Source organism: Streptococcus sp. 2022WUSS083, from assembly GCF_044427155.1.
Taxonomy (GTDB): Bacteria; Bacillota; Bacilli; order Lactobacillales; family Streptococcaceae; genus Streptococcus; species Streptococcus hashimotonensis.
The window spans coordinates 115,344-346,029 of record NZ_JAOTGK010000001.1 but is presented as its reverse complement, the minus strand read 5'-3'; the positions used below and the strand labels follow the sequence as shown (position 1 = coordinate 346,029).

Annotated in this window: 205 protein-coding genes and 2 pseudogenes (2 of these 207 only partly in view); 40 read left to right on the top strand and 167 right to left on the bottom strand. The window is 41.9% G+C overall.

Annotation, left to right across the window (positions count from 1 at the left end):
* From greA to rsmH, 24 genes are all read right to left on the bottom strand, one after another.
* On the bottom strand, positions 1-262 hold the 5' portion of the coding sequence (greA, locus tag ODU41_RS01535) for a transcription elongation factor GreA (RefSeq protein ID WP_024384565.1). Its footprint begins 221 nt before the window's first position; the window shows 262 of its 483 coding nt (coding positions 1-262); its start codon is at positions 260-262; the stop codon falls past the left edge of the window.
* 73 nt (positions 263-335) lie between these two features.
* Complete coding sequence (mltG, locus tag ODU41_RS01530; RefSeq protein WP_105115235.1) at positions 336-2,153, bottom strand: endolytic transglycosylase MltG; 1,818 nt, start codon at positions 2,151-2,153, stop codon at positions 336-338.
* Between the two features lie 71 nt (positions 2,154-2,224).
* Positions 2,225-2,710 (bottom strand): GNAT family N-acetyltransferase, encoded by a 486-nt coding sequence (locus ODU41_RS01525; RefSeq protein WP_024396098.1) that lies wholly within the window; start codon positions 2,708-2,710, stop codon positions 2,225-2,227.
* A 55-nt stretch (positions 2,711-2,765) separates the two neighbouring features.
* On the bottom strand, positions 2,766-4,097 hold the full coding sequence (murC, locus tag ODU41_RS01520; protein WP_024385912.1) for a UDP-N-acetylmuramate--L-alanine ligase: 1,332 nt from the start codon (positions 4,095-4,097) through the stop codon (positions 2,766-2,768).
* Position 4,098: 1 nt separating this feature from the next.
* Positions 4,099-4,761, bottom strand: coding sequence for a hypothetical protein (locus ODU41_RS01515; RefSeq protein WP_024413976.1), 663 nt, complete (start codon positions 4,759-4,761; stop codon positions 4,099-4,101).
* A 78-nt stretch (positions 4,762-4,839) separates the two neighbouring features.
* Positions 4,840-7,932, bottom strand: a complete 3,093-nt coding sequence (locus ODU41_RS01510; RefSeq protein ID WP_044684116.1) for a DEAD/DEAH box helicase — start codon at positions 7,930-7,932, stop codon at positions 4,840-4,842.
* 244 nt (positions 7,933-8,176) lie between these two features.
* Complete coding sequence (locus tag ODU41_RS01505) at positions 8,177-8,485, bottom strand: hypothetical protein (protein WP_024415267.1); 309 nt, start codon at positions 8,483-8,485, stop codon at positions 8,177-8,179.
* Positions 8,486-8,498: 13 nt separating this feature from the next.
* Positions 8,499-8,828, bottom strand: coding sequence for a hypothetical protein (locus tag ODU41_RS01500; protein ID WP_044684117.1), 330 nt, complete (start codon positions 8,826-8,828; stop codon positions 8,499-8,501).
* Positions 8,829-8,906: 78 nt separating this feature from the next.
* On the bottom strand, positions 8,907-10,217 hold the full coding sequence (gene der / locus ODU41_RS01495; protein WP_044684118.1) for a ribosome biogenesis GTPase Der: 1,311 nt from the start codon (positions 10,215-10,217) through the stop codon (positions 8,907-8,909).
* Between the two features lie 17 nt (positions 10,218-10,234).
* Entirely contained in the window at positions 10,235-10,948 is a 714-nt protein-coding gene (locus ODU41_RS01490; protein ID WP_044684119.1) for an NADPH-dependent oxidoreductase, read from the bottom strand.
* Entirely contained in the window at positions 10,945-11,844 is a 900-nt protein-coding gene (gene dnaI / locus ODU41_RS01485; RefSeq protein ID WP_044684120.1) for a primosomal protein DnaI, read from the bottom strand. The genes ODU41_RS01490 and dnaI overlap by 4 nt, the downstream gene beginning before the upstream one ends.
* Entirely contained in the window at positions 11,844-12,995 is a 1,152-nt protein-coding gene (locus ODU41_RS01480; RefSeq protein WP_044684121.1) for a replication initiation/membrane attachment protein, read from the bottom strand. The genes dnaI and ODU41_RS01480 overlap by 1 nt, the downstream gene beginning before the upstream one ends.
* Positions 12,982-13,473, bottom strand: a complete 492-nt coding sequence (nrdR, locus tag ODU41_RS01475; RefSeq protein WP_002938341.1) for a transcriptional regulator NrdR — start codon at positions 13,471-13,473, stop codon at positions 12,982-12,984. The genes ODU41_RS01480 and nrdR overlap by 14 nt, the downstream gene beginning before the upstream one ends.
* Positions 13,474-13,544: 71 nt before the next feature.
* Complete coding sequence (locus ODU41_RS01470) at positions 13,545-14,675, bottom strand: AI-2E family transporter (RefSeq protein WP_024390116.1); 1,131 nt, start codon at positions 14,673-14,675, stop codon at positions 13,545-13,547.
* 89 nt (positions 14,676-14,764) lie between these two features.
* The gene (locus tag ODU41_RS01465; RefSeq protein WP_002942700.1) at positions 14,765-15,454 is read right to left on the bottom strand and encodes a DNA-binding response regulator; all 690 of its coding nucleotides are present in this window, start codon (positions 15,452-15,454) and stop codon (positions 14,765-14,767) included.
* Between the two features lie 81 nt (positions 15,455-15,535).
* Positions 15,536-16,963, bottom strand: a complete 1,428-nt coding sequence (gene gndA, locus ODU41_RS01460) for an NADP-dependent phosphogluconate dehydrogenase (protein ID WP_141597320.1) — start codon at positions 16,961-16,963, stop codon at positions 15,536-15,538.
* A gap of 96 nt (positions 16,964-17,059) precedes the next feature.
* Positions 17,060-17,599, bottom strand: a complete 540-nt coding sequence (locus ODU41_RS01455) for a DUF177 domain-containing protein (protein ID WP_014736258.1) — start codon at positions 17,597-17,599, stop codon at positions 17,060-17,062.
* Between the two features lie 9 nt (positions 17,600-17,608).
* Positions 17,609-18,526: a thioredoxin-disulfide reductase gene (gene trxB / locus ODU41_RS01450; protein WP_002942687.1), complete on the bottom strand. Its 918-nt coding sequence runs from the start codon at positions 18,524-18,526 to the stop codon at positions 17,609-17,611.
* Between the two features lie 13 nt (positions 18,527-18,539).
* The gene (locus ODU41_RS01445) at positions 18,540-18,764 is read right to left on the bottom strand and encodes a DUF4059 family protein (protein ID WP_002936682.1); all 225 of its coding nucleotides are present in this window, start codon (positions 18,762-18,764) and stop codon (positions 18,540-18,542) included.
* A gap of 17 nt (positions 18,765-18,781) precedes the next feature.
* Positions 18,782-20,125, bottom strand: a complete 1,344-nt coding sequence (locus tag ODU41_RS01440) for a DEAD/DEAH box helicase (protein WP_024384547.1) — start codon at positions 20,123-20,125, stop codon at positions 18,782-18,784.
* 216 nt (positions 20,126-20,341) lie between these two features.
* Entirely contained in the window at positions 20,342-21,340 is a 999-nt protein-coding gene (gene mraY, locus ODU41_RS01435) for a phospho-N-acetylmuramoyl-pentapeptide-transferase (protein WP_024376390.1), read from the bottom strand.
* A gap of 1 nt (position 21,341) precedes the next feature.
* Positions 21,342-23,591, bottom strand: a complete 2,250-nt coding sequence (gene pbp2X, locus ODU41_RS01430; protein ID WP_044754233.1) for a penicillin-binding protein PBP2X — start codon at positions 23,589-23,591, stop codon at positions 21,342-21,344.
* A complete protein-coding gene (gene ftsL / locus ODU41_RS01425; RefSeq protein WP_002937992.1) occupies positions 23,591-23,914 on the bottom strand; it encodes a cell division protein FtsL in 324 nt (107 codons plus the stop codon). The genes pbp2X and ftsL overlap by 1 nt, the downstream gene beginning before the upstream one ends.
* Before the next feature lie 10 nt (positions 23,915-23,924).
* The gene (rsmH, locus tag ODU41_RS01420) at positions 23,925-24,875 is read right to left on the bottom strand and encodes a 16S rRNA (cytosine(1402)-N(4))-methyltransferase RsmH (RefSeq protein ID WP_105120089.1); all 951 of its coding nucleotides are present in this window, start codon (positions 24,873-24,875) and stop codon (positions 23,925-23,927) included.
* A 267-nt stretch (positions 24,876-25,142) separates the two neighbouring features.
* Between rsmH and ODU41_RS01415 the strand changes: the two genes are divergently transcribed.
* The 5 genes from ODU41_RS01415 (at position 25,143) to ODU41_RS01395 (ending at position 27,728) form a co-directional block, all read left to right on the top strand.
* Positions 25,143-25,331: a helix-turn-helix transcriptional regulator gene (locus ODU41_RS01415; RefSeq protein WP_002942681.1), complete on the top strand. Its 189-nt coding sequence runs from the start codon at positions 25,143-25,145 to the stop codon at positions 25,329-25,331.
* Between the two features lie 13 nt (positions 25,332-25,344).
* Positions 25,345-25,545 carry a hypothetical protein gene (locus ODU41_RS01410; protein WP_105148570.1) on the top strand — a complete coding sequence of 67 codons (201 nt, stop codon included), beginning with the start codon at positions 25,345-25,347 and terminating at the stop codon, positions 25,543-25,545.
* A gap of 13 nt (positions 25,546-25,558) precedes the next feature.
* Positions 25,559-26,641: a DUF3278 domain-containing protein gene (locus ODU41_RS01405; protein WP_105148569.1), complete on the top strand. Its 1,083-nt coding sequence runs from the start codon at positions 25,559-25,561 to the stop codon at positions 26,639-26,641.
* 12 nt (positions 26,642-26,653) lie between these two features.
* A complete protein-coding gene (locus ODU41_RS01400; protein WP_398578571.1) occupies positions 26,654-26,998 on the top strand; it encodes an MFS transporter in 345 nt (114 codons plus the stop codon).
* 301 nt (positions 26,999-27,299) lie between these two features.
* On the top strand, positions 27,300-27,728 hold the full coding sequence (locus ODU41_RS01395; protein ID WP_002938002.1) for a NusG domain II-containing protein: 429 nt from the start codon (positions 27,300-27,302) through the stop codon (positions 27,726-27,728).
* Between the two features lie 307 nt (positions 27,729-28,035).
* Here ODU41_RS01395 and menA read toward each other — a convergent pair whose 3' ends face one another.
* The 5 genes from menA to ODU41_RS01370 form a co-directional block, all read right to left on the bottom strand.
* A complete protein-coding gene (gene menA, locus ODU41_RS01390) occupies positions 28,036-28,992 on the bottom strand; it encodes a 1,4-dihydroxy-2-naphthoate polyprenyltransferase (RefSeq protein ID WP_398578570.1) in 957 nt (318 codons plus the stop codon).
* Positions 28,985-30,034, bottom strand: a complete 1,050-nt coding sequence (locus ODU41_RS01385; protein WP_398578569.1) for an FAD:protein FMN transferase — start codon at positions 30,032-30,034, stop codon at positions 28,985-28,987. The genes menA and ODU41_RS01385 overlap by 8 nt, the downstream gene beginning before the upstream one ends.
* Before the next feature lie 77 nt (positions 30,035-30,111).
* On the bottom strand, positions 30,112-30,591 hold the full coding sequence (locus ODU41_RS01380; protein WP_015647284.1) for an FMN-binding protein: 480 nt from the start codon (positions 30,589-30,591) through the stop codon (positions 30,112-30,114).
* 78 nt (positions 30,592-30,669) lie between these two features.
* Entirely contained in the window at positions 30,670-31,659 is a 990-nt protein-coding gene (locus ODU41_RS01375) for a polyprenyl synthetase family protein (RefSeq protein ID WP_398578568.1), read from the bottom strand.
* An 18-nt stretch (positions 31,660-31,677) separates the two neighbouring features.
* Positions 31,678-33,570, bottom strand: a complete 1,893-nt coding sequence (locus ODU41_RS01370) for an NAD(P)/FAD-dependent oxidoreductase (RefSeq protein ID WP_044669257.1) — start codon at positions 33,568-33,570, stop codon at positions 31,678-31,680.
* Between the two features lie 182 nt (positions 33,571-33,752).
* On the opposite strand from ODU41_RS01370, the gene ODU41_RS01365 reads away from it, so the two are divergent.
* The 4 genes from ODU41_RS01365 (at position 33,753) to ODU41_RS01350 (ending at position 38,238) form a co-directional block, all read left to right on the top strand.
* A complete protein-coding gene (locus tag ODU41_RS01365) occupies positions 33,753-34,292 on the top strand; it encodes a Gx transporter family protein (protein ID WP_012027668.1) in 540 nt (179 codons plus the stop codon).
* 261 nt (positions 34,293-34,553) lie between these two features.
* On the top strand, positions 34,554-35,903 hold the full coding sequence (locus ODU41_RS01360; protein ID WP_002938011.1) for a TrkH family potassium uptake protein: 1,350 nt from the start codon (positions 34,554-34,556) through the stop codon (positions 35,901-35,903).
* 11 nt (positions 35,904-35,914) lie between these two features.
* A complete protein-coding gene (locus ODU41_RS01355; protein ID WP_014638537.1) occupies positions 35,915-36,580 on the top strand; it encodes a TrkA family potassium uptake protein in 666 nt (221 codons plus the stop codon).
* Positions 36,581-36,900: 320 nt separating this feature from the next.
* Positions 36,901-38,238, top strand: a complete 1,338-nt coding sequence (locus ODU41_RS01350) for an MATE family efflux transporter (RefSeq protein ID WP_024410702.1) — start codon at positions 36,901-36,903, stop codon at positions 38,236-38,238.
* Between the two features lie 149 nt (positions 38,239-38,387).
* Here ODU41_RS01350 and ODU41_RS01345 read toward each other — a convergent pair whose 3' ends face one another.
* The 14 genes from ODU41_RS01345 to ODU41_RS01280 all read right to left on the bottom strand — a co-directional run bounded on the left by ODU41_RS01345 (position 38,388) and on the right by ODU41_RS01280 (position 51,647).
* Positions 38,388-38,771 carry a hypothetical protein gene (locus ODU41_RS01345; RefSeq protein WP_398578567.1) on the bottom strand — a complete coding sequence of 128 codons (384 nt, stop codon included), beginning with the start codon at positions 38,769-38,771 and terminating at the stop codon, positions 38,388-38,390.
* A 447-nt stretch (positions 38,772-39,218) separates the two neighbouring features.
* The gene (locus ODU41_RS01340) at positions 39,219-39,476 is read right to left on the bottom strand and encodes a DUF896 family protein (RefSeq protein ID WP_002939394.1); all 258 of its coding nucleotides are present in this window, start codon (positions 39,474-39,476) and stop codon (positions 39,219-39,221) included.
* 9 nt (positions 39,477-39,485) lie between these two features.
* Complete coding sequence (glyS, locus tag ODU41_RS01335) at positions 39,486-41,522, bottom strand: glycine--tRNA ligase subunit beta (RefSeq protein WP_398578566.1); 2,037 nt, start codon at positions 41,520-41,522, stop codon at positions 39,486-39,488.
* On the bottom strand, positions 41,522-42,439 hold the full coding sequence (glyQ, locus tag ODU41_RS01330; RefSeq protein WP_105095607.1) for a glycine--tRNA ligase subunit alpha: 918 nt from the start codon (positions 42,437-42,439) through the stop codon (positions 41,522-41,524). Before glyQ ends, glyS begins: the two co-directional genes overlap by 1 nt.
* Positions 42,440-43,158: 719 nt before the next feature.
* Positions 43,159-43,488 carry a hypothetical protein gene (locus tag ODU41_RS01325; RefSeq protein ID WP_398578565.1) on the bottom strand — a complete coding sequence of 110 codons (330 nt, stop codon included), beginning with the start codon at positions 43,486-43,488 and terminating at the stop codon, positions 43,159-43,161.
* Positions 43,481-44,299, bottom strand: coding sequence for a ParA family protein (locus tag ODU41_RS01320; protein WP_105095575.1), 819 nt, complete (start codon positions 44,297-44,299; stop codon positions 43,481-43,483). Before ODU41_RS01320 ends, ODU41_RS01325 begins: the two co-directional genes overlap by 8 nt.
* A gap of 25 nt (positions 44,300-44,324) precedes the next feature.
* Positions 44,325-44,717, bottom strand: a complete 393-nt coding sequence (locus ODU41_RS01315) for a DUF1398 domain-containing protein (protein WP_105095576.1) — start codon at positions 44,715-44,717, stop codon at positions 44,325-44,327.
* Positions 44,718-44,724: 7 nt separating this feature from the next.
* Positions 44,725-45,486, bottom strand: a complete 762-nt coding sequence (locus ODU41_RS01310) for an elongation factor Tu (RefSeq protein ID WP_398578563.1) — start codon at positions 45,484-45,486, stop codon at positions 44,725-44,727.
* Positions 45,487-45,789: 303 nt separating this feature from the next.
* Positions 45,790-46,494: a B3/4 domain-containing protein gene (locus ODU41_RS01305; RefSeq protein WP_012027675.1), complete on the bottom strand. Its 705-nt coding sequence runs from the start codon at positions 46,492-46,494 to the stop codon at positions 45,790-45,792.
* Between the two features lie 181 nt (positions 46,495-46,675).
* Positions 46,676-47,368: a methionine ABC transporter permease gene (locus ODU41_RS01300; RefSeq protein ID WP_398578562.1), complete on the bottom strand. Its 693-nt coding sequence runs from the start codon at positions 47,366-47,368 to the stop codon at positions 46,676-46,678.
* Positions 47,369-48,433, bottom strand: a complete 1,065-nt coding sequence (locus tag ODU41_RS01295; protein ID WP_099833088.1) for a methionine ABC transporter ATP-binding protein — start codon at positions 48,431-48,433, stop codon at positions 47,369-47,371.
* Positions 48,426-49,793, bottom strand: a complete 1,368-nt coding sequence (locus ODU41_RS01290; RefSeq protein WP_398578561.1) for a M20/M25/M40 family metallo-hydrolase — start codon at positions 49,791-49,793, stop codon at positions 48,426-48,428. The genes ODU41_RS01295 and ODU41_RS01290 overlap by 8 nt, the downstream gene beginning before the upstream one ends.
* Before the next feature lie 155 nt (positions 49,794-49,948).
* On the bottom strand, positions 49,949-50,806 hold the full coding sequence (locus tag ODU41_RS01285) for a MetQ/NlpA family ABC transporter substrate-binding protein (protein ID WP_014638547.1): 858 nt from the start codon (positions 50,804-50,806) through the stop codon (positions 49,949-49,951).
* 151 nt (positions 50,807-50,957) lie between these two features.
* Positions 50,958-51,647: a gamma-glutamyl-gamma-aminobutyrate hydrolase family protein gene (locus ODU41_RS01280; RefSeq protein ID WP_398578560.1), complete on the bottom strand. Its 690-nt coding sequence runs from the start codon at positions 51,645-51,647 to the stop codon at positions 50,958-50,960.
* A gap of 380 nt (positions 51,648-52,027) precedes the next feature.
* On the opposite strand from ODU41_RS01280, the gene metE reads away from it, so the two are divergent.
* A complete protein-coding gene (gene metE / locus ODU41_RS01275; RefSeq protein WP_398578559.1) occupies positions 52,028-54,277 on the top strand; it encodes a 5-methyltetrahydropteroyltriglutamate--homocysteine S-methyltransferase in 2,250 nt (749 codons plus the stop codon).
* Positions 54,278-54,280: 3 nt separating this feature from the next.
* Positions 54,281-55,141 (top strand): methylenetetrahydrofolate reductase [NAD(P)H], encoded by an 861-nt coding sequence (gene metF / locus ODU41_RS01270; RefSeq protein ID WP_398578558.1) that lies wholly within the window; start codon positions 54,281-54,283, stop codon positions 55,139-55,141.
* Between the two features lie 348 nt (positions 55,142-55,489).
* On the opposite strand, the gene ODU41_RS01265 is transcribed toward metF, so the two are convergent.
* Positions 55,490-56,950 (bottom strand): NCS2 family permease, encoded by a 1,461-nt coding sequence (locus tag ODU41_RS01265; RefSeq protein ID WP_024400942.1) that lies wholly within the window; start codon positions 56,948-56,950, stop codon positions 55,490-55,492.
* A gap of 346 nt (positions 56,951-57,296) precedes the next feature.
* Here ODU41_RS01265 and ODU41_RS01260 point away from each other — a divergent pair, with 346 nt between their 5' ends.
* The 7 genes and pseudogenes from ODU41_RS01260 to ODU41_RS01230 form a co-directional block, all read left to right on the top strand.
* On the top strand, positions 57,297-58,109 hold the full coding sequence (locus ODU41_RS01260; protein WP_249547428.1) for a Cof-type HAD-IIB family hydrolase: 813 nt from the start codon (positions 57,297-57,299) through the stop codon (positions 58,107-58,109).
* Between the two features lie 220 nt (positions 58,110-58,329).
* Positions 58,330-59,322 (top strand): PTS sugar transporter subunit IIB, encoded by a 993-nt coding sequence (locus ODU41_RS01255; RefSeq protein WP_014638554.1) that lies wholly within the window; start codon positions 58,330-58,332, stop codon positions 59,320-59,322.
* A gap of 31 nt (positions 59,323-59,353) precedes the next feature.
* The gene (locus tag ODU41_RS01250; RefSeq protein WP_024414514.1) at positions 59,354-60,163 is read left to right on the top strand and encodes a PTS mannose/fructose/sorbose transporter subunit IIC; all 810 of its coding nucleotides are present in this window, start codon (positions 59,354-59,356) and stop codon (positions 60,161-60,163) included.
* A gap of 17 nt (positions 60,164-60,180) precedes the next feature.
* Entirely contained in the window at positions 60,181-61,092 is a 912-nt protein-coding gene (locus tag ODU41_RS01245; RefSeq protein WP_024408274.1) for a PTS system mannose/fructose/sorbose family transporter subunit IID, read from the top strand.
* 59 nt (positions 61,093-61,151) lie between these two features.
* A complete protein-coding gene (locus tag ODU41_RS01240) occupies positions 61,152-61,523 on the top strand; it encodes a DUF956 family protein (RefSeq protein WP_012027688.1) in 372 nt (123 codons plus the stop codon).
* Positions 61,524-61,739: 216 nt separating this feature from the next.
* Positions 61,740-63,014, top strand: coding sequence for a serine--tRNA ligase (gene serS / locus ODU41_RS01235; protein WP_398578557.1), 1,275 nt, complete (start codon positions 61,740-61,742; stop codon positions 63,012-63,014).
* A 37-nt stretch (positions 63,015-63,051) separates the two neighbouring features.
* Positions 63,052-63,240, top strand: a pseudogene (locus ODU41_RS01230) (PspC domain-containing protein); the annotation flags it as partial.
* Between the two features lie 38 nt (positions 63,241-63,278).
* Here the strand turns inward: ODU41_RS01230 and ODU41_RS01225 are convergent.
* From ODU41_RS01225 to ODU41_RS01140, 18 genes are all read right to left on the bottom strand, one after another.
* The gene (locus ODU41_RS01225) at positions 63,279-63,938 is read right to left on the bottom strand and encodes a CPBP family intramembrane glutamic endopeptidase (protein ID WP_238600096.1); all 660 of its coding nucleotides are present in this window, start codon (positions 63,936-63,938) and stop codon (positions 63,279-63,281) included.
* A gap of 42 nt (positions 63,939-63,980) precedes the next feature.
* The gene (locus ODU41_RS01220) at positions 63,981-64,652 is read right to left on the bottom strand and encodes a CPBP family intramembrane glutamic endopeptidase (protein ID WP_141599420.1); all 672 of its coding nucleotides are present in this window, start codon (positions 64,650-64,652) and stop codon (positions 63,981-63,983) included.
* 159 nt (positions 64,653-64,811) lie between these two features.
* Entirely contained in the window at positions 64,812-65,444 is a 633-nt protein-coding gene (locus ODU41_RS01215) for a hypothetical protein (RefSeq protein ID WP_141599422.1), read from the bottom strand.
* On the bottom strand, positions 65,437-65,910 hold the full coding sequence (locus ODU41_RS01210; RefSeq protein ID WP_141599424.1) for a GNAT family N-acetyltransferase: 474 nt from the start codon (positions 65,908-65,910) through the stop codon (positions 65,437-65,439). The genes ODU41_RS01215 and ODU41_RS01210 overlap by 8 nt, the downstream gene beginning before the upstream one ends.
* A 64-nt stretch (positions 65,911-65,974) precedes the next feature.
* Positions 65,975-66,748, bottom strand: coding sequence for an acetyl-CoA carboxylase carboxyl transferase subunit alpha (locus ODU41_RS01205; protein ID WP_024384515.1), 774 nt, complete (start codon positions 66,746-66,748; stop codon positions 65,975-65,977).
* A complete protein-coding gene (accD, locus tag ODU41_RS01200) occupies positions 66,745-67,611 on the bottom strand; it encodes an acetyl-CoA carboxylase, carboxyltransferase subunit beta (RefSeq protein WP_318797740.1) in 867 nt (288 codons plus the stop codon). Before accD ends, ODU41_RS01205 begins: the two co-directional genes overlap by 4 nt.
* Before the next feature lie 267 nt (positions 67,612-67,878).
* Positions 67,879-69,246 carry an acetyl-CoA carboxylase biotin carboxylase subunit gene (locus tag ODU41_RS01195; RefSeq protein WP_141590657.1) on the bottom strand — a complete coding sequence of 456 codons (1,368 nt, stop codon included), beginning with the start codon at positions 69,244-69,246 and terminating at the stop codon, positions 67,879-67,881.
* Positions 69,247-69,542: 296 nt separating this feature from the next.
* The gene (fabZ, locus tag ODU41_RS01190) at positions 69,543-69,965 is read right to left on the bottom strand and encodes a 3-hydroxyacyl-ACP dehydratase FabZ (protein WP_024378919.1); all 423 of its coding nucleotides are present in this window, start codon (positions 69,963-69,965) and stop codon (positions 69,543-69,545) included.
* On the bottom strand, positions 69,962-70,438 hold the full coding sequence (accB, locus tag ODU41_RS01185) for an acetyl-CoA carboxylase biotin carboxyl carrier protein (protein ID WP_105136347.1): 477 nt from the start codon (positions 70,436-70,438) through the stop codon (positions 69,962-69,964). Before accB ends, fabZ begins: the two co-directional genes overlap by 4 nt.
* Positions 70,439-71,674, bottom strand: coding sequence for a beta-ketoacyl-ACP synthase II (fabF, locus tag ODU41_RS01180; protein ID WP_002938882.1), 1,236 nt, complete (start codon positions 71,672-71,674; stop codon positions 70,439-70,441).
* Positions 71,675-71,967: 293 nt separating this feature from the next.
* A complete protein-coding gene (fabG, locus tag ODU41_RS01175) occupies positions 71,968-72,702 on the bottom strand; it encodes a 3-oxoacyl-[acyl-carrier-protein] reductase (RefSeq protein WP_141599428.1) in 735 nt (244 codons plus the stop codon).
* Positions 72,703-72,711: 9 nt separating this feature from the next.
* Positions 72,712-73,632 (bottom strand): ACP S-malonyltransferase, encoded by a 921-nt coding sequence (fabD, locus tag ODU41_RS01170; protein WP_044758906.1) that lies wholly within the window; start codon positions 73,630-73,632, stop codon positions 72,712-72,714.
* Position 73,633: 1 nt separating this feature from the next.
* Complete coding sequence (fabK, locus tag ODU41_RS01165) at positions 73,634-74,599, bottom strand: enoyl-[acyl-carrier-protein] reductase FabK (RefSeq protein WP_002938889.1); 966 nt, start codon at positions 74,597-74,599, stop codon at positions 73,634-73,636.
* A gap of 488 nt (positions 74,600-75,087) precedes the next feature.
* Positions 75,088-75,312, bottom strand: a complete 225-nt coding sequence (locus ODU41_RS01160; protein WP_002938891.1) for an acyl carrier protein — start codon at positions 75,310-75,312, stop codon at positions 75,088-75,090.
* A gap of 59 nt (positions 75,313-75,371) precedes the next feature.
* Positions 75,372-76,349, bottom strand: coding sequence for a beta-ketoacyl-ACP synthase III (locus tag ODU41_RS01155; protein WP_044681129.1), 978 nt, complete (start codon positions 76,347-76,349; stop codon positions 75,372-75,374).
* On the bottom strand, positions 76,346-76,780 hold the full coding sequence (locus ODU41_RS01150; protein WP_012775319.1) for a MarR family winged helix-turn-helix transcriptional regulator: 435 nt from the start codon (positions 76,778-76,780) through the stop codon (positions 76,346-76,348). Before ODU41_RS01150 ends, ODU41_RS01155 begins: the two co-directional genes overlap by 4 nt.
* 80 nt (positions 76,781-76,860) lie before the next feature.
* On the bottom strand, positions 76,861-77,652 hold the full coding sequence (locus ODU41_RS01145) for an enoyl-CoA hydratase (protein ID WP_009910717.1): 792 nt from the start codon (positions 77,650-77,652) through the stop codon (positions 76,861-76,863).
* A gap of 437 nt (positions 77,653-78,089) precedes the next feature.
* Positions 78,090-78,731, bottom strand: a complete 642-nt coding sequence (locus ODU41_RS01140) for an HAD family hydrolase (RefSeq protein ID WP_398578556.1) — start codon at positions 78,729-78,731, stop codon at positions 78,090-78,092.
* A gap of 176 nt (positions 78,732-78,907) precedes the next feature.
* Here ODU41_RS01140 and ODU41_RS01135 point away from each other — a divergent pair, with 176 nt between their 5' ends.
* Positions 78,908-80,263 (top strand): aspartate kinase, encoded by a 1,356-nt coding sequence (locus ODU41_RS01135; RefSeq protein ID WP_398578555.1) that lies wholly within the window; start codon positions 78,908-78,910, stop codon positions 80,261-80,263.
* Between the two features lie 687 nt (positions 80,264-80,950).
* Here ODU41_RS01135 and alr read toward each other — a convergent pair.
* From alr to secA, 3 genes are all read right to left on the bottom strand, one after another.
* Complete coding sequence (gene alr / locus ODU41_RS01130) at positions 80,951-82,054, bottom strand: alanine racemase (protein ID WP_398578554.1); 1,104 nt, start codon at positions 82,052-82,054, stop codon at positions 80,951-80,953.
* Positions 82,047-82,406, bottom strand: coding sequence for a holo-ACP synthase (acpS, locus tag ODU41_RS01125; RefSeq protein ID WP_012027718.1), 360 nt, complete (start codon positions 82,404-82,406; stop codon positions 82,047-82,049). The genes alr and acpS overlap by 8 nt, the downstream gene beginning before the upstream one ends.
* 114 nt (positions 82,407-82,520) lie before the next feature.
* Positions 82,521-85,046 carry a preprotein translocase subunit SecA gene (secA, locus tag ODU41_RS01120; protein WP_002938259.1) on the bottom strand — a complete coding sequence of 842 codons (2,526 nt, stop codon included), beginning with the start codon at positions 85,044-85,046 and terminating at the stop codon, positions 82,521-82,523.
* Positions 85,047-85,399: 353 nt separating this feature from the next.
* Here secA and ODU41_RS01115 point away from each other — a divergent pair, with 353 nt between their 5' ends.
* Complete coding sequence (locus ODU41_RS01115) at positions 85,400-88,630, top strand: ZmpA/ZmpB/ZmpC family metallo-endopeptidase (protein ID WP_172052543.1); 3,231 nt, start codon at positions 85,400-85,402, stop codon at positions 88,628-88,630.
* Positions 88,631-88,671: 41 nt separating this feature from the next.
* Here the strand turns inward: ODU41_RS01115 and scrK are convergent, their stop codons facing one another.
* Both scrK and ODU41_RS01105 read right to left on the bottom strand, forming a co-directional pair.
* Positions 88,672-89,553: a fructokinase ScrK gene (scrK, locus tag ODU41_RS01110; protein WP_024410996.1), complete on the bottom strand. Its 882-nt coding sequence runs from the start codon at positions 89,551-89,553 to the stop codon at positions 88,672-88,674.
* A gap of 127 nt (positions 89,554-89,680) precedes the next feature.
* Positions 89,681-91,570, bottom strand: a complete 1,890-nt coding sequence (locus tag ODU41_RS01105; RefSeq protein WP_044677596.1) for a sucrose-specific PTS transporter subunit IIBC — start codon at positions 91,568-91,570, stop codon at positions 89,681-89,683.
* Between the two features lie 204 nt (positions 91,571-91,774).
* Here ODU41_RS01105 and ODU41_RS01100 point away from each other — a divergent pair, with 204 nt between their 5' ends.
* Complete coding sequence (locus tag ODU41_RS01100; RefSeq protein WP_105115217.1) at positions 91,775-93,229, top strand: sucrose-6-phosphate hydrolase; 1,455 nt, start codon at positions 91,775-91,777, stop codon at positions 93,227-93,229.
* Positions 93,210-94,175: a LacI family DNA-binding transcriptional regulator gene (locus ODU41_RS01095; protein ID WP_002938271.1), complete on the top strand. Its 966-nt coding sequence runs from the start codon at positions 93,210-93,212 to the stop codon at positions 94,173-94,175. Before ODU41_RS01100 ends, ODU41_RS01095 begins: the two co-directional genes overlap by 20 nt.
* A 79-nt stretch (positions 94,176-94,254) precedes the next feature.
* Here the strand turns inward: ODU41_RS01095 and nusB are convergent, their stop codons facing one another.
* The 5 genes from nusB to uvrA all read right to left on the bottom strand — a co-directional run bounded on the left by nusB (position 94,255) and on the right by uvrA (position 99,690).
* Positions 94,255-94,674: a transcription antitermination factor NusB gene (gene nusB, locus ODU41_RS01090; protein ID WP_002938276.1), complete on the bottom strand. Its 420-nt coding sequence runs from the start codon at positions 94,672-94,674 to the stop codon at positions 94,255-94,257.
* Positions 94,664-95,056 carry an Asp23/Gls24 family envelope stress response protein gene (locus ODU41_RS01085; RefSeq protein ID WP_398578553.1) on the bottom strand — a complete coding sequence of 131 codons (393 nt, stop codon included), beginning with the start codon at positions 95,054-95,056 and terminating at the stop codon, positions 94,664-94,666. The genes nusB and ODU41_RS01085 overlap by 11 nt, the downstream gene beginning before the upstream one ends.
* Before the next feature lie 26 nt (positions 95,057-95,082).
* Positions 95,083-95,640, bottom strand: a complete 558-nt coding sequence (gene efp, locus ODU41_RS01080; protein ID WP_029998462.1) for an elongation factor P — start codon at positions 95,638-95,640, stop codon at positions 95,083-95,085.
* Between the two features lie 64 nt (positions 95,641-95,704).
* Positions 95,705-96,766 carry a M24 family metallopeptidase gene (locus tag ODU41_RS01075; protein ID WP_398578552.1) on the bottom strand — a complete coding sequence of 354 codons (1,062 nt, stop codon included), beginning with the start codon at positions 96,764-96,766 and terminating at the stop codon, positions 95,705-95,707.
* A 98-nt stretch (positions 96,767-96,864) separates the two neighbouring features.
* The gene (gene uvrA / locus ODU41_RS01070; protein WP_398578551.1) at positions 96,865-99,690 is read right to left on the bottom strand and encodes an excinuclease ABC subunit UvrA; all 2,826 of its coding nucleotides are present in this window, start codon (positions 99,688-99,690) and stop codon (positions 96,865-96,867) included.
* 688 nt (positions 99,691-100,378) lie between these two features.
* Here uvrA and ODU41_RS01065 point away from each other — a divergent pair.
* Both ODU41_RS01065 and ODU41_RS01060 read left to right on the top strand, forming a co-directional pair.
* The gene (locus ODU41_RS01065; RefSeq protein ID WP_002939248.1) at positions 100,379-101,323 is read left to right on the top strand and encodes a magnesium transporter CorA family protein; all 945 of its coding nucleotides are present in this window, start codon (positions 100,379-100,381) and stop codon (positions 101,321-101,323) included.
* A gap of 15 nt (positions 101,324-101,338) precedes the next feature.
* Positions 101,339-101,995 (top strand): DUF1129 domain-containing protein, encoded by a 657-nt coding sequence (locus ODU41_RS01060; RefSeq protein ID WP_009910733.1) that lies wholly within the window; start codon positions 101,339-101,341, stop codon positions 101,993-101,995.
* Positions 101,996-102,489: 494 nt separating this feature from the next.
* Here the strand turns inward: ODU41_RS01060 and rpsR are convergent, their stop codons facing one another.
* The 10 genes from rpsR to ODU41_RS01010 all read right to left on the bottom strand — a co-directional run bounded on the left by rpsR (position 102,490) and on the right by ODU41_RS01010 (position 110,882).
* Positions 102,490-102,729: a 30S ribosomal protein S18 gene (rpsR, locus tag ODU41_RS01055; protein ID WP_002939250.1), complete on the bottom strand. Its 240-nt coding sequence runs from the start codon at positions 102,727-102,729 to the stop codon at positions 102,490-102,492.
* 32 nt (positions 102,730-102,761) lie between these two features.
* Positions 102,762-103,256, bottom strand: a complete 495-nt coding sequence (locus tag ODU41_RS01050; protein ID WP_002942409.1) for a single-stranded DNA-binding protein — start codon at positions 103,254-103,256, stop codon at positions 102,762-102,764.
* A gap of 11 nt (positions 103,257-103,267) precedes the next feature.
* Positions 103,268-103,558, bottom strand: a complete 291-nt coding sequence (gene rpsF / locus ODU41_RS01045) for a 30S ribosomal protein S6 (RefSeq protein ID WP_002942403.1) — start codon at positions 103,556-103,558, stop codon at positions 103,268-103,270.
* A gap of 171 nt (positions 103,559-103,729) precedes the next feature.
* Entirely contained in the window at positions 103,730-104,719 is a 990-nt protein-coding gene (locus tag ODU41_RS01040) for a lipoate--protein ligase (protein ID WP_044669173.1), read from the bottom strand.
* A gap of 83 nt (positions 104,720-104,802) precedes the next feature.
* Positions 104,803-106,242, bottom strand: a complete 1,440-nt coding sequence (locus tag ODU41_RS01035; RefSeq protein WP_141599440.1) for a 6-phospho-beta-glucosidase — start codon at positions 106,240-106,242, stop codon at positions 104,803-104,805.
* 14 nt (positions 106,243-106,256) lie between these two features.
* Complete coding sequence (locus tag ODU41_RS01030; protein WP_125175933.1) at positions 106,257-106,859, bottom strand: histidine phosphatase family protein; 603 nt, start codon at positions 106,857-106,859, stop codon at positions 106,257-106,259.
* Positions 106,860-106,870: 11 nt separating this feature from the next.
* The gene (locus tag ODU41_RS01025) at positions 106,871-107,470 is read right to left on the bottom strand and encodes a histidine phosphatase family protein (protein WP_024410382.1); all 600 of its coding nucleotides are present in this window, start codon (positions 107,468-107,470) and stop codon (positions 106,871-106,873) included.
* 8 nt (positions 107,471-107,478) lie between these two features.
* Positions 107,479-108,957: a 6-phospho-beta-glucosidase gene (locus ODU41_RS01020; protein WP_398578550.1), complete on the bottom strand. Its 1,479-nt coding sequence runs from the start codon at positions 108,955-108,957 to the stop codon at positions 107,479-107,481.
* A gap of 12 nt (positions 108,958-108,969) precedes the next feature.
* Positions 108,970-109,353 carry a VOC family protein gene (locus ODU41_RS01015; RefSeq protein WP_029171008.1) on the bottom strand — a complete coding sequence of 128 codons (384 nt, stop codon included), beginning with the start codon at positions 109,351-109,353 and terminating at the stop codon, positions 108,970-108,972.
* Between the two features lie 44 nt (positions 109,354-109,397).
* A complete protein-coding gene (locus tag ODU41_RS01010; protein WP_024410374.1) occupies positions 109,398-110,882 on the bottom strand; it encodes a family 1 glycosylhydrolase in 1,485 nt (494 codons plus the stop codon).
* 110 nt (positions 110,883-110,992) lie between these two features.
* On the opposite strand from ODU41_RS01010, the gene ODU41_RS01005 reads away from it, so the two are divergent.
* Entirely contained in the window at positions 110,993-111,907 is a 915-nt protein-coding gene (locus ODU41_RS01005; protein ID WP_074391678.1) for an AraC family transcriptional regulator, read from the top strand.
* Positions 111,908-112,156: 249 nt separating this feature from the next.
* Positions 112,157-112,486 carry a putative quinol monooxygenase gene (locus tag ODU41_RS01000; protein WP_197737233.1) on the top strand — a complete coding sequence of 110 codons (330 nt, stop codon included), beginning with the start codon at positions 112,157-112,159 and terminating at the stop codon, positions 112,484-112,486.
* 49 nt (positions 112,487-112,535) lie between these two features.
* Here the strand turns inward: ODU41_RS01000 and ODU41_RS00995 are convergent, their stop codons facing one another.
* The 8 genes from ODU41_RS00995 to ODU41_RS00960 form a co-directional block, all read right to left on the bottom strand.
* Positions 112,536-114,446, bottom strand: coding sequence for a beta-glucoside-specific PTS transporter subunit IIABC (locus ODU41_RS00995; protein ID WP_398578549.1), 1,911 nt, complete (start codon positions 114,444-114,446; stop codon positions 112,536-112,538).
* Between the two features lie 198 nt (positions 114,447-114,644).
* Positions 114,645-115,478: a BglG family transcription antiterminator LicT gene (licT, locus tag ODU41_RS00990; protein WP_024389452.1), complete on the bottom strand. Its 834-nt coding sequence runs from the start codon at positions 115,476-115,478 to the stop codon at positions 114,645-114,647.
* A gap of 167 nt (positions 115,479-115,645) precedes the next feature.
* A complete protein-coding gene (locus ODU41_RS00985; RefSeq protein ID WP_029171014.1) occupies positions 115,646-115,885 on the bottom strand; it encodes a SemiSWEET transporter in 240 nt (79 codons plus the stop codon).
* Positions 115,882-116,742 carry an HAD family hydrolase gene (locus tag ODU41_RS00980; RefSeq protein WP_074391676.1) on the bottom strand — a complete coding sequence of 287 codons (861 nt, stop codon included), beginning with the start codon at positions 116,740-116,742 and terminating at the stop codon, positions 115,882-115,884. Before ODU41_RS00980 ends, ODU41_RS00985 begins: the two co-directional genes overlap by 4 nt.
* Positions 116,743-116,883: 141 nt before the next feature.
* Complete coding sequence (gene lpdA / locus ODU41_RS00975) at positions 116,884-118,644, bottom strand: dihydrolipoyl dehydrogenase (protein ID WP_029171016.1); 1,761 nt, start codon at positions 118,642-118,644, stop codon at positions 116,884-116,886.
* Between the two features lie 197 nt (positions 118,645-118,841).
* On the bottom strand, positions 118,842-120,230 hold the full coding sequence (locus tag ODU41_RS00970; protein ID WP_024385178.1) for a dihydrolipoamide acetyltransferase: 1,389 nt from the start codon (positions 120,228-120,230) through the stop codon (positions 118,842-118,844).
* 341 nt (positions 120,231-120,571) lie between these two features.
* Positions 120,572-121,567: an alpha-ketoacid dehydrogenase subunit beta gene (locus ODU41_RS00965; protein ID WP_002942393.1), complete on the bottom strand. Its 996-nt coding sequence runs from the start codon at positions 121,565-121,567 to the stop codon at positions 120,572-120,574.
* 52 nt (positions 121,568-121,619) lie between these two features.
* Entirely contained in the window at positions 121,620-122,588 is a 969-nt protein-coding gene (locus tag ODU41_RS00960) for a thiamine pyrophosphate-dependent dehydrogenase E1 component subunit alpha (protein WP_013730549.1), read from the bottom strand.
* Between the two features lie 232 nt (positions 122,589-122,820).
* On the opposite strand from ODU41_RS00960, the gene ODU41_RS00955 reads away from it, so the two are divergent.
* Positions 122,821-123,480: a trimeric intracellular cation channel family protein gene (locus tag ODU41_RS00955; RefSeq protein ID WP_024385176.1), complete on the top strand. Its 660-nt coding sequence runs from the start codon at positions 122,821-122,823 to the stop codon at positions 123,478-123,480.
* A 35-nt stretch (positions 123,481-123,515) separates the two neighbouring features.
* Here the strand turns inward: ODU41_RS00955 and ODU41_RS00950 are convergent, their stop codons facing one another.
* The 12 genes from ODU41_RS00950 to ODU41_RS00895 all read right to left on the bottom strand — a co-directional run bounded on the left by ODU41_RS00950 (position 123,516) and on the right by ODU41_RS00895 (position 135,027).
* Complete coding sequence (locus ODU41_RS00950; protein ID WP_024414043.1) at positions 123,516-124,670, bottom strand: carbohydrate-binding domain-containing protein; 1,155 nt, start codon at positions 124,668-124,670, stop codon at positions 123,516-123,518.
* Between the two features lie 167 nt (positions 124,671-124,837).
* On the bottom strand, positions 124,838-125,509 hold the full coding sequence (locus tag ODU41_RS00945) for a hypothetical protein (RefSeq protein WP_024414044.1): 672 nt from the start codon (positions 125,507-125,509) through the stop codon (positions 124,838-124,840).
* Between the two features lie 124 nt (positions 125,510-125,633).
* Complete coding sequence (gene rbfA, locus ODU41_RS00940) at positions 125,634-125,987, bottom strand: 30S ribosome-binding factor RbfA (protein ID WP_002942382.1); 354 nt, start codon at positions 125,985-125,987, stop codon at positions 125,634-125,636.
* Positions 125,988-126,142: 155 nt separating this feature from the next.
* The gene (infB, locus tag ODU41_RS00935; RefSeq protein ID WP_105179906.1) at positions 126,143-128,965 is read right to left on the bottom strand and encodes a translation initiation factor IF-2; all 2,823 of its coding nucleotides are present in this window, start codon (positions 128,963-128,965) and stop codon (positions 126,143-126,145) included.
* 17 nt (positions 128,966-128,982) lie between these two features.
* The gene (locus tag ODU41_RS00930) at positions 128,983-129,321 is read right to left on the bottom strand and encodes a YlxQ-related RNA-binding protein (RefSeq protein ID WP_043028741.1); all 339 of its coding nucleotides are present in this window, start codon (positions 129,319-129,321) and stop codon (positions 128,983-128,985) included.
* Positions 129,278-129,574 (bottom strand): RNase P modulator RnpM, encoded by a 297-nt coding sequence (rnpM, locus tag ODU41_RS00925; RefSeq protein WP_002942375.1) that lies wholly within the window; start codon positions 129,572-129,574, stop codon positions 129,278-129,280. The genes ODU41_RS00930 and rnpM overlap by 44 nt, the downstream gene beginning before the upstream one ends.
* A gap of 16 nt (positions 129,575-129,590) precedes the next feature.
* Positions 129,591-130,733: a transcription termination factor NusA gene (gene nusA / locus ODU41_RS00920; RefSeq protein ID WP_004194726.1), complete on the bottom strand. Its 1,143-nt coding sequence runs from the start codon at positions 130,731-130,733 to the stop codon at positions 129,591-129,593.
* 73 nt (positions 130,734-130,806) lie between these two features.
* Positions 130,807-131,277: a ribosome maturation factor RimP gene (gene rimP, locus ODU41_RS00915; protein ID WP_002942369.1), complete on the bottom strand. Its 471-nt coding sequence runs from the start codon at positions 131,275-131,277 to the stop codon at positions 130,807-130,809.
* Between the two features lie 499 nt (positions 131,278-131,776).
* Positions 131,777-132,415, bottom strand: coding sequence for a tRNA (guanosine(46)-N7)-methyltransferase TrmB (trmB, locus tag ODU41_RS00910; protein ID WP_002939002.1), 639 nt, complete (start codon positions 132,413-132,415; stop codon positions 131,777-131,779).
* Positions 132,412-133,206, bottom strand: coding sequence for a cell cycle regulator CcrZ (ccrZ, locus tag ODU41_RS00905; RefSeq protein ID WP_002942360.1), 795 nt, complete (start codon positions 133,204-133,206; stop codon positions 132,412-132,414). The genes trmB and ccrZ overlap by 4 nt, the downstream gene beginning before the upstream one ends.
* Positions 133,207-133,255: 49 nt before the next feature.
* The gene (locus ODU41_RS00900; RefSeq protein ID WP_024385170.1) at positions 133,256-134,296 is read right to left on the bottom strand and encodes an ABC transporter permease; all 1,041 of its coding nucleotides are present in this window, start codon (positions 134,294-134,296) and stop codon (positions 133,256-133,258) included.
* The gene (locus ODU41_RS00895) at positions 134,293-135,027 is read right to left on the bottom strand and encodes an ABC transporter ATP-binding protein (RefSeq protein ID WP_002942356.1); all 735 of its coding nucleotides are present in this window, start codon (positions 135,025-135,027) and stop codon (positions 134,293-134,295) included. The genes ODU41_RS00900 and ODU41_RS00895 overlap by 4 nt, the downstream gene beginning before the upstream one ends.
* Before the next feature lie 62 nt (positions 135,028-135,089).
* Here ODU41_RS00895 and ODU41_RS00890 point away from each other — a divergent pair, with 62 nt between their 5' ends.
* Positions 135,090-135,503 (top strand): HIT family protein, encoded by a 414-nt coding sequence (locus ODU41_RS00890; protein WP_024385169.1) that lies wholly within the window; start codon positions 135,090-135,092, stop codon positions 135,501-135,503.
* 1 nt (position 135,504) lies between these two features.
* Positions 135,505-135,807 carry a hypothetical protein gene (locus ODU41_RS00885; protein ID WP_024385168.1) on the top strand — a complete coding sequence of 101 codons (303 nt, stop codon included), beginning with the start codon at positions 135,505-135,507 and terminating at the stop codon, positions 135,805-135,807.
* A gap of 109 nt (positions 135,808-135,916) precedes the next feature.
* On the opposite strand, the gene ODU41_RS00880 is transcribed toward ODU41_RS00885, so the two are convergent.
* The 10 genes from ODU41_RS00880 to ODU41_RS00835 form a co-directional block, all read right to left on the bottom strand.
* Positions 135,917-137,110, bottom strand: coding sequence for an LCP family protein (locus ODU41_RS00880; RefSeq protein ID WP_398578548.1), 1,194 nt, complete (start codon positions 137,108-137,110; stop codon positions 135,917-135,919).
* Positions 137,107-137,634, bottom strand: coding sequence for a GNAT family N-acetyltransferase (locus ODU41_RS00875; protein WP_002939196.1), 528 nt, complete (start codon positions 137,632-137,634; stop codon positions 137,107-137,109). Before ODU41_RS00875 ends, ODU41_RS00880 begins: the two co-directional genes overlap by 4 nt.
* Positions 137,627-138,067 (bottom strand): tRNA (adenosine(37)-N6)-threonylcarbamoyltransferase complex ATPase subunit type 1 TsaE, encoded by a 441-nt coding sequence (tsaE, locus tag ODU41_RS00870; protein ID WP_024376437.1) that lies wholly within the window; start codon positions 138,065-138,067, stop codon positions 137,627-137,629. The genes ODU41_RS00875 and tsaE overlap by 8 nt, the downstream gene beginning before the upstream one ends.
* A gap of 100 nt (positions 138,068-138,167) precedes the next feature.
* On the bottom strand, positions 138,168-139,832 hold the full coding sequence (locus ODU41_RS00865) for a DAK2 domain-containing protein (RefSeq protein ID WP_014638614.1): 1,665 nt from the start codon (positions 139,830-139,832) through the stop codon (positions 138,168-138,170).
* A 2-nt stretch (positions 139,833-139,834) separates the two neighbouring features.
* Positions 139,835-140,200 carry an Asp23/Gls24 family envelope stress response protein gene (locus ODU41_RS00860; RefSeq protein ID WP_002939192.1) on the bottom strand — a complete coding sequence of 122 codons (366 nt, stop codon included), beginning with the start codon at positions 140,198-140,200 and terminating at the stop codon, positions 139,835-139,837.
* Between the two features lie 121 nt (positions 140,201-140,321).
* Entirely contained in the window at positions 140,322-141,224 is a 903-nt protein-coding gene (locus ODU41_RS00855) for an ABC transporter permease (RefSeq protein WP_002942329.1), read from the bottom strand.
* A 13-nt stretch (positions 141,225-141,237) separates the two neighbouring features.
* Entirely contained in the window at positions 141,238-142,194 is a 957-nt protein-coding gene (opp4B, locus tag ODU41_RS00850) for an oligopeptide ABC transporter permease (RefSeq protein WP_024389682.1), read from the bottom strand.
* Between the two features lies 1 nt (position 142,195).
* Positions 142,196-143,137 (bottom strand): ATP-binding cassette domain-containing protein, encoded by a 942-nt coding sequence (locus ODU41_RS00845; RefSeq protein WP_029694475.1) that lies wholly within the window; start codon positions 143,135-143,137, stop codon positions 142,196-142,198.
* A gap of 2 nt (positions 143,138-143,139) precedes the next feature.
* Complete coding sequence (locus ODU41_RS00840; RefSeq protein ID WP_002942324.1) at positions 143,140-144,138, bottom strand: ABC transporter ATP-binding protein; 999 nt, start codon at positions 144,136-144,138, stop codon at positions 143,140-143,142.
* 376 nt (positions 144,139-144,514) lie between these two features.
* Positions 144,515-146,302: an oligopeptide ABC transporter substrate-binding protein gene (locus ODU41_RS00835; RefSeq protein ID WP_024389684.1), complete on the bottom strand. Its 1,788-nt coding sequence runs from the start codon at positions 146,300-146,302 to the stop codon at positions 144,515-144,517.
* A gap of 212 nt (positions 146,303-146,514) precedes the next feature.
* Between ODU41_RS00835 and pbp3 the strand changes: the two genes are divergently transcribed.
* Positions 146,515-147,756 (top strand): D-alanyl-D-alanine carboxypeptidase PBP3, encoded by a 1,242-nt coding sequence (pbp3, locus tag ODU41_RS00830; protein WP_024385164.1) that lies wholly within the window; start codon positions 146,515-146,517, stop codon positions 147,754-147,756.
* A gap of 402 nt (positions 147,757-148,158) precedes the next feature.
* On the opposite strand, the gene sufB is transcribed toward pbp3, so the two are convergent.
* The 8 genes from sufB to ODU41_RS00790 all read right to left on the bottom strand — a co-directional run bounded on the left by sufB (position 148,159) and on the right by ODU41_RS00790 (position 156,858).
* A complete protein-coding gene (gene sufB / locus ODU41_RS00825) occupies positions 148,159-149,574 on the bottom strand; it encodes a Fe-S cluster assembly protein SufB (protein WP_002938151.1) in 1,416 nt (471 codons plus the stop codon).
* A 137-nt stretch (positions 149,575-149,711) separates the two neighbouring features.
* Positions 149,712-150,152 (bottom strand): Fe-S cluster assembly sulfur transfer protein SufU, encoded by a 441-nt coding sequence (gene sufU, locus ODU41_RS00820; RefSeq protein ID WP_044680613.1) that lies wholly within the window; start codon positions 150,150-150,152, stop codon positions 149,712-149,714.
* The gene (locus tag ODU41_RS00815) at positions 150,139-151,362 is read right to left on the bottom strand and encodes a cysteine desulfurase (RefSeq protein WP_248020240.1); all 1,224 of its coding nucleotides are present in this window, start codon (positions 151,360-151,362) and stop codon (positions 150,139-150,141) included. Before ODU41_RS00815 ends, sufU begins: the two co-directional genes overlap by 14 nt.
* A 3-nt stretch (positions 151,363-151,365) precedes the next feature.
* The gene (gene sufD / locus ODU41_RS00810; protein ID WP_398578547.1) at positions 151,366-152,628 is read right to left on the bottom strand and encodes a Fe-S cluster assembly protein SufD; all 1,263 of its coding nucleotides are present in this window, start codon (positions 152,626-152,628) and stop codon (positions 151,366-151,368) included.
* A gap of 16 nt (positions 152,629-152,644) precedes the next feature.
* On the bottom strand, positions 152,645-153,418 hold the full coding sequence (gene sufC / locus ODU41_RS00805; RefSeq protein WP_002938165.1) for a Fe-S cluster assembly ATPase SufC: 774 nt from the start codon (positions 153,416-153,418) through the stop codon (positions 152,645-152,647).
* 584 nt (positions 153,419-154,002) lie between these two features.
* Positions 154,003-155,175 (bottom strand): glycosyltransferase family 4 protein, encoded by a 1,173-nt coding sequence (locus ODU41_RS00800; RefSeq protein WP_398578546.1) that lies wholly within the window; start codon positions 155,173-155,175, stop codon positions 154,003-154,005.
* Positions 155,172-155,894 (bottom strand): adaptor protein MecA, encoded by a 723-nt coding sequence (gene mecA, locus ODU41_RS00795; RefSeq protein WP_012775334.1) that lies wholly within the window; start codon positions 155,892-155,894, stop codon positions 155,172-155,174. Before mecA ends, ODU41_RS00800 begins: the two co-directional genes overlap by 4 nt.
* 127 nt (positions 155,895-156,021) lie before the next feature.
* Complete coding sequence (locus tag ODU41_RS00790) at positions 156,022-156,858, bottom strand: undecaprenyl-diphosphate phosphatase (RefSeq protein ID WP_105095945.1); 837 nt, start codon at positions 156,856-156,858, stop codon at positions 156,022-156,024.
* Positions 156,859-156,983: 125 nt separating this feature from the next.
* Between ODU41_RS00790 and ODU41_RS00785 the strand changes: the two genes are divergently transcribed.
* Together ODU41_RS00785 and ODU41_RS00780 are read left to right on the top strand one after the other, a co-directional pair.
* The gene (locus tag ODU41_RS00785; protein ID WP_398578545.1) at positions 156,984-158,549 is read left to right on the top strand and encodes an ABC transporter substrate-binding protein/permease; all 1,566 of its coding nucleotides are present in this window, start codon (positions 156,984-156,986) and stop codon (positions 158,547-158,549) included.
* Complete coding sequence (locus ODU41_RS00780) at positions 158,542-159,285, top strand: amino acid ABC transporter ATP-binding protein (RefSeq protein WP_024389055.1); 744 nt, start codon at positions 158,542-158,544, stop codon at positions 159,283-159,285. The genes ODU41_RS00785 and ODU41_RS00780 overlap by 8 nt, the downstream gene beginning before the upstream one ends.
* A gap of 127 nt (positions 159,286-159,412) precedes the next feature.
* On the opposite strand, the gene ODU41_RS00775 is transcribed toward ODU41_RS00780, so the two are convergent.
* The 6 genes from ODU41_RS00775 to ODU41_RS00750 all read right to left on the bottom strand — a co-directional run bounded on the left by ODU41_RS00775 (position 159,413) and on the right by ODU41_RS00750 (position 165,498).
* Entirely contained in the window at positions 159,413-159,622 is a 210-nt protein-coding gene (locus ODU41_RS00775) for a hypothetical protein (RefSeq protein ID WP_009910800.1), read from the bottom strand.
* Positions 159,623-159,707: 85 nt separating this feature from the next.
* The gene (locus ODU41_RS00770) at positions 159,708-160,610 is read right to left on the bottom strand and encodes an SPFH domain-containing protein (RefSeq protein WP_002942264.1); all 903 of its coding nucleotides are present in this window, start codon (positions 160,608-160,610) and stop codon (positions 159,708-159,710) included.
* Between the two features lie 9 nt (positions 160,611-160,619).
* Positions 160,620-161,870, bottom strand: a complete 1,251-nt coding sequence (gene ilvA / locus ODU41_RS00765) for a threonine ammonia-lyase IlvA (RefSeq protein WP_002937416.1) — start codon at positions 161,868-161,870, stop codon at positions 160,620-160,622.
* Positions 161,871-162,163: 293 nt separating this feature from the next.
* Positions 162,164-163,186 carry a ketol-acid reductoisomerase gene (gene ilvC, locus ODU41_RS00760; protein WP_002942259.1) on the bottom strand — a complete coding sequence of 341 codons (1,023 nt, stop codon included), beginning with the start codon at positions 163,184-163,186 and terminating at the stop codon, positions 162,164-162,166.
* A gap of 139 nt (positions 163,187-163,325) precedes the next feature.
* Positions 163,326-163,802 (bottom strand): acetolactate synthase small subunit, encoded by a 477-nt coding sequence (gene ilvN, locus ODU41_RS00755; protein WP_009910805.1) that lies wholly within the window; start codon positions 163,800-163,802, stop codon positions 163,326-163,328.
* The gene (locus ODU41_RS00750; protein WP_398578544.1) at positions 163,795-165,498 is read right to left on the bottom strand and encodes an acetolactate synthase large subunit; all 1,704 of its coding nucleotides are present in this window, start codon (positions 165,496-165,498) and stop codon (positions 163,795-163,797) included. Before ODU41_RS00750 ends, ilvN begins: the two co-directional genes overlap by 8 nt.
* Positions 165,499-165,723: 225 nt before the next feature.
* Here ODU41_RS00750 and ODU41_RS00745 point away from each other — a divergent pair, with 225 nt between their 5' ends.
* The 5 genes from ODU41_RS00745 to ODU41_RS00725 all read left to right on the top strand — a co-directional run bounded on the left by ODU41_RS00745 (position 165,724) and on the right by ODU41_RS00725 (position 170,405).
* Entirely contained in the window at positions 165,724-166,776 is a 1,053-nt protein-coding gene (locus ODU41_RS00745) for a glycosyltransferase (protein ID WP_398578543.1), read from the top strand.
* The gene (locus ODU41_RS00740) at positions 166,763-167,701 is read left to right on the top strand and encodes a phosphodiester glycosidase family protein (protein ID WP_074391659.1); all 939 of its coding nucleotides are present in this window, start codon (positions 166,763-166,765) and stop codon (positions 167,699-167,701) included. Before ODU41_RS00745 ends, ODU41_RS00740 begins: the two co-directional genes overlap by 14 nt.
* Positions 167,676-168,092 carry a hypothetical protein gene (locus tag ODU41_RS00735; RefSeq protein ID WP_074391658.1) on the top strand — a complete coding sequence of 139 codons (417 nt, stop codon included), beginning with the start codon at positions 167,676-167,678 and terminating at the stop codon, positions 168,090-168,092. Before ODU41_RS00740 ends, ODU41_RS00735 begins: the two co-directional genes overlap by 26 nt.
* Before the next feature lie 160 nt (positions 168,093-168,252).
* Positions 168,253-169,968, top strand: a complete 1,716-nt coding sequence (gene ilvD, locus ODU41_RS00730; protein WP_395379487.1) for a dihydroxy-acid dehydratase — start codon at positions 168,253-168,255, stop codon at positions 169,966-169,968.
* A 50-nt stretch (positions 169,969-170,018) separates the two neighbouring features.
* Positions 170,019-170,405, top strand: a complete 387-nt coding sequence (locus ODU41_RS00725) for a DUF6176 family protein (RefSeq protein WP_044673901.1) — start codon at positions 170,019-170,021, stop codon at positions 170,403-170,405.
* Positions 170,406-170,787: 382 nt separating this feature from the next.
* Here the strand turns inward: ODU41_RS00725 and ODU41_RS00720 are convergent, their stop codons facing one another.
* From ODU41_RS00720 to rlmB, 29 genes and pseudogenes are all read right to left on the bottom strand, one after another.
* Positions 170,788-171,129 (bottom strand): metal-sulfur cluster assembly factor, encoded by a 342-nt coding sequence (locus ODU41_RS00720; protein ID WP_024406534.1) that lies wholly within the window; start codon positions 171,127-171,129, stop codon positions 170,788-170,790.
* Positions 171,130-171,257: 128 nt separating this feature from the next.
* Positions 171,258-171,425, bottom strand: a complete 168-nt coding sequence (locus ODU41_RS00715; protein ID WP_153308745.1) for a hypothetical protein — start codon at positions 171,423-171,425, stop codon at positions 171,258-171,260.
* Between the two features lie 9 nt (positions 171,426-171,434).
* Positions 171,435-172,748, bottom strand: coding sequence for an accessory Sec system glycosylation chaperone GtfB (gene gtfB / locus ODU41_RS00710; RefSeq protein WP_395379484.1), 1,314 nt, complete (start codon positions 172,746-172,748; stop codon positions 171,435-171,437).
* A gap of 3 nt (positions 172,749-172,751) precedes the next feature.
* Complete coding sequence (gene gtfA, locus ODU41_RS00705; RefSeq protein WP_029171037.1) at positions 172,752-174,251, bottom strand: accessory Sec system glycosyltransferase GtfA; 1,500 nt, start codon at positions 174,249-174,251, stop codon at positions 172,752-172,754.
* A gap of 19 nt (positions 174,252-174,270) precedes the next feature.
* The gene (secA2, locus tag ODU41_RS00700; protein ID WP_274719584.1) at positions 174,271-176,670 is read right to left on the bottom strand and encodes an accessory Sec system translocase SecA2; all 2,400 of its coding nucleotides are present in this window, start codon (positions 176,668-176,670) and stop codon (positions 174,271-174,273) included.
* Positions 176,667-177,224 carry an accessory Sec system protein Asp3 gene (asp3, locus tag ODU41_RS00695; RefSeq protein ID WP_024385149.1) on the bottom strand — a complete coding sequence of 186 codons (558 nt, stop codon included), beginning with the start codon at positions 177,222-177,224 and terminating at the stop codon, positions 176,667-176,669. Before asp3 ends, secA2 begins: the two co-directional genes overlap by 4 nt.
* On the bottom strand, positions 177,224-178,798 hold the full coding sequence (gene asp2 / locus ODU41_RS00690; RefSeq protein ID WP_105119018.1) for an accessory Sec system protein Asp2: 1,575 nt from the start codon (positions 178,796-178,798) through the stop codon (positions 177,224-177,226). The genes asp3 and asp2 overlap by 1 nt, the downstream gene beginning before the upstream one ends.
* Positions 178,773-180,365, bottom strand: a complete 1,593-nt coding sequence (gene asp1 / locus ODU41_RS00685) for an accessory Sec system protein Asp1 (protein WP_398578542.1) — start codon at positions 180,363-180,365, stop codon at positions 178,773-178,775. Before asp1 ends, asp2 begins: the two co-directional genes overlap by 26 nt.
* A 10-nt stretch (positions 180,366-180,375) precedes the next feature.
* A complete protein-coding gene (gene secY2 / locus ODU41_RS00680) occupies positions 180,376-181,635 on the bottom strand; it encodes an accessory Sec system protein translocase subunit SecY2 (RefSeq protein ID WP_024385146.1) in 1,260 nt (419 codons plus the stop codon).
* A 100-nt stretch (positions 181,636-181,735) separates the two neighbouring features.
* Positions 181,736-189,574 carry a KxYKxGKxW signal peptide domain-containing protein gene (locus ODU41_RS00675; RefSeq protein ID WP_398578586.1) on the bottom strand — a complete coding sequence of 2,613 codons (7,839 nt, stop codon included), beginning with the start codon at positions 189,572-189,574 and terminating at the stop codon, positions 181,736-181,738.
* 1,014 nt (positions 189,575-190,588) lie between these two features.
* Positions 190,589-191,479, bottom strand: coding sequence for a glycosyltransferase family 2 protein (locus ODU41_RS00670; protein ID WP_044669328.1), 891 nt, complete (start codon positions 191,477-191,479; stop codon positions 190,589-190,591).
* Positions 191,480-193,225 carry an SP_1767 family glycosyltransferase gene (locus ODU41_RS00665; RefSeq protein WP_398578541.1) on the bottom strand — a complete coding sequence of 582 codons (1,746 nt, stop codon included), beginning with the start codon at positions 193,223-193,225 and terminating at the stop codon, positions 191,480-191,482.
* A 6-nt stretch (positions 193,226-193,231) separates the two neighbouring features.
* Positions 193,232-194,224 (bottom strand): sugar transferase, encoded by a 993-nt coding sequence (locus ODU41_RS00660; RefSeq protein ID WP_192872297.1) that lies wholly within the window; start codon positions 194,222-194,224, stop codon positions 193,232-193,234.
* Positions 194,224-195,102 (bottom strand): glycosyltransferase family 2 protein, encoded by an 879-nt coding sequence (locus tag ODU41_RS00655; RefSeq protein ID WP_044772091.1) that lies wholly within the window; start codon positions 195,100-195,102, stop codon positions 194,224-194,226. The genes ODU41_RS00660 and ODU41_RS00655 overlap by 1 nt, the downstream gene beginning before the upstream one ends.
* Positions 195,103-195,193: 91 nt before the next feature.
* Positions 195,194-196,156: a polysaccharide pyruvyl transferase family protein gene (locus ODU41_RS00650; RefSeq protein WP_024401298.1), complete on the bottom strand. Its 963-nt coding sequence runs from the start codon at positions 196,154-196,156 to the stop codon at positions 195,194-195,196.
* Between the two features lie 104 nt (positions 196,157-196,260).
* The gene (locus ODU41_RS00645) at positions 196,261-197,442 is read right to left on the bottom strand and encodes a glycosyltransferase (RefSeq protein ID WP_044680229.1); all 1,182 of its coding nucleotides are present in this window, start codon (positions 197,440-197,442) and stop codon (positions 196,261-196,263) included.
* A gap of 130 nt (positions 197,443-197,572) precedes the next feature.
* Positions 197,573-198,025 carry a pyridoxamine 5'-phosphate oxidase family protein gene (locus ODU41_RS00640; RefSeq protein ID WP_044681391.1) on the bottom strand — a complete coding sequence of 151 codons (453 nt, stop codon included), beginning with the start codon at positions 198,023-198,025 and terminating at the stop codon, positions 197,573-197,575.
* 585 nt (positions 198,026-198,610) lie between these two features.
* Complete coding sequence (locus ODU41_RS00635; protein ID WP_044683228.1) at positions 198,611-199,417, bottom strand: hypothetical protein; 807 nt, start codon at positions 199,415-199,417, stop codon at positions 198,611-198,613.
* 179 nt (positions 199,418-199,596) lie between these two features.
* Positions 199,597-201,030, bottom strand: a complete 1,434-nt coding sequence (locus ODU41_RS00630) for an ATP-binding protein (RefSeq protein ID WP_044683229.1) — start codon at positions 201,028-201,030, stop codon at positions 199,597-199,599.
* A 44-nt stretch (positions 201,031-201,074) separates the two neighbouring features.
* On the bottom strand, positions 201,075-202,232 hold the full coding sequence (locus ODU41_RS00625; protein WP_044683230.1) for an ImmA/IrrE family metallo-endopeptidase: 1,158 nt from the start codon (positions 202,230-202,232) through the stop codon (positions 201,075-201,077).
* Positions 202,232-202,942, bottom strand: a complete 711-nt coding sequence (locus ODU41_RS00620) for a DUF5986 family protein (RefSeq protein WP_044763680.1) — start codon at positions 202,940-202,942, stop codon at positions 202,232-202,234. The genes ODU41_RS00625 and ODU41_RS00620 overlap by 1 nt, the downstream gene beginning before the upstream one ends.
* 110 nt (positions 202,943-203,052) lie before the next feature.
* Positions 203,053-207,435 (bottom strand): Eco57I restriction-modification methylase domain-containing protein, encoded by a 4,383-nt coding sequence (locus tag ODU41_RS00615; RefSeq protein ID WP_112477683.1) that lies wholly within the window; start codon positions 207,433-207,435, stop codon positions 203,053-203,055.
* Between the two features lie 3 nt (positions 207,436-207,438).
* Entirely contained in the window at positions 207,439-208,134 is a 696-nt protein-coding gene (locus ODU41_RS00610) for a hypothetical protein (RefSeq protein ID WP_044683233.1), read from the bottom strand.
* 201 nt (positions 208,135-208,335) lie between these two features.
* A complete protein-coding gene (gene rpsI, locus ODU41_RS00605; protein ID WP_002942223.1) occupies positions 208,336-208,728 on the bottom strand; it encodes a 30S ribosomal protein S9 in 393 nt (130 codons plus the stop codon).
* 19 nt (positions 208,729-208,747) lie between these two features.
* A complete protein-coding gene (gene rplM, locus ODU41_RS00600; RefSeq protein ID WP_002876943.1) occupies positions 208,748-209,194 on the bottom strand; it encodes a 50S ribosomal protein L13 in 447 nt (148 codons plus the stop codon).
* Between the two features lie 214 nt (positions 209,195-209,408).
* Complete coding sequence (locus tag ODU41_RS00595; protein ID WP_105095933.1) at positions 209,409-209,693, bottom strand: hypothetical protein; 285 nt, start codon at positions 209,691-209,693, stop codon at positions 209,409-209,411.
* A gap of 515 nt (positions 209,694-210,208) precedes the next feature.
* Positions 210,209-211,063 (bottom strand): annotated as a pseudogene (locus tag ODU41_RS00590) (DegV family protein); the annotation flags it as partial.
* Positions 211,060-211,581, bottom strand: a complete 522-nt coding sequence (locus tag ODU41_RS00585) for an NYN domain-containing protein (protein WP_105118991.1) — start codon at positions 211,579-211,581, stop codon at positions 211,060-211,062. The gene ODU41_RS00585 and the pseudogene ODU41_RS00590, both read right to left, overlap by 4 nt.
* Positions 211,582-212,310, bottom strand: coding sequence for a 23S rRNA (guanosine(2251)-2'-O)-methyltransferase RlmB (rlmB, locus tag ODU41_RS00580; RefSeq protein ID WP_074391647.1), 729 nt, complete (start codon positions 212,308-212,310; stop codon positions 211,582-211,584).
* A gap of 135 nt (positions 212,311-212,445) precedes the next feature.
* On the opposite strand from rlmB, the gene ODU41_RS00575 reads away from it, so the two are divergent.
* From ODU41_RS00575 to ODU41_RS00565, 3 genes are all read left to right on the top strand, one after another.
* Positions 212,446-212,835 (top strand): DUF1761 domain-containing protein, encoded by a 390-nt coding sequence (locus tag ODU41_RS00575; RefSeq protein ID WP_395383095.1) that lies wholly within the window; start codon positions 212,446-212,448, stop codon positions 212,833-212,835.
* Positions 212,836-212,905: 70 nt separating this feature from the next.
* Positions 212,906-213,886 (top strand): aromatic acid exporter family protein, encoded by a 981-nt coding sequence (locus tag ODU41_RS00570; RefSeq protein WP_015647391.1) that lies wholly within the window; start codon positions 212,906-212,908, stop codon positions 213,884-213,886.
* Between the two features lie 88 nt (positions 213,887-213,974).
* Positions 213,975-214,562 carry a cadmium resistance transporter gene (locus ODU41_RS00565; protein WP_015647392.1) on the top strand — a complete coding sequence of 196 codons (588 nt, stop codon included), beginning with the start codon at positions 213,975-213,977 and terminating at the stop codon, positions 214,560-214,562.
* Between the two features lie 214 nt (positions 214,563-214,776).
* On the opposite strand, the gene ODU41_RS00560 is transcribed toward ODU41_RS00565, so the two are convergent.
* From ODU41_RS00560 to ODU41_RS00505, 12 genes are all read right to left on the bottom strand, one after another.
* Positions 214,777-215,907, bottom strand: a complete 1,131-nt coding sequence (locus ODU41_RS00560) for an ABC transporter ATP-binding protein (RefSeq protein WP_002938838.1) — start codon at positions 215,905-215,907, stop codon at positions 214,777-214,779.
* A 235-nt stretch (positions 215,908-216,142) separates the two neighbouring features.
* Positions 216,143-217,003, bottom strand: a complete 861-nt coding sequence (locus ODU41_RS00555; protein ID WP_024408352.1) for a helix-turn-helix domain-containing protein — start codon at positions 217,001-217,003, stop codon at positions 216,143-216,145.
* A 12-nt stretch (positions 217,004-217,015) separates the two neighbouring features.
* Entirely contained in the window at positions 217,016-218,308 is a 1,293-nt protein-coding gene (locus tag ODU41_RS00550) for a response regulator (protein WP_398578540.1), read from the bottom strand.
* A complete protein-coding gene (locus ODU41_RS00545) occupies positions 218,298-219,947 on the bottom strand; it encodes a sensor histidine kinase (RefSeq protein ID WP_141590706.1) in 1,650 nt (549 codons plus the stop codon). Before ODU41_RS00545 ends, ODU41_RS00550 begins: the two co-directional genes overlap by 11 nt.
* Entirely contained in the window at positions 219,944-220,549 is a 606-nt protein-coding gene (locus ODU41_RS00540) for a DUF624 domain-containing protein (protein ID WP_044681292.1), read from the bottom strand. Before ODU41_RS00540 ends, ODU41_RS00545 begins: the two co-directional genes overlap by 4 nt.
* A 129-nt stretch (positions 220,550-220,678) precedes the next feature.
* Positions 220,679-222,160: an ABC transporter substrate-binding protein gene (locus tag ODU41_RS00535; RefSeq protein ID WP_398578539.1), complete on the bottom strand. Its 1,482-nt coding sequence runs from the start codon at positions 222,158-222,160 to the stop codon at positions 220,679-220,681.
* A gap of 69 nt (positions 222,161-222,229) precedes the next feature.
* Positions 222,230-223,153 carry a carbohydrate ABC transporter permease gene (locus ODU41_RS00530; RefSeq protein ID WP_012027800.1) on the bottom strand — a complete coding sequence of 308 codons (924 nt, stop codon included), beginning with the start codon at positions 223,151-223,153 and terminating at the stop codon, positions 222,230-222,232.
* A 9-nt stretch (positions 223,154-223,162) separates the two neighbouring features.
* Entirely contained in the window at positions 223,163-224,092 is a 930-nt protein-coding gene (locus tag ODU41_RS00525) for a sugar ABC transporter permease (RefSeq protein WP_012775341.1), read from the bottom strand.
* A gap of 201 nt (positions 224,093-224,293) precedes the next feature.
* The gene (locus ODU41_RS00520; protein ID WP_398578538.1) at positions 224,294-226,174 is read right to left on the bottom strand and encodes a beta-N-acetylhexosaminidase; all 1,881 of its coding nucleotides are present in this window, start codon (positions 226,172-226,174) and stop codon (positions 224,294-224,296) included.
* A 12-nt stretch (positions 226,175-226,186) separates the two neighbouring features.
* A complete protein-coding gene (locus ODU41_RS00515; RefSeq protein ID WP_398578537.1) occupies positions 226,187-227,053 on the bottom strand; it encodes an ROK family protein in 867 nt (288 codons plus the stop codon).
* A complete protein-coding gene (locus tag ODU41_RS00510; protein WP_398578536.1) occupies positions 227,034-229,706 on the bottom strand; it encodes an alpha-mannosidase in 2,673 nt (890 codons plus the stop codon). Before ODU41_RS00510 ends, ODU41_RS00515 begins: the two co-directional genes overlap by 20 nt.
* 1 nt (position 229,707) lies before the next feature.
* On the bottom strand, positions 229,708-230,686 hold the 3' portion of the coding sequence (locus tag ODU41_RS00505) for a glycoside hydrolase family 125 protein (RefSeq protein WP_044761615.1). It continues 308 nt past the right edge of the window; only the last 979 of its 1,287 coding nucleotides appear in the window; its start codon lies off the right edge, out of view; the stop codon is at positions 229,708-229,710.

Below are 230,686 nucleotides of genomic sequence, written 5' to 3'. Positions count from 1 at the left end.
CCACTTCATCCGCAGCAACTGCATCACTGTTTACGATTTCAGCATAGCGAATTTTTGTTTCGATTGTTGAGATTTGACCTTCAACAAAAGCCTGTTCATCTTTAGCTGCTTCGTACTCAGAGTTTTCTGAAAGGTCTCCGTAAGAACGAGCAATTTTAATACGTTCAACAATTTCTGGTCGACGAACTAGCTTTAGTTCCTCTAGTTCTTTTTCTAGTTTTTCCTTTTCTTCCAAGGTCATTGGATATGTTTTTTCTGCCATTTGTCTTTCCTTTTCTTTTATTTTTCATGAAAACAAAATTATGTGGAAAACCACATAATTTTGTTGTAAGAATTTACTCATTATTAAGATGTGCATTTACATACTTAGCAACGTTTTGGTTATGTTCATCAATATTATTTGTAAAGTAAACATTTCCAGTTGTAACATCTGCTACAAAGTAAAGATAGTCTGTCGTGTTGGCATTAATCACTGCCTCGATAGCCGAAAGGCTTGGACTATCCACTGGTCCAGGCATCAATCCTGGTGTCCAATAAATGTTGTATGGTGACTCAATTGATGTATCAATCGCTGCATCTTCTGCCAAAGTTGTTTCTTGACCAAGTTTACCCTGAGCATACAAGATGGCAATATTGGATTGTAGAGGCATTGCTGCATTCAAGCGGTTAAAGAAGACACTTGCAATGTTTCGACGATCTTCATCAGTAGAACCTTCTTTTTCAACCAAAGATGCCAAGGTAAGAACTTCATTTACAGTCAAATTCTTAGCAGCAATCGTTTCATAATATGGTTGTAAACGATTATCCATCGCGGCAATCATTTGCTCAACGAGCTCTTCGATAGTTGTTTCATCGCTGTATTCATAAACCGCTGGGAAGAGGTAACCTTCCAACTGATAAATAACTCCACTATCAGCAGCTGGTAAGCTGGCAAACAATTTTGGATAAGTAGCAACCATTCGATTAATAAAATCTTGGTTGGTCACAGTAGCCATAAATTGTTCTGTGGTAAATGGTGTTTTATCATTTTTATCTTCTGTCTTGGTATTATCTGTAATAGCCTGAGCAATTTGTGTCAGTGTATACCCTTCAACAATCAAAATCTTACCTGCGGCTTCTTTTTGAGCTGTCGGAGTGCCACTTTCTTGAAGTGCTTTGGCGATGTCATCCACAGACATATTTTGTTTTAAATTATAAAAACCACTTTGGAAATTATTATAGCTCTTAATTTTAGAGTAGTAATTAAAAATAGTAGCATTCTTAATCAACTTGTTATCAACTAAAATTTTACCAATTTCTAAAGTTGAAGACCCTTCTGGAATCTCTACCTGAATAGCTTCTGTAGCTTTGGTATTGACTGGTTCCAGACTAGATTTTACCCACATATAGCCAGTAAGACCTGTCACTAGAACCGCCACTACAATAATCGACATGATAACAGAGACAATGCGTTTAGCGGCTTTATCCTGTTTTTTACGACGTTGCTTGTTTGCTCTGTGCGACGATGATCGTCTAGACTGTGTTGGTTGCATCTGCTCTTCTGTCGCTACAACTGGAGCTACTGCCTTCGTTGCAACAATTGTTTCTTCCAGTGAGATAACCTCTGTATCACCCGTTACAGCTGATACATCTTCCGTTGGAAATTCCAAAAATGTATCTTCCAAAGAAGACTTCTCTGAAAGGACAGGCTCAACTGGTTCGGAAACCAATGAGCTTGATGGAGCCTCATCAAATTCTACAGTATTAGCAGCTACAAGGTTTCGTAGCTCTTCCAAGTTCCGCTCCACCGTATCTTGAGGAACCGGACTTGAAATGACTTCTTTTTCAATCACAAAAGTCTCTGGAGTAGCCAAAGTTTCTGATGTTGGCTCTTCAATACTTTCCGTCATCACTTCTGATTCTTGCTGTTCTTCTGGCAAGTATGAATCAGGGAAGGCAATACCTTCTACTTTTACAATTTCAGTCTCTCTATGGGGGGCTTTTTCTTCGGCAAGACTAGGCTGGAGCTCGTTGATAATTTCGTTACGCTTATCAACAAGAACATCCGCTGATTGTTCCGCCAAACGTTTCACCTTCAATTCTTCCAAATCTCGTAAAATTTGATCGCGGAAGCTTGAAGACTGCGTGTTTTTTTCATTCGTATCCTTTGTCACGCTGTTACTCCTTTCACACAGTTACTATACATTATATCTTAAAGGCTTATGAATTGCAAGAACTTCCCTTTCTACAAGGCTTTCCAATACATATCACTCCACATTTGTCCTCCAAATTGCGACAAGGAGGGGCCAAAGTCTTCAAACTGGTTCATTTCATAGTAGCCAATCAGATACTCCTTACAGGTCAGGGAAACTCCTTCAAATCCTCCCGCTAAAGCCACTTCTTTTATGGCTGCCAACAAAAGAGTTCCCACTCCCTGCCCCTTATAGGTATCCGCTACGGATAGACTGGCAATCGCTAGGTGACCACCTGTCGGCATGTCACTCTCTGTCAAGTAAAAAATATCGTCTGTCACAGTCTGCGAAACAGAGGGACAGGATAATAAATATCCTGCTATTTCCCCATCGTGTTCCATTATTAAACAGGTTTTACTCAAAGCATTCAGATAAATGGCAAGAACAGACTCAGCTATCCGTTCCTCTTTAGAAAAATTGGCATTTTCAATCAAAACAACTTGTTCTAAATCCGAAGGAGTAGCAAAACGAATTTCCATAATTTTCTCCCTTATATAGCGGAAAAACAGGGACCATAGGCCTCCGTCTTTCTTTTTATTGGACGTTATTTGTGAGATTTGACAAGAGTCTTTCGAAGGAATATTCATAGGACTGAATATCACCAGCTCCCATAAATACATATACTGCATTGTCATGGTCTAAAAGTGGTGAAGTGTTTTCAACTGTAACAAGTCCACCTTTTTTGTTGATTTTAGCCGCCAAATCTTCTACCTTAACCTGACCGTTGTCTGTTTCACGCGCTGAGCCATAAATTTGAGCAAGGTAAACTGCATCTGCTCCATTCAAAGCATCTGCAAACTCATCGAGAAGCGCAATGGTACGAGTGAATGTATGTGGTTGGAAAATGGCTACCAACTCCTTGCTAGGATACTTCTGACGTGCCGCATCAATAGTTGCAATGATTTCCGTTGGATGGTGAGCAAAGTCATCAATGATAACAGTATCATTGACAATTTTCTCCGTAAAGCGACGTTTGACACCTCCAAATGTCTTCAAGTGTTCTGCAACCAGTTGCAAATCAAATCCAGCAATATAGAGATTAGCAATAACAGCTGTTGCATTCATCACATTATGCTTACCAAAGGTTGGAATTTGGAATTCTCCCAACTCTTCTTCACCATGGCGAACTTTGAATTGTGAACCACTTGTAGAAGGCTTCAAGTCATAGGCAACAAAATCGTTGTTTTCCTCAAAACCATAGTAATAAATTGGAGCATTTGCCGTGATACGACGAAGTTGCTCATCTTCACCGAAAACGAAGAGAGCTTTTTTTACTTGCTTCGCATAATCATTGAAAGCATTGAAAACATCCTCTAGACTAGTGAAATAATCTGGATGGTCAAAATCAATATTGGTAATGATGCTGTATTCAGGATGGTATGGGGCAAAGTGACGTTCGTATTCATCGGATTCGAACACAAAATACTGAGCATTTGCCGAACCGCGACCAGTACCATCACCAATCAAGAAGGAAGTATCTGTGATATTGCGCATAACATGTGCCAATAATCCCGTTGTAGAGGTCTTACCATGGGCACCAGCAACACCGAGGCTCGTAAAACCTTTCATAAATTCACCTAGAAATTCATGGTAACGTTTGTAGGTATAGCCCTGGGCATCAGCATAAGCGATTTCCACATTGTTATCTGGACGAAAAGCATTACCAGCAATCAATTCAACATCTGCTGTAATATTTTTCTCATCAAACGGTAAAATCTGAATCCCAGCTTGTTCAAGCCCGCGTTGTGTAAAGTAGTATTTCTCTACATCACTACCTTGAACCTTATGCCCCATTTGATGCAACATAAGAGCAAGTGCGCTCATACCTGATCCCTTAATTCCGATAAAATGATAGGTTTTTGTCATGTTATTCCTCTTCTATATGTGTCAAATTCAATTCTTGTGCCACTTGGCGATCTCGTTGTTGTCTGCGCTCAGGATAATTGTAAACCTGACTCTTTCTTAAAAAGTCATACGAGTTTTTCTTTATAACCTGCTCCTGTTCTCTATCTTCTTTCTTCAAAGAATAGACAGCTGGCATATCAGCGAGAATATAGTCTGTCTGACGTAGGTTGTCCGCCAAACGTGTCAACCGACCTGCCTTAGATTCAGTTGTTGAAACGACAGGAGGTTTCACCACAACTTTAGCTGGTGCTGGTTTTTCATCTCTTAAGTAGGTTGCTGATCGTTTTTTCTTCAAGTCTTCTCTAGCCTGTTCACGAGCCAACTGCCCCTGTGTTTTCACTGGAGAAGGCTTCGTTTTAGTCAGTTGCTGAAGGCGTTCCTTGCGAGAATAATGGCTTGGCTTAGCTTCAAACAGAGGAGGCAGGAGCTCATCTTCCGTTTGTGCTACTGGTTTTGCCGACGCAACTCGCTGTGAATCGGTAGACCAGCTAAATTCCTTTTCTTGATAAGGTCCCCTGATATTGCTAATCAGGTCGCTCTCATCATATAAACTCATAATTGGATTTTCTCCAACTAGTACCTCATCATCTGCGACTAGTGGAAATCTTTTTTCATGTCTAATCATAAGTCATCCTTTCGAACCCTTATTATACCATACTTAGGCCTTATTTCCTAATTCTACGCTGAGTCAACTGATTCCGTATCACTCAATCCCTAAAATCTCGCGAATGTCCTCAACCGTCAAATTCGCTCGGCTTTCATTACCATCAAGGACTGTTTTGACAAGGTTCTTTTTATTTTCTTGCAATTCTTGAATCTTCTCTTCGATTGTCCCTCTAGTAATCAGGCGATAGCATTCAACCTTTTCAGTCTGCCCCATGCGATGAGCCCGACTGATAGCCTGAGCTTCCACGGCAGGATTCCACCAAAGATCGACTAGGATGACTGTGTCTGCACCTGTCAAATTCAAGCCAACGCCACCTGCTTTCAAGGAAATGAGAAAGGCATCTCGACTTCCTGCATTGAAGGCCTGTGTCATTTCTTGGCGTTGGTTAGCAGGGGTTGAACCAGTCAGAGTATAGGATGTCATCCCAATTTCTATCAGCTGTTCTTCTATTTTTTCCAGCATATTTCTGAATTGGGAGAATATCAAGACCCTGTGTTCACCTTCTTTTAGCTGCAAGAGTAATTCTTTCAAACTATTAAGTTTGCCACTTTCACCACTAAACTCTTCCATGAAAAGGCTGGGGGTATCGCAGATTTGACGTAAGCGAGTAATTCCTGATAGGATTTCTATCTTGCTACGATTGATTTGAGCATCATCTGCGCCAGCTATTTGAGTCCGCATTTGTTGAAGCTGGGCCAGGTAGATGGCTTTTTGTTCATCTGTCAGTTCATTAAGTACATTGACTTCTATCAAATCAGGCAATTCCTGAAGAACGTCTTCCTTATGACGTCTGAGAACGAAGGGTTGAATGGTCCGCGCAATGTCCTTGGCTGCTAATTTACCGAAGTCTTGTTTGCCTGGCAATAAACCTGGTAAGACAATTTGGAAAATAGACCAGAGTTCCGTCAAATGGTTTTCAATCGGCGTACCTGAGAGGGCAAAGCAATTCCCAACCTCAAACTCACGCAGGAGCTGTGCAATCTTAGATTGGGCATTTTTCATGACCTGTGCCTCATCCAAAATGAGGTAGTCAAAGCGTTCCTGTCTATAGAGCGCGACATCCTGTCTGAAGGATGGATAGGAGGTAACTAAGACTTGGTGACCATTGGCAATGACCTCTTCACGCTGTTCCTTGTTTCCATGGACAACTGCCACATCTAAACTTGGAGCAAACCGCTTGCACTCATCTAACCAGTTATAAATCAAGCTGGACGGTGCCAATATTAAAACTTTGGAATCTTTTGTCATCCGACTGGACAGAAAGGCGATAGTTTGCAAGGTCTTTCCAAGCCCCATGTCGTCAGCTAAAATTCCACCAAAACCATACGTATCCAGCATAGTCAACCACTTAAGCCCGGTCTGCTGATAATCCCTAAGCGACGTTGTTACTTCCACATCAGGAAGCGGGAACAAATCTGGCTGAGCTAGATAGCTTGCCATTTCCTCAAATTCCTTGGAGAAACTGACTTGGTTGAATTGTGACAAGGATTGAGCCAATTGGTAACCGGCAAGAGCATGGACTTGTACCTGCCCCTCCTTACCATGACGGGCCCGCAGATAGACTAGGGTTTGACTGATTTTCTTGGTTTCCTCATCAAAAACAAATACCTTACCACTCGGGCTAGTATAGTGGTCCTCTTGATTCAGCAAGGCTGTAATCGCCTGATCGATTTCAGATTGTTCAATACCTGATAAGTCAAACGAAATATCCAAAAGTGAGCCGTTACGTACAATTTCTAATTGAGGTTTGGCTTCAATATATAAAGCCTGGAGCCTTTCTGCTAGATAAACCTGCCCCATTTTTTGTAATATAGGCAATTGTTGTTGGAAAAATGGATAGAGCTCCTGCTGACTAAGAGCCGCTCTCTGGGCATGATATGCCCCCCTAAAGCCAGCTAGACGAATAGCCTGATAGACCCTCTCCAAATGTTGGAAATGGCTGGCAAAAGGCAGGAGAGCTAAATCCTCCTCACTCCTTACCTTACGTCCATCAAAATCCAAAACCAATTGGAGTGATAAACTTTCATTTGTCTCCATCTGAATATGAAATTCTGGCTTGAAATCATGAATGATGAAGCGTTTAGGTGCCTTAACAGTCCCAATTGTCTGCAAATCCAACAAGCTTAAAGCCAAACGATTTTGGTCAGGGAAATCTACCTGCACCTTTCTCAAACCTGATTCAGTTGGAACAAGTTCGGAAATTTGGTAAATCAGATGTTCTTGATGGCGATTGACACTATAAACCGTGCCATTTACTAAGAGATAACGCCCATGAAAAAGAGGTCGGACTGGTTTTTCGTGAATAACCATTTCAATCATCTGCGTGTGAACGGTCACCTCAAAATGATAGAGTCCTTCCTCCCCTGTCAACGGAAGAACTATCAAGGAGGAATAGGACTGCTGTTGATAGGAAAAGTTAAAATGTTCTAGCTGATTTAACAGCTCCAACCCCTCCTCAAAATAGGCTTGTGGCAGACGAAAATGTCGTCCAAAATGAGTAAGAATATCCGAATCTATACCAACTTTCTCTGGTACCAAGGCCCAGAGAAAATCCAGGAGAGCCTGACTTGGTTCATCAAAATTTTCATAAGTAACTTGCTCATAATAATTTTTCCCTATTTGATAGTGACCGTTGGCTTTCACAATGCGCAAAAAAGCTCCGATGTCCCGCACAATGTACGAACGTGTATCTGGCAAGCGGGTAATTTTCAAGGTCCAATCTATCTGACGATCATAGGGCAATAAGCTCCCTTCAACTGATAACTGATACTTAAGCCCCAGTTCTGGTTCTGGTCGCAAAATTTCATCTAAAAAGAGACCGCCAAAATAAGTCCGACGGACGGTTTCCTTATGTTGTTCACCATCTTCTTTCAAAGACTGCTTCATATCCTTGCCCGAGGCATCATTTTTTAAAAAATACTCCGTGGCAGCTAGGTGTTGACAGTAGCCCTTACTTTGAAATAACTGGCAACTACACTGTAAATCGCTATCTGCATCGCCGTAAGTGAAGCGCTCACCAGCAATATCCAGCACCATCTTTCCATTCTCACTATGAAGAACAGTCAGTTTCCCAGCCTCGTACAAATCAATTCCTTCTTGGCGAATCCGCCCTGGCATCATGCGACCCATTCTAACTCCTTTATCCTTCAACCAATCATCAGCTCTTCTGTAAAATATATCTAATACTCTTCGAAAATCAAAATTATCCGTTGTCAACTTGCCTTGATGAACTCCAGTTCTATCTTCGACTTCGTTTCCTAGGCTACTTTTGATTTTCATTGAGTATAAAATATTATCTTTTCATTATAGCATATTTTCAATTTGAATTGTTTAAATAGGTATCAAAAAAACACCAGCTGGTAAACTGATGTCTCTAATGAATAGCTAAATAATAAATCGTTGCCTGCCACATTTTCAAGATTGTTTTTCTGCTTTTCCAAAGCCAAAATAGAGCAAATAGCAGGAAAACAACTGCCACTACTACGTTAATCAAGCCTTTTCCACCCAAGAAAAACTTGAAAAAGAAGACGGTCACACAAGTAAGCAAGGCAAGGAGTAAGATATGAATCAGAACTCCCAACCAACCTAGCCAATAGCGAAGGCCAAAAGGAGGGTGTTTCTTTTCATCGAAGTCTGCTAGACCAGTCAAAAACTCAACCAAGATTTCACCGATTATTTCCATATGGTCGGTCCCCCTATTTCATCTGCTGATAATACTTAGTCCGTCGAATTAAGGTTTTGATAGCCCTAGCCAGTAGAATCGTCAACACACTTGCTCCAAATACCAAGAAAAGAAAGATGCCAACCAAGAACCTGTCAAAATGGTTGAAAACCATGATGGATCCAGCTGCGTAGGTTACAAAATAAACCAAAAGAGTCACTAAAAATACCAATATACACGCAAAGACTCCAAACCAGTAACGAAGACCAAAGGGCTTGTACTGCTTATCTTCATAGTCTACTAGTAGAAGAACAGGAACTGTTAGAAATGCAAACAACATTAGAATGACATTGCCCGCTATCATGGAATCACCTCCTTTTTTTCATTGTAGCATTTTTTACATGGTATGCAAAGAAAAAAGAGGTTGCCCTCTTTTCATTTCTTACTTCCGTTTCCGTGCAATCAGATGAATCGGTGTTCCTTCAAAGACAAAGGCCTTGCGGATTTGATTTTCCAAGAAACGCATATAGGAGAAGTGCATGAGCTCTTCTTCGTTGACAAAAACCACAAAGGTCGGTGGCTTGGTCGCAACTTGAGTCGCGTAGAAAATCTTGAGACGTTTACCTTTATCAGTCGGTGTTGGATTGATAGCAATGGCATCCATGATGACATCGTTAAGCACAGCCGATGGAATACGGGTATTCTGGCTTTCACTGATAGCCTTGATCATCTCAGGCAACTTGTGCAAGCGTTGCTTGGTCAAGGCTGACACAAAGATAATCGGTGCATATGACAAATACTGGAATTGATCACGAATATCGTCTTCCCACTGCTTCATGGTGTGGTTGTCTTTTTCAAGCGTGTCCCACTTGTTGACTACGATAATCATTCCCTTACCAGCCTCATGGGCAAAACCGGCGATGCGTTTGTCATACTCACGAATACCCTCTTCAGCATTGATGACCATCAATATGACATCGGAACGTTCAATGGCACGCATGGCACGCATAACAGAGTATTTCTCTGTATTTTCATAGACCTTACCAGATTTGCGCATACCTGCGGTGTCAATCATGGTAAACTCTTGGCCTTCTGGGTCTGTAAAGTGCGTATCAATGGCATCACGAGTCGTTCCAGCAACAGGTGAGGCAATCACACGCTCTTCACCCAAAATGGCATTAATCAAGCTTGATTTACCAACGTTTGGACGACCAATCAAGCTGAACTTGATAATATCTGGATTTTCTTCTGCTTCTTGGACTGGAAGATTTTCAATGATAGCATCCAGGACATCCCCTGTTCCGATACCGTGTACAGAAGATACTGGATAAGGATCGCCAAGACCGAGTGAATAGAAATCGTAGATGTCATTACGCATTTCAGGGTTATCGACTTTATTGACAACCAAAATAACTGGTTTGTTTGTCTTGTAAAGAATGCGCGATACATACTCGTCAGCATCCGTCACACCTTCTTTGCCTGATACGACAAAGACGATAACGTCTGCTTCATCCATAGCAATCTCAGCCTGATGCTTGATTTGCTCCATGAAAGGTGCATCCACATCATCAATACCGCCTGTATCAATCAAGGAAAACTTACGATTCAGCCACTCACCAGTAGCATAAATACGGTCGCGGGTCACACCTTCAACGTCTTCTACGATAGAAATGCGTTCCCCCGCAATACGGTTAAATAAGGTTGATTTACCAACATTGGGACGTCCAACGATGGCGATAGTTGGTAGAGCCATAGCTCCTCCTCTTCTACTTACAATAATTTATTTTTTTCTAATACAGCCCTCGTTTCAGGCTGCTCTGGCTGACCAAACTGGGCAACCATACGCTCCGACCAGGTTTCTGTCTGACGGGCACCTGCATAGTCTGTCTGAACTTGGTCGTAGGCTTGGATTACTTCCACGCCTTGCTCCACATATTCTTCCTGAAAGACAATGGTTTCACTTGCCAAACGTGGTTTGACAGGATGGTTTTGGGCTGGTCGACCCAGGGCAATACAGAAAATTGGATAGGTATAATCTGGCAAGTTGAACAGCTCTGCTATTGCCAAGGCCTTATGGCGAATCATACCGATGAAGACACCACCATAACCCAGGCTTTCAGCTGCTAAAAGGGCATTTTGCCCTGCCAGGCTCGCGTCAACAGAAGAAATCAGGAGATTCTCTGTTCCTTTGGCCTCAAAGTCTGAACCATGGAGTTGAGCCGCCTTGCTGGCACGATTATGGTCGCCCACAAAAACCAGAATGGCCTGAGCTTGTAAAATAGCTGGCTGGGGCACCAAATCATAGAGAGCCTGTTTTTTCTCCTCTGACTGCACCACAATGATGGAATAAGACTGGAAATTCTTCCAGCTAGAGGCCGCTCGCCCAGCTGAAATAATAGCTTGCAGATGTTCCGCCTCAATCGGCTCTTCCGTAAAACGACGGACGGAAGTATGGTTCAGCATCAAATCAATGGTTTCATTCATCGGCGGTTATTTCCTTTCAAATGCAAATCGCGAGCCAGATAGCGAATCCGCTCCATAACCCGTTTGGCCTGCCAGGTCTCATCACCAGACTTCCCAGAGGCGAAATGACGCTCCAAATCATCAAAGGAGAAATTGGACGTAAAGAAGGTCGGTAGATTTTCCTGCATGCGGTATTGAAGAATGACCTGCAGAACATCGTCACGTACCCACGGACTATGTTGTTCCGCTCCAATGTCATCTAGCACCAAGACCTGAGCCATCTTGATTTCATCAATCCGCTCCTTGACAGAACCATCTTTGATGGCATTTTTTATATCGACAACAAAGGTTGGATAGTGGAGCATGGTGGTTGATTGAAGATGAGTTTTGGATAACAAATTGGCTAAATAAGCCATCAAATAACTTTTTCCAATACCGAAGTTACCATAGATGTAAAGACCTTTTGGTTTTTCTTCAAAGCGTTTAACAAAATCCGCAATGGCTAACATGACTTCCACACGATTTTCATCGCTCTTATCAATATCCGCCACGGTTACATTTTTCAAACTTGCCGGCATATTAATGAGCTGGATACGGTTCTTGATGGCTTCCAAACGACGGTATTCGACCAATTCTTCTGTCTCAAGATAAGAAACATCCGCGTAGCCCTCATTCATAACCAAAACTGGTTGATACCCCTTAGCAATATAGGCTTGGTCTTGCTTGACAAAGAGGTCCCGCTGGCTGATATATTCCAAAAACTTAGAAATGGAGAGGGTGATTTCCTGCTGGGTCAAGCCTTCTTTTTTGATAAAAGCAGCGACTTCAGGATCACTCACTATCTCCTGATAGAGTTGCTGATAAGATTTTGGACTTGGATTGGTTGTTTGCGACAACCTGTCTTGAACTGATTTCATCAGCTACCTCCTTTGTTTTCCATTTCTTCTAATTCGCGATAAAGAGCAGCTAATCTAGCTTGACCTTCCGCCGTTTGTCCTTGTTGAACCTCTTCCTTACTCCAGTCAGGTACATTGCTTTTCTGTGGCTGGCTCGGCTTGGTGACAGCTTGACCAGTCTTCAACTCTCTTAGGTAAAGAACAGCTGCCTCCGCACTGCCAATTCCCTTGTAGGAAAAATCATTGCCCAGCTTCATAGCGTATTTTTCATTCAGATTGGCTGAGTCCACCTTGTTAAAGGTATAGAGGACCAAGACATTGATAACTTCATCAAGCAGACCCAAATTTGCCAAATCCGTCAAGCATTTTCGTTCTGTTGCGGTCACTGCTGCCTTCCGTTGCTCCTTGATAAAGGACAAGAAGGTTAGGCTGGATTTTGATTTCGCTTCACGAACAATGGCTTGTTCTTGGGCAGTGAGGTTGGCGCTTTCTGTTGGCAATGACTGACGTGACTGCTGCAAGCGTTTGGTCGAGATCGTCTGTCCAATAGCTGTTGCTTTAGCCTGACGATAGGTTTCCAACCAGGTCCAGCCTGCCTGCTCTGCTATGTAACTAAGCGCAATAATATCCTCAGCTTCATCCTGAAAAAGAAGCTTATCTTTAGCCATTAATGCCTTAAAGGCAGACCAGTCAAAATCATGTTTCGGTTCAAAAACAACTGGAGCCTGCCCATCCATGGTAAAGACCTGAGAAAATGTTTTTGAGATATTCTGTTCCTGATTGGGTAGGTGAACAAGCAGATTCTCCATGCTTGACTCCCCAATCTTCCTCGCCAACAAGTTCTTATACAAGGGTTTCGCTAGAAAACTTCTTACGGTCAGAGGGGCTTGTAGCGCCAAACCTGTTAATTCATCTGCACGATAGAGTTCTAGGAGCCCCATGGCAGTCAGAACATCCAGAGCCTTCTCCAAACGATGCATCCCAAAATCCATGTGATTGAGAATGACAGTCCATTTGTAACGGCCTTGCCCTTGATCGGCAAAACTATAAAAGTAATAATAAAGCGCTAATGCATCAAAACCGATAATCGGCTGGTAGCATTGGCTAAGACTGACAATATCAGGTGTAAACGGGCTGATTTTTATATAGGCAAATAAATCATTTGGTTTCATCTTTTTTTCCCGGTTTTACCTTACTTCCTTTGGAAATCATCTGCTTAAGCAAATTTTCTAGCTCTCCAACATCTTTGAAAGAACGATAAACCGATGCAAAACGCACATAGGTGATTTCATCCAATTCGACCAATTCTTCCATTACCAAATTCCCAATGACATCGGATTCTATTTCACTATCACCTTGTGCTCGCACCTTCTGTTCAATCCGATTCACCACTTCATCAATATCATCGGTTGACACAGGGCGCTTTTGAGCAGAACGAATAATCCCATTGAAAATCTTTTCACGTGAAAACTGCTCTCTAGTCCCGTCTTTTTTCACAACGACTAGAGTTTTCTCTTCAATCCGTTCATAGGTGGTAAAACGTTGACCACATTGGTCGCAGGAACGACGACGACGGATGGTATTGCCATCTTCAGCCTGACGACTATCAATGACACTTGATTTCAAACTCTGACATTTTGGACAACGCATACTCTTTCTCCTACATAAACTTTATCACTTCAGTATAGCATAAAAATGACAAAAATAAAAGAAAGCGAGAATTACTCACTTTCTACCAATAATTCATCTTGCTTCTTCAATCGACTGGCAACCCATTCACGAACCAGGCGGTAGACAACCGCAAAAATTGGGGTAAAGAAGACCATACCAAGTAGGCCAAACAAATTACCACCAATCAAGGCTGCAGCCAGGGTAAATAGAGTCGGAAGACCAACTGATTGACCAACCACGCGCGGATAGATAACATTTCCTTCTATCAGCTGAATAATCTGGAAAAGGGCGATAGACCAGAGTGCCAAGAGCGGATTTTGCACCGCCACAAAGAGAGCACTAATCAAACATGCTGAAAAGGGACCGATATAAGGTACAAATGATAGGACCCCAGCCAAAATACCAGCCATGCTGGCATAAGGAATTCCTGAGAGCGAATAACTAACAAAGACAAGTATCCCAATGATACACGCTTCAACAATTTGACTCATCAAGAATCGGTCATAGGTATCAACAATAACTTCTCCAATATAGTTCACTACTCTGACAGCCTTCTCCGGCAAGGTAGCCTGCAAGAACTTTCTCGTCATCGCCTGCAAGTGTTCCTTGCTCCCTAAAATCGCTAGAGTGAAGAAGAAAGCCATTATCAACGTCATAGTGTTCGAAAAAATCCCCGTCACATTGGACACCAAGCCAGATAAAATCGGTGTGACCAAACTTGAAATAAGTGTTAAATTCTTCAACTGATCCAAAAAGCTGGCAATCTGGTCTCCGATTTGTCCCGACAAAAGACCATTTGATTCAAGAAAATTAGTTAGGGCATTTACCGATTTTGGAATGGCTGTGCTACTAACCGAAACCAGTTCTGAAACAGTCGTCACCAATGTAGGAAGAACAATCACCACCAGTCCTGTCACAATTAAAGCAAATCCAATTAATACTCCAACAATTGCCAAAGACCGCTTGGATTTCTTTAAAAAAGAAATTTTTTCAAACTGATCTTCTAATTTTTTCATGGGAACATTGAGAATAAAGGCAAAAATAGCTCCAATAAAAAGCGAGTTCATACTGCCTAATAATTGTTGAATAGCCCCATAAATACTAGACCAGTTGAGAACAGCTAACAATGTCGCTCCAGATAAGAGTATCAATATGACTTTTTCTTTAAATGATGTATTCATAACTTTTCCATTCTTACTTATTGGCTATTATTTTATCACACGCTTATAGAAAAAGAAAGAGGGAAAGCTTCCCTCCTCTCTACTCTAAATCAATCGCGCATGGCATATCCGACACCACGAACTGTTTTTATATATGAATCTTGATGTGGCAAATCCAGTTTACCACGTAGATAGCGAATATATACATCGACGACATTGGTCTCAGAAGCCGCTTCATATTTCCAAACACGCTCAAGAAGTTGTTCTCGACTAACAGGCTCTGGGCTATTCATTAAGGTCGCCAACAGATCATACTCTCGGCGGGTCAAATTAATCAATTCATCACCTCGTGTCACTGTTCGATTTTGAAAATCAACCTTCAAATCACGATAGGCCGCATGCATGTGAACCTGTTTACAGTTATTGTCAATAAAATCACGACCACGAAAAATCGCAGAGATTTGCTCCACTAAATCACTGATGACAAAGGGCTTCACTACATAGGAAACAGCATAAGAGAGGACTTCTTCCCCATATTGACTAACTTCTGTCGGCTCAACTACCACAATCATGACCGTGGCTGGTTTTATCGCTAATAGTTCTGCAGCCAATTCCTTGCTGGACATGTCTGAAAGCTGAAAACTCATCAGAATCAAGTCAAAATCCGTTTCATGTGCCAAGGACATAGCCTCTTTCCCTGTCGATGCATAATCAACAAGATAGTCTTTTTTCTGCAATTCCATGGAAACAAAATGCGAGAGATTGCGTTCTTTACCAGCAATCAAAATTTTCTTAGCCATTGTCCATCCTTTTCTATTCTTTCAAATGGTGTAGGAATCGTATTATGACTAGAAAGAAGGGCGCTTCCACGCCCATCTTTTCTATTTTGATTCGCTATACCAGTCGTAATGGAAGATTCCTTCTTTATCTTTACGGTTATAAGTGTGAGCACCAAAGTAGTCACGTTGTGCTTGAATCAAGTTCGCTGGCAAGTTTTCAGCACGGTAGCTATCGAAGTAGGTAATAGCTGCTGAGAATGTTGGTACAGGAACTCCTGCTTGAACTGCCAAGGCAACAACATCACGAACTGCCTGTTGATACTTAGCTGTTACATCAAGGAAGTACTCATCCAAGAGCAAGTTCGCCAAGTCTTCATCACGTCCGTAGGCATCTGTGATTTTTTGCAAGAAGCGAGCGCGGATGATACAACCTGCACGCCAGATTTTTGCGATTTCACCAAATGGCAAGTTCCAGTTGTTTTCTTTTGATGCTACGCGCAACTGTGCAAAACCTTGTGCATAAGACATGATTTTTGAGAAGTACAATGCTTGACGGATTTTTTCTACCAATTCAGCCTTGTCGCCTTCGTATGCAAACGGAGCTGGTTTTGGAAGGACCTTGCTTGCTGTCACACGCTCATCTTTATAAGTTGAGATATAACGAGCAAATACAGATTCTGTAATCAATGACAGTGGCACACCCAAGTCAAGTGATGATTGGCTTGTCCATTTACCAGTTCCCTTATTACCAGCCGCATCCAAAATGTAGTCAACGATTGGTCCATCTTGACCTTGGTCGTCTTTACGTTTCAAAATATCTGCTGTGATTTCAATCAAGTAGCTATCCAATTCGCCTTTGTTCCACTCGGTAAAGATGTCAGCCATTTCATCCACTGACAAACCGAGCAAGTGTTGCATGAGGTCATAAGACTCCGCAATCAATTGCATGTCGCCATACTCGATACCGTTGTGTACCATTTTTACGTAGTGACCAGCTCCATCTGGACCGATATAAGTCACACATGGTGCTCCATCTTCTGGTGCTTTTGCTGAAATTTCTTCCAAGACATCTGCCACCAATTCGTAAGCTTCTTTTTGACCACCAGGCATGATAGATGGACCTTCAAGGGCTCCTTTTTCACCACCAGATACACCTGTACCGATGAAGTTAATACCTGAGTTTGCCAATTCTTTTGAACGACGGATAGTGTCTTCGTAGAAAGTATTACCACCATCGATCAAGATGTCGCCTTCATCCAAGTGTGGCAAGAGCGCTTGAATGGTTGCATCTGTACCAGGACCAGCTTGAACCATAAGCATAATGCGACGTGGTTTTTCGATTGATGCCACAAAGCTTTCCACATCGTAACTTGGTACCAAGTTTTTACCTGGGTTGCTTGCAACAACATCTTCTGTTTTATCAGCAGAGCGGTTGTAAATGGCTACTGAATAGCCACGTGATTCAACGTTAAGCGCAAGGTTGCGGCCCATAACGGCCATCCCTACAACACCAAAATTTGCTTTAGTCATTTGTTTACTCCTCTAATTTGTATCTCTTTTATTATACACCGAAAGCTTAAAATTGACAAGAATTTTCAGATAATTTAACTATCTTGCCAATCTGAGTTAGTCCTCATCGCCAAATAACCCTTGTAATTGGGCAAAAGGACTATTGGCTTCTTTTTTCTCTTGAGCTTTTTGTTGAAAATCTTCCTCAGTCATTAAAGCCCAAGCTTGACCAGATGGTAGTTCCTGTCCAGCTTCTTCTTCAGGTGTCAAGACTTTGATTGGTATAGCCAATAAAATATTATCTGCTACACTCTCATCAAGAACAATGTGGTCATCTTCTACTACCAGTACCATATCCTCATCAATCAAATCTTGTTCTTTAAGAACTGCTTCATTGGCAACAAAGAGTTCATTGACGTTTTGGACCTCATGCAAAACAACTGGTTGCAGAGAACGACTGGATGCCAAGGTAATATCATAAGTCATCTGATAGTCCAAGAAAAAGAAACCTGATTCAAAACGGATATTTCCAGTGACTTGGACTGGCGACAAGCCTAGAACTTCACCATTTCGAGCTTGCAATTCTTCCTGTAAATCCAAGGTTTTATCAAAGGAGATTCCATCTGGATTTTTCTGAATATCGTAAATATGAAACATTGTATTCCCCTATTCAGCTAGTTCTGTAATGTAGTTATAGACTTCTTGTCCAGCAACTGCACCATTTCCAACTGCCGTTGCAATCTGACGAAGTTGATTTTGACGAATATCACCGATGGCATAGATGCCTGATTGAGTCGTCTCCATCTTTTCATTAGTGATAACCCAACCAGCTTCGTCTGTAATTCCTAGGTCTGCAACTGTATCAGTCATCGGATCCAGACCGACATAGATAAAGACACCACCGAAATCAAGTTCACTGACTTCTTCAGTTTTCACATTTTTGATAACCACGCTTTGTACACGTAAGTCATCCCCCTTGATTTCTTCGACTACGCTATCCCAGATGAAGTTAATTTTTTCATTGGCAAAGGCGCGATCTTGGATAACTTTTTGAGCACGAAGTTGGTCACGTCGATGAACAATCGTCACAGATTCCGCAAATTGTGTCAAGAAGAGCGCTTCTTCAACGGCAGAATCTCCACCACCGACAACCAAGAGTTTTTGTCCACGGAAGAAGGCACCGTCACAGACTGCACAATATGAGACACCACGGCTATTGTAAGTATCCTCACCTGGAATACCTAACAAACGGTGTTTTGCCCCCATGGCTAGAACGACTGTCTTTGTCTCCAAAACACCATCCTCAGTAATCACTTTCTTAATTTGTCCTTCTTCTTCAATACGGACTAGGGTGCCAAAAATATGGTCCACACCGAATTTTTCCAAGGGTTCAAACATTTTTTCAGCCAAGGCTGGACCTGAAATATGGTCATAGCCTGGATAGTTTTCAATTTCCGCGGTATTGTTCATCTGACCACCATAAATACCACGTTCCAAAAGAGCTACCTTTAAATTGCTACGCCCTGCATAAAGAGCTGCAGTCATCCCCGCAGGACCCGCACCAATTACAACTGTATCGTACATATACTTTTTCCTTCTACGCTTTAAACATTAATAAGATTCCCACTACTCCAAAGGCCGCAATGGGGATTGTCATCACATTAATCATCAACAAATCAAACAAGAAATCTTGTCGTTCTTGCAAGGTTTTATCTACACCCTTTGTCGCACGCCAGATAAACCAGACCAGACTAGAAGTGATAATCAACAAGGAAGCTATTAGCAATCCTTGTAAATAAAAACTTAGAATGTTTTGTAACATCTTTTTCCTCGATTACTTTAAAAGGTTTGACGCTTGGCTTTACGTTCTGCACGACCTTTTGCACGCGCTTCAACTCGCTTGGTCTTGCGACGTTTTTCATCAACAGCCCATTGAATTTTCTTCTTGTAGCCTGGTTTGACTTTTTTCTTTTTCTTCTTGACCAAGCCAATCATTTCCAAATCTAGTTTTTCACGAGATTTTTCACGGTTAGCACGGCGGTCACGGTCGTAGGTATCGACAAATTCGCCATTTTTCATTTCTTTTGGCAAGAATTTGATATTGAGCTTTTCTAGCTCTCGAATATCTGCATCATCGCTTGGCTGATAAAGGGTAATGGCAATGCCTGATAAACCATTACGGCCTGTGCGCCCTACACGGTGAACAAAGAAGGAAAGGTCTTGTGGAATAGCATCATTGATGACATGGCTGACACCTTCAATGTCAATACCACGTGCTGCCAAGTCTGTCGCTACAATGTACTGATAATCCAAGTTCTTCACCTGGTTCATAATCCGCTTGCGTTCACGTGGAGGAATATCCCCATGAATCTTTGCAACGCGTAGACCATTCGCCGTCAAATAGCTATGCAATTCATCTGCACGTGTCTTTGTATTGACAAAAATCATGGCCAAGTAAGGTTGCATGAGCTTGGTTACTTCCAAGATTTGAGCATTACGGTCACGCCCCTTGGTTGAAATCAGCCAGTTTTCAATGGTATCTGAAATAACCGTATGGGTCTTGATTTGTTCCATGACTGGATTGGATAAGTATTTTTTCAAAAACGGTTGGAGTTTCTGCGGAATGGTCGCTGAAAAGACCATAAATTGCAAGTCTTTTGGCAGGCTGCCAGCAATCTTATCAACTGTTTCTAAAAAGCCCATGTCCAAGGTCATATCTGCCTCATCAACCACAAAGGTTTTAGCCTTATGGATAGCAAGGTCACCTGATTTGACCAAATCATAGATACGCCCTGGTGTCCCAACAACAATGTGAGGCTGCCCAGCTTGAAGCTTGTCAATTTGACGGTTCTTATCCGTACCGCCAACATAATTGGTCACACGAACTTCATTGTCCGAATGACTAGCCAACTGGCGTGCCGCTTGATAAATCTGAGTAGCCAGTTCACGAGATGGGGCTGTAATAACAGCCTGAACTTGGTCCAATTCCTCATTTAATTTTTGGAAAATCGGAATCAAGAAGGTATGGGTCTTACCCGAACCTGTTTTTGATTCCCCTATCAAGTCTCGCCCTGACAAAACAACAGGAATCAATTTCTCCTGAACTTCTGTCGGCTGGACAAAGTTAATTTCTTTCAAAGCCTCCTGAATATAAGGCTTGAGTTTCATATCTGTAAATTTCATAGTTCCCTCTTTGGAAGCTGTATTCACAAGCAAAGTGCTTATATAAGAAATCATTTTCGCTAATAAAGTCGTTTTACCGATTGTACTTTGAAAAAACTAACGATGAGTAGTTTGAAAACTAGTCCTATATGGAAACCTTGAACTGTGAATACAGGTTCTTAATTATACTGCCTTCTATTATAGCACAAAAACAGCATTTCTGCTGTTTCTGACATTTTATAGATAAAGAATAGCTAGGGTAATCAAGCTCATGATGAGACCGACTGACCAGAGGAAAAAGTCAACTTTCCACTCGCTCCATTTTTCAGCTTTTCCGGTCAAACCTCCGAGCTCCAAATGGTGATGGAAAGGAGTCATACGGAAGATACGACGACCTTCTCCAAAGCGTTTTTTGGTGTATTTAAAATATGAAACCTGCAACATAACAGAGGACGTTTCAATGACATAGACCAGGCCGATAAGGAGGAGGGTCCATTCCTGACGGAGGGCAATTGAAATTGTTGCCAACATACCACCGAGAGCCAAGCTTCCCACATCCCCCATGAAAATCTTCGCTGGTTTACGGTTATAAACAAAGAAACCGAGCAAGCCACCAATCATGGTCACACAAACTAGAAGAATATCAAATTTTTGCTCATTGAAGGCGATGACAGAGTAAGCTAGAAGGCTGATAACAACTGAGATAGAAGCCAGTCCATCAATACCATCTGTCAAATTAACTGCATTTGAAAAACCGACCAGCCAGAACAGAACAAATGGGAAATAGAGAACTCCCAAATGTATCATGTGACCAAATACATTCAATTCTCCGCCACCTGCTCCTCTTACGTGAACAAAGTAGAAGACAATCCCTCCTAAAATTTGTAGAGCAAGCTTTTGTTTAGGATTAAGACCTTCATTTATCTTACGGAAAATTTTTAAAAAGTCATCCAAAAATCCTACTACACCATAAAGGGCAAGGATAAAGAGGATGGCGAGAACACCACCCGTCAACAGTTGAAAGGCCGTTGCAAACAACAAGCTGACAAGAATCGCAACAACGAGAAAAACGGTTCCCCCCATTGTTGGTGTGCCTGCCTTAAACTGATGTTGTTTCACATCTTCGTGCATCTGTTGCCCCTCGATGCGTTTGGCTTGATAAAATGTAATAAATCGTGGGATTAAGAGAACGGTTGCTAGAAAAGCGACCAATCCCGACATAAGTGCGAATTGCATGTTAGTCTCCTAAGGTTATTGTTATTTTCTTTGTTTTATTCAAAGCGGTACCGACCTCTACACTTTGGTCGACCACTTTTGAACCCGTTCCTTTATAGGTCACTTCGATACCAGTCCATTCAGCAAATATATCCATATTCTCTTTGGTGATTGCGTACAGGTCTGGCATTTCTTCGAATTTATTTGTCAAGAGTAGAACCTGTTGGTTGGCGATTACGTTACTTCCCTTTTCGACTGAAACTTTTTTAATTTCAGCACCGTTTCCAAGGATAACTGGTTGAACTAATTGACGGCGAAGTTCCTCAGCCGACTCGCCTGGTGCCTTACCAATGAGGTCTGGCAATCGATACTCTGTCTCATTAGCGACCTGTGCCAATGCTGGTGCAGGTGAATCCAGATTCAAATTGTCTTTCAACAGCATCGCTTCTTTCAATGTAGGACTGACAATATCACGCCAAGACAGGACATTCAATACTTCCGGTTGGCGAATGGTCACATACATGATAAACTCAGGATTCTCAGCAGGGATCATGGCTACTACAGAGTTGATGTAGGCACCTTTAATATACCCTTGACCATCTTCACTGGCAATTTCGGCAGATCCTGATTTCATGGCTATATCATACCCGTCCACTTGTATTGCCGGTCCTTGTAAATCATGTGAGTAAAGTGTTCCAAAAATAGGGTCCGTACCAACATTGATCATGTAACCTAATGTCTCATCTGCCGCCTGTTCAGAAACTGGATTCCCGACTTCTTCTTTAGATGAAAGCCTTGCAGTATCAGTATTCGGATTGTATAGTGCTGAAATAAATTTTGGTTCCAACATTATTCCATTATTTGCAATCGCAGAGAAACTTCGAAGCATTTGCACTTGGTTAGCTGAAATACCCTGACCAAATGTAGACATGGCAATCGTTACAATATTATCCTCAGGAACAAGACCTGGTGCCTCATCCCCCATACCAAATCGTGTTGGGTAACCATAGCGAAATTTAGCAAGATAATTTAGCCATTTTTCATCCCCCATTTCTTGTTGTAACAAAGTCATTCCGACGTTACTTGAGAGTGAAAAACCCTGAGCAAAATTTAACGTAACAGCTGATTGGCCAGCGTTTAAAGTCCAGTCATTGATTTTTGCGTCTGCAATTACGTATTCATTATTTGTGTAATATGCATTTGGATCAAATGTACCATTATCAATTGCAGAAGCTACTGTCAAAACCTTCATGGTTGATCCCGGCTCAAAGGCTTCTTGGTAAAGTAACGAACGCTCTAGCAAACCTTCCTCACCAAGACCTTCTTTGGTATCCGAATCATAACTTGGACGTTGTGTGGTCGCTAAAATTTCTCCTGTCTTGGCAGAAACAAGTGTTGCGTTTGCATACTTACCTTTTGCCGTATCAAAGAATGTATTCATATTGGTTTCTAAGGAACGTTGTAAATCTGCCGAAATTGTTGTATATACATCTTGGCCATTAACCGTTTCTTGTTCGACAGATTCCGTACCAGGCAGTACCCTACCTTGACTATCTTTTTCATAGATAACCTTACCATCTTGACCTGCAAGGATGTCATTCAAATAATATTCCATCCCACTCATACCTTGAAGACTATGACTACCATCCTTGTTTTCAACCGGGTTAGCCAACCCCACGAAAATTGAAGCAAAATTTCCATTTGGATACATTCGTCCTGGACTGGCATTAAAGGCAATCCCCTTTATACCCGCGGTCTTCATCTCCTCTTGGATACTAGACATTGTACTGTAAGAAATATTCTTCCCTAGTGTACCAAAATAGACTTGTTTTAATTCTGGTTGATTTAATTGCTGATTGACATAGTCTGTCTCCATACCAAGGTACTTATTTAGTATTTCTGCAACCTTGCTAAATTGTGTTGCTTCAACATACAAGACTTCTTTAAATTCTGAAACATAATCTGTGTCTATAATTGCATAGATTGTGTAGGTGGTAGAATCTTCTGCAATAGGAATTCCTGTACGGTCGTATATCGTCCCCCGTTTAGCTTGAACGGTAACTTCACGCTGGTGTACCGCATCAGCTCTCTCTGACAAGTCCACCCCAAATTTACTATCAGTGCCGATAATATAGGCAAAGTTGATTAAAAAGAGAAAAAAGACGAAAACCGTCAAAAGAAGTAGGCTCTGTCCTACTCTTCGACGATTTTTTGACGGAACATATCGTTTTTTCAAGACATACCGCAAGAGTTTATTATTTCTTCTGGGCATTATTCGGCTACTCCAATATTGTCATTATTAAAAGTTAATCCAGCTTTTTCAGCAATTTCCATCAAGCGAGCTGAACGTGTCAATTCATTGACAGCTTGCTTAGCATCGTTGATTTCAATCTGTTTTTGGCTAATGTCTTGATTGACTTTGGCCATGCCAGATTGAAGTTGCAAAAGCCGCGTTTGCATAAAGATAATTCCTATCGCAAGGGCTAATCCAGATAATACGATGCTTGAATAGAAGGCTTTTTCTACACGTGTGAAGGTTCTAATTTTATCACCGATAACTCGCATAGTGGCTTCTCTACGTTTTTCTTGCAACATAGACTCTCTCCTATTTATGTACTTTCTTAGCTACACGCAGTTTGGCTGAATGCGCGCGATTATTTGCCTCTAATTCTTCTTGACTAGGTAAGATAGGCTTACGATTGACCAATTCAAGTGGCGCCTTCAAGTCGTCTGGAATAAATGGCAAACCTTTTGGAACATCAATCGTACTTGCTTCTTTGAAGAGTTGTTTGGTCAAACGATCTTCTAAAGAATGGAAAGTAATCACAGAAATCCGGCCATCCAAAGCCAATAAGTCAATGGCCTGCTGGATAGATTCGTCTGCTGCTCCCAACTCATCGTTGACCTCAATCCGAATAGCTTGGAAAATCTGCTTAGCAGGATGCCCCTTCTTCTTAAGCTCCTTGGCTGGCTTGGCAGATTTGATCAGCTCTGCCAACTCAGTCGTTGTTTCAATCGGCTTGACCGCACGCGCCTGTTCAATCTTACGAGCAATCTGCTTGGAAAATTTATCCTCACCGTATTTAAAGAAAATCCGTACCAAGTCGTGATAGTCATAGTTATTGACCACATCATAAGCCGTCAAATGTCCCTCACGATTCATCCGCATATCAAGCGGAGCATCTTGTTTGTAAGAAAAGCCACGCTCCCGCTCATCCAACTGTGGACTAGATACTCCTAAATCATAACAAATCCCATCAATCTCTGTTACACCTAGCTCCGCCAAGCGAGTCTTGAGATTGCGGAAGTTGTCCCTGATAAAAGTGACTTGTCCCTTTTCAATGTAGGCTGCCAAGCGGATTTGGGCATGGTCAATGGCCGTCTGATCCTGGTCAAAGGCATAGAGATGCCCACCATCTGTCAACTGACTGAGCAGGTATTCGCTATGCCCTGCTCCACCCAGCGTTGCATCTACATAAATTCCATTTGGTTTGATGTCTAACATATCGACTGTCTCATGCAAGAGAACAGTTGTGTGATTAAATTCCTTGGTCATATCTTTTCTATTGTACCACAAATTAAAATAAAAAGTTGTTGCAAACTTTTTACAAAAAAACTGTCAAATATAGTTGACAACTTATATGAACAGGTATATACTAACAGTAAAGAAACATGTCACATATAGTTGACATCAACAGGGAGGTCTCCCACATTTTTTTACAACCAACTGTCGCATATAATTGACATCGTGCCTAAGGATAGCTAGTCTATCCTCTCTCTTTACAATAGAGTGTCGCATATATTTTACACGAAAGGAGAACCCATGAACCGTGTCAAAGATTACCGCCTACTGCTAGGGATTTCCCAGCTGGATCTGGCCAAGGCCATCGGCGTATCCAGGCAGACCATCAACATGATTGAAAACAACAAATACAACCCCTCGCTAGACCTCTGTATCAACCTAGCCAAAGCTTTACAGACCGATCTCAACAGCCTCTTTTGGAATGAATAGAAAGGAAAATATCATGAAAAAGAATATACGCAAAAACCTGATCTCTACCCTTATTTTTATCCTCCTCTTTGTCCTCTTTCAGCTTTGGGGCAATAGCAGAGCAGACATCTTGCACACCATCAGCCAAGCAACATTCTGGGTGAAAGTGCTGATTGCTGGAACAGTCTACTTCCTTGGACTAGCTTACCTACCACTCATTTTCCGTCGTAAGTAAATAGGAGTATCGTATGAAAAAGGAAACCTTTCAAGATAAATTAATCAAACGATTTTACGGTATCGCTGGTCCCCTAGATGAATACCGCAAACAAGAAGCCTTCCGACTAGGCAATACCTGCTTTATCCTGCTCTTTTGGGGCACCATGGCTCTTACCCTACTGGCACTTGCCCTATCCAAACGCTACCCAGAAGTCGTTGCCTACGGCTACCCAACTGCTCTACTCCTATCCACTCTTTCCTCAAGTATGTATATGACATCCAAGATGCGCCACAGCCAAGTGGACAGTCTAGATGTAGAAGAACTGACTAGTAAGGAACAGAAGCAGCTCAAGGGAGCAAGTTTCAAATTCGCCCTCTATTTCACTGCCGTTATGTACATTTGGGTGGTTGTTTTCGGTGCCTGGATGGAGGGGCTCAACCCTCTCAACCATTTATTTGACCTCCGAAAATTCCTGTCAGCCTGTCTAGGTGGTGTTTTCACAGGCATTGCTATCGAAATCACGCTTCGCAAGCGCATGAAAAAGGCAGAAAAACTAACTGTCAGCTCTGCTATTTCAAAAGAAGAACCCAAGTGGATCAAAAATATGATTAAACGTTTTTACGGTATCCGCGGTCCTTTAGACGAATACCGGCGCAGCCAGGCAGATGCTATCGGCGGACAGGCCTTTATCTACTACTTCTACTTCCTAGCTCTTGGAAATGCCATCGCCTACTTCCTAGCCTACCGCTATCCTCTGGAGGTGGCTGCCTACTATCCAATGATCATTGCCTTCTTCAGTATTATCCTAATTGGTATCGTTAATATGCGTACTCTCCATGCTGACCTGCCTCAATATGACGTGGACGAACTGAGCCCTGAGGAAAGACAAGCCCGACCCCTTAACCCACTTCTCTGGGGACTGGGAGTTGCCCTGCTATCTAGCCTCTTTGCTGGGCTGGCAGACCTCTTTAGCCTCCAGCTTCCCCTACTGGATTCCATCTTCCACGTAAAATCCCTCTTCTTCGGTGGCATGATGGGCCTCTTTGCCAGTCTAGCCCTGTCTGCCATTGCCTATCTGCAAAAACTGGAAGCAGAAACTGCTAAGAAAAAATAAGGAGCTAACACCATGAATAAACCTTTTACACCAAAACAAACCTGTCGATTTTTCGTTCTCTTTTATAGTTTACTTTCTGCCCTCTTCATCTACTCTTACATGGTCAATGAGCCAATTAGCGGTTCATTCTTGCTCATGCTACCGACCATTCAAATTATCAAACCCTATAAAACAGAAGAAGAAAAACGCTACTATATCATCCAAGCCATCTTTGCCCTGTTTACCATGACCTTGACCTATTCCGTGGGCATTTGGCTAGGACATGTCAAACCACTTGTCCTCATCCTTCCTGCTGGATTTGCTCTGGCTATTCTTTATCGGATTTATTTCAAAAAGGAGAAAACAGGTGAGCGTTGACAAACCGAAACTCATACTCACTTTGATTGTCCTCTCCTATACAGCAATTTGCAGCCTGTTTATACATAGCTACCTGACTAAGACAATCCACCAATTTTTATATTATACTCAACGAAAATCAAAAACAGACTAGCTCCAAAGGTTTGGAGAACCTTTGGAGGTTGGAGATAGGCGAACGTAGTTCGTTTCTACTTATGCAGATAGAACCCCGTTAGTATTTTGTTTCAAGGTAACAGATTGAAAAAGTAGTCTGCATCCAACATTTTACAAAGTAGGATTTTTTCTATAAAATAGATTGTATATGACATTCAAATCCATTCTCAAACAACTCAAACTATTTGATTATATCTTAATCGGATTCACCCTAGTTTTATCCTTTCTTCCAGCAATTTTTACCTACACACATCTGACTACAGATACTAATGAGGCAAAAACAATTGCCTATGTCCGCATCAATGGTGAGGTGGTCGACCAATTTGAATTATCAAAGGACACACCCCATCAAGAAAAGACCTACTATCCCAATGAAGGGCAATACAATATCATTGAAGTTGATGGCGAACGCATTCGTGTCAAGGAAGACAATAGCCCAGACCAAATTGCCGTTATGACCAGCTGGATAAGCCAGCCGGGTCAGCTCTCCGTCTGCCTGCCACATAATCTCTTGATTGAAATCAAATCCGTCGGCGGAGAAAGCACTGATGAAGAAGAACTCATTTTACCACTATAGTCTTTTAGTTTACTTTTAGTACTAGCTCCAAAGGTTTGGGAAATCTTTGGAGGTTGGAGATAAAGCGAACAAAGTTCGCATCAAAAGCCGCAGGCATAACTCAATGCTTTCTTATTTCTAGGCATCAACTTGAAACAGTCCCCCAGACTGTTTCAATCAGGCAAGGCGAGTTCAAATACTCCAGTGGAGTGTTTGAAGTTGGAAATTAGGAAACGATGTTTCCTCGCTCGTCAAAGTAATAAAAGAAAAACTAAATGATGATATAACAAAGAAGACACAGCCTGATGAATGACTGTGTCTTTCCTTTTTAGAAAATAAGGGCTAAAGCAAGTATCACCACATATAGCAGCGCAAAGAGTACAAAACTCTTTACTGCCTCGATAAAGGTTTCCCGTTTGACTTGCTTTTTCAAAAATGTTTCTAGACTCTTATAAGCAGGCCAAACTCCGATTAAACCGGCCAGTGCCCAAATTGGTAAGAATCCAGTCAGACAGTAGATTATCCACAGCAACCATGGTAAACTTGCCAAGACAAAATACAATTTAAGAGCATTTTTCTTTCCAATATAGTAAACCAGAGTATAGCGATGGTTGCGAATATCTTCTTCTAAATCACAGGTATTGTTGGCTAACATGATATTGGCAATCAAGGTTACCAGAGGAATGGACATGAAAATAATTTCAATTATTTTTATCCAAGAGAATTGCAAGGTCATCCACTGGCCGCTCACTTGGCTGGTCAGTAGCAAATCTGGTTGCTGAATAAATACAGCAAGAAAGAAGATGCCAAATCCCATGGTTACTCCAGAGAAAACTTCACCCAGTGGCATTCTCGAAAGCGGAATAGGTCCAAAGGTATAGAAGATACCAATGAGGAAACAGAGAGCTCCCATCGGTAGGAGGAGCCAACTGGTCCGCCATACAAGGAGTAATGAAACCAATAGAGAAAAAACAAGTAGGGCAAGGACGATTCCAATCATCTGACGGAAATCTAGGGAGAATTTTCCAATCACATTGCTTTCCTGACGATAGGTTTCGTCCTTGGCCTTGTGGTAGTCCATGCTATTGTTGATGGCAGTTGTACACATGTCAAAGCTAAGGACGGCAATAATGAAGAGGAGAGTATTGAGCCAATTGAAAGCTTGATAGCGATACAGGCTCCATAAAATCCCCAGGGTCATCGGAAAAACACTGGCAACTTTAGTTTTAAGTTCAACAAATTCTAGAAATACAGGCAAACTAAGCCCTTTAGTTGATTTATTCATTGACAAGATGATACTCCTCATTCGTTAATTCAAAGCTTTCTTTCAAGCCATCACTCAGATGAACACCCTGCTCCTTATCGATGAAAACAGCTTCTACACCGTCAATCCGATTGATAAAGTCAAGACCTTTTTCCACACCTAATAAGAAGAGAGTTGTGGATAAGGCATCTCCTTGAATAGAAGTTTTGGAAAAGACTGTCACACCTGAAATATCGTTTTCCACAGGATATCCAGTTTTGGGATCAAGAATATGGTGATATTTGACACCGTCCACCTCTAAGTAACGCTCATAAATACCTGAGGTAACAACCGAATCATGTGTCCCAGGAACAGAACCAACCGTTGCACCACGCACTTGGTCTGGGTCTTGAACTCCAACATTCCAACCATTTTGTGTCGTTGGCGAATCCCCCATAACCACTACATTCCCACCTAGATTGATGATAGCAGTCGTTATCCCTTTGCTGGCAAACAATTCTCTAACCTTATCTGCAATGTAACCTTTGGAAATGGCTCCTAATTCTAAGGTCATTCCTTCTTTGATAAAGACAGTCTTCTTCTCCTTATCTAAAGTAATGTCTTTATAATTGATAAATGGCAGAGCAGCTTTGATTTCTTCATCACTCGGCTTACGTGCATCCTCATCTCCAATTTTCCACAGATTGCTCACAGCTCCAATGGAAATGTCAAATAGCCCCTGACTTTCTTTACTCATGTCAATAGCTGTTTCAATCACTTCAAAGGTACGTTCATCAACCTTGACAGCTTCTTTTCCTGCTGCCTGATTGATACGGTAGACATCTGCCCCTTCCAAGTTTGTGGACAACAGACTTTCCATCTCCTTAATATAGGAGACAGCTTCATCCATCGCTTCTTCCTGATTTTCATGATAAATACTCAACTGCACTACTGTGTGAAGTAAGCTTTCACTACGAGTCAACGGAGTTTTCACAACAGATAAACCTTCGTTTTGTTTACCACCACAGGCAACAAGCAAAACCATCAGTAGGCCCACGAACAATAGACTTGCAATTTTTTTCACTGATTTTACCTTCCCCAAAAAATAAGAAGACACAGTAGCCAAACAAGTGCGACTGTGTCTTTTCTGTATAGACTTAATTAGTCAAGTTTTACAGTTTCTGTTTTTCCTTCAGCAGCTGCTGCAAGAAGGGCTTCTGTACTCTTCTTGAAGTCTTCAGAAGTATGAGTTGCACCTGATACAACTTCAACAGCTGAGAGATCTTGTTTCTCAACCAAAGCTGCATTGAGTTGTTCGATTGCTTCACCAGCAGAAACTCCAGCTTTATCTTTCATGTTTTTGTTGTACTCTTCATTTGCTGATTTAAGGCTTCCATCTTCAGCTTCATAGTCAAATTTTGACTCACTGATTTTTCCATCTTTAACAGTCAATGTGTGAACAATTTTGTAGCCATAATCGTCTTTGCCTGACTCAGCTTTGTAAGTACCATCTTTCAATACTACTGTTTCTGTAGTTGAAGATGAAGTTGAAGTAGATTCTTGTTTAGAACCACAAGCAGCAAGTGCAAATACCGCACCAAGAACTACCAAACTTTTCAACACAACTTTAGTTGTTTTCATAACAATACTCCTTTTGTTAAGTAAATAGTTTTATACTTATAATGATATACCTAATTAGAGAAAATGTCTAGTTATTTTTTAAAAATAATGACTAAAAACTATTGCCACCAAATTTTGCATAGACGCAGTCGATAACTGTGGTATTCTATCTACAAAATTCATCATTTTTTCCAAATAGCTAACAATCAGTTTCTCTGTTTTGGCAATAGCATGCGTTGCAAAAATCCTATCTGTAAGGATTTCCAGCCCTTCTGCCGTAGGGGATTGAATATAGGCCTGCAATTGCTGCTGGATAGACTTGTCTTCTCGCATGGCAAAAAGTAGCGGTGCAGTATAGATACCGTTTTGAATATCTTGCAATCTAGGTTTTCCTGATTCTGCTACATCCAACTGATAGTCAATTAAGTCATCTCGTAGCTGAAATGCCATGCCAAGTGCTTGCCCAGACCGAAAAGCCATGCTACTGTCTTTCCTAGATTGGCCTGGTACAAAACTCCCCAACTGACAGGCAAGTCCAAATAGAAAAGCTGTTTTTCCTTGAATTTGCTTGAGATAGGCTTTCATAGTCATATTTGCATCAAATTGATTGAGTAGCTGAGATAATTCTCCTCGAAGAATTGTTTCCATCAGCTTATCATTGTCCAAATCCAAATCATCACGTGATACTTCTAGCAAACGAAGCCCTTTTCCAAGCAAGCGACCTGAGTAGGCCAGAAGATAATCACCCGTGTAGATAGCGATTCGATTCGAAAATTGTTGATGAGCCGCCGTGACTCCCCGCCGTTTATCCGCGCCATCAATCACATCGTCGTGAATAAGAGTCGCTAGATGCAGGACTTCTAAATGGGCAGCAAAATATAGCTTTGAACGGCTAATCTTTCCTTCCGTCATTTGTGCAAAGAGCAGACAGAGGCCAGCACGCAGGTATTTCCCTGGCGCCTCTACATATTCAACAATCTTCGCTGTAACTGCTGGATGCAGGACCATCATCTCAGATAAGATGATGGATTTTACCTCTTCAAGTCCCCTCTCAATCTCAGGATAGGTATTCCAAATTTGATGTACCACTAACTTTCTATATTTCCTTTATTTTTTATCCTTGATACGGTAAATATGCTTCGGCTTTCCATAAATCTTCTTGTCTAGGAAACGACCCAACCATGGCATAATCCAGTAGTCTAGACCGAAGGCTCTACCCGCACCATTCATAAGAGAAATAGCTGCTGGGATGAACCAAATATTTACCCAGTAGAACATGCCTGACAGGCTGAACATAACTACCAAAGCAACGGTTGCAGCAGATACAATCCATACAAAGGCGCCAGCAATCAAAGCCAGACCAATACCGATTTCTGCTACTGTCATAAATTTTTGCATAAAGAGTGCTACTTCTTGGTTTGGCATCATAAATTCCATGATAGTAGCAAACCAATCAGGCATTTTATCCAAAACAGCCATCGGTGCTTCACCATAGGCATAGCTCAAACCAAAAATTGGTTCAGCTGCTTCTGCCGCAGCAGTTGCCGCTTGTGAGGCACTTGAAACCGCCTCAGCAGCAGATGCACCAGATACTGGATCAGCTAACCAAGGGAATGGGAAGACAACTTGATCCCCAAACCATGATGTTGTTCCAAATAGACCAAAGGCTTTCTTGATACCTTCGTAGAGCCATACTGAACCATAAAGGACACGCATTGGCACAGACCAGAGAAGATTTCCTTTGCCTGAAGTATGACCGCCAAAAATGTTTCGCTTATTCTGAATGTCAAAGAATTCATGACGAACATAAGACCCCATGTAGAAGAAACTACGGATGGTAAAGAAGTAGAGTAGGTTTACCATGTGTTTGACAGCCATTGCCATAAAGCCTGACATGTGGTATTTGTCCATCAAGAAGGCTACACCGTAGCGTGCTCCAATAGATACCATAAACCCATCATATTTACCTTTGTAGCTATGTTTTTCGCCACCTTTGATTGCTGCAATAATATTACTTGCCGCAGTATGACCTGTCTGTTCAGCTGCTTGTACAATCTGTGGAGTTGTTTTTCCTTCTGATTCTTCAAAGTAAACCAAGTCGCCAGCTACATAGACATTTTCCTTGCCTTTCGCTTCCATGAACTCATTGGCTACCAAACGACCTGCACGTGCTTTTTCAATACCAAATTCACTTGCGTCTGTATTGGCTTGAACACCAGCTGTCCAAATAGAGGTATAGGTAGGAATTTGACGACCTGATGAAAGTGTCAAGCTATCTTCTTGAACACTTGCTACACCATCGCCAAGAACCAATTCAACACCTTTTTTCTCAAGGTATTTGCGAGCCTTGACTTGCTCTTTTTCAGTAACCATAGCCAAGATATTTGGCGTTGCCTCAACAACCTTAAGTGAGAATTCTTTTGGATCCAACTTGAACTCACGTGCCAAAATTGGTACCCAGTCAATCAACTCACCGATCATCTCAATACCTGTGAAGCCAGCACCGATAACGGTAAAGGTTAAAAGAGCGCGACGTTTGGCTTCATCATGCTCACGCATGGCACGATAGCAAGCGTCAATCATGTGGTCATGCAAACGTTCTGCTGCTTCGATAGACCAAAGTGTAAAACCGTGTTCTTTAACACCTTTCACACCAAAGTCATTAGCCTCACCACCCATTGCAAGGAGCAGGTAATCAAAATCCAGAGTTTGGTGTTCCGCAACTACTTGTTTCTTATCGTAGTCAATCTCAACAACCTTGTCTGTTACCAATTGAACCTTTGGATATTTTTTGAAGATACGTTGAAGGTCATACTTGATTGCATTGGCTTCTACACGCCCAGCCGCAACTTCATGCAACTCTGTCATATAGGTATGGAAAGAGTTCTTATCAATCAAGGTAACTGTTACATCTTGATCCTTTTTAAAAGTTTTTCCTAGCAATCGAGCTGCTGCAATCCCCGCATAACCAGCACCGACAATCACAATATTTTTCGTCACAATGTTTCCTCCTTGTGAAAATCAAAACAAATTACATGTTTCCATTATACCGTATTCCAAGATAGTTGACAAGCAAATTTCAATAATTAGTAATATACACAAACAAAACTTGCCATAGTGAACAAAAACAAGTATGATAGTAAAATAGATAATCGACTAGAAAGAGTTTTTTCTCTACACATATGAATTCTAAACGTCAAACACTTAACTTTATTACGATGCTGGCAGCTCAGGCAGTTGTCATTTCTTTGATTGAACGACTCATCACCCCCCCATTTGCTTTTGCTCCAGGTGCCAAGCTAGGACTGGGAAATTTGATTAGCTTAATTGCTATTTTTACCCTCCCTACAAAGGATAGCCTAAAGGTTGTCGCACTACGCTTGCTCATCTCAACCTTTCTGGGAGGCACCTTTTCAACCTTCCTCTATGGCTTTGCCGGAACTACTTTGAGTTATGTAGGAATGCTCTCTGCCAAGCAGCTCGGTCCAAACCGTGTCAGTCCTATTGGAATTTCTATTCTGGGCGGAATGTTGCACAATCTTGGTCAGCTTCTTGTTTTTGCTACCATCGCCCGTTCTTTCTATGTACTGAACTACCTGCCAATCCTCGCTTTTACAGGAATTTTATCAGGCTTATTGGTCGGACTGGCTGCTACCTACCTCCTCCAAAAGGTCGGACCTTTACGTCACTATCATCAACAAGTCTTAGCAGAATGGAAATAAATCTCCCTAGGTCAACTAAGGAGATTCTTTTTATGGTCCGCACCACTTTTTCATTATCCATAATAATTTCCCCATAATCCTGGTGTCACAAATAAAATGAGCCACCTCATATAAACACCACTTATAAAATCCATGGTAATAAAAAATAATGAAGCTTTCAAGAAGAGAAAAAATCAGGTTCTTTGCGTGTTTTAGTCGTACATTTTCTTTCTTTTGTGCTACAATATCTTCATCTTTTATTTTTTTGAGAAAGGTAGAATTATGTCACCATTTAGGATCAAACTTTCTCCCAGTCAGCGAATCATTATCAGTTTCTTATTCGTGATTCTGACTGGATCAATTTTACTAAGTCTTCCCATCTCACAAATTAGTACCTCTACAGCAAGTTATTGGGATCATCTCTTCACATCTGTCTCCATGGTTTGTGTGACAGGGCTATTTACCAAAGCCGTTGCTGAAACCTATTCCACTTTTGGACAGATTATCTGTATGATGCTAATCCAAATTGGTGGTTTGAGCTTGATAGGATTCATCGGTCTCTTCGCTTTACGCGGTGGTCGTAAAATGAACTTCATCAATATGGCGACCTTACAAGAGGCTCTAAACCGATCTGACACAAAATATTTTCGTAACTTCCTCAAATCAGCTTTTGGTTTTACCTTGGCGGTCGAAGCCTTTGGAGCCCTCTTACTGTCCTTTCATTTTGTACCTGAATTTGGATGGGCGAGAGGTTTATTTACCTCGATTTTCGTAGCTATATCAGCCTTTTGTAATGCTGGTTTTGATAATTTTGGCGCAACTAGCATCATGCGCTATGTGGATAATCCTCTAATCAACATAACATTAGCCAGTCTCATTATTATGGGTGGTCTTGGATTCTCGGTTTGGTTTGACCTTCAGACACAAATCGGGCAAAAACGTAGCCTACGAAAACTAGGGTTCCATACAAAGATTGTTCTAGGCCTAACAGCCATTATACTAACCCTCGGAACTCTGACTACCTTACTCACCGAATGGAATAACCCTTCTACTATCGGGCAACTATCATTTGGTCATAAATTATTAGCCAGCTTTTTCCAGACGGTCACCATGCGAACCGCTGGTTTTGCCAGTATCGACTACACGAAGGCTGAACCAATCACCCTCTTGCTCTATATCTTTCAGATGATGCTTGGCGGAGCCCCAGGTGGAACAGCCGGCGGTATTAAAATAACCGCCTTCCTAACCTTAGTGCTCTATGCTCGTAGCGAGATTCTCGGTCTCCCTCATACCAACTTTATGGGACGAACTATTGATAACCTCAGCATCCGCAAAGCTTTTGCGACATTCTCCGTCTTCCTGCTTATGTTTATCATAGGACTCTTCGCACTTGCCTTAACAGATGACCGACAACCACTTCTATTTTTAATGTTCGAGGTCATGTCAGCATTAGCCACTGTGGGTGTTACAGCAAATCTGACTCCAAGTCTAACCATGGCCGGTCAAGCAGTCATTATGGCGCTCATGTTCTTCGGCCGTATCGGTCCACTTTCTATTCTCGCAAGCCTTTCTGTTCGAAAATTATCTAAAACCGAAAGTCTTCAATACGCAAAATCATCTATGCTTGTTTAAAAGGAGAAATCATGCCAAACTATACTATCGGAATTCTCGGCCTGGGAGTTTTTGGTACTACCATTGCAAAAACATTACACAATTACGATTGCAATATCATTGCTATTGATAATCATGAGCAACGTATCAATCATCTAGAACCTATTCTCACGCGCGGTATTGTTGGAGACATCACCGATCGCTCGCTCCTACGTGCAGCAGGAATCGGTAACTGCGATGCTGTTGTTGTAGCTACTGGCGAAAACTTGGAATCCAGTGTCCTTGCTGTTATGCATAGCAAGGTCCTAGGCGTTCCTATGGTCATTGCCAAAGTCAAAGGAACAACTGCGAAAGAAGTCCTTCTCCGTGTTGGTGCTGACAAGGTTATTTCTCCCGAACGCGAAACTGGTATTTCCCTAGCCAAACAATTACTCCACCGCGATACAACCAGCCTCTTTGAGCTCGAAGGCAATGTTTCCATTGTTGAGTTTCACCCGCCAGTAAAATGGATTGGCAAAACACTCGGCGAATTAAAACTCCGCCAACACTATAAACTCAATATTATCGGTTACCGAAGTGGCGAAAATCAGGAATTAAACATCCAACTGACTCCTGACTATGTCTTCAAATCTGACGAACTCATCTTAGCAGTAACAGACCATAATACTGTCGATCATTTTGAAGAACTGACAAATTAATACTCAATGAAAATCAAAAACAGACTAGCTCCAAAGGTTTGGGGAACCTTTGGAGGTTGGAGATAGGGCGAACGTAGTTCGTTACTACTTACGCAGATAGAACCCTGTTACTATTTTGTTTCAAGGGAACAGGCTGAAAGGCTCCACTGGAGCCTTTCACTCATCAAATCAAGTCAACAACGTCTGATTTTGATTTTCGAAGAGTATAAATAACAAATTTACGCCCTATACTCCGTTTTCAGGAGAAATATTTTATCCCTAGAAAGCCTACTAGACTATCATTTATCTAGTGGGCTTATCATCTGTCAAAAGGAGACGTTATGAATGATTTAACCAAAGGAAAGCCGATTGCGGTCATCTTACAATTCGCTATTCCCTTGTTGATTGGCTCTTTTTTTCAACTGGCCTATAATTTTGCTGATTCCATGATTGTGGGACATACTTTGGGAAAGGACGCCTTTGCAAGTGTCGGTTCGACAGCCAGCCTAATTTTTTTAATCATCGGTTTTGCCCAAGGTGTTACCAATGGATTAACCATTATTTCTGCCCAACGCTTTGGAGCTGGCGACTTAGAGGGACTTAAAAAATCTTTTGTCCACGGACTCTTCTACGCTTCCCTCATCAGCCTTTTACTAACAGTCTCAGCCTTAGCTTTTTTGAAACCTATCTTGGTCTTAATGCAAACGCCTGTGAGTATCATCGACCACTCCCATGCCTTTCTAACGGCCATGTTTGGAGGATTGACCTTTACTATTTTTTATAATTTCCTGTCCTCAGCCCTACGCAGTCTCGGAAACTCTAAAACACCTCTACTGGCTCTAGTTATCGCTTGTTTTATCAATATCGGTCTGGATTTTTTCTTTATCTTAGTTATGAACTGGGGCGTTTTCGGAGCTGGCTTTGCAACTATCCTTGCTCAAGCCTGTTCGGTCCTCTTTCTTATTTTTTACATTATCCACAAGGTACCTTACTATCATATCGGACTAGCTGATTTAAAATTGGATAGAGGTAATCTCAAGAAACATGCCCAGCTTGCTTTTCCAATGGGATTTCAAGCCAGTATTATCGCCATCGGAGCCATGACCTTGCAGTTTATGGTCAACCAACTAGGAACAGACGCCATCGCCGCCCAGGCCATTGCCCTTCGTACTGACCAGTTGGCTATGCTGCCCATGGTCAATCTGGGCTTGGCTATCGCAACCTTTACTGCTCAGAACTATGGCGCCAAGCTCTATGACCGTATTCGAGAAGGGGTGCGCCACTCATTACTCCTCAGCATTGCTTGGGCTATTGTATTTGCGGTCATTCTCATCTTGGGTAATCGCTTCTTCTCTGGTCTCTTTCTACCAAATGCCAGTCAAACAGTTCTGGACTTGGCTCTTGTTTACTACATCATTAACGGCTCTTGTTACTGGATTGTTGCTTCCCTCTTTATTCTTCGTAGCTTTATTCAGGGACTTGGCAAAGGCTTTATCCCAACACTAGCAGGCTTTGGAGAATTGATTTTCCGAGCAGCAGTCGCCATCATCGGTATGCAGTATTTCGGTTTTTATGGGACCGCCGCCGCCAACCCTGCTGCCTGGATCGGAAGCATCATCGTCCTGATTCCAAGTTCCATCATCTTTATGAAAAAATTAAAAGCTGGACAAAGCATATAAAGAAAACGCTGGGCTCAAGCCCAGCACACTTCTCAGAGTTCGTGTCAACATCTCAGCGCAGTGGTTGATTGGCAGATTTGTTCGTGTTTCACACTCCAAATCTGACCTAATCAACTGTGCGGGGGTGTGAAGACGAACTCTTTTTTAGACTAGTCGAGTTCTTTCCCACTCCCAAAATAATATTTTCGTAGGAATTGGATATGAAGGACATTCCAAAGCATAGCATAGCTGATCGCCACTACAAAAGCTAAGCCATATTGCCAATTAAATTCCAACACAAGGCTAACAAAAAGGAATATTCCCAGAAGGACCAATAAAAAACTACTTGCCTTTTTCTTATCCCTCTTAAAATAAGCCAATAAGGCCTTATCAGGAAAAGCTTTCACTTCCTTGAACTGTTTGAAACTAGCACCAAGACTTGCTCCTGCCGCTCCTATAATTGCACCAAAATAATAGTGTGGAAGGACATAGACCGACAAATAAGCGACCGTAACATAGGCAAGCACCAACAAGGTATACATCAGTTTTTTCATGACCAACCTCCCTATCTATTTGTCTCCGTACCTATTTTAACATAAATTTTATCGCAAACACAAGTCAAAATAATCTACTATGGCAATTGACTTTCTAACTCAACTTCTGTCAAGAGCTTGCTATAATAATCCTGTTCATCAGCCAAAAGCGGGCTGTTGGGCAGCATTTTTTTAGCCTGAGCCAGAGATTTTTCAAGGCTTTGCTATAGAGCTTTCAGACAAGGAACTGAGGTGCAGGCAGCTAGAACAGCCTCTAGGCTGTTCTAGCTTGGAAATAAGACTTGCGAAACAAGTCACTTTCGTAGAGTACGGCAAGCTGAAAGTGACAATGTTTCAAAGCTAATTCAAATGATTATATCTCGAGTAATTCGTTATTGTACGTAGGCTGCAAGCACAAAAAAAGACTAGAAAACCTAGTCTTTCCTTGTTTTTTTAGCAATCTTATTCTTAGGAATTAGGGTCGTCCAAACTGCGACCATGCAAGCCTTTTTCACGTTGGACTTGACGAAGTTTCTCAGGTGTCACATCATTGCCGTCTTCATCGACGACCTTGATACCTTCGATGTGGGCACGCACACTACGGCGGTAGCCCTCGATGTACTCCTCACGAAGAGCCGCCTGTTCCTGCAACTCCTCCTCTGTCAAGCCTTCTGCTTTTTTCTTGCGGGCCAGTTCATTGATCCGATCGATTTTTGCTTGTTCCATGAATGCCTCCTACTTACTATTCAAGAGATTGAAGACTGCCACAGCACTTGCCTTATCCGCCAAGGCTTTCAAGAGAGCCAAGCGGTTGGCTTTGACTGCTGCATCCTCTGCCATGACCATGGTGTTGTCGAAGAAGGCCGCGATGACTGGGCTGAGAGCAAAGAGCTTGTCCAAGTTGCCTGCCATGTCTTCCGTCAATTCCAAGCTAGATACTGCTGCAGCAAGGGCTTTCTCCTGTTCATTTTCAAAGAGTGCCTCGTCAATCGCAGTTGCCTCCGCCTTTTCAGCCAAGTTGAAGACCCGTGACAAGTTTTCCACGGCTTCCTTGTAGTCAGCCTCTTTTGATTTTTGGAAAATAGCAGAGCTGGCTGCCAGTTGAAGTCTGACCACAAAGGTTGAGCTGGCAAGCACAGCCTCACGGATGTCTTTCGGAATCACCTTATCCATCATCTTCTCTACACGGGCACGGATAAAGTCCATAACAGCTGGCTGGTTGTCGTAAATCAAACTAGCAAAGTTCAAGCTGTAGAGCTCCGCAATCAACTCATCCAATGGAATTTCCCAACCAAAGTCTTCCAAGATTCGAACGATACCTTGCGTCGCACGACGAAGAGCGTAAGGATCGTTTGAGCCAGAAGGAATCAAGCCAACTGAGAAGAAGGATAGGAGGGTATCAAATTTATCAGCCAGTGCCAAGACCGCACCGACCTTGCTTTCAGGCAATTCGCCTTCTGCTGAGTTTGGTAAGTAGTGCTCACGGATTGCTGCTGCCACCGCAGGTTTTTCCCCTGCAAGAAGGGCATACTTCTCACCCATAATCCCTTGCAATTCATCAAACTCGCCGACCATACCTGTCAAGAGGTCAAACTTGTAGATGTCCGCTGCACGTGCCACATCTGCTTTTTCATCCGCAGACAAGCCTGCCAAGTCAGCCAGTTTTTCTGCGATAACCTTGGTACGTTCCATATGCTCATAGAGTGATCCGATTTTTTCATGGAAGGTCACGACTTTGAGGCGTTCCACCAAGTCAGCAATCTTGAGTTTTTGGTCTTCACGCCAGAAGAATTCGCCGTCTTCCAAACGAGCCACCAAGACTTTTTCATTCCCTTTGATGACATTGTCAAGGTACTGGTCATTCCCGTTACGGACGGAGATGAAGTTTGGCAAGAGTTTGCCAGCCTTATCACGCACCACGAAGTAACGTTGGTGATTTTTCATAGAAGTGACCAAAACTTCCTCTGGCACTTCCAGGTATTTGGTGTCAAAGGAACCCATGAAGGCAGTTGGGTACTCGACCAAGTTGAGAACTTCATTGAGTAGGTCTTCATCAATCTCAACTGTCACATTGTGTTTGTCCTCGATAGCCTTGATTTGCTCGACAATCATATTTTGACGCTCTGCGGGATCAGTGATAACAAACTGTGCACGCAAGTCAGCCTCGTAAGAATCTGCACTTGCAATTTCAGTTTCATTTCCAAGGAAACGATGACCACGGCTGATACGACCAGATGTAATGTCCAAGAAGTCCATATTCAATGTTTCATCGTCCAAGAGAACGGTCAAGGTGTGGACAGGACGGATGTAGGCGAATTTGTTGGAAGCCCAGTTCATGCTGACTGGGAAGGTCATAGCTTTCAAGACCTCTGGAATGCCCGCCAAGACTGCCTTGGCTGGCTGACCCGCTTCATGCTTGGTAACATAGACATACTCTTCTCCCTTGATCTCGCGGAATTCGATGTCAGCGGTCGTCAAGCCTTTACCACGGACAAAGCCTTCAGCAGCTTTAGTGAAGTTTCCGTCTGCGTCCAAGGCAATCTTCTTAGCAGGACCCTTGAAATCTTCTGTAAGATCAGTCTGCTGGTCTGCCAAACCACGGACACGAACAGCCAAACGGCGTGGCGTTGAAAAGACATCAATGCTGTCAAAAGCCAAGCGATTGTCTGTCAAAAAGGTCGCCATGCGGTCACGCAACTGGTACATGGCTGGGGTTACGATGTAGGCAGGAATTTCTTCCAAGCCAAGTTCAACAAGTAAATTCTTTGTCATTATTCTGCGTCCTCCTTCAACAATTCTGCTCGTGTGGCTTCATCTAAAAGTGGGAAGCCCAGTTTCTTGCGCTCTGCCACAAAGGTCTTGGCAACGACACGGGCAAGGTTACGGATACGGGCAATGTAGCCAGCACGCTCGGTTACAGACACAGCTCCACGGGCATCCAACAGGTTAAAGGTATGAGAGCATTTGAGTACATAGTCAAAGGCTGGATGAACCAAGCCCTCTTCCAAAGCCCGCTCTGCTTCTTTTTCAAACTTAGTAAAGTTTTCAAGAAGCATATCTTGGTCGGATACTTCAAAGGAATATTTTGAATGCTCATACTCTGGCTGGATAAAGATTTCACCGTATTTGACACCGTCTGCCCACTCGATGTCGTAAACTGAGTCAACCTCTTGGATATAGGAAGCCAAACGCTCCAAACCATAAGTTACTTCAGCTGTGACTGGACCAGTCGCCAAGCCACCAACCTGTTGGAAATAGGTAAACTGCGTGATTTCCATGCCGTCCAACCAAACTTCCCAGCCCAAACCAGCTGATCCTGTTGACGGATTTTCCCAGTTGTCCTCAACGAAACGAATATCGTGTTCCAAAGGATTGATGCCCAAACGCTCCAAAGACTCCAAGTAAAGTTCTTGGATGTTAGAAGGCGACGGCTTCATCACCACTTGGAATTGGTGGTGCTGATACAAGCGGTTTGGGTTTTCCCCGTAACGACCGTCAGCAGGACGACGGGATGGCTCCACATAAGCCGCATTCCATGGCTCAGGACCGATAGCACGCAAGAAAGTGTAAGGGCTCATGGTACCCGCACCCTTCTCCGTATCATAAGCCTGCATGAGCAAGCACCCCTGCTCATTCCAAAATTGTTGTAGGGTCAGGATAATTTCCTGAAAAGTAAGTTTTGTACTCAATTTTAATTCCTCACTTATCTCTCTTTCAAATATTTCAGTTTTTTTCAAATAGCCGTCTAGCTCTTCTCTAAAACTTTTCTTCATCAAATACTCTAAAACACTCTTTCTTCTATGAAATTGTCCGTTAATCTCTTCATTAAACCTGCTTAGCAGTATTTTATTAAATATGGTTATTATTTCAATAAGCTTTTCACAAAACGATCTACAATCAAATTCTTTTGTACTCAAGAAATCATCGCTTACAAAAATCAGTTCATCTGTAATCACATCTCCACCATGAACATATGCACATGATTCTTTGTACTCACTTTTAATTTTTGAATAATCATTCTGGGTTAGCACCTTCCGACCACTAGGACCATATTCAATTAAAAATTGTTCAAAAACTTGACTAGTAATATGATTTTGTTCAACTGTTGTACTCATTAATAATCTAAGGTAGTTTTCAATTAATGAGCGCTCATTGAAATAGAGATATCTTTTTTGTTTCTTTAACAAACTATCTATAATACAATATAAATCTGAGATCAGATTAAGGAAAAAATTTTTTTCTGTTTTAAGAATAAAACCCGATGTTATTTTAAAGAAAACAATAAATTTAGATAATTTAGTAATATGTCCTCTCACTACTTCATCTTCGATATCTAGATATTCTATATAGTTAGCGATAGAGTTCTTAACAAACTGCAAATCTTTTTGTGATAAAACATTTAAAGCCATTATATCCATCCATTTAATTGATTCTTACTATCATTGTTATGAAATTCAATTTTATGTTCAATAAAATCATAAATTAATCTAGTCTGTTTCGAACTTAATTCTTGCTTTAAGATTTCTCTAGTTAATCTGGCAACTAATAAAGTCCGTGATTTATACAAGTAGTCTTTTAATTCAAGGTTGAACACTTCTTTTATAAATTTTCTAATTTCATCATTTTTCTGAAAAATGACTTTCGATAAAATCAACTCACTAACTATCCCAATTACTTTATAAGAAGGTACTCTCGAATTCTTTAATTCATTACGAAAAATAAGAAACTTCTTATCCATTTAATGACTCCTCCAGTTCCGCACAAATTGCTTGAATGTCTTCTTTCGGTAGTTTATATTTCGTTGGTAATGTTCCTGATTTACCATTCTGAATATTATTAGCAATATTCAAAACAGAGTTGAACAAGTACAGATCTTGAACTTCTCTCTTACTCTCAAAATCATTTTTTAAATCTTGTTGCTTAGCCAGTTGGCTATCAAACATTGTATATATAAGACCCAAACATTTTAAATCAGTCTTTTTTTCTTCTTCAATAAGATTTTGGACAGCTGTCTGTAAAGAAGAAATGCCAACAATAGAATATCTATCAATCCTATTAGGAATCAGGTAATAATCCGATGCAATCAATGCACTATCTGTATAGATTGTTAAAGTTGGTGGACAATCTATAATGATTAAATCATAGATAGTTTTTAATGAATTTTCATCAATAAAATTGCTAAGTCTATTTACAAAAGTATGATTACTTGATCTGTTTACTAATACTAGATTTAAATCTCCACATATTAAATCCAGATTTTCTTTCAAATCTACTTTCAAATCTCCAATAGAGGGAATTGTATATTTTGAGCGCATATCAATTTGTGGAGTAAATAATTTATAAATAGTTTTATCTGCCTCTAATATGTCTTTATAAAAGTTATCTGTTTTATATTCATCTAAAAATGCCTGAGTAGCATTAAATTGAGGATCTGCATCAATAAATAGAATTTTTTTACCTGTATCTGCAAGATAATCAGCAACCCCTATACTAAGTGTTGTTTTACCAACACCGCCTTTCATATTAATAAATGATAGTACTTTGCCCATAGTATCCTCCTTTTATAGTTCTAATTTAATGAGCCGCTGGCACGGCTTCAACAAAGACAACTTGGTCAGCCAAATCTAAGTAGCTGCAAGTCATTTCTTCTAGGTCAGTTACCCATCTGTAAATACCAGCCTGGGCGGTTTCTTCACAGAAGGTTGGAAAATTGGTTCGTCCTTCCTGATGATTTCTCAGAATACTGACAAATTGCTCCTGGTCAGGCTGTTCAGCAACTGGACTGCTAACTTGATAGCCTGGACTGGTCAGAACTTGTCCGTCTGCATTCTCATAAGTAACCTGACCTGTTTGGACATTGACGGTATTGTTGACCATCCCCAGGTCTTTGAAATAAGCAATCAACTTGGGAAAGTCTGGCCCTGTAAACTGCTCGTGGCCTTTTTGAATGGTTTCTAAGGTAAACATTGTGATATTAAAACTCCTTTTCTAATATACCCTGAGCAATGAACCAGTCAAGCAGGGGCTGGTCTGTCTCACTGCTCTGCCATTTCCCATAAACCTCAAAAACCGCTTCAACACTGCCTAGAGTCTCGACCAGGCGATCAATGGTCAAAAAACTGCGCCAGTAATCATAGAAAATACTAGCGATCGAGCCTTCATAGGTCGCCTGCCCAAAGTCATTGAGGGAATGCCAGCCGTACTTGGCTTGAAAGAGTTTGACCAAAAGCTGATTAGCCTCTTTCTCGGCTTCAAATTCAGGCTCTGTCAGAAAGTAGCGTCGACTGATGTACTCGACCATGCCCTCTTCAAACCAAATGTAGCGGTCATAATCGTCAAAATCGTCCATAAACAACTCCGACCAGTGAGCGAGCTCGTGCGCAATAATCTGAAGGAGATGATTTTCTGTTAGGTTTTGGTAATGGCTGAGCAGCTCTGCTATTTCCCCAAAGCCCTCATAAGGAGCCAACTGCGCCACATACAGGTCTTGCCAAACCTGCAGGTCAGGTGTCATGACCAGGCGAATGTCATTGGTGTAGGCTGGTATGGGGATTTGGCGGATAATCTCTGTCGCACTCCGTCGGTTAGCCAGAATCATGACCCGGGGCAAGTCCTGCACAGCATAACGGTCTCGTAAAAAGGCAATGTAGTCGTTGAGACCTTGTTGGTGGCGTTCTAAAAAGGCTTGATAAGCTGTCAACTCATCGTCATTAGCAACCAAATAATTAACGTCCACGTCTTCCCTCCTCTCCAAATGTAAAAAGAACCCCATCCCACACACTCCTAGCTGACGCATAGGGGCGTTGAGAACGCGGTTCCACCCTAATTTATTACTTCATTTGTATGATTCTAATTGAGTCGGACATGGTCACGACTGGGAAAGCGCCAATTATTTCAAGACTGGCTTGGCTTTCACTCTCCCAAGCTCGCTAGACAGGCTTTTGAAACAACCTTCTTTCATGCTTAGTATTGTAGCAGAAAAATCAGCATTTGTCTAGAAAGACCACTATTTATCCGAACACAATCCCACTGACAAATCCTACAAGGCTATTGCTGGCCTATCGCAATCTAGTAGATATTTTTCTGGTACTACTCCCAAGAATTTTTCTGCGTGTTGACTGATAAAATCTAGGGCATTTTCCAAATCTTCTACTCTATCAGAATTGACCAACTCCATGACCAAGAAAGCATTCTTTGTCTCATCCGTAATCATAGTTCGCTCACCATCGCGCCAATTGAAACAGCGACAAACGGCACCTTTATCATCCTTATAGCAAACTTCACCTGGTAAAGTTGGATTATTGGTTTCATCACCAATGAGATAGAATTCATCCCCACCCTCAGTGACCGTTAGTTGGAGATTGCCTACAAATGTATCTAAATCTTCAGCACCACATGGAAGACCAAAACGTAAACTCGCCGCATTATAAATGTCCACTAATGGAGAAATTGTTGTGACTGGACGGTCACTAGTTGAACGTTTCAAAAGGGCTTCGATACTAGAACGCGCGCCTTTTTTTGTTTTAAATTTTTGATAGGCTTGACGATATGTACGAATGACCTCATTCTCACTAAAGGTATCTTCCGTAAGAAATTTCTGGGCAATTCCGTTGCTTTCTTCCAGTAATTTCACTAACTCATCAGGTGATTGTGCCGGCGTTTTATAATCTTTCAATAATAGAACTCCAATTTTTGCATCTGGAAATAGACTCCAAAAAGATGAATCAACAACAAATTGTGACATAGTCTCACTCCTTTTATAGAAAAATCAGCACCCTATGAACATCTTCTAAGACCTAACGACGTTCATAAAATGCTGTTGCATGACTACCCGGTGGCAGTGTTTATTTAATTAAATTTATTGTATAAAAATGCTTTAAATAAGTCAAGGACTATCTAAAATTTGAAAAAACACAGCTAAATAACTATCTATGACTAATCTTTCTCGTCAAGAAATCTCCAATAAACTGGATTACGAAGATGATAACTAAAATCAAAAGAGTTGCTAAAAAGGTCACATCATTATTATACCGTAGGTAGCCGTATGATAGCGCAACCTGTCCCAAACCACCTGCTCCGATAGCTCCTGCCATGGCTGTATAGCCGACCAAGGAAACCAGGGCAAAAGTCGTCACACGAATCAAGTCAGGCAGACCCTCACGCAGATAGACAAGGACAATATCCCAGAAAGTCGCACCTGATGCCTGAGCAGCCTCAATGACACCACGGTCCAATTCTGACAAGACCACTTCAACCTGACGTGCAAAGAAAGGAAAGACTGAAAGGGCGAGCGGCACCAAAGCCGCCTCTGTACCAATGGTTTTTCCAACAATAATTTTTGTCAAAGGAGCAATGGCCGCCAACAAAATAATGAAAGGAATGGCACGGAAGATAGAAGCTACCTTATCCAAAATCCAATAAACCGTCTTATTGGCAATAACCCCACGTGGACCTGTCAAAACCAAGAATAAACCAGACACCAAGCCCATAAATCCACCAAAAGTAAAGGAAACAAAGGTCATATAGAGGGTCAAATTAAAATGTGTTAACCAACCTGTCTGACCATCCCAGCCCAATTTATAAATATCTGGAAAATTCGTTTGAATCCATTCTAACATCTAGTTTGCTCCTTTCAAAATCGTCACTTCCACACGCGCCTCCGTCACTGCCTCAATCGCACGGTGCAACTGACCTGGTTCACCTGATAAGATCACCACCATCTCACCGACTGGCGTATGGTCCAAAATTTCAATATTGCCATAAAGAATATTGGCAGACACTTGATAGAATTTATATAAGTCATTCACAATTGCCGTATCCGTGTTGGAACCAGCATACTTAAGTTGCACCAAAATACTATTCTCAGGCAAATTCTGAACAATATCCTGCTGGTAAATTTTCACCAGGGCCTCATCAATTCCTGTTGCTGTTTTGATGAAATCCTGTGTCAATTCTTCTTTTGGATGAGAGAAGATTTCTAAAACTGAACCTTCTTCGATCAGGCGACCATCCTGCATGACCGCCACACGGTTACAAATGTCTTTTACAATCTGCATCTCGTGGGTAATCATAACAATAGTCAAGCCCAATTTTTCATTCAATTCCTGCAAAAGTGCCAAAATCTGCTTGGTCGTTTTCGGATCCAAGGCAGAAGTTGACTCATCTGAAATCAAGATTTTTGGGTCATTGGCCAAGGCACGCGCAATGGCAACACGTTGCTTTTGACCACCGGACAACTGAGCTGGATAGTTTTCAGCACGGTCGGAAAGCCCAACCAAGTCTAATAACTTAGCAACCTTTTCCTTTTTCTCTTCCTTGCTCAAACCCGAATGCTTAAGGGCAAAGGCGACGTTTTCTTCTGCCGTCATCTGAGCCATCAGATTGAAATGCTGGAAAATCATGCCAATCTCACGGCGTTTGCTTCGCAATTGAGCTGGGGTAAGTGTGACCTTTTCTCCCTCGTAAATTACATCCTCATCGATAGTAATTTTACCCGCAGACGGAACCTGCAATAAATTAATCACTCGAACAAGGGTAGATTTCCCTGCTCCAGAATAACCTACGATACCGTAAATATCCCCTTGATTGATATGGATGGTTACATCCTTAACCGCTTCGATTGTACGTTTTTTCTGCTGGAAAGTTACATCAATATTATCTAGCTTAATCATTTCCTTACTCATAACTTGCAATTAACTCCTCTACTAATTCAACATGGCTATAGTAGTCAGCGATGCTGACATTTTCATCACCTGCATGGTCGCGACTGTTGGCATTTCCTAGACCAAATCCTGCAATCGGCACACCTAGAGCATGAAAGACTGTGTGCATGGGTCCTGTCCCCGGTGACGTCGGCAAGACAGCAACTCCTTCTGGCGTCAACTTTTTAGCCAACTCAATCACATTGACAATGGCAGGGTGCGACATATCACTTCGGTAGCTCATCTCTCCTAGAGTGAAGACAACCTCAACTTTGTCAAAACCATGTTTGTCCAAATGCTGTCGAATCTTATCTAATACATCATGCGGCTCCAACCCAGGTACCAGACGGACTTCCATCTTAGCAGAAGCCTGAGCTGGTATGATGGTCTTGACACCTTGACCAAGATAGCCAGTTGACAAGCCTTCAATGGTAATCGATGGTTCAAAATACAAACGCTTCAGAAACTCACGACGATCTTCTACCAAGGTTGGAAGGGTTAGACCATAAATATCCGTCATAGACTGACTGGTAGCCAGTGCAAATTCTTCCACCAAGGCCAATTCACGCTCATTTGGCTCTTGCACTTGCTCGTAAATGCCATCTACCAGAATTTGCCCATCTGCAGCCCGCATGGATTGAAGTGCTGATAATAAATACCAGCTTGCCGAATCAATGACACCACCATAGGAAGAATGAATATCCAAGTCAGCTGATTTGACCTGAAGATCGAAGGTCACAATTCCTTTATTTCCCCCAGCAATTTCTAGCTGATGTAAGCTATTGCGATGCCCCTGCTCCCAGACCAGCAAATCAGCACCAATCAAGTGTTCCTTGTATTTTGAAAGGTATTTGTCCAAGTCGACAGAGGCTGACTCTTCTGCCCCCTCCATAATAAAGATGATATTAACAGGGAGCTGACCATCTTGTCTAGCCTGATATTTTTTCAGGGCAGATAAACGGGCTGTGATATGGCCCTTGTCATCGTCCACCCCACGACCATAGATATAGCCATCGGAAATGGTCAATTCGAAGGGGTTGCCCTTCTCCCAGACCTGATCAGCATCTGCAGGTACTGTATCATAATGATTGTAGAAAATCAATGTTTTCGCATCTGGAACCGATGCCTCAAACCTAGCCATGACAAAGGGTGCTGCATAACTATCATCCAAAACAACCTCTGCCCCAGCCTCTTCAAACATATCTTTCAAATAAGTCGCCACATCCAACAAACCAATCTGCTGAGCAAAAATAGATTTCTTTGAAATCAAGACCTTCAACTTTTCAAAATAGGTTTGAATAATCGCATCATTTTCAAATGTTTGAACTTTACTATCTACCATACTTTCTCCTCATACTCAATGAAATCAATCAAATCTACTAACCAAAATCAAATATTCTCCCACATTTCTGACTTTGGTTAAGAGATTTTTTCTTATCTCTATAAAAACAGATAGAGGGCTGAACAATTCTGCCCAGTCCTCAACCTATTTACATTTTACCAAACTGGCTCATCCATACCGTCTGAAGTCTCTTCAATAACTTTTTTCACTTCATCCGTGTGGTAGGCTTCGATAATTTTCTTAATCGCTGCTGCTTGCTCTGATTTTTCCCAATCGCTACGAGCTGCAATCAAGTTGTACCACTGTTTTGAATTTTCATCTTTTTGCTCTTTATAAAGGGCATTTTTGTAATCCAAACCAGCTTCCAACACAAATGTGTTGTTTACAACTGCTGCATCAACTGAGCTAAGTGAGCTTGCTGTTTGGCTTGCATCCAACTCAGTGATCTTCAAGTTTTTCTTGTTTTCAGTAATGTCAGCAATAGTTGCCAATTCTGTACCAGATACACCAACCTTGATCAAACCAGCTGCTTGAAGAAGGTAAAGAGCACGACTTTCGTTTGTTGGGTCGTTTGGAACCGCAATTTCTGCACCATCTGGAATTTCTTCCACTTTAGTGTACTTGTTTTTTCCATCAGCTGTACCTGAGTAAAGACGGATTGGTGCGATATAAGTATCCGCAATAGCAACCAAGTCTTCACCATTTTCTTGATTCCAGTTGTTCAAGAAGTTGTAGTGCTGGAATGCGTTGATGTCTACTTCATTTTCAGCAACTGCCTTGTTTGGTTGTGAGTAATCTGTAAATTGAGTGAACTCCAATTTCACTTCATCACCAAGAATTTTTTGAACTTTATCCCAACGAGCTTGCTCAGAATCGCTCAAACTCATCACACCCACACGAACAGTTGTTGCTGAAGAATCAGATGAAGAGCTAGAAGACGAGCTACCACATGCAGCAAGTACACCTACTGATAAAGCAGCTGTTGCCAAACTAAACAATTTTTTTAATTTCATAAAATGATCTCCTTAAATTAGAACTGTATCTATCTTAACACAGAATTTTCTTTCTGACTAATTGACTTTTTTTATAGAAAGTTATAACTTTTCGTTATAACAAATACCCTTGCAATTATAAGTATTGATAATAAAAAGAGGGATACCCCTCTTAAAATATATCTACTAAATACTGAAATAGGTCTCGATGTTGCTTACAATCATTGTATAAAAATTCTGGATGCCATTGGATACCAAACAAAGCTTGGTTCCCTCTACTTTCATAAGCTTCTATCGTGCCATCTCTAGGATCCAAACCTGTCGCCACCAGTCCTGGAGCCAATTCTTTGATTCGTTGCTGATGGAAGGAATTAATAGAGCTCCCTTGGGCAAACAGTTGACCGATTCGGCTTTTAGGTTTCACTTGTAAACGATGGGATGTCCCCGCAATACCATCTTGCCAATGATGAGCCACTTCCTGCTCTAAACTACCACCTAGAGCAACATTGAGCAACTGCATACCACGGCAAACGGCAAAAATAGGTTTTCCCTGACGAAGGGCTTCCTCAATCAAAGCCAGTTCAAATTCATCCCGTTCCAAGAGGTAATCATTACTATCAATCAAGCGTTCTTGACCATATAGACTGGGGTCTACATGCTGACCGCCTGATAAAATCAACTTATCAATCATGTTGATATAGTCCTTGGCTAAGTCAGGAGTTCCCATAGGAATAACCATTGGTACACCACCTGCCTGACGCACACCATCTGCCAATTCACTCGCAACGGTTACATAAGTTCTACCAGATTTAGTTGGAAATTCTTGCTTGTTTCCTGAAATTCCAATGATAACTTTTCCCATAAAAAGCCCCTTTCTTTCATTTTTTCAATTGTAGCATGGCTACCTAGCCCTGTCTAATATAGAAGTTTTATGGCTTGATAAAAAATAACTATCAGAACTACCTATAAACAATTGCTCACAAACAAGAGTTTTCCTTTAGCAGTTTCATAGATAAAATCTATACCATGCTTAAGAAAAAACTATACTGGAGCCAGCATAAAAAAGTCAAGCTTGATAAACAGGCGTTTTTTCAAGCTTTTATATAGAAGAAATATCAAAAAAGTAGCTCTCTTTCAATCTGTTATAGTCAAAAGTTATAACTCCCTCTAATTTTTTACAATTATACAAGAGTCGATTTTTCTGTTAGGATAGGGGCATAGAAATATTTTGGAGGAAAAACCATGACTACTACTATTATCGGCTTCCCACGTATCGGAGAACACCGTGAGTTAAAATTTATCACTGAAAAATACTTTAGAAATGAAATTCCACAAGAAGAGCTTTTGGAAGCAGCTAAAGACCTACGTGCTAAGCACTGGAATATTGTTAAAGAAGCAGGCATTACTGAAATCCCAAGCAACGACTTCTCCCACTATGACAATGTTTTGGATGCAGCTGTTCTCTTCAACATCGTACCTAAAGCAGTACAGAACCTTGACTTGACTGACCTTGAAAAATACTTCGCTCTTGCACGTGGTTATCAAGGAGAAAAAGGGGACGTTCGTGCTAGACCGATGAAAAAATGGTTCAACACCAACTACCACTATATCGTTCCAGCTATTGAAAAAGATACAGAAATCAAACTAGCCGGTCATAAGATTTTCGATGAATTCCAAGAAGCAAAGAACTTGGGCATCACAACTCGTCCAGTTTTGATTGGTCCATTCACACTCTTACAATTAACTGATTTTGAAGAAGGTTTAACTGCTACTGATTTCGCTGATAGCTTAGTTGCAGCCTACGGACAAGTCTTTGAGAAATTGGCAGAGCTTGGTGCTGAAAAAATCCAGCTGGACGAACCGAGCTTGGTCAAGGATTTGACTGCTGAAGAAAAAGCCCTTTTCCTACGTATCTACCAAACACTCTTGGCAGATAAGAAAGGTTTGCAAATCCTCATCCAAACCTACTTCGGTGATGTTCGTGATATTTACACAGAATTGACCAGCCTACCAGTTGATGCCATCGGTCTTGACTTTGTAGAAGGTAAGGAAACTGCTGCACTTGTTGCAACTGGTTTCCCAGCTGACAAGACCCTCTACGCTGGTATCGTCAACGGTAAAAATATCTGGCGCAACAACTACGAAAAGAGCCTAGCTGTTTTGGATGCTATTCCAGCTGAAAATGTCGTTATAACAACTTCTTGCTCCCTTCTTCATGTGCCTTTCACAACAGCAAATGAAGAATTTGAACCAGCTATCCTCAACCACTTTGCCTTTGCAGTTGAAAAACTGAGCGAATTGCGTGATTTGGATGCCATCCGTAACGGTCAAGGCGAAGTTGCTCTCACAGCTAACAAGGAACTCTTTGCCCTTGAGCGTGTTGGTCGTGATGCAGCCCTTTCAGACCGTCTTGCAGGACTGACAGACGCTGACTATACACGCCTACCAGTCTTTGCAGAGCGTGAAGCCATTCAACGCGAGAAGCTAAACTTACCACTTCTTCCAACAACCACTATCGGTTCCTTCCCTCAAACCAAGGAAGTCCGTAGCACACGCTTGGCCTTCCGCAAAGGAAACATCTCAGAAGAAGAATACGATGCATTTGTCAAAGCTCAAACAGATGAGTGGATCGCATGGCAGGAAGAAGTTGACTTCGACGTACTTGTACACGGTGAATTCGAGCGTAACGACATGGTAGAATACTTCGGTGAAAACCTGTCTGGCTACCTCTTCAGTAAAAACGGTTGGGTACAATCCTACGGTATGCGTGGAGTTAAACCACCAATTATCTGGGGTGATGTAACACGCTTGAACCCAATTACTGTTAAATGGTCTAGCTATGCTCAAAGCCGTACCAACAAACCAGTTAAAGGTATGTTGACAGGTCCTGTAACCATCCTCAACTGGTCCTTCCCACGTGAAGATATTTCTATCAAAGAATCAACCCTTCAAATTGCTCTTGCTATCAAGGAAGAAGTTCTTGACCTTGAAGCAGCAGGTATCAAGATTATCCAAATCGACGAAGCAGCCCTTCGTGAAAAACTACCACTCCGTCGTAGCGACTGGTACAGCGAATATCTTGATTGGGCAATCCCTGCCTTCCGTTTGGTTCACTCAACTGTTGCACCAGATACGCAAATTCACACTCACATGTGCTATAGCGAATTTACAGACATCATTCCTGCCATCGACAACATGGATGCGGATGTTATCTCCTTTGAAGCTAGCCGTTCAAATCTTGTTATTCTAGATGAACTCAAGGCTAAAAACTTCCAAACTCAGGTAGGTCCTGGTGTCTATGACATCCACTCTCCACGTGTCCCTGCCGTTGATGAAATTGCACACACCATTCAAGCCATCCTTGCTAAAGTACCGAAAGAAAAAGTTTGGATTAACCCAGACTGCGGACTCAAGACTCGTGGCGAATCAGAAACAAAAGCTAGTCTTATCCACTTGACTCAAGCAGCTAAGGCAGCCAGAAAGGAACTCTAATTTATGATCGGTCAAACCCCAAGTCTCTCATTTGAAATTTTTCCTCCAAAACCAGCAGTAGGCAATGAAAAGATTATCCAAACTCTCGATGAGATGCAAGGTTTGGCCCCTCATTTTATCAGTGTTACATGCAGCAATAACAATTTGAACGTAGAAGAGACTACTGTCAAGTTAGCTAACCATGTTCGCAATGAATTGCATATTCCAACTATTGCACATTTGCCAGCTGCTTACTTGACAAAAGAAAAGGTCCGATCCGTTCTTCATTCTCTCGATGAAATTGGTGTACATCAGATTTTAGCACTTCGTGGCGATATTATTGAAGGTCTTCCCCCTAAAGAGGACTTCCAGTATGCAACTGACTTGATTTCCTTTATCAAGGAAGAAGCCCCACATTTTGACATTATTGGAGCCTGTTATCCAGAAGTACATCCAGAATCACCAAATTCTGTCTCAGACATCAAAAATTTGAAAAAGAAAGTTGATGCCGGTTGCTCAACCTTGGTAACTCAACTCTTCTTCGATAACGAAGCATTTTATAACTTTCAGGAGAAATGTTCTCTAGCAGACATCGAAGTGCCTATTATCGCAGGTATTATGCCTATCATCAACAGGAATCAGGCACTTCGACTCTTGAAAACTTGTGAGAATATCCGCCTCCCTCGTAAGTTTAAAGCTATTTTAGAAAAATATGAGCACAATCCTGAATCTCTTCGAGCAGCAGGTCTGGCCTATGCTGTAGATCAAATTGTTGACCTAGTGACCAATGATGTGGCTGGTATCCATCTCTACACTATGAACAATGTCGAAACAGCCCGCACCATCCATCAGGCAACTCATTCGCTATTCAAACATTATAGTTAGAAAACTCCCCCTGAGCCCAAGCTCAGGGGTTATTCTATGCCCTGTGACTCCCAAAGACTACATGATAAATTTTTCACCCCATCATGACATTAATCCAGCAGATGTCTAGGTATGTGACATCTTGCTTACAATAACAAACAGCCATTTAAAATACAGTCACAAGGAGTAAAAATGGCACTAAGAGGAGACAGAGAAGCGACGAAATGGAAAAATAAACTCCATCCGTTTTCAAATTACAACGTTCACGACAGTATTTTATTAACTGAAACACAGTGATTTACATAAATTTTGATAGCAAATAAAAAAACTGACCTTCAAATGAAGATCAGTTCAAGGATAATAAACAGATTACAAGATAGCTAGAATGATGAAATTCAGAATAAATAGAGCTGTGGCACCCCAAAGGATTGGATGAATTTCTTTAGCCTTACCTGTCGAAACTTTTACCAAGCAATAGAAGATAAAGGCTGCTGCAATACCGTAAGAGATAGAGAAGCAAAGCGCCATGAAGAAGGCGGCAAAGAAGGCTGGAAGAGCGTCTTCAAACTGGCTCCAATCAACATCAAGGAAGGATGAAACCATCATGACACCGACGATAATCAAGGCTGGAGCTGTTGCAGCATTTGGCACAATTCCAATGAATGGTAAAATCAAAATTGATAGCAAGAAGAGAACGGCTGTTGTAACAGCTGTCAGACCAGTACGACCACCTGCAGAGATACCTGCAGCCGATTCAACATATGTCGTTGTATTTGACGTACCAAATAGTGCACCGATAGAGGTACCAATCGCATCTGCAAAGAGCGCCTTGTCCATCTTAGAGTTAAAACCTGTACCATTTTCGAGAGCTTTTTCATCTTCTTCTGAGAAAATACCAGTCTTACGACCTGTACCGATAAAGGTACCAAGTGTGTCAAAGGTATCTGACAAGCTGAATGCAAAGATAGTCATCAAAACAAGTGGTAGACGGCTTGAGTCAGCAAAGAGCGAAGATAGACCATCAAAAGCCGCTAGGAAAGTTGTACCAAGCTCCGCAAAGGCTGTACCGATATTGTTATTTGCAAAGTCAATTGTAGAAAGGTCTACAACACCTGCTGGAATACCTGCCAAAGTTGTTGCGATGATACCAATCAAAATCGCACCACGCACGTTCTTAATAACCAAAACAGCTGTCAAGAGGAGACCGAACACTGTCAAGAGAACACTTGGATCAGTAAAGGTTGAAATACCAGGTACGACACCACCACCAGCAAAAACTGAGAAAACACCGTTTGAAAATGTTTCTGCTGTTGCATCTGCCGGAGCAACACCATTTACAGTAATAATATCTGAACCAGATGTCAAGAAGGTGATTAAATTAGAGTTTTTAAAACCAAGATAGGCAACGAATACACCGATACCACCACCGATGGCATGTTGTAAACTAACTGGAATCGCCTTGATAATACTCTTACGAACCTTTGTAACTGTGATAAAAACGTTAAACAAACCGCAGAGGAAAACCATTGCCAAAGCTTCTTGCCAAGTAAAACCAAGACCAATAACCACTGTATAAGTAAAGAAGGCATTCAACCCCATACCTGGTGCCAAGGCGTAAGGTACGTTAGCAAATAATCCCATAACAAGCGTTGAAACTGCACTGGCAATTATTGTCGCCAAGAAAACAGCCTGTGTTGGCATTCCAGCAACGCTTAACACACTAGGGTTAACAAACAAGATATATGACATGGCAAAGAAAGTCGTAAGTCCTGCCATAATTTCTGTTGAAACCGTCGTTCCATGTTCTTTCAATTTAAAAAATTGATCCATTTTTTTCATTTCTCCTTTTAATTTACGAACGATAAAAACATTATAATCAAAAAACATTCTAATTTCAAGTTTTTTAATCTTGAAAACGTTATTTTATTGATTTTCAACTTAAAATATTCGCAAATACCGAACATTACAAACTTGCGAAAAAATCCATACAAAATTATTTGCTGCTTTGCTTTTATTATCTCCTTTTGTTATACTGGAAGTTATTAGTTCAAGATGTGGCTACCTACAAGTACTATTCTTTGACGCATAAAACAATTTCTCAGCAATCTAGCTACTAGCTAAACATTATTCACTATTAAAACTAGTATAACAACTCTAGAAAGGAATGCTATTAAATATGAAGAAAAAAATCATAGCTATCGATTTGGACGGCACATTGCTCAATAATGATAGCCAATTATCTGATTATACCATCTCAACTATAAAGAAGGTCCGCCAAGCAGGACACACCGTTCTTATCGCCACAGGTCGCCCCTATCGAATGGCTGAAAAATTTTACCAACAACTAGAACTGGATACTCCCATGATTAATTTCAACGGTTCTTTAGTTCACATCCCTGGAAAGAAATGGCAATGGGAACAAAATATTTTAATCGACAAAAAATACCTACTCGAATTTCTAAAAGAAGAAGAAACATTCGAGGCAGATTTTATTGCTGGTGAATACAAGAATAAATTCTACATCACTCAAAACAACTTAGATAAGATTGATCCTGCTCTGATGGGGGTTGAACAGATTACTCCAGATACACTCATCAAACCTGAATTAATCACTAGTGATCCTCATTCCATCCTTATGCAGACTCGTGCAACTGATAAGTACGAACTTGCAAAAGAAATGAATGCCTATTTCAAAGATGAGTTAGAAATCAATACGTGGGGCGGACCATTAAATATCCTCGAAACTTGTGCAAAAGGCGTCAATAAGGCAACCGCTTTGAGCTATGTTCTTAACCTCTACCAAGCCACTCCTAGCGACTTAATTGCCTTCGGCGATGAGCACAACGATGTTGAGATGCTAGACCTAGCAGGAACAGCCTATGCCATGAAAAATTGTAGCGATACACTTCGTCCACATGCCGACAGATTGACAGCATTTGCTAATTTTGAAGATGGTGTCGCACGTGAACTAGAGAACCTATTTTTATAGACATCAAAAACCTGATAAACTGTCAGGTTTTTGTCATATTCGTTGCATATTTTTATCACTTTTCTGAAACCAACTTATGAAAAATTTCGGAAATATTTTGCACTTTTAACATAATTCCTCTTGACAAAACCACTGAAAACGTTTTATAATGTTACAGTTCGAACATGAAAGCCCATTCAACGGTTTTTACATGAACAAGAAAAATTTAGGAGGATCAATAATGAGTATTGGAATCATTATTGCAAGTCATGGCGAATTTGCTGCTGGTATTCATCAGTCAGGTTCAATGATCTTTGGCGAACAAGAAAAAGTACAAGTTGTTACTTTTATGCCAAGTGAAGGTCCAGATGATTTATACGCTAAGCTAAATGCTGCCGTGGACGCATTCGATGCCGATGATGAAGTTTTGGTTTTGGCTGACCTTTGGAGTGGTTCACCATTCAACCAAGCAAGCCGTGTAGCTGGTGAAAATCCAGATCGTAAGTTTGCTATCATCACCGGTCTAAACTTGCCAATGCTTATCCAAGCTTACACAGAGCGTATGATTAACGCTGCTGCTGGCGTGGAAGAAGTTGCGGCAAACATTATCAAGGAAGCCAAAGATGGTATCAAAGTTCTTCCAGAAGAACTTCAACCAGCTGAAGCTACTCCTGTTGCCGATGCTGCTCCTGTTGCACTACAAGGTGCTATCCCTCCAGGTACTGTTATCGGTGATGGCAAGTTGAAAATCAACTTAGCCCGTATCGACACTCGTCTCTTGCACGGTCAAGTGGCGACTGGTTGGACTCCTGCTTCCAAAGCAGATCGTATCATCGTTGCATCAGATACAGTTGCCAAAGATGAATTGCGTAAACAACTCATCAAACAAGCTGCACCTGGTAACGTAAAAGCGAACGTTGTCCCAATCAAGAAATTGATTGAGGTTTCTAAAGATCCTCGATTCGGTAACACTCACGCCTTGATTCTTTTCGAAACTCCTCAAGAAGCTCTTGAAGCAATTGAAGGTGGTGTTGAAATCAAAGAATTGAACGTTGGTTCTATGGCTCACTCAACTGGTAAAACAATGGTTAACAACGTATTGTCAATGGACAAAGATGACGTTGCAACCTTTGAAAAATTGCGTGACCTTGGCGTTGAATTTGATGTGCGTAAAGTACCAAACGATTCGAAGAAAGACTTGTTTGAACTTATCAACAAGGCAAACGTTCAATAAATCGATCTGTTAGTATAGAAAGGATTACAACATGTCAGATATTACACTTATTTCTGCAATTCTCGTTGTCATCGTTGCCTTCTTCGCTGGTCTTGAAGGTATCCTTGACGAATTCCAATTCCATCAACCATTGGTAGCTTGTACCCTTATCGGTCTTGTGACTGGTAACTTGGCTGCAGGCGTTATGCTTGGTGGTTCTCTACAAATGATTGCACTTGGTTGGGCAAACATTGGTGCAGCTGTTGCTCCTGACGCTGCTCTTGCTTCTGTAGCTGCTGCAATCATCATGATCAAAGGTGGCGACTTCTCAACTGAAGGTATTGCCGTTGCAACAACAACTGCTATCCCTCTTGCCGTAGCTGGTCTTTTCCTTACAATGATCGTTCGTACTATCTCAGTCGGTCTTGTACACGGTGCAGACAATGCTGCTAAAGATGCAAACTTTGCTGCGGTAGAACGTTACCACTTGTTCGCTCTTCTTCTTCAAGGATTGCGTATCGCAATCCCTGCAGCACTTCTACTTGCAATGCCAGCTGAAGCTGTTCAATCTGTTCTTGAAGCAATGCCAGAATGGCTCAAAGGCGGTATGGCTGTCGGCGGTGGTATGGTTGTTGCCGTAGGTTATGCTATGGTTATCAACATGATGGCAACTCGTGAAGTATGGCCATTCTTCGCACTTGGTTTTGCCTTTGCTGCTATCAGCCAATTGACACTTATCGCACTTGGTGTTATCGGTGTTGCAATCGCGCTTATCTACCTCAACTTGTCAAAACAAGGCGGATCAGGTAACGGTGGTGCTTCATCTAACGACCCAATCGGCGACATCCTTGAAGACTACTAAGAGAAGGGAGATTCATCATGTCAGAAAAAATTCAACTTTCCGTAAGCGATCGTAAAAAAGTTTGGTGGCGTTCAACCTTCCTTCAAGGTTCATGGAACTATGAGCGTATGCAAAACTTAGGTTGGGCTTATGCAATGATCCCAGCTATCAAAAAACTTTACACTAAAAAAGAAGATCAAGCTGCTGCTCTTGAGCGCCACTTGGAATTCTTCAACACACACCCATACGTTGCTTCACCAATCCTTGGCGTAACTCTTGCCCTTGAAGAAGAGCGTGCTAATGGTGCTGAAATCGATGACACAGCTATCCAAGGTGTGAAAATCGGTATGATGGGACCTCTTGCTGGTATCGGTGACCCAGTCTTCTGGTTTACTGTTCGTCCAATCCTTGGTGCCCTTGGTGCTTCACTTGCACAATCTGGAAATATCATGGGACCAATCATCTTCTTCCTTGGTTGGAACGCAATCCGTATGGCCTTCCTATGGTACACACAAGAATTTGGTTACAAAGCTGGTAGCGAAATCACTAAAGACATGTCTGGTGGTATCCTTCAAGACATCACTAAAGGTGCTTCAATCCTTGGTATGTTCATCCTTGCCGTTCTTGTTCAACGCTGGGTATCTATTACTTTCGCTGTAAATCTTCCTGCTAAACAATTGTCAGAAGGTGCTTACATCGTCTTCCCAGAAGGTACTGTTACTGGTGCTGAGTTGAAAGGTATTCTTGGTCAAGCTCTTAGCGGACTTAGCCTTGAACCAACTCAAGCTCAAACATTACAAGGTCAGTTGGACAGCTTGATTCCTGGTTTGATGGGACTTCTCCTTACTTTCCTCTGCATGCACTTGCTTAAGAAGAAAGTAACACCAATCACAATGATTATCGGTCTCTTCATCGTAGGTATTCTTGCTCGTTTCTTCAACATTATGTAATCAAGGACCCCGCTCTTGCGGGGTTTTATGATATAATGAATATCTAGGGAGAGAGCACTATGGCACAATCACAAAATACAAGCGTTGAACTACAAACCACAGGGGTTTCTTACATGGGCTTTGGTGGCAAGGTTGGTAAATTTCTAATTGGTGACAAGGCACTTGAATTCTACCCAGATAGCAACGTTGAGCGTTATATCCAGATTCCTTGGTCAGAAATGACTAGCATTGGCGCAAACGTTTCTGGCAAAGCAATCAGCCGTCATTTTGAAATTTATACAGAAAAAAGTCGATTCTTGTTTGCATCTAAAGATTCTGGTAAGATTCTTAAAATTGCTCGTGAGCATATTGGCAATGAAAAAGTTGTGAAATTACCGACTCTTATGCAAACAATCGGCAGAAAAATTTCGAATCTATTTGCCAAAAAATAAAAATTCAAGTATAATAGTAGATACGGATAAGTAGCATCTGGCTCCTTCCAGAAAGTCTGCGGTCGCTGTGAGCAGATAGGAAAAAGTTGTGAAATTCTACCGTTATGAAATTATCAAAATACAATCAAGTGCACAGAATGTGAAGCTGGATGGAACCGCGGTAAATATCGCTCCAGCATCTCTCATTCTGTGTTTTTTATTCTAAAGGAGACATCTATGCTAGATATCAAACGTATTCGTACAGATTTTGACGGAGTGGCTGCCAAATTAGCTACTCGTGGTGTGTCTGCCGAAACCTTGGCAGACATCAAGGAATTGGATGCAAAACGCCGTGAAATCTTGGTTACTGTAGAAGAATTAAAAGCTGAACGTAACACAGTTTCAGCAGAGATTGCCCAAGCAAAACGCAACAAGGAAAATGCTGACGACAAGATTGCTGCCATGCAAAAACTGTCTGCCGATGTAAAAAACTTGGATGCTGAACTCTTGGAAATTGATGAAAAACTAAATGCCCTCCTTGCAGTTCTTCCAAATACACCGCACGACTCTGTCCCTGTTGGTGCAGATGAAGAAGAAAACGTGGAAGTTCGCCGCTGGGGCACACCTCGTGAATTCACTTTCGAGCCAAAAGCTCACTGGGATTTGGGCGAAGACCTAGATATTCTGGACTGGGAACGTGGCGCAAAAGTAACTGGTGCACGCTTCCTCTTCTACAAGAACTTGGGTGCTCGCTTAGAACGTGCCCTCTACAACTTCATGTTGGACGAGCATATCGCAGAAGGCTACCAAGAGATCATCACACCTTACATGGTCAACCACGACTCTATGTTCGGTACAGGTCAATATCCTAAGTTCAAGGAAGATACCTTTGAGTTGGCAGACACCAACTTCGTCCTCATCCCAACTGCGGAAGTGCCGTTGACCAACTACTACCGCAACGAGATTCTGGAAGAAAAAGACCTGCCAATCTACTTCACAGCCATGAGCCCATCTTTCCGTTCTGAAGCTGGTTCTGCCGGTCGTGACACCCGTGGTCTTATCCGCCTTCACCAATTCCACAAGGTTGAAATGGTCAAATTTGCCACACCAGAACAGTCTTACGATGAATTGGAAAAAATGACCGCAAACGCAGAAAATATCCTTCAAAAATTAGGCTTACCATACCGCGTTTTGGCCCTCTGTACAGGCGATATGGGCTTCTCAGCTGCTAAGACCTACGACTTGGAAGTCTGGATTCCTGCCCAAAATGCCTACCGTGAAATTTCAAGCTGTTCCAACACAGAAGATTTCCAAGCTCGTCGCGCCCAAATCCGCTACCGCGATGCTGCTGACGGTAAAGTCAAATTGCTCCACACCCTCAACGGTTCTGGTCTAGCGGTTGGTCGTACAGTGGCTGCCATCCTTGAAAACTACCAAAACGAAGATGGTTCTGTCACCATTCCAGAAGTTCTCCGTCCATACATGGGTGGGGTTGATGTTATTAAGCCTTAGGAGTAGGAAGATGAAAAAGAAATAGTATAAGGACAAAAGTCATGGTGAACTGGCTGGCGTTATCGCAGGTCTTTATGACTACTTTGACCTATATGAAAACTACGGTTGGAAATTAGAGAGTGTTCGTTTGGTGGTCATTATATTAGCTATTGTAACCAACCTACCCTTTCTAACTGCCTACATCATTCTGGCTATACTTTTACCAGACAAGTCTGAACTCAACTAAAGCATAGCAAAAGACGACTCCTTCTAGGAGTCGCTTTTTTATAGATAATAGAAAATAGTGGCAATCAGATTGTTTACCAAGTGCACTGCAATCGGGTAAATCAAATAGCCTGTTTTATGATAGAGAGTTGACAAAATGATACCACTCCCCGCATAAATCAACCATGAACCGATGTCCGTTGGTCCATGAAGCAATCCAAAAAGGAGGCTTGAGGCAATGATTCCTAAAATGGCATGATGACCAAATAATTTTTTGAAAAAGTAGCCGCGTAGCATAACTTCCTCTCCAACGGCTGGTAAAAATGCCGTTGTTAAAATTGCCAACCAAAACGGAACTCCTTTCAAGGATTCCATAATCAGGGTCTCATTGACAGTTGTTTCTGCTCCTTGTAACTCTAGTAGAAACGAGCCAGCCATATCCGTCAACTGCATGATGGCAAAACTCAGAATGACGAGAGCCATTCCATCCCAAGAAAGAATCTTGGAATCCCAAACGGGTAAGCTATTTTTCTCAGCTCGCCACCAGAAGAACCCCACAATTCCCACTGTCACAAGCCCCGTTATCAGCAGAACAGGTTGCGACTTGGACTCTTCTAAAATCAAATCCGGGATGACGAAAATCATTAAAAAACCAAAAACTCTCAATAAAATCCATATCTTCCGACCAAGCCACTCTAAACCTTGACTTAATTTTTCCATACTATTCTCCTTTTGCTCCCTGATTCTTGTCTCTATCTTCCCTTATTTTAAATAATAGAATGCCACTACCGACCAGGCATTGTTGATAAAATGAACAGCGATAGGATAGATGAGGTAGTCCGTCTTATAGTACAAGAACGCTAGTAAAAATCCCGGGCTGGCATAAATAATCCAAGAGCCAAAATCTGTTGGTCCATGCAGGAAAGCAAAAATCAAACCAGATACTACAATTCCTAGAATCTTATGCTTTTCAAAAAACTTTTTGAACAGATAGCCTCTGACAATGATCTCCTCGGTAATGGCTGCCTGACAGGCTATTCTTACAAAGGCTAACCAAAATGGGATTGTTTGTAACAGCTTTTCAATGCCAATCTGATTAGCGGTATCTTCAATCCCCTGAAGTTCCATAATGTAATAGCCAAGGTGTTTAAATAGCTGAGCCACTGTGAAAGTTAAGACAACAAAACCAAGACCTTTCCAAGTTAAAAAACTTCTATCCCAGATGGTAATGCCATTCTTTTCAGCCCTCCAATACATAAAGACCATAACTCCAATGGAAGATAAAGCTATTCCCAAATGAGCTACTGGTGAGGTAGACATTTCTAAAATAGCATCTGGAAAAACAGCAATCAATACCAAACCAAACGCTCTCAGTAGTATCCAAAGCTTGCGACCAAGCCATTTCATCCCTTGACTTACATTCTCCACACCCATCTCCTTTACTGCTACACAACATACAAATATTCAAACAATTATATCATTGAAATATTTTGTGTTATTTTTACAGTACAATTTTACAATAATACAATCGATTTATCAATATGACCAAAAAACAAACATCCTGATAATGCTTGTTTACTGTCAACCCACTGATCATTCAGTGGTTTTTGTCATCTTCAGATAAGGTTCTAGTAGGAAAAAGCCTCCAACCAAGCGGTCTAGCAGTTCCTCTTCGGACTCAACCGTTTCAAATGGTACGTCATATTTGACCAGTACTTTTCGAACCTGTCCCGTTTCAACAGCTTCTAGTAAAATCTGCCTATTCTCCTCCGTTCCATCCAAGCGATAAAATACCTGTCCCTCCTGTACCCTGTAATAAAGCGGTGCCTGAATCGGACAGTTCAGCACACGGTTTTGCTGAAGCAGAGAGGTCTCTACCTTCTTTCGCTCAATGAAGCTAACTTCTACTGAAATCCCCGCTTCAGCTCCCTTACCATACAGACGAATGGCGAAAGCTGGGGCCGACGAACTAGAAGAGGGTAGGCGGTAATAGGTCCAAAAATGCGGTCTGCAAATCTGGGCTTGGTTCATCCATTGACTGACTCTCTCGGGCACCAAGGGACCGACTTGCTCAGCTAAAGCTAAACTTAATGTCTGAAACTCCTTACGTGCTGCCTGTGCTAAGTTTCTTAAGACTGTCATCTCGCCTGCCGAATCTCCTGCCTTTTCAGGCTTGCAATAATGAACTCCTTGATATTCCAAATATCTACGGCACTGTTCAAGCATCTGAATCTCCTATCCACTTCTCCATGTAGACCATATCCATGCCTTCCTGCTCAGGCTCGGTTTTGATAGCCTCGTAACCGAGTTTTTCGTAGAAAGCAACTAATCTGGGCTCCTGTAAGACGGTACAGAGTACCCACCGCTTGACTGTCGGATAGAGTTGTTCTAACTCTAACATGGCCTTATGACCATAGCCTTTTCCTCTGTGGTCTGGGTCAATGCCAATCAGACCTAGCCAGCCCTCGTCTGCATCTTCAGCAACCGTTGTTCGTACCAGTCCGACTGTCTGACCCTCTTCGACAATCTTATAATAGCTGCAATTTGGTCGTGCAAAGCGTGATTGGAAATAGTCCATGCTTTCAATGGCAGGGTTGTATTGGTCCTGATAGGTTTCATACAAGGCTGCAAATGCTCGGTGTTGAATGGGCAATAATTCTTCTGCGTTTGATAGTTCTGCTTTTACTAACATGGAAAACCTCCCGAAAATTATTTTATCCATTGTATCAAATCTAGCAAAAAAATACTAGGTCTTCCTAGTATTTTCTAAAGCGTTGATAGCGGTTTTCGAGTAGTTGATCAAGTGGCAAGGCTTGTAGTTGAGCCAACTGGCTGACCAGGTTTTCCTTGATGTCAGACAAGACTTCCTTGGTCGCTCTGCCATTTTCCAAAACAACCCGATCGACCACTTGGAGTTTCTCCAACTCATAAGAAGTGATCTTCATGAGTTCTGCCGCTTCCATGGCACGACTACCGTCTTTCCAGAGGATAGAGGCGAAACCTTCAGGGCTGAGGACGGCATACATGGAATTTTCCAGCATCCAGACCTGGTCTGCGACTGCTAGGGCAAGTGCTCCGCCAGAGCCTCCCTCACCGATGATAATGGCGATAATGGGTACCTTGAGGTCGCTCATCTCCATGAGGTTGCGGGCAATGGCCTCGCCCTGCCCACGCTCCTCGGCACCGACACCTGGATAGGCTCCAGCGGTATTGATAAAGGTGACAACAGGACGACCGAACTTCTCCGCCTGCTTCATGAGGCGAAGGGCCTTGCGGTAGCCTTCTGGGTGGGGCTGACCGAAGTTGCGTTTGAGGTTGTCCTGAAGATTCTTCCCTTTCTGGATACCGATAACTGTCACTGGCTGACCTGCTAGAAAGCCGATACCACCCACAACTGCTCCGTCATCGCGGAAATTCCGATCGCCGTGCAGTTCGATAAAGTCATCAAAGAGTTGTGTGGCATAGTCCAAGGTCGTCAGGCGAGCCTGGTCACGTGCCAAACGGATCATACGTGCTACATCACTGGTCATCTGACACCTCCATGCATTCTCAACAAGCGACTAATGGTCGCTGGCAAGTCCTGGCGTTTGACAATGGCATCGACAAAGCCGTGTTCTTGTAAAAATTCAGCCTTCTGGAAATCATCTGGTAGATTTTCCCGAACAGTTGATTCAATCACCCTGCGACCTGCAAAGCCAACTAAAGTCTGTGGCTCAGCCAGGATAATATCACCTTCCATGGCAAAACTAGCCGTCACCCCCCCTGTTGTAGGGTCTGTCAAGACCGTCAGGTAAAAGAGGCCAGCATTGGAATGGCGTTTCACAGCTGCCGAAATCTTAGCCATTTGCATCAGGCTCATAATGCCTTCCTGCATCCGAGCACCGCCAGATGCGGTAAAAAGGACGACTGGCAATTTCTCTTCAGTAGCCAGTTCAAAGAGGCGGGTAATTTTCTCACCGACCACTGTTCCCATTGAAGCCATGATAAAGTGCGAATCCATGATCCCAAGGGCAACTGGTTGGCCGCCGATGGTCGCCTTGCCTGTCAAAACAGCCTCGTCCAAACCTGTCTTTTGACGGGTGGCTGCCAATTTTTCCAAATAATTAGGGAAGTCCAAGGGATTTTTTGTTTCAATCCCTGTAAACAATTCCTCGAACGAACCTTCATCCACTGTCAAAGCCAAGCGTTCCTCGGCTGTAATCCGGAAATTATAGGAACAGTGTTGACAGGTTTTCTCTGGTCCCAAGTCCTTCTTATAAAGGATTACCTTACAAACAGGACATTTGGAAAAGAGTTCGTCTGGCACCTCTGGCTTTGCTTGAGGTGCTGACTCTATCCGCGAACGATTGGGGTTGATGCGGATATATTTGTCCTTTTTGCGAAACAAAGCCATAGCATTCTCCTAGTTTACTTTTTTATCGTCATTTAGTTTTTCTTTTATTACTTCGATGAGTGAAAAGCTCCAGTGGAGGTTTTCAGCCTACCACCTTTGATTTAAAGAGTGGTAGTTTGAAACTCCGTTTCCTTATTTCCAACTTCAAACACTCCACTGGACGATTGAAATTGCTTGCAGCTTTTGATGCGAACTTTGTTCGCTCTATTTCCAACCTCCAACTATCCACCAGATAGTTGGAGCGAGTACTAAAAGTAAACTAAAAGACTATAATTCTTCTTGATAGCGGGGTAAAAATTCTTCCATGAGGTAGGCGGTGTCGTAATCACCAGCCACCACTCGCTTGTCGGAAATCAAGTCCAGCTGGAAGTCAGTATTGGTCACCACTCCGTCAATTTCCAATTCGTAGAGGGCTCGCTGCATCTTCATCAGGGCTTCAAAGCGATTTTCCCCATGCACGATAACCTTGGCAATCATGGAATCGTAATAAGGCGGAATGGTGTAGCCTGGATAAACTGCCGAATCCACACGCAGACCAACACCACCACTTGGCAGATAAAGATTGGAAATCTTACCTGGACTTGGGGCGAAGTTGAAGGCTGGATTTTCAGCATTGATGCGGCATTCAATGGCATGGCCTGTAATCTTCACATCTTCTTGGTAGACGCTGAGTTCCTGACCAGCGGCAATCTTGATTTGCTCCTTGACAATATCCACACCGGTCACAAATTCGGTAACTGGATGTTCCACCTGCACCCGTGTGTTCATTTCCATGAAGTAAAATTCGCCCTTGGCTTCATCCAAGAGGAACTCAATGGTCCCTGCATTTTCATAGCCAACTGACTGGGCAGCCCGCACTGCTGCTTGACCGATATGGTCCCGCATAGTTTGGCCAATGGCGATAGACGGAGCTTCTTCCAAGACCTTCTGGTTGTTGCGTTGAAGGGAACAATCCCGTTCTCCCAGATGGATAACATGACCGTGCTGGTCTGCCAAAATCTGTACTTCGATGTGGCGGGCTGGATAGACGACACGCTCCATATACATGGCACCGTTGCCAAAAGCTGCCTTGGCTTCGCTGGAAGCTGATTCAAAGGCAGGCACTAGGTCTTCGGCTTTTTCCACCTTACGAATTCCCTTACCGCCACCACCTGCCGATGCCTTGAGCATGACAGGGTAGCCAATCTTTTCAGCGATTTCAAGGGCTTCTTGGCTGGTCAAGACCTCGCCGTCTGAGCCTGGAATGACAGGCACTTGAGCCTTAATCATCTCCGCCCGAGCATTGATTTTATCACCCATGGTATCCATGACCGTCCCAGAAGGACCGATAAACTTGATGCCGACCTCTTCACAGAGGGTGGCAAATTTGGAGTTTTCACTCAAAAATCCAAAGCCGGGATGAATAGCCTGGGCACCTGTCACAACAGCCGCCGAGATGACCGCCTGCATATTGAGATAGGAATCTGTCGAACGGGCAGGTCCGATACAGACAGCCTCATCTGCCAACATGGTGTGGAGGGCTTCCTTGTCAGCCTCTGAATAGACAGCCACCGTCGCAATCCCCAATTCCCTGGCCGCACGAATAATCCGCACCGCAATCTCACCACGATTGGCAATCAAAATCTTCTCAAACATGATGAATCCTATCTCCTTTTTAACATAGAATAATTGTTATAACAATCTCAAGGTGAGAATATTAAGTAATGGTTATCAGTAGCAGTTCTTCATTTTACTTTTAGTGCTTGCTCCAAAGGTTTGGGAAACCTTTGGAGATTGAAAATGAGACGAATAAAATTCGTATCAATTGTTGTAGACAGTACTTGGGTACGGCAAAACGAGTTCAAATAATGATGAAATTATTTGAAGTTGGAAATAAGGAAACGAAGTTTCCTCGTTCGTCGACGCAATAAAAGATAAAATGGAGAACTGATTTATTTTCCAATAGCAAAAGTCAACACCCCCGACGCAGCCAGTTTTCCGTCCACTTCTGCCTTTGCCTCAACGACCGCAATGGTTCCACGGCGTTTGACAAATTTAGCGGTCATAATCAACTGGTCACCAGGTACAACTTGCTTCTTAAATTTAACCTTATCCATGCCGGCATAAAAAACCAGCTTGCCCTTGTTTTCTTCCTTGGACAATTCCAAGACACCTGCGGTTTGTGCCAAAGCCTCCATGATAAGAACACCTGGCATAACAGGATAGTCTGGAAAATGCCCGTTGAAGAAGGGCTCGTTAATGGTCACATTTTTGAGGGCGACAATCTCATCTTCCGATACTTCAAGGACACGATCAACCAAGAGCATAGGATAGCGATGAGGAAGAGCCTCTTTAATTTTCAAAATATCAATCATTTGATGCGTACCAATCCTTGTCCAAATTCTACAACGTCCTGGTTAGCCACCAAAATCTCTGTGACCACACCGTCACGGTCAGCAGGCACTTCGTTCATGACCTTCATGGCTTCGATAATCATGAGAGTCTGCCCTTTTTTGACCGTATCGCCAACTGCTACAAAGGCTGGCTTGTCAGGGGCTGGGGACAAATAAGCCACGCCGACCAAGGGGCTTTCCACTACCGCACCTTCTGCCACGGGGCTGACACCTGCTTCTGCTGGAGCTGGCTCACTCATTTCAACTGCTGGCACAAGGGCTGGGCTTGCAGGAGCTACTGGAGCAAGCAGAGCTTCTACTGTTGGACTCGGAGCCGCTGTCGCCTGCTGATTTTTACTGAAATGCAAGGTTTCCCCAGCATTGCTATATGAAAATTCTCGCAAACTTGACTGGTCAAACTGACTCATCAAGTCCTTTATTTCTGTAATATTCACTTAAGCCTCCCAACGCTTGAAGGCAATCACCGAGTTGTGACCTCCAAAGCCAAATGTATTTGAAATGGCATGGCGGATTTCCATGTCACGACCTTGACCGTAGATGACATCCGCCTCAATATCTTCAGATAATTCTGTTGTACCAGCTGTCTTTGGTGCGTAAGAGTGACGCATAGCCTCAATGACAGCTGCCGCCTCAACTGCACCCGCTGCCCCCAACAAGTGCCCTGTGAAGGACTTGGTGGAAGAAACTGGTGTGTTCTTGCCGAAGACGGATACGATAGCTTGGCTTTCCCCTTTTTCATTAGCCGGTGTCGAAGTACCATGGGCATTGATATAGTCAATATCAGCTGGCTCTAAACCTGCTTCTGAAATGGCCAACTTCATGGCCTTAATAGCACCCAGACCTTCTGGATGTGGAGAAGTCATGTGGTAAGCATCGCAAGTATTTCCATAACCAACAATTTCAGCCAAAATCGTCGCCCCACGCGCTTCTGCGTGTTCCAAACTTTCCAATACTAAAACCGCGGAACCCTCCCCCATGACAAAACCATTGCGGTCCTTGTCAAATGGAATAGACGCACGTTCTGGATCCTCAGTAGTCGACATAGCTGTCAAAGCTTGGAAACCACCGATTGCAAATGGAGTAATGGCTGCTTCTGCTCCACCTGCCAACATGACATCTTGGAAACCAAACTTGATTTCACGAAAGGCTTCTCCTAAGGCATCATTTGATGAAGCGCAGGCTGTGATGATACACTTGCAGACACCATTTGCACCGACCTGCATAGCAATATTTCCAGCCGCCATATTTGGCAAGGCCTTTGGAAGAGCCATGGGACGAATGCGTTTTGGACCTTTTTCGTTCATCCGAGCCACTTGCTCTTCAATTTCCAAAATACCACCGATACCTGTTGATAAGATAACGCCAAAACGGTCACTATCCACTGTCTCTGTATCCAGCTGTGCATTAGCAATCGCTTCTTTAGCTGCATAGAGTGCATAGAGCGAGTAATTATCGTAGCGATTTGTATCCTTTTTAACAAAATATTTGTCAAAAGGAAAATCTTTTAATTCCGCAGCATTATGGACCGAATATTCACTGGTATCAAACTTGGTAATCTTTCCGATCCCAATTTTCCCTGCTTTCAAACTATCCCAAAACTCCTCTGGCGTATTTCCGATAGGAGATGTCAGACCGTAGCCTGTTACTACTACACGATTTAATTTTGTCATTTTCAGTCCTTTCTTAAAATAACACACAAAACAACATTGAATTTACAGTGCGTTATTGCAGTCTTTCAGTTTGCTTTTAGTACTACGAACAAAGTTCATTTCAACAAGCTGCAGACAGCTTCAATAGTCCAGTGGACTATTGAAGATTGGAAATCGTACTTACGATAGTAAGTAACGCTCCGTTAGTACGGCAAAGCGAGTTCAAACAATCCAATAGATTGTTTGAAGCTGGAAATCTGGAAACGTAGTTTCCTCGCTCGTCGAAGTAATAAAAGATAAACTGGAAGACTGGATTACTGCATGGTCAAGCCGCCGTCAATCGCAATCACCTGTCCTGTTAGATACTCTTGCTTGGCAAGGAATACAGCAACATCAGCTACTTCTTCTGTCGCACCAAAGCGTTTCATAGGAATTTGTGCAGTCATAGCTTCTTTAATCTTGTCAGATAAAACATCTGTCATATCAGACTGGATAAAGCCCGGCGCAATCGCATTGACACGAACATTTCGCCCAGCAACCTCACGGGCAATGGCTTTAGTAAATCCAATCACACCTGCCTTAGAAGCAGAATAATTGGCCTGTCCAGCATTTCCAATCAAGCCAGATACGCTTGATAGGTTGATAATAGCACCCTCACGAGCCTTTGTCATTGGTTTCAAAACAGCCCGCGTCATATTAAAAGTTCCAGTAAGATTTACCTTCAGAACCGTATCAAAATCCTCTTCTGTCATACGAAGAGCCATACCGTCTTTGGTAATCCCTGCATTGTTGACCAAAATATCGACGCTCCCGAGGGTTTCGATGGCTTCTGCCACCATTCGTTTGGCATCTTCCGCGCTCGAAATATCTCCTGAAATAGCTAGGACTTTCACACCGTAATCTGCAAAGCTATCCAGAATCTCTTGCCCTAATTGACTACGACCGTTCAGTACCACATTGGCACCAAGACTGGCAAACTTATGGGCAATGGCCAATCCGATTCCTCGACTTGAACCTGTTACAAAAACATTTTTATTTGTTAATTCCATGATTCCTCCTCATGATTTATTCAATACTATTTGTAGCCCCTCTATATCTTCAATTGCTACAACATGCGCCGTCTTATCGATTTTCTTGACAAATCCTGATAAAACTTTACCTGGACCGATTTCAATAAAGTTAGTCACACCAGCTTCCTGCATGGTTGCGATTGACTCATAGAAACGAACTGGTTCCATCACTTGACGGGTCAAGAGGGACTTGATATCCTCTTTTTTCATGACCTTGGCTTCTGTATTACCGACCAACTCTACTTGGAAGTCCGCAAATTCCACCTGCTCCAAGGCCTGAGCCAATTGCTCCGAAGCTGGTCGCAGGAGAGCCGTGTGAAAGGGGCCAGATACATTGAGCGGAATCATCCGTTTGACACCTGCTTCCTTCAGCAATTCAACCGCCTCATCCACTGAAGCCACCTCGCCTCCGATGACGATTTGGGCTGGTGTGTTGTAGTTGGCTGGGGAAACAATCCCAGAGGTAACTGACGAACAGACTTCTTCTATCAAGTTGACATCTGTGTTGAGAACAGCAACCATCTTACCAGTTCCTGCTGGCGCAGCTGTTTCCATATATTCACCACGCTTAGCAATTAGGGCAATCCCATCTTCAAAGGCCAATGCTCCCGATGCCACCAGAGCTGAATATTCTCCCAAGGATAGACCAGCTACCATATCAGGTTGTATTCCCTTTTCTACCAACAAACGATAGATAGCTAGGGAAGTTGTCAAAATAGCAGGCTGGGTATAGCGAGTCTGATGTAATTTATCCTCTTGATTGTCAATCAGATTGCGAATGTCATACCCCAGAATCTGACTAGCCTGGTCAAACGTTTCTCTAACTATCGGGGAATATTCGTAAAGGTCGCGAGCCATCCCCACTGTCTGAGACCCTTGACCTGCAAAAAGAAAAGCTGTCTTTGTCATCCTATTCTCCAACCGAAGCCCAACGGCTTGCCTCTTCTCTAATCACTTTGGCTGCTCCATAATAGATGTCTTTCAAAATATCTTCACAAGATTCTTCTTTAGAAACCAGACCAGCAATTTGACCAGCCATCACGGAGCCATTTGTTACATCACCATCAACAACTGCATTGCGGAGTGCTCCCGCACCAAGTTCTTCAATAGCATCTGCCGAAATTTTACCTGCCAAGAAATCTTTCTCTGCAGCTGCATAAGCAGATGACAACTTATTCTTGATAGCTCTCACAGGATGTCCAACAATAGAAGCAGATACAGTTGTATCAATATCCTTAGCTTTTAAAACTTTTTCCTTATAAGCCTGATGGGCATTGGACTCTGTAGCTACTACAAAACGAGTTCCAACTTGCACCGCTTCTGCACCCAACATGAATGCTGCCGCTGCACCTGCACCATCTGCAATACCTCCAGCAGCAATAACAGGAATAGATACGGCTTCAACAACCTGACGAACCAAGGTCATGGTGGTCAATTTACCAATATGGCCTCCGGCTTCCATACCTTCAGCAATAACAGCATCTACCCCTAATTTTTCCATGCGTTTCGCAAGGGCTACACTCGGTACAACAGGAATAACTGTAATCCCTGCAGCATGGAGACGTTCCATATACTTCCCTGGATTTCCTGCTCCTGTAGTGACAACTTTCACACCTTCTTCGATGACCAAGTCAACAATGTCATCCGCAAAAGGAGACAAAAGCATGATATTGACACCGAAAGGCTTGTCCGTGATAGATTTAACCTTGTCAATATTTGCCTTGACCACCTCTTTGGGAGCATTTCCTCCACCGATGATTCCTAGACCACCTGCATTAGATACGGCACCAGCCAAATCTCCATCAGCTACCCAAGCCATACCACCTTGAAAAATTGGATACTTAATATCGAGCAATTCTGTTATTTTCGTCTTCATAATTCCCTCATCTTTTTTTCTTGCTTACCTAATCATTTGAATATCAAATCATTAGGTAAACAAGTGAAGGGCTGCCCCCTCACTCAAAAAATAGTTTGACGTTTCAATGTTTTGATTATCAAAGTATTTAGTTTAAGAAAAATGCTCACCAGCACTTTTCTTAGCTATCCTCTTCCTTATATTATCTTTGAAATAAGGAGAGGAATACTATAGTCTTTCAGTTTACTTTTAGTACTAGCTTTACCAGTCTAGGAATAGACTGGTAAAGGTCGGAAATAAAACAAACGAAGTTTGTGTCAATTGTTGTAGATAGCTTCAATAGTCCAGCGGACTATTGAAGGTTGGAAATCGTACTTACGATAGCAAGTAACATTCGTAGAGTACGGCATTGCGAGTTCAAATAAACAAAAGTTTATTTGAAGTTGGAAATAAGGAAACGAAGTTTCCTCATTCGTTGACGTAATAAAAGATAAACTGAATGACTATAATTATTTTGTTTTTTCTTCAACATAAGCAACCAAATCGCCTACAGTTGTCAAGCCTTCTTCAGTATCGATTTGAATATCGAAGGCATCTTCGATTTCAGAGATAACTTGGAAAAGATCCAATGAATCTGCGTCCAAATCTTCAAAGGTTGTTGTAAGGGTTACTTCTTCAGCATCCTTACCCAATTCTTCAACGATGATTTCCTGTACTTTTTCAAATACTGCCATGATATGTGTCTCCTTTTGGAAAATAAAATATTTTAATCTTGCCTAGGGCAAGGAATTAACTAAAGTTGTAAGAGTAGAGTTCCCCATGTAAGGCCTCCACCGAAACCAGCCATGAGAACAGTCTGGCTTCCATCCAATCGCAACATTCCGCTCTCTACACATTCTGATAAGAGAATAGGAAGGCTTGCTGCGCTGGTATTGCCATATTTATCCATATTTGCTGGAAATTTTTCACGCGCAACTCCCAATTTACGAGCCATCTTATCTAGGATACGTATATTGGCTTGATGGAGCAAGAAATAATCAACGCAATCCACAGTCATATCAGCTTGTTCTAGCAGCTCTGCCATGGTTGCCGTAACATCCCTCGTCGCAAATTCAAATATAGCTCTGCCCTCCATTTGGATAAAGGGTTGTTGACGACTTTGTGTCGAGAATGGCGTCTCTTTCTGGTCTATCCCTGCTGTCAGACTAGCACCTCGACCGCCATCCGTTCGCAAGATTTCTGCTAAAAAGCTCGGTTGTTCGCACGCTTCTAGCAAAACTCCTCCAGCACCATCTCCAAATAAAACAGCCGTTGATCGATCCGACCAGTCGACAGACCTAGATAGGGTCTCTGCACCAATGACAAGTCCTCTCTTATAGACTCCTGAAGCAAGCAATTTTTCCGCTGTTGATAGCGCAAAAACAAATCCTGAACAAGCTGCAACGAGATCATAGGCGAAAGCCTTTTTCGCGCCAATTGCTGCTTGAACCATAGCTGCCGTAGATGGCATTGAAGCATCTGGAGTAATCGTTGCTACGATGATAAAATCAATTTCACTAGCATCTAGCTGAGACTTTTCCAGTAATTTTCTAGCCACTTGACTAGCCAAATCACTCGTCGTCTCTCCAGTAACAATGTGCCGTTGACCGATACCTGTACGGCTACGAATCCACTCATCACTGGTCTCCATTCGTTGAGCCAAATCATCATTGGTCACAATCTTCTTCGGAAGATAGTGGGCCACCTGACTGATTTTAGCATGGTTTCTCATTTCAAATCCTCCAAGAAGTGATAGAGTTTCATGAGTCCTTTCTTCATTACCTGATACTCTGCATCATCCATACCATCTGTAATCTGCTTCACCATTTCATTGTGAAATCGTTGATGCAAACGATAGACCAGTCGACCTTTTTTGGTCAGGTAGAGATGAACAACTCGCCGATCTTTGGTCGAACGAATACGCTCAACATATCCTTTTCTTTCCAAATTGTTCAAGCTAGTTGTAACAGTACCTAAGGTTACCATCAAAGTCCGAGCAACATCACTCGGAGTAGCTCCATCAATACTTCCTATCACATCAATCGTGTGCATTTCCTTAATTGAAATATCATTGAATCGGCTACCACGCAGACTTGTTTCTTCAATCACCAACACATTGTTAAAAATGGCCGTTAGATATTCATTTACTTTTGGATCTTCCAAAACAGGCCTCCTTTACTTTGATAGTCAAAGTATAAACCATAAAACTTTGATTGTCAAACATTTTTTTACTAATTTAAAAATTAATCTCCCGTAAACACTGGTCTACGTCGTTCTGCATGCGCTCGAACCCCCTCTTTAAAATCCTCTTTATAGGCCAATGTTTCTTGTAAATCCAGCTCTAATCGGCGATAAGACTCCCAGTCTTTAAATTGACTTTCCCATGTCAGTTGTTTAATTGCTGCATAAGAATTTACTGAGCCTCGCAAGAGTTTTTTTATGACCTGGGCAACTGTCTTTTCTAGTTTTTCTGGCTCTGCCAATTTATAAACAATCCCATATTCTAAAGCCTTATCCGCTGATAAGCCCTCTCCAGTCATCGCCAAGTGACTAGCACGATTAGCCCCAATAGCACGACTCAGTAGAAAGAGCCCCCCCGCATCCGGCGCAAGTCCAACACCTACAAAGGCTTGGATGAATTTTGTCTTGCTGGAGGCAATAACAAAATCAGCTGCCACTGCCATATTAGCCGCGGCTCCAGCCACTGCCCCATCTGTCACCATAATGACTACTTTAGACAATTTCTTCATCGCAAACGAAATATCATTCACCAGCTCTGCTATTTTTACCAAAGAAGCAATATCATCATCATCAACTGCACGCTTCATCTCAACTAAATCTCCACCCACGGAGAAAATGGAACCCTGTGCTTGAATTTGTAAAATTTTGACGGAGGCATCCCCTTCTGCAAGGCGGATTGCTTCTAAGATTTCTTCACACATAGGAATATTAAAACCATTTGCCACTTCCGGTCTGTTTAAAGTTAGAATCGCTACGGAATCAATTACTTCATAACGAATTGTTTGGTAGGCCATTCCCTTGCTCCTTTCGAAATAGTTTGATAATTAAAAGATTTGAATATCAAACTTCAAATTCTTGTTTTCCATTGTAACACAGTTTTTAAAATTGTCACTTTTTTTCTAGCAAGTAAAGTGTGACGTCCGAAAAAGATGGGGGCTATCATCGCAATATAAAATTTAGATATGCTAGAAAATAACGTGTCTAAGAACCTATATTCACACGAAAAGCGCCTTGGCTTTTTCACTCATCAAGGTAGTTTTTGCGGGAAATACTGACTGTATTTTGAAAAAACAACCTCAATATGCAAGTCTGAACTATAAATATAGGCTCTAAGTTTAATTTATAACTTTCATTTTTTCACGTTAATACTTTTGGAAGATCTAACTGGATTCTGAGCTAGAAATACCATTTTTCACCGAGAACTAATACTTGGACTAAAATATAACATTTCTTAAAATCGCAATAAGTCAAAGGCCTCTTCAAGATTGTCTACCAATTTGTCTGCTTTCGACTGATCAATTCCATAATGCTGGTCTCGAATAGCCCAAACTGTCAAACCTGCTTTTTTAGCCGCTTCAATTCCCTTCGCACTATCTTCAAATACTAAAATGTTCGATTTAGCTACTCCTGTTGCACTAGCTGCTTTCACATAAACTGTGGGATCTGGTTTTGGGGCCTCACAATCCATCGCTGAGAAAACATGACTAAAGTGAGAGCGTATACCAGCATCTAGTAAAGCACGTTCGATTTCTGAACGGTCGGTATTTGAAGCCAAAACTACAGGAATACCTTGGATAGTCAGTCTCTCCAATACCGCTTTAACTTCAGGAAAAATCCTCTCTGCATAAGGGGTTGGTCGCTTTTCTTTATACACACGATATTCTTCTTCCAAGGCAGGGACATCCCAGTTATCATAATCATCCCCTAAAATCCGTTGCCAAATTTGACTAGCCCTTCCACCGACAAATATAGATGGATCCAAATGATCAACCGATAAACCTTTTGTCGCTAAAAAATCAGCTCGACGCTGAAAATAGAATGTTTCTGTGTCAAAAAGTACACCATCCATGTCGAAAATAATTGCTTTTACCATACTCGCCTCCTATTACTTTAATTGTAACACAGTTGAAAGAAAAAAATGTTTTTCTGAAATTTTCATATTTGTCTCTTGTTCGTTTTTCGATAAAATTCTTGGCAAGATTTGTCTGAACATACTGACAATTTCATATCATTCTGCTATAATAGAAAAAAATATCCAAGGAGATGAGAATGAAAGTTATTAAATTTGGGGGAAGCTCACTTGCTTCAGCTGGACAGTTAGAAAAAGTTTTCAATATTGTTCAATCTGATTCAGAACGTCGCTTTGTTGTGGTGTCTGCACCTGGAAAACGCAATGCCGAGGATACTAAAGTTACTGATGCATTGATTAAATATTATAAAGAATATGTTAACGGAAAAGATGTGACTGCCAGTCAAGAATGGATCATCAACCGTTATCAGGCAATGGTTGACGAACTTGGTTTCACAGCTAACAGCATGAAGAAAATCGCAGACAGCATCATCTCTTTGGCCAGCCTACCAATTGATGATAACGAATTCCTTTACGACGCATTCTTAGCAGCTGGTGAAGATAATAATGCCAAATTGATTGCCGAATATTTTACCCACAGAGGATTGCCCGCACGCTATGTCCATCCTAAAAAAGCTGGTATTATTGTCAGCTCCGAACCAGGAAATGCTCGCATTTTGCCTTCAAGTTATGACAAAATCGAAGAGCTTCGTGATACAGATGAAGTACTTATTATCCCAGGATTCTTCGGTGTAACTGTTGATAACCAGATTTGTACCTTCTCACGAGGTGGATCGGATATTACAGGTTCCATCATTGCTGCCGGGGTCAAGGCTGACCTCTATGAAAACTTTACAGATGTCGATGGTATTTTTGCAGCCCATCCTGGCATCATTAAAAATCCACATTCAATCAAAGAATTGACCTATCGTGAAATGCGAGAATTAGCTTATGCAGGTTTCTCCGTCCTCCACGATGAAGCCCTCCTTCCTGCCTATCGCGGACGGATTCCATTGGTTATCAAAAACACCAATAACCCAACTCACCCTGGTACCCGAATTGTACACAAACATACAGAGCAAACAGTTCCTGTTGTCGGTATTGCTGCAGACGATGGTTTTGTCAGCATTAACTTGTCCAAATACTTGATGAACCGTGAAGTTGGTTTTGGTCGCAAGGTGTTGCAAATTCTCGAAAATCTCAATATCCGCTGGGAGCACATGCCGACCGGTATTGACGATTTATCCATCGTAGTCCGTGAGCGTGAATTGACTCCTATCAAGGAAGAAGAGATCCTTCGTCAACTCAATACGAAAATGGAAGTTGACAAGGCCGAAATCGAACATGGTTTATCTATTATCATGATTGTTGGTGAAAATATGAAGAGCCATGTCGGTGTAACAGCTACCGCTACCACTGCCCTCTCTAAACAAAATGTCAACTTGGCAATGATTTCACAGGGAGCCAGTGAAGTTTCTGTTATGTTCGTTGTCAAAACCGAAGAAAAGAAACGCGCCCTGCACGCACTCTATGAAGCTTTTTTTAACGAGCAATAACCACAACGAGGTCGGTCAGTTCCCTCTTCATACTCTTTGAAAATCAAAACCAGACATTGTTGACTTGATTTGATGAGTGTCAAGCTCCAATGGAGCTAGTCTGATTTTAATTTTCATTGAGTAGCAATTAAAATTTGAATAAACAAAAATAGCTTAGAATGAACGTTTCTGACGATGCAATTCTAAGCTATTTTTTTATTTTTTATACTCAATGAAAATCAAAAGTAGCCTAGGAAACGAAGTCGAAGATAGAACTGAAGTTCATCAAGGCAAGTTGACAACGGATAATTTTGATTTTCGAAGAGTATTAGACTTTTTGACCAGACTCATTATAGTCTTTTAGTTTACTTTTAGTACTCGCTCCAACTATCTGGGAGATAGTTGGAGACTGGGGACAAACTGAACGATGTTCACACCAAAAGCCACAGGCATAACTCAAGGCTTTCTTATTTCTAGGTGACCAGCTGATGTACTTCGCTTTTTTGTTTTCAGGCTCAGGTACGAATAGTCCAGTGGAGTGTTTGAAGTTGGAAATAAGGAAACGGAGTTTCCCCTTACGTCGAAGTAATAAAAGTCAACTAAATGACGATATTTGTATTATAGACAATATCTAGGCAACACTTCTCTAATATTTTAGCCTTCTATTCTAGTGAAAGAGGCGGATTATCGTCACTTTTACTATCGCTGTTATTCAAAAATTCGAGGTAGGCGGTCTGTCAAAAGACAAACCACCTCGTAATTTATGGTTCCGATGCGATCAGCCCACACCTGAACAGAGATAGTTTTATCTCCATCTTGACCGATTAGGGTGACTTTTTGACCAAGCGGATAAGCATGAGGTAAACGAATGGTGATCTGATCCATCGAAATACGCCCTACAATTTCACAGGCCTGCCCATCAACTAAGACTGATAAGCCTTGTAAGCTTCGTACGAGACCATCTGCATATCCTATCGGAACGGTCGCAATCCATTCTGAGTCGGTGCTGTGATAAGTAGCTCCGTAGCCAATTGTTGTGCCAGCTTCAACCTGCTTTACATGAACAATTTCAGATACGAGAGATAAGGCTGGTTGAACATCAAACGGGAGTTCTAGCACTCGTCCACTTGGATTAAGTCCATAAAGAATGTTTCCCAAACGAACCAGGTTAAATACTGTATCAGCATGCCAAATGCTTGTTGCTGAATTGCTGGCATGAATCCAGCGCGGAGTAATTGGTAGAACATCCAAAAATTCTTTAAAAACAGACAGTTGACTCTCGAAGTGCGCCTGATCAACCTCATCCGCAGTAGCAAAATGAGTATAGACTCCTTCGATGTCATACTCTAATTCTTCAAGGATAGCAATCGCTTGTAGCAAATCGGCTATTTTTCTAAAACCAATCCGCCCCATACCTGTATCCAGCTTAAGATGGACAGTTAGACCAGATAAATCAGCCTCTAAGTCTTTTGCATCTTGCAACCAGTCCAGACTAGCAACTGTCACACTGATATTGAGTTGATGAGCTACTGGTAAAAAACGTACAGGAACCACTCCTAAAATCAAGATAGGATGCTCGATACCTGCTTTACGTAACTCTAATGCTTCATCCAAATTCGAAACACAAAAACCAGCTGCTTGACTGGATAACTTTTTCGCTACCGCAACAGCTCCATGACCATAAGCATTCGCCTTAACAACAGCAAATGCTTCAGTCTTAGGGGGCAAGTTGGTCATTACTTGCTCGAAATTTTCCGCAATCGCATCTAAGTTAACCCGAATTTGCGTGGGTCGATGTTCACTTTCAATCATCTTTCTCCTCCAAAATCACACTAGCTTGTACAAAATTTCCTGAATGGCTAATGCTGAGCCAAATATTCCCATCAAAAGGACTCTTCGTCACATAGGGAACTCCTTTGCTGGTATTCAGAATTTCAATATCATGAAACCCTATCTTACCAATACCTGTCCCCAAGGCCTTGGTCAGCGCTTCTTTGGCTGACCAACGTCCAGCTAAATATTCTAGCTGACGGCGACCGGACAGACTTTGATACCGTTCAAATTCTTTCTCTGTGAGAATCTTTTTGGGAAACCCTTGGTGTTTGATTCTGGCACTTTCAATCGCCTCCATCTCCTGAAGGTCAATGCCATGTCCTACTATCATTAATCGGTCTCCTTTTGCATAGTCATTTCATTTATTAAAATAAACGAACTGACTCTAGTGACTTGTCTAAAAATTGCAAAAGGACTGGACAGCCGTCCAGTCCACGCGTCATTCCTATTTACGGCCGTGACAATTTTTAAATTTCTTACCAGACTGGCATGGGCATGGATCGTTACGATCAACACCTTCAAAAGATACATTCTCCTGAATTGCATGCGATTGGTTCGGCATAATATTCTTAACAGCTGTCGTATGTGCTTCTTGACTTGTACGCTCACGCTCAATATTGTCATGAATTTGTGCCTTCATCATCAAGCGGGTTACTTCAAACTCGATAGCCCCAATCATATCGTTGAACATAGTAAATGCTTCTGATTGATATTCAACGATTGGATTGTTTTGAGCGTATCCACGAAGACTGACTGCATTACGCAATTGATCCAAGGCATCAATATGGTCTGTCCATTTGTTATCCACAACACGAAGGATAAGAACTTTCTGGAATTCGCGTACACGTTCTTCATCGCGTAATTTTTTCACTTGCGAATCATAGACTCTCAAAGCACGTTCATAGAGCTCTTCGACAATCTCTTTCTGATTCATTGCTTCAAAAGTAGCTTTACTCAAGGTATCATCTTCAACGAGATTTGCATGCGCAAATTTGATAATTCCATCAATAGCTTCATCTTTCGAACCAAGGAAGTGACCCGCAACTTGGCGTTCAATCGTCCGTTTCATCATCGCTTTGATTTCAGGAGCCAAATCACGGTCAGCAGTAATAACATCCTGGCGTTGGCGATAGATGATTTCACGTTGCTCACGCATCACATCGTCATATTGAAGGACTTGTTTACGTGAGTCGTAGTTGTTCCCTTCCACACGCTTCTGAGCAGATTCAACTTGACGTGTCAACATTTTAGACTTGATAACGGACTCTTCTTCTGTTAGATTCATACGCTCCATAAATACTTTGATGCGTTCTGAACCAAAGCGTTTCATCAAGTCATCTTCGAGAGATAGATAGAATTGTGATTCACCTGGGTCACCTTGACGCCCTGAACGTCCACGAAGCTGGTTATCAATACGACGACTTTCATGGCGCTCAGTACCAATAACACATAGCCCACCAAGTTCACGTACACCTGGACCTAACTTAATATCGGTACCGCGTCCCGCCATGTTGGTCGCAATAGTGACCGCACCACGCTGACCAGCATTCATAATAATCTGCGCTTCACGATAGTGGTTTTTAGCATTCAATACTTCGTGAGGGACACCTGCAGCTACCAATTTTTGAGAAATCAAATCAGAAGTTTCAACCGCAACTGTACCGACCAAGACAGGTTGCCCTTTCTCATAGCGTCTCTTCACATCAGCAATAACGGCATTAAATTTGTATTCTAGACTTGGATAGAGTAAATCTTCGTGGTCAACACGCGCGATTGGGCGGTTGGTTGGGATTGGTACGACACGGATGTTGTAGATTTCACGGAATTCTTCCTCTTCTGTTTTACCAGTACCCGTCATCCCTGATAATTTTTTATACATACGGAAAAGGTTTTGGTAGGTAATAGAGGCACTTGTCTTAGACTCGTTTTGAACCGGTACACCTTCCTTAGCTTCGATGGCTTGGTGAAGTCCATCAGAATAACGACGACCTTCCATCGTACGACCTGTAAATGGATCGATAATCATAACCTCTTGGTCTTCATTGACCAGATAGTCAATATCATAGGTCATGATGTAGTTGGCACGAAGTGCATTATCCAAGAAATGGGTAATGGCTACATTTTCAATATCGTAAAGGTTATCTAACTTGAAGAATTTCTCTGCTTTGTCAATACCTGAATCAGACAGACCAATCGTTTTAGATGGAATGTCGATGATGTAATCTTCTGTTGTCAAAGATTTAACAAGATTATCTGCCAAGAAATACAACTGGTTTGTTTCAGAACCTTGTGCACCAGATACAATCAACGGCGTACGAGCTTCGTCAATCAAGATTGAGTCAACTTCATCGACCAAGGCATAATTGAGAGGACGTTGAACCATGTCTTCTGCGCGAACAACCATATTGTCTCGGAGGTAGTCAAAACCAATCTCTGAGTTGGTCGAATAAGTAATATCGCAGTTATAGGCCTCACGTTTTTCCAAGGGTGATTTAGCAGCTAAGTTGATACCAACTGATAGACCAAGCCATGAATACAATTCACCCATTTCAGTCGCATCACGAGTAGAAAGATACTCGTTAACCGTCACTACGTGAACACCTTGACCAGACAAGGCATTCAAATAAACAGGCATCGTTGCAGTCAGAGTTTTACCTTCACCTGTACGCATTTCTGGAACGTCACCGTTGTGAAGAACGATTCCTCCCATAACCTGAACCTTGTAGGGATAGAGGCCCAATACGCGACGAGCTCCTTCACGGACTACCGCATAAGCTTCGTACAAAAGATCGTCGAGGGATTCACCGTTATTGTATCGCTCCTTAAATTCTGCTGTCTTAGCTTGCAACTGTTCATCAGTCAGCGCTTCCATTTCATCGGCATACGAGAAGACCTTGTCTGCCATTTTCTCAAGTTTTCTTAGCTCTCCCTTATCATTTTCAATGAGAGAACGAAGTACATTTGTTACCATATCATTCATCCTATTTCAGTTTTAGTCAATAATATATTGTAGCAGAAAACCAGTCAATTTTCAAGGTTTGCCCCTAGGATACACAGTATTCTTAGATAAAAATACCATAAAACAAACAAATCTGGAAAAATTTCTACACAGTAATATTACATTGCTAAAAAGAACATGATTAAGACACCAATTACTAAAATAAATACCAGGATACCATCCTCTATCTCTAGTAAAAATATACCATTTAAAATTTTAAAAAAATATGCACTATTGCCCCAAAAATGTGAACGATTTGGCATTTTTTTCTTCGTACAAGTAGTATAATCTGATTGTACAAGTAAATATGTAAAAAGGAGAGGAAAATGTATACCAAGAAAATCGCTCTTAAACAACTAGCCATGTCTAGTACTACAGTAGCCATAGTGAGTAGCCTATGGGGAAGCCAGCCTCCTATAGTTTACGCAAACGATGCATCGACGGTATCTGTTCAATATCAATATATTGCACAAGATGAACTAACAAGTTCAGAGAAGGATTCTGTCTTATCTAAGCTGAAAACTGTCTCACCTTCCAAAGAAATAGCTACGGAGAATCAAACAATCTATCTCATCTACAAGACCGAACCTAAAAAAATATTTGGGATTCTTCCAGCTACAGGGGAGACTGGGATCAATCTATTAACGATTGGAGGGGGACTTCTTCTAGTTCTAGGAGTAAGTTTGGCTGGAAAAGGCAAAAAGAAAAGGATTATTTCGTCCATCCTTCTTCTGACCGCCACTGGTTCTATTCTACCTATCCAGAGCATCCAGGCTCTAGAAAGCAATTTACTTGCAGGCTACAATCAGGTTCATCAGCTAAAAGTCGGAGACCAACTTCCTGCTCCAAGTAACATAAAGCAGTATCAGTATGTAGGCTATGTCACTGACAAGGACATAGGTCCGCAATCTACCGAGAATAAAGAGAGCTCTTCCACAACTGCATCATCTCAGCAGCAAGATAGTACCGATAGTGCTATAAATAATGAAACCTTGCTCTTCAATCTAAAAAAATTAGATCCAACAAGCGACAACCAGCAACTTAAAAAGGCTGTCAACAATATTGGCGCAGACCACAAATTGGCTAGTAGTAAAATGATCAGCCTTGTCCCCATGACCGACAATACCATTATTTCTGATATCCAGGGACGAGAAGAAAACATCAATACACTCCTAGCTCACTTTGAAGATGGCAGCACCTTATTTTTCCCGCTCCAATATACAGAAAGCAAAGATAAACGTGCTTACTACCAAGTAGCGGATTGGGGAGTTACTTATTCACCTTTCCAAACATTACAAGACTACTCTGACATTCTAGACAAGGTAGTTCCAAGCCTACAAGCGGTTGAATTTCGTTCTGAAAATATGTATACTGCTCTCTCCATTACAGAAAATCAAGAGCAGCAAATGGACCGTCTATATCTAGAAGAACCCTTTAACAAAGTTAAGACAAATATTCGCGACTATCTAAAAAAAGCGTTAATAAATGACGAGTCTGTTAAACTAGATGATCCAGAATCAGTCACACAAACCATTCGTACTATCGAAGAGAATAAAGAAATTATCTTACTCAGTTTAGCCTACCTCGATAGATGGTACGATATTGATTACGGAGAAATTAATAGCAAGGAATTAACAATGTTCCATACTGATTTCTTCGGAGGAGAAGCGGATTCACTAGATGCTCTCATAACTTTTGGACAAAATGACTACCAGAGTTATAGCCCACAAAGAAGTTATTTTTCCTATGCAGAGAACTTTGCATCTAGCACAGACAAGGCATCACTGACTGATTTCCTCGAAGCCTATCGAGAAATCTTTTTACCTGAAATGTCTGACAACGATTGGTTCAAACAAACGACAGATGCCTTTATCGTAGAGACTAAATCTACCGTTCTTAGCGATGAAGACAACAGCAGACTAAATGTCTATGAGCGATTAAAAGATCCTCAAATCCCTGAAGAAGTGATTACGCCTCGTATCCGCGATACCTATCCAAATATATTGCTCCCGCTATTAACAACGAGCGAGGACAATGTTTACATCATTTCAAACCTATCAAATCTCATCTTTAGTTCCTACGATCGTTACATTGATCAATCTCTAAAACTAAGCAATCCCGAAGTCTATCAGGCCGAACTCTCCAAAATAAAAGAACAAATCCTGGCAGATGCCGAGTTGTATCGTGCTCATTACGACATGTGGTACCGTATCCTGCCTGATTATCATAAGCATACCTTACTCTACTTCCAGCCAGTATGGGGAGGACACGGCAACTACGCCTACGACGCCTCTTCTTACGCTTGGAAAGGTGTTTGGTATTCCGATACAGGCAAGCTCACTCCTGAATTTGTTGAGAAAATGCAAAACGACGCTACCGCTGAGACAACAGCTGCCATTCAAGAAGTTTTCGGTCCTTCTGGAACCTACTTCCTTCCTGAACTCACTTGGGCCGGTGCTTATGCTTGGAGACAGGAAGTCAACTTTGTCATCACCCCATTACTCGGAACAGATGGCGCCGTAACACTCACGCACGAAATGGTTCACGCATTTGATTATGATAAATTCTTACTCGGTCATAACCGAAGAGCTGGTATGCAACTTGAAGCATTTCCTGAAGGAATGTTACAAGCACCAGACCGCGTCGACTATCCAATCATCGGCTTTAATTCTCTATCTGATTATTCAGGTCATACTGGCACTCGCTACCACAATGTTAGTCCTGAACGCTTCCAAAATTCAGCAGATTTACAACAATATATGCAGGGCTTATTCGATCTCATCTACACATTAGAATACGCTGAAGGTACAGCTATTTTAAAACAGGATAAAGACATTCAACGCCAATGGTTTCACAAGTTAGAAACGAAAGAAAAACTCATCCCAGGTGCGGAAGAGTATGGACCTTACGGAGTAAACCTTAAACGCGATTTCACAGATGAAGAATGGAATAGCATCGAGCTAAAAACTGTTGATGACCTTGTTGATAATGATGTGACCGTCCGTCGTGAATCTGCCAATCGCATTGAGCGAGACCCTGATAATCCTGAAGAGGTGATGAACAACGGCTATCATAAACTAAGTCTCTTTGCTCCTATCTGGGCTACCGCAACAACCGAGCGTGTTCCTGGTGATCTTTCTTTTCGACGTACAGCATTTGAACTTCTAGCTGAAAAAGGATATGAAAACGGCATGGTACCTTACATGTCTAACCAATACAAACAAGCAGATAACGATGTCGTTCCTGATTCACTCATCTTTGCCAATATTCTCCCTGAATACAATGGCGATTATAAGACTTTCAAGAAAGCGATGTACCAAGAACGCGTCCAAAAACTTGCTTTCCTAAAACCTGTTACCATCAACTATGATGGGCAGGAGCTCACGGTAGCCAACTATGAGCAATTGCAAGAATTGATGGATCAAGCTGTCCTAGCCGATGTTGCTGCAGGTAATTTTACAACAGAAAATACGAAAGTTTCTGAATTAAAAGGATTGTTACACGATGCCTATCTAAAACTTACCGATGATTATAGAACTAGTATTTTTACAGAATAAGAAAAAAGTTAGGGATTATTTCTAGTCCCTAACTTTTTATGTTACTTTTCTGATACCTGTTTTGCCAAAGCAAAGTTCCCAAGAGTTGCAGAACCATTTTCAGCAACAGCTGGCGTTACGATATATTCTTTGACATCTGGTGTTGGGAGATAATCGTTCATCAAACCGACAAACTTCTCACGTACACGATTAAGCATGTGCTCTTGAGCCATAACTCCTCCACCAAATACAATGACTTGCGGACGATAAAGCAAGGTTGCCTGTACTGCTGCTTGAGCAATGTAGTAAGCCTGCACATCCCAAACGTCTGAATTTAACTCAATTAATTCACCACGAATACCTGTACGGCCTTCAAGAGAAGGACCTGCAGCTAAGCCTTCCAAACACCCATTGTGGAATGGACACATTCCTTTAAATTCATGTTTTACATCGTAAGGATGTAGGGAAACGTAAGTATGACCCGCTTCGGTATGACCCAAGCCACCAATAAACTCACCATTCTGAATAGCACCTGCACCAATACCTGTACCGATTGTATAGTAAACTAAGCTCTTTACCCCTTTACGAACCAATGTTTCACCAAAAGCTGATGAATTCACATCTGTCGTGAAGTAGAATGGAATGTTAAATTCCTTAGCAATCAGACCAAGTAAATCAATATTTGACCAGTGTGGTTTTGGTGTCGAAGTGATATAACCATAAGTCTGTGAGTTTTGATCAATATCAATTGGACCGAAAGAACCTATCGCAATACCTGCCAAACGATCTTCATAGCGTTTGAAGAATTCAACCGTTCTCTCAATCGTTTCATAAGGAGTTGTCGTTGGAAATTGCGTTTTTTCAACAACTTGAAAGTTCTCATCGCCTACTGCACAAACAAACTTTGTACCACCAGCTTCTAAGCTACCATATAATTTTGTCATTTGATTGTCTCCAAAATTTTTATCACTTTTATTATAACATATAAGCAAACAGAAGAAAAAGGCTGAAAGCCTTTTTCCTGTTAATTATGTAGTAGAGTCATGCTCTACAAATCGATTTTATATAAGATTACTTAGCTACTTTCAAGAATTCTACACCGTGAGCGATTGTTCCCTCTGCAAGTGGAGATACTTCTGCAAAGTCAGCAGTGTTGGTTACAATGATCATAGTTGTATCATCAAGACCTGCTTCAGCAATCTTAGCTGCATCAAATTTAGCAATCGGAGTACCAGCTTTTACTTTATCACCTGCTGCCACCAATTTTTCAAATCCGTTACCGTTCATTGATACAGTATCAATACCGATGTGAATTAAAAGTTCAGCACCAGACGCTGTTTTCAATCCGTAAGCATGGCCTGTTTCAAAAGCAATTGTTACTTCTGCATCTGCTGGAGCGTAAACAACACCCTCAGACGGTTTAACAGCCAAACCTTTACCCATAGCTCCTGATGAGAAGACCGGGTCATTAACATTTTCAAGGGCAACAACGTCACCTGAAAGTGGAGATACAAGAGTTTCTTCAGCTACAAGTCCTGTTTCTGCTTCCTCAAGCGTTTCAGCTGTTTCTTGTGCTGAAGCACTAGGCTTTTTTACTTCTTTCTCCTCATCTTCATAACCGAAGAGGTAAGTAAGAGCAAAACCAAGAGCAAATGATACAGCAACCATAAGGATGTATGGAAGAATTTGACCATTACCTGCGTAAAGTGTCAAACCTGGGATGATAGTAACACCCATACCTGTACCGGCAAGACCAAGAAGAGATGCTACAGCACCACCGATGGCACCCGCAATCAATGAAAGAAGGAATGGTTTGCGGAAACGCAAGTTAACACCGAAGATAGCTGGCTCAGTAATACCGAGGAAGGCAGAAAGAGCTGCTGGGAAAGCAAGAGCTTTCAATTTAGGATTTTTAGTTTTCACACCAACCGCTACTGTAGCAGCACCTTGTGCTGTCATAGCTGCAGTGATGATAGCGTTGAATGGGTTAGCACCAGTGTTTGCTACCAATTGAGCTTCCAAGAAGTTAAAGATATGGTGAACACCTGATACAACGATAACTTGGTGAACACCACCGATAAGGAGACCACCAAGACCCATTGGCAAGTTCAAGATAGCTTGTGTACCAGCCAAGATGTAGTTTTCAACCACGTGGAAGACTGGACCGATGACAAACAAGCCAAGAATAGACATTACAAACAAGGTCACGAATGGTGTTACCAAGAGGTCAAGAACTTCTGGAACAACCTTGCGGACAGCTTTTTCAAATTTAGCACCGATCAAACCGATGATGAAGGCTGGCAATACTGAACCTTGCAAACCTACAACTGGGATGAAACCGAAGAAGATAGTTGGTTTCACATCGCCACCTGATGCTACAACCCAAGCGTTTGGCAACTGACCCGCAATGAGCATCATACCAAGAACGATACCGATTGTTTGGTTACCACCGAATACACGGAATGTTGACCATACTACCAAGGCTGGCAATACGATGAAGGCTGTATCTGTCAAGATTTGTGAGTAAACGTTCAAATCTTCTGGAAGAGTATAACCAAGAGCTCCAAGAAGACCACGAAGACCCATGAAAAGACCAGTTGCTACGATAGCAGGAATGATTGGAACGAATACGTCACCGAAAGTACGGATCGCACGTTGGAAAGCATTACCTTGTTTAGCAGCTTCAGCTTTTTGCTCACCAGTAGTCGCTGTTGGCAAACCAAGGGCAACCACTTCATCGTAGATTTTGTTTACTGTACCAGTACCAAAGATGATTTGATATTGACCAGAGTTGAAGAAAGCACCTTGTACTTTTTCGATGTCTTCTACTGTATCCTTGTCGATTTTTCCTTCATCAACAACCATAACACGAAGGCGAGTCGCACAGTGGGCAACACTGCGTACGTTCTCACGTCCACCAAGGGCGTCAATGACTTTTTTTGCAATTTCTGTATTATTCATCTTGCAAAAATCTCCTTATTAAATATTTTTTATTTTTTGAAAGTGTTTTCAAACTTTCGATGGTTTTATTATATCACTTTTATAAAATATGTCAAACGTTTATCACATTTTTTTTTGAATTTCTTAAAAACATTGTTAAAACTTGATTTTTTGCAAGAAAACGTTTACTATATTAATGAAAAACTAGAAAATTTGGAGAAAATTATGGCATTTACAACAGAGGAGCGTTACAGGGCTTATGCTGACTGGACACCCGAATATATTGAAAAAATAAAGAAGAATACAGAGAGTTCTCCTTGGAGGACAAATTTCCATATTGAAACACCACATGGACTGTTAAATGATCCAAATGGATTTTCTTATTTTAATGGAAAGTGGACTCTTTTTTACCAATACTTCCCATTCGGCGCTGCGCACGGATTAAAATCTTGGGTCCATACAGAGTCAACGGATTTGGTCCATTTTGAAGAAACTGGGACAGTTATGTACCCAGATACACCACTTGATAGCCACGGTGCCTACTCTGGATCTGCCATGGAATTTGGAGACAAGCTCTTCCTCTTCTATACTGGAAATGTCCGCGATGAAAATTGGGTTCGCCATCCATACCAAATCGGTGCCTTAATGGATAAAGGTGGTAAGATTGAAAAGATTGATAAAGTCTTGATTGAGCAACCAGAAGATACCACCGACCATTTCCGTGATCCACAAATTTTCAACTATAAAGGGCAATATTACGCTATCGTCGGCGGACAAAATCTGGAGAAAAAGGGAATTGTCAAACTCTACAAGGCTGAAAACAATGACTACCTCAACTGGACCTTGGTTGGTGATCTGGATTTTGCCAATGATATGACCGCTTATATGATGGAATGCCCAAATATTGCGTTCGTCGGTGAGCAACCCATCCTTCTCTACTGTCCACAAGGCTTGGACAAAGAGGTGTTGGACTATGGAAATATCTATCCAAATATGTACAAGATTGGTCAGAGTTTCGATCCTGAAACAGCAAGCATTGTCGAACCGAGCGAATTGATCAATCTGGACTATGGTTTTGAGTGCTATGCAACCCAGGCCTTTAATGCACCAGACGGTCGAACTCTATCTGTTAGCTGGTTGGCACTTCCAGATGTGGAATACCCAACAGATGCTTATGACTACCAAGGCTGTCTGTCATTGGTTAAAGAATTAACCATCAAGGACGGCAAGCTCTACCAATATCCAGTCGATGCGATTACCAGTCTTCGTAAAGAAGCTCAGCCATTTTCAGCCCAAAAAGAAACCAATAATGTTTACGAATTGGAACTTGATTTTTCAGCGGGCACGAAGCACGAAATCGTATTGTTCGCAAATGAAGCAGAAAAAGGCTTGGTCTTGTCTGTGGACACTGAGCAAGGCCAGATTACATTGGACCGCGGCAACTGTGGTCAGCCATTCGCACTCGATTTCGGTACAAGTCGCTCTTGCGAGATTTCTCCAGGAGCTCTCACAGCCAATATCTTCATCGACAAATCTGTCTTTGAAATCTTTATCAATAAAGGAGAGAAAGTATTTTCTGGTCGTGTCTTCCCTGATGCGGATCAGTCTGGTATAGTCATTACGACTGGTAATCCGACCGGAACCTACTACCATTTAGATTATGGTCGCAAAACTAACTGATGTCGCACAGTTAGCTGGGGTTAGCCCAACAACTGTCTCGCGCGTTATCAATAAAAAAGGATACCTATCTGAAAAAACCATTCGCAATGTCGAAGAGGCTATGCGTGAACTGGGCTACAAACCTAATAATTTAGCTCGTAGTTTACAAGGTAAATCTGCAAAATTAGTTGGTCTCATCTTCCCAACAATAAACAATATTTTTTATTCTGAATTGATTAGCCATTTAGAAAAAGAGCTTTTTGATCGAGGCTATAAAACCATTATTTGCAATAGCCAGCACGAGTCCGATAAGGAACGTGAGTATCTAGAAATGTTAGCAGCTAACCAAGTAGATGGGATTATCTCGGGCAGTCACAATCTCGGTATCCAAGACTACGACCGTGTCGTAGCTCCAATTATCGCTTTTGACCGCAACCTCTCTCCTTCCATTCCCATTGTCTCTTCCGATAATTTTGCTGGCGGGGTATTAGCTGCCCAAACCTTACAAAAAGCGGGATGTCACAATCCATTAATGATTACGGGGAACGATGATTCCAATTCACCTACCGGCCTTCGCCAAGTAGGTTTCACATCTATTTTGAACAAAGCCGAAGTTTTTCATATCTCCAGTGATTTCTCACCTGTGCGCAAGGAGATGGAAATCCGAGCCATTCTTGAAAAGCAAAAACCAGATGGTATCTTTGTATCTGGCGATGCAACGGCTATGCTGGTATGGAACGTCATTCGTTCCATGAAACTGTCTATTCCAGAGGATATTAAATTGATTGGTTATGATGGAACCAGTTTCATCGAAAACTACTACCCTCAACTGACAACTATCAAGCAACCATTAACCGAAATAGCTCGCCTGCTGGTTGAACTATTAGTTGATAAAATCGAAGGAAAAAAACTAACAAAAACAGACTATATCCTACCGATTAGCCTACTAGCAGGAGCTAGTATATAAAAAAAGCTGTACCTAATAAAAATTAGGTGCAGCTTTTTTGTGATACATTCTCTTATTTCTCAAGTAAAAAAGAAGCTCATCAGGCTTCTTCTTTAATAAACTGGCTCAAAACTCCATTGACAAACTTAGCTGAAGATTCATCAGAAAATTCTTTAGCCAATTCAATAGCCTCGTTAACAGCAACGCGGTCTGGCGTTTCTTCGAAATGTAAGATTTCAAATAGGCCTAGTCGCATGATATTCTTGTCAATCAAGGTTAAACGGTCTAAGGTCCATCCTGCTTTTAATCGGCTAGATAACTCCTTATCCAAGTCATCACGATAGTCTGCTACACCATTGACAAGGTTAAGGAGAAAGAGCGGAATTTCAACTCCTTCTTGCTCTTCTTCTCTATCATAAAGATAAGAAAACTGAGCTGCCTGAACAGGTTCTTGACCAAATTCAAGTGATACGATTGCCTGCAAAGCACACTTACGCAGGGCATGTCTATTATTCTTCATCAAGGAAATCCTCTCCGAATAAATCTTTCAATGCTGGTTTTGGTGTTTTATCAGGAACAATGCCGCTGACATGGATATTAACCGCAGCCACTTGAACTTCTGCATAGTTGTAAACTGCTGTCTTGACTGCACGCTGGATGTCCATTGATACGGCAGGAACATTTACACCATATTCTAGATAGACGTAAATATCCGCAGTTACTTGACCTTCCTCGTCAGTTTCAAGATAAACACCTTTATTTAACGATGTTTTTGACCAACTGTCTGCTACACGCTTATTGTGAAGAGAATGTACCCCTTCTACTTTGGCTGCCGCAATACCTGTAATCACTTCAAGAACGCGTGGTGCAATGACGATTTCACCTTGGTATTCTGTTGTCATAAGCTCTCCTTTCTAGGAGGAAACCCTTAAGCACGTGATACGTAAGTTCCCTCTGCTGTGTTGATAACAAGTTTTTGACCTGCTTCGATAAAGTCCGGTACGTTGACCACCAAACCAGTTTCCATAGTAGCAGGCTTACCTGAACCTGTAACAGTCGCACCTTTGATAGATGGCTGTGTTTCTGCTACAACCAATTCAACAGTTGTTGGTACAGTTACACCGATTACTTCTGTTCCGTAGAACTGGATTTTCACATCTGAATTTTCCAAGATGTAAAGCAATTCTTCCTTGATAGTTGCTACTGGAATTTCATACTGGTCATAGGTTTCAGTGTTCATGAAGAAAGCTGTGTCGTCCATTTGATATAGGTATTGTGCTGGAACTGTTTCGATAATAGCTTGTTCAAACTTTTCATCTGGACGGTAAGTTGTATCGAAGGTTGAACCTGTACGTACATCACGCAATTTCATACGCATGATGGTGTTACCCTTACCAGGCTTGTGGTGGCTAGCTTCCAAAACTTTAATCAATTTACCTTCCGCTTCGAAGGTCATACCTGCTCTAAGTTTACTTGCTTCAATCATTGTATTGAATACCTCTTCAAAATTTTATTTATTCGTTTTATTTTACCATAAACTATCAAATTTCTCAAATAACAATCAATTCTTTTGGAGCTAAGGTCAAGACTTCGCAGCCTGTTTCCGTAATCAAGAGGTCGTCCTCGATACGGACACCGTATTTATCATCCAAATAAATACCAGGCTCATCCGTCAAGACCATACCAGTCTTGATTGGCTCATCAGATTTTCCAAAATATGGATATTCGTGAATGTCCAAACCAATCCCGTGCCCAATCCCGTGTGTAAAGTTGGCTCCGTAACCCGCCGCATTGATAATCTCACGAGGAATAGTGTCAAACTCACGATAGGTCACACCTTCTTTGGCCTGGTCAATCAAGGCTTTGTTTGCACGCAAAACCACATCGTAAATCTCACGCTCTTGGTCGGTCACATGTCCGATATGAATGGTACGCGTCATATCGCTGACATAATGCTGGTAGTAGCAGCCAAAGTCCAAGGTCAGCGTTTCACCCGGTTGGATAACTTTTTCTGAAGCTCTTCCGTGAGGCATGGCAGAGCGGTAGCCAGATGCCACGATAAACTCAAATGATGCCCCTTCGGCACCTAGTTGGCGCATGCGATGGTCAAGGAAATGATTGACATCCATTTCAGTCGTCTGACCTGGTTTGATAAAGTCAAGAACATCAATAAAAGCCTGATCCGAAATCTGACAAGCACGACGAATGGTCGCAATTTCCCTCTCATCCTTAATCATGCGCAAGTCTTCAATAAAATTAGACATAGCAACCAGTTGATAGCCCTCAAAAATGCTGGTCAGACTTTGATAGAAACCATAGGTCACTTGGCTATCAAAACCAATGGTTTCAAGCCCATCTTCCTTAATCACCTTTGCAATCTCTTCAAGGGCAAAACGGCTATCAATAATATCAAAGCCCTGCACTGTAGCCTTGGCAATCAAGGTATAACGCGAATCAGTCACAAACAAGCGACGCTTGCCACTGATGAAGACGGTCGCCTCTGTTCCCCAAAAACCTGTCAGGTAGTAAATATTGTTTTGACCAGTCACCAAGATTCCATCAACAGTTGATTGAGCTAATTGTGCTTCAAATTTTTCAAGTCTTTTTTGCATCCTGTTCCTCCAATGATTTTTAAACTATTATAGCAGAAATACAGACAAATACCAATTCTTCCTAGCAGATAGAGAAAAAAAGCCGCAGAGGCGACTTTTTATTTCAACTTCATTTTCAGATACTGGCCTGTAAAGCTGGCTGGGTTCTCCGCCACTTCTTCTGGTGTTCCTGTCGCGACAACGGTACCGCCACCGACACCGCCTTCCGGTCCCATGTCGATAATATGGTCGGCTGTCTTGATAACATCCAGATTGTGCTCGATGACCAGCACGGTATTGCCATCATCAACAAAGCGGGCCAAGACCTTGAGCAACTGGGCAATGTCCTCCGTATGCAGACCTGTCGTAGGCTCATCCAGAATATAGAGAGATTTACCAGTTGACCGCTTGTGGAGTTCAGAAGCCAACTTCATCCGCTGGGCTTCCCCACCTGATAGGGTGGTTGCTGGCTGACCTAGAGTAACGTAGCCCAAGCCCACATCTTGAATGGTACGAAGTTTCCGCTCAATTTTTGGAATATGCTTGAAGAACTCGACCGCGTCATTGACCGTCATATCAAGGACCTGAGCGATATTTTTCTCCTTGTAGTGTACTTCCAAGGTTTCAGAATTATAACGGTGTCCATGACAGACTTCACAAGGTACAAAGACATCTGGCAGGAAGTGCATTTCAATCTTGATAATCCCGTCACCAGAACAAGCCTCACACCGTCCACCTTTGACGTTAAAGGAGAAACGTCCCTTCTTGTAGCCACGGATTTTGGCTTCATTGGTCTGGGCAAAGAGGTCACGAATATCGTCAAAGACACCTGTGTAGGTAGCTGGGTTGGAACGCGGCGTCCGTCCAATCGGGCTTTGGTCAATGTCAATCAGGCGGTCCAAGTGTTCAATTCCTGAAATGGACTTGAACTTACCTGGCTTGTCCAAATTGCGATTGAGTTTCTGAGCAATAGCTTTTTTCAGAATGGAATTGACCAGAGTTGATTTGCCTGAGCCAGACACCCCTGTCACCGCCACAAATTTCCCGAGCGGGAAACGAACAGTCACATCTTGCAGGTTATTTTCCTTGGCACCTGTTACCTCCAGGAATCGACCATTGCCAACACGACGTTCCAAAGGAACTGGAATTTCACGTTTGCCAGACAGGTACTGGCCTGTAATGGATTTTTTATTTTTAGCTACTTGGGCTGGCGTTCCAGAGGCCACGATTTCTCCGCCAAACACACCCGCACCCGGACCAATGTCAATCAACCAGTCCGCCTCCCGCATGGTGTCCTCGTCATGTTCCACCACAATCAGGGTATTGCCCAAATCACGCATTTTCTTAAGACTAGCAATCAGACGGTCATTGTCCCGCTGGTGCAGACCAATCGACGGCTCATCCAGAATATAGAGGACACCAGACAGGTTAGAGCCAATCTGAGTCGCCAGACGAATCCGCTGGCTCTCACCACCAGAAAGGGTACCTGCTGCTCGTGAAAGAGTCAGATAGTTGAGACCAACGTTATTTAGGAAGGACAGGCGATCCTTGATTTCCTTGACAATGGGTGTTGCAATGGTGGCTTCATTTTCAGACAAGGTCAGATGTTCAATGACTTGCAAATGATCCGCCACGGACAAGTCAGACAACTGCCCGATATGAAGTCCCTGCTCACCACCGACTTTGACAGACAGGGCTTGGTCATTGAGGCGATAGCCGTGGCAGGTCCCACAGGTCAGCTCATTCATGTAAGTCTTCATGACTGTCCGTGTATAGTCACTGTTGGTTTCACGATAGCGGCGATTAATGTTGGTAATCAAGCCCTCGAATGGAATGTCAATATCACGCACCCCACCGAACTCATTTTCATAATGGAAATGGAATTCTTTCCCGTCAGAACCGTTGAAAATCAGGTTCTTCTCCTCTTCCGTCAATTCCTCAAAAGGCTTGTCCATGTCCACACCAAAGTGATTCATGGCCTGCTCCAACATCTGAGGATAGTAGTTAGAAGAAATGGGATTCCACGGAGCCAAAGCCCCGTCACGCAAGGTCTTGCTGGCATCTGGGACAATCAAATCCGTATCCACTTCCAGCTTCATCCCCAAACCGTCACAATCGCTACAAGACCCAAAAGGCGCATTGAAAGAGAAAAGGCGAGGCTCCAACTCTGGTACCGTAAAGCCACAAACTGGGCAGGCATAGTACTCAGAGAAAAGCAGTTCCTTCTCATTCATGGTGTCGATGATGACATAGCCGTCCGCAATCCGCAGGGCCGCTTCTATGGAATCGAAGAGCCGAGAGCGAATACCATCTTTGATCACAATCCGATCAACCACAACCTCAATGTTATGTGCCTTGCTCTTGGACAACTCAGGCACTTCAGACACATCATAGACATCGCCATTGACCCGTACCCGAACATAGCCGTCCTTCTGCACCTTCTCAAAAATGGTCTTGTGCTGACCCTTTTTCTTCCGCACAATCGGAGCTAGAATCTGCAAACGCTGGCGTTCTGGCAATTCCAAGACCTCATCGACAATTTGCTCCACCGAAGAAGCCGCAATCGCCCCGTGACCGTTGATGCAGTAAGGTACCCCGACCCGAGCATAGAGTAGGCGGAGATAGTCATTGATTTCCGTCGCCGTCCCGACTGTCGAACGCGGATTCCGCGACGTCGTTTTTTGGTCAATGGAAATAGCAGGGCTGAGACCCTCTATGGAATCCACATCTGGCTTGTCCATGTTGCCCAAGAACTGACGAGCATAGGCAGACAAAGATTCCACATAACGACGTTGACCTTCGGCATACAGAGTATCAAAAGCCAAACTCGACTTACCAGACCCCGACAAACCAGTCACCACCACCAACTTCTCACGCGGAATGGTCACATCAATATTTTTCAAATTATGGGCACGCGCCCCATGAATCACAATATTTTCTTGCATAACATGATATAAGTGCGTTAAGAAAGCGAGAAGAAAATAGGAAAATGTGACGTCACATCAGTGACAAAACATTTTGTCTTTTTCTCGACGCTTTTAGCACGCATTCGAATCCTTTCTAAGATATAAAGAGCGTCAAATGCACAGTCAAAATAGGCGGTAAGTCCGAAATCTGTGATTTCGAAGACGCACCCCCGTCAAGACAACTAGTACTTTCACAGGTTGAAAACCGAAGAAAGTACAGATGTCTACGACGCAAAAACCAGTTTCCATACTCATCCATGAAGAAACTAGTACTTTTTGACACCGCATTTAGCCCGTGTTCAATTCCTTTCTAATTATAAGTGCGTTCACAAGATAACTGGTGACGGTCGATTAACTCCGCGTCACCAGACGAAACTGCCTATGGGCAATTTCTATATCTTGTATTAGCTCGATTTTCAAAAAATATCGTTTTGAAAATCTCACGTCAAGAAACCGTATAAAACTCGACGCTTTTAGCACGCATTCAATTCCTTTCTTAAGAGGCTATAAGCTATGGTATACGGAACAAGGAAAAGTCCGTATAACTTATTCGCTTAAATGTCTACATATTATAACACATTTCTATATAAAACCTTTCCGAAACTGCACATTTTTTGGTATAATAGAGGTTGCGTTAACGCAACAAAGATAAAAGGAGGGCAAAGATATGAAACAAATTTTTCTATCAACCATGACTGATTTAGAAGAAATCCAAACCTTTGAACCAGGGGCTTGGATTAATTTGGTCAACCCCTCCCAGAGCGAGTCTATGGAAGTGGCTGAACACTATAAGATTGACATCGCTGACCTGCGAGCACCGCTCGATGCGGAAGAATCCTCTCGTATCACTGTCGAAGATGACTATACGCTCATCCTGGTCGACGTCCCAATTCTTGAAGAACGAAACAACAAGACATATTATATTACTATTCCTTTAGGAATTATTCTAACAGATGATGCGATTATCACGACTTGTTTGGAACCATTGCCACTGTTTGAGCAGTTTATCCATCGTCGTCTACGGAATTTCTTCACTTTCATGAAGTCTCGTTTCGTTTTCCAAATTCTCTACCGCAATGCTCAGCTCTACTTGTCAGCCCTACGGACCATTGACAGAAAGAGCGAAGAGATTGAGAAGCAACTCCATGAGGCCACTCGAAATGAAGAATTAATTGTACTCATGGAATTGGAAAAAACCATCGTCTACTTCAAGGCTTCCCTCAAAACCAATGAGCGTTTGGTCAAAAAACTTGCTAGTTCCTCACGTCTACTCCGTAAGTATGAAGAGGATGAGGATTTGCTTGAAGATACCTTGGTCGAAACCCAACAGGCCATTGAGATGGCAGACATCTATGGTTCCATCCTAAACTCTATGACCCATGCCTTTGCTTCTATCATTTCTAACAACCAGAATACCATTATGAAAACCTTGGCATTAGTGACAATCGTTCTCTCTATCCCAACCATGGTCTTCTCTGCATACGGTATGAACTTTAAGGACAATATCATTCCTTTTAACGATATTCCCTATGCTTTTTGGTGGATTATCCTCTTCGCATTTGCAATCAGCCTATCACTCACCTTCTACTTCATCCGTAAGAGATGGTTTTAACCTAAGGAGATTAACATGTCATTTACAGAAATCAACGGATTAACAAAAAAGAACCAAGAATTTATCCATATTGCGACCAACCAACTGATTAAAGATGGAAAGTCTGATAGCGAAATCAAAGAACTCTTGGAAGAAATTTTACCAACTATCATTGAAAAGCAAAAAACTGGTGTGACTGCCCGCAATCTCTATGGAGCACCAAGTGAGTGGGCTGCTAGTAAGACAGTTTCTGAACAGGAAAAGAAAGACCAAGTGGAATACAATGAAAATCCATGGTTGATGTGGCTAGATTCTAGTCTTTTCATGCTTGCAATTATTGCTGGTATCAATGGTTTGATGAATCTTTTTGGTCAAGGTGCACAGTATGGGCTATTAACCTTATTTGTCATCGGTTTCGGTGTTGGTGCAGGGATGTACTTGATGTACCATTTCGTTTACAGAGAACAAATTAAGACTGGGCAACGTCCTAAATTGCTGAAAGCTATCGCTTTTCTCGGACTTGCTACGCTGGCTTGGTCAGTCGTTTTCATTCTGGCAGCACTGATTCCGGCCGCATTTAACCCAGTTCTCCCTCCGCTTGTTACTATTCTTATCGGAGCTGCTGCTTTCGGGGCACGCTACCTCTTGAAAAAGAAATATAACATTCGCAATGCCATGTCCCCAGTTCAATAATAAAACAAAGCGATTGGAATATTCCAGTCGCTTTTGTTTATCTATACAGTTCAGATATCAAATCGCCCGAGAACTTTATCCGCTGTCACTTGTCTATGTAATCTGCTGAAACAGTCTATCCCCAGACTGTGCCTCGCTTTCTAATTTCCAAGCTCATGAAAAAATGGTCCATTCTCTCCGCTGCACCTTTCCAGTTTCTTGGGCGCAAGCTAAAAACCCGTCGGGGTCTCAATTCACTTTCTTATTTTCATGCTAATGAAAAAACAGTCCACTCTCGCCGTTGCGCCTTTCCAGTTTCTTGGGCGCAAGCTAAAAAGACCTGTCAGGGTCTCAATTCGCTTTCTAATTTCGAGCTCATGAAAAAATGGTCCACTCTCGCCGTTGCGCCTTTCCAGTTTCTTGGGCGCAAGCTAAAAAGACCCGTCAGAGTCTTAATTCGCCTTCTAATTTCCGAGCTCATGAAAAAACAGTCCATTCAAGGACTGTTTTTTTTACTAATCTTCGTTTACGAATGGTAAAAGAGCCATAACGCGAGCACGTTTGATAGCTGTTGTTACTTTACGTTGGTTTTTAGCTGAAGTTCCAGTTACACGGCGTGGAAGAATTTTTCCACGTTCAGAAATGAAACGGCTAAGAAGCTCAGTATCTTTGTAATCAACATATTCAATTTTGTTAGCTGCGATATAGTCAACTTTTTTACGGCGTTTGAAACCGCCACGACGTTGTTGAGCCATGTGTGTTCTCCTTTATATTATTAATTTTTGACCTAGAATGGTAGGTCATCGTCTGATATGTCCATTGGATTGCTTGCTCCAAATGGACTTTCTTCTCGAGCGAAGTTTGGTGTAGATTGTGCAGGTGCTTGATAAGGTGAGTTATAGTCATTTCCTCCAGCAAACGAGTTGCCAGCTGAATAGCCTCCACCTTGACCTTCACGGGCAGTACGGCTTTCCAAGAGTTGGAAACTTTCTGCAACTACCTCAGTAACGTAGACACGTTGCCCTTGCTGATTGTCATAGCTACGAGTCTGGATACGACCAGTAACACCAATCAGAGCACCTTTCTTAGCCCAATTCGCCAAATTCTCAGCTTGTTGACGCCAAATGACTACGTTGATAAAGTCCGCTTCACGCTCACCGTTTTGATTTTTAAAATTGCGGTTAACCGCCAAAGTAAAAGTCGCAACAGCTTGATTAGACGGAGTATAACGAAGTTCTGCATCACGGGTCATACGACCAACCAATACTACATTATTAATCATACAACACCTTCTTACGCGTCAAGTTTGACAATCATGTGACGAAGAATGTCGCCGTTAATTTTTGACAAACGGTCAAACTCTTTAAGAGCTTCATCGTTGTTTGCTTCAACGTTAACGATGTGGTACAAACCTTCGCGGAAATCTTTGATTTCGTATGCAAGGCGACGTTTTTCCCATGCTTTTGATTCAACGATAGTTGCACCGTTGTCAGTCAAGATAGAGTCAAAGCGTGCTACCAAAGCGTTTTTAGCTTCTTCTTCAATGTTTGGACGAATAATATAAAGAATTTCGTATTTAGCCATTGATATGTTCCTCCTTTTGGTCTAATGACTCATGGTCTAGCCACGAGTAAGTGAGGGATACTCACAGAAAATAATTATACCATAATATAGAAAATGTGCAAGCGAAAACAGTTTTCCGAAAACATTTTCACAAAAAATAAAGACTGCCCAAACAAAGGGCAGCCCTATGGATTAAGCTACAATCGCTTTTGCTACTTCTTCTGTTGTCATGCGTGAGAAGTAGTGTGTGGTGTCGATTTCTTGGAGTTTCGCTAGGACATCTGCGTACTCGTAGCGAGTGCCGACCAATAAGTTTTCGATGTCTGACACATCACCAATACCGAAGAAGTCTCCGTAAATCTTGATAGATTCGATGACAGATTTTTCAGCCTTTATGTAGGTTGTGATTTTACCAGCTGGATAACGTACGCTACGCTCCACTGTGTATTCTGGTGTTTGACCGTAGGTCCAATCCCATGTCGCAAACTGGGTATCACGGATTTCTTGGATACGAGCCAAGTCATCTTCTGACAAGACATACTCGTCCATATCTGGATATTCTTGCTTCATCTGGTTGAGGATAGCATCTTTGAACTCCAAGACGGTCATCTTCTCTGGCAATTCGTTGTTGATGTTGGTCACACGGGCACGGACGGACTTGACTCCCTTGGACTCAATCTTGTCCTTGCTGACCTTGAGGGCACTTGCGAGGACTGACATATCCACATCAAAGAGCAAGCAACCGTGGTGCATCATACGGCCTTTGGCGTAGGCTTGGGCATTGCCACAGATTTTCTTGCCATCGATTTCTAGGTCATTACGGCCGGTGAAATTCGCCTCAACACCTAGTGTTGCCAGAGTATCAATAACTGGCTTGGAGAAGGTTTTGAAGTCAAAGGCTCCCTCGTCTGCCTTATTTGAAATAATAGTATAGTTGAGGTTATTAAGGTCATGATAGACAGCGCCACCACCTGACAGACGGCGAACAACATGGATGCCCTTTTCGTCTGTGAATTCCTTGTTAATTTCTTCAATAGCATTCTGGTGCTTACCGATAATGATGGCAGGCTCATTGATCCAAAGGATAAAAATCTCGTCAATATCTGTTAATTCCTTGAAGGCATAGGCTTCGAGGGCGATGTTATAAGCTGGGTCATTGCTGTTGTTTACGATGTATTTCATGCAAAACTCCTTTATTGTTAACTAATTTTTATTATAGTGGAAACGATAACAAAAGACAAGTCCGAAGACCTGTCTCTCATATTTTATTCCACATCTGCCCCGTTTGTAGCGATGACTTTTTTATACCAATCAAATGATTTTTTCTTAGAGCGTTTGAGGGTTCCATTTCCTTCATTATCGCGGTCAACGTAGATGAAGCCGTAGCGTTTTTTCATTTCGCCCGTTCCAGCAGAAACTAGGTCAATACAGCCCCAAGTGGTGTAGCCCAAGAGTTCAACACCATCTTCGACAATGGCGTCGCGCATAGCTAAGACGTGTTGACGGAGGTAGTCAATACGGTAATCATCTTCTACATAGCCATTTTCATCTGGTGTGTCAACTGCTCCCAGACCATTTTCAACCACAAAGAGAGGTTTTTGATAGCGATCCCAGATAGAGTTGAGGGTAATGCGGAAACCAAGCGGATCAATCTGCCAGCCCCATTCCGATGCGTCTAAGTAAGGATTTTTAATGGAAGCAAAGATATTACCTGCTGTCTTTTCCTTGACTGCAGGATCCCCAGAAGCGACACGGCTAGAGTAGTAAGAGAAAGAAATAAAGTCCACCGTATACTCTTTCAAGAGTGTCAGGTCTTCGTCAGTCATTTCAAGCTCAATGCCTGCACGCTCCCACTTCTTCTTGGCATAGTTTGGATAATAGCCACGTGCCTGAACATCGATGAAGAAATAATTTTCACGGTCTTCTTGCAGACCTTCCCAAACATCACGAGGATGACAAGTATGTGGATAATATTGACCTGCGGCCAACATACAGCCAACCTTGTTTTCTGGGTCAATTTCATGGGCTAATTTAGTAGCAATGGCAGATGCTACAAGCTCGTGGTGGGCAGCTTGGTATTTGACCTGCTCCACATTTTCACCTTCTTTAAAATAGAGACCCGCCCCCATAAATGGTGCATGGAGAATCATGTTGATTTCGTTGAAGGTCAGCCAATATTTGACCAAGCCCTTGTAACGTGTGAAGAGGGTGCGGCACAGGCGTTCGTAAAATTCAAGCATCTTTCGATTGCGCCAGCCGCCGTAAGTCTCAATCAAGTGCATTGGGCAGTCAAAGTGGGTAATGGTCACTAGGGGCTCAATGCCGTACTTGCGGCACTCCTTGAACAAGTCTTCGTAGAATTGCAGACCTTTTTCATTAGGCTCTAGTTCATCTCCCTTAGGAAAAATACGGGACCAGGCGATGGATAGGCGATAGGTCTTAAAGCCCATTTCTCCAAAGAGAGCAATATCCTCCTTGAAATGGTGGTACATGTCAATAGACTCTTTGGCTGGGTAGAAATAGCCATCCTCAAAATCAAACATCTTCTTACGACCAGTGATAATGGCACCCCGGTCTTCACCAATTGGAACTACGTCAACATTGGCAAGTCCACGCCCGTCCACATCATAGGCACCCTCGCATTGGTTAGCTGCGGTTGCGCCACCCCATAAAAATCCTTCTGGAAATACTTTTGTTACTGTCATTTTTTCTCCTTTTCCTAGCTTTGTTGTTGATAAAGAATCTCTCTGTTCACAGGGTCAACGACACTGAGTAGGTCATACTTTCCATCTTCATAATCAAAGGTCAATATAGCACAATTACGCATCTGAACTTGTGGATAATCTGTCAATACCTGCCTGAAAAATTGGGCAATGGCAGCTCCGTGACTGACCACTAAAACAGATTGATTTTCTGCTTCTTCCATGATGCCCCCAATGGTTTCGACCATTCGTTGTCGGACATCTTGATAAGATTCCCCTCCGAAGGTGACAAAATAATCACCGTAGCCAATATCTCCTTGGAGAGGAGGGTTAAGATATTCCTGTTGACCCTCGAAAGCTCCAAAATCTTGTTCTTTCAACCCTTTTAAGCGAACATAATCCGTCCTTCCGGATACCAATTCGGCTGTATCACAGGCACGTTCTTGTGTTGAAGAATAGATTTTATCGAACTCAATCCCCTGTTCTTGAAAATACTGGTGAGCAGCTAGTGCTTGCTCTTTTCCCAAATCTGTCAAGGGAGAATCACAGGCCCCTTGAATCCGACTTTGTTGATTAAACCGAGTTTGTCCATGGCGCATTAAGTACAATTTTGTTACCATTTTCCTCCTCCTTACAAATCAATCACTTGATTGAGGACAGGATTGATTACTTTGACTAATCGAATGTGCTCGCCATCATCCTCTAATTGACAGATGGCACAGTTTCCAAATCGAAATCCTTCTGGGAGAGCAATTTGATTATGGAGTATAAAGCCCCACATGGCTGCACCATGACTGACAGCTAATACCGTGTTTTCTTCCTGACCTGCAAGCAATTCCCGCACCGTTTGATTCACTCGTTGGCCCACGGATCGAATATCCTCCCCTCCGAAAGGCACTAATAGGTCTTCAAACGAATTGGCTTCTGGACGAAACTTGGGCAAAAGCATTTCAGGCTGTGCTTCGAAAATGCCGAAATCCATTTCTTTGAGCCCTTTTAATTGCTGGACATTCTCCTGACCTGACACAATCTTGGCAGTATCTGTCGCACGTTCCTGTGTGGAAGAATAGACTGCACCAAACTGGATACCTTGCTCAGCAAAGTAATTCTTAGCCGCCTGTGCTTGCGCTCTGCCATTTTCCGTCAAAGGAGAATCGCAGACGCCCTGTACACGACCTTGGGTGTTAAAAAGTGTTTCCCCATGGCGCATCAAATAGATTGTTTTTCCCATAGAACCTCCTAGTCATTCAAAATGCTTGCTCCATTACTTGCGATAAGGTCCTTATACCAGAAGAAGGAATCCTTCCGTGAACGGTCAAAGCTGCCATTTCCTTTGTCATCCGCATCTACATAAACAAAACCGTACCGTTTGGACATTTCTGATGTTGAAGCTGAAACCAAGTCCGTGCAACCCCACCAGGTGTAACCCATGAGTTCTACCCCATCTTCAATGGCTTCATACATTTGTTCCACATGTTTGCGAAGGTAATCAATCCGATAATAATCGTGAATTGAACCATCCTTCTCAACCGTATCCAAGGCACCTAGGCCATTTTCCACAATGAAGAGTGGAACTTGGTAACGGTCGTAGAGCTTATTGAGCGTGAGACGGAGGCCGACAGGATCAATCTGCCAACCCCAGTCGGAGGCTTCCAGATATGGATTTGCTTCGCCTAGAATCAAGTTTCCTGCTGTCGCTTTTTGCTCTGGCGTTTGATTATTTGGATGGCGGGTAACGGAGGTCATATAGTATGAAAAACTCATAAAATCCACGGGATATTGTTTCAAAATCGCTTCATCGCCTGGTTCAAAGTGAATGGTGATATTATTTTCCTTGAAGAAGCGATTCATGTAACGCGGATATTCCCCACGCACTTGAACATCCGAGTAAAACAGGTTAGATTGGTCTTTTTGTAGCGCGTACATCATATCATCTGGATGACAGGTTGCTGGATAGGCTTCCATACGAGCCAGCATACAACCAACCTTGTTTTCTGGATCAATCTCATGAGCAACTTTTGTTGCTAAACTAGAAGCGACAAACTGATGGTGGACTGCTTGGTACATTTCGTCCAAGTGCAACTGACCAGCTTCAAATAGCAGGCCGCCTGATAAATAACCAGTCATACCAAGGATATTGATTTCATTGAAGGTTAGCCAATACTTGACCTTGCCCTTGTAACGATTGAAAACTGTTTCTGCATAGCGAACGAAGAAGTCAATCACTTTGCGGTTCTTCCAACCGCCATATTCCGTCACCAGATGAACTGGGAATTCATAATGCGAAAGGGTCACCAATGGTTCGATGCCGTATTTATTGAGTTCATCAAAGACCTTGTCGTAGAATGCCAAGCCTTCTTCATTTGGCTCTAATTCATCACCTTTCGGGAAAATACGTGGCCAAGCAATTGAAAGTCGGAAGGTTTTAAAGCCCATCTCCGCATAGAGTGCAATATCTTCTTTATAACGATGGTAGAAATCTGACCCCCAGCGTTTAGGATAGAGCCCTTCCGTATCATTCATTGCAAATTCGAGCTTTTCTCGATTCATCGGAGTAGTGAACTCACTCCCCATCGATTTACGCTCCTCTGGTGAAACCGCACGGGATGTATCGGAAGTCGCAAAGCCACGCCCTCCTTCTCCGAATCCTCCCTCAAACTGATTGGCTGCTGTTGCACCTCCCCAAAGAAATCCTTTTGGAAATTGTTTTTCTGACATTACTTGGCTCCTTTACACTGTTAACTCAATTTGAACACCTTCAAATCCTAAAACGCACGATTCATAGTAACCATCTCCAGTTACTCTTGGCCCACTGAGAAGTGGGTAATCTGCTGCAACGAGTCGCTCTGTCAACTCATTCACAACTTCCTCACTTCCTAGACTAAAGGCTAGATGAATGAGACCTAGATGATTGAGCTGGCTTGGTTTGTCTACCACATCGTCCCTGGTCATAATTTCCAGTCGAGCCCCGTCTTCAAAGGTAAGAAAATAGGACTCGAAACTGGTTTTCTGATTATGGTAGAGTTGATTCGATTGAGCATGGAAATAGGTTTCAAAGAAATTACGCATACCTTCCAAATCCTGAGTGTAGATTGCTACATGTTCTATCCTCATGTTGTACTCCTTCCTTAAAGAAAAACGGCACATCGCCGTCTTCTTTATTCGACATCTTCACCATTGCTGGCAATGACTTTCTTGTACCAGTAGAATGAATCTTTTGGTGTTCGATCAAGTGTTCCGTTTCCAGCATCATCCATATCCACGTAGATAAAGCCGTAGCGTTTCCGCATTTCACCTGTTCCTGCTGACACTAGGTCGATACAACCCCAAGTGGTGTAGGCAATCAAGTCTACGCCGTTGGCAATAGCATCTGCCATGGCATTAACATGGGCACGATGGTAGTCGATGCGGTAATCATCATGGATAGAGCCGTCTTCTTCCACCGTATCAAAGGCTCCCAAGCCATTTTCCACAACCATGAGCGGAATTTCATAACGGTCGTACATTTTTTCAAGGTAGTATTGGAGTCCAGACGGATCGTGTGCCCAGCCCCAGTCAGAGTAAGTCAAGTAAGGGTTTTTGGCACCTGCCGAGAAGTTGCCAGAAACGGTATCCTCTGTCTGATGAGTCGTCACAACGGTAGACATATAGTAAGAGAAGGTGTACATATCAACTTTCCCTTTGGCCAGGACTTCTAGGTCATCCTCCGCCATTTCAACTACTACATTGTGTTCTGCCCAGAGACGTTTGGCATAGGTACCGTATTTTCCTTTGGCCTGCACATCGCCACAATAGTAGATGTTTTGCTCCCAAGCGTGTTGGTTGGCAAGAATGTCTGCTGGGTCACAGGTGCCTGGGTAGAAGGTGATACCACAAATCATGTTCCCAATTTTATTTTCTGGATCAATCTCATGCCCAATTTGAACAGCCTTGGCAGAGGCAACAAACTGGTGGTGGAGGCTTTGGTAAGCATCTTGGTAATCCTGGTCCGTCATGTCATCACCAAAGAGATCTAAGAACATGATGCCACCGTTGATTTCATTGAAGGTCAACCAGTATTTAACAAGCCCCTTGTATTCCTTGAAAATGGTTTCCGCATATTTGACATAGAAATCAACAAGCTTGCGGTTTTTCCAGCCACCGAAACGTTGTTCCAGGCTAAGCGGTGTATCAAAGTGCCAAATGGAAACCAGCGGCTCAATACCATACTTGCGGCATTCTTCAAAAACAGAACGATAGAAATCAAGACCTGCTTGGTTTGGCTCTGCATCATCCCCATTTGGGAAAATCCGTGCCCAGGAAATGGACAATCGGAAAACAGAATAGCCCATTTCAGCGAAGAGCTTGATGTCTTCTTTGTAGCGGTGATAGAAATCCACAGCCTTATGGTTTGGATAATAATGGTCTTCTAGGACTGCATAGGTTGCCCCTTCTGGCAGATGTCCGCCAGCATGCCCCATAGAAGCATACTTGCCTGGCTTGCCATACTTATCAATGTAGGTTGTATAGCGAGGGCTGTTAACAGAACCTCCTGTTGTAACGTCTGTCTGGACCAAACCGCGTCCGTCTACATTATAGGCACCTTCTGCCTGGTTGGCTGCAATAGCTCCTCCCCAGAGGAAATTTTTTGGAAATCGTGACATAAGTTTCTCCCTTATCTTTTTTCTGATAAATATAGTATAAACAGATTTGAAACCCTTTTCTTCTCAAATAATATGCTATAATGATACTATCCTACGAATTGGAGAATTGTATGCAACCACCATTGACGGATAACAACTTCAAACACGCTGTTGACTATGATAGTCAATTATTGCCTTACAAGTTTTACCACACCAGTGTCATGAACGGGATTCCTGATGTTCTTTTTCATTGGCATAATGAATTTGAAATCAACTATGTTTACGGAGGGACAGCTCGCTACCATATCGACTACGATTATTTCAATAGTCAGGCTGGCGACATTATCCTTATTCGGCCCAATGCTCCGCATTCCATTCACCCGATTGAACAGCGGGGGCACGAGACCGATACCCTCCTCTTTCATCTGGATATGCTAGGGGCTTCTCACTTGGACAAAACCAGCATGCTCTATCTCCAACCCTTGCAGACGGATGTCTTCAAGTGTGTTCCACGTATCCAAGCCCAAGACCCAGGCTATGCAGAAATTAGACAGTGCTTACTAACCATTTTCGAATTGGTCAGACACCAGCCACCCTACTTCGAATTGCCACTCAAGAGTCGACTCTTTGACCTCTTCTACCTGCTCTATCGCCACCGCTACATTGTCCGAAAAAATACCGATGATATGTATCGGAAGAATGAAAAACTGCGGTTGTTGATCGAGTACATCCAGCAACATTATGCCGATAACCTGACCATTGAACAACTGGCAGACCGAATGGGCTATACCAAAACTCACTTTATGACAGTCTTCAAGCAACAAACCGGAACTTCCTGCATGGAATTTATCATCCAAGTCCGACTGCGAGCCGCAACCGAGCTCCTGACCAATACCCTCAAACCAGTACTAGAAATCGCCACCGAAGTTGGCTTTAATAACCTGTCCAACTTCAACCGCCAGTTCAAGCAATACTACCATACCACCCCTAGCAACTACCGCAAACAATTGCGGAAGAATAGGGCCTATACCAATTTTGATAAATAATAGAAAGGACTAGGGCCTCCGTATTTGGTTGAACTGAATACGGGCTACGGACTGTGCCAAAAAGATAAACGAGAACTGGACGCTTGCGTCGTCGTTCTGTTTCCTACGTCATTTAGTTTTTCTTTTATTACTTCGTTAATTCGCTTTGCCGTACTTCAGTACTGCCTACAGCTCATTGCCTAGTACTAAAAGTAAACTAAAAGACTCTATTTTGTCTGTGTCCGCATAACGCCCTTTATATCTTAGATTATGATCACCATGCATCTTTACTATACTGGACCAGCTGACAATGCGCGTGCGTTCGCTCAGGAAATGGAAGCTAGTGGCATTGCGGACCGCATTCGCCAGCAGGCTGGCAACCTGCGTTACCAATACTTTGTACCACTCGACGATCCCCACTCCATCCTCTTGGTTGATAGTTGGACGGACCAAGCCGCTCTGGATATCCACCATGCTTCTCCTATGATGCAGGAAATCCTAGATCTACGGAGCAAGTACCAGCTGACTGTGACAGCAGAACGCTATAGCAGTGATGAAGATGGGATTCCGGAGCAAGATAAGGAGTTTCTTAATCGCTAAATAAAATTCAAAAATAAAGCGGTCGGCACAATTGCCAACCGCTCTATTTTTATTTCACAGTAGTTAGGAGGTAATCACCACTGTTGATCTGGCTTTCTTGGGTTACCAAGATGTCCTCGTAGTCAGCTGTGTTGGTCACGATAATTGGAGTGATGACTGGAAGATCAGCTGCTTTAATTTGGTGGAGGTCAAATTCGAGTAGTTTCTGACCTGCATCTACCACATCCCCTACTTGGACAAAGGACTCAAATCCCTTACCTGCAAGAGATACGGTGTCCATACCAATATGGATAAGAAGCTCTGCACCATTTTCCGTCCGAAGACCGATGGCATGCTTGGTTGGGAATACAAGAGTTACTTCAGCCTTGGCTGGAGAGACTAAGATGCCATCCAATGGATCAATTGCAATCCCTTTGCCCATAGCTCCTGAAGCAAATACAGCATCTGGAACATTTTCCAATTTCACAACCTTACCAATCAGGGGACTAGCAATAATTTCTTGCTTGATTTCTTTTAATTCTGGGATAGATTCCTTAGTTGGTTCAACTGTCTTTTTTTCAGTAGGCTCTCCGTACAAGTAAGGAACTGGAAGAGCCATTTGGATAGCAAATGAAGCGACGATAGCTGCTACTGTTAAACCGATTGCAGCAATCATTCCTGACATATCTCCGTTGGTTGGATTAACAAGCGATGGATACAAGAAGACCCCCATACCTCCGATTGAATAGCCCAACACATTAAAGAACATCATCGCAGCTCCGATTATACCTGAAACAGCACATGAGATAAAGAATGGAGTTTTCATTGGGAGAGTAACACCGTAGATTGCTGGTTCGGTAACACCAAAGATAGATGACACGAAGGCAGGCATCGCAACTGTTTTCACCTTGGATTCTTTAGTTTTTAACATGATTGCCAAAAGAACACCTGTCTGTGTAAAGTTTGGAAGCAAGGCTGGAACAAGAATTGCAGACATACCGTTTGAAGCTACTTGCATGATTGCCAATGGTACTACTGCCCAGTGCATTCCAAACATAACCAAAACTTGCCACGCTGCTCCAAGAACCAAGCCGTAGAGAATTGGGCTGAAATTCATGATAGCTGTGAAGGTATTAGATAGAATATCAGAGATAAAGTTGGCAACTGGACCCACCACTAAGAAGGTTAATGGAACTGCCACCAGAATGGTCACAAATGGGACAACAAAAAGTTTGACAACATCTGGTGTGACTTTACGAATATTTTTTTCGATGATAGATGCCACCCAAGTTGCTAAGATAGCTGGGATAACTGTTGACAAGTAGCTACCTGCTGTTGGCAAAACAAATGGAATACCAAACACATTATCCAGTCCAGCTTCCTTCAATGTTGCAAGTGAGCCCGGTAAGGTTGGGTAGATCAAGGCCATACCGATTGCTAGGGCAGTAAATTCATTCATCTTGAATTTACGTGCTGAAGTTAGTGCAACTAGCAAAGGTAAATATTGGAAGAATCCGTCGCCCGCTGCGTTTAAGATTGCATAAACTGCGCTGTTATCACTTGTCATGCCTCTGGAAGCCATGATAGCAACAATACCTTTGATGATACCAGCCGCTGCTAGGGGACCCAAGAAAGCTTGAAAAATTCCTGAAAGCAAATCAATAAAGCGTTCAAACAGATTTCCCTTCGGTCCGTCACCTTCATCAATATCCAAGGCGCCATCTCCTGAAATCCCTGCAACTTTTTGCACAGCCGCATAAACGTCTGGTACATGGTTCCCGATAACCACTTGGTATTGACCACCTGCTTGAACTACTGTCACAACGCCATCACGCGCCTTCAAGTAGTCTGTATCAGCCTTGCTCTCATCCTTGAGACCAAAACGAAGACGAGTCACGCAGTGTTTCAAACTACTGATGTTTTCTTTTCCACCAACATGAGCTACAATATCTGTAGCTAAATCTGTATAATCCTTAGCCATTTTTCGGCTCCTTTCTTTTCTGGAAAAACAGAAAAACCTAAACATATACCAAACACTGCCCCTTGAACTACGTCAAAAAGAGTATCTTGTATATATTTAGGTTTTGCCTGCTAACCAGTAACAATCCTTTTGTTGAGATTATGATAACACATTACAAATTCTTTTGCAAGCGTTTTCTAAAGTTTTTTTGATTTTTTTCTAACTCGTTTTTAAGCGCTGGATATGAATGGTTAAATAGACTTGTTCATCTTTGGACATTTCAAAATGGTAAACTTCCGCAATATGCTGACGAATCTTAGTCGTACAAGCAAATGAATCAGGATAGTTAGCCATCACCTGTTCATACAAAAATGCATCATTGACCCCTTCGACCACACCATTGGCCACGCGTTGAGCAAAATACTGAATATGTGTTACAAATCGATGATAGCTGGTATCCTCCTCGTAAGTCACACTACCAAAATGAAGGCGGACAATGTCTAAAATCTGAGTCACGATTTTACTAATGGTTTGGGTTTCCTTGCCAAAAGCACCATTCTTCTGAGCATTTACCAGATGGAGAGCGATAGACGAGGCCTCTCCCTTTCCTAGTTCCAAGCCTAAACGCTCCTGTACCAAGTGCAAGGCTTCTAAACCAATTTGGTATTCCTTCGGATAAAACTTACGTACTTCCCAAGACAGCGGGTTCTCAATAAAGATACCTTCACGGCATCGCTGAAATACAAAATGTAAATGGTCTGCCAAGGCTAGATACAAAGACAAATCAAACTGAACTTCTAAAGTTTCTTCTGCCCTATTGATAATGGCATTGACTACTTCGACTTCACTGCTCTCCATTTGCAGGTACAGACTCGATAAATCTGATTGTTGGTAGTCATTTTGTAGCACAAAGGTTTTCTCGATTTTGCTGGTGTCTAATTCTTCCCCTGCTTTTTTCTGAAAACCTAATCCTTTCCCCATTACAATCAACTCACGGCCCTGCTGATCTATTGCTTGAATGACATTGTTGTTATAAACTTTTTCAATCTGCATCTACTTTACCGCCTCTTTTTTCGACTGATAAAAAAGAACCCAAGCATATAGCAAATACGACTGTTGCCAGACCCTTCACTATCTACTTAGGTTTTGCCTGCTTATCAGTAACAATCCTACTCTTATCTTATCAGATTGTAAGCGGTTTTGCAAGCGGTTTAAAAATCTTATTTGTAACGCAGTTTATAGAACAGAATAATACCAGATAAAACAAAGGAAATACTATTCGCAACGATGAGTGCCGCATCTCCTATCAAAATGCCATGGATTAACCATAGACCGATACCTGTGACAGACATACTATACATTCCGAGTGAAATAGCCTGAGTTTCCTTCGTTTTTACTACCTGTATGACCTGTGGCAAAAATCCAAAAGTTGTCAAGCAAGCCGCTACAAATCCAATCATATTACCCCCTCCTGTTTTTCTAACAATCCCAATTTTTCGAAAGCATTATAGAGACCGTCATGTTCTACATCGTCCGTCACCATATCAGCCATAGCCAAGATTTCCGCTCCGCCATTTCCCATAGCGACACCAATCGCACAGTAATCCAGCATAGGGATGTCAATCTTAGCATCTCCAAATGCGATGGTATCCTCTTTTTTGGCTCCAAGGTGTTCCAACAGAACATCAATCGCATGTGCCTTGTCAATATCTTTCACACCTAAATCACCAAATAGCGCCGTCTCTCCGCGACCACCCCAGGTATTAGCTACTAACCGTGGAAACGCCGCCTTGGAGTCCAAATGATCCTGGTAGGAATCGAGTACAAAACTGATTTTATTCAAATCATCTCGGTACAATTCTCCATCAAATACCATTCCATGCATGACATCTTCTACCTCTTGATTAGCGACCTCCTCAGCTGTTTTCCCCTTGTTCATGGCATAGATTTTCAAGGTTTCACGAGCCCGTTCACGGAAATTCTCACTAGCAAAGAGGCCATTATTGCTTTCCAGATAAAATTCCAAACCACGTTCATGGAGCCAGTCTACAACAGCTTTTGCGTCTTCCTTAGAAATGAGTTGGTGCATAACGACCTTTCCCTGATGCTCTACATAGGAGCCGTTGCCGCCAATCATTCCGTCCAGGCCAATTTCCCATAGTTCTGGCTGCATTTCCGCTCGGCTCCTACCAGTACAGACATAGACCAAGTGCCCATTTTCACGAGCTTGTCGAATAGCCCGAATAGCTGTTTCTGGAATCCGATTGTGATAGTCAACCAAGGTCCCGTCAACATCTAAAAAAATAATCTTGCGCATCTTTATTCTCCTTGCCTTTTTTCTACTACAAGTATAGTCTGTTTTTCTATCAAATAACAGTCCAAAACTGCGAAAGATTGATACTATCCTATGAACATGCAAAAAAAGAAAGCCACTTGGACTTTCTTTTCATTTATTATATTATTTACGTTTTGGTGGGTTGTGAATCGCAACACCAAGAACATCAAGGAAGGCTTCATACATAACCTCCGAGAAGGTTGGGTGACCGTGGATAGATGCTGCCACGTCGTCAACTGTCAACTCAGATTCCATGATAGTTGCTGCTTCGTTGATCATTTCAGCTGCAACTGGACCGATGATGTGAACACCAAGGATTTCATGGTATTTCTTATCAGCGATAACTTTTACGAAACCATGTGCTTCGTTAGAAGCGATTGCACGACCGTTACCAGTGAAGCTGTTGCGACCGATAAGGATATTTTCTTTACCGTATTTCTCGATCGCTTGGTCTTCTGTCAAACCAACCATAGCGATTTCTGGGTGTGTGTAAACCGCTGCTGGTGTGAAGTCCAATTTAGCTTTGTGGTGGTTACCGTGGATTGCGTTTTCAGCTGCCACTTCACCCATACGGTAAGCAGCGTGTGCCAACATCTTAGTACCATTGACATCACCTGGTGCATAGATACCTGGGATAGAAGTTTCTTGGTACTCGTTGACCTTGATACGACCGCGGTCAAGTTCAAGGTTCAGATTTTCAAGACCAGCCAATTGTGGTACACGACCGATTGAAAGAAGGGCTTTTTCAGACACGATTTCTGAACCGTCGTTCAATTTGATTGTCAATTGGTTGTTGGCTTCAACGATTTCAGATACACCAACAGATGTCAAGAATTTCATACCTTTCTTAGAAAGGACTTTTTGCAATTCAACAGACACTTCGCGGTCCATACCTGGAATGATACGGTCAGCCATTTCAACAACGGTCACTTCTGTGCCGTATGATGCGTAAACCAAACCAAGTTCCACACCGACTACGCCACCACCCATAACAGTGAGTGACTTAGGAATTTCACGCAAGTCAAGGATATCATCAGAAGTCAATACCAACTTAGAATCAATACCTGGGATGTTGATGCGTGATACTTTAGAACCTGTTGCAAGAATGATGCTACGACCTTTGATAACCTTGTCGCCAATGACAACAGTCTTGTCAGGGTTTACTTGACCAAGACCGTTGAAGATAGTCACTTTATTAGCTTTCAAGAGACCTTGAACGCCACCAGTCAATGTCTTGACAACCTTGTTCTTGAAGTCAACTGTCTTGTCCATGTCAACGGTGTAGTTGGTTGAAGCAAGGTTGATACCACGCTCAGCAGCAATCTTCAAGCCATCAAGGATTTCAGCGTTTTTAAGGTAGGTCTTAGTTGGGATACAACCCTTGTTCAAGCAAGTACCACCAAATTCTGATTTCTCAACGATAGCGATTTTACCGCCCAATTGAGCACCACGAATAGCTGCATAATAACCAGCAGGACCACCACCGACAACAACCATGTCGTACTCATCAGCTGCCAATTCAGCCTTAGGAGCTTGTGGAGCTGCTGCAGGAGCTGCAGGCACTTCCAAACCAGCTGCCTTCAAGTCAGCAGTTGCTTGAGCAACTTCAGCTGGAGCAGGTGCAGCACCCACTTCAACTGTTTCACCTTCTGCACCAAGGTAAGCAATGACTTCTGTTACAGGAACAGTTGCACCGTTACCGTGAACGATTTTCAAAAGAACACCTGATTCTTCCGCTTCCAATTCCATACTTGTCTTGTCTGACATCATCTCCAAGATAACATCACCTTCGTTGACAAAATCACCCTCTTGTTTTTTCCACTCGATGATTTCGCCTTCTTGCATATCTACACCAAGTTTCGGCATAATAATTTCAATAGCCATGTTTAAGATACCAAGAGCGAAGAGAAAGCGACTGAAAAATTAGGAAATCGTAGAAAATCCTGATTTTCTAAACGATTTATCTATTTTTCCGAGCTTTCCGCTCGGGTTCAATTGCTAAAACTCTCTCGCTCTTATTCCCTTTCTTTATTTTCTATTCAGAAATCTACATTCCTTTATTTTTGACCAACAAAACCTTATCAGATTAACAATTCCAATGGGTTTTCCAGCAAGTTCTTCAAGTCAACCATGAACTTAGCACCATTCATACCATCAATGATACGGTGGTCGATGGTCAAGCAGAGTGCCATGATTGGACGGATTTTGATTTCACCGTCGATAACAACTGGTGTTTGAACAGTTGATGCTACACCAAGGATTGCTGAGTTTGGTTGGTTGATGATTGGGTTAAAGGTTTTAGTACCAAACATACCCAAGTTGGTGATAGAGAAGGTCGAACCTGACATTTCAGCCCCCTTCAACTTACCAGATTGAGCCTTCTTGATGACATCTTTCGAAGCCACTACAAAGTCAGACAAGCTCATCTTATCTGCACCGTGAACAACTGGCACCACCAAGCCATCATCTAGACCTACTGCGATACCAAGGTTGACGAACTTGTGTAATTCGATTTCTTGTGCATCGTTAATCAAAGATGCGTTCATATAACGGTGTTCTTCTTTCATCAAAGTACGAACAACCGCAAGACCAATCAAGTCTGTAAAGGTTACTTTCAAACCAGTCTTGTTCATGATTGGCTCAAGGACTTGCTTACGAAGTGCCATGAGGTTGGTCATGTCGATATCGTAGTTAAGCGTAAAGGTTGGAGCTGTCAAGTAAGAGTTGACCATACCTTTTGAAATTGCCTTACGCATTGGGCTCATCTTGATGATTTCAACGCCTTCTGGCAATTCTTTAGCTGGTTTTTCTTCTGCTTTTGGTGCTGGAGCAGCAGTTTCTACAGCTGCAGGAGCAAGTACTGCAAGAACGTCGTTCTTGACAATCTTACCGTTGACACCTGAACCTGTAAGGGTTGACAAGTCAACACCTTGGTCTGCTGCAATACGGGCTGCAAGCGGAGTTGCTTTGGGAGCTGCTCCCTTGAAGTCTTCGACGTCAACCTTGTGGACACGACCGTTAGCACCTGTTCCTGGAACAAGACCCAAATCGATTCCAAGCTCACGCGCCAATTTACGTGCTGCTGGAGTCGCACGAACCTTGCCACCACCTTGTGGTTTGGCAGCAGGTGCAGGAGCAACAATCACTGGTGTACGACCAGCAGGTACTTCTTCAATAGCCGCTGCTGGTTCAACAGCAGGTGCAGCTGAAGCGCCGGCTTCAACCGTCTCACCTTCAGCACCGATGTAGGCAATAACTTCTGTTACAGGAACGGTAGCACCGTTTCCGTGAACAATTTTCAATAGGACGCCTGACTCTTCTGCTTCCAGCTCCATGCTGGTCTTGTCAGACATCATTTCCAAGATGACGTCGCCTTCATTGACGAAATCGCCCTCTTGTTTTTTCCACTCGATGATTTCACCTTCTTGCATGTCCACACCGAGCTTAGGCATAATGATTTCAATAGCCATAATTATGATACAAAGAACGTCCAAATGCGACCGAATTTTAGGAGTCCAACGCAGGATGCTTCACATCTAAGGCGGACTATCTAAATTCCGAGCATTTAGTTCGTGTTCTAATCCTTTCTTTCAGTTTCTTACCTTGTCAAGAACCAAACCAGACTTCGACAAGCGAAGTGGCTTAATTCTTTTCCAAGCATTCTTAGTCATGCTAGAATATTTTATTTCTAGCATATTAAGGTTATCGTCTTTCCGATTGCTTTTCTGACAAGTCAATTTGGTTCAGGCATAACTGACCTTAGGCAAGCCAAATCAACACAGCCAGAAAAGATAAGCGAATGACGATAAGATTAACCCTTGTTTACTTGCTTGTAGATTGCCGCTTTAATTTTCTCTACGTTTGGCAATACTGCGTTTTCAAGAATGTTTGCGTAAGGAACTGGTACATCGTCTGAAGCGATACGGATGATTGGTGCATCCAAGTAGTCAAAGGCTTCGCTTTCTGTGATGATTGATGCGATTTCACCGATGAAACCACCTGTTTTGTAAGCATCGTTAACCAAGATAACCTTACCAGTTTTCTTCACAGATTCGATGATCAATTCTTTATCCAATGGGATAAGGGTACGTGGGTCAACCACTTCTACGCTGATGCCTTCTGCAGCCACTTCTTCAGCCGCTTTCAAGGCACGTTCCAACATACGACCGTATGAAATAATGGTTACATCCGTACCTTCACGTTTGATTTCACCTTTACCAAGTGGAATGTAGAAATCTGGGTCCAAGTTCACTTCTTCTTTTTTACCGTAAAGAGCTTTTGGCTCCAAGAAGATAACTGGGTTGTTGTCAAGGATAGATGATTTCAAGAGACCTTTTGCATCGTTAGCTGTACCAGGTGCAACAACTTTGATACCTGGGATGTGAGTCAACCAAGCTTCAAGAGATTGTGAATGCTGTGCCGCTGAACCGATACCTGATCCAGATGCCACACGGAAGGTTACAGGTGTTTTCAAGCCACCACCAAACATATAGTTGGTTTTAGCCGCTTGGTTAACAATCGCATCAAGGGCAATTGTGATGAAGTCCATGAAAGTCAAGTCAACGATTGGACGAAGACCCGTTTGAGCCGCACCAACCGCAGAACCAGCGATTGCTGCCTCAGAGATAGGCGTGTCGCGAACGCGTTTTGGACCAAACTCGTCCAACATACCAACAGATGTACCGAAGTCACCGCCGTAGATACCGACGTCTTCACCCATCAAGAATACTTTTTCATCCTTACGCATTTCTTCGCTCTGAGCCAAGTTAATCGCTTCACGCAAGGCCATTACTTTTGTTTCAGCCATTTTAAAATTTCTCCTACTTATATCAAAAATTTTCTTCAATCTGAACAGTAGACTAGTCTACAAACACATCTTCGTAAGCTACTGAGATGTCTGGATCTGGGCTTTCTTGTGCGAATTTCACAGATGCTTCTACTTGTTCTGCAACTTGTGCTTCGATGGCATCCAATTCTTCGTCTGTCGCAATCTTGTTTTCTGTCAAGTATTTGCGGTATTTCTTAAGTGGGTCTTTTGCTTTCCACTCGTTGACTTCTTCTTTTGTACGGTACACACCTGCATCTGCAGTTGAGTGACCAAACCAGCGGTATGACTCAACTTCGACCATGGCAGGACCATTTCCTGCACGAACGTACTCGATAACTTCTTGCATTTTTTCATAAACAGCAATAACGTCGTTACCATCCTCAACATAGTGACCTGGAATACCGTATGCTGCTGCACGTTGGTAGAGATGAGGAATCTTAGTTGAGTAAGAAATATCTGTTGAGATACCGTAGCGGTTGTTTGTAATGAAGAAGATAACTGGCAAGTTCCAAACTGCCGCCAAGTTCATTGATTCATGGAAGGAACCTTCGTTAGTAGCTGAATCACCTGAGAAGGCAATAACAATGTTATCTGTACCAAGGTATTGTTGCGTAAGGGCTGCACCAACTGCAAGGGCATAACCACCACCTACGATACCGTTTGAACCAAAGTTTCCTTTTTCAACGTTTGCCAAGTGCATAGAACCACCACGGCCTTTTGATGTACCAGTTGCCTTACCAGCAAGCTCAGCCATCATGCCATTGATGTCAATACCTTTTGCAATAACGTGACCGTGACCACGGTGATGTGAGAAGATGATGTCCTCATCTGTCAATCCAGCAATAGGTCCAACAGCTGCAGCTTCTTCACCGACTGAGAAGTGAGTCATACCTTGTACGAAACCGCGACGCACTAATTTATTTAATTTCATATCAACATCACGGATTTGTTGCATTTTCAAGAACATGTCCAAATGTTGTTCTTTTGTGATAGATACCATAATTTCCTCCAAAGGTTTTTCTCTTTCTGTACTATGATAGACCAATATTTCACAAATGGCAAGTAATTGAACCGTTTTCTTTTTACAGAAATTTTCGTGAAAACCTTGATTTAGTGCGTTTTTTCACAAATTCCAAAAAGATTTATTTTCCTTGTTTGAAACTTTTTTCACAAACTTTAAAATGAGCTTGCACGCCGTCTTTCTTTCTGTTAATATAGGTACGGAGGTTCTTATGGAATTCGATTTATTTCTGATGATTTGTAACTACGTAGGCACTATCGCATTTGCTGTTTCGGGGGCCGTAAAAGGATTTAAGAAAAAGTTAGATATTTTTGGAATTAGCTTGCTCGGCATCATTACCGCCGTTGGTGGGGGAATTATTCGAGATACGATGGCAAATCGCATTCCTACTGCTCTGACCGATCCTACAGCCATCTATTTATCTCTCGGAGTAGCGATTAGCATGTACTTGATTGTTATCAATCTAAAGCAGGACAAACCACTTGATAAGAAGATGATTCATTTCCTTTCCCAGACAAACCTTATCTTTGATGCAATCGGTCTAGCCATCTTCGCCCTCATTGGAGCCAGTACTGGCATCTCTCTCCAGCTAAACGCTCTAACCAGTGGTATTCTGGCAGCTTTGACAGGTGTCGGAGGCGGAATCGCCCGTGATTTACTCGTCAATGAAACACCTATTGTTCTTAAAGAAGATGTCTATGCTGTCCTTGCATTTTTCTCAGGAGTCCTCTATCATCTTTGCGTTGTAAATTGGAAATTACCACAAATTCCAACCTTCATCACTATTTTTACCATTTCTTTAATCATTCGATTATTGGTAATTAAATACAAAATCAATCTTCCCAATATGGAAAGCAAACGAAAGGTCTGAGTTCGTCAACTCAGACCTTTTTGTATTATTATTGATTACCAGCCACCGTGACCACCTGCACCTGGTCCTGTTGCTGTGATTTGAGTAATCTGCTCACCGTTAACTGTCACAGTACCTCCTGTCAATTCAGCAGTTCCATCGAAGTCAAAAGCAGATTGAGCTGTTACATCAATTGTCCCACCGGAGATATAAATGTCTCCATTAGCATCAAAGGCATCCGTATCTCCACTACCTACAGCCACTTTCAAGTCACCGCCAGTTACCTTGATAAAGATATCTGATGACGTTGTACTTGCCGCATTAATAGCATCATCTGAACCGTAAACATCTAATGTACCACCATTAATCGTGATGTTAGTACCTTCAAGTGCCTCAGCAGATTCTGATACTGTAATGGTACCTCCGTCAATTGTCAAAGCCGTCTCCGCTTTAATACCATCATCACCTGCTTTTACAGTAATTTCACCACCTGTGATAGTTGTATAACCTTTGGTAGTATCTGTATCATTGGTTGACTTGATACCATCACCACCTGCTGTTACATTGATTGTACCACCATTGATTGTCAATGAATCCTTACCACGGATACCATCATCCACTGCAGTGACGGTAATGTTTCCTGAATTCACGACAAGGTCGTCCGTCGATACAATACCATCTTGGAAGTTCCCCTCAACTGTCAAGCTACCATTACCAGTGATGGTCAAATCTGCTTCAACATGGATAGCCCCCTCAATGTTGGTATCTGTATGATTACTGGTATCTTTCACTGTATTCGTCGTACCATCTTTGATTTCCAATTCAACATTATCAGCATTAATAACATTGATTGCTGCAGTTTCTGAACTTGAAATCTCAGCACCTGCTAGAATGATGCGAACATTGGCATCTGTTTCAACCGTTACACCAGCTGTTGTTGAACCAGTCAAAATATAGGTTCCTCCCTCAGTAATTTTCAAGCCATCATTTGAAAGCGTCACTTCTGTCGTTGGAAGGGCTGACCAGTCAATAGATGACGAGCTCGAATCTGATGAAGTGCTATTATTTGAAGTTGTCGCTACACTTGTCTGACTAGTTGCTGCTGAGCTTGAAGTCGTCGTTGAACTTGAAGTAGATGAACATGCTGCTAAGACACCAAGACTCATAAGAGTAACACCAGAGTAAAGTAATTTTTTAAGATTTGTTTTCATAATAAAGATTCCTTTTCTTTCTTTAGGAAGTCGTATCCCTTCCTGATATGCTCCTAGTTTACCTTTCCTTCCTAAAAGAAAGATTAAAGATTGCCAAAAGAAAACTTAAAGTTCTAGGAACTACAAAAGGCCGGGAAATCCAGCCTAGGAATAATCATTGATAAAATCTATAACTTAACCCAATGCAAGCTTTTCAACTCAAGCAAGGGAGAAGTTTCAGGATTGGTATCTGATTCAGAAATGCGTTTTAAACCTGGAATCATCGCATTGTATTGATAAATGCGAAAAACACCATCTCCTTCAAATAAGTATGTTCCATCCTGTAAAGGACGAAGTAGGGCGTCCGGTCCAATTTCAAATCCAAGATTGCGGAAATTATCCACCAAGCGTAGACTCTCATCGGCAAGTTGAGTATAGAGGTCAATTAAGACATATTCTCCCGACTTGTCCAAAGCTAGAAGCAGCTCCTCTGTACCATCATGGTTGACATCATACAAACTATAAAATATTCCACTGTATTCTTGCCCCTGACTAGTTAATAAGCTCAGATAGCTACTGACCTCATCCTGATTGATTGCCTCAGCAGGCTGCCCCATATTCGCTTGATAACGATCAATAACTGATTGGTATACCGCACTTAGCTCAGGAGTGGTCACTGAGGATGCTTGCGTCTCGGAGCTAGATGCTATTGTTGACGCTTGCTGCAAACTAGAACTATCTGAAACTTGGCTTGAAGCACTAGAACTAGAACTCTCACCACCTTTTACCTGATTAGACTGACAAGCAGCTAATAGTACAACCGTGGACACTAACATCAGTTTACTAATAAATGTTTTCATAACTTCCTCCTGTGCTCTATCTTTGGTCTTAGTATAACATCTTTTCGAGGGCTTGTAAACGCCACCATATATGGACAAAGCATCCGAGCAAAAAAAGCCGAATGTTCCCATCCGACTTTTGTTGTTAATCTTTCTGATCAAGAGCACGCAACATTTGGTCAATTTTATTGCCGTACTCAATTGATTGGTCTTTTTCAAAGACCAAATCCGGAATTTTATAAAGAGTTAACTTACGACCAAGTTCTCTCTTAATGGTTCCCGTCGCTTTTTCAAGACCCGTTTGTGCTTTTTGATTATCGGATGCCAAATTACTCATGATTGTGTAGTAAACCTTGGCCATTGACAAATCGCCGACCATCTGAACATCTGTAATAGTCACTCCCTGCACACGTGGATCACGAACTTTCTTTTGCAAAATCTCATTGACTTCGCGCTTGATTTCCATCCCGACACGGTCTGTACGAAAATGATTCGCCATATTCTTTCCTTTCTTAGATGATAGAAAAGCTGAGTTTCCCCAGCTTGAATAATCCAAGTAGATTAAAAACTATTGCTTTAAAACCTACTAAAATCTATTAAATTGTCACTTCCTCGACAAAATCACTTGTCTATGACTTTGACAGTGAGAAAATATTATTTTTTGATTTCTTCCATGATGTAAGCTTCAATGGTATCATCAACTTTCAAGTCGTTGTAGTTCTCAATCATCAAACCACCCTCTTGGGCATTACCAACTTCTTTCACGTCATCTTTATAGCGTTTCAAACTAGCTAGTTTACCATCAAATACTACAACACCATCACGGATAACTCGAACACTTGAATCACGGGTAACCTTACCACGTACGACCATGAAACCACCGATCGTTCCAACTTTGGATACCTTGAAGGTTTCACGAATGATTGCCTCACCAATGATTTTTTCTTCATATTCTGGATCAAGCATACCTTTCATAGCATCTTCCATCTCTTCGATAACCTTGTAAATGATGCTGTGAAGACGTACTTCAACATCATCTGCTTCAGCTTGGCTACGCGCTTCAGCTGTTGGACGAACGTTGAAACCAATCACAAGAGCATTTGAAGCTTCCGCAAGAGTAATATCTGATTCATTGATAGCACCAACTGCAGAGTGGACGATATTGACACGTACTCCCTCGACTTCAATCTTTTGAAGCGATGATGCAAGAGCTTCAACAGAACCTTGTACGTCGGCCTTGATAATCACATTAACTGACTTAACCTCACCTGCTTTAAGGGTATCAAAGAGGTTTTCAAGACTAACTCGTTGCGTTGCTTGACGCTGTTTAAGAAGAGCACGTTTAGCACGTTCTTCACCTGCTGCACGAGCTGATTTCTCATCCTCGTAAACTGCAAAGTGATCGCCTGCCATAGGAGCTTCGTTCAAACCAGTAATAGATACCGGTGTAGATGGACCAGCAGTTTTAACACGACGACCAAGGTCGTTTGTCATGGCACGAACACGTCCGAAGGTATTTCCGACAACGATTGGGTCTTGAACATTAAGTGTCCCTTGTTGAACGAGGAGGGTTGCAACCGCACCTTTCCCTTTATCCAAATGCGCTTCGATAACTGTACCAATCGCACGAACAGTTGGGTCTGCCTTCAGTTCTTGGATTTCAGCAACCAAAAGAACAGTTTCCAACAATTCATCAATGTTTTGGTTAAACTTAGCTGAGATTTCTACAAATTCAGATTCTCCACCCCAAGCGGTTGAGATAACACCATGCTCAGCCAATTCACCGATGACACGCTCTGGGTTTGCACCTGGCTTGTCAATCTTGTTGATAGCTACAATGATTGGCACATTAGCTGCTTTTGAGTGGTTGATAGCCTCAATCGTTTGTGGCATGACACCATCATCTGCAGCAACGACTAGGATGGTCAAGTCGGTAACAGATGCACCACGTGCACGCATAGAAGTAAAGGCCGCGTGTCCTGGAGTATCCAAGAAGGTAATTTTCTTACCAGCTTCCTCAATTTGGTAGGCACCGATATGCTGTGTGATACCACCAGCTTCCCCAGTAGCAACACGAGAATTACGTAGGGTATCCAACAAGGTTGTTTTACCATGGTCAACGTGTCCCATGATAGTCACAACAGGTGGGCGTTCTGTCATCTCTTCTTCATTGAGGTAACCCTCTTCTACGAAGAAACGCTCAATATCTGCGTTATCGACCTCTACCTTTTCTTTCGCTTCAATACCATAATCAACCATGAGGAGTTCGATAGTATCTCCATCCAAAGATTGGTTTTGAGTCGCCATAACTCCCATAAGGAAGAGTTTTTTCACAATTTCAGCAGGTTCACGTTTGATTCGTTTTGCAATTTCTGCGACGGTCATGCCAGCAGTGTATTCAAATTCAGTTGGCAATTCGTGGAACTTGCGTTCTGTGACAGGTTTGGCAGGTTGGTTAGCCTTGCCTTTTTTATTTTTCTTGTTGTTATTCCAGTTACTTGTTCTTTGATTTCTCACTTGATTTTGACTATTTCGATTTCTTTGTTGTTTCCGTGGACCATCTTCTTCGTCACTATTAAAGTCACGTTTTTTATCTGGTCGAGCTTGTTTCTTACGACGGGTATCTACAGTAGTTTCTGCAACTTGCTCTGGTACCGATGCAACAGGTGCAGGCTTCACAAATGGTTTGCTTTCCACAACCGGTTCTTCAAACTTAATTTCTTTTGGCTTCTTAGGTTGCTTTTTAGCTTCCTGAGCCTGACGAAAACGTTCTTCACTGGTACGAGCATACTCCGCATTTTGTTCTGCTTTCAAAGCAGCAGCACGCGCTTTGAAGTCAATTTTAGGTCCCGCTGGTTTTGCAGCCTCTCTTTGTTCAAAGCGAGCTGACCGACCTGAACGATTGTCCTGACGACGGTTGTCTCGATTATCGCGACGGTCTCCAAATCGGTTGTCTTTCCGCTCTTCTGGACGCTGGTCACGACGATTGTCGCGGCGATCATTTCGCTCATTGTTTGAACGTCCCTGACCTTGTTGACGGTTGTCACGACGGTCCTGACCAGATTTAGCTTGACCACCTTTTCCTTGACCCTGAGCTCGCTTAGCAGCCTGCTCTTTGGCCCGCGCTTCACGCTCTGCCTTAAAGTTTCGACTCTGTGGACGATGTGGAGCTGATTGTACTGCGCTTGCCGCAACTTCTTCTTTTACTACTGGCTGTGTTTCCTTAGCTTCTTCTACCTTAGCTGTTTCCACTTTTGGAGTTTCATCAACCTTCTCAGGCTTGCTAACTTTTGCCGCAACTTTAGTTGCCTCTGATTTTTGTCCCCCAAAGCTTTCTGCAAGGCGTTTAGCACTTGCTTCATCTACGCTTGAAGCATGACTTTTGACTTCAAAACCCAATTCTTGAGCCTTAGCAACAACTTCCTTACTGCTTACGCCTAATTCACGGGCTATTTCATTCAATCTCTTCTTAGACAATGCCTTGTCCTCCTGTTCTATTCCATAATAGACCTCATCTTCTTTGTAAATCCAGCGTCTGTCACTGCAAGAACTTTTCTAGCCTTGCCGACAGCTGCACTCAATTCCAGTGTTGAAAACACTGTTACAACTTCTACTTGATAGGTATGACTTTTATCTGTTACTTTTTTACTTAAATTTCCAGCAGCATCTTCGGCTAAAAACACCAACTTTGCCTGCCCTTTTTGAATAGCTTCAACAACCAGGTCCTCACCCGAAACCAGGCGACCAGCTCGCTGGGCCAAACCTAATAAATTTAAGATTTTCTGTCTCTTATTCGAGTCCAAGTTCTCTCCTCTTGATCTTATGATCAACATAGGCAATTAATTCATCGTAAAATTCTTCGGCCACTTCCATACTAAAGGAACGATCAAAGACACGACGTTTCTTAGCTTGGCTTGCCTCATCATTGTCAAGCTTGATGTAAGCTCCACGACCATTTGCCTTGCCTGTTGGATCGATAAATACTTGACCTTCTTTATTTTTTACAATACGGAGCAAATCCCGTTTGTCGATGATTTCACCGGACACCACAGACTTGCGCAAGGGTATTTTTCTAGCTTTTGCCATGGTTGCTCCTTTTGCCTTACTCTTGTTCTTCTGCGACTTCTTCTACAACTTCGTCTGTTGCATATTGAGTTGCTTCAAAAGCTTCATACTCCGATGCTGACTTGATGTCGATACGGAATCCTGTCAAATGTGCTGCCAAACGAACGTTTTGACCGCGACGACCAATTGCCAATGACAATTTATCATCTGGTACAACGACTGTAGCATGTTTTCCATCTTCCGTGTCAAACAATACTTGGTCAACTTCAGCAGGAGCGAGGGCATTGTAGATAAATTCCGCTTCATCTGCTACCCACTCGATAACGTCAATATTTTCCTCAGTAGGAATCATACGGTCATTCTTAGCATCATAACGAGCTGGGTGGAACTTGCTGGTGATTTTCTTGATATTTGAACCACCACGACCAACGATAGTACCAATAGCATCTACGTTTGGATTATGGCTACGAACAGCCACTTTCGTACGGTCTCCAGCTTCGCGAGCAACACTCATGATTTCAACTGTTCCATCGTATACTTCTGGAATCTCCTGTTCCATGAGGCGTTTGATCATTTCTGGATGGCTACGGCTGACAAATACGTTAACACCACGACCATTGTCTTCTACCTTGTAGACATAGACTTCGATGCGATCATGAGATTGGAAAACCTCACCAGGAATTTGGTCTTGTTTTGACAATTGTGCTTCAATCGTACCAAGGTTGACATAGATAAAGCGATTATCAAAACGCTCTACCGTACCTGACATAATCTCATTTTCATGTTGCTTGTAGGTATTGAAGGTAATGGCACGCTTTTGTTTGCGCATCTTTTCCATGATGGTCTGTTTAGCTGATTGAGCAGCTACACGTCCAAATTCCGCTGGGTCTTCTTGGAATTTAATTTTGTCACCCATTTCATAAGCTGATGAAATAGCCAAGGCATCTTTTAGACTAATTTCTAGTCGGCTATCAAATACTTCATCTACTACTTCACGAACAGTAAATACATGGAAATCGCCTTTTTTCTCGTCAAATTCAATCACTGCTGATTCTGATTGACCATAACGGCGTTTATAAGCTGAACGAAGCGACTCTGTAACTGCATCAATGATATCCGCTTTGTTAATACCCATGTCTTCCTCTAAAATACGGAAGGCTTCTAGCATTTCTTTACTCATGTTGTTTTCCTTTTGCGCTCAAAAGGTCCTTTCTTAAAGTCTAATATCTTTATAAAATACTCATGAAAAAGTATTATAACTTAACAGCCAAACGGGCCTTAGCCACCGTCTGGTAAGGAATAGTTACTTCCTTCTTACGAGTTTTATCCATATACTCCATAATCAGGTCTGTTCCATCAAAGGAGAGCAACGTTCCTTCAAAAACCTTGATTTTATCAATTGCCTGATAGAGCTTGACATGGATGTACTTTCCAACCGCCTTCTCAACAGCATCTGCCGTTTTTAAAGGACGTTCCAAACCTGGACTTGTTACCTCCAGCATGTATTGGTCTGGAAATGGGTCTGGTTTGATAGTGTCCAAAATCGGACTGATCTTTTCGGATAAATCTGCTGTATCTTGAAGGGAAATTCCACCCTCCTTATCGACAAAAATCGATAGGACATAGTCACCGCCCATTTTACCATATTCCACATCTACCAACTCGTAAGGAGTTTGAATAGCGGGGGTAATTGCTGCTGTGACCAATTCAATAATTGATGACATAAACACCTCCTATTTTTACAGTCGCTAGAAATACATTACTCAAATAGTTTGCACTATCCAGGACTCTCTATTTCCTTTGACAGTAAACTCCCTTGTACTATCATTTATTCTATATACAGAAATCCGTGTACAGGGAAAGGGTTGACTGACGCCAACCCCTTTTCTCATTATTCACTTCCATTATTTTATCATATCTATCCCTATTTGTAAAGGAAAACGATGGATTATAGACATTTATAGTCTTTTAGTTTACTTTTAGTACTCTCTCCAAAGGTTTGGGGAACCTTTGGAGGTTGGAGATAGCACTTGCGGAGCAAGTCACCCCTGCAGAGTACGGCAAAGCGAGTTCAAACAATCCAGTGGAGTGTTTGAAGTTAGAAATAAGGAAACGGAGTTTCCTCTTACGTCGAAGTAATAAAAGAAAAACTGAATGACTATAGTTTATTCGACAAAGGAAAAAGGTCTCTGTTAGACCTCTCCTCATTTTCCACTAAGGGAATTATTGAAACTGTGCTTCCACACGATAGATGACTTGACCCTTGTTTGAGAATTTCTCCTCATACTCTGTCATAACGTTGCCTTCCAAACCATCAGCATGCAAATCTAGCCAAACTTGCTTCAAGACCATACCATATTGAGAAAAACTAGCCAGGCTATACTCAAACAAACCACGATTATCTGTTTTGAAGTGGATTTCTCCCTTCTCAGGTAGGATTTCCTTGTAGGTATCCAAGAATGACTTGTAGGTCAAACGGCGTTTCTCATGACGTTTCTTAGGCCATGGATCTGAAAAATTCAGATAAAGCTGATCTATTTCTGCCGGTGCAAAATAGTTGGTCAAACTCGAACCATCCACCTGCAATAATTTTATATTTGGTAAGCCAGCTTCAAGCACACGGTCCAAGGCATAGCTTAACACGGTCATCTGAATATCAATACCAATATAGTTGATATCTGGATTTTGCGCAGCCATACCAGTGACAAAGCGACCTTTACCAGAACCAACTTCTATGTGGATAGGATTATTGTTTCCAAAAATCTCTGCCCATTTCCCCTTACACTCCTCTGGATTGGAGATAACATACTGGGGATTGTTTGCTAGAAGCTCACTCGCTCCCTTACGATTTCTAACTCTCATACTTCCTTATAGAAACTCTGACGGAATTGCCGTAGAGCATAAATTTCTTTATTTGCAGCCAAAACATTGTAGCTTTCTACATGCTTAGCTATTTGGTTTAGATAGCCAAGCTGGCCATACCAATAAACCTTATTTAATACTGTGCTGTTATATTTGTAGCCATAAGCCCGAAGCCACTCTTCCCAGGACTGACGAGGAATATAATGCGTCAAAATATAGGCAACATCCAACATCCGATCCGTTACACAAGCGGTCTCCCAATCTGTCAAATACACCAAACCAGACGTCGTTTCTACCCAGTTACTATGATGCAAATCTCCGTGAACAAATGTTGCCACCTCTTGACGGAATCTTGGTAGATTATTCAATAAATCTTGACAGATAGATTGCAGATAAGAATTCTGTCCCAATCTAGTTGGCGCCTCTTTTTGCCAACGATAAACCAAATCCTGAGGTTCCATATAGGTATAATTCATCTGCAAAGCCTGATTGAGCAAAATGCGAGAATAGTGCATTCTCACCAGTATTTGACGAATCTGTTTACTAGTCATATCTTGACGCTCCAAGGTACGACCATTCAACCACTCCTGCTCTACACGATGCCCCATTCCTACTTCACGATTTGCTGACAAAACGGGTGGTGTAATTTGCTCACGCGCAAGAGCAGACACTATCGGAGGCATCTCATACTTCACAAAGACTGGCGTTCCGTCTGACCGTAGGCCTTTAAACGCTTTGCCACTATTTCCTGCAATAGACTGTAATTGTAGCCCACTGGTATCAAACTGCATGCCTTTCCTCCTTTAAAAATTCCTTACTATTTTACTAATTTTCGTCTATTTAGTCAATCAATTTTTTTAATTTTAGAGGCAAATATATTTCATGCAAGAAAATCCCCACGAGAAGTAAGACGACTACCATCGCATTCTCTTTAGAAAATAGCAGAGCAAAGCCCAATTCCACTACTAATAGACTATATAAAATCACTCTAAGCAAATTCTGAAGACCAATTTTCTTGGAATCTTTCTCCAGAGGATACAGTTGTGTTATATATTGATAATCATAATGCTTGTAAAGCCCCAACAACTGGAAGACAAGCAAATAATGAAAGACTAAAACTAGGCCGATGGATAACCACGATTCTTCAATGGCAAATAGGGACAAAATCGCCAACAACAGTAGACGTATCGTCAAGCCCAAGTAGTCTCCTGAACGCAAGAAAGCCCGTAAGTAGAGATAAAACCAAGTCTGTCTCGACTTGACGAGACGCAAGATTCCATTGAGATAGCTTCTCGGTTTAACAGTCGTACTGATTCCTTTAACCGTTGTAAATAAGGCAAAGAAACGTAAAATAGACTGTTTCCTTTTTTGTTCATCTTGAATAGCCTTAGACCAGTCCAATACTCCCTGTGACTGATAAGCCACTAATCGGCGCTTGACAAAAAGACATTTTAAAACCAACAAAGTAAGAAGACCAGCTACAATCATCCACACCGGTAAACCCAGTTTCAAATAGATTGGTAACAAAACAAGCTGAACCACCACCTGTATAGAGGACCAAAACAAGACCGTGCGTCTAGCTGCAACCTCGAGTCCTTGCAGAATGTCTTTTTCCTTGGTCAATAGGAAGATTTGATCTGCTTCTTCTAGATAAGTCGCAATTCTTCCAGACACTAGTACCAGTAGACTGATTGCAATAACCACCAAAATAATCGGCAACGGATTCTCAGGGAATGACAACAATAATTGACGGTATTGCAAACTCAAAAAGCCTAATAAAACCATGAGAACCAAAACAAAATGGTCATTCAGAACATAGCGCAGATACTTGGAACAACGATTTAAAAAATCTAGTCGGCGTTGTTGAAACAATTCTTTCATCCAGCCACTCCTTCTTGCGTCAAGGCCAGATAAATTTCGTTCAGACTTGCACCATCCATACCAAATGCGCTTTGTAGCTCCTCCAAATTTCCAGTTGCACGGACCTGTCCCTGATGTAAAATCACAAAAGAGTCGCACATTTTCTCAGCTGAGTCAAGAACGTGAGTGGACATGAGAATTGAAGTGCCCTTAGATTTTTCTTCCTCCAAAAGAGCGATCAAGTCAGAGATAGCCACGGGGTCTAATCCCAGAAAAGGCTCATCAACAATCAACAGACTCGGCTCCACCATAAAAGCACAAATAATCATGACCTTCTGCTTCATTCCCTTTGAAAAATTGACAGGAAACCAGTCCAATTTCTCATCCAAGCGAAACAGTTTTAACAAGTGCTCAACACGTCCCCAAGCTTGCTCCCAAGATAAATCATAGGCCATTGCTACCACTTCCAAGTGCTCTTTGAGGGTTAGTTCTTCATACAAACTTGGTGTTTCAGGGATAAACCCAATCTTCTTCCGATAATTTTCAGCCCCTTGTAGCAAAGTTAGGCCGTCAATTGCAATCTGCCCTTGATAGGGGGTCAAAAGACCGATAATTTCCTTAATAGTTGTTGATTTCCCTGCACCATTTAAACCAATTAGACCAACTAATTGACCATCCTCAACGGTAAAAGATACATCTTTCAAAACTGGGATATTGACATATCCTCCAGTTACATTTTTTACTTCTAACATACAATTCTTCCTACAATTTGATATAATTATTATAACAAAAATCCTAGAAAGAGGTTGCCATTATGTCGGATTGTATTTTTTGCAAAATTATCTCTGGAGAAATACCAGCTTCAAAAGTCTACGAAGATGACCAAGTATTAGCCTTTTTAGACATCACTCAGGTCACAAAAGGACACACATTGGTTGTTCCTAAAAAACACTACCGAAACGTGCTTGATATGGATAAAGAAGCTGCAGCCACACTCTTTTCTGTTGTGCCAACCATCGCTCGTCAGTTAAAAGAAAAACTTGGAGCTAGTGGTCTAAACATCGTTAATAATAACGAGGAGGCCGCTGGGCAAACTGTCTTTCATACACACATCCATCTCTTACCACGCTTTAACAATCAAGATGGATTGAGCATTCAATTTAAAGCCAACGACCCTGACTTCCCAGCCCTGGCTCAACTGGCACAAGAGCTCTATCTAGGAGAATAATATGAAACTTCGTAATATCATTTTAGCCGTAAGCGCCGCTACCGCCAGCTTCCTTGCAGTCACGCATCGGGATAAAATTACTAAAGAAATAAAGGGAACCAAACAACTTCTATCAGATATTCAACTGAGCAAGGACAATATCCAGGAACAACTTGCCATTATCCAAAGTTTTCAAGAACCCTTGCAGGAAATGGCTTCTGACTTACAATATAAGACTCGAGTCTATCAGCAAAGTATTGCAGGAAACTTGGAAGAAATCCAACAGGTTCTCAAAAAATACCAGAATGAGAATAGCACTCCCTGACATAGGGAATTTCCAAATATATAAAAATAGAGGTTGTTTGCAACCTCTATTTTTATAGGCTTTTAGTACTCGCTCGTCAAAGTAATAAAAGAAAAACTGAATGACTACATTATTGTGACCCGTTTTCATCACCAAGTACTGGCTCTGTTGAAAAATCGGTTACCTGCTCTTCTGTTGTCACAGTCGTAGTAGCCGATGGACTCCCTATTTCTGGATCCAAGCTTTCTGCCCATGGACTTGCTTCTAACAGCAAGAGATTTGTATATACATCATAAACGTTTATTGGACTTGGCAATCCCATCTGTCCTTCGTAGACCTTCACGTTTGTGACTAAGTCGGTATTTTCTTCTAAGCCGATAGATTTTTTCAGAATATTTTGCATTTCCAATAGATGTGTACTGGTTGGTAATTGATAATAGATTTCATCAACCATTTGGTCCACACCGCGCAACTGATAGGAATTCAACTTAGAGACCGAGTCTTTATAACCCAGGAGGCTTGGAATTGTCGCAGGACTAATCTCAATGTTGGTTCGCATATTATTGGAGATGGCGGTCAGAATCTTCTTATACTGGGTCAAACCATCTAACTGGAGGAGTTTTTTTATAATAGCCGTGATAACTTCTCGTTGGCGTCTCTGACGTCCGATATCCCCCTCAGGATCATCATAGCGCATCCGAGCATAAACCAGCGCCTGATCCCCATTTACTAACTGTTTCCCCGACTGAACAATAGAGGTGTATGCAGGCTCATGTTCCGAAATGGATATAGGAAAGCCAAGAGTATTGTTTACCTCAATACCTCCAACCGCATCAACAAGCTCAATCAGACCATCCATATTTATTTCGATATAACGGTCAATGTTAATATCCATCATCTTTTCGATCGTGGCAATGGCCATCGGTGCCTGTCCGTAGCTATAAGAATGATTTAGTTTTTCAACCGTTCCTGAAGACTCTCCATTCGCTTCTGCAATCTCAACCATAATATCACGAGTCAAGCTCATCATATTGGTTTCCTTAGTCTTGGGATTAACAGTTACCAAAATCATCGAATCACTACGGCCACCCTCCCAATCTCCCCCGCGGGTCGCTTGGTCCATATCCACCCCCATCAGTAGGATGGTTAGGGGTTCTGTCGCATCAATAGGAGTGATTTCTTTTTCTCCATCTAGCTGCTTATAGGTTTTTGAAATAGTACCTGTAGAAAAATTTAACAAGCTGGCCCCGTATATTAAGCCGGCACCTAGTGTTAAACCAACAATAGCCAAAGACATTAAGAATATTTTTTTTCCAATTGTCATACTTCACCAATTAACTTGCCCATATAATAAAGATCAAGCCATTCTCCTTCATCTGTTCTAGCCCCACGTATCTGGGTTCCTTCAATGTTGAATCCTAGTTTTTGGTATAAATGTACTGCCGCCTGATTGCGAACCTGAACCGTTAATTCCAAACGCTTCAATACATCCATTTCCTCTGCCCAATGCAATACTTCCTCCAGTAAAATCGTCCCTAGACCGTGACCCCAGTAGGCTTTTTTTACTGCAATAAAAATATTTCCGATATGGCTAATGCGAAACTGCTTAGAGGACTTAACAGAAATTGCGCCGACGACTTCCGAACCAACCTTAGCCAACAGGCATAATTCACGAGGATTTTCGATTCCTGCCTCGAAGATGGTCTCCATTTCATCAACACTAAATCGAAAACCAGTCTCATCCATGACCAGATAATCCGTTTCTCTAGCAACTTGATTCATAAAATCAATAAAAGCTGCTGCATCAGCTGGTTCAGCTTCACTAAAATACACTTCTTTTTCAGACATTTTGGAACTCCTTCGCTAAATCGCTACTTTGAGCCCCATGAGATTCGACTGTCAATCGTCGACCATCTCCCTCTTTCTCTATACGAATGAGCAAATAGTCATCAAATAGACTGACATCCAGTAATTCTCCCCACTCGATAACCGTTAGACCTCCTCCATAGAGAAAATCATCCAAATCAATCGAGTCAGGGTCATCTCCAATTCGATAAACATCTAAGTGATAGAGTGGCATGGTCCCCTCATACTCTCGAACGATCGTATAAGTAGGACTCTTAATCATCTGTTCAATTTTTAAACCCTTGGCCAAACCCTTGGTCAGAGTTGTTTTCCCAGCACCCAAATCCCCTGATAATACTAGAACTTGATTTGGCTTACAGGCTTTTCCAATTCTCTCACCAATGGCAATCAATTCATTTTCATTCTGACTATACATGTCTTTAATTATACCATAGCCCCAGTAGTTTGTCATAGGTCTACTGGAAATTGTAGACAAGTCGACAGAAAAAATCGCAAGCCAGAGCCTGCGATTTTGTTTATTCTACGCTGAAAAGATATGGGTAGACTGGTTGATTTCCTTGATGGATTTCGACCTCAACATCTTCAAATTGTTCTTCTAGCTGTTCAGCAAGAGTTTGAGCCAATTCTTCATTACCATCTTCACCGATATAGATCGTCACGATTTCGCTGTCTTCATCCAGCATTTTCTCAAATGTAGCGACAAGTGTTTCCATCATATCTGGATTAGAAACCACAATCTTGCCATCAACCATACCAAGGTTGTCATTCTCATGGATTTCAAGACCATCGATGGTTGTATCGCGGACCGCAGTTGTCACGCTACCACTTTTTACCTCTGCGAGAGATGCCGTCATCGCTTCAAAGTTGCTTTCCAAATCACGACTTGGATCAAAAGCAAGCAAGCTAGTAAAACCTTGTGGTAGGGTCTTAGTTTCCACAACCTTAACCGCAACTTCTGCAACCTCAGCAGCCGTCTGAGCAGCCATCAAGATATTTTTGTTATTTGGCAACAAGATGACATTGCGGGCATTGACCAATTCAATAGCATTGACAAAATCTTCTGTTGATGGGTTCATGGTCTGACCACCTGAAATCACATAGTCAACACCTTGTGATTTGAAGATTTCTGTCAAACCTTCCCCAGCAGCTACCGCAATAATAGCATACTCTTTTTGTTCAGCCGGTTTTTGGAAACTTTCTTCTTTCTCAACCTGAGCTTCATGTTGCTCACGCATATTGTCCACTTTTACCTTGACCAAGCTACCATATTGAAGACCCGCTTGCATGACCAAACCTGGATCTTCTGTATGGACATGGACTTTAACGATTTCATCATCGTTGACTACAAGGAGGGAATCCCCAAGGTCGTTAAGATAGTTACGGAATTCTTCATAATCAAAGTCCTTGACATAAGTAGGACCCTGGCGAAGAGCTACCATGATTTCTGTACAGTAACCAAAGGTAATATCTTCAGTCGCTACATGACCTGCAACTGACTTGTGGTGCTCAGCATTGATCATTTCAGACATAACAGCAGGTGTCGCCTCAAAATCTTCCGAAGCAATATACTCGCCCGTCAAAGCTGACAAGAAGCCTTCATAAATGTAAACAAGACCTTGTCCACCTGAATCGACAACGCCAACTTCCTTCAAGACTGGAAGCATCTCTGGCGTTTTCTTAAGAGCACGATTAGCACCGTCAAGAGTGGCACGCATGACCTCAACCGCATCATCAGTCTCTTCTGCCTTTTTCAAAGCTGCAGTGGCTGCCCCACGCGAAACAGTAAGAATTGTACCTTCAACTGGCTTCATAACTGCTTTATAAGCCACTTCTACACCATGTTGAAAGGCTTGCGCCAAATCCTTACCGTCCAATTCAACCTTGCCTTTAACAGATTGACCAAAACCGCGGAACAATTGCGACGTAATAACACCTGAGTTTCCACGAGCTCCCATCAACAAGCCCTTAGAAAGAATTTGCGCAACTTCTCCAACAGTAGAAGCAGACTTATCTGCTACTTCTTTAGCACCATTGGTAATAGTCATCCCCATGTTGGTACCAGTATCCCCATCTGGAACTGGGAAAACATTGAGTGAGTTCACATATTCGGCTTGTTTATTCAGACGAGTTGATGCTGCCTGCACCATTTCTTGAAATAAACTAGTTGTAATTTTAGACACAATTATTCTCCTACGACTTTGATATTTTGGATAAAGACATTGACGGCATCTACAGAGATACCTAGTTGATTTTCCAAGTTGAACTTAACGCGTTCTTGGATGTTGCGAGATACTTCACTGATTTTTACACCGTAGCTCATCACAGTATAAACATCGACTGCAATGCGACCATCTTCCAAGGTCTTAATCACAACACCTTTAGAATAATTTTCTTTTCTCAAAAGTGCTTGAAAATTATCCTTGATCGCAGACTTACTAGCCATCCCAACAACACCGAAAATCTCAGTCGTAGCACCGCCAACAACTGTGGCAATCACGTCATCAGTCAATTCGATTTGGCCGTCTTTAGTATTGATTTTAACAGTCATAATTCGTTACCTCAAATAGTTTTATCACTCCATTTTACCACATTTTCTGCTTTCTGTAAAAAACAAGCTTGTTACATCGGATTTTACAAAAAAAGAGCTCCCAAAGGAACCCTTTTCACAATTAACCTAAACGCTGCTTAGCATCTGCTGCACGTTGGAAAGCTTGTCCGACATAGTTGATACAGAGCATCATCACAAGGATGAAGATGGCTGCTGGCAACCAAATCCATGTCTTGTTTTCCAAAATATCTGCATTGCGGGCATTGGCAATCAAGGTACCCAAACTTGGTACTGTCGATGGTAGACCGAAACCAAGATAAGTCAACGAAGTCTCAATACCGATATTTCCCGCAAAGTTCAAGGTCAAGTTAACGATAATCAATGAACTTAAGTTTGGTAAAATTTCACGGAACATAATCATGAAGTCGCTTGTTCCCAATGTTTTTGATGCATTGACATAATCCAAGCTTGCCTCTGACAAAGTCCTTGTACGGAATAGACGAGCCTTGGCCGTCCAATAAAAGGCACTCATGATGAGAATGAAGTGATAGATTGTATAGTTCTTGATAACTGTCACGAACACAATAATCAACATAGTCACCGGCAAAATCATGATGAAATCGACAATACGCATCAGGAATCCGTCCAAACGACCACCGTAATAACCAGAAATCAGACCGATAGAGATACCAACAATACTAGTAATAATCGTAATGGTAAAACCGATAATGATCGAGTTACGAGCACCGATAATCAGCTGACCAAAGATATCTTTACCACCTTCATCTGTCCCCAAGATATAGCCGTTAACACCTGGTTCCAAGTAACGTCCCAAAAGGTTGACTTTCATAACTTGTTCTTGATCCAACAGAAGCGCTCCGATAAAGACTGCCAAGAGAACCGTCACTAAGATAATTAATGAAGTCAATGCAAGTCGATCCTTCATAAACTCCCGCGCGATGACACGGAAGCCACCTGGAGGAGTTGAAGCAGATTGTACTTGTTTTTTATTTTCTTTACTCACCTTACTCCTCCTTCTATTTCACACGGATACGTGGATCCACGATACTCATGATAATATCTGAAATCAATGTCCCCAACAAGGTACCCATACCAAATATCAACAACAAAGCCAAGATGACACTATAGTCACGACTAGAAATAGAGTTAAAGAATAACTGACCGATACCTGGATAAGTGAAAATATTTTCAATGAAGATAGAACCACCAATCAATCCTGTCAATTCATAGCCCAAGAAAGATGCAATTGGCAAGATAGAATTACGGAAGATATGACGGTTATAAACAACTCTCTCAGGAACACCTTTGGCACGAGCTGTACGAACATAGTCCTGGCTCTTCGCATCGATAATCCCCGTACGAAGATATTGAATAGTTACTGTTGTTGACAAAATTGCCATTGTAATCGCTGGAAGAATCATATGGTGTAAGCGACTGAGAATGGCTGCAAATCCTTCTACACCACCGTCAATCGACCCACGCGTTGGGAACCAACCCAAACTAAAGCCAAACATCCAAAGCATAAGGATGGCAAAAACGAAAGTTGGAGTTGAAAATGTCAAGAAGTTATACACGCCAATGATTTTATCTGCAAGCGAGTTTTGGTAACGACCTGCAATCATCCCCAATGGAAGAGCAATCAAATAAGTCAACACCATCGTCAATAAAGACAACCAAATAGTGTTGTTTAAACGTTGCATGATAACATCAACAACAGGTTGCTTGAAGAGGATACTTTGACCAAAATCCCCCTGCAAAAGATTACCAATCCAACGGAAATACTGAACAGGGATTGGATCATAGTAACCTGCCGCAATCCGTTTTTGTTCGATGATTGCTGGATCGATATTTGGGTCAATCAATCCTGTAAAGGGATCCCCCGGCATCATCTTCGCAACAAAGAAAGCAATGATGCTCAAGATAATAATCTGCGGAATCATCATGAGTAAACGACGTAATACTGTTTTCCACATCTTAGTTCTGACCTCCTTCTGGAAGGGCTACTTGATGAGTTTCTGAGAAGGATCTCAAATCGTACACACGACCGTTTTCATCATAGTATTGACCTTGCATTTCTTGATACTCTTTTTCAGCAGCCAAACGTTTTTCTTTATTCTTCAAACGGTTGACTGGATCAATCGTTGGAATCGCAGACAACAAACGTTTAGTGTAAATATGTTGTGGATTATTATAAATATCGTTCTTATTTCCTGTCTCTACGAAACGTCCGCGATACATGATAAACAATTCATCACACATGTGTTGTACAACACCGAGGTCATGGGAAATAAAGAGATAGCTAAGCTTGAACTCATCTTGGATACGTTTCATATAATTCAAAACCTGTGCCTGCACAGACAAATCCAAGGCAGAAACCGGCTCGTCAGCAATAATCAAACGAGGGTTACTAGCCAAGGCACGAGCAACACCGATACGTTGGCGCTGACCACCTGAGAATTCATGAGGATATTTAATCAGGGCTTCTTCATTTAGACCGATTGTATCCAAGAGATGAAGAACCTTTTTCTTTTCTTCATCTGGAGATAAGCGGTCAAAGTTACGGATTGGTTCCGCAATGATGTCCAAAATACGTTTTTTCGGGTTAAAACTTGAAAGAGAATCTTGGAAAATCATTTGAACATCACGATTAAAGTTTCCTTTTTTACCACGTGATTTGTTGGTTACATTTTGTCCTTCATAGATAATCTGACCAGAAGTGGCACGCTCTAAACCGATAATTGCCTTACCAATGGTCGATTTCCCAGAACCTGACTCACCTACCAAACCATAGGTTTTTCCTTCTTCAAACTCAATATTAACGCCATCGACAGCATAGACATGATCCGTCACACGGTTAAAGAAGCCACTACGAATTGGATAATGGACTTTTAAATCTTTTACTTCAATAAATCCCACTATTAGGCCTCCCCTTCAAAATAGAATGTCTCATGGCAGGTACAACGAACAAAGTGATTTGGACCTACCTCGTGCATGCTCGGATTCTCTTCATGAGCCTCTGCTCCAATCCACGGAATACGTGGAGCAAAGCGGCAACCCTTACGAACCATTTTTGTAATCGGCGGCACAATACCTTCAATAACATGAAGATCGCCTCCTTCGCTACCTGATTGAGGATTTGACTTCAAGAGCGAACGTGTATATGGATGTTTTGGATTGGTAAAGAGTTCTTCTACTGGCGCTACTTCGACAAACTGACCACCGTACATGACAGCCACACGATCAGCAGTTTCTGCAACTACTCCCAAGTCATGGGTAATCAAAATAATACCCGAACCTGTCTCCGCTTGAATATCATTTAAGAGATCCAAGATTTGTGCTTGAATTGTAACATCCAAGGCTGTTGTCGGTTCGTCCGCAATAATAATTGGCGGTTTACAAGACAAGGCCATCGCAATAATGATACGCTGACGCATACCACCTGAAAGCTCATGTGGATACTGTTTAAATGTCCGCTTAGGATTTGGAATACCTACCTGAGCCAAGAGTTCCAAAACTCGCTCTGTACGAGCATTGGCATCCAAATCAGTGTGATAGAACAGCGCCTCATCAATCTGTGCACCAATCGTCATCAATGGATTCAGAGAAGCCAAGGGATCTTGGAAAATCATACCAATATCATTACCACGTACCGTATTGTACTTGGCTTCATCCATACCAATCAATTCCATATCATTGTACTGGATGCTTCCTGTGATTTTGGTATTCAAAGGGTTATGCAAGCCCATAATGGTCGTTGCCAAAGTTGATTTACCACAACCAGATTCCCCTACAATTGCCAAAATTTCATTTTTTTGCAATGAGATGTCAACACCGTCAACAGCGTCAAAATAATCATCTCCAATACGGAAACCGACGTGTAAATCTTTAATGTCTAAAAGCGGTTTTTCGGTAGCCACGCTTTTTCCTCCTTTATGTGCCAGCTAATCAAGCTCAATCAATTCAATATCCTTACGATTATCAAGTTCATATAATGTTTGATTAACTGACTTTATGTAACTACTCTAGAATAACATATTTCTATCAATTATCGTTTGATAGCGGTTACCCAGAAGTAAAAAATGTACGTATATCCAATCATAAATCAAGACCATCCCTATTACTGACTCAATTAGAAATTGAGTAGGTTAATGTGATCCATCTTGAGTTTTTGTTAGTAGTGACTCATTTTTTGTGTACTGAGTCTACTATACCACAATTATCTGAAAATTCCAATAGCAATCTGAAAAAAGCCAACCAAGTTGGCTTTTTCAAATTCTATTGTCTTCTTGCAGACTATTCTGCTACTACACCTTTATCAGCTGTAAGTTCGATACCCTCATAAGCAATACCGTTTCCTGAAGCTGAACCATAGTTAGAATCAAAGTTTTTCACACGTTTGTTAAGTGCTGTAACCTTTTCAGATTCAAATGTTGGAATAGCAAATGCTTGTTCGTAAGCATATTTTTGCCAAGCCTTATAGTTCTCAACATTTTTCTTATCATCAAATGATTCTGTTGAGCTGATTGCATTCAACAATTTAGTGTTTTCATCAGACACGAAACGTGACATGTTGAAGGCAGCGATAGGACCCCAAGTACCAGTTGGGTTTGGATCATAACCTGTTGACCAACCACCAGCGTACATATCGATAGCAGGATCATTTGCTTGAACAGCTTCGTAGAATGTATTGATTTCAACTGTACGGCCTGTGTAAAGTTCAACGTTCAAGCCAACTTCTTTCCACCAAGCAATGTACTGTTGTACAAGCGCTTCGTTGGCTTCAGTACGTTTACGAGCAGCAAAGGTAATCTTAAATTCCTTACCGTCTTTACCTTCACGGATACCATCGCCATCTACGTCTTTGTAGCCAGCTTCATCCAAGAGTTTTTTCGCTTTTTCAGGATCGTATGAATAACCTTCCAACTCTGAATCATGAATATCGCCGAAGAATGAGATAATCAATGAGTTTGCAGGGTGGTAAAGACCATTGTACAATGACTCACCAGCTGTCTTGGTATCAATCGCATAGGCAATCGCTTGACGAAGTTTCACATCATTCATCTTAGCATTTTCATCCATGACATTCTTCTCAGCAGACTCGTCATATTTACCAAGGTTGAATGAAATATATTCATAAGCTGAGTCTAACCGACCAACAATATTCAAGTTAGATGCATCTTTATAAGAATCCAACTGATCAACAGGCATCTCAGCAATGTCATAGTTACCAGCTTTCATCTCAGAAACGATTGTATCAGGAGATACAATATCAACCTTCAATGAGCTTGTTTTTGGTTGTCCCTTGAAGTAGTATTCGTTTGGTACGTAAGTGATAGACTCACCGTTTACGATTTCCTTGATTTTCCAAGGTCCCATACCAACAAGTTTAGCTGTACGTGAGTACTCGCTCTTTTCCCAGTCTGCAACAGGGATGTCTTTATAGATATGTTCTGGTTGGATATAGGCTGGGACATCACCACCCGCATACATCATTGAAGGTGACATTTCTTTTACAGTCAATTCTACTGTGTAGTCATCAATTTTCTTAAGACCAGAGATGTCAGAAGCTGTTCCAGCAACATACTCTTCCATACCAACGATGTTCAAGAATTTGTCATCGAAACGAACACCTGTATAGTCTTTGCTTGCCATTGACTTGATAGTAAAGATGTAGTCGTTGATTGTGAACGGTTGACCATCTGACCACTTGTAGTCCTTACCTGTCAAGCTAACTGTGATTTTCTTACCTGCTACATCAAATTCAGCTTTAGCAAGACCTGAATCATCTAACTTACGATTTCCATCGAAACCGAACAGTGAGATATCAACAAAACCACCAAATGTTGAGTCAGTTGTATTTTCAGTCAACTCGTCAATCAAGAGACCTGATGAAGTTGTTGGTGATACCCATGCGTATTTCAACTGAGCATCAGACACTGCTGTTCCGTCTTGTTTTACCTCAGCTGGGAATGACAATTCCTGTTTTGCTGCACCTGATTGTTTTGAACCACATGCTGCAAGAACAGATGCTGAAAGGAGAGTCACACCTGCAAGTGCAAAAAGTTTCGTTGTCTTTTTCATAAAACACCTCTGTTTTCTTTTTGTTTGACACTTATTACTATGTCTTATAAAAATCATTATATCATAAAATTTTCTTAAATAAAGTCTTTTTGTCAGAAAATTTTGTAAAAACATAATTTTTCAGCATTTTCTCATTTTTTACATATTTTTTCCAAATTTTTCTCACATTTCTTGTGATATAATAGAATAAAGTAACAGCCAAAGGAATGATTATGCGTAAATTTTTACTAACACTCACTACAGTTATTGCTCTTTTTTTCACTTCCACACCTATTTTGGCAGAAGATTTTTCTGTTGCAGCCAAGCATGCTATCGCAGTTGAAGTAAGTAGCGGCAAAATCTTGTATGAGCAAGATGCCGAAACCAAAGCAAGCATCGCTTCTATCAGTAAGACATTGAGCATTTACCTGGTCTACGAAGCACTGGCAAAGGGTGAGATCACTTTAGATACTATGGTAGATATTTCTGATTATCCCTATAGCCTCACTTCTAATACAGAATTAAGCAATGTCAACCTTGATGCACGGTCCTATTCAGTAAGAGACCTATTAAACGCTTCTTTAATAACATCATCCAATAGTGCTATTATTGCTCTGGCAGAAAAAATAGCCGGTAGCGAAGCTGCATTCGTGGATCGAATGAAAGCAAAAGTCCAAGAATGGGGAATTACTGACGCAAAGATTGTCAATGTATCCGGACTAGACAATACCGACTTGGGTGAAAATATTTATCCAGGTTCCAGTCCTGAAGATGTAAATATGTTTTCAGCCCTAGATGTTGCTATCATTGCAAGACGATTAATACTCGATTATCCTCAGGTACTCGACATTACCTCACTAAATGCCTACGATTTTGGTGGCTACACTTACTATAGCACCAACCAAATGCTAAGCGATGGCACTCACGCTCGTGGAGGAGTTGACGGCTTAAAAACAGGGACCTCAAACTCAGCAGGTTCAAGTTTTCTTGCAACAACTCAACAAGCTGGTATGCGCATTATCACAGTAGTATTGAATGCCACTGATGGGCTGACCTCTCCAGAAAATCGTTTTGTCGCGACAAATGATTTGATGAACTATGTTTATTCTAACTTTTCGCTTGTTACGCTAGTAAAAAAAGGTGAAGCTTTTGAAGATAGCAAGATAAAGGTTTTCAATGGTGAAAAAGAAACAAGTCCTGTTGTTGCGGCAACAGATTTAACTGTTGTTCAACGAAATCAAACTGATAATGTCCCCACCGCAACTTTCACAACGGATATAAAAGAAATTGATGCTCCCCTCAAAGCAGGGACCCTGGTTGGCAAACTGCAACTGAAAGATCAAGATCTCATTGGAAAAGGTTATATTTCCGAGCAAGCTAGTGTCGATATGATTATCCCTAGCGATATGAAAGAAGCATCCTGGCCATTCTCTTGGTGGAATCAGTTTGTCCGCTATGTCAATGAAAAATTATAAAAAAATAGTATGTCGAACGATTTTCGACATACTATTTTTTATCGCAGAGTGACATCCGCTACTCCTTATCTCCAGCCTCGCTCGGTTGGAGAGAGTTCCTGCGGAACTCCTAGCTACATATCGTTTTCTTACAGAAAACGACGAGCGTGGAAGGAATAGGATTTTTATAAGATTACAAAGAAGAGCGACTGCCGTCGCTCCCTATTTCCAACGTCGGTTGGTGAGAGTTCCTGTGGAACTCCTCACTACATATCATTTTCTTACAGAAAATGACGAGCGTGGAAGGTATAGAATTTTTATATGATTACAAAGAAGAGCGACTGCCGTCGCTCCTCATCTCCTACTTCAGTGGGGAGTTTGACGGGCTTGAACAGCTTTAAAGCTGTTCAAGTTCGCGGCAAACTATCCCACTGAACCCTCCATCTCATAGGCAATCAGTCTGTTGAGTTCGACTGCATATTCCATTGGGAGTTCTTTTGTGAATGGTTCGACAAAGCCCATGACAATCATCTCTGTGGCTTCGGATTCGGATAGGCCACGGCTCATGAGGTAGTAGAGCTGTTCTTCTGAGATTTTTGATACTTTGGCTTCGTGTTCGAGGGCCACTTGTGAGTTGTGGATTTCATTAAATGGAATGGTATCTGATTTAGAAATATCATCCATAATAATGGTATCACATTCAATGTGGCTGATTGACTTGGCTGAGTTTTTAGCAAAGGTTACTTGACCACGGTAGTTGACTTCTCCGCCACCACGGGCAATGGATTTGGATACGATAGATGATGAGGTGCGTGGGGCGTTGTGAATCATCTTAGCACCGGTATCTTGGACCTGCCCCTTATTAGCAAAGGCAATGGACAACATGGTTCCACGTGCCCCCTCACCTTCTAGGTAAACCGCAGGGTATTTCATGGTCGTTTTGGCACCAAGGTTTCCGTCAATCCACTCAACTGTAGCATTTTTCTCAGCACGAGCACGCTTGGTTACTAAGTTATAGACGTTGTCTGACCAGTTTTGAATGGTGGTATAACGCATGTAGGCACCTTCGTGGGCAATGATTTCCACAATAGCAGCGTGGAGGCTGGCCGTTGAGTAAGTCGGAGCGGTACAGCCTTCTACGTAGTGAACACTTGCCCCTTCATCTACGATGATAAGGGTGCGTTCAAACTGACCTGTCCCCTCATTGTTGATTCGGAAATAGGTTTGGAGTGGAATATCCAACTTAACCCCTTTCGGTACGTAGATGAAAGTACCACCTGACCAAACCGCTGAGTTGAGGGCAGCTAGTTTATTATCTGACGGCGGAACAAGTTTTCCAAAGTATTTTTTGAAGAGTTCTGGATGTTCCTTAAGGGCCGTGTCGGTATCTGTAAAGATAATACCGTGCTTGTCGTACTCTTCCTTCATGTTGTGGTAAACCACTTCTGATTCGTACTGGGCAGAAGCTCCTGCCAGGTAGGCACGCTCGGCTTCTGGAATCCCGATGCGTTCAAAGGTTTCCTTAATTTTGTCTGGCACATCGTCCCAGCTGCGTGCTGGCTTATCCGACGGTTTTTGATAGTAGACAATGTCATCAAAATCCAGTTCAGACAAGTCGGCTCCCCAAGTCTGCATCGGCATTTTCTTGAAGGTTTCATAGGATTTCAACCGGAATTCCAACATCCATTCAGGCTCGCCTTTGATACGGGACATTTCACGAATCACTTCTTCGTTCAAACCCTTACCTGTCGAAGCCACCAGTTCCACGTTTTCATCATGGAAACCGAATTTGTATTCCCCAAGATCAATCGGGGTTGGTTCAATTCTTTCTTCTGACATAATATAAGATACTAAGCCCAATAAGTATGAGATTGGCAGTTTCGCTCACTTCAATGCTTGCTGGGCCTGTTCAATTCCAATCAGAAACTGAACAATCCTTTCTGTATGATTTTCATTTTTTGTTTATTCGATGGTGCTCAGTCAGCACTCTCACTTCGTTCCAGTGCTTTCTTTAGGGCATTCCACGGTAAAGTAGCACACTTGATGCGTTGGGGGAATTTGGCAACACCTGCGAGGAGAGAGGCGTCTCCCAGTTCCTTCTGGCGTGTGTCCTCTTGCCCTTGTACCATTTGTGAGAAGATTTCTGCTAGTTCTTCAATATGCTTAATTTCTTTTCCAAGGACTGCTTCAGTCATCATAGAAGCTGATGCGGTTGAAATGGTGCACCCAACTCCGTCAAAAGCAATATCGGCAATCACATCTTTTTCAATCTTGACTGATAGTTCAATCACATCGCCACAGGTTGGATTGTGGAGTTCTAACTTTTCCACTCCGTCCAAACTTCCGCGGTGACGAGGCGACTTGGAGTGTTCAGACACAACTGCCATATAAAGAGAGTCTAATCTAGATAGGGCCATTGAAAAACTCCTTTGTCTTGATGATTGCCTCGACCAACTTATCACAGTCAGCCTTGGTATTGTAGATATAAAAACTTGCTCGTACAGTAGCAGGCACCTGCAAATATCTGAGAAGCGGTTGGGCACAATGGTGGCCAGCCCGCACAGCAACACCTTCATAGTCCAGAGCAGTTGCCACATCGTGTGGATGCAAGTCGTCCAAGTTAAAGGCAATAACTCCCGTCCGCTTGGACAGGTCCTGACTACCATAAATGGTCAAGCCTGGAATAGCCTGCAATTTTGGAAAGACATAGTCAACCAGTTCTGCCTCGTGGTCCTGGATAGCGTCCATACCAATTTCGGTCAGGTAATCAACGGCTGCTCCCAGACCAATCGCACCTGCAATATTGGGCGTTCCTGCCTCAAACTTCCAAGGCAATTCCTTCCAAGTAGCTGCCTGCTCATAGACAAAGTCAATCATTTCACCGCCGAATTCAACTGGCGACATGAGATTGAGCAATTCTTCCTTACCGTAGAGAACGCCAATTCCTGTCGGTCCTAACATTTTATGACCTGAAAAGGCATAGAAATCCACGTCTAATTCTTGCACGTTGACGGCCATGTGGGGAACTGACTGGGCTCCGTCCACCACCAAGTAGGCACCGACTTGATGCACCAGCTCTGCTATTTCCCCAATAGGAACCACGCCACCTAGGACATTGGATACGTGGGCTAGAGAGACGAACTTGGTCTTAGAAGACAGTAGCGACCGCAGGTGAGCCATGTCTAGCTCGCCGTCTTTTAGGGTCACATAGCGGAGCTTGGCACCGGTTTGCTGACAGGCTTGCTGCCAAGGAATGATATTGGAGTGGTGCTCTTGGACTGAGATTATCACTTCCTGGTCTGGCTGGAGAAGTTCCTTTGCAAACTGAGCTACCCAGTTGAGACTAGTGGTCGTACCTCTGGTGAAGAGAATTTCCTTGCTAGACTTGGCCTGGATAAAATCAGCCACCTTCTGCCGAGCCGCCTCATAGCGAGCAGTTGCCCGTTCCGAAAGGGTGTGAACGCCACGGTGGACATTGGCATTGTCCTTCTGGTAATAATCCGCCAGCACATCTAGTACCTGCTGCGGTTTTTGAGTGGTCGCCGCATTGTCCAAATAGACCAGCGGCTCATCGTTAACAACTTGGTCTAGGATTGAAAAATCCTTGCGAATGCGTTCCAAATCCATATCTTATCTCTTTGTTAGTTTTTCTTCAATCACGGCAATCAGTTGGTCACGAACTTCCTTAACAGGAATTTCGGTAATGACTGCGCCAAGGAAACCACGAACAACCAAGCGTTCAGCAGTTGCTCGGTCCAGACCACGACTCATGAGGTAGTACATGTCTTCTGGATCCACCTGACCGATTGAGGCTGCGTGTCCAGCTGTGACCTCGTTCTCATCAATGAGGAGAATTGGGTTGGCATCGGAGCGAGCCTTGTCAGACAGCATGAGGACACGGCTTTCTTGCTGGGCATCTGCACCTTTAGCACCACGAACAATGTGTCCGATACCATTGAAGGTCAAGGTTCCGCTTTCTAAGATAACCCCATGTTGCAGGATGTGTCCGACCGAATTATGACCATAGTTGGTCACGCGCGTATCCACACCTTGTACCTGACGACCAGATGAAAGGCCGACAACTTTGAGGTTGGCATGACTGCCGTTTCCTTTCAATTCGCTGTCCAAATCGGCAACCACATTTCCTTCGTTGAGCAGACCAATCGCCCAGTCAATCGTTGCATCGTTTCCGAGATAGCCACGACGGTTGAGGTAGGTATCCAAATGCTTACCAAGGCGGTCAATGGCCGCAAACTTGATTTGGCTACCAGCAAGAGCAATTACTTCTACAACAATATTGGCTGAAGTCGCTGCTGTGCCGTCGCCTAAACTTTCAAAACGCTCCAGGTAATTAAGCTTGGCATTTTTTCCTGCGATGATGAGGACACGTTTGTTAAAGGCAACTGGACTAGTGCTGTCTTGGTAGAAAAGGGCCTCAACTGGCTGGTCGATTTCAACATTATCTGGCACGTAGAGGACAGCTGTTGCATTAAAATAGGCTGTGTTGTAGGCTGCTAATTTGTGCTCATCATAGGCTACGGCAGCGCCGAGGTACTTTTCAAGTACATCTGGAATGACGTCCATAGCCGATGCGAAGTCAGTAAAGACTACACCTTTCTCTACAAGGTCAACCGGCAACTGTTCTAGAACCGTTTGGCTACCAACTTGGACCAACATCGGATTGTCACCGATAGCGGTAAAATCTGGAACAGCTCCGATTTCATCATTTGTGGCTAGGCTTCCGTCACCAAGGTTCCAACGGTGAAACTTGACCCGCTCGATAACCGGCAAGTCCAGCTCTGCTATTTTGTCAAAAGCCTTAAGGCGCAGGTCTGTCAACCAAGTCGGTTCTGCCTGCAAGGCTGAAAATTCTTGAATCTTTTCTTTGGTCATAGCTTCCTCCAAAGACTTAAATGTCATCTTCTTTGTAGTCGATGCCAAGCTCTGCTGCAACTTGAACATATCCTTCTTTTTCCAAGCGTTGCGCCAATTCTGGTCCGCCTGAAAGTACGACACGGCCTTCCATCATGACATGGACAACATCAGGAGTGATGTAGTTGAGCAAGCGTTGGTAGTGAGTAATAATCATGGCACCAAAGCCTTCACCACGCATAGCATTGATCCCCTTTGACACAACTTTAAGGGCATCAATATCCAAACCTGAGTCAATCTCATCAAGAAGGGCAAAAGTGGGTTCCAACATGAGTAATTGCAGAATCTCATTGCGTTTTTTCTCACCACCTGAGAAACCTTCGTTGAGGTAACGCTCTGCCATTTCCTCTTTCATGTTAAGGAGCTCCATCTTTTCATCCAACTTAGTAATGAAATCACGAACAGAAATCTTGTCTTCGTCTTCCTTACCAGCGTTCATTGCGGCACGAAGAAATTCCGCATTAGTAATCCCTGGAATTTCTGACGGGTATTGCATAGCCAAGAAGAGTCCCATACGGGCACGTTCATCGACTTCTAATTCTAAAATATTGACACCGTCAAACAGAATCTCACCTTGGGTAACTTCATAACTTGGATTGCCCATGATGGCTGCTGAAAGGGTGGATTTCCCTGTTCCGTTCGGTCCCATGATGGCTGCAATTTCACCTGTTTTAAGGGTCAAGTTGACGCCTTTTAAGATTTCTTTGCCTTCGATTTCAACATGAAGGTCTTTGATTTCTAATACTGACATGCTGTGCTCCTTTTCATTTTTGCCCTCTTCAAAAACCACATTAACTGACCAAGCTAACTAGATACACCGATAAGACTCAACTTTGGCAATAGGGAAAGAACTCGACCATTCATAGAATAGTTCGTCAACAAGTCTTTATTTCTAGTTGTTGAGCTGAAACAGTCTATTCCCAGACTGTTTCACTCCCACCCCCGCACAGCTCAAAAGGTTCAGTGAACCTTTTGAGGTTGGAGATGAAGCGAACTCTGTTCGCCTCAGTCGTAGAGGTCAGATTTGGAGTGTAAAACACGAACAAATCTGCCAATCAACCACTGCGCTGAGATGTTGAGGCTAACTTTGAGAAGCGGTGCGGGGCTTGAACCCAGCCTCACTCCACTGGGCTGTTAACCACTACTGCGCTGAGATATTGACGCCAACTTTGAGAAGCGGTGCGGGCCTTGAGCCCAGCCTCTTTTCTTGTTAATGATGATTTTCAGAGAGTGTTAATCTATAAAATAGTCTTTTCTGACAATTTTAATTAACCATATCCACTATATTATATCAAAAAAAGAGCCTGACGGCTCTTATCTTGTTTAGAAAGATTCTTATTTTCTTTTTTTCTCTTCGTAGCACTTTTTATACTTTGCGATTTTTTCCTGACGGTAACTGCTATTACCAATAAAACGAAGAAGATTGAGCAACGGAGTTCTATTGATACCAAAGATGCCAATCAATTCACAGAGAATCTCAATCCCCAGTCCCATGGTCACCAATAGGAGAATACCCCCTATTCGACTCGAAACATTGAGCAAAAGAGAGGTCAGGGAGAATAAGAAAGAGATGGCGTAAATCGCCAATACTGTGCCACGATGAGTAAGTCCCAGAGAGAGCAAGCGATGATGCAGATGCATCTTATCTGCTTCATAGATTTTTTGCCCAGACAATTTTCGACGAATGATGGCTACTACAGTATCCGTAATAGGCACTCCAAGAATAATCATCGGAGTAACCACTGCAACAGCTGTCGAATTTTTCAGTCCTTGAAGCGACAAAACTCCAATCATAAACCCAATGAAAAGGGCTCCTGTATCGCCAAGATAAATGATGGCGGGATTATAGTTGTAAGGTAAAAAACCAACAATCGCCGCAACCAAAACAAAGATGGTTAAGGTCAAAAAAATATTGCTATCATGCAAAAAGAAATAAGACACAATTCCCATCGTTGTCAAGGAAATAATCGATACTCCCGAAACCAGACCATCCAGACCATCAATCAAGTTGACTGCATTCGTAATGGAAACAATCCAAAGGACCGTTAATAGAAAAGAGAGCCAGACAGGAAATTGAAGGAAAGGTCCTCCAAAAGGAATTTTAAAGCTATCAAAACGAAATTCCGTAAAAATCCAAATGATCGTCGCTGCAGCTAGAATACCAAACATTTTAGGAGCAGGCTTTAGCTCCTTGACATCATCAATGAATCCCGTAAGAACGATAATGCTGGATGCTAGGACCAGAGGCAAGATATAATGCAAGTAAGTGCCATGGTAATTGACACGGGTAACAATTCCTGGTAAAAACCATAGGACAGAAATGGTAAACGCCACAAAGATGGCCAGACCTCCCGCTGAAGGCATGGGCACCTTATTTATCCGCCGTGCATTGGGATTATCGACTGCTCCAACCCTCAGGGACATAAAACGAACCAAGGGGGTCGCAATGGCTGATATGACCATGGTTGTAATAATGACCATTATGTATTTTAGAGCAAAAGGAATCATACTGTCGGAACCTTCCTAAGCTCCTCGATTGCCGCAAGCGGAAGCATCAAAGTTCCGTGTTCTTGTAAAGCAGGTCTGGTCAACTTCGTATCATTGGTAAATTCCAACATTCGTGAGAGAATGTAGCCTGGATACTGCTTGGAACGATTTTCTACATTGATAAGAACGGTCAAGTAGTAGTGACCATCCATTTTATATAATTCCGATTCTTCTACTGGATAATCAACCGTACCAACAAAAGTAAACAGATCCTCTATCGTTGGAAATTCCAAAATATAGTAAATATAGCGCTCCTGCTCCTCTTCATCTGCTTCTTCCTCTTGCTCTACCTCTTCCAAATGACGAACGGCTGTTGCATCCGGTGCGCTTTTCTCACGAACGGTTTGCTCCAAACTCTTAAAAAACTCATCTGGAGTCATACTTGCGACATCACCAAGTTCCGACAAATCTGTAAATTCATCAAAATTCAAGTTCTGATCCAAATCAGATTTGGTAACAAAGATGTCCACTCGATCTGGCTTCGGAGTCACACGAAAACTCAGCATACCGCTTTCTCGGAAAGTCATTGGTAAATCCAATTCATCCAAAACAGTATAGAAGAACTCCTCTGTCTTTTCTTGCGGAATGAGAAAGTCCGAAAGTTCCATTCCTCTCTCTTCCAAATCATCTAATTTTATAGTGATTTTCAAGGTCGAATCACTAATTTGCTTTACTTTCATAACTACCTCATTCATTGATTCATCAATTTCCTAAAATTGATTGATCATTTTCAATACTCATACATATCTTCCACCATTATACTAAAACCAAGCTCGAAAGACAAAAGAAAAGCAGGTCTCCCTGCTCTTAAAATAAAAATGTGATAAAGGCATAAACCAATAAAATCGCCCCTAAAATGATGCGGTAGTAACCAAAAACCGTGAAATCATGTTTTTTAACAAAGTCTGTCAAGAAACGAATAACAACTAAGGATACCAAGTAAGCCGTCACACTAGCGACTAGCAAGATCCATACCTGCTCCATATTCAGGCTATTGCCATCTAAGAAATATTTAACAGCCTTCAAGCCACTATAACCAAACATGGTTGGAATCCCAAGGAAGAAGGTAAAATCTGCCGCCACAGATCGGCTGGTCCCCAAAATAATCGCTCCCAGAATGGTCGCACCTGAGCGACTAGTCCCCGGAACGATACTTAAGACCTGGAAACACCCAATCAACAAGGCAGTTTTATAAGACATTTTCGCTAAGTCCGTCACCTGTGGCTCTACACCTCTGTTACGGTTCTCAATCCAAATAAAGGCAATACCGTAGACAATCAAAGCAATCGCAATCGGTACCATAAAATTGAAGTGCGCTTCAAACCAATTATCCAACGGGACTGCAATTAGGATGGACGGAATACAGGCAATGACAACCTTGGCCCATAATTGCCAAGTCAATTGAATATCACGCTTGGTTTTTCCAGGCTGAAATGGATTCAATTTTTTAAAGTAAATAGTCATAACTGCTAGAATTGCTCCTAGCTGAATGACAATATTAAACATTTCTAGGAAGTTCTTACTTTGGTTTAATTTCACGAACTCTTGAACCAAAATTAAATGCCCAGTTGAAGAAACTGGCAACCATTCCGTTACCCCTTCAATGATTCCTAAAAATATAGCCTTCAACAATTCCAATAGCATAAAAAGCTCCTTTTCATCAATTCTCTACATTATATCATAAAAAACTCCCTATTCATAGTACAAGGATATTGAAATTTGTCAGAATTTTTAATAAAATGGTGTAATAGCATTTTAAAGGAGACATTATGAAACGTAAACTCAGTATATTTCTGCTGACCCTAATCGCTGTTTTTTCTGTAACAACAGGGGTTCGGGCAGACGAATACCTGCGGGTCGGTATGGAAGCCGCCTACGCACCATTTAACTGGACCCAAGAAGATGATAGCAACGGTGCCGTTCCTATTGAGGGAACCAATCAATTTGCCAACGGATATGATGTTCAGGTTGCAAAAAAAATCGCTGCATCCATGGACAAAGAACTCTTGGTTGTTAAAACCAAGTGGGAAGGGTTGGTCCCTGCTCTTACATCGGGTAAAATCGATATGATTATCGCCGGTATGAGCCCGACAGAAGAGCGCAAGAAAGAAATTGCCTTCTCAGATAGCTACTACACTTCAATTCCTACCCTGGTTGTTCGTTCTGATAGTCAGTACGCAAACGCAACCAGCTTGGCAGATTTTACTGGCACAAAAATCACTGCCCAGCAAGGGGTTTACCTCTATGATTTGATTGACCAAATTGAAGGGGCTAACAAACAGACTGCCATGGGAGATTTCTCACAAATCCGTCAAGCTTTAGAATCTGGCATTATAGACGCCTATGTTTCTGAACGTCCAGAAGGTCGTACAGCAGAAGCTGCAAATAAAGCTTTCAAAATGGTTGAATTGGCAGACAGTTTTGAAACCAATGCCGAAGACGTGACCATTGCTGTCGGTATGCGCAAAGATGACGAGCGTATCGCTCAGGTCAACGAAGTCTTAGCAACTATTTCAGAAGAAGAGCAAATCGCACTTATGGATGATATGATTGAAAACCAGCCCATTGAAGAAGCCAGCGAGGGTGAAACACCTAGTTTCTTCGCCCAAGTTTGGAATATTGTTGTTAACAACTGGCAACAACTTCTGCGCGGAACTGGGATGACATTACTCATTTCCATCCTCGGAACAATTATCGGTACTGCTATCGGTCTCCTCATCGGTGTCTTCCGTACAGCTCCAAAAGCAGCAAACAAGGCGCTTGCTATTGGTCAAAAAGTGCTCGGTTGGATTATCAATATCTACATCGAAATTTTCCGTGGTACGCCGATGATTGTACAATCCATGGTTATTTACTATGGTACCGCCCAAGCATTCGGACTCAATCTTGACCGCACACTTGCCGCTATCTTCATTGTATCCATCAACACAGGTGCCTACATGAGTGAGATTGTCCGCGGTGGTATCTTTGCCGTCGATAAGGGCCAATTTGAAGCTGCTACTGCTCTCGGATTTACCCATAATCAGACCATGCGTAAGATTGTCCTTCCACAGGTTATTCGTAACATCTTACCAGCGACTGGTAATGAATTTGTCATCAATATCAAAGATACTTCTGTATTGAACGTTATCTCAGTTGTTGAACTCTATTTCTCAGGAAATACAGTCGCAACCCAAACCTATCAATATTTCCAAACCTTTACGGTTATTGCTATTATCTACTTCATCCTAACCTTTACTGTGACACGTATCTTACGCGCAGTTGAAAAGCATTTTGATACAGATACATACACAACAGGTGCAAACCAAATGCAAGTCGAGGTGCCACATGACTAAAAATGTAATTCTTGAAATCAATAATCTAAAGAAATCATACGGACAAAATCAAGTCCTCAAAGACATCTCTATTAGCGTTGAAAAAGGCGAGGTTATCTCAATCATCGGTTCATCTGGTTCGGGAAAATCAACCTTCCTCCGATCTATCAACCTTTTAGAAACACCAACAGAAGGACAGATTCTATACCACGGACAAGATGTTTTGGCTAAAGGATATGACTTGACGACTTACCGTGAAAAACTAGGTATGGTATTCCAATCCTTCAACCTTTTCAACAATCTAAATGTATTGGAAAATGCCATTGTAGCACAAACTACGGTACTGAAACGAGATCGAGCTGAGGCAGAGAAAATCGCCAAGGAAAACCTCAACAAGGTTGGCATGACCGAACAGTACTGGCAAGCCAAACCAAGTCAACTCTCTGGTGGACAGAAACAACGCGTGGCCATTGCACGCGCCCTATCTGTTGACCCAGAAGTTATCCTCTTTGATGAGCCGACTTCTGCTCTCGATCCAGAGATGGTCGGGGAAGTTCTCAAAACCATGCAAGATTTGGCAAAATCAGGATTAACGATGCTTATCGTAACTCACGAAATGGAATTTGCCCGTGACGTATCTGACCGCGTTATCTTTATGGATAAGGGTGTCATCGCCGAAGAAGGCAGTCCTCAACAAATCTTTGAAAATCCACAGGAAGAACGCACACGTGAATTCCTTCAGCGTTTTCTTGGATAAACTCAATCTGTTCCATAGAAGACCATTACTTACCAGTTTCAAAGCTGGTAAGTTTTTTTAGACTAAAAAAAGAGGAATTCGCAGAATTCCCCTCCTTTTTGGACATCTCTAAATGAAACCATTTAGATTAGTTTTCAAATTTCTTGTGGTTTTTGTCGTAAAAATCAATCAAACCCAAGGCAGTTGCAAATGAAATATTGTCAATCTTAGCGCGACCTTGTGCAAGAGCGATAACTGACATTTCACGAGCATTTGTTTCCTTACTGATACGGTAACCTGTGATTTTCTTTTCACGAACCCAGCCGACAACAGCGGCTACTTTTTCGTAACTAGTCATTAGAAACCCCTTTCTTTTTTATTCGTGCAATTTAGTATAATATGTTTTAACCTATTTTGTCAAGTAAAATGTTCGCTTTTTACTATCATTTTGCCCTAAGAGATGATAGTATTTGCGTCCTTATGTCTTCGACCCCCTCCGGATTCCCCGGAAGGAAGATAGTTTGATTACCTCCTTGTGCAAAATTATTGAGAGTATCCAAGTATTGGTTGGTCAGCAAGATAGACATAATCTGCTCTTCAGATAGGCTAACATTTGATTCTTTCAGTTCACGAATCGAATCTGCCAGTCCATCTACAATCGCCTTACGTTGTTGTGCAATACCTACACCATGCAAGCGATCCTTTTCAGCTTCTGCTTCTGCTGCTGTGACAATTTTAATCTTGTCAGCTTCTGCCAATTCCTGGGCCGCAACCCGTTTCCGCTGAGCTGCGTTAATTTCATTCATAGATTGTTTAACCTCGGCGTCTGGCTCTACCTTGGTAATTAAGGTTTTGACAATAACATAACCGTAGGTTGACATTTCTTCTGCTACTTGTTTTTGTACCTCAAGTGCAATCTCATCCTTTTTCTCGAAGAGCTCATCCAGGGTCAATTTAGGCACAGATGAACGCAGGGCATCTTCAATATAGGACTTAATCTGTGCTTCTGGGTGCATGAGCTTGTAATAGGCATCCGTCACATTATTTTCATTCACTCGATATTGAGTTGCCACATTCATTGTGACAAAAACGTTATCCTGCGTCTTGGTTTCTACCACAATTTCACTTTGCAACATCCGCAATTGAATGCGGGCTGCGATGACATCAACTCCAAATGGTATTTTAAAGTTAATACCTGAAGTAGATGTTTTTTGGTATTTCCCAAAGCGCTCAATAATAGCGACCGTCTGCTGCTTGACAACGTATAGCCCTGAAGCAATCAAAATCAAAGCAATCAGTACAAAGAACAAGAAACTACCAATAAAAACAATTGGACCAAGCACCATAATAACCTCCTAAACTAGCATTTTATAAAGCGAATCATTTTCATGAAGATTGATGTACTGGGGATCAAACTCTTCCAAGCGAGAAATAAACTGCGTATAATCTGTTTTATCTCCTAGGGCAATACCGATTAGAACCGGCCCTGTTCCCTTATTGGCACGTTTGATATATTCAAAACGAGTAATATCATCATTTGGCCCTAGAATATCATTTACAAATTCACGAAGAGCCCCTGGACGTTGTGGAAAATTAACAACAAAGTAGTGTTTAATTCCCTCGTAGATAAGCGCACGTTCCTCCATTTCCGGCATCCTGTTGATGTCGTTATTACCACCAGAAATGATACAACAAATGGTTTGACCCTTGATTTGGTCCTTGACTACCTCAAGAGCTGCAATCGTTGCTGCTCCTGCTGGCTCAGCAACAATACCCAGCTTAGAATAGAGGTCTAAAATAGTCCCGGAAATCCATCCTTCATCCACACCAATCAGGCGATCTACGTATTTCCGAGCCACTTCGTAGGTCGACTTACCGACTTTCTGTACCGCAATACCGTCAGCAAATTTATCAATTTGGTCTAATTTAACCGGACGACCTTTATCAAAAGCCGCTTTCATTGACCGTGCCCCACTTGCTTCAACACCAACAATCTTAATTTCAGGTGCATGTTCTTTCAGATAGGCCGAAACGCCTGCAACCAGACCACCTCCTCCTATGGGAACTAAAATTTGGTCAAAACTAATGGTTTGCTCTTCCGCTTCTTCCAAGATTTCATAGGCTACTGTTCCCTGACCAGCCTGCACATTTTCATCATCGAATGGGTCTATAAATGTTTTCCCACTTTCCTGAGTATAATCTTGTGCTGCCTTGGCTGACTCATCGAAGGTATCACCTACGAGCCGAATCTCTACGTAGTCTCCTCCGAAAAATTTAACCTGCCCTATTTTTTGTTGCGGAGTTGTAATGGGCATGAAAATCGTAGCAGGAATTTGCATTTCCTGACAGGTGTAGGCCACACCTTGAGCGTGGTTTCCGGCCGAAGCACAGACCACTCCGCGTGACTTCTCATCATCTGTCAATTGTGAAATAGCATAATAGGCTCCTCGAATTTTAAAAGAGCGAACACGCTGTTCATTTTCTCTTTTTAAATAAATAGTTGCACCATATTTTTCCGATAAGTATCGACTATAATCCAAGGGGGTACGTACTACCACGCGCTTAAGAACGGAGTATGCTTGTTCTACATTTTTTGCTGTAATCATAGTTCCATTAATTTCTTTCTATATTTATTGTATCAATATTACCTAGAAAATCCTAGTATTTAGACTTATATTCAAGCTACTAGCATGTTATTCAACAGAAAACGAATGTTTAATTTTGTAAAGATCTATTTATGAACAAAATGGGCAAAAGAGCTGGAAAAACCAGCTCTTTTATTCATTTTCGGAGATAGGGAAAAAAGGGAATGACATCCCCTCATCCGCCAACTCAAACCTTAAATGTATTGCCATCACTCAAAGTAAAGCTGACTATCCCCTATCTACCATGATAGTCTTTAATTATAGATTTTGAATGCGTCGTCATCATTGCGTCCGACAAATGGCATTGCTTTGCGGAGTTCTGCACCTACTTTTTCGATTTCAAGATTCTCTGCTTCTTTACGATAAGCTTCCATACGTGGACGGCCTGCTTTATAGTCATTTACAAAGTCATTTGCAAATTTACCAGATTGAATATCTGCAAGGACTGCCTTCATGTTTTCTTTGACTTGGTCTGTAATCACTCGTGGACCTGATACATAGTCACCAAATTCAGCAGTGTTTGAGATAGATTGGCGCATTTTCTTAAAGCCACCTTCGTAGACAAGGTCAACGATGAGTTTCATCTCGTGGAGAACTTCGAAATAAGCCAATTCTGGTGCATAACCAGCTTCTGTCAAGACTTCAAAACCTGCCTGCATAAGGGCTGTCAAACCACCGCAGAGAACAGCTTGCTCACCAAACAAATCTTCTTCTGTCTCTTCTTTGAAAGTTGTTTCCAAAAGACCAACACGGGCTGAACCAACACCTTTTGCCCAGTCCATCGCAATATGTTTTGCATTGCCAGTTGCATCTTGGTAAACAGCATAGAGGGCTGGTACTCCAAAACCTTCTTCAAAGGTACGGCGGACCAAGTGACCTGGACCTTTTGGTGCACACATGAAGACATCCACATCTGCTGGTACCTTGATAAATTCAAAGTGAACGTTGAAACCATGGGCAAAACCAAGGGCATTGCCCGCTTCCAAGTTTGGAGCGATTTCGTCATTGTAAAGGTCTGCTTGGATTTCGTCTGGAGCCAAGATCATGATAACATCTGCTTGTTTTGCTGCTTCTGCTACTTCAAAAGTTTCAAAACCGTCTTCTTTTGCCTTGTCAAATGACTTACCTGCACGCACACCGATGATGACATCGTGCCCTGTATCACGCAAGTTTTGAGCATGGGCATGACCTTGTGAACCATAACCGATAACGGCGATACGTTTACCGTCAAGTGCTGCTACTGTTACATCTTTTTCATATTGCATTGTTACTGTCATAATTTTTTCTCTTTTCTATTTTTATTTGTAGTTTTGGATGTTCAAAGAAAATGAAGGCTAGACTAGGCGATGTAGGCGAAGATAGAACTAACGTTCATCAAGCCAAGTCAACGCAGGATAGTTTTATTATTGAAAAGGATTAGTCTCTACTAAAGCCAGTCGCACCCGTTCTTGCGATGTTCTTGATGCCATAAGGCTGAATCACACGCAGGAGGGCGTCAATCTTATCTCCATCACCTGTCATTTGAATGGTAATGGAGTGCGGTGCCACATCAACAACATTTGCTCTAAAGGGTTGGATAATCGCTAAAATTTCTGCTCGTTTTGTTGGCGGAGCTGAGATTTTAACAAGAATCACCTCACGCTCTAAGTGGGGAATGTCCGTCAAATCACGGACACGGACCACATCAATCAAGCGGTTTAACTGTTTGATGATTTGTTCGACCTCATCGTGACTGACCACATCTACAATCACCGTCACACGTGAGATACCATCTACTTCTGTTGGGCCGACTGAGATGGACTCAATATTAATTTGGCGACGAGATAGGACACCTGTAAAACGATTCAGAACACCAGATGAATTTCGCAATTTAGCTGTTAACATTCTACGCATTGAACTTCACCCCCAACATTTCTGCATTGCTCTTACCTGCTGGCACCATCGGTTGAACATGTTCACGATTAGAAATATGAACCTCTATGAGCATTGGTTTATCTTCTAAGATAACTTTCATGTCTTCACTTAGAGTCGCTGGATTGTCAAAACTATAATGACTAATTCCGTAGGCCTCCGCCAACAATTGGAAATTCGGTTCATCGTCAAATACAGATTGGCTACGACGCTTTTCATAGAAGGATTCCTGCCATTGACGAACCATTCCAAGAGAGTGGTTATTGATCAATACAACCTTAATCGGTACACCATAGCCATTCAAAATAGCCAATTCTTGGTTGGTCATTTGGAAGCCGCCATCACCAACAAAGATGATTACTTCTTTATCTGGATTGGCTAATTTGGCGCCGATAGCTGCTGGAATACCAAAGCCCATGGTCCCCATGCCACCAGATGTTACAAGTTGACGCGCATGTTTGTAGGGGTAGAATTGGGCAGCCCACATTTGATGCTGACCAACGTCTGTTACGACAATGGCATCCCCTTGCGTCAACTGACCTATTAATTCAATTGCCGCCTGTGGCTTAATAACCTTTTCATCTTCATCATACCAAAATGGCGCCCGACGTTTGTTTTCCAATACTTGTGCCGTCCAATCAGCATAGCCTGTTTCGACTGTTTCTAAAGCAAGTAGAGCTTTCAAGGTTGCCTTAGCATCGCCCACTACTGGAATAGCCGTTTTGACAACTTTACCAATTTCTGCGGGATCAATATCAATATGTGCTACCGTCGCATTTGGCGCATAGGTTGTTGGATTTCCTGTTAGGCGGTCATCGAATCGCGCTCCAATATTGATAATGTAATCAGCCTGATCCATAGCCATATTGGCAGCATATGAACCGTGCATCCCCCCCATAGCCAAGGATAATTCATGCTCAATGGGCATTGCACCTAATCCAAGGAGGGTTGAAACTACTGGAATACAGTAGTGCTCTGCAAAGGCAACTAATTCTTTACTGGCATCTGCATAATTGACACCTCCACCAGCCAATATTACTGGTTTTTGAGCTTGGCTAAGCTGTTTCAAAATTTTCTTAACCTGCAAACCATTTGGTTCAATCGTTGGCTGATAACTTGGTAGGTGTAGAGTTGGGTCATGATAGACATCAACAACTCTTTCTTGGATGTCTTTTGGAACATCAATAACAACGGGACCAGGTCTACCTGTTGTTGCAATATGGAGAGCTTCTGTGATGACTCTAGGAATATCTTCCGTATCCCGAATTTGGTAATTGTACTTGGTAATCGGCATTGTCATCCCCAAGACATCAGCTTCCTGAAAAGCATCTTTACCGATACCACGTGTTGCGACTTGACCAGTAAAAACTAAAAGAGGAACACTATCACCCATTGCGTCCGCAATTCCAGTAATGGCATTGGTAGCTCCTGGCCCAGAGGTTACAATGGCTACGCCCACCTTTCCTGATGATTTAGCGTATCCTTCGGCCTCGTGGACCGCTCCTTGTTCATGACGAGCCAAAATATGCTGGATTCCCTCATATTGATAAATAGCATCATATAGAGGCAAAACTGCCCCACCAGGATAACCAAAAACAAGGTCTACTCCTAGCTGATGCAGGGTGTCCAAAATGAGATAGGACCCCGAACGCGGTTGGTCTAGTTGAATTTCTTGCACGAATATTCCTCCTCTCTGCAAATTTGTTATCTACTATAATATCACAAGGAAGTAGAATGTCAAGGAATTTTCTGAAAATTCCTACATTTGTTCGTTTTCTTAACTATTTCCTAACATTTTCTTAAGCAAAACTTAAGCAAATCCCTTGACCGGCTTGGTTTCAGCTTGCTTTTAGAAAACTTCAGTATAGTAGTCCCAACAAGAAAAATAAATGAGGTTTAGGATATGTATTATGTAGTGATACCGGCTTACCAGCCAGATGAAAAATTAATCCAACTATTAGAAATAATGAAAAACAGGCTAAATTGTCAGGTCATCGTTGTGGATGATGGTAGTACTGGCGCATCCAAAAATATTCTTGAAATCGCCAAAACCTATGCCATTGTTCTCCACCACGATGTCAACAAAGGAAAAGGCCAAGCCTTACGGACTGCCTTTAGTTTCATCCAAGATTTGAGAAAACCAGGTGTTATCGTAACTGCTGACGCAGATGGTCAACACGCTGTAAATGATATTGACCGTGTCGCACGCGCAGCCATGAATCTACCAAGCCGCCTGATTCTTGGCGTCCGTCAATTTACCAAAGACATTCCCTTTCGGAGTCGTTTTGGTAACAAACTAACCAGAGTATTGTTTAGACTGCAAACTGGTGTCAATGTGTCCGATACCCAAACAGGCTTGCGTGGATTCCATACTGACTTAATTCCATTCATGTTAGATATTGAAGGCGACCGCTATGAGTACGAGATGAACATGCTAACTCAGGCAAGTCAACGCTATAAAATTACGGAAGTTCCAATCCAAACTATTTATATCGATGATAATGCCAGTTCGCATTTTCGTCCCATAAAAGATGGGCTGCTCGTTTACAAAAATCTCTTCAAATTTGCCCTGACATCTTTTGGTGGATTTCTAGTTGACTACGGAGTATATGCACTTGCCTTATTGCTACTCACTAGCTTACCAACTGCTGTACGCTTATTGGTCGCAAACACGATTGCTCGCATTTGTAGCGCTACCTGCAATTTTGCACTTAATAAGAAATTAGTCTTTAACAATGAAGAGAGCATCGCACGAACAGGCGCAGGCTACTTTACGCTAGCCCTTGTCCTCTTCCTTTGCGATACAGCCCTCCTCTATCTCTTCCACCAAATTCTAGGACTCAACCTCTACATTGTCAAACTTGCAGTTGGTATCTTCCTTTTCCTAGCTTCTTGGTTTGTTCAAAAGAATATTATTTTTAAAGAAAGGAAATCATTTTCCCATGAAATTGCTTAAAAAACCCTTTGCCTACGCATCCATCTTCGGAATGCTTTTGACAGGAGGCTTTACTTACTCCATGTTAAAAACCTTCGTCATTTCTGAAGCGATAACAACCGTCTCAGCAAGCAATGCTACTTCTACGAGCGAGCAGAATACGACCACAGCTTCGTCTTCCACCACTACCACAACAGCAACCAATGTATCTACTACTGATACTAGTTACTCTGATGATAATATTCAGATAAATTTAGAGACGATTACCACCAATAACACAACTGTTTACGTCGCAGATATTCAAGTCAGCTCACCCGAGTATTTAAAAACAGCACTTGCACAAAACACTTACGGTACAAACGTAACAGCTAAAACCTCAGAAACAGCGGCTGCAAACAATGCCATTCTAGCGGTTAATGGTGACTACTACGGAGCCAACCCAACTGGTTATGTTATTAAGAATAGAGTTCTGTATCGAGACACCGTTCGGGACAATGCATCTTATGGCGACTTGGCCATCTACGCAGACGGCTCATTTGAGGTCATTTATGAAAATGAGATTACCGCCCAAGAATTGATTGACAAGGGCGTTGTCAACCTCTTAGCATTTGGTCCATCATTGGTCGAAAACGGCGAAATTGTCGTCGATACTTCAACAGAAGTTGGACGTGCAATGTCATCCAACCCTCGTTCTGCTATCGGGATTATCGATGAAAATCATTATATCATCGTCGTAGCAGATGGACGTACGTCTGAAAGCGAAGGACTCTCTCTCTATCAATTGGCAGAAGTTATGAAACAATATGGTGCTCAAACTGCCTACAACCTTGATGGCGGTGGTTCATCCACTCTTTACTTTAACGGTCAAGTTATTAACAACCCAACAACAAATGGAAATACTATCTCAGAAAGGGCGGTGAGTGACATTGTCTACATCGGTTACTAATTCAACTACAAGAGTTTCAAGAACATTTATCTCCTACTTAGCAATAACAGCTTTCCTGTTTATTTTCAGTCGAATCTATGAAAGTCTCAGCTATGGCGAAGTCTCTGTCTTTATGCATTATATGTTCTGTGTACCATTAATAGGCGGAGCTGTGCTACTCGGTCTGCTGCAACTTATACCTACTCTTTCACGTCTCTCCTATAATTTGTGGAATTCTGGCGTTGCAACTATTACAGCTGGTTGCCTTCTCCTAGGCATTATCAACCTATCTGGACGTTCAACTACCTTAGATCAACCTTATTGGTACATCGGCGCAGCCTTCCTAGTTCTATCGTTAGTCGGTCTTTTCATCAATCCATCCGCAAACAATCGCCGAAAAACAACCACTTAATCTACAAATAAATGATAAGGGCACTTAAAATTTTTAGGTGCCTTTTACTGCAGAATAAATTGTTGAAAAATTCGGAAATTTCCAATTATTTGTCAAATCTTTTATCGTTTCTTTCATATCTATGATATAATGGGTAAAATAAGATAGGGAGAAGAAAATTATGACCGAAAAAGATACACTAAAAAACCTCCGTCATCGTAGTTCTGTCTACGATTCGATGGTCAAATCACCTAACCGTGCCATGTTAAGAGCAACAGGAATGACCGACGATAGCTTTGAAAAGCCTATTGTTGGGGTTATTTCGACATGGGCTGAAAACACACCCTGTAACATCCACCTTCATGACTTTGGAAAATTAGCCAAGGAAGGGGTCAAGGAGGCAGGTGCCTGGCCTGTCCAATACGGTACCATCACCGTTGCAGACGGGATTGCCATGGGAACTCCTGGTATGCGCTTCTCCTTGACTTCACGTGATATCATTGCAGATTCTATTGAGGCAGCCATGGGAGGGCACAACGTGGATGCCTTTGTCGCAATCGGTGGCTGTGATAAAAACATGCCTGGCTCCATGATTGCCATCGCCAATATGGATATCCCTGCTGTTTTTGCCTACGGCGGAACCATTGCGCCAGGTAATCTCAATGGTAAAGACATCGACTTGGTATCCGTTTTTGAAGGAATCGGAAAATGGAACAACGGTGACTTGACCGCTGAAGAGGTTCGTCAAATTGAGTGTAATGCTTGCCCTGGACCTGGTGGTTGCGGTGGAATGTACACTGCCAATACCATGGCTACTGCCATTGAGGTAATGGGCATGTCTATTCCTGGCTCTTCTTCTCACCCTGCTGAATCACCTGAGAAAAAAGCAGATATTGAAGAAGCAGGTCGTGCCGTTGTCCGCATGCTAGAACTTGGCATCAAACCATCTGACATTATGACTCGTGAAGCCTTTGAAGATGCCATTACAGTCACCATGGCACTCGGTGGCTCCACCAACGCTACTCTGCACTTGCTAGCCATTGCTCACGCTGCCAACGTTGACTTGACCTTGGAAGATTTCAATGATTTCCAAGAACGAGTACCTCACCTAGCTGACCTCAAACCATCTGGAAAATATGTCTTCCAAGACCTCTACAATGTCGGCGGTGTCCCAGCTGTCATGAAATACTTGCTCAAAAACGGTTTCCTTCATGGCGACCGTATCACATGTACAGGTAAAACCGTTGCTGAAAACCTAGAGAATTTTGCAGACTTGACTCCAGGTCAAGATGTCATCATGCCGCTTGAAAATCCAAAACGTGCAGATGGCCCACTCATCATCCTCAAAGGTAACCTTGCTCCTGAAGGTGCCGTTGCCAAGGTTTCTGGTGTGAAAGTCCGCAACCATACAGGTCCAGCCAAGGTCTTTGACTCAGAAGAAGAGGCAATCGAAGCAGTCTTGACTGACGAAATCGTAGATGGCGATGTGGTTGTTGTCCGCTATGTTGGACCAAAAGGTGGTCCTGGTATGCCTGAAATGTTGTCCCTTTCTTCTATGATTGTCGGAAAAGGCCAAGGTGACAAGGTAGCCCTTCTAACAGACGGTCGTTTCTCTGGTGGTACCTATGGACTGGTTGTGGGACACATCGCACCTGAAGCTCAGGATGGTGGTCCAATTGCCTACCTCCGTACAGGTGATTTGGTGACGGTTGATCAAGATACCAAAGAAATCACCATGCACGTTTCTGACCAAGAAATCGAAGAACGCAAGAAAACAACTGTTATTCCACCACTCTACTCTCGTGGTGTTCTCGGAAAATACGCCCACACTGTATCCTCTGCCTCTAAAGGAGCCGTTACCGACTTCTGGAGACCAGAACGTACGGGGAAAAAATAAGGAACTCAACGACCCTGTCCTCGTGGCAGGGTTTTCCAAAAGGAGAAAAAATGAAACTAAACGTCGAACTCTCCCGCTTTCGAGTCAAAGAAGGGAAAACTGCCAAAGTAGATGAATGGATGGCCTTTCTCAACGAGCACATGGAAGATACTCTCCTCACTCTTGAAGGAGAGAAAATGTATGTCGAAACCATCTTCCGTGAGGTATTGGACGGACGCGAATACCTCTACTGGTACTCTGTCCAAGCCGAAGGAGGGATTGAAGTCGAAGATTCAGAATCCTATATCGACAAAAAACATTTAGAGTACTGGGAAGAATGTATCGACCCGAGCTATGGCATGGTCGATTTGGATCCGCAAGTTGTCATGATTCCCAAACCTGTTTATGAAACCATGGAAGAATTAGACAGACAATACGATGAAACATTTAAAAAGTGAGGCTGGACAGAAAGTCCAGCCTCACTTTTCAGAGTTCGTGTCAACATCTCAGCGCAGTGGTTGATTGGCTTTAACAGTCCATTGGACTGTTAAAGGTTGGAGATAAGATTTGCAAAGCAAATCTCAGCAATTCGTGTTTTACACTCCAAATCCGACCATTACGACTGTTGCGAACAAAGTTCGCTTTATCTCCAACCTCAAACTGTCTGGGAGACAGTTTTGTAGCGAACTCTATTCGCCCTATCTCCAGCCCCCGAACCTTTGGAGCTATGCGGGGGTGGGAGTGAAATAGTCCAGTGGACTATTTTAGCCCGAACCAACATATTTGGAAGCGAGGGGAACTCTTTTGATCGTCGAGTTCTTTCCAGCTCCCATTTTCTTTTTATTTCGGACTGATACCAAGCGTAATACGTCCGAGACGGCTGATACGGGTCATCTTCCAAGCAGGAGACCAGACAATCTCTACCTGTGCATCGTTTATACCATCAATCGTTTTCAAGGCTGCAACCAATTCACCAGGCATAGTATCCGCACAAGAACAACCTGAATCTGTAAAGGTCATGACAACCTTACAAAAACCAGCTTCATCTAAATGAATCTCATAAATCAAACCCAAATTGTAGATGTCTAGTTCAATTTCAGGATCGTAAATAGATTCTAAAACCTCTATCAACTGTTCTGATACAGTTAAGGCTCGTTCATTAATCTGAATATCTTCTCTCATTAGCTTTCTCATCTTTCTAATTTGTATCATTTTCTCATATTTTTTATCAATTTTCAAGAAAAATTTGCAAATTCTGAATATTCAAAAAAGAGGTTTGAACGAAACCTCTTTTTAATGTTCAGCCTTCTCTAGAATCGACGTAATAGAGAATAGAGAATGGCTAGTGTAACTAAGAAAATGATGGTTTTATAGAAAAGACCTCGTCTTTTCTTATCCGGTTTTGGTTCAACGTAACGAGCTTCTTGAATTTGTTGAGTGATTTCATCTTCTAATAGTTGATTTTTTTTTGTCATCAAAAGCCTCCCCTAGCCTAAGATAGCTACATAGTTTTCTACAAATTCATTACTTGTATGGGTGCGCTGTTCAAGGACCTTGTCAGTCAGTCGCCCAGCATTCGCATTCAGTAGTTCTACTAATTTGTGTGGTTCTGCCTGTGGTACAATATGATCTTTAATGATTAACGAAGCATTATGAACAGTATTTTCAAAAGCAAAAATCAACATGTTTTGCTCAAAGGCTTTCCGAACCACTTCCATTACTTGACTTCCATGATTGATGTCCAAATAGATGTCACAGGTATCATATAATCGTTCAAGCGCCCTTTGTGAAATATTTGGGTAAAGTTGAACATTGTCCCTGGTATCAAAAGCCATCAAACGCTGTGACATTTCAGTCAAGGCAGCAATATGGAATTTGAAATTCGGCAGAGCAGTCGTCAAATAGTCCAGTTGCTCAATCTGATCCGAGTTTGTAAAAATAAAAATGTCTTGCCGGTTCTGATTCTCACGTCTTTGAGGGTAGATATAGCCAAGATACACTAACTTTTCAGCCTGTTCTGCAGGCAGAAGCGTCCGCATCTTGTCAAAAGTAGCCTTATCCTGAACCACGACGGTCTGGGTGCGTTGAGTAGCACTAGCCAGTAAAATTTTCATATTACCAGGAATGTCATCTCCTATCGTTTCCTGCCAGAAAAGAATATCCTGTCCTGGTTGTGGCATATTGTAAGATAGGAAAAAAGGAGTCGACAGGGAATTATACCAAATTTGCGAAGTATCCCAGCCCATCTCTTTAAAGTAGTGTTTTAAAAATGCTACACGATTTTCAAAAAAATGAGTCTTTCCTTGCCAATTTAGGATAACATCGCCAGTCATAAAGTTTTCTACAATGACTTCCAAGCCTTCGCGAGTAAAATAACTACGCGTTGTTGCCTTTTGTTCTGCAGTAAAATAGGTCCGAGCATAGAGCCAGCCATATTGATTGTAATGGTCTGTAAAACGAACTTTTTCATTCTTATCCATCCAATCAACATTCTTCACATGTCGTAAATGCTTGGGCTCTGCATAGAAAATTTTCGCACGTTTTTCGCTATATTCCCAGATTTCTCCCTCACCGTTAGTCCCTGTAATTTCCCAGAATGGTGGCACCTTTATCTGATTAAAATAAAGAGGTTTTCCGTGACCGGCTTCCATCTGGCAATAGTATGAATAAACGGATGTCACACCTTCTGGCAAAAAAACATCATCGTTGATGGCAACAGTAGAGCCTGTAAGCCCTGCTTGCTTCAAGGAGTAGTACAAATCTTGACTAGCTGTATGAAAATAATCAAATAATAAAATCATCGCTTACACCTCCTCGATAAATGTTTGCCAAGCTTCTTCTAGACGACTGGTTAGAAATTCTTCTGCCCGCTTGTAAGAAGCCTGATGCCAGGCATCCAATTGGTTAGATTGATACAGTTGAATCAAGCGCTTCGCAAATTCTTGTGCATAGATAATAGCATCATCTGGGTCCTGTCTCGGAATAAGAGAACCATTTTTTTCATTTTCAACAAAGGTTTGGTTCCCGTACGGAACATCCAGACCAATAATCGGCAAACCTGAGCCGATAGCTTCCATCAGAGTCAAACCGAAGCCTTCACTAGTTGAGGCTGTCAGATATACTTGATACTGCTGATAAATATCAGTCAAATCATGGTGCCCCTTGAGATGAATATAACTTTGCGCTTGATGTTGCTCAATCATGCTTGCCAACTTCGATTGCTGACCACCAGCACCATAAATATCAAATGTTAGGTCAGGTAGTTGCTTCTGCGCTAAGACGACACCCTCAACTAACCAATCAATATGTTTTTCTGCAGCTAAACGTGAACAGGTAAGAAGCGAGAATGGCCGTCTTCCTTCGGCTGAATGACGCAATTTATCTAAACTACCGACTGGCAAGACAAAAATAGCTGGATCTAAATTTGTATATTTTTTAAATTGAGCAGACAGCGTATCTTTCTGAGCCTGGGTGGATGTGATGAAGGCGTCAATTTTATCAGCATTGGTAAACTGATATTCATAATAATTATTCCAGAGAATGGTATCCTCTGTCATTGAATTAATATTGTAGTGTTCTGCATGAATCACAACAGCAACCTTTGCAGCTCCCTTATGACGAAGAATAGCTTGACCTGTTCCCGTCGCTCGATCCACAAGAATAATATCTTGACTGGTCAACTGCAAACAATCCAACATATAGCCAATCAATTCTTCTTTTGAAAATAAAATCGTATCCTTGAAACGGAATAGAGACTTTTCACCATCACAGTTTTCTTCATAGGCTACACTGCCATCTTCATTGAAGAATGTCCGTTGATACAACTTAGGCTGATTGTCTACTGGTGCATAGTATTCAGAGAACATTTTTGTATAACTAAAATAGTCTTTACGAATAAGCTTCCCTTTGGATAGGTATTCGACACGTTGCACATAGTCTGGGTGATCTTTTCTCAAAAAACCAACGGCTACAATGCCCTTTTCCTTATCTTCATAGCGGATAGAGTCATTGTTTTGTGAGATTTTAACCATACCAGATGATAAACTCGATTCAAACTGACCAATGGTGTAGGTTGTCGATCTGGTTTTCACATCAGTAAAAAATCCATACAGCCATACTACTTCCTCATCTTGAAAACCAATATTAGCTGTATAATGTGCAAGGTTTTCACCTTGGAACATATCCGTAAAAATAAATTTACTGTCTTGCTGAATATTTCTTAGTATGCTCGCGCGATAGGCTTGAGCATACTCAACGCCACTACTGGCCCAACCGATACCTCGGTTGATATTGTAAATTGTCATTCACTTTCCTCACTTCACCTTATACAAAGTAAATAGAGAATCTTCCCTCTTTATCTACTTCGATAGTACTTAGCATGATATTACGTACAATTTTCTGCTGAATTTGTCGAGTCATTTCCTTGTAGGAGCGCAAAGATTCTTTGTAGTACTCGGAGACACTTCCTTTTTGTGCTGTTGAACGCGTCGTTATCACACCTTTCAACTGTTGCAGCGTATCTACCTCTTCAATCCAAGCTTCATCAATAGCCTTTAAAACTGCCAATCGATAAAATTCAGACATCCCCTCATGTGTTTGAACAATACGAGCTTTCTTCTTCATTTCCTTTTTAAAGATTAGAAAAAGTAGGTCCTCAATTTGGGTATCACTAGCAAGAAGCAAATCTTCAGGTATTTTTTTAAATTCGTAGGTAAAGTTGTCCAAAATATAGCGTCTCAATTGATGAGGGCTACGTTTGGGATGGGTCTGTAAGAAATCTCCAATGACTTCAAATACAATTTTCTCTACCTTGGCTGATAGATCCAGGTCTTCCAACATGAGCCTATCCCTAAGAGCATATACCTTATTCCGCTGAATGCGCATGCTCTCATCATATTCAATCGTAAAACGACGGGAACTAATCGCCCCATCCTCACTTTTTGTTTGAGCATGCGTAAGTGCACGTTTGAAGCGTTTCGATTTTAAGGGCTGTCCATAATTCCTTCGTTCGGTGTTGTTCTTTTTCTTAAAGTACTTTTTAACCCACTCAGGTCCATTATTGACTAGCAACTCATCTTCCAATGAGACAAAAAATTGTGACATCCCCGGTTCACCCTGACGTCCTGAACGACCTCGCAACTGCCAGTCCATACGACTGTTGGGCATCCGCTCTGTTCCGATGACTGCTAACCCGCCAAGTTCAGCCACTCCTTGACCAAGTTTGATGTCCGTTCCACGACCAGCCATAATAGTTGCACAAGTTACAGTTCCATATTGTCCCGCTTCTTGAATAATAAGCGCCTCTTTGGCAACATTATTAGCTGTAAGGGTACTGTGCGGAATTCCTTCTTGCAACAACATCTTGGAATAAATTTGCGTGATTTCTACAGTTCCTGAAATTAATAATACAGGCTGCCCCTTCGCATGAAGTTTTTTTACCATCTCAATGGTGGCATATAACTTCTCTGGTAGGGTGGCATATATCTTATCCGGGTAGTCAATGCGCTGGGTCGGTTTATTTGTCGGAATAGAAACTACAGGAACATGATAAGTTTCAATCAATTCATCTTCAGCCTGATGTCCAGTTCCAGTCATTCCTGCGATTTTCGGAAACATGTTAAATAGACTCTGATAGGTGACTGAGCCCATCGCTCGACTTTCCTTAGTCTTTTTGACCTTTTCTTTTGTCTCGATAGCTTGGTGAATACCGGATTGCAAACGTGTTCCTTCTAACACCCGGCCTGTCCGATTATCCAACAGTTTGATTTCATCATCCTGCACGACATAATCAAAGTTTTTCCGATAAAGATAATGAGCGCGGAGAGCCAAGTTAATATGACGATTCAACTCCCAGCTTTCGGATGAGTAGAGTTCATCTATATCAAAATACGATTCTGCATAGTCATTCCCTTTATCTGTCAGATAAACTTCTTTTTTATCTGGGTCAAAAAAGAATTCCTCACCTTCTTTTAAGGTTAGAATGAACTGATTACAAATATCAAATAGGTTTGACTGCACTCGTGGAAAACCCGAAATAATCAACGGTGTCTGAGCACTGTCTAGTAAGACGGCATCCGCCTCATCAACGATTACATAGTTAAAGTCTCGTAGGAATTTGCCTTCTGCAGATGACGCAAGATTATTAGAGAGATAATCAAAACCAAGTGTTGCACTAGTTGTATAGGTAATATCTGCCATATAGACACTTTCCCTATCTTCTTCTGAATCTTGATTCGTATCAGTATCTTCTTCTTCCTTCGCACCAATCCCAACGGTCAAGCCTAGGAACTGATAGACTTTTCCCATTTCTTCCCCATCACGAACAGCGAGGTAGGCATTAGTGGTTACTAGTATCGCTCCCTTACCCATTAGTGCATTTAGGTAAAGAGGCATTGTTGCAGTTAGGGTCTTTCCTTCTCCGGTACGCATTTCTGCAATACAGCCTTGGTGGAGGGCGATGCCTCCCATGACTTGAACTTCGTAGGGAAACTGCCCTAGTATGCGGTAGCAGGCTTCCCTCACAGTTGCAAAAGCCTCTACCAACAAATCATCCAAAGTCTCCCCTTGTGCAAGGCGTTCTTTGAATTTTATTGTCTGACCAGAAAGCTCTTCATCGGTCATTTGGCGATACTCAGATTCTAGTTTAATAATTTTTTTAGTGATACGCCTAATTTTAAACAACCGATATTTGTTTAAAATTGAAGTATTATTTCTTAACTTCATACCCCTTCCTCTTCTCTAGTATTTCGGATAAGGCCTGTTACAAATTCTAAATCCTGCGGATAACGATTTTGGCTGTAATACCCCCTCGCTTTTCTAGATTGGTAGTGGGTGTCAATCTCATCCAAGACATATAGTGCAATATCAGAAAAATAAACACGCTGACAGCCTGCACTAACTAAAGCCATATTGTAAGTGAAGGCATCAGCAGGGTAAACAAACTCTTGTTCTCCATTTTTCAAGATATCTAATCCAACAACCTCGCCTTGGCGATTAAAATATTGCAATTCAATGTAAGCACGACCTTCTGGTTCAACAGAATAGTTGTGTTCTATACGATAGCGATAACCCGGACGCAAAAGTGGCAGATTCGGCGACTGACGATCCCCTTGATAATTGGTCCTAGAATGCCATCGTTTTATTGGTTTACCAGAAGCAAAACGAAGATTTTCAAACTGAACCTTTTTATCAAAATGATCAATTACAGAGCCATACAAATAATTTCCACCATTCGCTGTATCTCCCCAATAAATCTTTTGTATTAATCGTCCTTCCATTAGAGCTTCCTTCCAAAATCGTTCTTCAAGAATTTATGATACTGCGTCATGAACCACCTATTAATGGCTCTACTATTATCATTGTGACGTCCCTCATATCCCTTGGCATAGATATGTGTATCACTATCTGCCAGATGCTCTACTAAACGCTCCATAGCATGACCATCATAGTCATCCTGTTGCATGTAAGCAATAGCAAATTCCGTCTTATCAAAGTCTACCTTACCAAATTTATTCCAAAAATGCTGGTTAAAACGTTCAATCGCTGCTTCGTCTGATCCTCCAACGACATTTCGAATCATATCACCACTTGTTTCAAACTCATCTGGTCTCTTCAACTTCAAGTTAGCAACTGTATCTCCTAGATTTGTAAATGGTTTCCCAACAATGACAGCGTGCGGTTTGAAGTGAGAAGCATAGTAGAGACCACCAAATGCGCCCATCGACAACCCGGATAAAATCAATTGATCGGATGTGAAACCAAGATAGTCTAACGACTCCTGAATGGCATCAATCACATTCTTTTCCAATTGCTCTGTTCCAGAATAGAAACACCCACCTTCTAAACGCGGATCAGCAATTAACATAAATGGAGTTCTCATGGCTTTCATCATAAAGAACCCTTCGAAACCTTCCGCTCCACGGAAACCAGAAAAGTATACATTCAGTGGTGGTTTTAAATCTCCAGGATTGAAATAGGTAAAAATCTCTTGTCTTTTTTCATCAACGTGTCGCTTTCCACCTAAAACAAACCGCCCAAGCCCTTCTCGAGAGTATCTCCAGTGAGTTACACCAAATTTTAGCTTTCCACTTCCTTTTACACTAAATGAAATAGAATAATGGCCAACTTCCTCATCTGTCCTTAAAATATATGGCTCTTTTAAGTCACATTCGTCAATAATCAGAGTTTTATACACATCGCCAAGCGATCCCTTGCGAAGGCAAACAATCTCCATTCGGAGTTGACAGTCGCCTTCTTTTATGAATTCTGGCCAAAGTTCCAATGACATAGAGAAAACAGGCAGATTATACCGAAATGTATATAGTGTTGTAAAGTCTTTACCAAAGTCGCCTTCAAAATTCACACCAACATTTCCATCGTATGATACTTGTCCTTTAAAGTGTGGATTTACATCAATTTCAGGAATCTTTAATTTTGCACCATATTGCCCACCAAATAAATTCCGATATAGATAAAGTATGGTGTCGTAATGTGATTCCTCAATAGGTAGTTCCCTCATTACCGCTCGTCGACACATTCCATCTACTCGCTGATCGAAAATCGTGACTCCCTTATCCTTAAATAGAGAGTAAGCATCAACATTAGAGGTAAGTTGCTCCAGTACTTCTTCCGCAATATCCGAAGTAACTACCACACCTGAAAAATGAATATGAACTTTTGGAGGTTCTTCCATTTCAGCTAGTCTTTCCTCGGGTATCTTAGCAATTTCAGCAGCTTTTAATCCCTCTAAGTAATCTTGTAGTTTATCACTTGGTGTGTATAACCACTCTATTTGTTCGGGAAGTTCTAGGTCTTTCGCCCAGTTCTCATCCCCTATCTGCAATAGTTTCATTTTTACTTTCCAATAATTCTTTCCAATGGGCTATGATTTTTCCACTAGTATAATCACCCATTTTTTGAACTGTATAAATAAGCGAGTTATTCCAATTGCTCAAGCCGTCAAAATAATAACGAATAGCTTCCGAAATCCCTGAAACCTCATCAACAATCCAACCGTTTTCTGAATGGGTCACATACTCAGTTTTTATCATATTAATTTGAGGCAAACCAGCACTAATGCTTGCAATTTGAGTATATATGTGAGGTTTTTCACTCAAATCAATCACTAATCTTGCTGTATCCAATTCTTTTATAATCTGATTTTCATTTGTAAAATGTTTGAACTGGATAGCAGTTAACTCTATTTCCTCATCTTCTTCCAGTAAGTTCTCGCTTTCATTTTCCACCAAATCAGTGAATCGTTCTAATGAATAATTTTCATTAATAATCTGCAAGACTTCTTCTGTTACCTGCTCTTTTTTTCTACCGTTCTCATAACTTATTAAATGAAGTTCTATCAGTGGATTCTCCATCATTGTTCCTAAAATTTCATCTAAAGCTAGACGATAACGGGTTTGATCTATACCATCAATTAAGAAATAGATAATTAGTTCTTTAATTGTCTGGCTACGCCCTAAGCGAAGACGAGTATCAAATGGAGTAACGCGATTAATAAAACGATGTGGTAAGTGGTGTTGTTCGATTTCTGCCAAAAGCTGCCGTTCTGCTGCCTCAGTATCAATAATTACTAAACTTGCAGCCTCAACAACCAGCTTTAGCGCCTCAGTATTTTTTACATCAAAACGATCGCCAAAGAGAGAAAATACCTTTCGATACTCGCTAAAATTATTAAAGATAAGATCATTATGACGTAAATCACTAGCTACCACCAAAAAGTCATCTGGTTTCATCCACTCAGATTTCAGTAATTGTACACGTTCTTTAAACAATTCCTCCCAGGCATCATACTCTAATTTATGGAAGATTTGATCGGCCGATGGATTGATTTCAATCACACTATGCTTTCGAGTTAGATGTTCTCGAACCTGCCATACACCAAATTCATTTAAGTAATCTTGATAACTAGGAACACCATCTTTTGAATATTGAATGCTAGATAAAAATCCTCTATCGTCAAAGTAATAGCGTCTAGCTTCTTTATTTTCTTCGTAAAAAATAACAAAGTGTAGATTACCATTTTCGGCAAAATGAATATCAGCAATCTTTTCGTTATCAACATATGCCAATACCATAAATGGGGAATAGATAAATCTAGTTCCTTCAGGCCATCCTAATTCTTTAAAAGGAATTGTCTTCGTTTCCTTTCTTTGAATATTTTGAATATCATCAAAAAATGACCAATAATTCACATCTAATAAGCCTTGTTTATGTAAATAATAGCGAAGTTGCGGGTGGTAGCATGTCAAAATAAGCGCAGCTTCTTCATGAGCAGCTTGAAACATCTGAATTTGGTTGATTGTATCATCAAAGCTCATACGCTCAAATACACGGAACCATAGTGGCGTTTCAACAAACCACTTACGATTTCCGTTATACCATGACGGAATAAAATAATACATTTTTTCTCCTTTAAATCAAGTCATCGTACTGTTTCCAAGTTTGCATTACACTTATTTGCTCTACAATCCCTAACATCAGAGTGGTCATAATATAGATGTTTTGTATAAGAATAGCAAAACTTATCTGCCCTGATTGGCTCCAAATAATCAACATGGGAATACCACCCATTAAACTTGTATAAATTGCACCTATAATTGCCAATTTCCACAAATACGATCCGATGTATTTCTTAGTAGCTTCTCCTGGACGAACTCCTTCAATATAATCCCCACCTTTTTGCATTCCTTCAGCAATTTCTCCCGGATCCAAATTAAAGAACGCAAAGCCAATTGCCAGAATAAATAACAGAATAAGATAGAAAATTATTCCTACTAGCTGTGACATCGAGAAATGTTGTGAAAGATACTGTAGTGCTTCATTATCTGGGAAAAATCCGAGCAATATGGAAATAAATAACGGAGGTAGAGTCATCAAGGTCATCGCATACATAAACGGCATCCCACCTGCTGGGGTTAATTTGAGAGGGATGTACGTCTCCTCTGCAAAGGAACTAACGATTGTTATTCTTCGAATAGGGATTCGATATTCTGCTCTAAAGACTCTAATCGTGATCCAAATAAGAATTGATGCCCCACCTAGGACAAACAGAGTAATCAGCAACCAAATCCAAATATCAAAGCGATTCTCAGATACCAATCTAGCAATATTTACTAAAAATGTTAAGGTCATATTCGAAATAATGATGACTGATGGTCCACCAACGCCTTTTCTAGCGTTGACAGCCGCAAGCCATGCAAGAACATAGCTCCCTGCTATCAGGATAACAATTGAACTGATTCTCAAAAGTACTTTACTCTGTGGTCCTAATGCTGGAATTTCGAAATAATCACTAACTCCACTATACCCGTATGCTTGAATAAAAGCAATTATAAACATCAGTGACATCTGCCATAACTGAGTTTGTCGCTTCGTTGCCACTTTCACCACTTTAAACAAGCTCAAAAAACGCCACAGAATCATACTGGTCATCCAAGGACTTAAACCCAATGAAAATAGATTCTGCATAGAAAAATTCCCTCCAGATACCATCGCTAAAGTATCTAGAGAACTCGTTAAATCATACCCACCAGCACCTATTTCAGAATAAACTGGCAACGTCCCAATAGGAATATATTTCCCTAACATATAGACAAAAATTATACCAACTGACCAAAGTATCCTTTTTAAAATTAATGAACTTTGGATTTTTTTCTTCATTGATGCAAACATTTTATACCCTCTTTCTATCATGTATTGTGAGAATACACTTCTCACAATACATGATAAATCGAAGCTATTCAAATAAATAGCTTCGAAAATATCACTGTCGTCAATTACTATTTTCCTCGACATCTTCCTCTTCTTTTTTACGGCGTTTATACAAACCACCAAGAAGGAGACCTGCCCCAAGGATTCCTGCCCAAGCTGATGATTGTTCACCAGTATTTGGCAACGCACCTTGTCTACGCGGAGTTTGAGATTGACGAGACGGGGTTGATTCTGACTCTGAAATAGATTCAGATACGGATTCGGAAATCGATTCGCTTACTGACTCGGAGATAGACTCAGAGACAGATTCGGAAATTGATTCGCTAACCGACTCTGAGATAGATTCAGATACGGATTCGGAAATCGATTCGCTGACCGACTCGGAGATAGACTCTGATACGGATTCTGAAATTGATTCGCTGACTGACTCGGAAAGGGATTCAGATACGGATTCTGAAAGTGACTCGCTTACCGATTCTGAGATAGATTCTGAGACGGATTCGGAAATTGACTCGCTTACCGACTCGGAGATAGACTCAGAGACGGATTCAGAAAGAGACTCGCTGACTGACTCGGAGATAGACTCAGAGACGGATTCAGAAAGAGACTCGCTGACCGATTCTGAGATAGATTCTGAGACTGACTCGGAAATGGACTCAGATGTAGATTCAGAAATAGATTCGCTCACTGACTCTGAGATAGACTCGCTAACTGATTCTGAAATTGACTCAGATGTAGATTCAGAAATAGATTCGCTAACTGACTCTGAGATAGACTCGCTGACTGATTCTGAAATTGACTCAGATGTAGATTCAGAAATAGATTCGCTAACTGACTCTGAGATAGACTCGCTGACTGATTCTGAAATTGACTCAGATGTAGATTCAGAAATAGATTCGCTAACTGACTCGGAGATAGATTCTGATACGGATTCTGAAATTGATTCGCTGACTGACTCTGAGATTGACTCAGATACGGATTCTGAAATTGATTCGCTTACCGATTCAGAGATAGATTCTGATACGGATTCTGAAATTGATTCGCTGACTGACTCTGAGATGGATTCAGAGATGGATTCAGAGACTGATTCCGAAATTGATTCGCTTACTGATTCTGAGATAGATTCTGAGACGGATTCGGAAATTGACTCGCTTACCGACTCGGAGATAGACTCGCTAACTGACTCTGAAATGGATTCAGATGTGGATTCAGATGTGGATTCTGAAATCGACTCGCTGACTGACTCGGAGATAGACTCGCTAACTGATTCTGAAATTGACTCAGATGTAGATTCCGAAATAGATTCGCTAACTGACTCGGAGATAGACTCGCTTACCGACTCGGAAATTGACTCAGAGACGGATTCAGAAAGAGACTCGCTGACTGACTCGGAGATAGACTCAGAGACGGATTCTGAAATAGACTCACTTACTGACTCAGAAATTGACTCAGATGTAGACTCTGAAATCGATTCAGATGTAGATTCAGAAATCGACTCGCTGACTGACTCGGAGATGGATTCAGATACGGATTCAGAGATAGATTCTGAGACTGACTCGGAAATTGACTCAGATGTAGATTCCGAAATGGATTCGCTGATCGACTCGGAGATAGACTCAGATACGGATTCTGAAATAGATTCAGAGACAGATTCTGAAATCGATTCGCTTACTGACTCGGAGATAGACTCAGATACGGATTCAGAGATAGATTCTGAGACTGACTCGGAAATTGACTCAGATGTAGATTCCGAAATGGATTCGCTGACCGACTCGGAGATAGACTCAGATACGGATTCTGAAAGCGATTCGCTTACTGACTCGGAGATGGACTCAGAGACGGATTCTGAAATGGATTCACTCACTGACTCGGAAATCGATTCAGAGACGGATTCCGAAATAGATTCGCTGACCGACTCGGAAATTGATTCAGATACGGATTCAGAGATAGATTCTGAGACTGACTCGGAGATGGACTCTGATACGGATTCAGAGATAGATTCTGAGACTGACTCGGAGATGGACTCTGATACGGATTCAGAGATAGATTCAGATGTGGATTCTGAAATAGACTCGCTCACTGACTCGGAGATAGACTCAGATACGGATTCTGAAATGGACTCACTTACTGACTCTGAGATCGATTCAGATACCGATTCTGAAAGGGACTCGCTCACTGATTCAGAGATAGATTCAGATGTAGATTCCGAAATGGATTCACTTACTGACTCGGAAATTGATTCGCTAACTGACTCGGAAATTGACTCGCTGACTGACTCGGAGATGGATTCAGATACGGATTCTGAAATCGACTCGCTGACTGACTCGGAAAGGGACTCAGAAACTGATTCTGAAATCGACTCGCTGACCGACTCGGAGATGGACTCAGAGACGGATTCGGAAATTGATTCAGATGTAGATTCAGATACGGATTCTGAAATCGATTCGCTGACCGACTCGGAGATGGACTCAGATACAGATTCTGAAATCGATTCACTTACTGACTCTGAGATAGATTCACTCACTGACTCAGAGATAGATTCTGAGACTGACTCGGAAATTGACTCAGATACAGATTCTGAGACTGACTCGGAAAGGGACTCAGATGTAGATTCCGAAATAGATTCGCTGACCGACTCTGAGATGGATTCTGAGACTGATTCTGAAAGGGACTCGCTAACTGATTCTGAAATTGACTCAGATACAGATTCCGAAATAGATTCGCTGACTGATTCTGAGATAGATTCAGATGTAGATTCCGAAATGGATTCACTCACTGACTCTGAGATGGATTCTGAGACTGATTCGGAAATCGACTCGCTGACCGACTCGGAGATGGACTCAGAGACAGATTCGGAAATCGATTCGCTGACTGACTCGGAGATAGATTCAGATGTAGATTCCGAAATAGATTCGCTCACTGACTCAGAGATAGACTCAGATACGGATTCTGAAAGGGACTCACTTACTGACTCGGAAATTGATTCAGAGACGGATTCTGAAAGAGATTCACTTACTGACTCAGAGATGGACTCAGATACGGATTCTGAAAGTGATTCGCTTACTGACTCGGAGATAGATTCAGATACCGATTCTGAAATGGACTCGCTTACCGATTCTGAGATAGATTCTGATGTAGACTCAGAAATTGATTCACTCACTGACTCGGAGATGGACTCAGATACGGATTCTGAAATGGATTCGCTTACTGACTCGGAGATAGATTCAGATACCGATTCTGAAATGGATTCGCTTACCGATTCTGAGATAGATTCTGATGTAGACTCAGAAATTGATTCACTCACTGACTCGGAGATAGACTCAGATACAGATTCTGAAATAGATTCGCTGACTGATTCTGAGATGGATTCTGAGACGGATTCAGAAAGGGACTCGCTAACTGACTCGGAGATGGATTCTGAGACTGACTCGGAAATTGACTCTGATGTAGACTCGGAGATGGATTCTGATACGGATTCTGAAAGTGATTCACTTACTGACTCGGAGATAGATTCGCTGACTGATTCTGAAATCGATTCACTTACCGATTCTGAAAGAGATTCGCTGACTGATTCTGAGATGGATTCTGAAATCGACTCGCTGACTGACTCGGAGATAGACTCAGATGTAGATTCAGAAATCGACTCGCTGACTGACTCTGAGATGGACTCAGATACAGATTCTGAAAGGGATTCGCTAACTGACTCTGAGATGGACTCAGATACGGATTCAGAAATCGACTCACTAACCGACTCTGAAATGGATTCTGATACCGATTCTGAAAGGGACTCACTTACTGACTCGGAGATGGACTCAGATACGGATTCAGAGATAGATTCTGATACAGATTCGGAAATTGACTCGCTAACTGATTCTGAGATGGATTCGCTCACTGACTCGGAGATGGACTCAGATACTGATTCAGAAATCGACTCACTTACTGACTCGGAAAGGGACTCAGATGTAGATTCCGAAAGAGATTCGCTGACCGACTCTGAGATGGATTCTGATACAGATTCTGAAAGGGACTCGCTAACTGATTCTGAAAGGGACTCAGATACAGATTCCGAAATAGATTCGCTGACTGACTCTGAGATAGACTCAGAGACGGATTCGGAAATCGACTCGCTGACCGATTCAGAGATAGATTCAGAAACTGATTCTGAAAGGGATTCAGAGACAGATTCAGAAATTGACTCGCTGACCGACTCTGAGATCGATTCAGATACGGATTCTGAAATTGACTCGCTGACCGATTCTGAGATAGATTCACTTACTGACTCTGAGATGGATTCTGAGACTGACTCGGAAATTGACTCAGAGACAGATTCGGAAATCGATTCGCTGACCGATTCAGATGTAGATTCCGAAATGGATTCACTCACTGACTCGGAGATGGATTCTGATGTAGACTCAGAAATTGATTCTGAGACGGATTCGGAAATCGATTCGCTGACTGATTCTGAAATGGACTCAGATGTAGATTCCGAAATAGATTCTGATACTGACTCGGAGATGGATTCAGAGACTGATTCGGAAATCGATTCGCTGACTGACTCGGAGATAGATTCAGATGTAGATTCCGAAATAGATTCGCTCACTGACTCAGAGATAGACTCGCTGACTGATTCTGAAATGGACTCAGATGTAGATTCTGAAATCGATTCACTTACTGACTCTGAGATAGATTCAGATACCGATTCTGAAATTGATTCACTTACCGATTCAGAGATAGATTCGGAGACGGATTCTGAAATTGATTCCGATACTGACTCGGAGATGGATTCTGAGACGGATTCGGAAATTGACTCGCTGACTGACTCGGAGATGGACTCAGAGACGGATTCTGAAATTGACTCGCTAACTGACTCGGAGATGGATTCTGAGACGGATTCAGAAAGGGACTCACTTACTGACTCTGAGATAGATTCTGATACAGATTCGGAAATCGACTCGCTGACTGACTCGGAGATGGATTCAGATACCGATTCGCTTACCGACTCGGAGACGGATTCACTCACTGACTCTGAAATAGATTCAGATGTGGATTCTGAAATCGACTCGCTAACTGACTCTGAGATAGATTCTGATACTGATTCGGAAATCGATTCGCTGACTGACTCTGAGATGGATTCAGAGACTGATTCGGAAATCGATTCGCTGACTGACTCGGAGATAGACTCAGAAACTGATTCTGAAATCGACTCGCTGACTGACTCGGAGATGGATTCTGAAAGGGATTCACTAACTGACTCGGAGATGGACTCAGATACGGATTCTGAAATCGATTCGCTGACCGATTCAGAGACGGATTCTGAAATAGACTCACTTACCGACTCGGAGATGGACTCTGATGTAGATTCAGAAATCGACTCGCTGACTGACTCGGAGATAGACTCAGATGTAGATTCAGAGATTGACTCGCTGACCGACTCTGAGATGGACTCAGATACAGATTCTGAAATTGATTCGCTGACTGACTCTGAGATGGATTCTGAGACAGATTCGGAAATCGACTCGCTTACCGACTCTGAGATGGACTCAGATACAGATTCTGAAATTGATTCGCTGACTGACTCTGAGATAGATTCTGAGACGGATTCAGATACAGACTCGCTAACTGACTCCGATACCGATTCAGAAAGGGATTCACTAACTGACTCCGAAATCGATTCAGATACAGATTCATGTACTGATTCTGACACTGAGTTAGAAATCGACTGTGATACTGACTCCGACTTGGACGTTGACTCAGAACTAGATACCGATTCTGACGCCGAAACCGAATTAGAAATCGAAATTGATTCAGAAGTATCAATCGTATAGTAGTATGTCGTTTCATTTACCGTATTAGAAGTTAGTCCATTATATAGGTTTGCAGTTACTCCTTTAGTGTTCGGATTAACTGTAGTAAAATTCGGATTATAATCTGGATGAGTTGTTTTGAGAATAGTTTGAACCAGAATACTTGATGCATAACTGTAACCCGAAGCAGCCTTAGTATAGCCATCAAAACCTATACGAATCGAAAGATAATTATCTTCATAGACAGTGACAAAGATATCGTTATCACGTTTACCCGCTTGAGCATTCGCTGTAATCTGCGCAGACTCAGTAGCGTTGATAATGCTATTAGTAGGTACAACCAAACTTGTATTATAGGTACCCGGAGACATTACTGAGGTCTCCATCACTTTGATAAAACCTGTTGTATCTGCCGAGTTGTAGTCAACCGTACCTGTATAGGTCGGATCCTTTAACCAAATTGATTTAATTACATCCCCATCATCACTAACAACTTCTGCTAAACGCTTGATATACGAGGAAGCAATCGCACCATCATTGTAGAGCGTTCCGACAGAATATAACCTTACAGTTTCTCCACCGGTTTTACTTGCATAATCATATCCTGTAAACGTCCGAACACCTGATGGAGTTGCCATTTGCCCACCAATCCCCATCATCGTGTAGGTCGCAATAGTCGTCCCATCTGTTGTTTTATAATAAGTTGTATATAGTTGATAGGTTGGAACCAGCGTGTTCGTTACCGTACCACCATTATAGAGAACCTGCAATTCCCCTGCTGTTGTAGAAGATGCCGTGCTATCTCCATACGATACAACTAGCGGAAGATTATTGGCTCCTGAATAGTTTTGGAAATAAGTAAAAGTCGCCTGTTGCCCCTTATCCAACGTATGACTTTCTACAACTGTATTCGTAGACTTATTAACCAATTCTACATACGTTGTTGAAGTAGATGAATCATAGTCTAGTGAATAGCGGAAGTAATAATTTTCCTTAACGGTAGTATCAGTCAACTGATCCGCAAACCAATTGAGTTTAGAATAATTAAAAGTAAAACGCTCCGCTTCCGAAGACGGTGTAAAGATCGTTGTATTCGTCGGATCTGAAATTTTTGCACCATTTGCATCTGTCATGGCTGGATTTGCAACTGAAGTAGTAGCAAAAAGAACTCCCTGACCTGTGCCTACTTTGAGAGTAACTGTAGTTGATGTATCTAATGCATATGTAATGATACCATCTTCTTCGTTTTTCAGCAACTCTAACCCTAACAATTGAGAACTATTTTGAAGGGCAGAAGTAATCGTCTGAATATCTGTTGTCGTCGCATTCGAATTCCCCAACAATTGTTTCGCTGTTTCTAAATTTGTTCGGGAAACAGCTACAGCAACTGCTAAATCACTATCTGGAGCAGCCTCTAGTTTCGACTCGGCAATCCGAATAAGAATTTCTGCTTCCGACACCACTTGGTCCAAGACTTGTTGAGGAGTTTCTTCTGAAGTTGTCGACTCTGCAGTTGAACTCTCTGATAGCTCTGATGTCGTAGATGAAGACTGACTATTTTCTGAAGCAATTGTCGACTCACTTGAAGAAGTAGATTCACTAAATGAAATCGATTCACTTTCTGATATTGACTCACTTGTCGAAGCTGATATGCTATCAGATTCCGAACTACTAATAGATTCAGAGTCACTGATTGACTCTGAATGACTTGTCGACTCGGATTCACTTACTGATTGTGAAGATGTATCTGATTCCGTACCAGCATCACTCATGCTAATAGTGTCTTCGTTAGCCAACACTGATGTGGTTACTTCAGTAGCAATTACCGTATCTTCGGCAAGAACTTGCTCTGCAGTAAGTCCTCCACCGACCACAGCACTTGCAGCTACCAATCCACGCAACATCTTCGCAGCAGACTCTTGCTGACTTGCAGAAGTTAATTTTATTTTTGGACTTTCAGAAGCGCTACGTTTCCCCAATTGAATAAGCCCAATCTGTGACATAACTGTACGTACCCAATGCTTCCCAGACTTGTGCATTTTCACTCGGCTTTTACGCGAGACCTCAGTATACCGCTTTCCGTTTTTTCTTTCCATAAATACCTCATAACTTGTATATTGATATATAATTTTCTCGCAAAAACATATTTATAAATATATTTTTTTGGAGGTTTATACGATATTCTACCTAAAACAACAAAGGTTGTCAACTCTTTATGCTCAGAACATTCGTTTTTTAATACATTTGTATAAATAATAAAATAATTGCCATTTTACAGCGTTTTCAGGCATATAGAGAACCTCAATCAGTCTTTTCATTTAGACAAATCATCGTATTTTCTTAAACAAACATACATATGTTTATATATTAACTTATAAATATACCTTTGTTAATTTAGCAATTTTTTTATTGTTTTTTAAGTGCAATACACACGTAACATCCTCGCAAAACTTTATCAAATTATTCAATATAATCGAATTCATTTTACAGATAATTAGGTAATAAATATATATTTGTTTGTACATTTTTATAAATAAGACCGAGAAAAAATATAGTTTTCTCTTAACACCAGTAAAAACACAACTCTTTTCGTATGACTAACACTCCAGCAGTCAATCAAAAGAAAGCCCCTACTTTTAATCCATCACTTCCCTCTCACTATTCAACTACCATGAATTGTATGTCTCTTATTTATAAGATTGATCGCAATAATAAAAGGGAACAACACCGTTCCCTTTATTATTATTTTTACTACTAGTATACGAACTCTAGTTAGATACATTTATTCAGTTTCTCCATTTTCTTTCTTCCGACGTTTATAGAAGCTACCAAGAAGAAGACCTGCCCCAAGGATTCCTGTCCAAGCTGATGATTATTCACCAGTATTTGGCAGCACATCTTGTTTACGCGGAGTTTGAGAGTGACGAGACGGAGTTGATTCTGACTCGGAGATAGATTCAGAGATTGATTCGGAAAGGGATTCGCTGACTGACTAGGAGATATGAAAACAAAAAAATCCCTGTTTTACAGCGTTTTCATCTACTTTGTTCAATTCTAGTTTATTTTTATAAACATATAAAGCTGTGTTTTCCTTGAACACAGCTTTATATCTATATATTGTTTTTGTTATAATACTTATTTAGAATGGCTATTTTTTGTAGGCATTTTTGATATTCTTGCATATGACCCGACGCCAAAAAACTATCCCTGTGAAGATCCAATCTCCACCGATAAGCTCTCAACTCTGCGGCTATATCAAAACCAATCAGACTCAAAATAGTTATTCTCTCTTCGATACTTTTTAACGGAAAAACATAAGTCGTCTCTACTGTTTTAGTCACACTAGTCTCGCGCTTACGATGATAATACAACGCAGTATTGGTAAATACAATCCGATCAGCCATCAAATATAGCTTCCAGGTCGTATAGTCATCCTCAACTTTTTCACCTTCAGGATAGCTAATATTCTCAAACAAGGACGCCTTATATAATTTACACCATGGAACTGTAAAACACTGACTAAAGGAAAATCGCCCATCATATTCTCTAGCAAACCATTCTTGAGGAGTATAAACCTCTCGAAAATAGTCCTTTTCTGTTACATGAAAAGCAAAACTCCCTCTCTCTTCCATAAATTGCGTAAAATTAACTACAGCAATATCCGATTCCGTCTCCTTCAACGCTTGGTACAACACTTCTATATGGTTCGGTTCTAACCAATCGTCATTATCAACAAAAAGAACAAAATCACCCGTGATTAATGGAAGGGCCGAATTACGTGCTGCTCCTACTCCTCCACCACCAAGTTTTTTGTGGATAAGTCGCACACGACCATCTGCCTGTCGATAAGCTTCACAAACTTCTGCACTCGCATCTGTTGAACCATCGTTCACTAAAATCAATTCAAAATTTGAATAGGTTTGCGAAAGAATGCTATCTATACACTGTCGCAAATAGGGCCCCGCATTATACACAGGAACAATGACAGAAACTTTTTCCATCTAGCCCTCCCTCTTTTGATAACCTTCATACAAATCAATTTTTGAACAGATTGTACGATAGAGATTAACTTGACCTGCATAGAGGGCATCACCACGACATTTTTTCAAACGTTCAACATAGGATGTAATCTGTGCGGTCGGATTGTAACCAAGCGCAACCATCAAAGAAATCCGCTCCTCCGCATTGGAAACCATTGTTGCTATATCATCATGCATAGCTGTTCTAGACAATCCCTCCGCACGCTGAGAATAATAATAGGTTCCTTCATTAGTAAAATGAATTTGATTAGCTTTCAAGTATAACTTATAAATTGTTGCATCATCTTCACGCAGACGACCCACAGGATAACGAATATCCCCAAATAACTCTCTCTTAAATAACTTCAAAGGTGAAAAAGTGAATGCCAGATGCATATTATTTTTCATATCACCTTCCAAGTCCATCCATTCTTGCACCGAGTACACTTTCTGGAAGTAGGATTCTTTTGTATGATAAAAAAGAAAACTCTGTCTTTCTTCATTAAATGAAGAAAAGTTTGTCGCTGCAATATCAGAACCCGATGAAACCGCTGCCTGATAGAGATGCTCTAAGTAAAAATCCTCTACAAAATCATCCGAATCAATAAAGGTGATATAAGAGCCTTTTGCTTCATCAATCGCACGATTCCTAGCAGCAGATACCCCCATATTCTCTTGATGTATCACACGAATACGGCTATCTTTCTTAGCATATTCCTCTAAAATAAAAGCCGAACCATCCTTCGAGCCATCATTCACCAACAGAAGTTCAAAATTGGTATGTGTTTGCTTCAGAAGCGAATCGAGACAACGTGCCAAATATGGTTTTACATTATATACCGGTACAATCACGCTGATTAAACTTTGATCCATTACTTCCTCCTCTTTATGAATCAACGACTTAGCTGGGACATCAACCCATTCCACAACTTGATTGATATACTCCTCATCGACTACTTCCGCAATATTTTCATCATAATTAAACTCAGCTGTATGTTTGTGTTCCAATTTGACTTTAGACTCCGCCTTCATCTGGAACCATTCATATTCTGAATCAATATGACCTAAATCTATCGCTTGATAACCACGCTTTGTCAAATCATAAGAAAGCAGTTTAGCAGTCGGTCCCAACATCAAGATGACCAACCGTCCCTCAGCATGACGTAATATAGAGGAAATGATTCGATCATACGATGAGAAGGCATTTTTTGACGGGCAAATAATCCGTGAAACAGAATTGGCTTGCTCAAACAAATCATTTCCCATACCAGAACGTGATGTTTCTCCTTCAACAATTAGAATATCACGACCTGACCATAATTTTTTGATTGCCGCAAAATACCTATCAGAGTGACTCTTATCAACTAGATCAATATAAGGCCGAGACAGGAACGTCGAACCATACCACTCTGATTGGCATTCTTCTTCGTAAAAAGCATGGTACTGTTCAAAATGCTTACTCCAGAAATAACGAGCATTGCTATTGTAGCGCTCAAGATTCTGAAAAACATCTGGTAGGCACACCAACAGCTGTTCATTACTAGGCATCTGTAAAATTGCTTTCAATGCTCCAGCCAGTTCTTTATCATAAGCCTGATAAGGAATGCTATGCCCTAGAATTAGATCGATTTCACCATCACCGAATCGGACAACTGAAGCATTATTTTCTTGAATAAACTCAAGGCTTTCTAAAATGGGCAACACCCGAATATCTTCTAATTTTTTCATAATACCCTACTTACATACCGCTTCAAACACCGCTTCTGTCAACAATTTTCTTGTAAAGAAGCCTTGTCGAACCAAAGAGCTAAATGAGCGGACCTTCGCTACCATTCCTTGATATTCTTCGACAGACATAGTCTCGATTCGAGCAACAGCTTCCTCTAGACTATCTACAACCATACCCAAGCCATTTTTTTCTACAATTTCTTGATTGGCTAAACCACGCTGAACAATAACAGGAATCCCTGCAGCAACAAACGCACCTAATTTATACGGACAGTATAATTTTTGATACTCTTTATCGTGATCATCCATCCAAACCAGCCCAAATCCACCTTCTGACATTTCAATCAACAATTGCTCATCTGGTCGATAGGTAAAATGCTTCACATTCGCAGGCAACTCTACTTCCTGACGTGCATACAAGTTCAATTGAACGTCGTACTCCCAAGATTTCACAAAACTAAATCTATCTGGAGACCCTGGAAAATGGATTTCTTTTTTGAAAATTGCTGGTAACTGCGGAACATTGGTTGGATGGTCCCACATTCCCTGTACAATTGTTTTTTCTACAGTTAGACCATGACGTCTTAAATTATCAATCATTTGTTGGCTCGGAGCTACTACAACATCCGCTTGATTATAATATGCAATTGTACGGTCCATCAAATAGTAATTTCCAGCAAACATCAACGGAACAACATCATGAATGAAGATGACTATTTTAATCTGATATGCACGTAATTTGGCCATTATCTTTTCGTCAAAAGCCGTTGTATTCCAAGTCGGCGTTTGAAAAATAACCACATCCCCGTGTCTAAGTCCTGCGACTATCCCATCCAAGCGCTTACTCAGTTCCTCTGGTGTATCTGCATCCATACGATAAGCATGGATGCCCATTTCACGATAGCCTAGCGATGTCGCAATATCTGTGACCATATTCTGACAGATTTGTGCGGTACTAGAAGCCGCATGTCCATTCAAATTTGTAATATATACACGCATTATTTTTTACCATATTTTTCTAATAGTCGGATTCGATACTCTAAGTTTTTATAGGCTACTACATCACCTCTTCGCAATTTACTATCGCGATTTAACTGAGATCTCCACTTAAAAGCCGCAATTTCTTTGGATAAATCAAAACCAAGAAGCCCCAAAACTTCCAAGCGTTCTGCAACAGGTACCGTTGAAAAAATTGTGGCTTGATCCGCAGTTTGTGTCATAGAACCTTCATTGACACGATAAATTAGACTTGAGCGATGCATGTATGCAATTTTATTGGCAGCGAGATAGGTTTTCCAGGTTGTACGATCATCTTCACCAAAACCATCTGTCGGATACAATATGTATTCAAACAAGGATTTTCTATACATTTTTGACCACGGAACAGTGAAGCAAAGACTGATATTATGACCAACTCCGTATTGATAGTTAAACCATTCCTCTGGGCTATATACTGCCTCATAATAATCTTCTGGTCCAATATGAAGGTTATAACGTCCAGTATCCTCATAGTATTGGGTGAAATTTGAAATAGCCACATCGCTACCTGTCCGTTGCATCAAGTCATATAGGTCGCTAACATGATTTGGATCTATCCAGTCATCTGCATCCACAAACACGATGTACTCTCCTGTGGCAACATCAATCGATGTATTTCTAGCAGCACCGAGACCTTCATTTTGTCGCTTATGAATAACCCTCACTCGACTATCCTGATGCTTTAACTGTTCACAAATAAGCGCAGAACCATCTTTGGAACCATCATTTATCAATAATATCTCTAAATTTTTATAATCTTGAGCCATAATTGACTCTACACACTGTCTCAGATGTTTCTCTCCATTGTAAACAGGTACGATTACACTGACTTTTTCCATGAACGCTCCCCTAAATTTTTATTCTATTACTAACTATCATAGCATGCCCAACAAATATTTGCAACGTTCATAGAAAAAGGAGGATATCCCCTTAGCGATAAATTCCGTGTTCTAGATGAGCAGACCACAAACCTGTCGCAAATGATTGTATCAAATCCGGGTCACTTAAAAAATCAACTACTGGTTGTCCGTTTAAATACCCCTGTCCCGAACAAAAGCCTGTATACTCTCGACATATCCTTATCAACGATTCTCTGATTGGCAGAAAAGTATCAGGATTTTCTTTCGGACGATTGACATCATAAGCTCCAGCTAAAAATTCTTCCTCTGTCATAGAATGCACTAATTCTCTGAGACCGCTAAAGCGACCTTCTTCATAGCCAGGTAAAGAAATATTTAATACAGGTGTTCCCAATGCTAAACTAGGAAGCGTTCCATGCAAACGAGTTGTAACAACCAATCTTGCCGACTGATATAAATATAAATAATACTTCGCCAATTTCATACGACGTTCTGTGGACATATAGATATGCGCTACGTCTACCATCAATCGTACTACTGGCAATTTTGACTCCGACTTCATTTTTTCGTAAACTTCGTTCGATACATCTACAGCCAATATAAAGTCTTGTTTCGGAACATCCTTCTCACGTTGAAGAGTCAATGTTAAACAACCCGACCAGTAAGTTTCGACTCCTATTTTTTCAAAAAACTCCTTAGTCCCATAACTTCTCGCTCCTACCGGACCAAATTTTCGGAAGAACTCCACATTTTCTTTCGAAGAAAAAATAGGCTGAACCGGACCATCAATATACATAGAAATCAACAGAGGATGAATCTGAGGATGTTTCAAAGGAAAATTTTGTGGATGATGACTGTACCAACCATTCATAATTAGCTTTATCTCTTCGTCAGTAGAGTCGGCAATAAAATCATGAAGATAATCACGATTCAGATAGTAGTCTACCTGTGGTAGAAAACGCTCGGCTGCAACCGACTGTATTTCATCACCAATATTTCCAGTACTATAACATAATAAAGCAAATTTTGTCATAAACCCTCTCTTTTCAAAAATTTTTCAATATTATAGCACAAGAAATATCTAAAACCAATTTATTTGACCATAAAAAAAGAGAGTAGGTTTTGCAACCTGTTCTCTTAATTTTTCATTATGAATTCTGCCATTTCTTCTGCCGTATCAAAAACAGCTTCTTCAAAACCATCTGTTTTTGTCGCAGTGAATGTCAATAGAGGTTTATTTCGATCTACAAGCATTTGCAAAATATCCCTAAATTTTGAACCATGATTAATATCCAAATACATATCGCAGTTATCAATCCAACGATCCGCTGTATAGTGCATAACATGTGGATAGAGCTTAACATTTTCATAGCTTGCTAATCGCTTCAATTCTGGAACGATGTCTGTAAACGCCATAATGTGAAAGTTACAATGTGGCAATAACTGCACCAAACTTTCGATCTGCTCCAATTTTGGAAATTCAAAAATAGTCAACAAATTCTTTTCAGCAGAAATCGTCAACTGGGAATGATGATGTAAAATATCGGCCCATTCTAGTTGCGAGTAACGCCACCAAACTTCTCTCAAACGACTCGTTGAATATGTCAACCATGGTTTTACCGGTGAAACATAGTGAATAATCGCTGGGAGTGGATCAAGTGGAATATCAAAAATAAATTTATAGCCAAATTGCTCTAATAATTTATCTGTCCCAATTTGGAAATTGTAGGTATCTTCAAGCAGAAGATAACGATCTTTAATGACCATATTCAAGACAGATTGATCCGCTTCTGTCAAGTTTTGATGTTCTTGACTTACTACCTCCAACAGGCGTTCCATAATTTGTTCATCTTTCCAACGTCTGTTATTAATCAACAGAACTCCTGCATTGAACCTCTCTTCTAGACCATAGCCAATCTTTGCAGCAGCAAGATAATAATCTTCAATATCTTTAGCAAATAATCCATCCAATGATCTCGTCACTACTAAGTCACTATCCAGATACAGAACCTTGTCTTCTTCAACAAATTTCGGAATAAAGAAACGAGCATACGTCATATAATTTATATGAGGTCCATTCTTAGGCAATGTCCAACCAAGCTCCACTCCGGTACCGATAAGTTTTACATCAATTAGCTGACTTCCAGTTTCTCGCATTCGTCTTCTGATATAAATAAACCATTCTTGAGGGATGTCCTGGTTAAATAGATAAATTTTTACATTGGCATTATGATAACAAATTGATTTAATAGTTGCCTCGATGTAGCGAATATAGCCATAATCTCCTGCCAATACAATTGCCTTTGTTTCCTTATTCATTCTTCTCTCCTGATACTTCAATCAACTTTCTTAATTTGTGGGATAAAAATCCGATGTTACAATTCCATTATACCATGAAAAGAATAAAATAACCGAGTAATTTACCACAGACTATTAAAGATACGGTTCTCTATAAACTTCTTGCTTGTCCTTCGTTGTTGCCTCCAATAGAAAATAAGTAGCGATGTCCTTGAGTTAGACTATGATAAAACCCATCTCCTTCATAAATTTGAAAAATCCTCATAGTCTTTTGACTTTCTTCGTCTTTATAGACATGTTGAATATAGTCATTATCCGAAAACACCTTGTCCAGCAGTTCTTGACTTGCCAGTCTTGCCTTTCCCTCAATCCGAATAACCTGAATGAGATACTCTTCTTCAGACAAGGCCGACAATGCCACGCGACCATCTTCTATTAACTGTCTATAAAAATGAGTCTCAGAACCAGTCATAAAGAAGATACCATCTTCATTCGCAGCAGTAATATGAATAGGTCGAGCGTGGGGATTTCCTGCTTCATCTACTGTCGCAAAAATCCCCAATTTCATCTCTTCCAAAATTCCCATGATTTCTTTCGTCTTCATCAGCAGTCTCCTTGACATAAATTCTACCTAGATTATAGCAAATTCTATGCAGAAAGTTAAGATGAATAAATCTAAAACCATATTCCTATATCAGATATATCATTTTAATTACTAACAGTCCAATTATAGAATATATCTAGACAGCCATTAATGATAAATACCGCATCCGCTAAAAATAAATAGAATCCATTCCCGTAGAAACCACAAAAAAAGCACCCATGAGATAAACTCTTGAGCGCCTTGAAACGTTGATATATCGCTGATAATTAACGTTTACTAAATTGACTAGCTTTACGAGCTTTCTTAAGACCTGGTTGGGACTACAAAAATCAAATATCTGCAAAAACTTATTAAACCAAGTTTTCAAATCCCATTTTCATTAAATACAAACATTTATAACCCAACCCTACAAATAATGGATTACCATTAGATTACCAAAAATCAGTTTTTGAGCTTATGTAATTGAGAAGTGTACAAATAAATCATTACGGAAATGGCTTGTTTCGAGATAACTTCAGGTACCAAACAAGTATGTTTTGCCATATTTATTATATTCGAAAACTTATCGAACTTTACACATCATAATCATTTCCCAATATACTCCACAGCCATACCATTACCAAACTCTTGTCTATACAATCTTCTTGCTTCTGATTTATGCCTATTCACTATCTCCATCGTTTCACTAGAACAACTAATATCCGTGGTAGACCACTTATATCTACGCATATTATCTACAAAGCGCATTTCAAATTTTCTTTCTTTATACTGCCTACGATTTTTTAATCCTGAGAAACTTATAGCAACACTTAGCAAAAATTCTTCAGCAATTACTCGAACCGCTTGATAAATCGGGTTTGATAACGGGGAATCTCCGTAATTGTTTGTGACTCCAAGAGAATTGCATTTCGTAAGAAGAGCAAATGACTCCTTTAGTTCCGGGTCAACATGTGCTCCACCATCATTATTAGCGACAAAAAGTATAATATCTTTTCTTGTAAAAACATTTTGTTTATCATCAAATATTATTTCATTCCACCAATCTTCAAACGTTAAATAAAACAAACGCTCTCCTTTTTCATAAAAGTCAAGATTTGGTTTATAGGTTAACTGATTATCTTTTATCTCTAAGACAAGAAGAGTCCATGTTGAAAGTAAATTTGAAGGAGTATATAAAAAACTAGATGAAAGATAGATTACATTCCGATTTAACTGCTTGATTAAAGCTTGTGAGGATTTTGTGTGGTGTAACAAAATCCTCAGACTGCTAGCAATTCGCCTCGCTTCAGTTTCATTTCCTTCATCAAAATAATCAATTGCACGTTTTAGGTAACTAATTTGATCATTCCAATACTCCTCAAGTTCATCGGTATTCTTCTTAATTTTTACCATAGGCGCCTCCCTACTGTATTCTACATGTATTCTACTGTATTCTACTGTATTCTACTGTATTCTACTGTATTCTACTGTATTCTACTGTATTCTACTGTATTCTACTGTATTCTACTGTATTCTACTGTATTCTACTGTATTCTACTGTATTCTTATTACTAATAGTATCCTGACTGCAGTCATTTATCAACTAAAAGATAATACTGATTGCGGTCATTTTTACTTGAACCAAACCAAGTAATGATTTCTAAATCACGAAGTTTATGTAACATTTTAACAACAAATGAGCGACTTCTACCAGTCAATTCAACAGCTTTTGCCGTTGTCATTCTCTCGCCTGAATTATACATATAGTGGATAATCAGTTGCTCATCTGCTGTTAATTCACCAAAATCAGAGAACTGTTTTTCCAAACTGTCTCGTGTGCGCAGATGTCGGCTGACAATATTATTCTCAAGCGTCAGGACAACCTTATTCCCAGGTTCTGAGTATTTAGGTTCATGGAGAAAAGCAGATTCCATCTCAGAATAGATACGCTTAACACCTTCATTCATCTCACGTACCCAACCGAACTCTGTCAAGGTTCTAGCAATGCGAGGGTTTCTCGAAAAACGTTCATGCTTGATATTTTCAACTGTTACAATATTAGGTAATTTCCCTGGGCTATGAATCTCTAGTCGATCATCAAACATAAGGACACGAATGTGATCTCCATAGACAGAATAATCACGGTGAGTTACGGCATTGACAACACCTTCAACCCAAGCAAATTCAGGATACTCAGGTAAAATTTGGAATTGCCCGTTGTCATCTAAATACTGAAATTCACGAAGCTGAGTACGGATAAAATCTCTAACCTTGATAATCAAAGTTGGGAGAGCATCATCAAAGGTCACTTCCTTGATAACATTAAAACTACTTCCAGTCCCCATGTCAGTACCATCAAACCGTTGAAAACGAACACGCGCTTGAGGAAAGAAAGCTGACGGATATTTACCAAAAAGCAAAATGGCTGCCTTAGTTAATTTCCCATTGATTAGAAAACGACGAGCTTTGAGAATTTCTTCTGTAGAACGATCTGAAATATCAAAACGATTTTTAAAATCCTGAACCAGATGGTCATCAATATCTTCCAAGGTCGCATCAGATACAATTTCATCCTCAAAGAAACGTTGTCCCTTATCATAGCTGAGCTGAGTGCGTTGCTCGTAGCTCAACTTGACCGTTTCATCACCCTGACGAAGATAAACCTCATCACTTGGTGCTGCAATCACACGATTTGACGACAATTCCACAGAGATAACTAAAATAAGATCTTCTTCCCCCTTATGATTAACCGCAGGGATTTCTTCAAAAGATAGATCCAAAGGAGTCTCACGCATCTCACGATCAATCTTTTTGAAATCTTCAATCGGATAAGCTTTCCCATCTTTGAAACCTGTAATAATATTACCCTGTTTCTCATCTTCAATACCAATAACTAACTGACCTCCGTCCGCATTTGCAAAAGCAATCAGGTGTTTGAGAAGTTCAGAAGGTTTCTTTCTAGCTGATTTTCTATCTAGGTATTGGTTTTCTGGAGAAAATTGATAGTGAGATAAGTTTTGATTCATATAGTTCTCCTTAAACATATAAAAAATAATTAAAAATTCATGATTTACAAAGTCCTAGATTTTAAATGTACAATATTATTTCTCTCTTGTAACAACGTCTCCTTTGGAATGTCCATAAGCTCTGAAAGTATCTCTACTGGAAGAGGATAGCCGTACTTAAGATTAAATCGCTGGACTATAGATTGATTTTCAAATAAGCCCGCATCCGTCAGTAATTTATATGCCTGTTTAGCAAGGATTGGTCGTGATACTGGAATACTTGTATCCTCTGGCTCCTCTCTTCGCCATCCTCTGGCACTCATTCTTTTTTGTAGACGAGTATATTGTTCCGAATTTAACAAACCCAAATCCTTTGCACGATAAATCATACTGGCTATAGATACATTCCACTTAGACTTCAATTTCAAATAATATGCGAGGTCTTCTTCATGTCCTTTTAGATCTTCGGAAAAAGCAGAGGCTGGTAATAAAAAACTCGAAGCAAATCTATTAGCTTCTTGCTCCATTTGTCTATATTCAACATTGGAAAGCTCCTGTGGATATACTGTTCTAGCATGCAAAACCCAATGCCCTAACTCATGAGCCAAGCTAAATTGTTGCCTGAAAAAATTATTATTATCTTGGTCGATTAAAATACAATAATATCTCTCAGAATCTGTTCCCATTTTCAATTCAACAAAACTTCCAAAAGCATCCACTTTCTCAGACTTTGAATTAATTATTGCAATATGGAAGCCATTTGTTTCTAGTAACCTGAGAACACTGGAAATTGGGTTATCACCCAATCCCCAACTCTTTCTTATCTGATCTGCAACTTCCTCTGGTGAAGCATTTTCATGACTTTCAAATTCTGCTAATTTCGGGAAATCAACATAATCTTCAAAAAAATTCGCCAAGAGAGCCAGTGCTTTTTTTAGCATCTCACTAGACTTCTTCTCAGTTTGTGAGGATGTTAACTTACTCCTATAAAAAGTTCCTAAATCAGTAGTTATAAATTTATCTTTTGTTTGATAGAAGGACAGCGGAAATTTCAGTTCAAAAATTATTTTTTGCAATACCTCAGAACTCGGCTTTGATAAATTCTTTTCGTATTTAGAAATCATCTGTTTAGAAACTCCAACGTTCTCCGCCAATTGGCTAATGGAATAATGTCTAAAATATCTCGATTCCCTAAGTCTATCTCCATTAAATTCTTGAGCCATTATAACGTTCCTTTTACTATTGGTTTTAATGTAACGAGTTGAGGCTCATCTACTAAATCATTCACCTGTTCATCACGTATAGCCTCAGTTCTAATTATACCAGCTGAACTTGGAAGCAAGTGAGAAATATCTACTGAACCAACTGATAAAAATTGTGGAGTGTAGTCTTCTAACGAAGCACTCACAGCTTCTTGACCTACATAATCAACAATCAAGAATCTAATCTTAGTCACATGTTCACAATACTCACCAAGCATCCTAATCAGATCAGCTTCTTTTCTTTTCACTTCAGAGCTATCAGCATCAAAAAGAGAAAGCTGTTCCACTTCTTGTTCAGGATAAAGCCCCTCATTTTTCAAAAGTAAACTTAAGGTATAATGAGTAGAGGTTCCATTTTTGAAATATCGATTACGAATTGTCCTAAAATTATTTTTGGAGAAGAAGGCTATTAGTTCACCTGTCTCAATATTCAATATAGGGTCAAATTGCCAAATCCCCCTCTTAATATGCAAAACTTTCCAAATACTAGTATTTTCAAATAATCCTTGAAGCATATCCGCTCTTCGTGCCCATGTAGCCTGATAAATTCCATTTTGACTAGTCTCTGAGATAGCAACTTTAAAATCCTGCTCCAGATGCCTAGTTGTAAAACTCATCGCTTCCAAACACTTGATGATTACTTCCCTTTCAATATTATAACTATGTTTCATTTATTCACCTCAATTCATATGTTATCTTAACCACATTATAACAGAGAAAGGAGACAAAAACAAGAAAAACCACCAAAAAAGTCAACCGCTTTTTGTGGTGGTTTATGCATCTACCCCATCTCCTTCACTTTACTTTCAATAAATTCAATTTCATCATCCGAAAGACCATATTTTCGATAGAGTTGTGCGTTTATCTCGGATATTGATTGTGACCAATCAATATCCGAGTTAGATGTAAAGTCCTGGAGGGGGACAAAGCGATAAGTTTTTCTAGTTCCATTTTGATTCGCTTTCGCAACGCTAATTAAGAATCTCACAAATCTAGTGGTTAAGTATTTTCCTAAATTCTTAGACGAATCTAATGACAAATTTAAACTAGCTCCAATAACAAGATAAGTTTCCGTACAAATTTCCTTAGGACTCGCAATGATAGTGTTCAAATTGTCATCTGATAAATCAGTTCCAATGTTATTTGCAAATGCAGTTAAAACTTTGTAGTTCTCAATAATACTAGTATTTTTTGAAATTAGCGAAGAATCAATATACCCTACATTACCTTTACTGGCATATACTCTTAAATCATTTGCACTTGATGACTCAACTGATAGTTTATATGTCGTTGGTATCCCAAAAGGGTTACGCTCAGATATATACTTATAAAGCATTCTATTACTATTCTCATACTCTCCTACAATCATTTGCTTTTTTAGCAGTTTATCAAGGAGTTTAAAAGAACTAGACTCCGAAATAAAAATATCTAATTCTCTCAATCTATACGGTCTAAACCCAGTATCAAAAAGCTTGCCATTCTTGAATGTATTTACTAAAATATCAGATTTTTTGTTATCAAAAGAGCTATCCCAAAGAAAAAAATTCACCCCACCTCTTAAGTTGACATTACTGAAAACATCGTTCGGAGTCAAGTAGTTATTAAATACTTTAAAATGCCTATCTTCTAATAAGCGATTTCTAAATTCATCTAAGCCTTTCCCTCCTAAAAACCATACACTTGGCGTTATCAATGTTATATAGCGAGGGGATAACGAAATAGCTAAATCGATAAATTTATCATATAAAGGCTTGGCGCTGCCATTCCCCGAAGAATTATCACTTTCCTGATACGGAGGATTTCCTATCACTACATCAAATTTCACCTTGTTAAATACCTCCTCGACTAGTTTTTTACCTTGTTCAATATCTGTTTTAAGCGTTTCTGTCAGTTTCTCAATGTAAGTTACATTAGTCTTATACTTCCGATAGCCTGTCAGTGTACGTTCAGTGATGGTTTTTGCCATTGGTGTTTTGGCAATAGCATAGATGTTATTCGCTAAAATCTCCTGATAGACTTGGTCAGCTTCAAAACGATTATCATCATTTTCTGCCACTCGTTGATAATACAGACTAATGGCACTATGAAGGGGATAGAGACCTGTCTTCGAGTTGATGTCTAAAATTTTAGTTTCTTTCTGATAAATAGATGAGGCAATCTCATTGTCTACCCAGTGAAGATTTGACGTCGCACCATCTGTCACCGACTCAAAGTTATCATCATAGAAATTCAAACCGCCTACCGACTTAGATACTTGTAGATTTACCACGCGCCACGGTGTCAGTACCGTTTCCTTGTCAGGATTTTTAAAGGTGCTAAACAGCTCTGCAATCTGCTCTGCCCGCTCGATGAAGTCCAGGTCATCAAATGATTTGGCACGCTGACGGATAATACGACCCGCTTCGATAAAGACCTCAGCATCATAATACTTGGTAATCTCACTAAACATTCCCTTGGTGAAACCTTTTGGCATGAACTCTTTCCACGATTCATCATCCACCTGCTTGATAAAGTCCTGAATGGTGATGTCTTTTGATAAATCGACCGCCATACCGTAAATCATCATCGGAATACGGATAGATACCCCACGTAAAATAGAGATCATATTTTTCCGCTGTTTCTTAGCTTCTTTTTGTTTTTCGATAACTTCCAGCTCTTCTGGAGTCCGTTTAACTTTGGGTTTCTTCTTAGCCCGTTCAGCTTGCTCGTGTTCTTCATCTGTCAAACCATTTTCGTTAATCACAACTTTCTTAGGTGTTTTTTGACTCTGCGTCTTACCAACGATAGCATTGAGTTTGGTAAACATACTTGCATCATCAGCAGTTAAAGTTAGAAGATTATCATTATAGAGACTGTCGTCTTCAAAACCTGACCGCACTGCCTTTTCAGCATAAACTTTCTTGAGCTGTGTCAACATTCTATCGACATCGTAAGTCTTCATACCATGCTCAGAAGCCCCTAAAATTGGCATAAAGTTTAACAGACGAGCCATAGCTTGCTTTTGTGCTTTCGTATTTTTCTTCCCTACACCTGAGTTAATCTGAGCACTCTCCGCCATGACAGTCAAGGCTCTATCAGGAGCAAAATCAAAGACATAGCAATTGGTCTTCATTCCCAATTTCTCATGTGAGAAAGGCGTCTGGGCACGAAAGGCAGCTTGCAGGTAGTTCATGGCACTATTGGTATTTGACAAGAACATGACCGCTGTCCACTCTGGGATATTGACGCCTGTTGTCAACTTACGAACAGTCAGGGTAATGGTTTTTGTCTGAGATGGGTCTTGACCAATAGCAGAGCGAACTTTCTCTATATCCGCATCGTTAGCAATTCCGTCATCGCTACTTGAGCCTCGAACCACGTTAACAATTTTGTATTCTTTCCCGAAAATCGGATGTTCTTTCAGCAAGTCCTCAAAGGCATTAGCTTCCTTAACACCTGGCATGAGCCAAAGTGTATGCCGCAACTCCTCACGATAATTCTTCGTTGAGAAAGGGTAATTAGTACTGCTATCTGGATGCGTAATATTGTCTAAGAACTGACAAACCTCTTGCCGATAAACAAGTTTGCCATCCTCAGACACACGGAAGAACTCTCTGAAGTTGAACGATTTGCTCTCATCGGAAAAACGTTCCTTGTGTTTCATTTCAAAAGTGTACATCGATACTTTTGGTAACGTTTCATAAGGGTTTGGCTCATTTGGACGTTCTAATTCCCACTTCTTCTTAGCCTGTTGTTCCATGACATAGTCCCAAGTATAGACTTGCTCCTCATCAAATTGATCCAAAAGATTAAATGGCGTCCCAGATAGTTCTAGTATTCTTGTATGCTCTTTGACCAATTCCTTCATAACGGTGTCACTGAGCTCGGTTTGCGTTCCCTCGTGCGCCTCATCAATGATGATCAAATCCCAATCCACATCCGCAAAATCTTTCAGGTTGGTTTGTCCACCATTGTATCGAAGGAGTTGGATGGAGGCAAAATAGATAAATGGTTTCTCACCTCGCTTCAGGTTTTCAAGCGTTTCTCCTTTATTGACAGAGCCAAAGTCGTAGCCTGCCTCACTCATCTTCATTTTCTTGAAATCATCAAACCAAGAATCTGCCACAACAGGGCGATGTGTCATGATAAGAACTTTTTGAAAGGCTTCATTCTTGACTAATTGTAAGGACGTCAAGGTCTTACCAAAACGCATTTTGGCATTCCAAAGCATCTTATCTTTTTTCTTAAAGACTTTTTGCGTCTGCTCGACTGCGGCTTCTTGTTCTGGACGAAGGGTGATGACTGGTTCCTCAATAAATGATTCTTTGGCAGTAATATTTAAATAATTTCTACCTTCTTTAACCGCTTTAATGGCAGCCTTAGCTGTCTCTAAATCTGTCTTGAACCACTCTGTTCCTTCCAGTTGATCAGCCCGCTTAATCCCTGAACGCTTCAAGACATTATGCACATCATAATCATGAAACCATGACTTGGTTGCCTTTTTATAAGCAAGCTCTACCCAGCCAAGCGTGTAAGGCAAACCAGATGTTTTCATATACTGGTTGATACGTTTTGGGGCAACTGTTCTCAAAAAGTCACTATTGGGTGACCAATCCGTCTCAATGTCATCCGAAGAAACCGTCCCCTCACCGATTTTTTGCGTGCCTTCAAAAGCGTTAAATAGCCCACTGTCATTATTAACCGTTTGAATATAGATAAACTTCCGCTCAGCCGTGGTGTACATTTCTTGTGCTCGTGGTTCTAAAAACTGACCGATTGCACCTGCTTTAATATCTGGTTCAATATATGTCAGCATGACCCAAGCTAGGATTTCAAAGACTTGTTTCAACGATTTTAAAGCATTTTCTTTCGTCGCATCTTCTGGATTGAGGACATGAGCAGAATTATTCCCCTTGCCCTTGATGTCATAGAAATGATCAATAATAGTCTTATTATCAATAAGGCCTTTTATCTCACTTAGCACATCGTTAAAAGTCGCACGTTCACGAATATCTAGGTATTCTCTATCAGCAACCAACCTTGCTGTATTTTCAGCAACTTTCCTCACTTTTGTTAGCGTGCCTTCATAATCCCCGTGCGTATAATTTTCTTCAGCCATATTTATAGTTCTAAAAAGCTCGGCTGTATCTATATCAATTGCCAAAAATTCGAAATTTGAAATCATAGCCTAATCTCCTAGCAAATACACTTTCTGAATACTTATCTCTTCTATTGCATCTGTTTTTTCAACAACTTCATCTTCTATTTTAAATTCATCATCGATATCAAAAAAGCTCAGTTGTCCTTCTACGACTGCCCTATCATCTTCAACCTCTTTACCTAAAAGTTCTGATAATGCAAAAGGAATTTTTCTCACCAAACTAGGATGTCCTTTAACCATTTGCCATTCATTAAACCTGATAGGCTCCCCTGTGACTGGGTGCTGCTGAGTCAAGGTATTTCCTCTCACAATATTTTTATGAATAAGATAGTGAGCTGATTTGTAGATATCACTCTTACTACTCAGTTTCACACTAAAAGTTCTTTCATACCAATCTAGGTAATAAAGAAACATGCGCGATCGTGCCACTTCTAGGTTATCTTCTAAAAACTCTATGCCATAAATAGACGAGAGAGCAACTAAAGACTTTGTTTTCCAATTTCTTTTGTCATACTGTCTGACCACTGCCTTTAGTTTTCTCTCCAAAATAGCTTGCAAAAAATTGCCATCACCTGCAGATGGCTCTAAAAAGGTCTTATATACACTTTCACAAGCTTCTTTCACACCCGGAGTATCCAGCATTTTCTGAACCATCCAGGCAGGTGTAAAGACTTCACCATGTTTTTGAACACGTTGTTTTGATTTGATTAAATTCTCTTCCAAAGCCAACTCCTTGAAAACGTTTATCTTGACTATCATTATACCATTTTCCAATGAACACTACTAGATTTCATCAGCGCTTTATCCAAAAAACGTCAAATAAAATTGGTACACGATTTTTAACAAATGCTTTTCAAAAATCACGAAAAAACACCCCATGGTGTGAACCATGAAGTGTTGTAAATGCAGCATTGTAGCTGGTTCTTAACGTTTTGAGAATTGTGAAGCTTTACGTGCTTTCTTAAGACCTGGTTTCTTACGTTCAACCATACGAGCGTCACGTGTAAGAAGGCCTGCGCGTTTCAATGAATCGCGGAAGTCTGGGTCTACTTGAAGCAATGCACGCGCGATACCGTGACGGATCGCACCTGATTGACCACCGTAACCACCACCGTTCACGTTAACGAAAACGTCGTATGAACCTTGTGTTGAAGTTACTGCGAATGGTTGGTTGATAACCAAACGAAGGTCAGCGTGTGGGATGTACTCTTCTACATCTTTTTTGTTTACTGTGATTTTACCAGTACCTGGGACCAAACGTACGCGTGCAACCGCGTTTTTACGACGACCAGTACCTGTGTATTGTGCTTGTGCCATTTAGATTACGTCCTTTCCCTTAGATAAGACCTGAAATATCAAGTACTTCTGGTTGTTGTGCAGCGTGAGTGTGCTCAGCACCTACAAACACTTTCAATTTCATGCCTTGTGCACGACCAAGTGTGTTGTGTGGAAGCATACCTTTAACTGATTTTTCAATCAAACGAACAGCGTTTTTAGAACGCAATTCACCAGCTGAGATTGATTTCAATCCGCCTGGGTGGTTTGAGTGAGTGTAGTAGATTTTATCAGTTGCTTTTTTACCAGTCAATTTCACTTTCTCAGCGTTGATAACGATAACGAAGTCACCAGTATCAGTGTGAGGTGTGAAAGTTGGTTTGTTTTTACCGCGAAGAACGCTAGCAACTACTGCTGAAAGGCGTCCAAGAGGTACATCAGTAGCGTCTACTACATACCATTTACGTTCAACTTGGCCTGGTTTAGCCATAAATGTTGTTTTGTTCATGATTTCTCCTATACGAATCGTTTTTGTTTACTGGGCGGATGTTCCGGTCCGCGGGTATTTGGAAGGTTCCGGGGCCTTTCAAATGGGGTAAACAATACCGTCTACCATTTTATCAAATCTACTAGTCTCCGTCAAGCTATTTTACTTTACTTTTTTTATTTTTTGAAAGATAGCAGAGCTGCTGAGAATGAAAGCCTTATCAGGTTTACTTTTCCTACTGACCTAGCTGTCCAGGTAAGACCAGCTTCTCTTTATAAGGGAAGGTCTTATCAAATTCTTCCAAGACCAATTCATCCACCGTGTAACCCGGCGGATCTGTAAACCACCAGTCCCGGCCTTCCAGAACTTCTGGTCGGAACAACTTGACCAAGAAATAATCAGCTTCTGGGTCCGCCTGATAACGAACGCCGACCTCCTTCCCCTTGACAAAACCAAATCGACTGTAGTAATCAGGAGAGCCTGTAATGGCCACCAAGACTGCTCCGCTATTTTCCGCCAAAGCCAGCGAATACTACAAAAGTGCCTGACCGTAACCACGACCTTGCTGGTCTGGCGAGATGCTAAAGGGACCAAAGGTCAGACTGGGCAGGCGAGCGCCGTCTGCCGTGATCTCCGACGCGACATAGAGGATATGCCCCACCAGCTGACCGTCGGCTTCCGCCACAAGATTGAGGTCTTTTATGACGTGTTTTTGCTCCCGTAACTGATGCACAATCAGATGCTCCGTCGCACTCAGATAATAGTCCTTCAGTTTACTTTTAGTACAAGGCAACGAGTTGCAGACAGTACTGGAGTACGGCAAAACGAGTTAACGATGTAATAAAAGATAAACTGACGGACGAAAGACATTCCAAAAAGCCTCCCGTGTTGGCTCTTCAACCGCCCGATGATCCTTTTCTTCTTCTTTTCTGATGATTAGTGACATCTTATCTCCTTTTGATTATCCTATTCTACATAAGTCGTCATCACACAAAAAGGAATACATCTTTGCAAGAAATATCCCTTAGAATCTAGGCTCTCATTTCCAATTGATAAAATAGCTAGGACTCCTGTCCCTGTATGAGTGGCAATAACTGGTCCTAATTCTGTCAATAGAACATCAGAAACACGGTCGTCTTCCAATAAACTAGATTTGACGCCCTCTGCCACCTCAATATCACCCGTATAAGCAACCATGACTGTAGAATGATCCAAGTTGTCCAAGGTCAGGTTCAGCATTTCTCTGATTCCTTTTTTGCGACCACGGATTTTAGCAATAGGCACAAGTTTCCCTTCTACATCTAGCGAAAGCAGAGGTTTGATATTCACTAAGCCACCAATAAGGCCTGCTGTTTTCGATAAGCGACCACCACGCACCAGGTGGTTAAGGTCATCGACCAAGAGGTAGGTCCGTAAGCGCGGCACCAAATCTTCTACGATTGCCTTAGTTTCCGCCAAAGTCTTACCCTCAGCACGCGCCTCAACGGCCTTCATGACCAAGTAGCCTTCTCCAATGGTCGCTGCCTTTGTATCAACGATGGTGATAACTGCTTCTGGATATTGATCCATAACCATATCTCGTGCAATGACTGCACTCTGGTAGGTCCCTGAAAGAGCTGCTGAGAAAGCAAGATAAAGCACCTCTTGACCTTCCTTGGCTGCTGCCTCAAAAACTTCTTCAAACTGACCAACATTGACCTGACTGGTCGTAGGTTGACTGCCAGAAGCCATTTTCTCCAGCAAATCTGCTGAGGTCAAGCGGTTTTCACCGACTGTTTCATAAGTCACTCCGTCTAGGTTAATGGTCAAACCAAGCACGGTCACATCGTTTTCTTGGAACCAGCTGATTGGCAAATCCGATGTCGAATCGGTTACGATTGTAAATGTCACTCTTTCATTTCCTCCATCATTTCTCTTAAGGCTTGAAAATTCCCATCTGACCAGGGATTGAGCCGTGGGGTGTAGAGCTCTACCTGATCCACAAACTTGTCCAAGTCCTTTTTGATGACCCTGGTTCTTTCCTCCAACTCACGCGCCGAAACCCGTAAGGCCCCTTGTGAAAAGACCACCCATTGTTCGTTGAGATCGCTGGTTGCGACGGAAACCTGCTTGCGTCGGTCACTATTGAGCTGGGCACTGAGTCGTTCGATGTAGCTATCTGCCGTCTCTTCCTCCTCTGTAAAAATGACCGATACCTTGTATTCGTCATACTGCTGGCGAAGACCTGGCACATGATGGGCATCAAAGACACAAATCACCTCAATCTGTTCAAAGGCTGCGTAGTGAGACAAGGTGCGAAGTAAGGTCGTTCTGGCCGCATCCAAGTCTCCCTTTTTAAAATCTTGCTTGGTGGCCTGCCAAAAGGCAATCATGTTGTAGCCATCTACAATGAGAACTTTTTCTTTCATTTAGATTTTCTTCCGAAATACTTCATACATCAGCACAGCTGCTGCTACGCTGGCGTTGAGAGATTGGACATGGCCCTTCATAGGAATGGTAATCATCTCATCCACCTGCTTTTTGATATTACTGGAGATGCCCTTGCCTTCGTTACCAATAATAAGAGCTAGTTTGCCAGCCGTATTCCACTTGTGGCTTGGGGTTCCGTTCATATCGGTACCAAATACCCAGAAACCAGCCTCCTTGAGCTTGTCGAGGGTTTGGCTAAGATTGGTTACTCGGGCGATTGGGACATGGGCCACCGCACCTGTGGAGGTCTTAGCCACAACAGGCGTCACGCCAACTGCTCGGTGCTTGGGAATGATGATGCCTGCTACCTGAGTCGCATCTGCGGTCCGTAAAATCGAGCCCAAGTTGTGGGGGTCTGTCAGCCCGTCCAAGATGAGAATGAGAGGATTTTCTTCCTGCTCTGCTTTTTCTAGAATTACCGAAAGGTCTGCATAGGCAAACTCGGAGACCCGCAGGACAAAGCCTTGGTGGACGGCGCCTTCTGTCATGTCAGACAGGGTCTTTTTCGGCGTCCAAGAAATCGACACCTTCTTCTCTGCCGCCAATGCCTTGATTTTTTCTACATTTTTTCCGCGCAAATCATCCTGAATGTAGAGTTTGTTGCCGGTGTTGGCCTCCAAACTCTCCACTACAGCATGTACGCCATATACGATATCATTTTGTTCCATAAGAGTATTATAGCATAGGTTGACTGAAAATAGGCACTCACTATATCACAGCTGAAAAACTTGACCTCCTTACCAAACCATGGTATTCTGTTATCTATCATTTGTCCGTACAAACGGACACAAAAAGGAGAATGTATGACACTTATTTTGGGAATTGTGGCAGGGCTGATTGCCTTTGCTATTGGTGGTTTATGGTATGGTTTGATTTTCCGTGATGCTTGGATTGAAGCCTCTGGCATTGACATGGCCAAGGTAGAAGCTGACAGTCAGGCTGGGAAAAATGGCCAGAAGGAAATGATGATTGCCTTGGCGATTGAAGTACTGACTGCTGTTGTGGCGATTTTCTTCATCAAGACCCTTGATGTTTCACCACTCCACGCAGCTGGCGGCATGGGTGTGATTGCAGTCCTTGCTTCATTGAAGAACTATGTCTTTGAGCAACGCCCTATTAAACTCATCCTCATCAACGAAAGCTACAAACTGGTCTGCTACTTGGTAGTCGGAATCATTGCCTTGTTTGTATAAAGTCAACCCTCCTAACCTTAGGAGGGTTTTATGGTACAATAAAAGGAAGACTAAGACTAAAGGAGCCCCCATGTCCCTCTCCCTCCGAACGATTAAACTGATATTTGCCACCGTTCTGGCCATTTACCTAGCGACCGCCCTGGGTTTGTCCTATGCGACGGCAGCTGGCATCATCGCCATTCTCAGCGTCCTCGACACCCGCAAGTCCAGCTTCAAAATGGCCCGCAACCGCCTCTTTTCCACCCTCCTGGCCCTGACCATAGCCGTCCTGACCTTCGCCCTCTTTGGCTTTGGCATCTGGACCCTAGGCATTTACCTGGCACTCTACGTCCCTCTAGCCTACAGATTCAACTGGGAGGCTGGCATCGCCCCCTCGACCGTCCTCGTCACCCACCTCTTGCTAGAGCAGGATATTTCTCTGATTTTTTTAGGAAATGAGCTGGCGCTTTTTCTGATTGGGGCAGGACTGGCACTCTTGTTTAACCTCTATATGCCCTCGCAAGAAAAGAAAATCGAGGCCTACCACGACCAAGTCGAAGACCTGCTCAAGCAGATTCTCCTCCGCTTTGAAGCCTTTCTGCTCAACGGCGACGGACGAAACGAGGCAGAATTGATTACGCAGCTGGATAAGACCTTGGATGAGGCCCTGAAAGTCGTCTATCTAGACCGCCACAACCAGCTCTTCCAACAGACCAACTACCAGGTCCATTACTTTGAAATGCGAGCTGCACAAAACAAAATCCTGCGGACCATGGCAGGAAATATCAACAAGTGTTTACTGGAAGGCAGAGAAAATGTCATCCTGTCCAGCCTATTCGAGCGAGCAGCCCAGCAACTAAGCAGAGAAAACTCCGCCAAGGAACTGCTCCTGGACATCGAGCTCTTCCATGCCACCTTCCGCGAGCGACCTCTGCCGCAAACCCGAGAAGAATTTGAAACCCGAGCCACCCTCTTTCAGCTCCTACACGATATGGAAGCCTTTATTCGCCTCAAGGTTGACTTTTATGAGGTTTATAAAGATGAAGATGAGGGTAGTGAAAAAGGAAATTAAAATGAATCGCAATTTTTACTTCTATCTTTCAAAATTGATGTGCCTCTGTAAATAAATATCTATGACTACTATATTATACGGAGGGACCATGACTATTATTACTTATGCACTGATTCTCGGTATTTCAACAAGTATCGATTATTTCCTAATTTTATTCCTTTTATTTTCACAGGCAAAAAAACCAGGTGAAAGACGCACAATCTATCTTGGACAACTACTTGCTAGTTTTATACTCATTCTCTTAAGTTCGACCCTTAGCCAAGTTGCCAATGTTTTTCTAGCTGACTGGATCCTTGGTCTGCTCGGCTTCGTCCCTATTCTACTAGGGGTTAGAATCCTTTTTGAAAACGAAGCAGAAACAGAGATTCCTGATAGCAAAATCGGATTACTATCTATCATTTTTATTTCATTAGCATCGGGAGTAGATAATTTAGGAATATTCACACCCTATTTTACAACTTTAAGTACCTTAGAAACGCTCTTAACTGCTGGCCTGATCTTGCTAGAGACAGTCGCCATTTGCTACCTAGCAGAAAAATTTGGGAGTCTCCATAGCATTTCTGAATTCATAGAAAAATATGAAAAAATGATTCTTCCAACCATTTTTATCATATTAGGAATCTACATTTTATTCGAATTCGGAACAATGACCTACCTACTGCAATTACTAACATAAGAAAAAGAACCGTCAGTTTAAACCGACGGTTCTTCTATTTTCCCATGAAATTCATCCAATACTTGGTTATGCAAATGCACGAAAGATATACCCATCATGACCGTATTCCCTGCGACTGCAATGATAAATTCCTCCTTGGAGGACACCTTCCCTAGCCAAAAACCGCCAGATTTTCATCTGACGGTCAGGTGTTTTATGAACAAATTATAAAAGATTAAACAATGGCTTGATCTGTTTCATCATCAAAGAAATGAGCTTTGTTGAGGTTGAAGGTCAAGCGAACCTTGTCTCCTGGATTGTGGTAATCACGCGCATCTACACGAGATACAAATTCTGTATTCCCTACTTTAGAATAGAGCATGGTTTCCGCACCGAGAAGCTCTGAAACGACAACTTCTGCTTCCACGATAGAAGATGGATAAGTGTCCAACTCCAATTGTGAAGCTTTAATGTCTTCCGGACGGATACCCAATGTAAATGATTTGCCGTTGTAGCCTTTTTCTTCCAAATGCTTGCGACGACCTTCTGGAAGATCTACTTTGAAACCATCTCCAACAAGCACACCCTCTTGAAGAGTCACTGTAAAGAAGTTCATTGCAGGACTACCGATGAAGCTGGCAACAAATTTGTTTACAGGTTTATTGTAAAGCTCTTCTGGGCTACCAATTTGTTCGATACGACCGATTGTACCTGTACCTGCTTCATTCTTAGTCGCAGACATGATAACAATACGGTCAGCCAAGGTCATGGCTTCTGTTTGGTCGTGCGTTACGTAGATCGTTGTTGCACCAATACGACGGTGGATTTTAGCAATCTCTGTACGCATGGATACACGCAATTTGGCATCCAAGTTTGACAAAGGCTCATCCATCAAGAATACTTTTGCATCGCGGACAATGGCACGGCCCATGGCAACACGTTGGCGTTGACCACCAGAGAGGTCAGCAGGTTTACGTTGCAAGAATTCCGTCAAGCCTAGAATTTGTGCTGCTTCTTCTACACGTTTTTTGATTTCATCCTTACTGTATTTACGCAATTTCAAACCGAAAGCCATGTTGTCAAATACAGTCATGTGTGGGTAAAGGGCATAGTTCTGGAATACCATGGCAATATCACGGTCTTTTGGTGCCACATCGTTCATCAACACGCCGTCGATGTAAGCTTCACCTTCTGTAATATCTTCCAATCCGGCAATCATACGAAGAGTAGTTGATTTACCACATCCTGAAGGACCTACGAAAACAATAAACTCTTTATCTTTAATATCTAGATTAAAGTTTTCAACGGAATAATGCTCGCTATTTGGATATTTTTTGTAGATGTTTTTTAAATTCAATTGAACCATGTTCAAGCCTCACTTTCTTTGATAGTTTTATTGTAAATGAAAGCGTTTTATTTTTCTAGGTCAAGGTGAACAAAAAGAACACAATCTTTTGTACAAGTTGCACAAAAGACTGTGTTACTGAAATAGTTTACTTTTCAAAAATTCAATGAGCCCTTTGGGATTTTCAGTAGAAAAGGGACGAAGCGATGGGTGGCATTCTCAAAGGCTACAACGCTTTTCTCATCATTAGCTCCTATTAGATACTTAAATCCATGATAACCATGTAGCAAACTGCCAAATCCGTCAATTCCTTGAGCTGTAATCCCGTCCAATCAAACCATTTGTCCAAGCGATACTGTAGCGTATTTCGATGGATATAGAGAGACTGGGCTGCCTTGGTTATGACCGCACCTTCTTGCCAAAGAGCTACAATTTCCTTTTCTAGCTGCTGGTGGGCAATCAAACTAGCAAGTCCTTCTCTCAAAACGGGGTGGAGTTGACCTGCCCAAAGATAGAGCTGACCGAAGGTAAGCAACCGTGATTGATGGTGGCTGCTTCGCCAATGGTGAAAAAGGGATTGTTCAGCTTCGATTAATTGCGGCCAAGAGTGTACCAATTTGGCTGGCCAGATTTGCCCTAAAAACAATGTAATTCTCAGACCAAAATCGAACTCCATGGTAGCAAGGGTGTCACGCAGTATTTCTTTGACATCAAAAAGAGGTGCCTGATGTAGAATGAACAGGTAATCCTGTCCATTGCCTGTATAGTAGCCTTGGAGATTAGGGAGGAGTTTGGCCATCATATCAAGCCAGGCTACCTTTCCATCTTCATCGGATACGTGGCCTACATGAGCATGAATAACCTGTAGTTTTTCCAAGGTTTGTGGAAGAGGACCTCCCCCTTGGAAATAGCGTCCCCAAGGATGACCTTGTTCTGCGCCCGAGTCATTCATCAGCAAGTCAATCAGTTCGATTTCTCGATCTGTCAAATCCTTGCGATCGACGGAAAACCAGGTATGATCAGCCAGAGGCAACTGGATACTTGCTCCGTTTTCTGTCTTTTCAAATACAAGCCTTCCTTTTGGAAATAGGTGCTGCAATTCTTCCCTTTTGCTCATCTCGCCTCCATCTCATTCTGTCTGTAATTGACCGATTTTCTGTCGGTAATTTTTGGGAGATTCCCCACAAATGCGTTTAAAAATCTTATAGAAGTAACCGACATTTGTATATCCAACTTGAAAACAAATTTCTTCGATTCCCAACTGACTGTTCAAGAGAAGCTGTTGTGCTACCTTGATTCGCTGATGATTGAGCAATTCTGCAAAAGTATGCCCGGTCTCTTTTTTGATAAGTTGACCTAGGTAAACCGTATTTAGGTAGAGATGAGCACTCATATCTTTCAAAGACAGTTCCTCTGCAAAGCGTTCACGAACAATCGTAACAACTTCCTGTACATGTGGACTGTAAGTGGAACTCTCGGAAAATTTTTTCAGATAATGACTGAAATAATCCAATAGTTGATGTAAATCTCGACTCGCTTCTACCTTTACATAGAAATCTTCCAAGCGCTGATGGTCTTCTTCATTAAAATAGTAAAACACATCCGACATCATCTGATTAAAAAATTGTTTTGTTAGGTAGACTGCCGGAGTGGCTTCTCGTAATTTATCAGCCAAATGTGGTAAAACATCAACGATTTTTGCCAATCTTCCTGCACGTAGAAGCGGTTCCATATCTTTATAGAGTTCAGTGGTAGTAGCCGTTAGATCTTCTGATAGTTGCTTATAAAATAAGCACCTCTCTACCTTATCAATCAACTGCCGTATGGTCATCGTCGGGGTAACTTCTTCTGTATATAGACTACCCTCTGGTCGACTTTCTGTCAACTGAAAATAGTAGACTTGATGTAAAATATTTTTTTCACGACAGTAGCCCATTGGGTTTGGAGTCTCTCTAGCGGCAAACCATGTTTTCTGGGAGTGACGTAACAACTCACTCGCTGTCAGGGTTCCTGCCAAGAAGCCCTTGGTATATTCCCTATCTGTCTCTTTCTTCAGCGTTGGTAGCTGTTGGAGCAGCTTAGCCAGTTCTTGTTTATTGATGGGCTTAAGGAGATAATCCATCGCCCCGAGGGAGATAGCTTTACGGGCGTATTCGAATTCTTGAAAACCAGACATGATGATAATGTGGGTATCGGGCGATTGTTCTTTCATTCGCCGAACCATTTCTAGGCCTGTCATATCTGGCATACTGACATCTGTTAGGACAAGGTCCACAGTATGCTGTGAAAAATAATCCAGCGCTTCTTCGGCGTTCTCTGCCGTATAAACAATCTCGACATTGTATTCATGATAAGGGAGAAGATGCTTCATCCCTTCCAAAATCATATATTCGTCATCAACTACTAACATCTTATGCATCATGCTCATCTCCTCGGGGGAAGACACCTTCAAATAAGATTGAATAGGTCACCCCTTCCCCTTCTTTAGAATCTAATTCTATCTGGTAACGGTCTCCAAAATAGAGAAGTAACCGCTCGTGAACGTTTCGTAATCCGATTGATTGTGACCGATTTTCTTGCGACAGTTCTCGACTTGCCAAGAGCTGTTTGTAGGCTTCTAGGGTTTCTGCGTCCATTCCCTTACCATTATCTCTGATGAGAATTTCCATATCCTGTCCATGCTTGAGAGCTTTGACACTAAGCGCATTGTCTTTTCGTTTGAGGTCTACTCCATGAACAAAATAATTTTCTACCAAAGGCTGGATTACAAAACGAGGAATTTCAACCCTTTCGCACCCAGGATCCATTTGATAGGCATAGGCAATGGAACGAGGATATCGGATTTGACAAATGTAGCTATGTTTTTCGCAAAATGAAAGTTCTTCTGCCACCGTTGTCATTTTTGCCTGTGTCACACTACTGCGAAGCAAACTTGAAAATTCATAAATCATATCCCCTAGCTCATCCATCTGCTTGCTGACTGCATACATACGGAAAAATTCCAAGGTATTGTAGAGAAAATGGGGGTTAATTTGGGCTTGTAAGGCTCGCATATTGGCATCTTTCTGAGCTAACTGCAAGCGATAGATGTCTTGAATACTCTGGTCCATAGCATCCAGCATCTGATTGATTTCTGATGAAATGAGATACATTTCCTGCTCTTTATTGTCCGTCTGTAGACGAAGATGCCTGTCTTCGCCACGAATCTGTTGCATGGTATCAACAATGTCCAGTACTTGGACTTCATATCGTTTAAACACCCTTCTCAAGACCAGTAGTAAAAGAGCAACGAGACAGCTACTTCCTAGAAAAATGATTCCGACTAGGCTGCCAACTTTTTCAATAGCATGTTGCTGGTCAACTCCAACTGCAATTTGCAAATCCCCACTCATTCGGTAGGAGAGCGGAGGCGAGGCAACATCTGGTCGCAGACTATAAAACTCCCGATCCAGAGAATCTTGAACTCTAACGGTCATGGGGAGATCCGTCTTACGTTGGATATACTGTTCGAGCAAATCCGCATCGATGGTGACATAGATGGTCGCAATACCTTCTGTTGTCGACGGAGAAAATAAGGTCATCGAGATACTATGTTGCGGAGCCTTATAATTTTCAGCCGTGACCTTTTTACCAGACTTTAAGTCAGAGGTAGAAACAAAGACAGTATTTGCATCCATCGGAGCAATATCGACTCCTTCTACGAAGGGATAATAGAGATAGAGAGTGCGAACAGAATCCTGCAAGGAAATCCGTTTGACCATCAGGTGAGGGTGACTCAGTAACCAGATCTGGTACTGAGAAGGAGATAATTGAAAATAGTGATAAAGACTGTCTAGACGATCCCTGTCCGTAATGTAGTCTGCTAGATAATTCCAAACCCGTCCTTGATAATAATCCAACTCCTCTTTTAGACCATCTGCTACTTCCTGTTGAATGCGGATGCGATTGGTGTCATACTGATACCAGCTGATGTAGGAAAGAATACTGGCAAAGAAAATGACAATCCCAATCACTAATAAAGAATAACTTTTCAAAAGAGTATGAATTAAAATTTTTTTCATAAGTAATCCTTGTCAACTTGCTTGTACACTGGATCAAAGGCATCATAGAGAAACAAGAGCCATAGGACCGGTAGGAAGAAGAATAAAATCAAGGGAAGTTTGAATAGCAAGAACCCACAGACGAGACTGCCTAACAAAAATTTGACCAGGGCTTTCCAATCAAGAAAAAGCGAGACAGCCGCCAACTGTAAGCCTGTTTTTAGACTAAATTCAAAATGTACTTGAAGTTTTAAAAAGAGAGCATAGAGCGCAAAAACATAGAAAAGACCAAAAGCATTTGTAATAAGAACTGCTGGCATCCACCAGGTCTGGGGCAATTGAATCAAGAGCCAAATGCCGCTAAATAAAAGACCAATCAATAAGAGGACAAGACCGAGGCCAAGGTTAAGCCGAATAAAGTGCTCTTTAAAATAGCCAAACGCCTCTCGAAAATTGTACTTGGATGCATCCATATGATAGTTATCGTAGAGATAAAGTATCGTTCCATTTGCTGGTGAAATGCCCAGCACTACGCCTCCTAGCAATAGAAGAACCAAATAGATGGCACTCAATTTCATGAGGAAGAAAAGAAGAGTAAAAAGCCTGTCTAACCACCCTAACATTGTATATTCCTCCTTTTTTATCTATTTTATCAAAAAATCGGTGCTTTTTGTATATATTAACATAAAACAAATGCGAAAAGGTTGGATGTTGAACCCAACCTCTTTTCACACTTCATCACCTGTATCGAATTATTTATTTGCTAAAAACTCATCGTATTGTTTTTGCATTTCTTCTTTTACTTTTTTGTAGGATTCTTCTGCTTCCAATTTTTTCAACATTTCTGGAACAGCAACATCAGGATCCACAGTACCAGTATTGATACTTGCTGCATATTGGCTCATGATATTTTGGATACTTGTAATTTCAGTCTTAACTGCATCAGCATTGAAGTTGAAGCCAAGAAGTGGAGACTCTTCTGCACCCGCCAGCAATTCTTCTGCTTTTTTCACATCTTCATCTGTTACCTTGTCAGTGATGTACAGAATTTGGCTGTTACCTGTGTTCCAAGCTGACATACGAGTATCGCCTTTGTAACCATCCAACAACTTGATACGATTTTCAGCACTTGGGTCTTTTTCCCAGTTGACGCCCTCTGGACCAAATACCAAGCCGTTCAGCAATTCTGGATTTGTATTGATAAGAGTCAATACCTCCATAGCTTTTTCTTTGTTCTTAGATGTTTTTGAAATGACAAAGTTTGCTACTTGGGTAGATCCGCTTGTCTTATAGGCAGATGTGATTGGTTTAGAAGTAATCTTATAGCCTGCAACTGTTGAAAGGAGGCTATCACCAAAGTCAGCTGGTCCTTGTGTTTCTTCACGAACGAACCAGTTTGCTACATCAAGTGAGAAGGTTGCGTCAGTAGTCGCTACATCTGCCATAATGTAGCCAGCCTTATAGTATTTGTGAATGGTACGAAGGTTATTCATGTGACGATCCACTTCAAATGGGTTTACCACTTTTGTAGTGTCGCCTTTCAAGTCGATAGCAAATGGTAACTCATTTCCAGCTGGATATTCCAAACCGTCTGTTGATGGTTTGCTAGATTTTACCCAGGCAAATGGTGTCACATCTGCTTCTTTTTCTTTGATAGTTGCCAACATGCTTTCCACATCATCGTAGCTATCTACTTTAGAAATGTCAAAACCATACTTATCAACCATGTCTTGGTTGAAGGAAAGCATCTGTTGACTAGCTACGTTACCGATGACAGGGACTGCGTAGATTTTTCCGTCGATGGTATTTCCTTTGATGTAGGCAGGATCAATAATGTCATAGAGAGCCTTGCCTTCTTTCTTGTAAAGTTCTGTTAAATCAGCATAAGCTCCTTTTTGCGCATTGATAATATAGTTGTCTGCAAAGGCAATATCATATTCCTCACCAGATGAGGTAATAATGGCCATTTTATCCTTATAGTCACCCCATGAGATATACTTGATGTCTAGATGGGCACCTGCTTCTTTTTCGATAATCTTATTGGCATTTTCCAAAAGAACATCGATGTTTTTCGGTGCGTCTCCGATTTGATACATGAGGATGTTTGTCAATCCATCTTCTGTTGTAGCGCTACTTGATGCGGTCTTATTTCCAGTCAGACTACCACAAGCGGCAAGGGCAGCTGCGGACGCAAGTGTCACGCAGGAGTAGGCAAATTTTTTCCATGTTTTCATTTGGCTGTTCCTTTCTATTTTTTTAGATAATGAAGTATGGAATACGATTGTTAAGATAAAGTGATGTCTCTACTCTTTGACTCCGCCAATTGTCAAACCTTTGACAAAGTAACGTTGGAAGAAAGGATAGAGACAGGCAATTGGTAGAGTCGATACGACCACAATAGCCATACGTGTTGCTTCTTTTGGAAGGGCCCCTGCAACTTCTGAGGACATAGCCGCTGCCGCGGCAGCATTTTCAGAGAGATATTGAATGTTTGCTTGAATTTTCATCAGCAGGTATTGGAGGGGGAAGAGGTTATCGCTCTGGATATAGAGGAGAGCGTTGTACCAGTCATTCCAAAAAGCGAGGGCTGTAAAGAGAGCGATGGTTGCGATACCTGGTAGGGTTAGTGGCAAGCAGATTTGGAAGAAAATCCGAAATTCACTGGCCCCGTCAATCCTGGCGGATTCGATAATAGACTCAGAAATAGTCTTTCTAAAGAAGGACCTCATCACCATGATATTGAAAGGAGACAGCAGCATGGGTAGAATCAAGGCTGCCACTGTATCTTTGAGATTTAAAAACGAGGTCATGACGATATAGGTTGGAATGGTCCCTGCGCTAAACAGCATGGTAAAGAGAGCCATCAGGGTAAAAAATCGTCTGTATCTGAAACTGTTTCTCGAAATGGCATAGGCGTAAAGAACGGTGAAGAAGACATTCAAACTCGTCCCTACAATGGTCACAAAGAAGGTGATAAAGAGGGCTTGGAGAATCTGATCTTTCAATTGAAAGAGATATTCATAACCTGCCAAACTCCATTGCTCTGGCCAGAAAGAATAACCGTTGATAGCCAAGCTTGTCTCATCTGTCATAGAAATGATGATAACAAATATGAAGGGAAGGGTACAGGATAGGGCAAATATCCCTAGTAAACTTGAGAAAAATAGATCTGTTTTCTTACTAAATGAATGAATAGAAACAGAAGTGATTTGTTTCTTTTTTTTCATACTCCCCTCCTAGAATAAGGCTGATTCCTTATCAAAGCGACGAACAATCAGGTTGGTCACTACTACCAAGATACAACCGACAACAGATTGATAGAGGCCTGCTGCGATAGCCATACCGATGTCCCCTGTTCCTGCAATTCCACGATAAACGTAGGTATCAAGGACTTGAGTCACATTGAAGAGAGGACCTGAATTTTTCGGAATTTGATAGAAAAGACCAAAGTCTGCTCGGAAGATATTTCCGACAGCCAGAATCGTTAAAATAGTCATCAGAGGCATTAACTGAGGAAGGGTGACATAGCGGATACGTTGCCACTTGGTCGCTCCATCCACAATCGCAGCTTCATAATAGGTTGGATCAATGCCCATAATGGTTGCATAATAAATAATACTGTTGTAGCCCAAACCTTTCCAAATTCCTAAGAAAAGCAAAATGAAGGGCCAATAGGTCGGTGTGCTGTACCAGTTGATAGGATCCATCCCCATTCCTTTGAGAATATTGTTTATCAATCCTTTATCTGGACTCAAAAATGCGTAAACGAAGAAACTGATAATGACCCATGAAAGGAAATAAGGGAACAAGGTTGTGGTCTGGTAGATTTTTACCAGCTTCTTCGACCGCATCTCACTAAAGATAATGGCAATACCTACTGCAAATATTAGCCCTAACACGATAAAACCAAGATTATATAAGATGGTATTTCTTGTGATGATATAGGCATCGGATGACTGAAATAGAAATTTAAAATTATCCAATCCTATCCACTTACTTTGTATGAGGCTATCCCAAAAACCGTTTCCTGTATGGCGATAGTCCTTAAAAGCAATCACATTGCCAAATACTGGAATATAGAAAAATAGAATGAGCCAGATGACTCCTGGCAATACCATTAGGAAAAAAATGGCATTTTGTTTTAGATTTTTTATGAGGTCTTTCATCATAGCTCCTTTCTATTATGAACCTTTACATTATTAGTTTACTCCTGATTGGGCCAACTGTGAATTGCCACATTATAGGCAAAATTCTACAAATTATAGGTGTATATAACAACCGATATATCTTCTGTAAAAAACAAAGAAAATCTGGGTTGCCAATCAACATTTGCATAAAAAATCGAGCCCTTTCGAGCTCGAATATCACTAGGTTGTGTAGATGGTTGAAGCCGTCGCAATAATCTGCCATTGGTTGGCAGTTGTCGCACGAAAACCCTTGTCCTGATGGAAGTCATCGTAAGGGAGAATTGGCACTTCTAGTTCATCTAGTTTAGGTACTTCATTGTTCAGATAGGCTTGCAACCGCTGGATTGCACGGCGAATGCGGGCATCCAAGCCACCTAGGCGAATGTCCACCGTATCCAGACCAAACACCTTCTTCTCTACCATCCATTGGTAGCTGAGTGCCTGATAGAAGCTTTCTAGGTCTATCCTTAGTTGCTGCAAACCGTCAACTTGTTCTGCCAAGACCTGACGATTTCCTTCCTGATAAGCCTGACGAATACCTACTGAAATTGCCGCCTTGGTCGCTAAAACCTGACACAACTTAGCCTGAGTATCAAAGAGATAGGCATAGCCCTTGGCTCGGCTTCCAATCTCTGCCAATCTAGGCGCTAATTCCTGATAAAAGGCACTGTCTTTTTCGGCATCAATATGCTCCTGCAACAAGGGGCAGAGAATATCCTGATACAAGATGTAGCGACTGGGATTGAAACCGTGATGACCTGGACCTGGGTGACTAGGTGTCTTATTTGGCAAATCCAATTGCAGGAAGTCATCTAGGGAAACTTGGTGTAGTTGATAGAAATGCTCAGCCAGACAGCCCAAATTTCCTCGGTACTGGAGTTCTGCCCAGGCATGAAGACTCGGCAAGATCGAAAAGGTTGCGCATTCTCCACCATTATCTCCCCAAGCGGTCACCGTCACTTCTTGGACGCCATACTCTTGGCAGGCAGCATGTGCTTCTGGTGCAATCCGCATACTGAAATCATTATCAGGAGTAAAACCAATCCATTTCCAGGCACCACTTGCAAAGGCAGTCTGATTTCCCAACTGCTGATGGCTAGCTAGTTTTTGAGCATAACTCTCACGGCTGGTCTGGTAGTAATCCCAATAAATCAAGGTCACTCTGTCCTTGAGACGATCCAAATAAGCCTGAATTTCCGAATCAATTTCCAACTGACCAGTATAATCCTTACTCGCTGTCAACAACTGGAAGAACATATCACTCCACATACTACAATGGAAGCCATACTTGTCAGCAATATCCAAGACCCGTTCCAAGTGTTGGCACATAATCAGACTTCGTTTCTGATAGCCGTGTTGATTGAGGTATTGACCCAGCCCAACCAAGTGAGCCTCATCCATACCGATGTTAATGGTCCGTGTTTTCAGATGGGACAAGGCTTCAAACATCTTATCAATCAAGGAATAGGTCCTCTCATCCCCAATCAAGAGAATATTGTCCACATCTCGAATGGCCTGAATAGATGATATATTCCACTTGAGGTAGGCAATCAGATGGGCCAAGGTCTGGATACAGGGAATAAATTCCATACCGTAACGGTGGCACTCCTCCTCAATAGCCTGCAATTCTTCTTTTGTATAGGCCCCTCGGAAATAGCCAAAATAGGGTTCATCACGCAGTTGGTAGGTATCTTCCATGTAAAGCTGGAAATGGCTGTAGCCCATCAAGGCCAATTGTCTAATCAAAATCTTACTGGCTTCAACCGTCAGGACAGCATTTCGAGAACAATCTTCCATAAAACCGAGTTGACGGTAGGTAGGTCTTTCTAGAATTTGTATGTCAGTCTCACCCTGAGCCAACTGACTAGCCAAAACAAGCAAGCCTCGATAAATCATGTGTTCTTCAGGCGCAAGGATACGGTAAGAACCTGCTGAACCTTCAATCCGCAAACCCTCCTTACCATCGACTTCAAGTTCTAACTGGCAATCCAAACCAAGCAAGGAACAAATCTCTTCCAAGACCCCCTCCGACTGCCGTAACGAATGGTTTATCTGTAACATGATCATTTCTCCTTATTGTAGGGTCTTCATATAAGCACCCATGAGATTGGCATCCTGCTGGTAGTGGCAGGCACGAATGGCAGGTAGATAAGGAAATTCTTCTGGATATTCCTTTTGAATAGCCTCTAGTTGCTCCTGAATAGCTTGGATAAAGACTGGATTCTGGCTGATAGAGCCACCTATAGCCAGCACTTCTGGTTCCAGGAAATAGGAGATATTTAAAATGCCATAGGCCAGATTGCGTGTCATTTCTTCAATGGCTAATTGACATACCTCATCTCCCTGTTCTGCTAGCTCAAAAATCCGCTTGCCGTTCCAATCTTCCACAGCTTCCTCATACTGACTAGCAACCTGTCTGACCAAACTTCCAGTAGAAGCAAGTTGGGACCAGTTTTTTAGAGGTCCCTTTCCAGTAGCAATCAGCATATAGCCAAATTCGCCACCGAAACCTTGTTTCCCTCGGATGAGTTTTCTATCCACAATCAAGGCACCACCGATGCCTGTCCCACAGACGACACAGGCAAAGGTCGATAGCTGGTCGTCAATAGCCAATTCACTCAGACCGACACAATTAGCATCATTTTCAAGATAGACTGGATAGCCATACTGACTTAATAACTCATACCAAGATACACCATGGATATAAGGAACGGCACTCAGCCCCTGGATGACACCTGTTTCAAGGTCTACCGCTCCAGGGATACTGAGGGAAATTGCCTCCAAGCCGTTTACCGGCTGAATAACACTGTCCATAAGCGCCAACAATTCCGCTAAACTGGCCGGTGTTGGCCATTCCTGTCGATGGTTGATTAGCTTATCTGACCCAATCAGGGCCCCCTTTATTCCCGTACCTCCAATATCAAAACAGGCTACTACCATATTCTTTCTCCTTTCCATGATAGCCAATGACCTCTGTTCGGATTGCCTGAGGTTCAATCCTAGCCGGCAAAGCCTCTAGTGGTTCTTCTAGCAAATCAACCCCCTCAGTCCACTCACTCCAGTCTGCTAACTGCTCCTGACTCATATTGTAGTAACGGAGCAGAATGCGGTCCGAAGTCTCTGCCACCTTCAAAGAAGTCACACATAAGCGGTCCTCTTCCAGTGCTGGATGACTCAAAAACTGATGATCACACGGCAGATGCCCACTATAGCTGGTTACTTGCTTAGTTAACAAGTGTCCTTGGAAGGCTTGCGCTCTTTGAAAGCTGGCAAAACCTTCCTCTACTGGGCAAATTTCAAAGGCATAGTCCAACTGACATTCCCTCAAACACTGGGCTTCTGGTGTTGGGAAGTAGCCCCAATCTCCTAGCTCTCCAGTCGCACGAAGCAGTGTCAAAGCTATCTTGCCCCTATCTAGGATTTCATACTCATGTAGGCCCTTGCTCGAAACGGTCATGGCTTGTCGACCATCTGATAGACTAATAAAACTGCGATGACGTTGAGGATTGGACGGATTTTCCCAAGCTGGATGTGGCTGATTTGGACGTTCAACGACTTCAAAGATGGAATCTGCCAAGTGATTCTCGGCTTCTATTCCAATATCAAGGACTGCTCGTAAGCGATGGTCCTTCATTTGATTGTGGAAATTTGTCTGGATGCGAATTTGGGGTTGGTGGCGGTAGAGGGTCAGATAGGTGGTAAGGAGCAGGTCTTTCTTTTCCTGACTCCTTTGAGATGTTCGATGTTTAAATTCTACCAGTCGCTTCTGTTCATCTTCCAGACTTATTTCCATAGCCACAGGTAGATGCAAACGGTGAGTGACCTTGGTAATGCTGACCGCTTCTGTTTGGTAGACAAGACCAAAGTCTTCTATCTGACCATAGATCGGTTGGTCATTCTTCGGCGCCATGAAGATATATTCATTGCCCAAATCTCCACAATCTTCAAAGCGTAACCAGTCTTTATAGGTTTGACCCGTTCTCTTGTCTTCTAGTAAGAGCTGACCATCCACCACGTCAATACGGTAGTAATCATTCTCAAACTGTTCACTTAAACTGCTATTCACCCTAGTGTCACCGATCGGCTTGACTTGATAGGTCTGCCATGAAAATGGTGCCTGATTTTCCACTACAAAGCGGACACGAATCTGGCGGGCAAAATTGGCAGAGCGAAAAGCATCTTTTGGTAAATCGTAGCGGAAGTTGACACCTAGATCTTCAATGGTTGCTTCCAGCTCTTGGCCTTGACTGGTAAAGAGACCCAAGGCTGGCAGAGAAATAGCTGCCATGGATTGGAAATGTTGTTCTAACTGCCCATCTCGGAAATCTTCCTGTTCAACAAGCAAATCAACCTCCACTAGCTGGGTTTGTCGGCAGGCTGTAGTATTGAAAACCGTAAATAGTAAGCCGTCTAATTGGCTAGAATCCACCTGCTTTTCCCACCTGTCTAGGGAGCGCTGGCTCAGGAAATGAGCGACTTGCTTGACCTTCTTAAAGCGAGTTTCCATCTCACTATGCACCTGGTCTACGCTACAACCACAGATGCTATCATGGGGGGCATTCTGCAACAAGAGTTTCCAGGCATAGCGCAACTCATCTCTCGGCACCTTATCTCCTGTCATCACCACCAAGGGTTCTACAACTTGTTCCAAAAGCTGACTGGCTTGGTCATTGGCCTGCTTGAGATAGATTCTCGAAGAGGCCGTATTTGCCAAGGTGTACCAGCCATCTGTTTCCTGGCTAGTCAATTCTCCCTTGACGCGGCTAAGGTCCTCGGGTAACTCTTCCTTGACAGCAGCTATGTATTCTTCAAAGCTTGAATGAACAAAGTCTATATCTGGATACAATGTTCGAGCCAGTCGCAAAGCTTGGCTGAGATTTTTCTGGACAGGCTGGTGATCACAGCCATTCATCAGCAGATAGTGGGAGGTTGAAGCGTATTTGCGGACATCTGCAAATTTTTTCTCCCAGAAAACACGCGCGTCCTCCTCATCAACTGGGATTTCATTGCCATTGCTGTACCAGTTAGCAAATAAAATTCCCAGAACCTGACTGCCATCTGCCCCCTCCCAAATCATCTCCGAGAAAGTGGACTGGAATTGGTCATCTCCCAGAACCTGATTATCAAAGCCAACTGGTTTAACCCCACGACCAAACAAGGCCACATCTATACCAGCCTGACGCAGTAGCTGAGGAGCCTGCCCCATATTGCCAAAAGTATCTGGATAGTAGCCAATCTTCGGAGCCTGTCCCCACTTCTTGCTTTCCAAGTGGCCCAGAAGGGTATTGCGCATATTGGCCTCGCTGGTGATGAGGTAATCATCCTGCAAGATGTAAAAGGGTCCAATAATCAGCCGACTGTCTTGAATGTATTTCTTCAATAATTCTCGATTCTGCGGACGAATTTCCAGATAGTCATCTAGAACAATGGTCTGTCCATCTAGATGAAAACTCCTAAACTCAGGATCTGTTTCAAACAAGTCAAATAGGTCATCAAATAGCTCTACTAAGCGCATCCGATGTTCTTCCAAAGGAAGATACCATTCCCTATCCCAGTGGCTATGTGAAATAATATGAACCGTTTCTTTTCCCATTTTATTCCTCCGGTCGTATATCATAATAATCTAAAACCAATTCGCAAAACATCATATTTGCCCAGGAGAACCACTCCCTAGAGTAAAGCGTCGGATCATCCACATGGAAACTCTCATGCATCAGTCCTGTACCGCCATCACAGGCCACCATGGTATCCAATAAGCGCGCTTTTTCTTCCTTGTCATCCGTCGTCAATCCTTGAATAGCCAAGGCAATCGGCCAAATATAGCGATAGAAGGTATGACTGGAACCAAGACCCGCAGCATAGTCTCCCTCATAGTAATAGGGATTTTCTTGACTTAAAATAGTCCGACGGGTTGCCAAATAGATAGGATCATCTTTGGAACAATATCCTAGATAGGGAGCCGCCAACAAGCTAGGGACATTGGGATCATCCATGATCGACTGATTGCCCAATCCGTCCACTTCATAGGCAAAAATAGTTTCTCCCGCCTGATTCTTGGTCAGCCCGAAGGTCCGAATCCCCTGGTCAATTTCCTGCGCCAACTGTCTGGCACCTTCAGCTAAATCTGAGAACTCCTCACTGGCAAACTGCTCTGCTATTTCCCCTAAATAGCCCAAGACGACGACCGCAAACATATTTGAGGGGATGAGGTAAGGGTAGATACAGGCATCATCGCTTGGACGAAAACCAGACCAAGTCATCCCTGTATAGGCGCAGGGAGCCCCTTTCCCTTGGTGCGTGAGGGTATCCTCTAGCCGGTCAGTGTCCCGTTCAAAGCTATAAGGGGAGTTTTCATGGTGCTGCTCCAATTTCCAGAGTTGAACAATTTTTTCAGCTGCCCCAAAGAAGGTCTGGTTAAAATGGCTGGTTTCCCCTGTCGCTTTCCAAAGTAGATAGGCTAATTGAAGGGGATAGCAGAGGGAATCCACTTCATATTTTCGCTCCCAAATCCAGGGTCCCATCTGAGTGTGGTCAGTCTGGTGCCCATGTCCATTGGCTGCCTGATTAAAGGCA

Excerpts from the sequence above, each read along its gene's own strand:
- ODU41_RS01525 (WP_024396098.1), bottom strand. The coding sequence starts at position 2,710 with ATGGAAATTCGTTTTGCTACTCCTTCGGATTTAGAACAAGTTGTTTTG.
- murC (WP_024385912.1), bottom strand. The coding sequence starts at position 4,097 with ATGACAAAAACCTATCATTTTATCGGAATTAAGGGATCAGGTATGAGC.
- ODU41_RS01515 (WP_024413976.1), bottom strand. The coding sequence starts at position 4,761 with ATGATTAGACATGAAAAAAGATTTCCACTAGTCGCAGATGATGAGGTA.
- ODU41_RS01510 (WP_044684116.1), bottom strand. The coding sequence starts at position 7,932 with ATGGGTCGCATGATGCCAGGGCGGATTCGCCAAGAAGGAATTGATTTG.
- ODU41_RS01505 (WP_024415267.1), bottom strand. The coding sequence starts at position 8,485 with ATGGAAATAATCGGTGAAATCTTGGTTGAGTTTTTGACTGGTCTAGCA.
- ODU41_RS01500 (WP_044684117.1), bottom strand. The coding sequence starts at position 8,828 with ATGATAGCGGGCAATGTCATTCTAATGTTGTTTGCATTTCTAACAGTT.
- der (WP_044684118.1), bottom strand. The coding sequence starts at position 10,217 with ATGGCTCTACCAACTATCGCCATCGTTGGACGTCCCAATGTTGGTAAA.
- ODU41_RS01490 (WP_044684119.1), bottom strand. The coding sequence starts at position 10,948 with ATGAATGAAACCATTGATTTGATGCTGAACCATACTTCCGTCCGTCGT.
- dnaI (WP_044684120.1), bottom strand. The coding sequence starts at position 11,844 with ATGAAATCAGTTCAAGACAGGTTGTCGCAAACAACCAATCCAAGTCCA.
- ODU41_RS01480 (WP_044684121.1), bottom strand. The coding sequence starts at position 12,995 with ATGAAACCAAATGATTTATTTGCCTATATAAAAATCAGCCCGTTTACA.
- nrdR (WP_002938341.1), bottom strand. The coding sequence starts at position 13,473 with ATGCGTTGTCCAAAATGTCAGAGTTTGAAATCAAGTGTCATTGATAGT.
- ODU41_RS01470 (WP_024390116.1), bottom strand. The coding sequence starts at position 14,675 with ATGAATACATCATTTAAAGAAAAAGTCATATTGATACTCTTATCTGGA.
- ODU41_RS01465 (WP_002942700.1), bottom strand. The coding sequence starts at position 15,454 with ATGGCTAAGAAAATTTTGATTGCTGGTAAAGAACGCAATCTCTCGCAT.
- gndA (WP_141597320.1), bottom strand. The coding sequence starts at position 16,963 with ATGACTAAAGCAAATTTTGGTGTTGTAGGGATGGCCGTTATGGGCCGC.
- ODU41_RS01455 (WP_014736258.1), bottom strand. The coding sequence starts at position 17,599 with ATGTTTCATATTTACGATATTCAGAAAAATCCAGATGGAATCTCCTTT.
- trxB (WP_002942687.1), bottom strand. The coding sequence starts at position 18,526 with ATGTACGATACAGTTGTAATTGGTGCGGGTCCTGCGGGGATGACTGCA.
- ODU41_RS01445 (WP_002936682.1), bottom strand. The coding sequence starts at position 18,764 with ATGTTACAAAACATTCTAAGTTTTTATTTACAAGGATTGCTAATAGCT.
- ODU41_RS01440 (WP_024384547.1), bottom strand. The coding sequence starts at position 20,125 with ATGAAATTTACAGATATGAAACTCAAGCCTTATATTCAGGAGGCTTTG.
- mraY (WP_024376390.1), bottom strand. The coding sequence starts at position 21,340 with ATGCAATTCGCACTTATGTCGGGATTGGTCGCTTTTCTAGCAACCGTT.
- pbp2X (WP_044754233.1), bottom strand. The coding sequence starts at position 23,591 with ATGCCCAGAAGAAATAATAAACTCTTGCGGTATGTCTTGAAAAAACGA.
- ftsL (WP_002937992.1), bottom strand. The coding sequence starts at position 23,914 with ATGTTGCAAGAAAAACGTAGAGAAGCCACTATGCGAGTTATCGGTGAT.
- rsmH (WP_105120089.1), bottom strand. The coding sequence starts at position 24,875 with ATGACCAAGGAATTTAATCACACAACTGTTCTCTTGCATGAGACAGTC.
- ODU41_RS01415 (WP_002942681.1), top strand. The coding sequence starts at position 25,143 with ATGAACCGTGTCAAAGATTACCGCCTACTGCTAGGGATTTCCCAGCTG.
- ODU41_RS01410 (WP_105148570.1), top strand. The coding sequence starts at position 25,345 with ATGAAAAAGAATATACGCAAAAACCTGATCTCTACCCTTATTTTTATC.
- ODU41_RS01405 (WP_105148569.1), top strand. The coding sequence starts at position 25,559 with ATGAAAAAGGAAACCTTTCAAGATAAATTAATCAAACGATTTTACGGT.
- ODU41_RS01400 (WP_398578571.1), top strand. The coding sequence starts at position 26,654 with ATGAATAAACCTTTTACACCAAAACAAACCTGTCGATTTTTCGTTCTC.
- ODU41_RS01395 (WP_002938002.1), top strand. The coding sequence starts at position 27,300 with ATGACATTCAAATCCATTCTCAAACAACTCAAACTATTTGATTATATC.
- menA (WP_398578570.1), bottom strand. The coding sequence starts at position 28,992 with ATGAATAAATCAACTAAAGGGCTTAGTTTGCCTGTATTTCTAGAATTT.
- ODU41_RS01380 (WP_015647284.1), bottom strand. The coding sequence starts at position 30,591 with ATGAAAACAACTAAAGTTGTGTTGAAAAGTTTGGTAGTTCTTGGTGCG.
- ODU41_RS01365 (WP_012027668.1), top strand. The coding sequence starts at position 33,753 with ATGAATTCTAAACGTCAAACACTTAACTTTATTACGATGCTGGCAGCT.
- ODU41_RS01360 (WP_002938011.1), top strand. The coding sequence starts at position 34,554 with ATGTCACCATTTAGGATCAAACTTTCTCCCAGTCAGCGAATCATTATC.
- ODU41_RS01355 (WP_014638537.1), top strand. The coding sequence starts at position 35,915 with ATGCCAAACTATACTATCGGAATTCTCGGCCTGGGAGTTTTTGGTACT.
- ODU41_RS01350 (WP_024410702.1), top strand. The coding sequence starts at position 36,901 with ATGAATGATTTAACCAAAGGAAAGCCGATTGCGGTCATCTTACAATTC.
- ODU41_RS01345 (WP_398578567.1), bottom strand. The coding sequence starts at position 38,771 with ATGAAAAAACTGATGTATACCTTGTTGGTGCTTGCCTATGTTACGGTC.
- ODU41_RS01340 (WP_002939394.1), bottom strand. The coding sequence starts at position 39,476 with ATGGAACAAGCAAAAATCGATCGGATCAATGAACTGGCCCGCAAGAAA.
- glyS (WP_398578566.1), bottom strand. The coding sequence starts at position 41,522 with ATGACAAAGAATTTACTTGTTGAACTTGGCTTGGAAGAAATTCCTGCC.
- ODU41_RS01325 (WP_398578565.1), bottom strand. The coding sequence starts at position 43,488 with ATGGATAAGAAGTTTCTTATTTTTCGTAATGAATTAAAGAATTCGAGA.
- ODU41_RS01320 (WP_105095575.1), bottom strand. The coding sequence starts at position 44,299 with ATGGGCAAAGTACTATCATTTATTAATATGAAAGGCGGTGTTGGTAAA.
- ODU41_RS01315 (WP_105095576.1), bottom strand. The coding sequence starts at position 44,717 with ATGTTTACCTTAGAAACCATTCAAAAAGGCCACGAGCAGTTTACAGGG.
- ODU41_RS01305 (WP_012027675.1), bottom strand. The coding sequence starts at position 46,494 with ATGTCACAATTTGTTGTTGATTCATCTTTTTGGAGTCTATTTCCAGAT.
- ODU41_RS01300 (WP_398578562.1), bottom strand. The coding sequence starts at position 47,368 with ATGTTAGAATGGATTCAAACGAATTTTCCAGATATTTATAAATTGGGC.
- ODU41_RS01295 (WP_099833088.1), bottom strand. The coding sequence starts at position 48,433 with ATGAGTAAGGAAATGATTAAGCTAGATAATATTGATGTAACTTTCCAG.
- ODU41_RS01290 (WP_398578561.1), bottom strand. The coding sequence starts at position 49,793 with ATGGTAGATAGTAAAGTTCAAACATTTGAAAATGATGCGATTATTCAA.
- ODU41_RS01285 (WP_014638547.1), bottom strand. The coding sequence starts at position 50,806 with ATGAAATTAAAAAAATTGTTTAGTTTGGCAACAGCTGCTTTATCAGTA.
- ODU41_RS01280 (WP_398578560.1), bottom strand. The coding sequence starts at position 51,647 with ATGGGAAAAGTTATCATTGGAATTTCAGGAAACAAGCAAGAATTTCCA.
- metE (WP_398578559.1), top strand. The coding sequence starts at position 52,028 with ATGACTACTACTATTATCGGCTTCCCACGTATCGGAGAACACCGTGAG.
- metF (WP_398578558.1), top strand. The coding sequence starts at position 54,281 with ATGATCGGTCAAACCCCAAGTCTCTCATTTGAAATTTTTCCTCCAAAA.
- ODU41_RS01265 (WP_024400942.1), bottom strand. The coding sequence starts at position 56,950 with ATGGATCAATTTTTTAAATTGAAAGAACATGGAACGACGGTTTCAACA.
- ODU41_RS01260 (WP_249547428.1), top strand. The coding sequence starts at position 57,297 with ATGAAGAAAAAAATCATAGCTATCGATTTGGACGGCACATTGCTCAAT.
- ODU41_RS01255 (WP_014638554.1), top strand. The coding sequence starts at position 58,330 with ATGAGTATTGGAATCATTATTGCAAGTCATGGCGAATTTGCTGCTGGT.
- ODU41_RS01250 (WP_024414514.1), top strand. The coding sequence starts at position 59,354 with ATGTCAGATATTACACTTATTTCTGCAATTCTCGTTGTCATCGTTGCC.
- ODU41_RS01245 (WP_024408274.1), top strand. The coding sequence starts at position 60,181 with ATGTCAGAAAAAATTCAACTTTCCGTAAGCGATCGTAAAAAAGTTTGG.
- ODU41_RS01240 (WP_012027688.1), top strand. The coding sequence starts at position 61,152 with ATGGCACAATCACAAAATACAAGCGTTGAACTACAAACCACAGGGGTT.
- serS (WP_398578557.1), top strand. The coding sequence starts at position 61,740 with ATGCTAGATATCAAACGTATTCGTACAGATTTTGACGGAGTGGCTGCC.
- ODU41_RS01225 (WP_238600096.1), bottom strand. The coding sequence starts at position 63,938 with ATGGAAAAATTAAGTCAAGGTTTAGAGTGGCTTGGTCGGAAGATATGG.
- ODU41_RS01220 (WP_141599420.1), bottom strand. The coding sequence starts at position 64,652 with ATGGGTGTGGAGAATGTAAGTCAAGGGATGAAATGGCTTGGTCGCAAG.
- ODU41_RS01215 (WP_141599422.1), bottom strand. The coding sequence starts at position 65,444 with ATGCTTGAACAGTGCCGTAGATATTTGGAATATCAAGGAGTTCATTAT.
- ODU41_RS01210 (WP_141599424.1), bottom strand. The coding sequence starts at position 65,910 with ATGTTAGTAAAAGCAGAACTATCAAACGCAGAAGAATTATTGCCCATT.
- ODU41_RS01205 (WP_024384515.1), bottom strand. The coding sequence starts at position 66,748 with ATGACCAGTGATGTAGCACGTATGATCCGTTTGGCACGTGACCAGGCT.
- accD (WP_318797740.1), bottom strand. The coding sequence starts at position 67,611 with ATGGCTTTGTTTCGCAAAAAGGACAAATATATCCGCATCAACCCCAAT.
- ODU41_RS01195 (WP_141590657.1), bottom strand. The coding sequence starts at position 69,246 with ATGTTTGAGAAGATTTTGATTGCCAATCGTGGTGAGATTGCGGTGCGG.
- fabZ (WP_024378919.1), bottom strand. The coding sequence starts at position 69,965 with ATGATTGATATTTTGAAAATTAAAGAGGCTCTTCCTCATCGCTATCCT.
- fabF (WP_002938882.1), bottom strand. The coding sequence starts at position 71,674 with ATGACAAAATTAAATCGTGTAGTAGTAACAGGCTACGGTCTGACATCT.
- fabG (WP_141599428.1), bottom strand. The coding sequence starts at position 72,702 with ATGGAATTAACAAATAAAAATGTTTTTGTAACAGGTTCAAGTCGAGGA.
- fabD (WP_044758906.1), bottom strand. The coding sequence starts at position 73,632 with ATGACAAAGACAGCTTTTCTTTTTGCAGGTCAAGGGTCTCAGACAGTG.
- fabK (WP_002938889.1), bottom strand. The coding sequence starts at position 74,599 with ATGAAGACGAAAATAACAGAATTGCTCGATATTAAGTATCCAATTTTT.
- ODU41_RS01160 (WP_002938891.1), bottom strand. The coding sequence starts at position 75,312 with ATGGCAGTATTTGAAAAAGTACAGGAAATCATCGTTGAAGAATTGGGT.
- ODU41_RS01155 (WP_044681129.1), bottom strand. The coding sequence starts at position 76,349 with ATGAGAAACCATGCTAAAATCAGTCAGGTGGCCCACTATCTTCCGAAG.
- ODU41_RS01145 (WP_009910717.1), bottom strand. The coding sequence starts at position 77,652 with ATGGCCTACCAAACAATTCGTTATGAAGTAATTGATTCCGTAGCGATT.
- ODU41_RS01140 (WP_398578556.1), bottom strand. The coding sequence starts at position 78,731 with ATGGTAAAAGCAATTATTTTCGACATGGATGGTGTACTTTTTGACACA.
- ODU41_RS01135 (WP_398578555.1), top strand. The coding sequence starts at position 78,908 with ATGAAAGTTATTAAATTTGGGGGAAGCTCACTTGCTTCAGCTGGACAG.
- alr (WP_398578554.1), bottom strand. The coding sequence starts at position 82,054 with ATGATTGAAAGTGAACATCGACCCACGCAAATTCGGGTTAACTTAGAT.
- acpS (WP_012027718.1), bottom strand. The coding sequence starts at position 82,406 with ATGATAGTAGGACATGGCATTGACCTTCAGGAGATGGAGGCGATTGAA.
- secA (WP_002938259.1), bottom strand. The coding sequence starts at position 85,046 with ATGGTAACAAATGTACTTCGTTCTCTCATTGAAAATGATAAGGGAGAG.
- ODU41_RS01115 (WP_172052543.1), top strand. The coding sequence starts at position 85,400 with ATGTATACCAAGAAAATCGCTCTTAAACAACTAGCCATGTCTAGTACT.
- scrK (WP_024410996.1), bottom strand. The coding sequence starts at position 89,553 with ATGACAAAATTATATGGTAGCTTAGAAGCTGGTGGTACAAAGTTTGTT.
- ODU41_RS01105 (WP_044677596.1), bottom strand. The coding sequence starts at position 91,570 with ATGAATAATACAGAAATTGCAAAAAAAGTCATTGACGCCCTTGGTGGA.
- ODU41_RS01100 (WP_105115217.1), top strand. The coding sequence starts at position 91,775 with ATGGCATTTACAACAGAGGAGCGTTACAGGGCTTATGCTGACTGGACA.
- ODU41_RS01095 (WP_002938271.1), top strand. The coding sequence starts at position 93,210 with ATGGTCGCAAAACTAACTGATGTCGCACAGTTAGCTGGGGTTAGCCCA.
- nusB (WP_002938276.1), bottom strand. The coding sequence starts at position 94,674 with ATGAAGAATAATAGACATGCCCTGCGTAAGTGTGCTTTGCAGGCAATC.
- ODU41_RS01085 (WP_398578553.1), bottom strand. The coding sequence starts at position 95,056 with ATGACAACAGAATACCAAGGTGAAATCGTCATTGCACCACGCGTTCTT.
- efp (WP_029998462.1), bottom strand. The coding sequence starts at position 95,640 with ATGATTGAAGCAAGTAAACTTAGAGCAGGTATGACCTTCGAAGCGGAA.
- ODU41_RS01075 (WP_398578552.1), bottom strand. The coding sequence starts at position 96,766 with ATGCAAAAAAGACTTGAAAAATTTGAAGCACAATTAGCTCAATCAACT.
- uvrA (WP_398578551.1), bottom strand. The coding sequence starts at position 99,690 with ATGCAAGAAAATATTGTGATTCATGGGGCGCGTGCCCATAATTTGAAA.
- ODU41_RS01065 (WP_002939248.1), top strand. The coding sequence starts at position 100,379 with ATGAAACAAATTTTTCTATCAACCATGACTGATTTAGAAGAAATCCAA.
- ODU41_RS01060 (WP_009910733.1), top strand. The coding sequence starts at position 101,339 with ATGTCATTTACAGAAATCAACGGATTAACAAAAAAGAACCAAGAATTT.
- rpsR (WP_002939250.1), bottom strand. The coding sequence starts at position 102,729 with ATGGCTCAACAACGTCGTGGCGGTTTCAAACGCCGTAAAAAAGTTGAC.
- ODU41_RS01050 (WP_002942409.1), bottom strand. The coding sequence starts at position 103,256 with ATGATTAATAATGTAGTATTGGTTGGTCGTATGACCCGTGATGCAGAA.
- rpsF (WP_002942403.1), bottom strand. The coding sequence starts at position 103,558 with ATGGCTAAATACGAAATTCTTTATATTATTCGTCCAAACATTGAAGAA.
- ODU41_RS01040 (WP_044669173.1), bottom strand. The coding sequence starts at position 104,719 with ATGAAATACATCGTAAACAACAGCAATGACCCAGCTTATAACATCGCC.
- ODU41_RS01035 (WP_141599440.1), bottom strand. The coding sequence starts at position 106,242 with ATGACAGTAACAAAAGTATTTCCAGAAGGATTTTTATGGGGTGGCGCA.
- ODU41_RS01030 (WP_125175933.1), bottom strand. The coding sequence starts at position 106,859 with ATGGTAACAAAATTGTACTTAATGCGCCATGGACAAACTCGGTTTAAT.
- ODU41_RS01025 (WP_024410382.1), bottom strand. The coding sequence starts at position 107,470 with ATGGGAAAAACAATCTATTTGATGCGCCATGGGGAAACACTTTTTAAC.
- ODU41_RS01020 (WP_398578550.1), bottom strand. The coding sequence starts at position 108,957 with ATGTCAGAAAAACAATTTCCAAAAGGATTTCTTTGGGGAGGTGCAACA.
- ODU41_RS01015 (WP_029171008.1), bottom strand. The coding sequence starts at position 109,353 with ATGAGGATAGAACATGTAGCAATCTACACTCAGGATTTGGAAGGTATG.
- ODU41_RS01010 (WP_024410374.1), bottom strand. The coding sequence starts at position 110,882 with ATGTCACGATTTCCAAAAAATTTCCTCTGGGGAGGAGCTATTGCAGCC.
- ODU41_RS01005 (WP_074391678.1), top strand. The coding sequence starts at position 110,993 with ATGCAACCACCATTGACGGATAACAACTTCAAACACGCTGTTGACTAT.
- ODU41_RS01000 (WP_197737233.1), top strand. The coding sequence starts at position 112,157 with ATGATCACCATGCATCTTTACTATACTGGACCAGCTGACAATGCGCGT.
- ODU41_RS00995 (WP_398578549.1), bottom strand. The coding sequence starts at position 114,446 with ATGGCTAAGGATTATACAGATTTAGCTACAGATATTGTAGCTCATGTT.
- licT (WP_024389452.1), bottom strand. The coding sequence starts at position 115,478 with ATGCAGATTGAAAAAGTTTATAACAACAATGTCATTCAAGCAATAGAT.
- ODU41_RS00985 (WP_029171014.1), bottom strand. The coding sequence starts at position 115,885 with ATGATTGGATTTGTAGCGGCTTGCTTGACAACTTTTGGATTTTTGCCA.
- ODU41_RS00980 (WP_074391676.1), bottom strand. The coding sequence starts at position 116,742 with ATGCGCAAGATTATTTTTTTAGATGTTGACGGGACCTTGGTTGACTAT.
- lpdA (WP_029171016.1), bottom strand. The coding sequence starts at position 118,644 with ATGGCTATTGAAATTATTATGCCGAAACTTGGTGTAGATATGCAAGAA.
- ODU41_RS00970 (WP_024385178.1), bottom strand. The coding sequence starts at position 120,230 with ATGGCTATTGAAATCATTATGCCTAAGCTCGGTGTGGACATGCAAGAA.
- ODU41_RS00965 (WP_002942393.1), bottom strand. The coding sequence starts at position 121,567 with ATGGCTGAAACAAAAGTAATGGCCTTGCGTGAAGCGATTAACTTGGCT.
- ODU41_RS00960 (WP_013730549.1), bottom strand. The coding sequence starts at position 122,588 with ATGGTATCTATCACAAAAGAACAACATTTGGACATGTTCTTGAAAATG.
- ODU41_RS00955 (WP_024385176.1), top strand. The coding sequence starts at position 122,821 with ATGGAATTCGATTTATTTCTGATGATTTGTAACTACGTAGGCACTATC.
- ODU41_RS00950 (WP_024414043.1), bottom strand. The coding sequence starts at position 124,670 with ATGAAAACAAATCTTAAAAAATTACTTTACTCTGGTGTTACTCTTATG.
- ODU41_RS00945 (WP_024414044.1), bottom strand. The coding sequence starts at position 125,509 with ATGAAAACATTTATTAGTAAACTGATGTTAGTGTCCACGGTTGTACTA.
- rbfA (WP_002942382.1), bottom strand. The coding sequence starts at position 125,987 with ATGGCGAATCATTTTCGTACAGACCGTGTCGGGATGGAAATCAAGCGC.
- ODU41_RS00930 (WP_043028741.1), bottom strand. The coding sequence starts at position 129,321 with ATGTTGATCATAAGATCAAGAGGAGAGAACTTGGACTCGAATAAGAGA.
- rnpM (WP_002942375.1), bottom strand. The coding sequence starts at position 129,574 with ATGGCAAAAGCTAGAAAAATACCCTTGCGCAAGTCTGTGGTGTCCGGT.
- nusA (WP_004194726.1), bottom strand. The coding sequence starts at position 130,733 with ATGAGTAAAGAAATGCTAGAAGCCTTCCGTATTTTAGAGGAAGACATG.
- rimP (WP_002942369.1), bottom strand. The coding sequence starts at position 131,277 with ATGTCATCAATTATTGAATTGGTCACAGCAGCAATTACCCCCGCTATT.
- trmB (WP_002939002.1), bottom strand. The coding sequence starts at position 132,415 with ATGAGAGTTAGAAATCGTAAGGGAGCGAGTGAGCTTCTAGCAAACAAT.
- ccrZ (WP_002942360.1), bottom strand. The coding sequence starts at position 133,206 with ATGCAGTTTGATACCAGTGGGCTACAATTACAGTCTATTGCAGGAAAT.
- ODU41_RS00900 (WP_024385170.1), bottom strand. The coding sequence starts at position 134,296 with ATGAAAGAATTGTTTCAACAACGCCGACTAGATTTTTTAAATCGTTGT.
- ODU41_RS00895 (WP_002942356.1), bottom strand. The coding sequence starts at position 135,027 with ATGTTAGAAGTAAAAAATGTAACTGGAGGATATGTCAATATCCCAGTT.
- ODU41_RS00890 (WP_024385169.1), top strand. The coding sequence starts at position 135,090 with ATGTCGGATTGTATTTTTTGCAAAATTATCTCTGGAGAAATACCAGCT.
- ODU41_RS00885 (WP_024385168.1), top strand. The coding sequence starts at position 135,505 with ATGAAACTTCGTAATATCATTTTAGCCGTAAGCGCCGCTACCGCCAGC.
- ODU41_RS00880 (WP_398578548.1), bottom strand. The coding sequence starts at position 137,110 with ATGACAATTGGAAAAAAAATATTCTTAATGTCTTTGGCTATTGTTGGT.
- ODU41_RS00875 (WP_002939196.1), bottom strand. The coding sequence starts at position 137,634 with ATGTCTGAAAAAGAAGTGTATTTTAGTGAAGCTGAACCAGCTGATGCA.
- tsaE (WP_024376437.1), bottom strand. The coding sequence starts at position 138,067 with ATGTATAGTCAGAATGAAAATGAATTGATTGCCATTGGTGAGAGAATT.
- ODU41_RS00860 (WP_002939192.1), bottom strand. The coding sequence starts at position 140,200 with ATGACTGTTAAAATCAATACTAAAGACGGCCAAATCGAATTGACTGAT.
- opp4B (WP_024389682.1), bottom strand. The coding sequence starts at position 142,194 with ATGTGGAAAACAGTATTACGTCGTTTACTCATGATGATTCCGCAGATT.
- ODU41_RS00835 (WP_024389684.1), bottom strand. The coding sequence starts at position 146,302 with ATGAAAAAGACAACGAAACTTTTTGCACTTGCAGGTGTGACTCTCCTT.
- pbp3 (WP_024385164.1), top strand. The coding sequence starts at position 146,515 with ATGCGTAAATTTTTACTAACACTCACTACAGTTATTGCTCTTTTTTTC.
- sufB (WP_002938151.1), bottom strand. The coding sequence starts at position 149,574 with ATGTCAGAAGAAAGAATTGAACCAACCCCGATTGATCTTGGGGAATAC.
- sufU (WP_044680613.1), bottom strand. The coding sequence starts at position 150,152 with ATGGCCCTATCTAGATTAGACTCTCTTTATATGGCAGTTGTGTCTGAA.
- ODU41_RS00815 (WP_248020240.1), bottom strand. The coding sequence starts at position 151,362 with ATGGATTTGGAACGCATTCGCAAGGATTTTTCAATCCTAGACCAAGTT.
- sufD (WP_398578547.1), bottom strand. The coding sequence starts at position 152,628 with ATGACCAAAGAAAAGATTCAAGAATTTTCAGCCTTGCAGGCAGAACCG.
- sufC (WP_002938165.1), bottom strand. The coding sequence starts at position 153,418 with ATGTCAGTATTAGAAATCAAAGACCTTCATGTTGAAATCGAAGGCAAA.
- ODU41_RS00800 (WP_398578546.1), bottom strand. The coding sequence starts at position 155,175 with ATGATTCCTTTTGCTCTAAAATACATAATGGTCATTATTACAACCATG.
- mecA (WP_012775334.1), bottom strand. The coding sequence starts at position 155,894 with ATGAAAGTAAAGCAAATTAGTGATTCGACCTTGAAAATCACTATAAAA.
- ODU41_RS00790 (WP_105095945.1), bottom strand. The coding sequence starts at position 156,858 with ATGCTATTGGAATTGTTGAAGGCTATATTTTTAGGAATCATTGAAGGG.
- ODU41_RS00785 (WP_398578545.1), top strand. The coding sequence starts at position 156,984 with ATGAAACGTAAACTCAGTATATTTCTGCTGACCCTAATCGCTGTTTTT.
- ODU41_RS00780 (WP_024389055.1), top strand. The coding sequence starts at position 158,542 with ATGACTAAAAATGTAATTCTTGAAATCAATAATCTAAAGAAATCATAC.
- ODU41_RS00775 (WP_009910800.1), bottom strand. The coding sequence starts at position 159,622 with ATGACTAGTTACGAAAAAGTAGCCGCTGTTGTCGGCTGGGTTCGTGAA.
- ODU41_RS00770 (WP_002942264.1), bottom strand. The coding sequence starts at position 160,610 with ATGGTGCTTGGTCCAATTGTTTTTATTGGTAGTTTCTTGTTCTTTGTA.
- ilvA (WP_002937416.1), bottom strand. The coding sequence starts at position 161,870 with ATGATTACAGCAAAAAATGTAGAACAAGCATACTCCGTTCTTAAGCGC.
- ilvC (WP_002942259.1), bottom strand. The coding sequence starts at position 163,186 with ATGACAGTAACAATGCAATATGAAAAAGATGTAACAGTAGCAGCACTT.
- ilvN (WP_009910805.1), bottom strand. The coding sequence starts at position 163,802 with ATGCGTAGAATGTTAACAGCTAAATTGCGAAATTCATCTGGTGTTCTG.
- ODU41_RS00745 (WP_398578543.1), top strand. The coding sequence starts at position 165,724 with ATGTATTATGTAGTGATACCGGCTTACCAGCCAGATGAAAAATTAATC.
- ODU41_RS00740 (WP_074391659.1), top strand. The coding sequence starts at position 166,763 with ATGAAATTGCTTAAAAAACCCTTTGCCTACGCATCCATCTTCGGAATG.
- ilvD (WP_395379487.1), top strand. The coding sequence starts at position 168,253 with ATGACCGAAAAAGATACACTAAAAAACCTCCGTCATCGTAGTTCTGTC.
- ODU41_RS00725 (WP_044673901.1), top strand. The coding sequence starts at position 170,019 with ATGAAACTAAACGTCGAACTCTCCCGCTTTCGAGTCAAAGAAGGGAAA.
- ODU41_RS00720 (WP_024406534.1), bottom strand. The coding sequence starts at position 171,129 with ATGAGAGAAGATATTCAGATTAATGAACGAGCCTTAACTGTATCAGAA.
- gtfB (WP_395379484.1), bottom strand. The coding sequence starts at position 172,748 with ATGATTTTATTATTTGATTATTTTCATACAGCTAGTCAAGATTTGTAC.
- gtfA (WP_029171037.1), bottom strand. The coding sequence starts at position 174,251 with ATGACAATTTACAATATCAACCGAGGTATCGGTTGGGCCAGTAGTGGC.
- secA2 (WP_274719584.1), bottom strand. The coding sequence starts at position 176,670 with ATGAAGTTAAGAAATAATACTTCAATTTTAAACAAATATCGGTTGTTT.
- asp3 (WP_024385149.1), bottom strand. The coding sequence starts at position 177,224 with ATGGAAGGACGATTAATACAAAAGATTTATTGGGGAGATACAGCGAAT.
- asp2 (WP_105119018.1), bottom strand. The coding sequence starts at position 178,798 with ATGAAACTATTGCAGATAGGGGATGAGAACTGGGCGAAAGACCTAGAA.
- asp1 (WP_398578542.1), bottom strand. The coding sequence starts at position 180,365 with ATGTATTATTTTATTCCGTCATGGTATAACGGAAATCGTAAGTGGTTT.
- secY2 (WP_024385146.1), bottom strand. The coding sequence starts at position 181,635 with ATGTTTGCATCAATGAAGAAAAAAATCCAAAGTTCATTAATTTTAAAA.
- ODU41_RS00675 (WP_398578586.1), bottom strand. The coding sequence starts at position 189,574 with ATGGAAAGAAAAAACGGAAAGCGGTATACTGAGGTCTCGCGTAAAAGC.
- ODU41_RS00670 (WP_044669328.1), bottom strand. The coding sequence starts at position 191,479 with ATGGAAAAAGTTTCTGTCATTGTTCCTGTGTATAATGCGGGGCCCTAT.
- ODU41_RS00665 (WP_398578541.1), bottom strand. The coding sequence starts at position 193,225 with ATGAAAAAATTAGAAGATATTCGGGTGTTGCCCATTTTAGAAAGCCTT.
- ODU41_RS00660 (WP_192872297.1), bottom strand. The coding sequence starts at position 194,224 with ATGCGTGTATATATTACAAATTTGAATGGACATGCGGCTTCTAGTACC.
- ODU41_RS00655 (WP_044772091.1), bottom strand. The coding sequence starts at position 195,102 with ATGGAAAAAGTCAGTGTAATCGTACCTGTTTACAATGGAGAGAAACAT.
- ODU41_RS00650 (WP_024401298.1), bottom strand. The coding sequence starts at position 196,156 with ATGACAAAATTTGCTTTATTATGTTATAGTACTGGAAATATTGGTGAT.
- ODU41_RS00645 (WP_044680229.1), bottom strand. The coding sequence starts at position 197,442 with ATGAATAAGGAAACAAAGGCAATTGTATTGGCAGGAGATTATGGCTAT.
- ODU41_RS00640 (WP_044681391.1), bottom strand. The coding sequence starts at position 198,025 with ATGAAGACGAAAGAAATCATGGGAATTTTGGAAGAGATGAAATTGGGG.
- ODU41_RS00635 (WP_044683228.1), bottom strand. The coding sequence starts at position 199,417 with ATGGTAAAAATTAAGAAGAATACCGATGAACTTGAGGAGTATTGGAAT.
- ODU41_RS00630 (WP_044683229.1), bottom strand. The coding sequence starts at position 201,030 with ATGAATCAAAACTTATCTCACTATCAATTTTCTCCAGAAAACCAATAC.
- ODU41_RS00625 (WP_044683230.1), bottom strand. The coding sequence starts at position 202,232 with ATGGCTCAAGAATTTAATGGAGATAGACTTAGGGAATCGAGATATTTT.
- ODU41_RS00620 (WP_044763680.1), bottom strand. The coding sequence starts at position 202,942 with ATGAAACATAGTTATAATATTGAAAGGGAAGTAATCATCAAGTGTTTG.
- ODU41_RS00615 (WP_112477683.1), bottom strand. The coding sequence starts at position 207,435 with ATGATTTCAAATTTCGAATTTTTGGCAATTGATATAGATACAGCCGAG.
- rpsI (WP_002942223.1), bottom strand. The coding sequence starts at position 208,728 with ATGGCACAAGCACAATACACAGGTACTGGTCGTCGTAAAAACGCGGTT.
- rplM (WP_002876943.1), bottom strand. The coding sequence starts at position 209,194 with ATGAACAAAACAACATTTATGGCTAAACCAGGCCAAGTTGAACGTAAA.
- ODU41_RS00585 (WP_105118991.1), bottom strand. The coding sequence starts at position 211,581 with ATGAAAGAAAAAGTTCTCATTGTAGATGGCTACAACATGATTGCCTTT.
- rlmB (WP_074391647.1), bottom strand. The coding sequence starts at position 212,310 with ATGGAACAAAATGATATCGTATATGGCGTACATGCTGTAGTGGAGAGT.
- ODU41_RS00575 (WP_395383095.1), top strand. The coding sequence starts at position 212,446 with ATGACACTTATTTTGGGAATTGTGGCAGGGCTGATTGCCTTTGCTATT.
- ODU41_RS00570 (WP_015647391.1), top strand. The coding sequence starts at position 212,906 with ATGTCCCTCTCCCTCCGAACGATTAAACTGATATTTGCCACCGTTCTG.
- ODU41_RS00565 (WP_015647392.1), top strand. The coding sequence starts at position 213,975 with ATGACTATTATTACTTATGCACTGATTCTCGGTATTTCAACAAGTATC.
- ODU41_RS00560 (WP_002938838.1), bottom strand. The coding sequence starts at position 215,907 with ATGGTTCAATTGAATTTAAAAAACATCTACAAAAAATATCCAAATAGC.
- ODU41_RS00555 (WP_024408352.1), bottom strand. The coding sequence starts at position 217,003 with ATGAGCAAAAGGGAAGAATTGCAGCACCTATTTCCAAAAGGAAGGCTT.
- ODU41_RS00550 (WP_398578540.1), bottom strand. The coding sequence starts at position 218,308 with ATGATGCATAAGATGTTAGTAGTTGATGACGAATATATGATTTTGGAA.
- ODU41_RS00545 (WP_141590706.1), bottom strand. The coding sequence starts at position 219,947 with ATGAAAAAAATTTTAATTCATACTCTTTTGAAAAGTTATTCTTTATTA.
- ODU41_RS00540 (WP_044681292.1), bottom strand. The coding sequence starts at position 220,549 with ATGTTAGGGTGGTTAGACAGGCTTTTTACTCTTCTTTTCTTCCTCATG.
- ODU41_RS00535 (WP_398578539.1), bottom strand. The coding sequence starts at position 222,160 with ATGAAAACATGGAAAAAATTTGCCTACTCCTGCGTGACACTTGCGTCC.
- ODU41_RS00530 (WP_012027800.1), bottom strand. The coding sequence starts at position 223,153 with ATGAAAAAAAAGAAACAAATCACTTCTGTTTCTATTCATTCATTTAGT.
- ODU41_RS00525 (WP_012775341.1), bottom strand. The coding sequence starts at position 224,092 with ATGAAAGACCTCATAAAAAATCTAAAACAAAATGCCATTTTTTTCCTA.
- ODU41_RS00520 (WP_398578538.1), bottom strand. The coding sequence starts at position 226,174 with ATGTTACAGATAAACCATTCGTTACGGCAGTCGGAGGGGGTCTTGGAA.
- ODU41_RS00515 (WP_398578537.1), bottom strand. The coding sequence starts at position 227,053 with ATGGTAGTAGCCTGTTTTGATATTGGAGGTACGGGAATAAAGGGGGCC.
- ODU41_RS00510 (WP_398578536.1), bottom strand. The coding sequence starts at position 229,706 with ATGGGAAAAGAAACGGTTCATATTATTTCACATAGCCACTGGGATAGG.